The 214,421-nt window shown below is 40.3% G+C and carries 201 protein-coding genes, 1 tRNA gene, 1 rRNA gene, 1 other RNA gene, 6 pseudogenes and 1 riboswitch; of the genes and pseudogenes, 166 read left to right on the plus strand and 44 right to left on the minus strand.

Annotation, left to right across the window (positions count from 1 at the left end):
* Together H7T93_RS02195 and H7T93_RS02200 are read left to right on the plus strand one after the other, a co-directional pair.
* Positions 1 to 73: transfer RNA gene (locus tag H7T93_RS02195), tRNA-Asn, on the plus strand.
* A gap of 155 nt (positions 74 to 228) precedes the next feature.
* Positions 229 to 726 (plus strand): sigma factor, encoded by a 498-nt coding sequence (locus tag H7T93_RS02200; protein WP_021143466.1) that lies wholly within the window; start codon positions 229 to 231, stop codon positions 724 to 726.
* Positions 727 to 833: 107 nt separating this feature from the next.
* On the opposite strand, the gene H7T93_RS02205 is transcribed toward H7T93_RS02200, so the two are convergent.
* Positions 834 to 1,676, minus strand: a complete 843-nt coding sequence (locus tag H7T93_RS02205; protein WP_037620105.1) for a mechanosensitive ion channel family protein — start codon at positions 1,674 to 1,676, stop codon at positions 834 to 836.
* A 142-nt stretch (positions 1,677 to 1,818) separates the two neighbouring features.
* On the opposite strand from H7T93_RS02205, the gene tig reads away from it, so the two are divergent.
* The 9 genes from tig to H7T93_RS02250 all read left to right on the plus strand — a co-directional run bounded on the left by tig (position 1,819) and on the right by H7T93_RS02250 (position 12,021).
* Positions 1,819 to 3,102 carry a trigger factor gene (gene tig / locus H7T93_RS02210; RefSeq protein WP_002889721.1) on the plus strand — a complete coding sequence of 428 codons (1,284 nt, stop codon included), beginning with the start codon at positions 1,819 to 1,821 and terminating at the stop codon, positions 3,100 to 3,102.
* A gap of 157 nt (positions 3,103 to 3,259) precedes the next feature.
* On the plus strand, positions 3,260 to 3,835 hold the full coding sequence (rpoE, locus tag H7T93_RS02215) for a DNA-directed RNA polymerase subunit delta (protein ID WP_002885605.1): 576 nt from the start codon (positions 3,260 to 3,262) through the stop codon (positions 3,833 to 3,835).
* A gap of 252 nt (positions 3,836 to 4,087) precedes the next feature.
* Positions 4,088 to 5,692 carry a CTP synthase gene (locus H7T93_RS02220; protein ID WP_117647281.1) on the plus strand — a complete coding sequence of 535 codons (1,605 nt, stop codon included), beginning with the start codon at positions 4,088 to 4,090 and terminating at the stop codon, positions 5,690 to 5,692.
* 94 nt (positions 5,693 to 5,786) lie between these two features.
* On the plus strand, positions 5,787 to 6,257 hold the full coding sequence (locus H7T93_RS02225) for a DUF3013 family protein (RefSeq protein WP_175057372.1): 471 nt from the start codon (positions 5,787 to 5,789) through the stop codon (positions 6,255 to 6,257).
* A gap of 15 nt (positions 6,258 to 6,272) precedes the next feature.
* A complete protein-coding gene (locus H7T93_RS02230) occupies positions 6,273 to 6,707 on the plus strand; it encodes an NUDIX hydrolase (RefSeq protein WP_175057373.1) in 435 nt (144 codons plus the stop codon).
* 3 nt (positions 6,708 to 6,710) lie between these two features.
* Positions 6,711 to 7,607: a GIY-YIG nuclease family protein gene (locus H7T93_RS02235; protein WP_175057374.1), complete on the plus strand. Its 897-nt coding sequence runs from the start codon at positions 6,711 to 6,713 to the stop codon at positions 7,605 to 7,607.
* A 10-nt stretch (positions 7,608 to 7,617) separates the two neighbouring features.
* Positions 7,618 to 8,571, plus strand: coding sequence for a 50S ribosomal protein L11 methyltransferase (gene prmA, locus H7T93_RS02240; protein WP_175057375.1), 954 nt, complete (start codon positions 7,618 to 7,620; stop codon positions 8,569 to 8,571).
* Positions 8,572 to 9,315, plus strand: coding sequence for a 16S rRNA (uracil(1498)-N(3))-methyltransferase (locus tag H7T93_RS02245; RefSeq protein WP_175057376.1), 744 nt, complete (start codon positions 8,572 to 8,574; stop codon positions 9,313 to 9,315).
* Positions 9,316 to 9,480: 165 nt separating this feature from the next.
* The gene (locus H7T93_RS02250) at positions 9,481 to 12,021 is read left to right on the plus strand and encodes a bifunctional 2',3'-cyclic-nucleotide 2'-phosphodiesterase/3'-nucleotidase (protein ID WP_175057377.1); all 2,541 of its coding nucleotides are present in this window, start codon (positions 9,481 to 9,483) and stop codon (positions 12,019 to 12,021) included.
* Between the two features lie 42 nt (positions 12,022 to 12,063).
* Here H7T93_RS02250 and nrdI read toward each other — a convergent pair whose 3' ends face one another.
* Positions 12,064 to 12,522, minus strand: a complete 459-nt coding sequence (gene nrdI, locus H7T93_RS02255; protein WP_022496522.1) for a class Ib ribonucleoside-diphosphate reductase assembly flavoprotein NrdI — start codon at positions 12,520 to 12,522, stop codon at positions 12,064 to 12,066.
* A 168-nt stretch (positions 12,523 to 12,690) separates the two neighbouring features.
* Between nrdI and H7T93_RS02260 the strand changes: the two genes are divergently transcribed.
* From H7T93_RS02260 to ilvA, 4 genes are all read left to right on the plus strand, one after another.
* Complete coding sequence (locus H7T93_RS02260) at positions 12,691 to 14,910, plus strand: RelA/SpoT family protein (RefSeq protein WP_037604083.1); 2,220 nt, start codon at positions 12,691 to 12,693, stop codon at positions 14,908 to 14,910.
* Positions 14,911 to 14,922: 12 nt separating this feature from the next.
* Positions 14,923 to 15,366: a D-aminoacyl-tRNA deacylase gene (gene dtd / locus H7T93_RS02265; protein ID WP_002889739.1), complete on the plus strand. Its 444-nt coding sequence runs from the start codon at positions 14,923 to 14,925 to the stop codon at positions 15,364 to 15,366.
* A gap of 385 nt (positions 15,367 to 15,751) precedes the next feature.
* On the plus strand, positions 15,752 to 19,513 hold the full coding sequence (locus H7T93_RS02270; protein WP_037604084.1) for a glycoside hydrolase family 66 protein: 3,762 nt from the start codon (positions 15,752 to 15,754) through the stop codon (positions 19,511 to 19,513).
* Positions 19,514 to 19,623: 110 nt separating this feature from the next.
* Positions 19,624 to 20,874 (plus strand): threonine ammonia-lyase IlvA, encoded by a 1,251-nt coding sequence (gene ilvA, locus H7T93_RS02275; protein ID WP_002883616.1) that lies wholly within the window; start codon positions 19,624 to 19,626, stop codon positions 20,872 to 20,874.
* A 125-nt stretch (positions 20,875 to 20,999) separates the two neighbouring features.
* Here the strand turns inward: ilvA and def are convergent, their stop codons facing one another.
* Complete coding sequence (def, locus tag H7T93_RS02280; protein WP_002883663.1) at positions 21,000 to 21,614, minus strand: peptide deformylase; 615 nt, start codon at positions 21,612 to 21,614, stop codon at positions 21,000 to 21,002.
* A gap of 93 nt (positions 21,615 to 21,707) precedes the next feature.
* A complete protein-coding gene (locus H7T93_RS02285) occupies positions 21,708 to 22,346 on the minus strand; it encodes a Crp/Fnr family transcriptional regulator (RefSeq protein ID WP_002883647.1) in 639 nt (212 codons plus the stop codon).
* A gap of 107 nt (positions 22,347 to 22,453) precedes the next feature.
* Between H7T93_RS02285 and H7T93_RS02290 the strand changes: the two genes are divergently transcribed.
* Together H7T93_RS02290 and rpsO are read left to right on the plus strand one after the other, a co-directional pair.
* A complete protein-coding gene (locus tag H7T93_RS02290) occupies positions 22,454 to 23,620 on the plus strand; it encodes an MFS transporter (protein ID WP_064525450.1) in 1,167 nt (388 codons plus the stop codon).
* Between the two features lie 149 nt (positions 23,621 to 23,769).
* Entirely contained in the window at positions 23,770 to 24,039 is a 270-nt protein-coding gene (gene rpsO / locus H7T93_RS02295; RefSeq protein WP_002883618.1) for a 30S ribosomal protein S15, read from the plus strand.
* A gap of 214 nt (positions 24,040 to 24,253) precedes the next feature.
* On the opposite strand, the gene H7T93_RS02300 is transcribed toward rpsO, so the two are convergent.
* Positions 24,254 to 24,844, minus strand: a complete 591-nt coding sequence (locus tag H7T93_RS02300; RefSeq protein WP_049529346.1) for a VanZ family protein — start codon at positions 24,842 to 24,844, stop codon at positions 24,254 to 24,256.
* A gap of 298 nt (positions 24,845 to 25,142) precedes the next feature.
* Between H7T93_RS02300 and H7T93_RS02305 the strand changes: the two genes are divergently transcribed.
* Positions 25,143 to 27,710: an SEC10/PgrA surface exclusion domain-containing protein gene (locus H7T93_RS02305; RefSeq protein WP_175057378.1), complete on the plus strand. Its 2,568-nt coding sequence runs from the start codon at positions 25,143 to 25,145 to the stop codon at positions 27,708 to 27,710.
* Between the two features lie 89 nt (positions 27,711 to 27,799).
* Here H7T93_RS02305 and H7T93_RS02310 read toward each other — a convergent pair whose 3' ends face one another.
* Together H7T93_RS02310 and H7T93_RS02315 are read right to left on the minus strand one after the other, a co-directional pair.
* The gene (locus H7T93_RS02310; protein ID WP_002886432.1) at positions 27,800 to 28,540 is read right to left on the minus strand and encodes an amino acid ABC transporter ATP-binding protein; all 741 of its coding nucleotides are present in this window, start codon (positions 28,538 to 28,540) and stop codon (positions 27,800 to 27,802) included.
* Entirely contained in the window at positions 28,540 to 30,087 is a 1,548-nt protein-coding gene (locus H7T93_RS02315) for an ABC transporter substrate-binding protein/permease (RefSeq protein ID WP_037597348.1), read from the minus strand. The genes H7T93_RS02310 and H7T93_RS02315 overlap by 1 nt, the downstream gene beginning before the upstream one ends.
* A 205-nt stretch (positions 30,088 to 30,292) precedes the next feature.
* Here H7T93_RS02315 and H7T93_RS02320 point away from each other — a divergent pair, with 205 nt between their 5' ends.
* A complete protein-coding gene (locus H7T93_RS02320) occupies positions 30,293 to 31,147 on the plus strand; it encodes an undecaprenyl-diphosphate phosphatase (RefSeq protein ID WP_002889764.1) in 855 nt (284 codons plus the stop codon).
* Positions 31,148 to 31,206: 59 nt separating this feature from the next.
* Here the strand turns inward: H7T93_RS02320 and H7T93_RS02325 are convergent, their stop codons facing one another.
* The gene (locus H7T93_RS02325) at positions 31,207 to 31,578 is read right to left on the minus strand and encodes a DUF3021 family protein (RefSeq protein ID WP_037620112.1); all 372 of its coding nucleotides are present in this window, start codon (positions 31,576 to 31,578) and stop codon (positions 31,207 to 31,209) included.
* A 206-nt stretch (positions 31,579 to 31,784) separates the two neighbouring features.
* Between H7T93_RS02325 and mecA the strand changes: the two genes are divergently transcribed.
* From mecA to H7T93_RS02440, 23 genes are all read left to right on the plus strand, one after another.
* Positions 31,785 to 32,534, plus strand: coding sequence for an adaptor protein MecA (gene mecA / locus H7T93_RS02330; RefSeq protein WP_021143484.1), 750 nt, complete (start codon positions 31,785 to 31,787; stop codon positions 32,532 to 32,534).
* Positions 32,535 to 32,537: 3 nt separating this feature from the next.
* On the plus strand, positions 32,538 to 33,695 hold the full coding sequence (locus H7T93_RS02335; RefSeq protein WP_201041612.1) for a glycosyltransferase family 4 protein: 1,158 nt from the start codon (positions 32,538 to 32,540) through the stop codon (positions 33,693 to 33,695).
* Positions 33,696 to 33,856: 161 nt separating this feature from the next.
* Positions 33,857 to 34,627, plus strand: a complete 771-nt coding sequence (gene sufC / locus H7T93_RS02340; protein ID WP_002883600.1) for a Fe-S cluster assembly ATPase SufC — start codon at positions 33,857 to 33,859, stop codon at positions 34,625 to 34,627.
* Positions 34,628 to 34,663: 36 nt separating this feature from the next.
* A complete protein-coding gene (sufD, locus tag H7T93_RS02345; RefSeq protein WP_201041613.1) occupies positions 34,664 to 35,926 on the plus strand; it encodes a Fe-S cluster assembly protein SufD in 1,263 nt (420 codons plus the stop codon).
* 53 nt (positions 35,927 to 35,979) lie between these two features.
* On the plus strand, positions 35,980 to 37,212 hold the full coding sequence (locus H7T93_RS02350) for a cysteine desulfurase (RefSeq protein ID WP_002886438.1): 1,233 nt from the start codon (positions 35,980 to 35,982) through the stop codon (positions 37,210 to 37,212).
* Positions 37,199 to 37,630: a Fe-S cluster assembly sulfur transfer protein SufU gene (gene sufU / locus H7T93_RS02355; protein WP_037597354.1), complete on the plus strand. Its 432-nt coding sequence runs from the start codon at positions 37,199 to 37,201 to the stop codon at positions 37,628 to 37,630. The genes H7T93_RS02350 and sufU overlap by 14 nt, the downstream gene beginning before the upstream one ends.
* A 75-nt stretch (positions 37,631 to 37,705) precedes the next feature.
* A complete protein-coding gene (gene sufB, locus H7T93_RS02360) occupies positions 37,706 to 39,124 on the plus strand; it encodes a Fe-S cluster assembly protein SufB (protein ID WP_002883666.1) in 1,419 nt (472 codons plus the stop codon).
* A gap of 174 nt (positions 39,125 to 39,298) precedes the next feature.
* A complete protein-coding gene (locus H7T93_RS02365; protein WP_201041614.1) occupies positions 39,299 to 39,658 on the plus strand; it encodes a hypothetical protein in 360 nt (119 codons plus the stop codon).
* Between the two features lie 79 nt (positions 39,659 to 39,737).
* Complete coding sequence (gene hslO / locus H7T93_RS02370; RefSeq protein WP_002883609.1) at positions 39,738 to 40,604, plus strand: Hsp33 family molecular chaperone HslO; 867 nt, start codon at positions 39,738 to 39,740, stop codon at positions 40,602 to 40,604.
* Positions 40,597 to 41,574: a tRNA dihydrouridine synthase DusB gene (dusB, locus tag H7T93_RS02375; RefSeq protein WP_198463515.1), complete on the plus strand. Its 978-nt coding sequence runs from the start codon at positions 40,597 to 40,599 to the stop codon at positions 41,572 to 41,574. The genes hslO and dusB overlap by 8 nt, the downstream gene beginning before the upstream one ends.
* 163 nt (positions 41,575 to 41,737) lie before the next feature.
* Positions 41,738 to 42,181, plus strand: coding sequence for a zinc-dependent MarR family transcriptional regulator (locus tag H7T93_RS02380; protein ID WP_037597364.1), 444 nt, complete (start codon positions 41,738 to 41,740; stop codon positions 42,179 to 42,181).
* Between the two features lies 1 nt (position 42,182).
* Positions 42,183 to 42,890, plus strand: coding sequence for a metal ABC transporter ATP-binding protein (locus H7T93_RS02385; RefSeq protein ID WP_037597367.1), 708 nt, complete (start codon positions 42,183 to 42,185; stop codon positions 42,888 to 42,890).
* Positions 42,883 to 43,695 carry a metal ABC transporter permease gene (locus H7T93_RS02390; RefSeq protein WP_037598920.1) on the plus strand — a complete coding sequence of 271 codons (813 nt, stop codon included), beginning with the start codon at positions 42,883 to 42,885 and terminating at the stop codon, positions 43,693 to 43,695. The genes H7T93_RS02385 and H7T93_RS02390 overlap by 8 nt, the downstream gene beginning before the upstream one ends.
* A gap of 161 nt (positions 43,696 to 43,856) precedes the next feature.
* Positions 43,857 to 44,795, plus strand: coding sequence for an AEC family transporter (locus tag H7T93_RS02395; RefSeq protein WP_002889783.1), 939 nt, complete (start codon positions 43,857 to 43,859; stop codon positions 44,793 to 44,795).
* A gap of 154 nt (positions 44,796 to 44,949) precedes the next feature.
* Positions 44,950 to 47,136 carry a PTS transporter subunit IIBC gene (locus H7T93_RS02400; RefSeq protein ID WP_049529337.1) on the plus strand — a complete coding sequence of 729 codons (2,187 nt, stop codon included), beginning with the start codon at positions 44,950 to 44,952 and terminating at the stop codon, positions 47,134 to 47,136.
* 97 nt (positions 47,137 to 47,233) lie between these two features.
* The gene (locus H7T93_RS02405; protein ID WP_037600399.1) at positions 47,234 to 48,049 is read left to right on the plus strand and encodes an endonuclease/exonuclease/phosphatase family protein; all 816 of its coding nucleotides are present in this window, start codon (positions 47,234 to 47,236) and stop codon (positions 48,047 to 48,049) included.
* 103 nt (positions 48,050 to 48,152) lie between these two features.
* The gene (locus tag H7T93_RS02410; RefSeq protein WP_022496539.1) at positions 48,153 to 49,502 is read left to right on the plus strand and encodes a glucose-6-phosphate isomerase; all 1,350 of its coding nucleotides are present in this window, start codon (positions 48,153 to 48,155) and stop codon (positions 49,500 to 49,502) included.
* Positions 49,503 to 49,686: 184 nt separating this feature from the next.
* Entirely contained in the window at positions 49,687 to 50,487 is an 801-nt protein-coding gene (locus H7T93_RS02415; protein WP_022496540.1) for an SDR family oxidoreductase, read from the plus strand.
* A gap of 62 nt (positions 50,488 to 50,549) precedes the next feature.
* Entirely contained in the window at positions 50,550 to 52,376 is a 1,827-nt protein-coding gene (locus H7T93_RS02420) for a BglG family transcription antiterminator (RefSeq protein ID WP_079119902.1), read from the plus strand.
* On the plus strand, positions 52,376 to 52,873 hold the full coding sequence (locus tag H7T93_RS02425) for a transcriptional regulator GutM (RefSeq protein ID WP_022496542.1): 498 nt from the start codon (positions 52,376 to 52,378) through the stop codon (positions 52,871 to 52,873). The genes H7T93_RS02420 and H7T93_RS02425 overlap by 1 nt, the downstream gene beginning before the upstream one ends.
* On the plus strand, positions 52,870 to 53,412 hold the full coding sequence (locus H7T93_RS02430) for a PTS glucitol/sorbitol transporter subunit IIC (RefSeq protein WP_022496543.1): 543 nt from the start codon (positions 52,870 to 52,872) through the stop codon (positions 53,410 to 53,412). Before H7T93_RS02425 ends, H7T93_RS02430 begins: the two co-directional genes overlap by 4 nt.
* Positions 53,413 to 53,428: 16 nt before the next feature.
* A complete protein-coding gene (locus H7T93_RS02435) occupies positions 53,429 to 54,409 on the plus strand; it encodes a PTS glucitol/sorbitol transporter subunit IIB (protein WP_022496544.1) in 981 nt (326 codons plus the stop codon).
* A gap of 94 nt (positions 54,410 to 54,503) precedes the next feature.
* Entirely contained in the window at positions 54,504 to 54,866 is a 363-nt protein-coding gene (locus H7T93_RS02440; RefSeq protein WP_022496545.1) for a PTS glucitol/sorbitol transporter subunit IIA, read from the plus strand.
* 353 nt (positions 54,867 to 55,219) lie between these two features.
* On the opposite strand, the pseudogene H7T93_RS02445 reads toward H7T93_RS02440, so the two are convergent.
* Positions 55,220 to 55,702, minus strand: a pseudogene (locus H7T93_RS02445) (transposase); the annotation flags it as partial.
* Here H7T93_RS02445 and H7T93_RS02455 point away from each other — a divergent pair.
* Together H7T93_RS02455 and glmS are read left to right on the plus strand one after the other, a co-directional pair.
* Positions 55,694 to 56,666, plus strand: a pseudogene (locus H7T93_RS02455) (transposase); the annotation flags it as partial. The pseudogenes H7T93_RS02445 and H7T93_RS02455 overlap by 9 nt on opposite strands.
* Before the next feature lie 635 nt (positions 56,667 to 57,301).
* Positions 57,302 to 59,119 carry a glutamine--fructose-6-phosphate transaminase (isomerizing) gene (glmS, locus tag H7T93_RS02460; RefSeq protein WP_022496548.1) on the plus strand — a complete coding sequence of 606 codons (1,818 nt, stop codon included), beginning with the start codon at positions 57,302 to 57,304 and terminating at the stop codon, positions 59,117 to 59,119.
* A gap of 344 nt (positions 59,120 to 59,463) precedes the next feature.
* Here glmS and H7T93_RS02465 read toward each other — a convergent pair.
* Positions 59,464 to 60,713: pseudogene (locus H7T93_RS02465) on the minus strand (ISL3 family transposase).
* Between the two features lie 314 nt (positions 60,714 to 61,027).
* On the opposite strand from H7T93_RS02465, the gene H7T93_RS02470 reads away from it, so the two are divergent.
* From H7T93_RS02470 to groL, 12 genes are all read left to right on the plus strand, one after another.
* The gene (locus H7T93_RS02470; protein WP_073685734.1) at positions 61,028 to 61,900 is read left to right on the plus strand and encodes a helix-turn-helix domain-containing protein; all 873 of its coding nucleotides are present in this window, start codon (positions 61,028 to 61,030) and stop codon (positions 61,898 to 61,900) included.
* A gap of 153 nt (positions 61,901 to 62,053) precedes the next feature.
* Entirely contained in the window at positions 62,054 to 63,631 is a 1,578-nt protein-coding gene (locus tag H7T93_RS02475; protein ID WP_201041615.1) for an ATP-binding cassette domain-containing protein, read from the plus strand.
* 154 nt (positions 63,632 to 63,785) lie between these two features.
* Positions 63,786 to 64,502 (plus strand): YebC/PmpR family DNA-binding transcriptional regulator, encoded by a 717-nt coding sequence (locus H7T93_RS02480; protein WP_002883635.1) that lies wholly within the window; start codon positions 63,786 to 63,788, stop codon positions 64,500 to 64,502.
* Between the two features lie 125 nt (positions 64,503 to 64,627).
* Positions 64,628 to 64,966, plus strand: coding sequence for a preprotein translocase subunit YajC (locus tag H7T93_RS02485; protein WP_013989990.1), 339 nt, complete (start codon positions 64,628 to 64,630; stop codon positions 64,964 to 64,966).
* Between the two features lie 128 nt (positions 64,967 to 65,094).
* Positions 65,095 to 65,844 (plus strand): isoprenyl transferase, encoded by a 750-nt coding sequence (locus tag H7T93_RS02490; protein WP_002886457.1) that lies wholly within the window; start codon positions 65,095 to 65,097, stop codon positions 65,842 to 65,844.
* A gap of 12 nt (positions 65,845 to 65,856) precedes the next feature.
* The gene (locus H7T93_RS02495; RefSeq protein WP_037598929.1) at positions 65,857 to 66,651 is read left to right on the plus strand and encodes a phosphatidate cytidylyltransferase; all 795 of its coding nucleotides are present in this window, start codon (positions 65,857 to 65,859) and stop codon (positions 66,649 to 66,651) included.
* 16 nt (positions 66,652 to 66,667) lie between these two features.
* Positions 66,668 to 67,930 (plus strand): M50 family metallopeptidase, encoded by a 1,263-nt coding sequence (locus tag H7T93_RS02500; protein ID WP_201041616.1) that lies wholly within the window; start codon positions 66,668 to 66,670, stop codon positions 67,928 to 67,930.
* Between the two features lie 70 nt (positions 67,931 to 68,000).
* Positions 68,001 to 69,863, plus strand: coding sequence for a proline--tRNA ligase (locus H7T93_RS02505; protein WP_134954484.1), 1,863 nt, complete (start codon positions 68,001 to 68,003; stop codon positions 69,861 to 69,863).
* Positions 69,864 to 70,469: 606 nt separating this feature from the next.
* Complete coding sequence (locus tag H7T93_RS02510) at positions 70,470 to 72,410, plus strand: ABC transporter substrate binding protein (protein ID WP_002883690.1); 1,941 nt, start codon at positions 70,470 to 70,472, stop codon at positions 72,408 to 72,410.
* Positions 72,410 to 73,213: an ABC transporter ATP-binding protein gene (locus H7T93_RS02515; protein WP_002883592.1), complete on the plus strand. Its 804-nt coding sequence runs from the start codon at positions 72,410 to 72,412 to the stop codon at positions 73,211 to 73,213. Before H7T93_RS02510 ends, H7T93_RS02515 begins: the two co-directional genes overlap by 1 nt.
* 167 nt (positions 73,214 to 73,380) lie before the next feature.
* Positions 73,381 to 73,668, plus strand: a complete 288-nt coding sequence (gene groES, locus H7T93_RS02520; RefSeq protein ID WP_002883604.1) for a co-chaperone GroES — start codon at positions 73,381 to 73,383, stop codon at positions 73,666 to 73,668.
* A 44-nt stretch (positions 73,669 to 73,712) separates the two neighbouring features.
* On the plus strand, positions 73,713 to 75,332 hold the full coding sequence (gene groL / locus H7T93_RS02525) for a chaperonin GroEL (protein ID WP_002883626.1): 1,620 nt from the start codon (positions 73,713 to 73,715) through the stop codon (positions 75,330 to 75,332).
* A gap of 79 nt (positions 75,333 to 75,411) precedes the next feature.
* Here the strand turns inward: groL and H7T93_RS02530 are convergent, their stop codons facing one another.
* The 4 genes from H7T93_RS02530 to H7T93_RS02545 all read right to left on the minus strand — a co-directional run bounded on the left by H7T93_RS02530 (position 75,412) and on the right by H7T93_RS02545 (position 78,039).
* Entirely contained in the window at positions 75,412 to 76,257 is an 846-nt protein-coding gene (locus H7T93_RS02530) for a superinfection immunity protein (protein WP_195917916.1), read from the minus strand.
* A 90-nt stretch (positions 76,258 to 76,347) separates the two neighbouring features.
* The gene (locus H7T93_RS02535; RefSeq protein WP_072903624.1) at positions 76,348 to 76,653 is read right to left on the minus strand and encodes a DUF2752 domain-containing protein; all 306 of its coding nucleotides are present in this window, start codon (positions 76,651 to 76,653) and stop codon (positions 76,348 to 76,350) included.
* Positions 76,653 to 76,985 (minus strand): TM2 domain-containing protein, encoded by a 333-nt coding sequence (locus tag H7T93_RS02540; protein WP_002889819.1) that lies wholly within the window; start codon positions 76,983 to 76,985, stop codon positions 76,653 to 76,655. The genes H7T93_RS02535 and H7T93_RS02540 overlap by 1 nt, the downstream gene beginning before the upstream one ends.
* A 184-nt stretch (positions 76,986 to 77,169) precedes the next feature.
* Positions 77,170 to 78,039, minus strand: coding sequence for an RluA family pseudouridine synthase (locus tag H7T93_RS02545; protein WP_129852186.1), 870 nt, complete (start codon positions 78,037 to 78,039; stop codon positions 77,170 to 77,172).
* A gap of 65 nt (positions 78,040 to 78,104) precedes the next feature.
* On the opposite strand from H7T93_RS02545, the gene pbp2a reads away from it, so the two are divergent.
* The 5 genes from pbp2a (at position 78,105) to H7T93_RS02570 (ending at position 82,176) form a co-directional block, all read left to right on the plus strand.
* The gene (gene pbp2a / locus H7T93_RS02550) at positions 78,105 to 80,432 is read left to right on the plus strand and encodes a penicillin-binding protein PBP2A (RefSeq protein ID WP_037600184.1); all 2,328 of its coding nucleotides are present in this window, start codon (positions 78,105 to 78,107) and stop codon (positions 80,430 to 80,432) included.
* 48 nt (positions 80,433 to 80,480) lie between these two features.
* Complete coding sequence (rpmG, locus tag H7T93_RS02555; RefSeq protein WP_002886472.1) at positions 80,481 to 80,633, plus strand: 50S ribosomal protein L33; 153 nt, start codon at positions 80,481 to 80,483, stop codon at positions 80,631 to 80,633.
* Between the two features lie 8 nt (positions 80,634 to 80,641).
* Complete coding sequence (secE, locus tag H7T93_RS02560) at positions 80,642 to 80,818, plus strand: preprotein translocase subunit SecE (protein ID WP_002883656.1); 177 nt, start codon at positions 80,642 to 80,644, stop codon at positions 80,816 to 80,818.
* 200 nt (positions 80,819 to 81,018) lie between these two features.
* Positions 81,019 to 81,558: a transcription termination/antitermination protein NusG gene (gene nusG, locus H7T93_RS02565; RefSeq protein ID WP_002883644.1), complete on the plus strand. Its 540-nt coding sequence runs from the start codon at positions 81,019 to 81,021 to the stop codon at positions 81,556 to 81,558.
* 129 nt (positions 81,559 to 81,687) lie between these two features.
* Positions 81,688 to 82,176, plus strand: a complete 489-nt coding sequence (locus tag H7T93_RS02570; RefSeq protein WP_048673942.1) for a phosphatase PAP2 family protein — start codon at positions 81,688 to 81,690, stop codon at positions 82,174 to 82,176.
* Positions 82,177 to 82,307: 131 nt separating this feature from the next.
* Here H7T93_RS02570 and H7T93_RS02575 read toward each other — a convergent pair whose 3' ends face one another.
* Together H7T93_RS02575 and H7T93_RS02580 are read right to left on the minus strand one after the other, a co-directional pair.
* Entirely contained in the window at positions 82,308 to 83,117 is an 810-nt protein-coding gene (locus tag H7T93_RS02575; protein ID WP_201041437.1) for a Cof-type HAD-IIB family hydrolase, read from the minus strand.
* Positions 83,110 to 83,877 carry a DeoR/GlpR family DNA-binding transcription regulator gene (locus H7T93_RS02580; RefSeq protein WP_201041617.1) on the minus strand — a complete coding sequence of 256 codons (768 nt, stop codon included), beginning with the start codon at positions 83,875 to 83,877 and terminating at the stop codon, positions 83,110 to 83,112. The genes H7T93_RS02575 and H7T93_RS02580 overlap by 8 nt, the downstream gene beginning before the upstream one ends.
* Positions 83,878 to 84,070: 193 nt before the next feature.
* On the opposite strand from H7T93_RS02580, the gene leuS reads away from it, so the two are divergent.
* Complete coding sequence (leuS, locus tag H7T93_RS02585) at positions 84,071 to 86,572, plus strand: leucine--tRNA ligase (protein WP_195917918.1); 2,502 nt, start codon at positions 84,071 to 84,073, stop codon at positions 86,570 to 86,572.
* A 174-nt stretch (positions 86,573 to 86,746) separates the two neighbouring features.
* The gene (locus H7T93_RS02590; RefSeq protein ID WP_195917919.1) at positions 86,747 to 87,160 is read left to right on the plus strand and encodes a YjdF family protein; all 414 of its coding nucleotides are present in this window, start codon (positions 86,747 to 86,749) and stop codon (positions 87,158 to 87,160) included.
* 93 nt (positions 87,161 to 87,253) lie between these two features.
* Here H7T93_RS02590 and H7T93_RS10025 read toward each other — a convergent pair.
* Positions 87,254 to 87,406 (minus strand): annotated as a pseudogene (locus H7T93_RS10025) (GTP cyclohydrolase); the annotation flags it as partial.
* A 101-nt stretch (positions 87,407 to 87,507) separates the two neighbouring features.
* On the opposite strand from H7T93_RS10025, the gene H7T93_RS02595 reads away from it, so the two are divergent.
* The 11 genes from H7T93_RS02595 to pepC all read left to right on the plus strand — a co-directional run bounded on the left by H7T93_RS02595 (position 87,508) and on the right by pepC (position 97,457).
* Positions 87,508 to 88,374, plus strand: a complete 867-nt coding sequence (locus tag H7T93_RS02595; protein ID WP_195917920.1) for an ATP-binding cassette domain-containing protein — start codon at positions 87,508 to 87,510, stop codon at positions 88,372 to 88,374.
* The gene (locus H7T93_RS02600; RefSeq protein WP_195917921.1) at positions 88,374 to 89,216 is read left to right on the plus strand and encodes an ABC transporter permease; all 843 of its coding nucleotides are present in this window, start codon (positions 88,374 to 88,376) and stop codon (positions 89,214 to 89,216) included. Before H7T93_RS02595 ends, H7T93_RS02600 begins: the two co-directional genes overlap by 1 nt.
* 18 nt (positions 89,217 to 89,234) lie before the next feature.
* Entirely contained in the window at positions 89,235 to 89,690 is a 456-nt protein-coding gene (locus tag H7T93_RS02605) for a LytTR family DNA-binding domain-containing protein (protein WP_002886486.1), read from the plus strand.
* Positions 89,691 to 89,699: 9 nt separating this feature from the next.
* The gene (locus H7T93_RS02610) at positions 89,700 to 90,131 is read left to right on the plus strand and encodes a DUF3021 family protein (RefSeq protein ID WP_195917922.1); all 432 of its coding nucleotides are present in this window, start codon (positions 89,700 to 89,702) and stop codon (positions 90,129 to 90,131) included.
* A gap of 80 nt (positions 90,132 to 90,211) precedes the next feature.
* On the plus strand, positions 90,212 to 90,922 hold the full coding sequence (locus H7T93_RS02615; RefSeq protein ID WP_118189625.1) for a MerR family transcriptional regulator: 711 nt from the start codon (positions 90,212 to 90,214) through the stop codon (positions 90,920 to 90,922).
* A 211-nt stretch (positions 90,923 to 91,133) separates the two neighbouring features.
* Complete coding sequence (locus H7T93_RS02620; RefSeq protein WP_022496577.1) at positions 91,134 to 91,817, plus strand: ABC transporter ATP-binding protein; 684 nt, start codon at positions 91,134 to 91,136, stop codon at positions 91,815 to 91,817.
* Positions 91,786 to 93,087 carry an ABC transporter permease gene (locus tag H7T93_RS02625; RefSeq protein WP_195917923.1) on the plus strand — a complete coding sequence of 434 codons (1,302 nt, stop codon included), beginning with the start codon at positions 91,786 to 91,788 and terminating at the stop codon, positions 93,085 to 93,087. Before H7T93_RS02620 ends, H7T93_RS02625 begins: the two co-directional genes overlap by 32 nt.
* A 184-nt stretch (positions 93,088 to 93,271) precedes the next feature.
* Complete coding sequence (locus H7T93_RS02630; protein ID WP_155124058.1) at positions 93,272 to 94,726, plus strand: nicotinate phosphoribosyltransferase; 1,455 nt, start codon at positions 93,272 to 93,274, stop codon at positions 94,724 to 94,726.
* Positions 94,727 to 94,737: 11 nt separating this feature from the next.
* Positions 94,738 to 95,559, plus strand: coding sequence for an ammonia-dependent NAD(+) synthetase (gene nadE / locus H7T93_RS02635; protein ID WP_064521153.1), 822 nt, complete (start codon positions 94,738 to 94,740; stop codon positions 95,557 to 95,559).
* A gap of 15 nt (positions 95,560 to 95,574) precedes the next feature.
* Entirely contained in the window at positions 95,575 to 96,018 is a 444-nt protein-coding gene (locus H7T93_RS02640; protein ID WP_064521155.1) for a DUF805 domain-containing protein, read from the plus strand.
* A 101-nt stretch (positions 96,019 to 96,119) separates the two neighbouring features.
* Positions 96,120 to 97,457, plus strand: coding sequence for an aminopeptidase C (gene pepC / locus H7T93_RS02645; RefSeq protein ID WP_175057384.1), 1,338 nt, complete (start codon positions 96,120 to 96,122; stop codon positions 97,455 to 97,457).
* Between the two features lie 103 nt (positions 97,458 to 97,560).
* Here the strand turns inward: pepC and pbp1a are convergent, their stop codons facing one another.
* Both pbp1a and recU read right to left on the minus strand, forming a co-directional pair.
* Positions 97,561 to 99,855 carry a penicillin-binding protein PBP1A gene (pbp1a, locus tag H7T93_RS02650; protein ID WP_049545695.1) on the minus strand — a complete coding sequence of 765 codons (2,295 nt, stop codon included), beginning with the start codon at positions 99,853 to 99,855 and terminating at the stop codon, positions 97,561 to 97,563.
* Positions 99,855 to 100,451: a Holliday junction resolvase RecU gene (gene recU / locus H7T93_RS02655; protein WP_002886506.1), complete on the minus strand. Its 597-nt coding sequence runs from the start codon at positions 100,449 to 100,451 to the stop codon at positions 99,855 to 99,857. Before recU ends, pbp1a begins: the two co-directional genes overlap by 1 nt.
* A 76-nt stretch (positions 100,452 to 100,527) precedes the next feature.
* Here recU and H7T93_RS02660 point away from each other — a divergent pair, with 76 nt between their 5' ends.
* From H7T93_RS02660 to greA, 11 genes are all read left to right on the plus strand, one after another.
* The gene (locus H7T93_RS02660; protein WP_201041618.1) at positions 100,528 to 101,043 is read left to right on the plus strand and encodes a DUF1273 domain-containing protein; all 516 of its coding nucleotides are present in this window, start codon (positions 100,528 to 100,530) and stop codon (positions 101,041 to 101,043) included.
* A 108-nt stretch (positions 101,044 to 101,151) separates the two neighbouring features.
* A complete protein-coding gene (gene gpsB, locus H7T93_RS02665; RefSeq protein WP_002883687.1) occupies positions 101,152 to 101,484 on the plus strand; it encodes a cell division regulator GpsB in 333 nt (110 codons plus the stop codon).
* A 14-nt stretch (positions 101,485 to 101,498) separates the two neighbouring features.
* An RNA gene (gene rnpB, locus H7T93_RS02670) (RNase P RNA component class B) lies at positions 101,499 to 101,866 on the plus strand.
* 142 nt (positions 101,867 to 102,008) lie between these two features.
* Positions 102,009 to 103,175 carry a THUMP domain-containing class I SAM-dependent RNA methyltransferase gene (locus H7T93_RS02675; RefSeq protein WP_175057386.1) on the plus strand — a complete coding sequence of 389 codons (1,167 nt, stop codon included), beginning with the start codon at positions 102,009 to 102,011 and terminating at the stop codon, positions 103,173 to 103,175.
* 2 nt (positions 103,176 to 103,177) lie between these two features.
* Positions 103,178 to 105,178, plus strand: coding sequence for a cell division site-positioning protein MapZ family protein (locus tag H7T93_RS02680; protein WP_175057387.1), 2,001 nt, complete (start codon positions 103,178 to 103,180; stop codon positions 105,176 to 105,178).
* Positions 105,179 to 105,282: 104 nt separating this feature from the next.
* The gene (locus H7T93_RS02685; RefSeq protein ID WP_037600238.1) at positions 105,283 to 108,378 is read left to right on the plus strand and encodes a DEAD/DEAH box helicase; all 3,096 of its coding nucleotides are present in this window, start codon (positions 105,283 to 105,285) and stop codon (positions 108,376 to 108,378) included.
* A 155-nt stretch (positions 108,379 to 108,533) separates the two neighbouring features.
* Positions 108,534 to 109,250, plus strand: coding sequence for a hypothetical protein (locus H7T93_RS02690; RefSeq protein ID WP_002886515.1), 717 nt, complete (start codon positions 108,534 to 108,536; stop codon positions 109,248 to 109,250).
* Between the two features lie 26 nt (positions 109,251 to 109,276).
* Positions 109,277 to 110,605 (plus strand): UDP-N-acetylmuramate--L-alanine ligase, encoded by a 1,329-nt coding sequence (gene murC, locus H7T93_RS02695; protein ID WP_002889872.1) that lies wholly within the window; start codon positions 109,277 to 109,279, stop codon positions 110,603 to 110,605.
* A 59-nt stretch (positions 110,606 to 110,664) separates the two neighbouring features.
* The gene (locus H7T93_RS02700; protein WP_002886517.1) at positions 110,665 to 111,159 is read left to right on the plus strand and encodes a GNAT family N-acetyltransferase; all 495 of its coding nucleotides are present in this window, start codon (positions 110,665 to 110,667) and stop codon (positions 111,157 to 111,159) included.
* Between the two features lie 96 nt (positions 111,160 to 111,255).
* Complete coding sequence (gene mltG / locus H7T93_RS02705) at positions 111,256 to 113,232, plus strand: endolytic transglycosylase MltG (protein WP_037600244.1); 1,977 nt, start codon at positions 111,256 to 111,258, stop codon at positions 113,230 to 113,232.
* A gap of 84 nt (positions 113,233 to 113,316) precedes the next feature.
* The gene (greA, locus tag H7T93_RS02710; RefSeq protein WP_002883697.1) at positions 113,317 to 113,799 is read left to right on the plus strand and encodes a transcription elongation factor GreA; all 483 of its coding nucleotides are present in this window, start codon (positions 113,317 to 113,319) and stop codon (positions 113,797 to 113,799) included.
* Between the two features lie 167 nt (positions 113,800 to 113,966).
* On the opposite strand, the gene yidC is transcribed toward greA, so the two are convergent.
* Positions 113,967 to 114,884 (minus strand): membrane protein insertase YidC, encoded by a 918-nt coding sequence (gene yidC / locus H7T93_RS02715; RefSeq protein ID WP_002886520.1) that lies wholly within the window; start codon positions 114,882 to 114,884, stop codon positions 113,967 to 113,969.
* An 86-nt stretch (positions 114,885 to 114,970) separates the two neighbouring features.
* Positions 114,971 to 115,249, minus strand: a complete 279-nt coding sequence (locus tag H7T93_RS02720; protein ID WP_013990023.1) for an acylphosphatase — start codon at positions 115,247 to 115,249, stop codon at positions 114,971 to 114,973.
* Between the two features lie 102 nt (positions 115,250 to 115,351).
* Here H7T93_RS02720 and H7T93_RS02725 point away from each other — a divergent pair, with 102 nt between their 5' ends.
* The 3 genes from H7T93_RS02725 (at position 115,352) to H7T93_RS02735 (ending at position 117,407) form a co-directional block, all read left to right on the plus strand.
* Complete coding sequence (locus H7T93_RS02725; protein ID WP_022496365.1) at positions 115,352 to 116,089, plus strand: TrmH family RNA methyltransferase; 738 nt, start codon at positions 115,352 to 115,354, stop codon at positions 116,087 to 116,089.
* Positions 116,090 to 116,190: 101 nt separating this feature from the next.
* Positions 116,191 to 116,694, plus strand: a complete 504-nt coding sequence (locus tag H7T93_RS02730) for an HD domain-containing protein (protein ID WP_002883682.1) — start codon at positions 116,191 to 116,193, stop codon at positions 116,692 to 116,694.
* A gap of 23 nt (positions 116,695 to 116,717) precedes the next feature.
* The gene (locus H7T93_RS02735) at positions 116,718 to 117,407 is read left to right on the plus strand and encodes a Bax inhibitor-1/YccA family protein (RefSeq protein ID WP_022496364.1); all 690 of its coding nucleotides are present in this window, start codon (positions 116,718 to 116,720) and stop codon (positions 117,405 to 117,407) included.
* A gap of 36 nt (positions 117,408 to 117,443) precedes the next feature.
* Here H7T93_RS02735 and H7T93_RS02740 read toward each other — a convergent pair whose 3' ends face one another.
* Complete coding sequence (locus tag H7T93_RS02740; protein ID WP_022496363.1) at positions 117,444 to 118,580, minus strand: DUF5105 domain-containing protein; 1,137 nt, start codon at positions 118,578 to 118,580, stop codon at positions 117,444 to 117,446.
* A 137-nt stretch (positions 118,581 to 118,717) separates the two neighbouring features.
* Between H7T93_RS02740 and H7T93_RS02745 the strand changes: the two genes are divergently transcribed.
* Positions 118,718 to 119,971 carry a diaminopimelate decarboxylase gene (locus tag H7T93_RS02745; RefSeq protein ID WP_002886527.1) on the plus strand — a complete coding sequence of 418 codons (1,254 nt, stop codon included), beginning with the start codon at positions 118,718 to 118,720 and terminating at the stop codon, positions 119,969 to 119,971.
* Positions 119,972 to 120,005: 34 nt separating this feature from the next.
* Here H7T93_RS02745 and H7T93_RS02750 read toward each other — a convergent pair whose 3' ends face one another.
* Entirely contained in the window at positions 120,006 to 120,548 is a 543-nt protein-coding gene (locus tag H7T93_RS02750) for a TetR/AcrR family transcriptional regulator (protein ID WP_002883702.1), read from the minus strand.
* A gap of 245 nt (positions 120,549 to 120,793) precedes the next feature.
* Here H7T93_RS02750 and H7T93_RS02755 point away from each other — a divergent pair, with 245 nt between their 5' ends.
* The 10 genes from H7T93_RS02755 to yidD all read left to right on the plus strand — a co-directional run bounded on the left by H7T93_RS02755 (position 120,794) and on the right by yidD (position 126,940).
* Entirely contained in the window at positions 120,794 to 121,045 is a 252-nt protein-coding gene (locus H7T93_RS02755; protein WP_002883695.1) for a YneF family protein, read from the plus strand.
* A gap of 63 nt (positions 121,046 to 121,108) precedes the next feature.
* Positions 121,109 to 121,924, plus strand: coding sequence for a glutamate racemase (racE, locus tag H7T93_RS02760; protein WP_002883619.1), 816 nt, complete (start codon positions 121,109 to 121,111; stop codon positions 121,922 to 121,924).
* Entirely contained in the window at positions 121,917 to 122,891 is a 975-nt protein-coding gene (locus tag H7T93_RS02765; protein WP_014633870.1) for a nucleoside-triphosphate diphosphatase, read from the plus strand. Before racE ends, H7T93_RS02765 begins: the two co-directional genes overlap by 8 nt.
* Positions 122,873 to 123,394, plus strand: coding sequence for a metallophosphoesterase (locus H7T93_RS02770; protein ID WP_014633871.1), 522 nt, complete (start codon positions 122,873 to 122,875; stop codon positions 123,392 to 123,394). The genes H7T93_RS02765 and H7T93_RS02770 overlap by 19 nt, the downstream gene beginning before the upstream one ends.
* Positions 123,391 to 123,873 carry a cyclic-di-AMP-binding protein CbpB gene (gene cbpB / locus H7T93_RS02775; RefSeq protein ID WP_002883680.1) on the plus strand — a complete coding sequence of 161 codons (483 nt, stop codon included), beginning with the start codon at positions 123,391 to 123,393 and terminating at the stop codon, positions 123,871 to 123,873. The genes H7T93_RS02770 and cbpB overlap by 4 nt, the downstream gene beginning before the upstream one ends.
* The gene (gene xerD, locus H7T93_RS02780; RefSeq protein ID WP_073685702.1) at positions 123,827 to 124,588 is read left to right on the plus strand and encodes a site-specific tyrosine recombinase XerD; all 762 of its coding nucleotides are present in this window, start codon (positions 123,827 to 123,829) and stop codon (positions 124,586 to 124,588) included. Before cbpB ends, xerD begins: the two co-directional genes overlap by 47 nt.
* Positions 124,588 to 125,301: a segregation/condensation protein A gene (locus H7T93_RS02785; protein ID WP_022496361.1), complete on the plus strand. Its 714-nt coding sequence runs from the start codon at positions 124,588 to 124,590 to the stop codon at positions 125,299 to 125,301. Before xerD ends, H7T93_RS02785 begins: the two co-directional genes overlap by 1 nt.
* Positions 125,294 to 125,875, plus strand: a complete 582-nt coding sequence (gene scpB / locus H7T93_RS02790; RefSeq protein ID WP_022496360.1) for an SMC-Scp complex subunit ScpB — start codon at positions 125,294 to 125,296, stop codon at positions 125,873 to 125,875. The genes H7T93_RS02785 and scpB overlap by 8 nt, the downstream gene beginning before the upstream one ends.
* 91 nt (positions 125,876 to 125,966) lie before the next feature.
* Complete coding sequence (locus tag H7T93_RS02795) at positions 125,967 to 126,692, plus strand: pseudouridine synthase (RefSeq protein WP_002883686.1); 726 nt, start codon at positions 125,967 to 125,969, stop codon at positions 126,690 to 126,692.
* Positions 126,692 to 126,940 carry a membrane protein insertion efficiency factor YidD gene (gene yidD / locus H7T93_RS02800; protein ID WP_013990033.1) on the plus strand — a complete coding sequence of 83 codons (249 nt, stop codon included), beginning with the start codon at positions 126,692 to 126,694 and terminating at the stop codon, positions 126,938 to 126,940. The genes H7T93_RS02795 and yidD overlap by 1 nt, the downstream gene beginning before the upstream one ends.
* Before the next feature lie 22 nt (positions 126,941 to 126,962).
* Here the strand turns inward: yidD and H7T93_RS02805 are convergent, their stop codons facing one another.
* Both H7T93_RS02805 and trkA read right to left on the minus strand, forming a co-directional pair.
* Positions 126,963 to 128,402, minus strand: coding sequence for a TrkH family potassium uptake protein (locus H7T93_RS02805; RefSeq protein ID WP_022496358.1), 1,440 nt, complete (start codon positions 128,400 to 128,402; stop codon positions 126,963 to 126,965).
* A gap of 6 nt (positions 128,403 to 128,408) precedes the next feature.
* Positions 128,409 to 129,758, minus strand: a complete 1,350-nt coding sequence (gene trkA, locus H7T93_RS02810; RefSeq protein WP_022496357.1) for a Trk system potassium transporter TrkA — start codon at positions 129,756 to 129,758, stop codon at positions 128,409 to 128,411.
* A gap of 291 nt (positions 129,759 to 130,049) precedes the next feature.
* Here trkA and H7T93_RS02815 point away from each other — a divergent pair, with 291 nt between their 5' ends.
* From H7T93_RS02815 to H7T93_RS02840, 6 genes are all read left to right on the plus strand, one after another.
* Complete coding sequence (locus tag H7T93_RS02815) at positions 130,050 to 130,559, plus strand: tRNA (cytidine(34)-2'-O)-methyltransferase (protein ID WP_002883735.1); 510 nt, start codon at positions 130,050 to 130,052, stop codon at positions 130,557 to 130,559.
* A gap of 86 nt (positions 130,560 to 130,645) precedes the next feature.
* A riboswitch (FMN riboswitch) is annotated at positions 130,646 to 130,768 on the plus strand.
* Between the two features lie 80 nt (positions 130,769 to 130,848).
* The gene (locus tag H7T93_RS02820; protein WP_022496034.1) at positions 130,849 to 131,406 is read left to right on the plus strand and encodes an ECF transporter S component; all 558 of its coding nucleotides are present in this window, start codon (positions 130,849 to 130,851) and stop codon (positions 131,404 to 131,406) included.
* A 2-nt stretch (positions 131,407 to 131,408) separates the two neighbouring features.
* Positions 131,409 to 132,059: a phosphatase PAP2 family protein gene (locus H7T93_RS02825; protein WP_022496033.1), complete on the plus strand. Its 651-nt coding sequence runs from the start codon at positions 131,409 to 131,411 to the stop codon at positions 132,057 to 132,059.
* Between the two features lie 178 nt (positions 132,060 to 132,237).
* Entirely contained in the window at positions 132,238 to 133,137 is a 900-nt protein-coding gene (locus tag H7T93_RS02830) for a helix-turn-helix transcriptional regulator (protein ID WP_073685698.1), read from the plus strand.
* A 174-nt stretch (positions 133,138 to 133,311) separates the two neighbouring features.
* Positions 133,312 to 135,408 carry a peptide cleavage/export ABC transporter gene (locus tag H7T93_RS02835; protein ID WP_175057392.1) on the plus strand — a complete coding sequence of 699 codons (2,097 nt, stop codon included), beginning with the start codon at positions 133,312 to 133,314 and terminating at the stop codon, positions 135,406 to 135,408.
* A 110-nt stretch (positions 135,409 to 135,518) separates the two neighbouring features.
* A complete protein-coding gene (locus H7T93_RS02840) occupies positions 135,519 to 135,851 on the plus strand; it encodes a DUF805 domain-containing protein (RefSeq protein ID WP_002886546.1) in 333 nt (110 codons plus the stop codon).
* Between the two features lie 50 nt (positions 135,852 to 135,901).
* Here the strand turns inward: H7T93_RS02840 and H7T93_RS09945 are convergent, their stop codons facing one another.
* Together H7T93_RS09945 and H7T93_RS09950 are read right to left on the minus strand one after the other, a co-directional pair.
* Positions 135,902 to 136,543, minus strand: a complete 642-nt coding sequence (locus H7T93_RS09945) for a DUF4153 domain-containing protein (protein ID WP_230310562.1) — start codon at positions 136,541 to 136,543, stop codon at positions 135,902 to 135,904.
* A 66-nt stretch (positions 136,544 to 136,609) separates the two neighbouring features.
* Positions 136,610 to 137,296: an urease cluster protein gene (locus tag H7T93_RS09950; protein WP_230310563.1), complete on the minus strand. Its 687-nt coding sequence runs from the start codon at positions 137,294 to 137,296 to the stop codon at positions 136,610 to 136,612.
* Positions 137,297 to 137,699: 403 nt separating this feature from the next.
* Here H7T93_RS09950 and H7T93_RS02850 point away from each other — a divergent pair, with 403 nt between their 5' ends.
* The 21 genes from H7T93_RS02850 to H7T93_RS02950 all read left to right on the plus strand — a co-directional run bounded on the left by H7T93_RS02850 (position 137,700) and on the right by H7T93_RS02950 (position 156,565).
* On the plus strand, positions 137,700 to 138,215 hold the full coding sequence (locus H7T93_RS02850) for an AmiS/UreI family transporter (RefSeq protein ID WP_002886548.1): 516 nt from the start codon (positions 137,700 to 137,702) through the stop codon (positions 138,213 to 138,215).
* A gap of 24 nt (positions 138,216 to 138,239) precedes the next feature.
* The gene (locus H7T93_RS02855; RefSeq protein ID WP_002886558.1) at positions 138,240 to 138,542 is read left to right on the plus strand and encodes an urease subunit gamma; all 303 of its coding nucleotides are present in this window, start codon (positions 138,240 to 138,242) and stop codon (positions 138,540 to 138,542) included.
* Positions 138,543 to 138,553: 11 nt separating this feature from the next.
* A complete protein-coding gene (locus H7T93_RS02860) occupies positions 138,554 to 138,865 on the plus strand; it encodes an urease subunit beta (RefSeq protein ID WP_002886559.1) in 312 nt (103 codons plus the stop codon).
* Positions 138,866 to 138,880: 15 nt separating this feature from the next.
* Positions 138,881 to 140,599: an urease subunit alpha gene (gene ureC, locus H7T93_RS02865; RefSeq protein ID WP_002886560.1), complete on the plus strand. Its 1,719-nt coding sequence runs from the start codon at positions 138,881 to 138,883 to the stop codon at positions 140,597 to 140,599.
* 140 nt (positions 140,600 to 140,739) lie between these two features.
* Positions 140,740 to 141,192 (plus strand): urease accessory protein UreE, encoded by a 453-nt coding sequence (ureE, locus tag H7T93_RS02870; protein ID WP_002949549.1) that lies wholly within the window; start codon positions 140,740 to 140,742, stop codon positions 141,190 to 141,192.
* On the plus strand, positions 141,182 to 141,895 hold the full coding sequence (locus H7T93_RS02875; RefSeq protein WP_002889927.1) for an urease accessory protein UreF: 714 nt from the start codon (positions 141,182 to 141,184) through the stop codon (positions 141,893 to 141,895). Before ureE ends, H7T93_RS02875 begins: the two co-directional genes overlap by 11 nt.
* Before the next feature lie 29 nt (positions 141,896 to 141,924).
* Positions 141,925 to 142,539: an urease accessory protein UreG gene (gene ureG, locus H7T93_RS02880; protein WP_002889928.1), complete on the plus strand. Its 615-nt coding sequence runs from the start codon at positions 141,925 to 141,927 to the stop codon at positions 142,537 to 142,539.
* Position 142,540: 1 nt separating this feature from the next.
* On the plus strand, positions 142,541 to 143,380 hold the full coding sequence (locus tag H7T93_RS02885) for an urease accessory protein UreD (RefSeq protein ID WP_195917926.1): 840 nt from the start codon (positions 142,541 to 142,543) through the stop codon (positions 143,378 to 143,380).
* A 2-nt stretch (positions 143,381 to 143,382) separates the two neighbouring features.
* Positions 143,383 to 144,360, plus strand: coding sequence for a cobalt transporter CbiM (gene cbiM / locus H7T93_RS02890; protein WP_195917927.1), 978 nt, complete (start codon positions 143,383 to 143,385; stop codon positions 144,358 to 144,360).
* Entirely contained in the window at positions 144,357 to 145,136 is a 780-nt protein-coding gene (locus H7T93_RS02895; RefSeq protein WP_096832788.1) for an energy-coupling factor transporter transmembrane component T family protein, read from the plus strand. Before cbiM ends, H7T93_RS02895 begins: the two co-directional genes overlap by 4 nt.
* A gap of 1 nt (position 145,137) precedes the next feature.
* Positions 145,138 to 145,854: an ABC transporter ATP-binding protein gene (locus H7T93_RS02900; protein WP_096832789.1), complete on the plus strand. Its 717-nt coding sequence runs from the start codon at positions 145,138 to 145,140 to the stop codon at positions 145,852 to 145,854.
* Between the two features lie 164 nt (positions 145,855 to 146,018).
* A complete protein-coding gene (locus H7T93_RS02905) occupies positions 146,019 to 146,867 on the plus strand; it encodes an amino acid ABC transporter substrate-binding protein (protein ID WP_014633606.1) in 849 nt (282 codons plus the stop codon).
* 159 nt (positions 146,868 to 147,026) lie between these two features.
* Positions 147,027 to 147,929 carry a MetQ/NlpA family ABC transporter substrate-binding protein gene (locus H7T93_RS02910; protein WP_195917928.1) on the plus strand — a complete coding sequence of 301 codons (903 nt, stop codon included), beginning with the start codon at positions 147,027 to 147,029 and terminating at the stop codon, positions 147,927 to 147,929.
* Positions 147,930 to 147,989: 60 nt separating this feature from the next.
* On the plus strand, positions 147,990 to 149,363 hold the full coding sequence (locus H7T93_RS02915; protein WP_175057397.1) for a M20/M25/M40 family metallo-hydrolase: 1,374 nt from the start codon (positions 147,990 to 147,992) through the stop codon (positions 149,361 to 149,363).
* Positions 149,356 to 150,423 carry a methionine ABC transporter ATP-binding protein gene (locus tag H7T93_RS02920; protein ID WP_175057398.1) on the plus strand — a complete coding sequence of 356 codons (1,068 nt, stop codon included), beginning with the start codon at positions 149,356 to 149,358 and terminating at the stop codon, positions 150,421 to 150,423. The genes H7T93_RS02915 and H7T93_RS02920 overlap by 8 nt, the downstream gene beginning before the upstream one ends.
* Complete coding sequence (locus tag H7T93_RS02925) at positions 150,423 to 151,115, plus strand: methionine ABC transporter permease (RefSeq protein ID WP_002883771.1); 693 nt, start codon at positions 150,423 to 150,425, stop codon at positions 151,113 to 151,115. The genes H7T93_RS02920 and H7T93_RS02925 overlap by 1 nt, the downstream gene beginning before the upstream one ends.
* 122 nt (positions 151,116 to 151,237) lie before the next feature.
* Positions 151,238 to 152,446 carry a serine/threonine transporter SstT gene (gene sstT / locus H7T93_RS02930; RefSeq protein ID WP_175057399.1) on the plus strand — a complete coding sequence of 403 codons (1,209 nt, stop codon included), beginning with the start codon at positions 151,238 to 151,240 and terminating at the stop codon, positions 152,444 to 152,446.
* A 150-nt stretch (positions 152,447 to 152,596) separates the two neighbouring features.
* Positions 152,597 to 153,445 carry an S-adenosyl-l-methionine hydroxide adenosyltransferase family protein gene (locus H7T93_RS02935; protein ID WP_175057400.1) on the plus strand — a complete coding sequence of 283 codons (849 nt, stop codon included), beginning with the start codon at positions 152,597 to 152,599 and terminating at the stop codon, positions 153,443 to 153,445.
* Between the two features lie 9 nt (positions 153,446 to 153,454).
* Entirely contained in the window at positions 153,455 to 154,000 is a 546-nt protein-coding gene (locus tag H7T93_RS02940; protein ID WP_013990055.1) for an ECF-type riboflavin transporter substrate-binding protein, read from the plus strand.
* A gap of 65 nt (positions 154,001 to 154,065) precedes the next feature.
* Positions 154,066 to 155,742, plus strand: a complete 1,677-nt coding sequence (locus tag H7T93_RS02945; RefSeq protein ID WP_021143558.1) for an ABC transporter ATP-binding protein — start codon at positions 154,066 to 154,068, stop codon at positions 155,740 to 155,742.
* The gene (locus H7T93_RS02950) at positions 155,735 to 156,565 is read left to right on the plus strand and encodes an energy-coupling factor transporter transmembrane component T family protein (RefSeq protein WP_021143559.1); all 831 of its coding nucleotides are present in this window, start codon (positions 155,735 to 155,737) and stop codon (positions 156,563 to 156,565) included. Before H7T93_RS02945 ends, H7T93_RS02950 begins: the two co-directional genes overlap by 8 nt.
* 89 nt (positions 156,566 to 156,654) lie before the next feature.
* Here H7T93_RS02950 and H7T93_RS02955 read toward each other — a convergent pair whose 3' ends face one another.
* From H7T93_RS02955 to rsmG, 3 genes are all read right to left on the minus strand, one after another.
* Complete coding sequence (locus H7T93_RS02955) at positions 156,655 to 157,326, minus strand: potassium channel family protein (protein WP_022496217.1); 672 nt, start codon at positions 157,324 to 157,326, stop codon at positions 156,655 to 156,657.
* A gap of 39 nt (positions 157,327 to 157,365) precedes the next feature.
* Positions 157,366 to 158,730 carry a TrkH family potassium uptake protein gene (locus H7T93_RS02960; RefSeq protein ID WP_272127688.1) on the minus strand — a complete coding sequence of 455 codons (1,365 nt, stop codon included), beginning with the start codon at positions 158,728 to 158,730 and terminating at the stop codon, positions 157,366 to 157,368.
* Positions 158,731 to 158,798: 68 nt separating this feature from the next.
* Positions 158,799 to 159,512, minus strand: a complete 714-nt coding sequence (rsmG, locus tag H7T93_RS02965; RefSeq protein ID WP_037610619.1) for a 16S rRNA (guanine(527)-N(7))-methyltransferase RsmG — start codon at positions 159,510 to 159,512, stop codon at positions 158,799 to 158,801.
* Between the two features lie 298 nt (positions 159,513 to 159,810).
* Here rsmG and H7T93_RS02970 point away from each other — a divergent pair, with 298 nt between their 5' ends.
* The 8 genes from H7T93_RS02970 to H7T93_RS03005 all read left to right on the plus strand — a co-directional run bounded on the left by H7T93_RS02970 (position 159,811) and on the right by H7T93_RS03005 (position 167,506).
* Positions 159,811 to 160,347: a DUF177 domain-containing protein gene (locus H7T93_RS02970; protein WP_175057402.1), complete on the plus strand. Its 537-nt coding sequence runs from the start codon at positions 159,811 to 159,813 to the stop codon at positions 160,345 to 160,347.
* Between the two features lie 155 nt (positions 160,348 to 160,502).
* Complete coding sequence (locus H7T93_RS02975; protein ID WP_002883757.1) at positions 160,503 to 161,192, plus strand: response regulator transcription factor; 690 nt, start codon at positions 160,503 to 160,505, stop codon at positions 161,190 to 161,192.
* A complete protein-coding gene (locus H7T93_RS02980) occupies positions 161,189 to 162,706 on the plus strand; it encodes a HAMP domain-containing histidine kinase (protein WP_175057403.1) in 1,518 nt (505 codons plus the stop codon). Before H7T93_RS02975 ends, H7T93_RS02980 begins: the two co-directional genes overlap by 4 nt.
* Before the next feature lie 133 nt (positions 162,707 to 162,839).
* A complete protein-coding gene (gene nrdR / locus H7T93_RS02985) occupies positions 162,840 to 163,319 on the plus strand; it encodes a transcriptional regulator NrdR (protein WP_002883820.1) in 480 nt (159 codons plus the stop codon).
* Positions 163,316 to 164,491, plus strand: coding sequence for a DnaD domain protein (locus H7T93_RS02990; protein WP_045771723.1), 1,176 nt, complete (start codon positions 163,316 to 163,318; stop codon positions 164,489 to 164,491). The genes nrdR and H7T93_RS02990 overlap by 4 nt, the downstream gene beginning before the upstream one ends.
* Positions 164,492 to 164,494: 3 nt before the next feature.
* Entirely contained in the window at positions 164,495 to 165,397 is a 903-nt protein-coding gene (dnaI, locus tag H7T93_RS02995) for a primosomal protein DnaI (RefSeq protein WP_002883792.1), read from the plus strand.
* A 104-nt stretch (positions 165,398 to 165,501) separates the two neighbouring features.
* Positions 165,502 to 166,812, plus strand: a complete 1,311-nt coding sequence (gene der / locus H7T93_RS03000) for a ribosome biogenesis GTPase Der (RefSeq protein WP_002886596.1) — start codon at positions 165,502 to 165,504, stop codon at positions 166,810 to 166,812.
* 64 nt (positions 166,813 to 166,876) lie between these two features.
* On the plus strand, positions 166,877 to 167,506 hold the full coding sequence (locus H7T93_RS03005) for a hypothetical protein (protein WP_021143564.1): 630 nt from the start codon (positions 166,877 to 166,879) through the stop codon (positions 167,504 to 167,506).
* 34 nt (positions 167,507 to 167,540) lie between these two features.
* Here the strand turns inward: H7T93_RS03005 and serS are convergent, their stop codons facing one another.
* From serS to H7T93_RS03050, 9 genes are all read right to left on the minus strand, one after another.
* A complete protein-coding gene (serS, locus tag H7T93_RS03010; protein ID WP_155124078.1) occupies positions 167,541 to 168,818 on the minus strand; it encodes a serine--tRNA ligase in 1,278 nt (425 codons plus the stop codon).
* 209 nt (positions 168,819 to 169,027) lie between these two features.
* Positions 169,028 to 169,402 (minus strand): DUF956 family protein, encoded by a 375-nt coding sequence (locus H7T93_RS03015; protein WP_021145043.1) that lies wholly within the window; start codon positions 169,400 to 169,402, stop codon positions 169,028 to 169,030.
* A 78-nt stretch (positions 169,403 to 169,480) separates the two neighbouring features.
* Entirely contained in the window at positions 169,481 to 170,392 is a 912-nt protein-coding gene (locus H7T93_RS03020) for a PTS system mannose/fructose/sorbose family transporter subunit IID (RefSeq protein ID WP_002883717.1), read from the minus strand.
* Between the two features lie 14 nt (positions 170,393 to 170,406).
* Positions 170,407 to 171,222, minus strand: coding sequence for a PTS mannose/fructose/sorbose transporter subunit IIC (locus tag H7T93_RS03025; protein ID WP_021145045.1), 816 nt, complete (start codon positions 171,220 to 171,222; stop codon positions 170,407 to 170,409).
* Between the two features lie 67 nt (positions 171,223 to 171,289).
* Positions 171,290 to 172,282 carry a PTS sugar transporter subunit IIB gene (locus H7T93_RS03030; protein ID WP_002883770.1) on the minus strand — a complete coding sequence of 331 codons (993 nt, stop codon included), beginning with the start codon at positions 172,280 to 172,282 and terminating at the stop codon, positions 171,290 to 171,292.
* A gap of 265 nt (positions 172,283 to 172,547) precedes the next feature.
* Positions 172,548 to 172,934 carry a DUF956 family protein gene (locus H7T93_RS03035; RefSeq protein WP_073949284.1) on the minus strand — a complete coding sequence of 129 codons (387 nt, stop codon included), beginning with the start codon at positions 172,932 to 172,934 and terminating at the stop codon, positions 172,548 to 172,550.
* 12 nt (positions 172,935 to 172,946) lie between these two features.
* Complete coding sequence (locus H7T93_RS03040; RefSeq protein WP_060973177.1) at positions 172,947 to 173,861, minus strand: PTS system mannose/fructose/sorbose family transporter subunit IID; 915 nt, start codon at positions 173,859 to 173,861, stop codon at positions 172,947 to 172,949.
* 15 nt (positions 173,862 to 173,876) lie between these two features.
* Positions 173,877 to 174,677 carry a PTS mannose/fructose/sorbose transporter subunit IIC gene (locus tag H7T93_RS03045; RefSeq protein ID WP_021145048.1) on the minus strand — a complete coding sequence of 267 codons (801 nt, stop codon included), beginning with the start codon at positions 174,675 to 174,677 and terminating at the stop codon, positions 173,877 to 173,879.
* A gap of 17 nt (positions 174,678 to 174,694) precedes the next feature.
* Positions 174,695 to 175,702, minus strand: a complete 1,008-nt coding sequence (locus H7T93_RS03050) for a PTS sugar transporter subunit IIB (protein ID WP_049553975.1) — start codon at positions 175,700 to 175,702, stop codon at positions 174,695 to 174,697.
* Positions 175,703 to 176,080: 378 nt separating this feature from the next.
* Between H7T93_RS03050 and H7T93_RS03055 the strand changes: the two genes are divergently transcribed.
* Positions 176,081 to 176,812: a cyclase family protein gene (locus tag H7T93_RS03055; RefSeq protein WP_045768765.1), complete on the plus strand. Its 732-nt coding sequence runs from the start codon at positions 176,081 to 176,083 to the stop codon at positions 176,810 to 176,812.
* Positions 176,813 to 176,856: 44 nt separating this feature from the next.
* Here H7T93_RS03055 and H7T93_RS03060 read toward each other — a convergent pair whose 3' ends face one another.
* Positions 176,857 to 177,669: a Cof-type HAD-IIB family hydrolase gene (locus H7T93_RS03060; protein WP_014633589.1), complete on the minus strand. Its 813-nt coding sequence runs from the start codon at positions 177,667 to 177,669 to the stop codon at positions 176,857 to 176,859.
* Between the two features lie 208 nt (positions 177,670 to 177,877).
* Between H7T93_RS03060 and H7T93_RS03065 the strand changes: the two genes are divergently transcribed.
* From H7T93_RS03065 to H7T93_RS03115, 12 genes and pseudogenes are all read left to right on the plus strand, one after another.
* A complete protein-coding gene (locus H7T93_RS03065; protein ID WP_201041619.1) occupies positions 177,878 to 179,299 on the plus strand; it encodes an NCS2 family permease in 1,422 nt (473 codons plus the stop codon).
* 276 nt (positions 179,300 to 179,575) lie between these two features.
* Positions 179,576 to 180,019: a tRNA (adenosine(37)-N6)-threonylcarbamoyltransferase complex ATPase subunit type 1 TsaE gene (gene tsaE, locus H7T93_RS03070; protein ID WP_201041620.1), complete on the plus strand. Its 444-nt coding sequence runs from the start codon at positions 179,576 to 179,578 to the stop codon at positions 180,017 to 180,019.
* Positions 180,012 to 180,533: a GNAT family N-acetyltransferase gene (locus H7T93_RS03075; protein ID WP_104020642.1), complete on the plus strand. Its 522-nt coding sequence runs from the start codon at positions 180,012 to 180,014 to the stop codon at positions 180,531 to 180,533. Before tsaE ends, H7T93_RS03075 begins: the two co-directional genes overlap by 8 nt.
* An 8-nt stretch (positions 180,534 to 180,541) precedes the next feature.
* Positions 180,542 to 181,795, plus strand: coding sequence for a biofilm formation/cell division transcriptional regulator BrpA (gene brpA, locus H7T93_RS03080; RefSeq protein WP_155211770.1), 1,254 nt, complete (start codon positions 180,542 to 180,544; stop codon positions 181,793 to 181,795).
* A 152-nt stretch (positions 181,796 to 181,947) separates the two neighbouring features.
* Positions 181,948 to 182,421: a ribosome maturation factor RimP gene (rimP, locus tag H7T93_RS03085; RefSeq protein WP_002883745.1), complete on the plus strand. Its 474-nt coding sequence runs from the start codon at positions 181,948 to 181,950 to the stop codon at positions 182,419 to 182,421.
* Between the two features lie 65 nt (positions 182,422 to 182,486).
* Complete coding sequence (nusA, locus tag H7T93_RS03090; protein WP_195413386.1) at positions 182,487 to 183,686, plus strand: transcription termination factor NusA; 1,200 nt, start codon at positions 182,487 to 182,489, stop codon at positions 183,684 to 183,686.
* A gap of 20 nt (positions 183,687 to 183,706) precedes the next feature.
* Positions 183,707 to 184,003 carry an RNase P modulator RnpM gene (gene rnpM / locus H7T93_RS03095; protein ID WP_002883779.1) on the plus strand — a complete coding sequence of 99 codons (297 nt, stop codon included), beginning with the start codon at positions 183,707 to 183,709 and terminating at the stop codon, positions 184,001 to 184,003.
* Positions 183,996 to 184,298 (plus strand): YlxQ-related RNA-binding protein, encoded by a 303-nt coding sequence (locus H7T93_RS03100; protein WP_002883776.1) that lies wholly within the window; start codon positions 183,996 to 183,998, stop codon positions 184,296 to 184,298. The genes rnpM and H7T93_RS03100 overlap by 8 nt, the downstream gene beginning before the upstream one ends.
* 18 nt (positions 184,299 to 184,316) lie before the next feature.
* A pseudogene (locus H7T93_RS10060) lies at positions 184,317 to 185,073 on the plus strand (translation initiation factor IF-2 N-terminal domain-containing protein); the annotation flags it as partial.
* A 107-nt stretch (positions 185,074 to 185,180) separates the two neighbouring features.
* A pseudogene (infB, locus tag H7T93_RS03105) lies at positions 185,181 to 187,151 on the plus strand (translation initiation factor IF-2); the annotation flags it as partial.
* 93 nt (positions 187,152 to 187,244) lie between these two features.
* Positions 187,245 to 187,598: a 30S ribosome-binding factor RbfA gene (gene rbfA, locus H7T93_RS03110; RefSeq protein ID WP_060973187.1), complete on the plus strand. Its 354-nt coding sequence runs from the start codon at positions 187,245 to 187,247 to the stop codon at positions 187,596 to 187,598.
* 64 nt (positions 187,599 to 187,662) lie between these two features.
* A complete protein-coding gene (locus H7T93_RS03115) occupies positions 187,663 to 188,226 on the plus strand; it encodes a TIGR00730 family Rossman fold protein (RefSeq protein WP_060973188.1) in 564 nt (187 codons plus the stop codon).
* 19 nt (positions 188,227 to 188,245) lie between these two features.
* Here the strand turns inward: H7T93_RS03115 and H7T93_RS03120 are convergent, their stop codons facing one another.
* Entirely contained in the window at positions 188,246 to 189,691 is a 1,446-nt protein-coding gene (locus tag H7T93_RS03120; RefSeq protein ID WP_175057405.1) for a UDP-N-acetylmuramoyl-L-alanyl-D-glutamate--L-lysine ligase, read from the minus strand.
* A 94-nt stretch (positions 189,692 to 189,785) separates the two neighbouring features.
* Here H7T93_RS03120 and H7T93_RS03125 point away from each other — a divergent pair, with 94 nt between their 5' ends.
* The 4 genes from H7T93_RS03125 (at position 189,786) to H7T93_RS03140 (ending at position 196,876) form a co-directional block, all read left to right on the plus strand.
* Positions 189,786 to 191,417, plus strand: a complete 1,632-nt coding sequence (locus H7T93_RS03125) for a polysaccharide biosynthesis protein (RefSeq protein ID WP_070575944.1) — start codon at positions 189,786 to 189,788, stop codon at positions 191,415 to 191,417.
* Positions 191,418 to 191,533: 116 nt separating this feature from the next.
* Positions 191,534 to 194,314 carry a cation-translocating P-type ATPase gene (locus H7T93_RS03130; protein ID WP_070575947.1) on the plus strand — a complete coding sequence of 927 codons (2,781 nt, stop codon included), beginning with the start codon at positions 191,534 to 191,536 and terminating at the stop codon, positions 194,312 to 194,314.
* A gap of 293 nt (positions 194,315 to 194,607) precedes the next feature.
* Positions 194,608 to 195,702, plus strand: a complete 1,095-nt coding sequence (locus H7T93_RS03135) for a cystathionine gamma-synthase (RefSeq protein ID WP_038675324.1) — start codon at positions 194,608 to 194,610, stop codon at positions 195,700 to 195,702.
* 10 nt (positions 195,703 to 195,712) lie between these two features.
* A complete protein-coding gene (locus H7T93_RS03140) occupies positions 195,713 to 196,876 on the plus strand; it encodes a MalY/PatB family protein (protein ID WP_038675327.1) in 1,164 nt (387 codons plus the stop codon).
* A 35-nt stretch (positions 196,877 to 196,911) separates the two neighbouring features.
* Here H7T93_RS03140 and H7T93_RS03145 read toward each other — a convergent pair whose 3' ends face one another.
* A complete protein-coding gene (locus H7T93_RS03145) occupies positions 196,912 to 198,516 on the minus strand; it encodes a GH32 C-terminal domain-containing protein (RefSeq protein ID WP_272127666.1) in 1,605 nt (534 codons plus the stop codon).
* Between the two features lie 276 nt (positions 198,517 to 198,792).
* Between H7T93_RS03145 and H7T93_RS03150 the strand changes: the two genes are divergently transcribed.
* The 11 genes from H7T93_RS03150 to H7T93_RS03200 all read left to right on the plus strand — a co-directional run bounded on the left by H7T93_RS03150 (position 198,793) and on the right by H7T93_RS03200 (position 209,482).
* Positions 198,793 to 201,708 carry a glycoside hydrolase family 68 protein gene (locus H7T93_RS03150; RefSeq protein WP_175057406.1) on the plus strand — a complete coding sequence of 972 codons (2,916 nt, stop codon included), beginning with the start codon at positions 198,793 to 198,795 and terminating at the stop codon, positions 201,706 to 201,708.
* An 89-nt stretch (positions 201,709 to 201,797) separates the two neighbouring features.
* Positions 201,798 to 202,427, plus strand: a complete 630-nt coding sequence (gene upp, locus H7T93_RS03155) for a uracil phosphoribosyltransferase (RefSeq protein ID WP_002883819.1) — start codon at positions 201,798 to 201,800, stop codon at positions 202,425 to 202,427.
* 173 nt (positions 202,428 to 202,600) lie between these two features.
* A complete protein-coding gene (locus H7T93_RS03160; protein WP_002883818.1) occupies positions 202,601 to 203,191 on the plus strand; it encodes an ATP-dependent Clp protease proteolytic subunit in 591 nt (196 codons plus the stop codon).
* An 85-nt stretch (positions 203,192 to 203,276) separates the two neighbouring features.
* Positions 203,277 to 203,726, plus strand: a complete 450-nt coding sequence (locus tag H7T93_RS03165; protein WP_021143581.1) for a YlbF family regulator — start codon at positions 203,277 to 203,279, stop codon at positions 203,724 to 203,726.
* The gene (locus H7T93_RS03170; RefSeq protein WP_002890011.1) at positions 203,719 to 204,000 is read left to right on the plus strand and encodes a YlbG family protein; all 282 of its coding nucleotides are present in this window, start codon (positions 203,719 to 203,721) and stop codon (positions 203,998 to 204,000) included. Before H7T93_RS03165 ends, H7T93_RS03170 begins: the two co-directional genes overlap by 8 nt.
* Before the next feature lie 154 nt (positions 204,001 to 204,154).
* Positions 204,155 to 205,330 carry an ABC transporter substrate-binding protein gene (locus H7T93_RS03175; protein ID WP_002883756.1) on the plus strand — a complete coding sequence of 392 codons (1,176 nt, stop codon included), beginning with the start codon at positions 204,155 to 204,157 and terminating at the stop codon, positions 205,328 to 205,330.
* A gap of 43 nt (positions 205,331 to 205,373) precedes the next feature.
* Entirely contained in the window at positions 205,374 to 206,258 is an 885-nt protein-coding gene (locus H7T93_RS03180) for a branched-chain amino acid ABC transporter permease (RefSeq protein ID WP_002883743.1), read from the plus strand.
* 3 nt (positions 206,259 to 206,261) lie between these two features.
* Complete coding sequence (locus H7T93_RS03185) at positions 206,262 to 207,212, plus strand: branched-chain amino acid ABC transporter permease (RefSeq protein WP_002883720.1); 951 nt, start codon at positions 206,262 to 206,264, stop codon at positions 207,210 to 207,212.
* Position 207,213: 1 nt separating this feature from the next.
* Positions 207,214 to 207,978 carry an ABC transporter ATP-binding protein gene (locus tag H7T93_RS03190; RefSeq protein WP_021143582.1) on the plus strand — a complete coding sequence of 255 codons (765 nt, stop codon included), beginning with the start codon at positions 207,214 to 207,216 and terminating at the stop codon, positions 207,976 to 207,978.
* Entirely contained in the window at positions 207,978 to 208,688 is a 711-nt protein-coding gene (locus tag H7T93_RS03195; protein ID WP_002883761.1) for an ABC transporter ATP-binding protein, read from the plus strand. Before H7T93_RS03190 ends, H7T93_RS03195 begins: the two co-directional genes overlap by 1 nt.
* A 134-nt stretch (positions 208,689 to 208,822) precedes the next feature.
* On the plus strand, positions 208,823 to 209,482 hold the full coding sequence (locus H7T93_RS03200; RefSeq protein WP_002890017.1) for a CBS and ACT domain-containing protein: 660 nt from the start codon (positions 208,823 to 208,825) through the stop codon (positions 209,480 to 209,482).
* Positions 209,483 to 209,630: 148 nt separating this feature from the next.
* Here the strand turns inward: H7T93_RS03200 and cysK are convergent, their stop codons facing one another.
* Entirely contained in the window at positions 209,631 to 210,557 is a 927-nt protein-coding gene (gene cysK / locus H7T93_RS03205) for a cysteine synthase A (RefSeq protein WP_002883742.1), read from the minus strand.
* A gap of 101 nt (positions 210,558 to 210,658) precedes the next feature.
* Complete coding sequence (locus H7T93_RS03210) at positions 210,659 to 211,285, minus strand: YigZ family protein (protein ID WP_021143583.1); 627 nt, start codon at positions 211,283 to 211,285, stop codon at positions 210,659 to 210,661.
* A 54-nt stretch (positions 211,286 to 211,339) separates the two neighbouring features.
* On the opposite strand from H7T93_RS03210, the gene H7T93_RS03215 reads away from it, so the two are divergent.
* From H7T93_RS03215 to H7T93_RS03230, 4 genes are all read left to right on the plus strand, one after another.
* Positions 211,340 to 212,659: a DEAD/DEAH box helicase gene (locus H7T93_RS03215; RefSeq protein WP_048790260.1), complete on the plus strand. Its 1,320-nt coding sequence runs from the start codon at positions 211,340 to 211,342 to the stop codon at positions 212,657 to 212,659.
* On the plus strand, positions 212,640 to 213,302 hold the full coding sequence (locus H7T93_RS03220) for a ComF family protein (protein ID WP_048790261.1): 663 nt from the start codon (positions 212,640 to 212,642) through the stop codon (positions 213,300 to 213,302). The genes H7T93_RS03215 and H7T93_RS03220 overlap by 20 nt, the downstream gene beginning before the upstream one ends.
* A 77-nt stretch (positions 213,303 to 213,379) precedes the next feature.
* Positions 213,380 to 213,928: a ribosome hibernation-promoting factor, HPF/YfiA family gene (hpf, locus tag H7T93_RS03225; RefSeq protein WP_002883786.1), complete on the plus strand. Its 549-nt coding sequence runs from the start codon at positions 213,380 to 213,382 to the stop codon at positions 213,926 to 213,928.
* Between the two features lie 417 nt (positions 213,929 to 214,345).
* Positions 214,346 to 214,421 (plus strand): 16S ribosomal RNA (locus H7T93_RS03230); the annotation flags it as partial.

Raw genomic sequence — 214,421 nt, forward strand, 5'->3', positions numbered from 1 at the left:
CCGCCATAGCTCAGTTGGTAGTAGCGCATGACTGTTAATCATGATGTCGTAGGTTCGAGTCCTACTGGCGGAGTATAGATTTCATTGCTGGACGTTGGTCTAGCTTTTTTTGTTTTTATCACCTTTTATAGTGACATATATGTCGCTATTTTATTTCTTATTTATCTCTTATAATAGGTCTCGTAATTAATTTAATTACAAAAATTATATCTATTAATAGGAGGTTGAATGGAACAAGAAGTTTTTGTTCACGCATATGAGGTTGTTAGGCCGATTGTACTTAAGGCTAGTCGACAATATTTCATCCAACTTTGGGACCAAGCTGATATGGAGCAAGAAGCTATGATGACGCTTTATCAGCTTTTAGAAAAGTTTCCTGAATTAAAGTCTGATGATGATAAGTTACGGCGTTATTTTAAAACGAAATTTAGGAATAGACTTAATGATGAGGTTAGAAGGCAGGAGTCTGTAAAACGACAAGCCAATAGACAATGTTATATTGAAATTTCAGATATTGCTTTTTGTCTTCCGAATAAAGAGTTAGATGCTGTTGATAGGCTTGTTTATGATGAGCAGCTTAATGCTTTCCGTAATCAGTTGTCTTCGGAAGATGCTACTAAGTTAGACCGTTTGCTAGCTGGGGAGTGTTTTAGAGGTCGAAAAAAGATGATTCGAGAGTTAAAATTTTGGATGGTTGATTTTGATCCTTACAATGAAGATGATTAATCCTTAATATAGAACCTTGACTGGCAATATTGTTTAATATGAATAAAAAACACTTCGAAAGTAGATTCATCTTATCTATCTTTTGAAGTGTTTTTTATGTAATGAATTTATTTTACTGCTATAGGGTTTCCAATAAATCTTGGAAGTTCAATATTTTCTTTGATTAGAGCTTCTTGGTAAAGTTTTAAGAAGTCTGCATAGATATGAGTTTGTTGTCCATTTTTTGTAAAGATATCAATACGAAATACCAGTTGTCCAGAAGGAGTTGTGCTTAATCCAATGATATTTGGTGCTCCACAGATTTGAGGATAGTTTTCAATGTTTTCTTGATTTACTTCTTGGATGATGCTTGTCACCTTATTGATATCGGTTGACGGATAGACTGGGATATCAATTTGAGCTCTCATGTCTCCTCGAGATTTGTTGGATACAATTGTGATATTTCTGTTAGGTATAAAATGAAGAGTACCATCAAATCCTCGAATTTGAGTAGTGCGAATACCTACGGTTGAAACAAGGCCTGTAACGGGTCCTACTTCAACTGAGTCGCCGACTTCAAACTGGTTTTCTAACAAGATGAAAAAACCATTAACGACATCTGATAGGAAGCCTTGAGCTCCTAGACCAAGAGCAACTCCAGCAAGTCCTGCACCAGCAAGGAGGCTAGATACTGGAACCCCAAGGATACTAAGAAGCCAGTAAACAAGGAAAAAGTATAGCACGTAGTTCATGCAATTGTGTAGTAAACGTTCAATGGTTTTTTGTCGAGCAGGTGTTTGAATTGTCCAAGCTAGAGAGCGTCCGACTGTATGTTTAAAAAGGAAGTTGATAATCTTCTTACTAAGAAGAAAGATGATGAGAAGAATGAGGAGCTTAATCCCTTTTGTAATGAGTACCATTAGGGTCTCTTCAAAATTAAATTGTTGGATGTATCTTTGTAAAATATTCATAGCTTTAGTTTATCAAAAATTTGAAAAAGTAGCAGTTCCTAACGATTTTCTTGTGATTAAATTGGAGAAAAAAACTTTTAAAAGGCTTTGAAATATGGTAAACTAAACTGTATCTATAAAAAATTTTAAGGAGAATGACTACATGTCTGTATCATTTGAAAACACAGCCACTAACCGTGGTGTGGTGACATTCACTATCGGTCAAGATAAAATTCAACCAGCTTTAGATCAAGCGTTTAACAAGGTTAAAAAGAATTTGAACGCTCCAGGCTTCCGTAAAGGACACATGCCTCGTGCCGTATTTAACCAAAAATTTGGTGAAGAAGCTCTTTACGACGATGCTTTGAATGCAATTCTTCCAGCAGCTTATGAAGCAGCGATTGCTGAACTTGGTCTTGATGTTGTTGCACAACCAAAAATTGATGTAAAATCAATTGAAAAAGGTCAAGATTGGACACTTACTGCAGAAGTTGTTACAAAACCTGAAGTAAAACTTGGTGCATATAAAGATCTTGAAGTTTCAGTTGAAGCTTCTAAAGAAGTTACTGATGAAGAAGTTGATGCTAAGCTTGAAAACGAACGCAAAAACTTGGCTGAATTGGTTGTTAAAGAAGGTGCAGCTGAAAATGGCGACACTGTTGTTATCGACTTTGTTGGTTCAGTAGACGGTGTTGAATTTGATGGTGGTAAAGGTGAAAACCACTCTCTTGAACTTGGTTCAGGTCAATTTATCCCAGGTTTCGAAGACCAATTGGTTGGAGCAAAAGCTGGTGATGAAGTAGAAGTTAAAGTAACTTTCCCAGAAGACTATCAAGCTGCTGACCTTGCAGGTAAAGCTGCTGTATTTGTTACTAAAGTTAACGAAGTTAAAGCTAAAGAAGTTCCAGCTCTTGATGATGAGTTGGCTAAAGATCTTGACGATGAAGTTGAAACTCTTGACGAGTTGAAAGCTAAATACCGTAAGGAACTTGAAGCAGCTAAAGAAATCGCATTTGATGACGCTGTTGAAGGTGCTGCACTTGATTTGGCTGTTGAAAACGCTGAAATCGTTGAATTGCCAGCAGAAATGGTTGAAGACGAAGTTCACCGTGCTATGAACGAATTCATGGGTAACATGCAACGTCAAGGTATCTCTCCTGAAATGTACTTCCAAATCACTGGTACAACTCAAGAAGATCTTCACAAACAATATGAAGCTGACGCTGACAAACGTGTGAAAACTAACCTTGTTATCGAAGCTGTTGCTGCTGCTGAAGGATTCGACGCTACAGAAGAAGAAATCCAAAAAGAAATCAATGATCTTGCAGCTGAGTACAACATGGAAGTATCACAAGTTTCTGCACTTCTTTCACCTGAAATGCTTAAACACGATATCACTATGAAGAAAGCTGTTGAAGTTATCACAAGCACAGCAAAAGTTAAATAATATGACTAAAATCAAGTTTCTGTTGAGACTTGATTTTTTCTTCTATAAATGCTTTGACTATTGACTCTTTTTAGCGTAAAATAAAAGGTAGCGAAAAATTGATTGCTGAGCTATTTCTGATGGAAACTAGCTTGAGTAAGAATGAAGGAGAACCACTTTGGAACTAGACGTATTTGCTGGACAAGAAAAAAGTGAATTATCAATGATTGAAGTGGCCCGTGCTATCTTAGAAACACGTGGTCGTGATAATGAAATGTATTTCAATGATTTGGTCAATGAAATTCAAAATTACTTAGAAAAATCGGATGCTGATATCCGCAATGCTTTGCCATTCTTTTATTCAGATTTGAATACGGATGGAAGTTTCATTCCACTAGGTGATAACAAATGGGGCTTGCGTTCATGGTATGCAATTGATGAAATCGATGAAGAGGTCATCACATTGGAAGATACTGATGAAAATGCACCAAAACGTAAGAACAAGAAAGTTAATGCCTTCATGGATGGTGATGAAGATGCCATCGATTATAATGACGATGATCCAGAAGACGAAAACTTCACACCTGATTCTGATAGTCTTGAATATGACGACGATAGCGAAGATGATGAGAAAGCCGAAGTGGAATCTTATGACTCTGAGTTGAATGAAATTATTCCAGATGATGATTTGGATGATGTTGAGTTGTCAGAAGAAGATGATGACGATGACTATGAGGATGAGTCAAACGACTAAGTTTTCATTGACAAATGGTCTTGGATAGTTTAGACTATTTATCGGGCACCTCTTTTGAAGAGGTCATGATTAAGGCTCCCAGAGTGAAACTCTTGGGGGTCATTTTTGTTTTTAGTCATTTACTGGACTTGTCTAAGGTGAGGTACTTTGTACTGCTCCAATCAGGTACTAGGAAAGGGCTGTCGTGATTATTTGAGTGGGTAATCAATCTACTATCTGTAGTTGTTTTGAATAATATTATAAGGAGTTAACATGACAAAATATATTTTCGTCACTGGTGGTGTGGTATCTTCAATTGGTAAAGGGATTGTAGCTGCAAGTCTTGGACGTTTGCTTAAGAACCGTGGTCTTAAGGTTACGATTCAAAAATTCGATCCTTACATCAATATTGACCCAGGGACAATGAGTCCTTACCAACACGGTGAAGTTTATGTCACTGATGATGGTGCTGAAACTGACCTTGACCTTGGTCACTACGAACGTTTTATTGATATCAATCTTAATAAATACTCTAACGTGACTACTGGTAAGATTTACAGCGAAGTTTTGCGTAAGGAACGTAAAGGGGAGTATCTTGGTGCGACTGTTCAGGTGATTCCGCATATCACCGATGCTTTGAAAGACAAGATTAAGCGTGCAGCGACAACGACTGATTCAGATGTCATTATCACTGAAGTTGGTGGTACGGTTGGGGATATTGAAAGTCTTCCATTCCTTGAAGCTCTTCGTCAAATGAAGGCTGATGTGGGTTCTGATAATGTTATGTATATCCACACAACGCTTCTTCCTTATTTGAAGGCTGCTGGTGAAATGAAGACAAAACCAACGCAACACTCTGTTAAGGAATTGCGTGGTTTGGGTATCCAACCAAATATGTTGGTTATTCGTACAGAACAACCTGCTGGTCAAGGAATTAAGAATAAATTGGCTCAGTTCTGTGATGTTGCACCTGAGGCTGTTATCGAATCACTCGACGTGGAACATATCTATCAAGTGCCACTTAATATGCAGGCTCAAGGTATGGATCAAATCGTTTGTGATCATTTGAAACTAGATGCTCCAGCTGCAGATATGACAGAATGGTCTGCTATGGTTGATAAGGTACTTAATCTTAAGAAGACAACTAAGATTGCCCTTGTCGGTAAGTATGTGGAGCTTCACGATGCTTACTTGTCAGTGGTTGAAGCACTTAAACACTCTGGTTTGGCAAATGATACTGCTATTGATATTGACTGGGTCAATGCTAATGATTTGACTGCTGAAAATGTTGCCTCTCGTTTGGCTGATGCTGATGGTATTATTGTTCCTGGTGGTTTCGGTCAACGTGGTACTGAAGGTAAGATTCAAGCTATTCGTTATGCACGTGAAAATGATGTGCCAATGTTAGGTGTCTGTCTCGGTATGCAATTGACATGTATTGAGTTTGCTCGCCACGTTCTTCACTTGGATGGCGCTAATTCAGCTGAGCTTGATCCAAACACAAAATATCCAATTATCGATATTATGCGTGATCAAATTGACATTGAAGACATGGGTGGTACTCTTCGTCTTGGTCTTTACCCATGTAAGTTGAAACCAGGTTCTAAGGCAGCTGCCGCTTATGGCAACCAGGAAGTTGTTCAACGTCGTCACCGTCACCGTTATGAGTTTAATACCAAGTTCCGTGAACAGTTTGAGGCTGAAGGCTTTGTCTTCTCAGGTGTGTCACCAGATAATCGTTTGATGGAAGTGGTGGAGCTCCCAGACAAGAAATTCTTTGTGGCAGCACAATACCACCCAGAATACCATAGCCGTCCAAATCATGCGGAAGAACTTTACAGTGCCTTTGTGACAGCAGCGGTTGAAAATGCTAAATAATTATCTAAGACAGAGTGGGATAGCCTACTCTGTTTTTTATTGGCTCCTTTTATGCTAAAATAAAGGGAATAATAAGAAAGAACGAGGAAAACAAATGGCTAAATTCGGCTTTTTGTCAGTATTAGAAGAAGAACTGGATAAGCACCTGGACTATGATTTTGCGATGGACTGGGATAAAAAGAATCATGCTGTGGAAGTAACGTTCATCCTAGAAGCGCAAAACAGTAGTAATGTGGAGACTATTGATGCTAAGGGTGAAGTGTCTGATGAAGATGTCATTTTTGAGGATTACGTGCTCTTTTATAATCCAGCAAAATCACGTTTTGATGAAGAGGACTACCTAGTGACAATTCCATATGAACCTAAGAAAGGTCTATCTCGTGAGTTTTTGTCCTATTTTGCGGAGACCTTGAATGAGGTGGCAACAGAAGGATTGAGTGACTTGATGGATTTTCTATCTGATGATGGACCTGAGGAATTCGGTTTGGTTTGGGACAAAGAAGCTTTCGAAAAAGGGAAAGCTCAACTTGAAGAGAAGGAATTTTTTGCTTATCCAAGGTATTAAAGGGAGCGAAAAGGGATGGATACTTATTTAAAAGATCAGTTCGATTTTACAGGTGTTAAAGCTGCCTTACTCGTAGAGCAAAGTATTTTAGTCATTCTCAGAGATAATAAACCAGATATTCCTTGGCCAAATACATGGGAGTTGCCAGGTGGTGGAAGAGAAGGTCAAGAAACGCCTCTTGAATGTCTTCAACGTGAGGTCTGGGAGGAGCTGGGCTTGACTTTGAAAGAGGAATCTATTATTTGGTCGAAAATCTATCCTAGTATGTTGGATAAAGATAGGTCAGCTGTTTTTGTGGTTGGTCAAATTAGCCAAGAGCAGTATCGTGAGATTCGTTTTGGTGACGAGGGACAGGAATTTAAACTAATGCCTATAGAGGATTTTATAAAAGCAGAAGGAGTCATTCCCCAGTTGCAGGAACGAGTACGTGATTATGTGGAGAGGTATTAAATTATGAAGCGTGGTAAAAACATTAACATGTTTCTTATGGATGGTGAAGTAACGGGGAAAATCAAATGTACCTTATCCAATTGGACTGGTGTGATTTATAAAATTTCTCGAATTCAATTGGCTGATCTAAAATCACGTGATGAATTGAAACAAACTGGTATTTATTTCTTATTTGGACGTGATGAAGATAAACAAAAGAATGTTACTTACATTGGCCAGGCAACGAATAGGAAGAATGGTGAAGGGGTGCTTTTGCGTGTGCAGGAGCATACTCGTGATAGTCATGCAGATTATTTTAATGATGTCATAATTTTAACGACACAGAATAATTCCTTTGGCCCCACAGAGATTAGCTACTTGGAGAATAAATTTACTCAGTTAGCAAAAGAGTCAGGGCGTTACATTGTAAAAAATGGTAATGAGCCAAATCCTGGGAATGTGACGGAAGAAAAACAATCTGAACTGGATGAAGTAGTTGAAAATGTTTTAATGATTGTTGGGACATTGGGGTATCGAGTTTTTATTCCTATGACAACGAATGTAGATCAGCAAACTCGCAATGATGCAGAGCAGTATTTGTACTTGAAGAGAAAAATGAAGAAATCAAATCAAATTATTGAGGCGAAATGTGAGAGAACAACAGAAGGTTTTGTTGTTTTAGAAGGTAGTCAAGTTGAGATGATAGATTCACCAGCAATACCTACCAGCCTGAAGGAATTGCGTAAGGAATTAATCAAAGAAAATGTAATTAAAGATGGTATCTTACAAGAAAAACAGCTTTTCTCTAGTCCCTCTTATGCAGCAGCATTTGTCTTAGGAATGAATACGAACGGTCGAATGGATTGGAAAGATAAAGATGGCAAGACCTTAAAAGAATTAGAAGAAATGATATATTATTAAGGAGAAATAAATGGACAAATGGCAAGAATTAACGATTGAAGTTAATCGCGAGGTCGAAGAAGCGGCTTCTAATATTTTAATTGAGTCTGGGAGCCAAGGTGTGGCTATTGATGATAGTGCAGATTATTTGGAAAATGCGGACCGTTTTGGGGAACTTTATCCTGAGGTTGAGCAGGTAGAGACGGTTAAAATTACGGCTTATTATCCGGAATCAGCAGATATCGAGGCCATTACCAAGCAGGTTAATGAGCGTTTGGCTGAGTTAACGGATTTTGGTCTTGAAACAGGAGATATTCACTTGGCTACTCAAGAATTGGTTGAAGAGGATTGGGCTGAGAATTGGAAGAAGTACTATGAACCAGCTCGCATTACCCATGATTTGACTATCGTACCGTCATGGACGGATTATGAGGCATCAGTAGGTGAGAAGATTATCAAGCTAGATCCTGGTATGGCCTTTGGGACAGGAACACATCCAACGACTAAGATGAGCCTCTTTGCCTTGGAGCAGGTGCTTCGTGGTGGTGAGACGGTGATTGATGTGGGGACTGGTTCAGGAGTCCTCTCGATTGCTAGCTCTCTGCTTGGTGCCAAGGAAATCTACGCTTATGACCTTGATGATGTGGCGGTTCGAGTGGCACAGGAAAATATTGATATGAATCCTGATATGGAAAATATCCACGTTGCTGCGGGAGATCTTTTGAAGGGTGTGACGCAAGAAGCTGATGTTATCGTGGCTAATATTTTGGCGGACATTCTCATTCATCTGACAGAAGATGCCTACCGTTTGGTTAAGGATGAAGGTTACTTGATTATGTCAGGCATTATCTCTGAAAAATGGGATATGGTGCGTGAATCGGCTGAGAAAGCAGGTTTCTTCCTAGAAACTCACATGGTTCAGGGAGAGTGGAATGCTTGTGTCTTCAAGAAGACAGATGATATTTCAGGTGTGATTGGAGGCTAAATGCAACAGTATTTTATAAAGGGGAAGGTTGAAAATCCAGTAATCATCAAGGATAAGGATACTGTGAAGCATATGTTTAACGTTATGCGTTTGACAGAGGATGATCAGGTTGTCTTGGTTTTTGAAGATGGTATCAAGCGTCTTGCGCGTGTGACTGACCGTGAGAATCACGTCTTTGAAGTGATTGAAGATTTAACTGATAATGTCGAGATGCCTGTTTCTGTAACCATTGCCTCAGGTTTTCCCAAGGGAGATAAACTGGAGTTGGTGACACAAAAGGCAACAGAGCTTGGAGCTCAGGCTATTTGGGCCTTCCCTGCCGACTGGTCTGTGGTTAAGTGGTATGGTAAGAAGCTAGCCAAGAAGGAAGATAAACTTGCCAAGATTGGTCTAGGAGCTGCAGAACAATCTAAGCGTAATCGTGTTCCAGAAGTCAGATTGTTCGAGAAAAAAGGGGAATTTCTATCAGAATTAGATAATTTTGATAAGATTTTTATCGCCTATGAGGAAACAGCCAAAGCAGGTGAGTTGGCTACTCTAGCTCGTGAGTTGGCTCAGGTAGAGAGTGGTCAGAAAATTCTCTTTATCTTTGGACCAGAAGGTGGTATCTCTCCGTCTGAGATTGATGCCTTTGAAGAAGCTGGCGGTGTTAAAATTGGCCTTGGACCGCGCATTATGCGGACGGAAACCGCTCCTCTCTACGCTTTGAGTAGTGTCAGTTATGCCTTGGAATTGAATAAGTAAGAGAAAGTTGGCCTTGTTCCAACTTTTTTTGTATTTGACACTTTTAAGCTAAGATTGCATCGTGCCATTAGTTTTGTATGACAAATTGAGCATTTCTAAAAAAGTTGATAATCTTATTTAGATTTAATATAATTGTACTATCTTTATAAAAGGGGAAGATTTTTAATGAAAACGAATCGTTATGTGACTCAATCTGCTGTGGTTTTGGGCCTTTTTGCTCTCTTGACTGTGCCACAAGTCCTAGGTCATGCTGATGAGGCAACCGCACCAGTACCAACTACTTCAACTGAAACTGTGACAGATAGTGGGACTGTTGCCGTATCTGGACAAGGAACTTCGGGAACAGCTGTTCAAGGAGGAACAGAAACTGTTTCTACTACAGCAACAGCAGTAGCGACAAATGCGTCTGCAGAGCCATCAGCTAATACCTCAACGGCCCAAGCAAGTCAAGAAGCCAGTGCTGTTTTGACGAATGCCAATCAGGTGACACCGGCAGTGCCAGTACAGGCTGAAACTGTTACAGAGCCTGCTCATGAGGGGCAGACCGTTGATATGCAGATTTTGTCAACAACAGATCTTCATACCAACTTGGTTAACTATGATTATTATCAAGATAAGCCGTCTCAAACAGTTGGTTTGTCTAAAACTGCTGTTCTTATCAAAAAAGCCCGTGAAACTAATCCCAATACGGTCTTAGTGGACAGTGGGGATACGATTCAGGGAACTCCTTTTGGGACTTATAAGGCTTTGATTGACCCTGTTGCCCAAGGTGAGACTCACCCTATGTACAAGGCCTTTGAGATGCTGGGCTACGATGCCGAAACACTTGGAAACCACGAGTTTAACTATGGTCTAGAATTTTTGGATCGTATGGTTAAGGCTGCTAAGATTAACATTATCAATGCCAATGTGCGTAATGCTCAGACAGGTGACTACTATTACAACCCTTATAAGATTGTTAACAAGACCTTTACTGATACAGATGGCAAACAGGTAACGCTAAAAATCGGTATTACAGGTGTCCTTCCAACACAGATTTTGGTTTGGGATAAGGCCAACCTTGAAGGTAAGGTAACTGTGGATGATCCAATGGAGGCTGTTAAGGCTATCGTTCCTAAGATGAAGGCTGCAGGAGCTGACTTTATCCTTGTTGCTGCTCACTCTGGTATTGGTGACAATGAATACACTAAGAATGAGGAAAATGAAGGTTACCAAATTGCTGGTATCGAAGGTGTTGATGCTGTTGCGACAGGGCATTCTCATGCGGATTTCCCAAATGGAGATGGTACAAGTTTTTATGCGAAATACCCTGGTGTAGATGATGTCAATGGTCTCATCAATGGGAAACCTGTGGTTATGGCTGGTAAATTCGGAGATCATCTAGGCATCATGGATGTCAAATTGACTTACACGGATGGTAAATGGAAAGTTGTTAACAGTAAGGCCAAGCTTGAAAAGATTGATACTAAGTCAGATGTTGCGGACAAGGACTTAATTAATATGGCTGCTCATGACCATAATGGAACAATCAACTATGTTCGTAAGGAAGTTGGTGAGACTACTGCACCAATTACTAGCTATTTTGCTCAGGTTCAGGACGATCCATCTATTCAAATCGTTAATAATGCACAACTATGGTATGCTAAAAAACAAGTAGCGGGAACAGCAGATGCGAATCTTCCACTCCTCTCAGCTGCAGCACCTTTCAAGGCGGGGACTCGTGGGGATGCGACCTACTATACCGATATTCCAGCAGGACCATTAGCCATTAAGAATGTCGCGGACCTCTACCTCTACGACAATGTTACTGCCCTACTCAAGGTGACTGGTGCACAAATAAAAGAATGGTTGGAAATGTCTGCAGGACAGTTCAATCAAATTGATCCTAATAGCAAAGAGCCACAACAACTCATTAATAGTAGCTATCGCTCATACAATTACGATGTGATTGATGGGTTGACTTATAAGTTTGATTTGACACAACCTAACAAATACGATCGTGAAGGTAAGTTGGTTAACCCAGATGCTAGTCGTGTTCGTGACTTGACTTATCAAGGTAAACCCATTGATTTGAATCAGACTTTCCTTGTCGTGACTAACAACTATCGTGCGACTGGTAACTTCCCTGGTGTTAAGGATGCTGCAGAAAAACGTCTCCTCAATCTTGAGAATCGTCAGGCAATCATTGATTATATCGTTAGTGAGAAAACGATTAACCCAACGGCTGATGGAAATTGGAGTTTCGTTCCTAATATTACGAATGCAGATATCCGTTTTGCCTCATCTGACAATGCACGTGCCCACCTTGCTGGTCAGGATGCCATTAGTTATGTAGGACCATCAACACAAGCAGGATTTGCAGAGTACCGCTTTGTTGTTAAGGAAAAGGCAAATCAAGTTGAGGATACGACTAAGAAAGAATCTGAGAAGTCACCAAAAGGTGTTGAGATGGCAGACCAAACTAAGCATGTGAAACCAAATGCTACTGCAGTTGCTAGCATGGCTAAACCTGCTTCAGCTATCCAATTGTCAAACGCTCAAGTCGTTATCTTACCTCAAGATCAAGTGCAAGAAACTCAAGGTTCAAGTTCAGTTAAGGCCTTGCCAAACACTGGTTCAGACGAATCTATGTCAGCAACTTTAGCTGGTATGGTTCTTATGACCTTGGCTGGATTCTTTGGAATCAAAAAACACGAAAAAAATTAAGCAAAGGAAAAAGCCCCTGTCAGGGGCTTTTTTGCTGTAGTTTTAGCGTTGGTTAAAGTTCTTTTGTGCTTCTAGAATAATAGGTGCCAGACGTTCGATATCAGACTGTGTGCCACGAAGCTCAAAGTCTCCCAACATAGGGAAGCCAAAACGTTGACTGTATTGTTTGGCGGTTAGGCAGTACTGGTTATTGAAGTTACGGTTACCAGAACCGATGATACCAAAGCAACGTTTGTGGTTATCATGGGCTGCGATAAAATCTCCCAGTGGATTGGTTAGGATTTCGACATCTCCATTGTCCACGCCATTTCCACCTTCAAGGTAGGTTGGCAAGAGTGCGACAAAGGGTTCATCTACTTGGAAGGTTTCATGATTAAGCTCTTTAATATTGATTTGGCGACATTCAATCCCGTGGTTGAGGGATAGGTAGTCAGACATACGTTTGACAAAGCTTTGGGTATTGCCACTTAGACTAATATAAACGAGGGTAAGTTGAGACATAAGCGTCCTCTTTCTATCTATATCTTGTGTTTGCTCAATCATTCTAACACAAGATGTTGTGCTTTTCAAGTTAGCTCCTTGTGATTAAGAATTGCCTATCTAGCTCTTTTTCTTTACTTGTAAAAGTGATAAAATAAAGGTTATTATAAAGAAGCGAAGGAAGAAATCATGGCTAAAGATAAAAATGTAACAGGAGAAGAAATTTTAGACATTTGCTCGGCCTACATGTCAGCAGATGATTTGAAATTAGTTGAAAAAGCCTGGCATTATGCGACAGATGCTCATAGTGGGCAATCTCGTCAGTCAGGAGAACCTTATATTATTCACCCTATTCAAGTGGCAGGTATCCTGGCAGACCTTCATCTTGATGCAGTGACAGTAGCCTGTGGTTTCTTACACGATGTCGTTGAAGACACCGAAAAAACGCTCGATGATTTGGAAACGGATTTTGGTACGGATGTACGAAATATCGTAGACGGTGTTACTAAGCTTGGTAAGGTTGAGTACAAGTCCCACGAGGAGCAGTTGGCTGAAAACCACCGTAAGATGCTTATGGCCATGTCTAAGGATATCCGTGTCATCTTGGTTAAATTGGCCGACCGTTTACACAATATGCGTACCCTAAAGCATCTTCGCAAGGATAAGCAAGAGCGCATTTCTCGTGAAACCATGGAAATCTATGCTCCTTTGGCTCACCGTCTGGGTATCAGTCGTATCAAATGGGAATTGGAAGATATGTCCTTCCGTTACCTTAATGAGGTGGAATTCTACAAGATTTCTCACATGATGAAGGAAAAACGTCGTGAGCGTGAGGAACTTGTGGACGAGATTGTCGATAAAATTAAGACCTACACAGCTGAACAAGGACTTGTTGGTGATGTTTATGGTCGTCCAAAGCATATCTACTCTATTTATCGTAAGATGCGCGACAAGAAAAAGCGCTTCGATCAAATTTATGATTTGATTGCCATCCGTTGTGTTATGGAGACGCACAGTGATGTTTATGCCATGTTGGGATATATTCATGAGCTCTGGCGTCCGATGCCTGGCCGTTTCAAAGACTATATTGCCAATCCTAAATCCAATGGTTACCAGTCTATCCATACAACGGTTTATGGACCAAAAGGACCTATTGAAATCCAAATCCGTACCAAGGAAATGCACCAAGTTGCCGAATACGGGGTTGCAGCTCACTGGGCTTACAAGAAAGGGATTAAGGGCAAGGTAGATTCAAAAGAGTCCGCTTTGGGAATGAACTGGATTAAAGATCTTGTTGAACTTCAAGATGCCTCAAATGGTGATGCTATGGGATTTGTAGACTCTGTTAAAGAGGATATCTTCTCAGAGCGTATTTATGTCTTTACGCCAAATGGTGCTGTTCAGGAATTGCCTAAAGATTCAGGACCTATTGACTTTGCCTATGCTATCCATACCCAAGTTGGAGAGAAGGCTACAGGTGCTAAGGTTAATGGCCGTATGGTTCCCTTGACTGCCAAACTTAAGACAGGTGATGTGGTTGAGATTGTCACTAATGCCAATTCTTTTGGTCCTAGTCGTGACTGGATTAAGATGGTCAAGACAACCAAGGCCAGAAATAAAATTCGACAATTCTTTAAGAATCAGGATAAGGAAGCTTCTATCACCAAGGGTCGTGAGCTTTTGATTGCCTACTTCCAAGAGCATGGCTATATTGCCAATAAGTACCTAGACAAGAAACATATTGAGGAAATTCTCCCTCGTATGAGTGTGCGTAGTGAAGAGGCTCTCTATGCCGCTGTTGGCTTTGGCGAAATTAGTGCTGCTGCTGTTTTCAATCGTCTGACAGAAAAAGAACGCCGTGAGGAAGAGCGTGCTAAGGCAAAAGCTGAAGCTGAAGAGCTAATGAACGGTGGCGAGGTTAAGACTGAGAAGAAAGAAGTTCTTAAGGTTAAGAGTGAAAATGGCGTTATCATTCAAGGTGCTTCAGGTCTCCTCATGCGTATCGCTAAGTGCTGTAACCCAGTTCCTGGAGATGAGATTGAAGGTTACATTACCAAGGGTCGTGGTATCGCTATTCACCGTTCAGATTGTAATAATATCAAGAGTCAAGAAGGTTATGAACAACGTTTAATCGAAGTGGAGTGGGATGAACGTAATGCCAATAAATCTTATTTGGCAGAGATTGACATCTATGGCCTTAACCGTTCTGGTCTGTTGAATGATGTTCTTCAAATCTTGTCAAATACGACCAAGAGCATCGCTACGGTCAATGCGCAACCGACTAAGGACATGAAGTTTGCCAATATTCACGTTAGCTTTGAAATTGCAAACCTTATTGAATTGACCGGTCTAGTGGATAAGATTAAAATTATCCCAGACGTTTATAGCGTTAAACGTACAAATGGTTAAGGAGTTACTGCGATGAAGATTGTGATTCAGCGCGTGCAAAGTGCCTCTGTGGTTATTGAGGATTCTACGGTTGGTGCCATTAAACAGGGGCTCTTACTCTTGGTCGGAGTTGGTCCAGAGGATACCAAAGAGGACCTAGAGTATGCAGTTCGTAAGATTGTCAATATGCGTATTTTTTCAGATGAAGATGGCAAGATGAATCTTTCTGTTAAGGATATTGATGGCCAGATTTTGTCGATTTCTCAGTTTACGCTTTTTGCAGATACGAAAAAAGGGAATAGACCAGCATTTACGGGAGCTGCAAAGCCTGACATGGCTAGCCAGTTCTATGACGATTTCAACCAATCCTTGTCAGCTCATGTTCCTGTAGAAAGAGGACGCTTTGGTGCAGATATGCAGGTTAGTCTGGTCAATGACGGACCTGTGACCATTATTTTAGATACTAAAAATCGATAAACAAACCATTTCTCGCCTTGTGTGAGAGGTGGTTTTTTTTACTCTCATCGTATGGGCAATTTAGGTGCTCGATTTTCATTATTTGGGATTTATTTTTGTTATTTTAAGTAGGCTTAACCAAGTGAATATTTAATGAAATTAGAAAATGTTTTTCTCAAATTTCTGAAAAAATCTGACCATTCATGATGAAAAAATTACCGTTTACGAGGATTGCCGGAAATTCCCTTGTCTTACAAAAAAGATTAAGTTAACATTAGTTTCATAAGAAACACCAAGCGATTTTTATGAAACTAAAAAATAACTCGAGTTCACAGCATGCAAATACCAATAGTGATAATTTGAAACGCCGAGGTGATTTAAACTTTTTTTAGAGGGATAGAGAGATATGTCAAAGAAAGTAGCGTCAACTAAATTATTATCAGGGTTGTTTGTAGCCGGCGGTGTCCTAGGGATGAATCAGGTCGCCAAGGCAGATAGCATGGTCAGTTCAGAAGCAACAAAACCAGTCATTACAACTGAAGCAGATAACTTGGTGGTGGTACCAACGGAGGCAGTTGCTCCAGTTGCGACAACAGAAGTAGGTCCATCATCTGCCGCTGTTGCGACAGATACTGCAACAACAGCAACAGCTTCTACAATATTTTCACAAGCTGTGTCAGCAGAGAGTGCTAGCTCAGAAATGCTTGTAGCCAGTGAAGCACTAGATCCTGAGTCAGCTGCTGTGGAAACCATCACATCATCATCTGATAATGCTACTGAAGCAGGACGCCATTCAACTGCTCAAGTGACACCAGTTACAGAAGTGACAGAGCAAAACTTAAATGGTGATGCTTACTTGACAGATCCAGAAACAACAAAAGCTGCTTATAGCAAGACAGATGGTGATATTAACTATTCTGTTGTTGTGTCTAATCCAACAGCAGAAACTAAGACGATGACTGTCAACTTGACACTTCAACATGCTTCAGAGATCATCGGTCAAGATAACGTTGACCTTACGCTAGCGGCAGGAACCTCAGCTAAGGTTTCAAACTTGATAGTAGCGTCAGAGTGGTTGACAAACAATACAGGTTACTTGGTGACAATCAGTGTCAACGATAAATCAGGTAGTACTTTGTCAAGCAAGCGTGCTGGCTTGTCTGTTGAAGATGATTGGACAGTTTTCCCACGTTACGGTATCGTAGCAGGTTCGCCAACTAATCAAAACAGTATTCTTGTTAAAAATCTTGAAGCCTACCGTAAAGAGCTTGAGCTCATGAAGTCTATGAATATCAATTCATATTTCTTCTATGATGCTTATAATGAAGCTACAGATCCTTTCCCAGAGGGTGTCGATAGCTTTGTTCAAAAATGGAATACCTGGAGTCACACTCAAGTTGACACTAAGGCTGTTAAAGAATTGGTTGATCAAGTTCATAATTCAGGTGCTGTTGCCATGCTTTATAACATGATTTCAGCAGATTCAAATCCAAAGAATCCGGCCCTTCCACTTGCTGCTTTGGCTTATAACTTCTACGATAGCTTTGGTAAGAAGGGTGAACCGATGACTTACACTATCGGTGATAACCCAACTCAAGTTTACTATGATCCGGCGAATCCAGATTGGCAAAAATACATCGCAGGTGTCATGAAATCAGCTATGGATCGTATGGGATTCGATGGTTGGCAAGGTGATACAATTGGTGACAACCGTGTGACTGATTATGAGCACCGTAACAGTACAGACGAGGCTGACTCACACATGATGTCTGATTCATATGCGTCATTTATTAATGCCATGAAGGACCTCATCGGTGAAAAGTACTACATCACAATCAATGATGTTAATGGTGGTAATGATGATAAACTAGCCAAGGCACGTCAAGATGTTGTTTATAATGAGCTTTGGACAAATGGTGGTTCAGTTATTCCAGGACGTATGCAGGTTGCCTATGGTGATTTGAAAGCACGTATCGATATGGTACGCAATAAAACTGGTAAATCACTTATCGTTGGTGCCTACATGGAAGAACCAGGTATTGACTATACTGTTCCTGGCGGAAAAGCAACTAACGGTGCGGGTAAAGATGCCCTTGCTGGTAAACCATTGCAAGCTGACGCGACACTTCTCGTAGATGCGACAGTAGCTGCAGCCGGTGGCTATCACATGTCCATTGCAGCCCTTGCCAATGCTAATGCAGCCCTTAACGTTCTTCAAAGTGCCTATTACCCAACGCAATACCTCAGTGTAGCTAAGGACACTATTCGTAAGCTTTACAATTACCAACAGTTTATCACTGCTTATGAAAATCTTCTCCGTGGTGAGGGTGTGACAAACAGCACTCAGTCCGTATCTACCAAGAATGCTTCTGGTGAAATCCTTTCTAAAGATGCTCTTGGTGTGACAGGAGATCAAGTTTGGACATTTGCTAAATCAGGAAAAGGTTTCTCAACTGTTCAAATGATTAATATGATGGGCATCAATGCGGGCTGGCATAATGAAGAGGGTTATGCGGACAATAAAACACCGGACGCACAAGAAAATCTCACAGTTCGTCTTAGCCTAGCAGGTAAAACAGCTCAAGAAGCTGCTAAAATTGCCAATCAAGTCTATGTGACGTCACCAGATGATTGGGCAACTTCAAGCATGAAGAAGGCACAAGCAAGTCTTGAAACAGATGAAAATGGTCAACCAGTGCTTGTCATTTCAGTTCCTAAACTAACTCTTTGGAACATGCTCTATATCAAGGAAGACACAACAGCAACACCGGTAGAACCAGTTATCTTGAAACCAGTTACTAACCAAGCTGGTAAGAAAGCAGATAATACCGTAACATCTGAAGCAAGCTCAGAAACAGCTAAATCAGAAAATTCAACAGTAAACAAAGGTTCAGAGGCTCCAACTGATAAGAAACCATCTGTTGAAGCTCCTAAACTCGATGAAACAACTAAACCAGCACCATCAGTTGACGAGTTAGTAAACTCAGCAGCTGTTCCAGTGGCGATAGCTGTGTCAGAGACCGCACATGATAAGAAAGATGACAACTCAGTATCTAATACGGATCAAGGTACAGTAGCGTCAGATTCAATCACTACACCAGCTTCAGAGGCTACAAGCACAGCTGCCTCAACAGCCTCATCAGAAGTATCAGAAAGTGCAATAGTATCATCGGAAGCATCAGAAACTGAAAATAGTTCAGAAGCATCAACTTCAGAGTCAGAAATTCCAACGACGACAGCAATTTCAGAATCACATGCAGTAGTTGAACCAGTGGCTTCTTTGACAGAATCAGAGAGTCAAGCAAGCACTAGCCTTGTTTCAGAAACTACAAGCACAATTGTCTCAGTTGCTCCGTCAGAAGTATCAGAAAGCACAACAGTATCATCGAAGGTCTCAGAAACTGATATTATCTCAGAAGCATCAACTTCAGAGACTTCAGCATCTGAATCAGAGAATTCAATCAGCACAGTCGTTTCAGAATCAGAAGTAGTTGAAGAACCAGCTGTTTCATTGACAGAATCAGAAAGTCAAGTGAGCACTTCAGAAGTGACTTCGGCGATTTCAGAAACAGTAAGCACATCAGAGGAAGTCGTCCTTGATGGACTATCAGAAAACATCAATAGTTGGAATAGACTCTCTGTAGCTCCTCGCGTCTCAGAAACCTTACCAAGTACTTCTGAAACGATTACAGAAGCAGCATCACTCTTTAGCAACTATGCAAGATATTCAGAAACAGCAAGCTCAGAATCTCACTCTATGGTAGCAGCTTCTTCAGAAGTTTCTATTGAAAAATTAGCAGTATCTATCTTGAAAGATACTGAGGGTGGCTTGTACGATGCAACAACAATCAGAAATATTGTTGAGATGATTGATAGTATTACAACAAATGTCAGCTATACTCGCAGTAGCCGTCAAGACCTTGTCAATACAGCTTCGTCAGATAACACTTACAGTGGTAGTCAAGATCTTAACCTTGCAAGTAAGACAACGACGCAAGCAGGTGAAAAAGGAACAACTGAAGACCTTAAGGCTACAATTGCTAAAACAGCAAAATCTCACAAGTGGGGAGAACATGCTGTAGCCATCCTTACAGCTATTGTCCTTGCAGGTGCGGCAACCCTTGCAGCTCTCCGTAACTTCTTGATGTCAAAAAAAGTTGATAAATAATAAGAAGAACTCTTTGTGTAAACAAGGAGTTTTCTTTATACTGGCTGCTATTTTTTCTGAAAATTGTGATACAATAGAAATGGTTTGAATATTGTGTCAAAGGAGAGCCAATGATTACTGCAAATGATATCGTAAAGGCTAATGAAGTCTTAAAAAACGTGGTGGAACGCACACCACTAGATTTTGATCGCTACCTATCTGAAAAATACGGGGCGACCATTTATATTAAAAAAGAAAATATGCAAAAGGTACGCTCTTTCAAATTGCGTGGAGCCTACTATGCTATCCATCAATTGAGTGATGAGGACAAGGCGCGTGGTGTGGTTTGTGCATCAGCCGGAAACCATGCTCAGGGGGTTGCCTACACTTGTAACGAGATGAAGATTCCGGCAACCATCTTTATGCCAGTAACAACACCTCTCCAAAAAATTGGTCAAGTCCGTTTCTTTGGTGGCAAGTTTGTAACAATCAAATTGGTGGGAGATACCTTTGATGCTTCTGCTCAAGCAGCACAGGAATATACCAAGTCTGAAGGGATGACTTTCATTGATCCATTCGACGATTATAATGTCCAAGCAGGTCAAGGAACTGTTGCTTATGAAATTTATGAGCAGGCCCAAGAGGAAGGTGTTTCCTTTGATAGTATCTTGGTTCCAGTAGGTGGTGGTGGCCTTATCTCTGGTGTAGCTACCTATATCAAGGATGTAGCACCGTCTATGGAGGTTATTGGTGTTGAGGCTAGTGGTGCTCGTAGTATGCGTGCTGCCTTTGACCGTGGTTATCCTGTAAAACTTGAAGAAATTGATAAGTTTGCGGACGGGATTGCTGTTCAAAAGGTAGGTGTCAAGACCTATGAAGTCGCACGTAAATACGTTGACCGCCTCTTAGGAGTTGATGAAGGATTGATTTCAGAAACCCTAATTGATATGTACTCTAAGGTTGGTACCATTGCAGAACCCGCAGGTGCGGCATCAGTGGCAGCTTTGGAAGTGATCAAAGATGAGATTAAAGGAAAAACCATCGTCTGCATCATTTCAGGTGGTAACAATGACATCAACCGTATGCCAGAGATGGAAGAACGTGCGCTTATCTACGATGGTATCAAGCATTACTTTGTGGTTAACTTCCCACAACGTCCTGGTGCCCTTCGTGAATTTGTAAATGATATCTTGGGACCAAATGATGATATCACTCGTTTTGAGTACATCAAACGTGCTAATAAAGGAAAAGGTCCGGTTCTCATTGGTATAGCTCTTAGTGATAAGAACGACTATGATGGACTTCTCGAGCGTCTTTCGGCCTTTGACCCAAGTTATATCAACCTTCACGGTAACGAAACACTATACAATATGCTTGTCTGAGGACAGGTTCAGACAATGAAAAAAGAATCGACGAAGTCGGTTCTTTTCTACTTTGACTTAGCTATAAAGTGGTACTAATGCCTTATCTTCAAACTAAAACCCCAGTATTTCTACTGAGGTTTTCTTTATTCGATAATTAAGAGTCCATCTTTGATGGCGAATGGATTGTCTTTATTGATGCGGTCGTAGAACATGATACCGTTAGTATGGTCGATTTCATGTTGAACAACGATTGAGTTGTAACCACGGAGTTTAACACGTTGCTTTTCGCCCTCTTTGTTGAAGTATTCAACAGTTACTCGAGCATGACGAACCACGTAACCAGGAACATCGCGGTCAACTGAGAGGCATCCTTCGCCATCGCCCAAAGCAGCATCCTGAACAGAATGGGCAACTACTTTAGGGTTGTACATGATTTCTTGAAGACTATATGCTTCTTTTGGTGGATTACCCTCAGCGTCTTCAGGGTTTGGAACGAGAACAGCGATAATGCGTTTTGAAATATCTAATTGAGGGGCTGCAAGACCGACTCCCCCACGAAGCCCCATTTTTTCGGCAATAACAGGATCTTGTGAGTTACGAAGAAACTGCATCATTTTTTCGCCTAGGATAATGTCTTCGTCTGATAGTGGGAAGGTTACATCTTCAGCGACAGCACGCAAGGTTGGATTTCCTTCGCGAATGATATCATTCATATCAATCATATGGCTGGCGCGGATAATTTTGGTTTGAGCGTCCATTTGTTTACCTCTATTTTCTTTGATTTACTTGTTTATAACTATAGCACAAAAGGGTTGAAAATTAAACCATCAAGGATTAAAGTGAGGCTTTTTCTAATCGATAAAAGCCAGTTTTTCCAAGGTTTGTCTCTCTAAAATACGATAGGTTTTAAAGGCCTCTTTTTCGATAATTCCCTGGTCGATAAATTGTTTGATGACTCGCTGTACATGACGATAGCTAGTTCCAAAACGGGAAGCTAAAATAGATGGCGATAATTGAAAGATATTCTCTTCTTCACTATTCAAAATATGGGTGGCCAGACGCTCTTTGACAGAGTAGCTCGCATTCGTTGAAGCAGTGATACCTTGCTTATGCAGTGCCATAGCCAGGTTACGTCCAATTTGGTAGAGAAAAACAGGGTCTTTGAGGAGTTCTTCTTTATTATTTAATGGGAGCTGAACTGCTTGAACCTCTTCTAAAGCAATGACTGATGATCCTGCTGGTTGGTTGGTCATGAGTTCTACATCTCCCAATATCTGAGGCTGATTGAGCGTTTCTAGGATATGTTCTTTACCATTGAAGAGAGAACGAACAATTTTTACCTTTCCTGATAAAATGTAGGTCAGCTCAGTGATAGCTTGCCCTTGGGTACAAATATAATCGTTCTTTTGAAAGGTGACTTTCTGTAATTGGTTGAGGTAGGGGGGTGGAAAGACCTGGTCAAGTTGAGGTCTTATGGTATGATTACGCATACATCTCCTTTTTTAGGACCTAGGTCCTATTTTTTAAAGTCTCCTTAGATTATAATGAAAAAATAACTATTAGACAAGTAAGGAAAGGATGTTCTTATCCCTATATTATGACACGAATTTTAGAAAAAATGAGCCTGCTTGGGCTATCCTTGCTCTTGATTTCGGCCTTTTCGATTTCAACAGCGTTACCACCTATGTTGGACTACTATAGCCCAACCTTTTCTGCCGCGCAAGTGGAGCTTTTAGTATCTGTCCCTTCATTTTCCGTAGTCGCGATGCTCTTACTTAATTCATTTATTGACAAATGGCTAAGTGATAGACAGCTAATTGTGACTGGGCTGCTCTTACTTAGTAGTGCTGGGATTTTTCCTTTTTTTGTACAAGCCTATCCTCTTGTCTTACTGTCACGTATTGCTTTTGGAATGGGGATTGGTCTTATCAATGCTAAGGCGATTGCCATCATCAGTCAACGTTATCAAGGTAAAGAGCGAGTTCAGATGTTAGGTATTCGTGGCTCCATGGAGTTGATTGGTGGAGCTTCTTGTTCTCTTTTAGTTGGACAATTACTGAAAATTCATTGGACCTTTGCCTTTCTTATCTATGGTTTTGGTTTTGTGATTTTGATTATGTACCTCCTTTTTGTGCCATCGATGGAGCAGGTGGAGAAGAAGCAGATTACAAAAAGAAAACAAGTTCTGAACAAAAAAGACCTTGGTATGATTCTTGGCATGGCTCTTTTAGCAGGTTTTGTCATCTGTATCAATTCTTCGATTAGTTTGCGCGTGCCTCTGTTTCAAGTTGCTGGTAAGACTATTGAGAGTGGTCAATCAGCCTTAGTACTGAGTTTAGAGCAGGGAATTGGAATTGTAGCTGGACTGAGTTTCGCCTCGCTTATAGGACATTTTAAAAATCGTCTTTTGCTTATAGTGATGTTCTTGTTAGCGGTTTGTCTCTTTGGGATGTCAGTGGCTAGTAACTTACCGATTTTGATTTTATCTTCAGTTGGTGTTGGTTTCTTTTATAGTATTATTTTGACAATTATCTTTAACCGACTTTCTGAGTCTATTGCTAGAAGTCTGTTGAACAAGGCGACAGCCTATGTCCTCTTAGGCTGTAACCTAGGGTCAGCCATTTCCCCTTATGTTTTGAAATTGTTAGCACTCATATCTCCAAGTTTTAGTTGGATTTTTCTAGCTTATGCTATCGTAAGTTTCCTACTTTTCCTACTTTTCCTTGGATTCTTTCTGAATGCAAAAATGGCCAAAAAAGTCTAAGCTTCAAAAACTTAATCAGTGAAATCTTGCGATTGACAAAGATTAGTAGATGAGCTAAAATAGAGAGGTCGTAAAGACAAACCAACTCTTTCTTGGTTTTAGGAGAGCCAATCCTAAGACTCGGATGGAGCAAAAAAAGGAGAAAAAACATGGCAATCTCAAAAGAGAAAAAAAATGAAATCATTGCTCAATACGCACGTCACGAAGGTGACACTGGTTCAGTAGAGGTTCAAGTTGCTGTCCTTACTTGGGAAATCAACCACCTTAACGAACACATTAAACAACACAAAAAAGACCACGCTACTTACCGTGGTTTGATGAAAAAAATCGGTCACCGTCGTAACTTGTTGGCATACCTTCGCCGCACAGACGTTAACCGTTACCGTGAGTTGATCAGCTCACTCGGACTTCGTCGTTAATTCAAGATACAAGTGTCTAGGCCTTGTTCAATTGAATACACGAAAATGGAACTGCTCTATGATGGGGCAGTTTTTTTATTCGCTAGGATTTTAGCCTGAGTTCAAAACAGCTCTCTAGATGTAGAGGGCTGTTTTTCTGCATTCCTCTAAAAATTTCTTACGATGATTAATCTATAGAACAAAAAAAAACTCCAAAATTAATTCTGGAAGTTTTTTAACTTAAAATCTTTTTGATAACTGTTTGAAATTGAGGGAGTTGATGGATAGCAGTTCCGACAAGGATACCTAACATATTTAAGGTGATATCTCCCAAATCAAAGACTCCCAAATGTCCGAAGTACTGAATGGATTCGACGGAGAAAAGGGTAAGGAGACAAAGTAGGAGATTACTCAATCGTGAAGAAAAGAGGAGTCCCAGAGGAATGAACATTAAGAGGTTCATGATGGGAACGAAGTGGCTACCCCAGTATAATTCCCGAGCAAAGGAAAGGGGGTTAAGTGAGAGACCTTGGGTACCAATGTTTTTCAAGAAAAGTAGGTAGAAGAGAGCAAGAAAGTAAATGAAGTAGAGTAGGAGTAGTGTCTGTTTTTTCAGCTTTCTAGTAAGAAGTAGTTTCAAAAAAGCGTAGACAAAGTAACTCAGTAGGACAATAATGACTAGGTTGAGTAAGACTTGAAAGTAGGAGCCATAATGGGCGATGTAATGAACGTACTGTTCGAGATGCCCCCTATAAAACCAATAAGACAAGGCCAGTGAGAGGATTCCTAGTAAGATGTTACTCAATGTTTTTAATGTTTTTGCCACTTTGCTCCTCCATTTGCATATGATGAGTACACATTATATCAAAAAAACGTTTAAAGAAAGTTAAGAAACTGTAACGAAGTTTTGATAGAATAAAAGGATAAGGCAGAATCAAAGACTAAAAAAGGACTTTGAAACAGCAACTCTACTTTTGACTAACAATTTAATGATTTTTGTAAACAGGCTATGAAAGCTTATAAAATAATTAAATTTTAAAAATTAGGAGTCAGCACCTTGTTTCGAGATTATTAAAATGTTATTATATAGTAGTGAATTTTTAACATAAAAAGGAGTTCGTCTTATGAATAAAAAGGTTTTGGCGACAGCTGGAATTGCAGCACTTGCAGTTTCTGCTACAGTTGCTAAAGCTGATGAGGTAACGACAAACGATCAAGCCTCAACAACAGCATCAGTATCATCGACAGCTACACAAGCTGTCCCAACTCAAGCCCAAGTCGAAGCGGCTAGAGAACAAGCCAGCGCTGCAAATCAAGCAGTATCGCAACAAGAGTCAGTTGTTGCTAATCATGAAGTAGCTGCAAACCAGGCTCAAGCAAACCTAGCGACAGCAGATGCTAACTTGCAAAAGGCACAAACAGCAGCCGATGAAGCAAGTCCAGAAACTATTGCTGCCGCTCAAGGTCAAGTAACTACTGCTGAAAATGCAGCTAAGGAAGCTAAGTCAGCAGTCGAAACAGCTCAATCAGCAGAAAAAACTGCTAAAGATGCAGCAGACAAACAGCAAGCTGTCGTTAATACAGATCAAGCTAATGTCAATGCTAAAGCTACTGAAGTGGCTAATGCTCAAAAATCAGTAGATGCCGCTAAAGCAGCTCTTAATGGTTCTAGTGCTTCTGAGGCAGCTTCTAACCAAGCTAAAGCGCAATCAGCTTTTGATGCTGCAACAGCAGCTGAGAAAAAAGCTCAAGAAGAATTGGCAGCCGCTCAGGCAGCTGATAAAGAAAAAGCTACTGCTATTTCAGCTAAAGAAGGGCAATTGACTGCAGACCAAAATGCAGCAAACCAAGCTAAAGCAGCTTATGAGACTGCTCAAACAGTAGCTAATGAAAAGGCAGCCGCACTTGCAGCCGCTGAAGCAGCTAAGAAAAAAGCAGAATCTTCAACAACTTCAACAGCTAATGTTCGTCAAAAATTCTCAGTGTCACAAGAGTATGTCAATGCTCTTAAGATTCATGAGTCTAAAACAGCGACCGCAGCAGAAAAAGCTCAAGCTGAACAAGTCTTGAAGAACGTTAATAAACGTGATCGTGGTAACAATAGTTATCAAGATAATGAAGCGGATAAAAATGTTAAAATTAGTGATTTGAATAATCTTAGTGAAGCTCAAATTACAGATTTGTCATTGTATGCTTCAAGTTTGATTAACCAAATTCGTACAGCCTTTGGTACAACTCAAACATCTGTTTCAAAAGGTAGTGTTCTTGCGGCTGACCGTGTTTCAGATGGTTATGTAGCAGATAACTGGGGTTGGGAAGCTATTACCCATCAACGACATGATAGTGCCGCCCTTGACCGTGCTGGTAAGTCATTTAATAGTGTAAGTATTGGTGAAAACCTTAATACATGGCAAGGTTTGACAGGACCATTTACCCTTAACGACATTAAGAAATATGTCTATGAAGCTATGCTTGACTTCATGTTTAACGGTAATGAGTGGAACCATGCTCGTTCTATCTCTGGACTTACAGCAGATGGTGGTGAGTCTTACATTGGAACAGACATCAGTGTTGTTGCCGGTGCCTTTAACGTTCACGTAAACAATGTCAATAAAAATTCTATCGCTTCTGATAGTAGCTTTGACACAACTAAGATTGCTAACCCATATGAAGGTAACCAATCTCAATCATCTTCAAATGCAAATCTTGCTGCTGCAAAAGCAGCTTATGAAGCTGCTAAGCAAGCTAACGATCAAGCTCAAAGTGACTTGGCTAGCAAGAAAGCGGCTTCTGAGTCAGCAACTCTTAAGCTTAAGAATACTCAGTCAGAACTTGCAGCTCTTAAAGCGACTGCAAGCAAGTTGGCAGCTGCTCAGAATAACCTTTCTGAAAAACAAGCAGCCCTTGCAACTGCTAAATCAGAATTGGAAAAAGCTAACGCTGCAGTTGAAAACCTTAATGCTAACGCACAAGAAAAAGCAGCAGCCCTTAGCAAAGCTCAAGCAACTCTTGATGAAAAACAAGCAGAGCTTCAAACAGCTAAAGATAAACTTGCGACAAGTTCTGCAACCTTGCAACGTTTGACAAATGCATACAACGCTGCTAAGCAAGATACTGCTAAGAAACAAGTAGCATTGACACAAGCTAACCAAGCTTTGACTGATGCTAAGAACCGTGTAGCAGCTCTTACAAATGCTTCAGGTAACCTAGCTAAGGCTAAAGCAGAACGTGCGACAGCCTTTGCCAAATTTACTGCGGCGAAAGCAGCTCTTTCAACTGAACGTGCGAAACTTGTTGAATTGTCAGCTAAACGTGATAAATTAACGAGCGAGTACACGACTGTTCAAACAGCCTTCGATAACTACATGAAAGCTAAGGCAGACAAAGAGCTTCAAACACAATTGGCTAAAGAGTTTGCTAACATTACATCTAAAGGTCTTACACCAGTACCTGTTTACGATGTAGATGGTAAAGTTGTTGCTTTCACAACACAAGAAAAAGCAGCTCAACCTGCAACTCAAATTTCTGTAAATTATGGTCAAACCAAAGCTGAGAAACAAGCTCCTTTACAAGAAACAGACAGCTTGCCAGAAACAGGTGAGTCAACTGCAGCAGGATTCAGCCTTGTAGGTCTCTTTATGACCCTATTGGCCTTCCTTGGATTTGTTGACAGACGTACACGTCGTAACTAATCATTATAGACAAAAAAACGGCAACTGCCGTTTTTTTATATATCAGAGAATCTAAAAAAGTTAAGGTCGAAACCTTAACTTTTTCGTTTTTAACCCAAGAAACGTTTGAGGAATTCCTTGGTACGTTCTTCTTTAGGATTTTCAAAGATTTGTTCTGGACTACCTTGTTCAGCGATTACCCCTTTATCCATGAAGATGACACGGTCTGAAACGTCACGTGCAAACTCCATTTCATGGGTAACGATAATCATGGTCAAACCAGTTTCAGATAGCTCCTGCATAGTCTTGAGTACTTCCCCTACCATTTCTGGGTCAAGGGCTGAAGTTGGCTCGTCAAAGAGGATGGCTTCTGGATCAACAGAGAGGGCACGAGCAATCGCCACACGTTGTTTTTGTCCCCCTGAAAGTTGTTTTGGCTTAGCTTTCCAGTATTGTTCTCCCATACCAACTTTCTCCAAGTTAGCTTTGGCAATGCTTTCAGCTTCTTTACGATCACGTTTGAGAACGGTTGTTTGAGCTACGATAGCATTTTCCAAGACATTAAGGTTTTCAAAGAGGTTGAAAGATTGGAAAACCATACCGAGTCTTTCACGATAGGTCGTGAGGTCGTAACCTTTTTCAAGGACGTTGTCCCCGTGATAAAGGATTTCACCGCCGGAAGGTGATTCAAGAAGGTTAATAGAGCGAAGGAAAGTTGATTTCCCTGAACCTGAAGAACCAATAATTGAGATAACCTCACCCTTTTTGACGCTGAGGGAGATATCTTTGAGGACTTCATTTTTTCCGTATGATTTTTTGAGGTTTTTAATTTCTAAAATCGTCTCAGTCATTAGTGAACCCCTCCTTGTGTGTAAGTATCTTGATCCAAACGGCGTTCTACATAACGCAAGATGCGTGTCACTGTGAAGGTGAGGACAAAGTAGATTGCTGCGATAACAAAGAATGTTTGGAAGTATTGATAAGTTTGGCTTGCAACAGTGTTACCTGCGAAGTAAAGTTCCACAACAGAGATAACGTTCAAAACAGAGGTATCCTTGATATTGATAACGAACTCATTACCAGTAGCTGGCAAGATGTTACGGATAACCTGTGGAAGAACAATCTTACGCATGGTTTGACCATGGGTAAATCCAAGAGCAGTTGCAGCTTCAAATTGTCCTTTATCTACAGCGAAGATCCCACCACGAACGATTTCACTCATGTAGGCTCCGGTGTTGATAGAAACGATGAAGACAGCTGCTAGGGTACGGTCAATGTTGATACCAAAGGCCTGGGCAGTACCGTAGTAGATAACCATAGATTGTACAATCATTGGCGTACCACGGAAAACTTCGATATAGACATTAAGAACCCAACCGAAGAGTTTTTGGAGCAAAGCTACAAATTTATTAGCAGCTTTAGGAGCTGTGCGGTAAACACCAATCATAAGACCGATGAAAGTACCCACAACTGTACCAATAATTGAGATAAGAAGGGTAATTCCTGTACCACGTAAGAATTGTGGCCAGTTCTTAGCGATGATAGCGCTCATCTGACTAAAGAAGTTTCCTTTTTTAGCCTCATCAGTCTTATCTGCAGGTTGGATGGCAATGATGTGATCCATCAGTTTGACACGTTCCTCTTGGCTGATTCCAGCAAGGACCTTATTGACTTGTTCCATTTGCTGGCTGTCTCCTTTACGAAGACCGACGGCCAAGGACACGTCATCGTCTGAAACCTGGAAACCACCATCTTTAAGCGTAATCATCTTATATTTTGAGCTAGCTTCTTCGGCAGTTTTTGCTTCAGGACGCTCTGAAACATAACCATCGATGATACCAGATGCAAGGGCTTGGCGCATAGCACCGAAGTCTCCCATAGCTGTTTGTTTGCTGACGTCTGGGATTTGGTCAATCAAATTATAGAGATAAACCCCTTGTTGAGCTGTGATTTTAGCATCCTTGAAGTCTTTGAGACTCTTAGCGTTGGCATAATCACCATCAGAGCTAACAACCATAACAGGCTCACTTCGGTAGTAGCTATCTGAAAAGTCAATTTCTTGACGACGTTCAGCTGTTGGACTCATACCAGCGATAATCATATCGATCTTGCCGGAAGTGAGGGCAGGAATCAAACCTGTCCAAGCTGTTTTGACCACCAAGGGTTTCTTACCTTGGGCTTGAGCAATTTTTTTAGCGATTTGCACGTCATAACCGTTGGCATACTGTTTAGTACCTTCGATTGGAACGGCTCCGTTTGAGTCATCGTCCTGCGTCCAGTTGAAAGGTGCATAGGCAGCCTCCATACCGACACGGAGATACTCGTCTGCTTGAGCGCTTGATACCCCACCAAAAACGAGGAGGAGCGCTGCAAAGCAGGCTACAATAATTTTTTTCATTGAAACAATGTCTCCTATAAAAATGTCATACCTTACTATTTTACAGGAAATTAGGACTAATGACAATAAGCTGGGATTAGAAAAACAATCTCTATATCAAGATTGTCTTCAAATACAAGTTGTAATTTGATATAATGGGAAGGACAATTTGGAGCCCTGATCATTTTTGGTGTGATGGGGCTAGCATTTTAAAACGGAGATAATTATGCAAACGGCACAATTTATTATTGAATTATTAAAAGCAGTCTTTCTTGGGATTGTCGAAGGAATTACAGAGTGGCTACCTATTTCATCTACAGGTCACTTGATTTTGGTTAATGAATTCTTGAATTTGAGACAGAGTAAAGATTTCATTGATATGTTTAATATCGTAATCCAACTTGGTGCTATTCTTGCGGTTATGGTCATCTACTTTAAACGCTTGAATCCCTTCCAACCTGGTAAGACAGCACGTGAAGTGCAATTGACTTGGCAACTTTGGCTCAAGGTGGTCATTGCCTGTATTCCTTCAGCATTCTTCGGTCTACTTTTAGATGACTGGATGGAGGCCCATCTCAGTAATTTCTTTGTAGTAGCTATCATGTTGGTGGTCTACGGGATTGCCTTTATTTGGATTGAGGACCGCAATCGACGTGTAGAACCTAAGGTAACGGATTTGGCACGTATGTCTTACAAGACAGCTTTCTATATTGGTCTTTTCCAAGTCTTGAGTATCATTCCAGGGACAAGCCGTTCAGGTGCTACTATTCTTGGGGGTATCATCGTTGGTACTAGTCGTAGCGTAGCTGCTGACTTCACTTTCTTCCTTGGTATTCCAACCATGTTTGGTTACAGTGGCCTTAAGGCAGTTAAGTACTTCATTGATGGGAATTCTTTGACAGGTGGACAAGTAGCTATTCTCTTGGTAGCTAGTGTGACAGCCTTTGTTGTCAGCTTGTTCGTGATTCGCTTCTTGATGAATTACATTAAGAAACATGATTTTACAGTTTTCGGAAAATACCGTATCGTGCTTGGTATTATTGTGCTTCTCTATGGAGCTGTTAAACTTATTTTTGGATAATTACTTTTAAGTAAACTGAAAAGGACTTCAATTGGAGTCCTTTTTATCTGGTTTTGAAATCATTTGTGGATAAGTTTTCCAAAGATGAGATAAGCCAGCAACCATAGGACCAGTCCGCAAGTTAAGAAGCTAGCTAGGATTTTCAAGAAGTCCACGACATTGTGCAAGGGATACCATCCGGACAAACAGAGGATTGGAAGGATGGTAACACACATGATAGAGAAGTGGAGCAGTGATTGCTGTTTGAGCGATAAACGGTTATCGTCGTAAATGGGAGCAGTTGCTAGTATGATGGCGACAATTAGCCCCGTAAGAAAGGTAGATTTGTTTACTTGATGAGGTTGCCCCGACAAGTAGAGAAGGAGCGTCAATAAACTCGTTATTCCCCCAGCAATGCTAGCTCGTAGCCACCCTTTTTTGTAGGCAGTCATGGTTATCACCTCCACGTATAGGTTCACTTTTATTATACAACTTTCTGGGGGAGATGACAGGTATTAATGGGGAAATACAAGGTTTTGTTAGCATTGAGAAGTTTTTAGAAACCCTATCCTAAATAAGACGCAAACTTGCTCAGAAATTGCTATCTCTTGGCTTTTCTAGTATAATGAAATAACTACTCGTGCGAGGTTTTTTACATATGGAAATGAAACAAATAAGCGAGACAACTCTAAAAATCATGATTACCATGGAAGATCTTGAAGAACATGGTATGGAATTGAAAGATTTCTTGATTCCCCAGGAAAAAACAGAGGAATTTTTCTACACTGTCATGGATGAGTTGGACTTGCCTGATAACTTTAAAAATAGCGGGATGCTGAGCTTCCGTGTCACGCCACGCAAGGACCGTGTGGATGTCTTTGTGACTAAATCAGATCTTAAGGAAGACCTTGATTTCAACGATTTGTCAGATATGGACGACTACTCAGGGCTTTCTCCAGAAGAGTTCCTCAAGGCTCTTGAAGGTAACTTTATGGACAAGGGGGATATCGAAGCACACCATAAGCTCGAAGAACTTGAGAAGACCTTGGAAGAAGTTGATAAGGCTATGACAGAGCCTACCAAGGAAGTGGCTGAAGAAAATATTCGTGAAGACTATACCCACTATGTCTTGGCTTTCTCTGACTTTGATCAAGTAGTGACCTTTACACAAGGCTTGAAGGATGTACCTGTTGAAGGTTCTGAGCTTTATAAACTTGGGGATGTCTACTATATGACAATCCTTCTTTACTTGGCTGATGAGCCTGATTATTACGCGAACAATATGTATGCGCGTTTTCTTGAATATGCGAATGTGGCAGACCGAACACGTGCCTACCTGCAAGAGCATGCAACAATTTTGATGGAAGAGGACGCCTTACCGGTACTACAAGCAACGAAATGGAGCTAAGACATGCCTTGGACCATTAACTATATATTCGTTTTGATTGGGACCTTTTTGATCGCCATTGTGGCGACTCCTTTGGTACGCTCTTTGGCCTTACGTGTCGGAGCTGTTGACAATCCCAATGCAAGACGTATCAATAAAAAGCCAATGCCTAGTGCTGGTGGTCTAGCTATTTTGTTGGCCTTTGTACTAGCGACCTTGGTCTTTATGCCTATGATTATTCATAAGGATATCTGGCATGTTTCTTACATCAGGTACATTTTGCCGGTTGTTGTAGGAGGATCTGTCGTAGCTCTGACTGGTTTCATTGATGATATCTTGGAATTAAAGCCTCTACCTAAGATGCTTGGTATTGTCATTGGAGCTGTCATCGTTTGGGCATTTACAGACTTCCGATTTGATAGCTTTAAGATTCCATTTGGTGGTCCCATGATTCATTTTGGGCCGGTCTTGACCTTGATTTTAACGGTGTTATGGATTGCGGCCATCACCAATGCCATTAATCTGATTGATGGTTTGGATGGCTTAGTTGGAGGAGTTTCTATCATTTCCCTTATGACTATGGGGGTGATTTCTTATTTCTTCCTCTATGACACTGATATTTTCTTGACCATGACCATCTTTGTCTTGGTGGCTGCCATTATGGGATTTTTCCCTTACAATTATCATCCAGCGATTATCTATCTAGGTGATACAGGGGCGCTCTTTATTGGCTTTATGATTGGTGTCTTGTCATTGCAAGGGTTGAAAAATGCGACAGCGGTGGCTATTTTGTCACCTGTTATTATCCTTGGAGTGCCTATTGTTGACACAGTGGTGGCTATTGTCCGCCGTAAGTTGTCAGGGCGCCCAGCTATGGAAGCTGACAAGATGCATTTGCATCATCGTCTTCTAGCTATGGGCTTTACTCATCGTGGAGCGGTTCTAGTGGTCTATGCCATCGCTATCCTCTTTTCATTGATTGCCCTCTTGTTAAATGTTTCTAGCCGTCTTGGTGGTATTCTCTTGCTCTTGAGTTTACTTTTGGGAATGGAAATTCTGATTGAAGGGCTTGAGATTTGGGGCGTTGGTCGAACACCTCTCTTCAATTTCCTAAAATTTATCGGGAATAGTGATTATCGCCAAGCAACCATGTTAAAATGGAAGCAAGGGCGAAAAAATTAAACATTTGAAAAGCCAAGTAATGGCTTTTTTGTTATAATGATTCTAATTAAGGAAAATGGAAGTTCTCTTTTTATTTTCTAGAAAATAGCAAGACTATTTTCAAAAAAATAATGCAAATTAGCGAGCAAGTGCTCGCTGTATATATGAAAAAGGAGTATACAATGTCTGTACTTGAAATCAAAAATCTTCATGTTTCTGTTGAAGATAAAGAAATCTTGAAGGGTCTTAATTTGACTCTTAAAACTGGTGAGATTGCTGCTATCATGGGTCCTAACGGAACTGGTAAATCTACCCTCTCAGCTGCTATCATGGGTAACCCAAACTATGAAATCACAGAAGGGGACATCCTTTTTGATGGTGAAAGCATCCTTGACTTGGAAGTTGACGAACGTGCACGCCTAGGTCTTTTCCTTGCTATGCAATATCCAGCTGAAATCCCAGGGATCACAAACGCTGAGTTCATCCGTGCGGCTATGAACGCTGGTAAAGAAGATGACGAAAAGATTTCTGTTCTTGATTTCATCACTAAATTGGATGAAAAGATGGAATTGCTTGGTATGCGTGAAGAAATGGCTGAGCGTTACCTTAATGAAGGTTTCTCAGGTGGTGAGAAAAAACGTAACGAAATTCTTCAATTGCTTATGTTGGAACCTAAGTTTGCTCTTCTCGATGAGATTGACTCAGGTCTTGATATCGATGCCCTTAAAGTGGTTTCAAAAGGGGTTAACGCTATGCGTGGCGAAGGCTTCGGTGCTATGATTATCACTCACTACCAACGTCTCTTGAACTACATCACTCCAGATGTCGTACATGTAATGATGGAAGGTAAAGTGGTTCTTTCAGGCGGTCCTGAATTGGCTGCTCGTCTTGAGCAAGAAGGTTATGCGAAAATCGCTGAAGAGCTCGGTTACGAGTACCACGAAGAAGCGTAAGTCTGTTACTCGAAATAACTAGAAAAGGAGTAACCTATGTCAAAAGAATCTATTATCGCTTTTTCACAAGCAAAGGCAGAGCCACTTTGGTTGCAAGACCTTCGTCAAGCAGCCTTTGATAAGATTGAAAGTTTGGCTCTTCCAAAAATTGAGCGTGTTAAATTCCACCGTTGGAATCTCGGTGATGGAACGATTACTGAAAATGAACCATCAGCAAATGTGCCTGATTTTACAGCGCTTGGAAACAACCCTAAATTGGTCCAAGTAGGAACAAATACTGTACTTGAACAATTGCCAGCTGACTTGATTAGTCAAGGTGTGGTCTTCACAGACCTTACGACTGCTCTTGAGGAAATCCCAGAAGTCGTTGAAGCCTTCTTTGGTAAGGCTGTAGCCTATGACGAGGACAAATTGGCAGCTTATAACTATGCTTATTTCAATAGTGCAGCAGTACTCTATGTACCAGACAATGTTGAAATTGACTTGCCAGTTGAAAGTTATTTTTACCAAGATGGAACTTCAAATGTTCCATTTAACAAACACGTTTTGATTGTGGCTGGTAAAAACAGTAAATTGACTTACCTTGAGCGTTTTGAAACGCTAGGTGAAGCGACTGAAAAAGCTAGTGCCAACATTTCTGTGGAAGTTATTGCTCAAGACGGTGCACAAGTCAAGTTTGCGGCTATTGACCGTTTGGGTGAAAACGTCACAACTTATATTAGTCGTCGTGGTCGTATCGGTCGTGATGCCAGCATTGACTGGGCTCTCGGGATCATGAACGAGGGCAATGTTATTGCTGACTTTGATAGTGACTTGATTGGCAATGGAAGTCATGCCAACCTTAAGGTTATTGGTCTTTCATCAAGTCGTCAGGTTCAAGGGATTGATACTCGTGTGACGAACTATGGTAACAACTCTGTGGGACATATCCTACAACATGGTGTTATTTTGGAACGTGGTACTTTGACTTTCAATGGTATTGGTCACATTGTCAAAGGTGCTAAGGGTGCTGATGCACAACAAGAAAGCCGTGTGCTTATGCTTTCTGACAAGGCACGTTCAGACGCTAACCCAATTCTCTTGATTGACGAAAATGAAGTTACAGCAGGGCATGCTGCTTCAATCGGTCAGGTAGATCCAGAGGATATGTATTACCTCATGAGTCGTGGACTTGATCAAGACACTGCAGAACGTTTGGTTATTCGCGGTTTCTTGGGAGCAGTTATTACTGAAATCCCGGTTAAAGAAGTGCGCGATGAAATGATTTCTGTAACTGATACAAAACTAAACAAACGTTAGGAACTATCGACGCAGATAGTCTAACCTATGATATATCTAGATAGGGAGATAAGATGTCAGCTTTAGATGCCTATAAGATTCGACAAGATTTTGCCATTTTAGATCAGGTAGTTAATGATGAACCTTTGGTATACTTGGATAATGCAGCAACGACTCAGAAACCTCAAGTAGTCTTGGACACTCTCATGGCCTACTATCATGAGGACAATGCCAATGTTCACCGTGGTGTGCACACTTTGGCTGAGCGTGCAACAGCTGCTTACGAAGCTAGTCGTGAAAAGCTTCGTCAGTTTATCAATGCTAAATCAACCAAAGAGGTCCTCTTTACACGTGGAACGACAACTGGTCTTAACTGGGTTGGTCGTTTTGCAGAGCAGGTTCTTGAGCCAGGAGATGAGGTGGTTATTTCAATTATGGAACACCACTCAAATATCATTCCTTGGCAGGAAGCTTGTAAGAAGACGGGGGCAAAACTTGTTTATGCCTACTTGAAAGATGGCCAATTGGATATGGAAGATTTGGCTAACAAGATTACTGAAAAGACAAAATTTGTCAGTCTAGCTCAGGTCTCTAACGTTTTAGGCTGCATCAATCCTGTCAAAGAAATTGCCAAGCTTGCCCACCAAGTTGGTGCCTATATGGTGGTGGATGGTGCCCAATCGGCGCCCCACATGGCCATTGATGTTCAGGATTTGGATTGTGATTTCTTCACCCTTTCTGGACATAAGATGTTAGGCCCAACAGGGATTGGGGTTCTTTATGGCAAGGAAGAGATTCTTAACCAGATGAATCCTATTGAATTCGGTGGTGAGATGATTGATTTTGTTTACGAACAGGAAGCCACTTGGAAGGAATTGCCTTGGAAATTTGAGGCTGGTACACCTAACATTGCGGGGGCTATTGCTCTTGGTGCTGCTGTGGACTACCTCTCTGCTTTAGGTATGGAAAATATTCATGCTTACGAGCAAGAATTGGTAGACTATGTTTTGCCTAAGCTTCAAGCTATTGATGGTTTGACAGTCTACGGTCCAGAAGATCCTAGCCAGCATGCAGGTGTAATTGCCTTTAATATTGATGGGCTTCATCCTCATGATGTGGCGACAGCTCTTGATTATGAAGGAGTGGCAGTGCGTGCGGGTCACCACTGTGCTCAGCCTTTAATTAATCATTTAGGAATCTCATCAGCTGCCCGAGCAAGCTTCTATATTTATAATACTAAAGAGGATTGCGACAAGCTTGTAGAGGCAATTCTTGCGACGAAGGAGTTTTTCAATGGCACTCTCTAGACTAGATAGTTTATATATGGCTGTTGTGGCCGATCACTCTAAGAGCCCTCACCATCATGGTGTTCTACCTGATGTGGAGCAACTTCAACTGAATAATCCGACTTGTGGAGATGTTATCAATCTGTCAGTTAAATTTGATGGTGACGTGATTGAAGACATTGCCTTTGCTGGTGATGGTTGTACCATTTCTACAGCTTCATCAAGTATGATGACGGATGCAGTTATTGGAAAAACCAAGGCCGAGGCTTTGGAACTAGCGGAGATTTTCTCTCTTATGATCCAAGGGGATCATGAAGATGAAGATAAGCTAGGCGAAGCCAAGCTCTTGGCGGGGGTTTCTAAATTTCCACAACGTATCAAATGTGCAACACTCTCTTGGAATGCCCTTAAAAAAGCTATAGAGAGAAGCGAGCTTTAGGAAGTCAGGGAGCAGTTAGCCTCCTTGCCCAAGCAAAAAGGAAAACGAATCAAACCTTTAATAAAGGAAAATACTATGACTGAAACAAATGAAAAAGTAGAACCAAAACCCATTGATTTGGGGGAATATAAATACGGTTTCCATGACGATGTGACACCAGTCTTTTCAACAGGAAAAGGAATCAGTGAGGATGTGGTCCGTGCCATGTCTGCTGAAAAAGGGGAGCCTGAGTGGATGCTTGAATTCCGCTTGAAATCATTGGAAACCTTTAACAAAATGGCCATGCAAGAGTGGGGACCAGACCTTTCTGGCATTAACTTTGATGACTTGACATATTTCCAAAAAGCATCAGACAAACCTGCTCGTGACTGGGAGGATGTTCCTGAGAAAATCAAGGAAACTTTTGAACGTATTGGTATCCCAGAAGCAGAGCGTGCCTATCTTGCTGGAGCCTCAGCTCAGTATGAATCAGAAGTGGTTTACCACAACATGAAAGAAGAGTATGACAAGTTGGGTATTATCTTTACAGATACGGACTCAGCTCTTAAAGAGCATCCAGAGCTCTTCAAGAAGTACTTCTCAAAACTGGTTCCGCCAACAGACAATAAATTTGCGGCCCTTAACTCTGCCTTTTGGTCAGGTGGTACCTTTATTTATGTACCTAAAGGCGTCAAGGTGGATATTCCGCTTCAAACCTACTTCCGTATCAATAACGAAGCGACTGCTCAGTTTGAACGTACCCTTATCATCGTAGATGAAGGTGCCAGCGTTCACTATGTTGAAGGATGTACAGCGCCAACATACACAACGGCTAGCCTTCATGCGGCTATCGTTGAAATCTTTGCGCTTGATGGTGCCTACATGCGCTACTCAACTATCCAAAACTGGTCAGATAGCGTTTACAACTTGGTAACTAAACGTGCTACCGCTAAGAAAAATGCGACTGTTGAGTGGATTGATGGTAACCTTGGGGCCGAAGTCACTATGAAGTACCCATCTGTTTACCTTGATGGAGAAGGTGCGCGTGGTACCATGCTTTCAATTGCCTTCGCCAATGCGGGTCAACACCAAGATACAGGAGCTAAGATGATTCACAATGCACCGCATACATCATCATCTATTGTCTCTAAATCAATTGCTCGTAATGGTGGTAAGGTTGACTACCGTGGACAAGTCACATTCAACAAGGATTCTAAGAAATCGGTATCTCACATCGAATGTGATACCATCTTGATGGATGACTTGTCTAAATCAGACACTATCCCATTCAACGAAATCCACAACTCACAAGTTGCCCTTGAACACGAAGCTAAAGTTTCTAAGATTTCTGAAGAGCAACTCTACTACCTCATGAGCCGTGGACTCTCAGAACAAGAAGCAACAGAGATGATTGTTATGGGATTTGTGGAACCATTTACCAAAGAACTTCCAATGGAATATGCTGTTGAGCTTAACCGCTTGATTAGTTATGAAATGGAAGGATCAGTTGGGTAAAAACTCTGATAATCTAAAGGGACCAGATGGTCCTTTTTGTTTTGCTTGAAAAATCAGGAGATGGGCTATAGATAACTGTTAGGAACAGAGTACTTGCAAAGTGTAGAAAGCGTTTACAACTTTTATTTAAAAAGATATAATAGATTTGAATAGCAAGTAATGGAGGGGACTAATATGGGAGTGTATAACAGTGACTGGCTACTCAATCAAATTCGAGGAACAGCTAATGTGGTCAGTAAGGCTTTTAAATTTGAGACTTTAGACATTGATTTAGGTCAGGTGGAGGACGAGCAAGGTCACACGATTGATGGCAATGACTACATTGACGACTTGTTAATCCATGAACAGTATGATCAGGCAACTACCTTCATTCATAGTCAACTCAAGCGTTTGACGACTAATGACTATAATCTCCTTGTCAGCGTCTATATGGAGTATTTGGAGAATTTGCCGCCATTAATAAAAGAAAAACATCAGCTTGATAATCGCCAAATAATGGACTGGAAAGCTAAACTTTCCGAATTTTCATGGTAGTTTGATAGAGAGTGTGGAAGAGAAACGCCAAGCGTTTACGACTTTTCCACCCTCTTTTTTGTGTTATAATAGAGTCACTATGGATAAATTAATAAAAACAATTTCAGAATCAGGTTCTTTCCGCGCTTACGTTCTTGATAGCACTGAAACAGTTAGAACCGCACAAGAAAAACACAATACATTGTCATCATCAACAGTCGCTTTGGGGCGTACCCTTATTGCCAATCAAATCCTGGCTGCTAACCAAAAAGGTGAGAGCAAAATCACGGTTAAAGTTATCGGGAACAGCTCTTTTGGGCATATCATCTCTGTAGCCGATACCAAAGGACATGTTAAGGGCTACATCCAAAATCCAGGTGTGGACATCAAGAAAACAGCGACCGGTGAAGTCTTAGTCGGTCCTTTCATGGGACAAGGGCAGTTTGTTTCAATCATCGATTATGGAACTGGTAATCCTTACACGTCATCAACACCACTTATTTCTGGTGAAATCGGTGAAGACTTTGCCTACTATTTGACAGAATCTGAGCAAACGCCATCTGCTGTAGGTCTTAATGTACTTCTTGACGAAGAGGACAAGGTCAAGGTTGCTGGTGGCTTCATGCTTCAGGTCTTGCCAGGAGCTAGCGAGGAAGAAATCGCTCGTTACGAAAAACGCATCCAAGAGATGCCAGCCATTTCAACGCTTTTGGAGTCTGATGACCATATCGAAGCTCTCTTGAATGCCATTTATGGGGATGAACCTTTCAAACGTTTGTCTGAAGAGGAGCTTAGCTTTGAGTGTGATTGCTCACGTGAACGCTTTGAAAATGCCCTCTTGACACTTGGTAAGGATGAACTTCAAGCTATGAAAGACGAGGACCATGGTGCTGAAATCGTCTGCCAATTCTGCCAAACCAAGTATGAATTTTCAGAAGCTGACTTGGAGGAACTCATCAATGACTAAACTTAATTCGTCCTTCATGATTGGAAACGTAGAGATTCCTCATCGTACAGTATTAGCTCCGATGGCAGGTGTGACCAACTCGGCCTTCCGTACCATTGCCAAGGAATTTGGTGCTGGTCTTGTGGTTATGGAGATGATCTCTGAAAAAGGGCTCCTCTACAATAATGAGAAGACCCTCCACATGCTTCATATTGATGAGAATGAGCATCCAATGTCTATTCAGCTTTTCGGTGGTGATGCTGAGGGCTTGAAGCGTGCGGCTGACTTTATCCAGACCAATACCAAGGCTGATATCGTTGATATCAACATGGGTTGTCCGGTCAATAAGGTAGTCAAAAATGAAGCTGGTGCCAAGTGGCTCAAGGATCCAGACAAGATTTACCACATTGTCAAGGAAGTAACGTCAGTACTTGATATTCCTTTGACTGTTAAGATGCGTACGGGTTGGTCAAATAGTGATTTGGCTGTGGAAAACGCTCTTGCAGCTGAGTCTGCAGGTGTTTCTGCCCTTGCCATGCACGGCCGTACTCGTGAGCAAATGTACACAGGTCACTGTGATCACGAGACTTTGGCCCGTGTTGCTAAGGCTGTCACTAAGATTCCGTTTATCGGAAATGGCGATGTTCGTAGCGTTCAAGACGCTAAACTTATGATTGAAGAACTTGGTGTAGATGCCGTTATGGTTGGTCGTGCAGCCATGAATAATCCTTACATTTTCACGCAAATCAACCACTTCTTCGAAACAGGAGAGGAGTTGCCAGAACTTCCATTTGATAAGAAATTGGACATCGCCGAAGACCACCTCAAACGTTTGGTAGACCTTAAAGGTGAAAAGATTGCTGTCCGTGAATTCCGTGGTCTTGCACCACACTATCTTCGTGGAACAGCAGGAGCAGCTAAGGTTCGTGGCGAAGTCTCACGTGCCGAGTCTGTTGCTCAGGTTGAAGAAATCTTTGCAACTTTGCGATAACTCTATATCTGATAAAAACTTAACCAGCTTGGTTAGGTTTTTATTTTACTCTTATTCTTCCTTGATATTGATGACCGTGCACTGCCAATCTTTTTCTTGCTCTTCCCTTGCAAAATCTCTGTGTTTTCGATATAATTAACTGGTTAAGTAAATGGAGAAAGCAATGCTAGAACTAGAAGAACAAGTCAATCAATTGATTAATCAAATCGTGCTCAAGTCTGAAAATCAGCATGAGCTCCTTATTGGGCAGTGCCGTAGTCAAGTCAAATTGACTAATACTCAGGAACATATTCTCATGCTTTTGGCTGAGGGTCGCAAGACCAATTCGGAGTTGGCAAAGACCTTAAATGTCAGTCAGGCTGCTGTTACCAAGGCTGTTAAAACCTTGGTCAAAGAGGGTATGTTGGAGGCTAAGAAAGACAAGGATGATGGGCGCGTGACCTACTTTGTCTTGACACAAGAGGCTCAGCCTATTGCCCAGGAGCATGAGGAACACCACCAAGAGACCTTGGGGGTTTATCGGTCTGTATTGGATCAGTTTGATAATCAAGAGCGTCAGGTTATTGGACGTTTCTTGACAGAATTAGCAGAAAAAATTGAGGAATAAGATGCGCTATATTACAGTTGAAGGACTGAGCTTCCAGTATGATGCGGAGCCCGTTCTGGACAATATTCACTATCATTTGGATTCTGGGGAGTTTGTAACCCTGACTGGGGAAAATGGAGCTGCCAAGTCAACGCTTATCAAGGCTACCCTCGGAATTCTCAAGCCTAAGAAGGGAACTGTAACCATCTCTGAAACCAATAAAGATGGTAAAAAGCTTCGTATGGCCTATCTTCCCCAGCAAATTGCCAGCTTTAATGCAGGTTTTCCGAGCACGGTCTACGAGTTTGTGAAGTCTGGCCGTTATCCTCGTCAGGGGTGGTTTCGTCGTTTGACGAAGCACGACTTGGAACACGTTCAACGTGCCCTTGAGTCTGTAGGTATGTGGGAAAATCGTCACAAGCAAATTGGGCGTCTCTCAGGTGGCCAGAAGCAACGTGCTGTTATTGCTCGTATTTTTGCCTCAGATCCAGATATCTTTGTCTTGGATGAGCCAACAACGGGTATGGATGCAGGGACAGCTAATACTTTCTATGAACTCATGCACCACTCGGCTCACAAGCATGGCAAGTCGGTCTTGATGATTACCCACGACCCAGAGGAAGTCAAAGAGTACACAGACCGTAATATTCATCTGGTTCGTAATCAGAAATTGCCTTGGCGTTGTTTCAATGTTCATGAAAAGGATGGAGAGGAGCACAGACATGATTAGTGAATTATTAGCCTATGATTTTATGCAACGTGCTATTCTCGCCGTGATTGCTATCAGTATATTTTCTCCGATTTTGGGGCTCTTCTTAATTCTTCGTCGTCAGAGTCTGATGAGCGATACCTTGAGTCACGTGTCCCTAGCTGGGGTGGCTGTTGGGATTTTCTTGGGACAATCAACCACTTGGATGACCCTTGTGGTTGTGGTTATTGCCGCTTTGGTTTTGGAATATCTCAGGGTCAGTTACAAGCATTATATGGAGATTTCAACGGCTATCCTCATGTCAATGGGGTTGGCAGTGGCTCTTATTCTTAGTAACAAGGCGGGTAGCAGTAGCATGAGTCTGGATAGCTATCTTTTTGGTTCTATCATCACCATTAGCTCTGAACAGGTCTATGCCCTCTTTGTTATTGCGGCTATTGTACTGGTCTTGACCTTACTCTTTATTCGTCCTATGTATCTTTTAACCTTTGACGAGGACACCGCTCATGTGGATGGCTTGCCAGTTCGTCTCATGTCTCTCCTCTTCAATATTGTGACAGGGATAGCGATTGCCCTGATGATTCCAGCAGCAGGGTCACTTTTGGTTTCCACCATCATGATTCTTCCAGCAGCTATTGGTATGAAAATAGGTCAAACCTTTAAATCTGTCATTTTCTGGGCTATTGGTATTGGTTTGGTTGGCATGCTCTCTGGTATTTTTATTTCCTATTATTGGGAAACACCAGCTAGTGCCACTATTACCCTTATCTTTATCGCTTTCTTTGGTCTGGTATCAATCTTTGAACCTCTCTTAAAAGCAGAATAGATAATAGAAGAAAAGGGCTTGAGAAATCAAGCTCTTTTTGTGATATACTAAAGTGGTTTTTGAGAGAAGTTAAAATAAGAATGGTAGCTTTCTAGGCAGAAATGATGATTATATTTCTCTGGTGTCCACTATCATTGCAACAGTAACAAAAAGGAGAAAACATGGAAATCTTTCTAACGAGTATATCGGGAATCCTAGTCATTTTGGGTATGATTTTAGTGGGATTCGTAATGGGTGAAAAAGGCTGGTTTGACGACAAGTCACGTGGTCTTATAGCTAAGCTAGTCACTCAAATTGCCCTTCCTTGTTATATGCTCTATACGATTACACAGCGTTTCACAGCGGCAGATCTACTTAAAATGTTGCCGGAATTGCGTTTTCCTACACTTTCTATGGTGATCTTACTTGGGATTGCGACAGCGGTGGCTAGAATTTTTGCAGTGAAAAAGGAGCGTCGTGGTCTCTTTATTTCCATGTTTTTTAATTCGAATACCATTTTTGTGGGGCTCCCTATCAATCAAGCCCTCTTTGGCGATGCTAGTATCCCCTATGTTCTTATCTATTATATGTGCAATACGACCTTTTTCTGGACCTTGGGGACCTACCTCATCCAACGTGATGGGGAAGGAGACGCTGAATTTGATTTAAGAACAAGTCTGAAAAAAATCTTCTCCCCCCCTCTAATGGGCTTCATGTTAGGCCTTATTATTGTTATCCTCCATATTAAATTACCAAGCTTTTTAGCCAGTGACTTGCAGTATTTAGGTAGTTTGACGACTCCTCTATCTATGATTTTCATCGGTTTGTCAGTATCCAATGCAGGTGTCAAGCAGTTGGTTCTTAAAAAGGACCAGTTACTGATTTTGCTGGGACGCTTTGTGGTTGCTCCTCTCTTGATGGCTACCATCGTATATTGGGCGCCCCTCCCAACCTTGATGAAGCAAGTTTTTATCATACAGTCGGCTATGCCTGTCATGACCAATGCTCCAGTCGTTGCTAAACTATATGGGGCTGATAGTGATTACGCTGCTGTCATGGTTACTGAGACTACCCTTGCTACCATGATTGTAATTCCAATTTTGATGGTCCTTATGGCTTAAAAATAATCAAGTAACCCCGGTTTTTCTGGGGTTTTTTAAATTTGTAAAAAAATTCAAAAAAAGTTTACGAAAACGCTTTACAAATCGTAAAAAGATGCTATAATAATTACATAAGTTATGCAAACGTTTGCATCAAAACGTAGGAGGAAATGAAATGAATAAGCTAAAAGAAAAATTTGGCTTTGAGTTCTGGCAAAAATTCGGTAAAGCCCTCATGGTTGTTATCGCGGTTATGCCAGCAGCAGGTCTCATGATCTCACTCGGTAAAACAGTTGCCATGATTAATCCAAACATGGCACCGCTCGTTATTACTGGTGGATTTCTTGAGCAGATTGGTTGGGGGGTTATCGGTAACCTTCACATCTTGTTCGCCCTTGCCATTGGTGGTAGCTGGGCTAAGGAACGTGCAGGCGGTGCCTTTGCGGCAGGTCTTGCCTTTATCTTGATTAACCGTTTGACTGGTTCAATCTTTGGTGTTACTTCAGATATTCTTGCTGATAAGGCTGCTACAGTCCACACCATTTTTGGTCAATCAATCAAGGTATCTGATTACTTCATCAGTGTTTTGGAAGCTCCAGCCCTCAACATGGGTGTGTTCGTAGGTATCATCTCTGGTTTCATCGGAGCTACTGCCTTCAACAAATACTATAACTTCCGTAAATTGCCAGAAGCTTTGTCATTCTTCAATGGTAAACGCTTCGTACCATTCGTAGTTATTCTTCGTTCAGCTATCGCAGCTATCGTCCTTGCTATCGTATGGCCAGTTATCCAATCAGGAATCAACGGCTTCGGTATGTGGATTGCCAACTCAAAAGAAACTGCTCCAATCTTGGCACCGTTCTTGTTCGGTACTTTGGAACGTCTTCTCTTGCCATTTGGTCTCCACCACATGTTGACTATCCCAATTAACTACACTCAATTGGGTGGTACTTACCACGTATTGACTGGTGCCGCTAAAGGTACTGAAGTATTGGGTCAAGACCCACTCTGGCTTGCTTGGGTTACTGACCTTGCAAACCTTAAAGGTGCACACCCAGAACAATACAAACACCTTCTTGAATCTGTTACACCAGCCCGCTTTAAAGTTGGTCAAATGATCGGTTCATTCGGTATCTTGATGGGTATCGTCGTAGCCATCTACCGTAACGTCGATGATGATAAAAAACATCAATACAAAGGGATGTTGACTGCAACTGCACTTGCAACATTCTTGACAGGGGTAACAGAGCCAATCGAGTACATGTTCATGTTCGTGGCTACTCCACTTTACATCGTTTATGCTTTGGTACAAGGATGTGCCTTTGCCATGGCTGATATCGTTAACCTTCGTGTTCACTCATTCGGTTCTATCGAGTTCTTGACACGTACACCACTTGCTATTAACGCTGGTTTGGCGATGGATATCGTTAACTTCATTTGGGTAACTGTACTCTTTGGTGTTATCATGTTCTTCATCGCGAACTTCATGATTAAGAAATTTGACTACGCTACACCAGGACGTAACGGTAACTATGAGCAAGGTGATGATGCTCCATCAGAATCTGCTGGATCAGCAAGTGCTGGAACAAGCTCAGCAAGCTCACAAGTTATCAACATCATCAACCTTCTTGGTGGACGTGCTAACATCGTCGACGTTGACGCATGTATGACTCGTCTCCGTGTTACTGTTAAAGATGCTGATAAAGTCGGAACTGAAGAACAATGGAAAGCTGAAGGAGCTATGGGTCTTGTCATGAAAGGACAAGGGGTTCAAGCTATCTATGGTCCTAAAGCAGACGTATTGAAATCTGATATTCAAGACGTTCTTGATTCAGGTGAAGTTATTCCTGAAACACTTCCAAGTCAAATGACTGCTGTTCAAAAAGCAGAAGCTACCTTCAAAGGTGTGACTGACGAAGTACATTCAGTTGCTGATGGTCAAGTTATCAACATCGAAGATGTTAAAGACCCAGTATTCTCACAAAAAATGATGGGTGACGGTTTCGCTGTAGAACCAGAAAACGGTAAAATCGTTTCACCAGTAGCTGGTAAAGTGACAAGCATCTTCCCAACTAAACACGCTCTTGGTTTGGTAACAGACAATGGTCTTGAAGTTTTGGTTCACATCGGACTTGACACTGTTAGTCTTGAAGGTAAACCATTCGACGTTAAAGTTACTGAAGGTCAAACAGTTGCTGCAGGTGATCTCTTGGTTGAAGCGAACCTTGATGCTATCCGTGAAGCAGGTCGTGAAACATCTACAGTTGTTGTCTTTACAAATGTAGATGCAATCAAATCAGTTAAAGTAGAACATACAGGTAAATTGGCTGCTAACGCTCCAGTTGCAAAAGTAGAACTTTAATTTGCTAAACGATAAACAAGCAGACAGCCCTTGGGCTGTTTTGTTTGTAAATGACCCTATGTCATTTCTAGATGCAAGTCAGAAGAGGGATAAACTTATGAAATTTCTAACTTTAAATACCCACAGTTGGATGGAAGAAGATGCAGAAGGGAAATTCCAAACCTTAAAGGAACAGATTCTTAAAGCTCAGTATGATATTATTTGCTTCCAAGAAGTTAACCAAGAAATAGAGACTTCTGTTGTAGACACGGATGATTACTATCATGCACTTCCATCAGCAACACCAATCCACCAAGATCACTTTGTCCGTCTTCTTGTGGAAAAGTTGGCTGAAGAAGGTCTTCAATACCATTGGACTTGGGCTTATAATCACATTGGTTATGATCACCTTAATGAAGGGGTTGCCGTCTTGTCACGTCAACCATTGACAGCTAGCGAAATCTTGGTTTCAGATGTTGATGATCCAACTGACTACCATACACGCCGTGTAGCAGTTGCTGAAACCACTGTAGATGGCCGAGAAGTGGCTGTTGCTAGTGTTCACCTTTCATGGTGGGACAAAGGTTTCCAAGAAGAGTGGGTACGTATTGAGGAACGTTTCAAAGCTATTGGAAAACCACTCATCCTAGCAGGTGACTTTAACAACCCAGCAGGTCGCGAAGGTTATCAAGCCATTTTGGCTAGCCCACTCAATCTTCAAGATAGTTTTGAAGTAGCTAAAGAAACAACTGGTAGCTATACAGTTGGACCTGGTATCGATGGCTGGAAGGGCAATGAAGAGCCTTTACGTATCGATTATGTCTTTGCAAGCCAAGAGTGGACAGTAAATCGCCTTAGTGTCATTTTTGATGGAAACAATCAACCTCTAGTAAGTGATCACTATGGCCTTGAAGCAGACCTTGCATTTAGATAGTAACTGTAGCCTATCTTGACCTAATAAGGGTAAAAAGTATTGTCAAAAGATAAATAAAAGAGTAGAATAAAGGGTAGAATTGATTTTTTTAAAGGAGAAACTAATGGCTCATATTACATTTGATTATTCAAAAGTATTAGACAAATTTGTTGCACCACATGAAGTGGAATACATGCAAGCACAAGTTACAGCAGCAGATAATGCTCTACGAAACGGAACAGGTCCCGGAGCAGAAATGACAGGCTGGTTGAATCTGCCTGAAGAATATGATAAAGATGAATTTGCTCGTATTCAAAAGGCGGCTGCTAAAATCCAATCTGATAGTGAAGTGTTAATCGTCATCGGTATTGGAGGATCTTATTTAGGGGCACGTGCAGCGATTGATTTCTTGAATAATTCTTTTGTAAATCTACAAAGCAAGGAAGAACGTAAGGCACCTCAAATCCTCTATGCTGGAAACTCTATCTCATCAAGCTATTTGGCTGATTTGGTAGACTATGTATCAGACAAAGATTTCTCTGTCAACGTTATTTCTAAGTCAGGAACAACTACAGAGCCTGCTATTGCTTTCCGTGTCTTCAAAGAACTCTTGGTTAAGAAGTATGGTCAGGAAGAAGCAAATAAACGGATTTATGCAACTACAGACCGCGCTAAAGGTGCAGTTAAGGTTGAAGCAGATGCTAATGGCTGGGATACTTTTGTAGTGCCTGATAGTGTTGGTGGTCGTTTTACAGTATTGACAGCAGTGGGACTCTTGCCAATCGCAGCTGCAGGGGCTGATATCAGCAAGTTGATGGAAGGAGCAAATGCTGCTCGCAAGGCTTATGCTTCTGATAAGTTGGCTGAAAATGAAGCATATCAATATGCAGTTGTACGCAATATCTTGTACCGTAAAGGTTATCTGACAGAAGTTCTAGCTAACTACGAACCATCATTGCAATACTTCTCAGAATGGTGGAAGCAATTGGCTGGTGAGTCAGAAGGTAAAGACCAAAAAGGTATTTACCCAACTTCAGCGAACTTCTCAACAGACCTGCACTCTTTGGGGCAATTTATTCAAGAAGGAACTCGTATCCTCTTTGAAACAGTTATTCGTGTAGATAAGCCTCGCAAAAATGTGTTGATTCCTGAATTAGCAGAAGACTTGGATGGCCTTGGCTATCTGCAAGGAAAAGATGTTGACTTTGTCAATAAGAAAGCAACAGATGGAGTGCTGTTAGCTCATACAGACGGCGGAGTGCCAAATATGTTTGTGACCCTGCCTGAGCAAGATGAGTTCACTTTGGGCTATACTATTTACTTCTTTGAGTTAGCTATTGCTCTTTCTGGCTACCTGAATGGTATCAATCCATTTGACCAACCAGGTGTGGAAGCATACAAGAAGAATATGTTTGCCTTGCTTGGTAAACCAGGCTTTGAAGAGCTTGGTGCTGAGTTGAATGCACGTCTTTGATTCTCATATGCTTTGAGTTCATTTAGAATATAAAAAGATCCACAAGTTCATTTCTAGTGGATTTTTTAGTACAAGCCTCTTAATTAGTTTATTAATTTTTTGAACAGTGTAAAAAAGAGTGTCTTAATTCTTTTATGAAAGCGCTGTATAATTGCCTTGTAAATAAAATTTGAGAGGTATCAAAATGAATGATTGGTTAGACATTAAAGGCAAAACAGTTCTTGTGACGGGTGCGTCATCTGGGATTGGTAAGGCAATAGTCGAAGAATTGTTGGAATTAGGAGTCAATGTAGCGAATTTTGATCTTAGCGACAACGATTTGCGTCACCCGAATCTATTATTTGTAAAAGTTGATGTAACTTCTCGCTCTGAAGTAGAAGCAGGAGTCGCTAAAATAGTTGAAAGATTTGGCAATATTGATGCGGTAGTCAATAATGCGGGGATTAATGTACCTAGATTATTAATCGATGCAGAAAATCCTAAAGGTCCTTACGAGTTGGACGATGAGACGTTCGAAAAAATAACAATGATTAATCAAAAAGGTTTGTATTTGGTTAGTCAGGCAGTAGGACGTATTTTAGTGAAAAATGGAAAAGGTGTAATTGTGAACATGGCTTCAGAAGCAGGCTTGGAAGGTTCTGAAGGACAAAGTGCCTATGCTGCAACAAAAGCAGCAGTCTATAGTTACACTCGTTCATGGGCGAAAGAGCTTGGTAAGCATGGTGTACGTGTGGTTGGAATTGCTCCAGGAATTATGGAAGCTACGGGACTTCGAACTCTTTCTTATGAGGAAGCTCTTGCTTATACCCGTGGAAAGACGGTAGAAGATATTCGAGCTGGTTATGCTTCAACCTCAACGACTCCATTGGGACGGAGTGGGAAACTACGTGAAGTAGCTGATCTTGTAGCGTTCTATATTTCAGACCGTTCTAGCTATATAACAGGTGTCACTACAAATATTGCCGGAGGTAAAACTCGCGGATAAAACAATGAAGGTGGGGAAGAGAGTTGACCTTAGTAAATCGATGGTATAATATTTTAGACAAAATGGTTTCGCAGCCAACTTATTCCTTGGTAGATATGCGCTCAGAACTGGATATTAGTTTGCAAACCTTGCAAAAGAGTATCCAACAATTAAATGATGTTTTGGCTCCTAATATCCAGATTATCTCACAAGATGATCTGTTAATGTTGGAAGTGTATGACTATACAGAGTTGGAAAGGATTTTATCTGGTAGTTTAAAACAGGAGAGTGACTTCAATTCTTCCAGTAAAAGAATTGCCTATTTGCTAAAACGTTTAATTGAGTCAACCTCCCCTCTTCTTATTGACGACTTGGCTGAGGAAGTAGGTGTTAGTAGAAGTACCCTTAATAAGGATTTAAAACAAGTAAAATCTTTGGCAGAGAGTTACTCTATTACTATTTCAGGAAAGCCCAACCGTGGGCTGGAGGTCTTGGGGAGCGAGCTGAATTTGCGCTTGCTCTATATTCACCAAGTGGCTCCTTACTTTGAAGAAAGGACACTCACTGAGGCAACCTCTTCTTTTCTGGAGACGCTAGTCCAGGACTATAAAATCCCTAAAGAAACACAGGAACTCCTTCGAAAGACCATTTCAATTATGGTGGAACGTATTCATACATCTAAGGTGTTGAATTGTCCTATTCCTTATTATAAGAATGATTTAACAGAGACACCTTTGGCTGAGAAATTAATCTATCATATTGAGATGACTTATAAGATTTCCCTCAGTCAGTTTGAAATAGACTTTTTGTGTTTTCCGTTTAATGTCCGTTTTATTGACACTTTAAGCAAGCCGTCTTATCAATCTGAACAGGTTGCAAACATTTTTCAAGGGATTGTCAAGAAAGTCAAAGAAACAATGTTGGTTCACTTTGATGATGAAGAATTATTTGAAGAAATAAAGTCTCATCTAGGCGCTTTAATCAATCGACTGATTTTCCATGTGCAAGCTAATGATATATTTCATGGCGAGGTTCAAACTCAATATCCTTTTGCTTTTGAAATGGCGAAAATTGCTGGAGAAGAACTATCTGCAATTTTGGGTTCAGAATTGGAATTATCTGAAATCGGATATCTGGCTTTGTATTTTGAAATGATTTTAAGAAAGCAAAATTCTGCTGTTAAGGGTTCTCGCAAGCAGATAGCTGTAGTTTGCACAACAGGAAGAGGAACCGCTGCGATGATTATTCAGCAACTCAGACGAGTCCTTGGAAATGATGTAGACATTACTCAGTATTCTGAAGAGGATTTTAATGTGGAATTGAATCAGGACTATTTCGCGATTTTTACGACAGTTCCTCTAAAATATAAAGATTCTAAATCTCCAGTCATTCAAGTTAATCATCTTTTTGATGATCAATGGCTGCAGGAAGAATGGCAGAAAGCCAATGCTTTTCATCAAAAAAATCTAGAAACAGTTAGCTTACGCTTTCTTCGATTAAGCCCCCAAAAAACCTATCAGCAATACTTGCTAAATATGGTTGCAGAGTTAGGGAAACTTCAGATGATTGATAAAGGTTTTATAGAACGGATAATTGATAGGGAGAAAAAGCAATCAACCATTTTTGGTGGAGGAATTGCCTTCCCCCATACAATTAACCAGGGTTATGCAAAGACTATTTTAATGTTTGGAAAACTAGAAGAGCCTTATCAAAAAGGAGATGAATGGATTGAATTTATCTTTCTAGTCGCCATTCCCTCAGAAATTGAAACAAAAATGGAAAGTGAATTACTGGAATTGTATGATGATATTTTTAGAATTGCAGGAGAGCCTTCTCTGAAAGAGGCATTGAGATCGGTAGAAACAGAGACAGAGTTTCTATCATTTTCTAAGAGCAAAGGAGTATTTTAATGAATTCGCTAATAATTTTCGCCGTATTTGTAATGGCAGCTTATATATTTCAAATGTTCCTCGGCTGGCAGCAACTCAAAGACTTCAATAAGACCTATACGATGCTCCGAAAACTGGGTCGCGTAGCGATTGGCAGGAAGTCCGGAAGAATCAAATCCGGTACGATTGTCATGTTCGCGGTTGATGAAAACGGTCGGGTTCTTAAAGCTAGCAAAATGCAAGGAGTCACAATCTTAGCGCGTTTTCAAAATATGGACGATTATGTTGGAGAAGACATCCATTATTTTGACAAGTATAATCCTCTTGTGAGAAAAGAAAATAAGTTGATGCAATCAGCCATAGAAGATGCTAGAAAAGTCTATCTTTTGCATGAGGCAGGTATTGAGAAAGAGACAAGTTCATCTGATTCTTTTTTGGGATTTGGCTTTTATGCGAATTACTTACAATTATCTATTAAACAGTTATTAAAAAAAAATAAGAAAAGGGGTTCCTTATGAATCACATTACAAAATTTGCAGAGAATTTTATGAAACTCTTCCAATTAGGTGGAGAAACCTTTATTAGCTGGATGACAAATATTGTACCGCTTGTCCTAATGCTATTGATTGCAATGAATACCCTTATCGCTTTCTTGGGAGAAGAGAAGGTCAATTCCCTGGCTAAGATTTCTGCCAAAAATCCTGTTAGCCGGTATATGATTTTACCTTTCATTTCAGCCTTTATGCTGGGGAACCCGATGTCAATCAGTATGGGACGTTTTTTACCAGAATATTATAAACCTAGTTTTGTAGCAGCTCAGATGCAGTTCTGCCACACTTCAAATGGTGTATTTCCGCATATCAATCCTGGGGAATTGTTTGTATGGATGGGAATCGCGACAGGGATTCAAACTTTAGGCTTGAGTCAAATGGACTTAGCCATTCGTTACATGCTTGTTGGGATTGTCATGAACTTTGTAGGTGGCTGGGTAACAGATTTTACAACTGCTTATGTTGCGAAACAGCAAGGGGTTACCTTGAGTAAAACATTTGATTGATAGAAAGAGTGAATTTATGTCATATAAGAGTATAAAAGTTGTTAAAGGAAATGGCGGTTTCGGAGGACCTTTGGTCATTACTCCTAGTGAGGCAAAGCATAAATTTATCTATATCACTGGCGGCGGAGAAAAGCCAGATATTGTGGATAAAATTGCTGATTTGACAGGTATGGAAGCTGTTAATGGATTTAAAACATCTATTCCTGATGAGGAAATTGCTTTGGCAATTGTAGATTGTGGCGGAACTCTTCGCTGTGGAATCTATCCTAAGAAGGGGATTCCGACGATCAATATTGTCGCTACAGGTAAAAGCGGACCTCTAGCTCAGTATATTACAGAGGAAATCTATGTATCAGCAGTTGGTCTTGATCAAATTTCCGCTGCTAATGAAGATGAAAAAGCGACAACGGTGGTTACTGAAAAACCAACTTACGATACTAGTAAAAAAATCACAGAACAAAAAGCAGAAACAAGTATTGTAGCAAGAATTGGGATGGGGGCTGGTAAGGTTGTTGCGACTTTCAACCAGGCTGCTCGTGAAGCCATCCAAACAATGCTCAATACTATTATTCCTTTCATGGCCTTTGTTTCTTTACTAATTGGGGTTATTCAGGGTTCTGGTGTTGGAAATTGGCTGGCAAAACTAATGGTTCCTCTAGCTGGGAACATTTGGGGACTCATTTTGATTGGCTTTATCTGTTCCTTGCCATTCTTATCTCCTTTGTTGGGCCCTGGAGCTGTTATCAGTCAGATTATCGGAACCTTAATTGGAGTCGAAATCGGAAAAGGAAATATTCCGCCTCAAATGGCTCTGCCAGCTATATTTGCTATCAACACTCAAAATGGCTGTGATTTCATTCCTGTAGCACTTGGGCTATCTGAGGCGAAAGCTGAAACTGTTGAGGTTGGTGTCCCTTCTGTTCTCTATTCACGTTTTCTCAATGGTGTTCCTCGGGTCTTAGTAGCTTGGGTCGCTAGTATTGGTCTTTATCAGTAGAGCATGGTTAGGTTGTGCACACATATAAAAAATAGTATCTTAAACTTATCTATTAGGAACATGAAAGATTAGAGAAAGGATGGATCGGAATTAGATGAAGAAAATTTTTGAAGCTAAAGTAATTCAAGTGGGACCTGAAGCTCAGAATATGATTCAAGACGCTAATATGCTCATTTTATTTGGAGAAGAAGCTCCGGGAGACTTAGCAGAGTATTGTTTTAAGATTGATAACAAAAATCTGCTAGGTTCAATACTAGAAGGCGGCAAGCTGGTGGTAGATAATCAGGAATATTCGATTACTGCCGTGGGAAATGTAGTAGAAAAAAATTTAACTGGACTGGGCCATATCACTATTTCTTTTGATGGTTCAAAAGAGGGCAGTCTGCCGGGCACTCTCCATGTTGCAGCAGACCAAGCAGTAGTAATTGAGAAAGGTTCTACCATTCAGATTTTCTAAGTAGCTCAAGTAGGATAGAAAATCAAATCCTGTAAACTATCAAAGCAGCAGCCTAAAACTAAACGCAGCCTCCCTTAGGGGAGGTTCGGATTGAAGACAAAGTCCTTAGAAGACACTTTTCTAAGGGCTTTTCTTTTTGTAAAGTTGTATAATAGAGGTAAGAAAAGTTGTGAGGTGCTAGCTATGTTTCACAAAGAAAAACCTGATTATCATCGCTGCCAATATGGCTTCTATACGATAGACGAATTGGTCCCAGAAGATCACTTTCTTCGCCAATTGGAATCAGAGGTTGATTTCGACTTTATGATACTGTCAATAATTTTGTGTAAACACTCAAGTAGAGTTATAGAGTGCTAATCAAATAAGCTTTCAAGTGTGTCAGAACATTGTCCAAACCCTTTATGGATTCGTTGACTTTGCTTGAAATTATAATCTTCAAACAAAGTAACTAAGTAACGTTCCAGAGCCTCCTCGTTAGGAAAAAGAACCTTCTTTTTCGTTTGACGTTTGATTTCTTTGTTAAGAGACTCAATGAGGTTTGTCGAATAAATGCTGTGCCAAATTTGATAGGGAAACTGAAAAAAAGTTAAAAGATTATCCGTTTTCTCCAGGCTTTCCGTGACTTTCCTATACTTTGGTTTCCATTCGGCGATAAAGTCCTCTAAAGCTTGTACTGCCATTTCTAAATTTTCAGCACGATAAATCATTTTAAATTACCCCAGAATAACCGCTCGATCAGATCGTTTCACCCTACTAGCCAGATTTCGACTAATATGAATCAAGCAACGTTGTTGTTTAGCTAATGGGTAAGCCTGACTGATAATCTGCTCAAGCCCTTAGAATCACAAAAACAACTAGATAGCTTACGAGTACGTAAAACAGATAAGATTGACGCTGAAAAACTAGCTACGTCTCAGTTCATCCTCAATCGTAAACCAAGCTATGTCCAAGAAGTGCTTTATCAAGAATTACGCGACCTCAGCCATTTCTATCAGAATCTTACTGGGGATATTTTCTGCGCTAAAAATCGTCTGCACAAGGTTCTACAGGTCTCTTTTCCTGAATTGTAAAACATCTTATCTTCACCAACTGTGGGAACAATATTGGAACTTGGTCATGACTTTTCCATGTAATAGTTTTGTACTGGAGTTAGATGACGCCGAATTAACAGCTATCATCCGTCAGTCTACGGCAAAACGCATCTCTGAAAAACGTGTGACTTACTTAGTAGATAAGCTTACAAAACTAGCTAATCAGTCTTATTGTGAGGTCAAGAAAACCTCTCCAATGATGGAAGAGATCAAATACTATGCAGGGGAGTTACTTAGGCTTTCTGAATATAGACAAGGCGTTTTAGAGGAGATGGTAACTTTGGCTCAACCTTTGCCAGAATACGAGATTCTTCTCTCTATTCCTGGAATCACTGAAACCACAGCGACAAGTATTATTGGCGAACTTGGTGACATTCGTCAATTTCATTCTGCCAATCAAATCAATGCTTTGATCAGCATTGACCTCAGCCACTATGAATCTGGGGACTTTCTAGCAAAGGAACATATCACCAAACGTGGGAATCCCTATGCCATAAAGGTTCTCTTTAAGTGCATTCATAACATAGCTTCAGCTGGCTACACCAATCCTTGTCATATAGCAGACTTCTATGAGAAACGGAAAAGACAATCGCAAGTGACTTCAACCAAACCACACACGATTGCCTCTACACATCGTCTCATTAGAACAATGTATTACCTCATAACACATAACAAGCTTTACGATTATACTTCTACCCAAAATCGGTAAAATTGTTTATGCCATATGATTGTAACACCTTATCAAAAAACCACTAGGTAAGGTGTTGTTTTTGCGTGCACTTTTTACACTAAACTTTAGTTCAAAAATAGACAAACTCCTTAGTTTGACTATGTAATTCAATCTATTTTTTTATCAAATGCCTTGATATGCTTGACAAATGGTAGAAAAGGACTCAGTCCTGTGCAATACAGAACTAAATCCTTTGGATAAATTAATTGTCTAACTTTTTGGGGTCAGTACAATTTTTATGGGACTTTTTGTGTATACTCAAAAAGCTCTATAATCTCTACAGTGGTTTTACAAATCACAGAAATAAAAAAATCTGAATTATTAGCGAAATTTTGTTCTTTAAAGGAAAATAGAGTTTAATTGGAAGTGGTATAACAAATTTCGTTTTTATTCATTTAAATAGTTGTTAAGAAAAATTGATTTAGATTATCTGATAATAAGTTTTTACTTGACAAATTGAAGATAGTCATCTTTTATGACTATACCAATTTAATTGTTGACAACTAATAAAACTAGGTATATAATGACTTTGTTCGGTTCAATAATAGGATATTGAACTATACCAATTTGTAGGAAAGGGATAGTAATTTAAAAGTTGCTACAGGTAATAATTAATGTGTGGAATTGTTGGAGTTGTTGGAAATAGTAATGCAGTGGATATCTTAATACAGGGTCTCGAAAAGTTAGAGTATCGCGGTTATGACTCAGCAGGTATTTATGTGACTGATGCCCCAGATAAAGGTTGTCTAGTTAAATCAGTTGGTCGTATTGCAGATCTTCGTGCTAAAATTAGCTCCGATGTTAAGGGATCAACTGGTATTGGTCACACGCGTTGGGCAACACATGGTCAAGCAACTGAGGATAATGCTCACCCACATACTTCGGAAACAGGGCGCTTCGTTTTAGTTCATAACGGAGTTATTGAAAACTATCTCCAAATTAAAGAAGAATACTTGCAAGGACACAAATTTAAAGGTCAGACAGATACTGAGATTGCAGTTCACTTGATTGGTAAATTCGTTGACGAAGATGGATTATCAGTTCTTGAAGCCTTAAAAAAATCTCTTCATATTATCCAAGGGTCATATGCGTTTGCTCTTGTTGACTCTCAAGCACCAGATACGATTTATGTTGCCAAAAACAAATCTCCACTTTTGATTGGTGTTGGTGAAGGTTACAACATGGTTTGTTCAGATGCCATGGCTATGATTCGTGAAACTAGTCAATTTATGGAAATTCACGATAAAGAGTTGGTTGTTCTGACCAAAGATGCTATCACAGTTACCGATTATGAAGGAAATGCTATTGAACGCGGTACTTATACAGCTGAACTTGATCTTTCTGATATTGGTAAAGGAACTTATCCTTACTATATGTTGAAAGAAATTGATGAGCAACCTACTGTAATGCGTAAATTGATTTCTACCTATGCAGATGATGAAGGAAATATCACTGTTGATCCAGCTATTGTCAAGTCAGTACAAGAAGCAGATCGTATTTACATCTTAGCAGCTGGGACTTCATATAATGCTGGTTTTGCGTCAAAAGCTATGTTTGAAAAATTGACAGATACACCAGTTGAAATAGGTGTTGCATCTGAGTGGGGTTACAACATTCCACTTTTGAGCAAAAAACCAATGTTTGTTTTGCTTAGTCAATCAGGTGAAACAGCAGATAGCCGTCAAGTTTTGGTGAAAGCTAACGAAATGGGAATCCCTAGTTTGACTGTTACCAATGTACCTGGTTCTACGCTTTCTCGTGAAGCAACATATACGATGCTTTTACATGCAGGGCCTGAAATTGCTGTAGCTTCTACAAAAGCTTATACTGCTCAGATTGCGGCTCTAGCTTTCCTTGCGAAAGCTGTTGGTGAAGCAAATGGCAAGAAAGAAGCACTTGAGTTTGATTTAGTGCATGAGTTATCAATTGTTGCTCAGTCAATTGAAGCGACTCTCTCTGAAAAAGATATGATTTCTGAGAAAGTTGAGAACTTGTTGGCTACAACTCGTAATGCTTTCTACATTGGTCGAGGAAATGATTATTATGTAGCTATGGAAGCATCATTGAAGTTGAAAGAAATCTCTTATATTCAATGTGAAGGCTTTGCTGCGGGTGAGTTGAAACACGGTACAATTTCATTGATTGAAGATGGTACTCCAGTTTTAGGATTAATTTCTGCAAGTGAAGTTGTGGCTGCTCATACTCGTGGTAATATTCAGGAAGTTGCTGCTCGTGGAGCTAATGTTTTAACAGTCGTTGAGGAAAAATTAGCTAAAGCTGATGATGATATTATTGTCAATCAAGTACATCCATTCTTATCACCGATCTCAATGGTTATTCCAACTCAGTTGATTGCTTACTATGCTTCTCTACAACGGGGTCTTGACGTGGATAAACCACGAAACCTTGCAAAAGCAGTAACAGTTGAGTAAGTTAGTTTCCGCATTCTAAATTTTATTAGCTCTTTTTTATCATTTATCAAGTCTATCAAAGCTTTAAGTTAAAAATGAGATAAGACAGTACTATTCTGAGTTTATTGTCTTAGTTTTAACAATTTTTGAGCCATAAAAAGGCATGCTAAAAAATACCTTTCCTGGTATTTTTGATCAAGGTTTCTTGCCAGCTTGTCAAGTGACGTATAGCGCTATACTACAATTTTACAAGACCCCACTACTTTAACCTAACGAAAAAGTAGTGAGTACTCTCTGGTTGGAGATTTTCTCACTACTCATCTTAGTATGTTTGTCAACTGTAGTGGGTGGCGAAAAGCTAACATCTAGAGAGGACCAGATAGGTCTTCTCTTTTTTTATGTTTAGAGTGATGAAGATACGTTTCTTAAAGTTGATGAAGTTTCTAAAACCGAAGCCCAACCGTTTGATGTCTTTAATCAACTTGTTAGTAGCTTCCAGTTTTGCGTTTGAATAGTCTGTTTCTAGTGCATTTTGGATGTATTGCTTGTGTCTAAGAAAAGTCCTAAAGACCGTTTGAAAATAGTGATTGACCTTGCTTCTATTTTCCTCTATCAGCTCAAAGAACTCATCTACTCTCTTCTCCTGAAAGTGAAAAAGCAAAAGCTGATAAAGAGTATAGTAGTCGGTGAGCTCTTCTGAAAAGACCAATGTCTTCTCAATGACTTCATGTGGGCTTAAGGTTTGACAAAATGTCTTCGAGTGAAATGAGTTACAAGATAGCTTACGACTGTCCTTTTGAAAAAGTCGCCAGTGATTTTTCAAGGCTCGATAAGGTAGTGACTTCTTATCGAACTGGTTCATAATCGCAATTCTTGTCTTTAAAAAGGCACGTCCAAGGTACTGGATAATGTGAAATCGATCAAGAACAATTTTGGCGTTAGGGAAAAGTCTTCGAGCTAGTGGCATATAAGTTCCTGACATATCTATCGTGATAAACTGTACCTTTTGGCGAGCTTTCAACGGATACTTCAAAAAGTAGTTTCGAATAGTGGTTTGACGGCGATTATCGAGGATAGTTATGAGTTTGTTGGTCTCATAGTCTTGCGCCACAAAAGCGAGTTCACCTTTCTTGAACCCAAGCTCATCCCAGGACATAACAGCTGGGAGTTTGTCATAATGCTCCTTGAAAGTAAACTGGTCAAGTTTACGATAGACAGTGGATGTCGATACACGAAGTCTTCTGGCAATATCCGTTAATGATAGCTTTTCAGTTAGAAGTTGAGCAACCTTTTGTCGGACAAGGTTTGAGATTTGGTGATTTTTCTCAACGATTGATGTCTCAGCGACCGTGACTCGCCTACAACTTTTACACTGGAAGCGACGTTTCTTCAGACGTAGTAGTGTCGGAGTTCCAGCTTGCTCTAGAAGAGGGATTTTAGAAGGTCTTTGAAAGTCATATTTAATCATCTTTCCTTGGCAATGTGGGCATGGTGGTGCAGGGTAATCCAGTTTTGCATGAATTTCGATATGAGTATCAGTTTCAAAAACAAGAGAAATAATGATGTTAGGGTCTTTAATTCCGATTAATTCTGTGGTATTCTTAATAGGTCTCATAAGTTCTTCCTAATGGTAGTTTCGTCGCTTTTCATTATAGTTCTTATGGGACTTTTTGTGTATACTCAAAAAGCTCTATAATCTCTATAGTGGTTTTACCCACTACAGAAATTATAGAGCCGTAATCAGATAAGATCAGCTTTGGCTGGTCTTTTTTTAACCATTTGTAGGCTAAAACTCTCCATTAATGATTTCTTGTAGCTTAATTTACGAACTTTTATTCTAAACGTTTCGGACGGGCTAGTTGGGTTTTGTGGCTCTTTAATTTAGGGATGATTGTTGCTATAATTAGTTCAAGCATAGGAGGATGAATCATGATTGGACCTGTGGAAATGGGTGCTTTGTTGAAAAAAATTCGTTTATCAAAGAATTTGACATTGAAAGAACTTGCTAGTGATTATTTATCAGTATCTTTCTTATCAAAATTTGAACGTGGAGAATCTGATATCTCATTATCTAGATTTTTTCTTTTGTTAGATAAATTGGATGTCAGTATTGAAGAGTTCTATGGTATTTTATCTCAAGATAATCCGACTCATACTGAAAAGTTATTAGAAAGTGCTAGTAAGGCTTATTATCAAAACGATAGTTTATTGTTACAGAAGTACGCTGAAGAAGAGCGTCATAAATTTGAGCTCACACAAGACAAATCATTTCTCTATAACAGTATTATGCTAGAATCTTTTTTGGTAAGTGTTTCAAATAAAGAAGTTGATGAAAATAAGGTAAGGGAATTAACAGACTATCTTTTTAGCATTGAACAATGGGGAAAAAGAGAGTTAATCATATTAGGAAATAGTATGTCGTTTATTTCCACCCAGACACTTAATGTTTTGACCAAGGAGATTGTGTATAGAACTAGCCTTTTTGGAAAGAGCGACTCAAATCAAAGAATTCGACTTAGTCTTCTTATTAATGCAGCTTATGAGTTTTTACGACGTGATGAATTAGATTCTGCGAAATACTACTTAGATTTAGTCAATGATAGTGGAATTCCTGAGGTCCTCTTATATGAAAGACATGAGTTGATATTTGTAATGGGAATCTACTTGATAAAGTCAGGTGAAGTCACTGAAGGGAGAAATCTAATTGAGGGGTGTTTAGAAACTCTTAGGACTTTAGGTGCGGAAAATTTATTGCTTACTAAGGAATCAGAGTATCAAGAGTTGCTAAATTCCACTATATGACAATTTTATAGAGTGAGTTGAAAAATAGAATAAACTAAGACCATAGTACAATATCACTATGGTTTTTAATTTTTAATGGATATATGGAGTTCCAATGTCTTCAATTTATCCAACTGACTAAATACCAAGGTGATTTAGATTGTGAGGAAATCTATGAGAACCTATATTCTTAAATACAAATATGAAAATTTAGTTCATATCTTACTGTTAGCGTTGAATGCTGCTATTTTCGTGAGTGCTTCGGTAACCTTGGCTTTAATGACTAATCAGCTGGTATCGAAGCGAATCCAATCCTTTTTAGCTTTATTAGGTTTAGAGATAGGGCTTTACATTATTTATTTAGTTTTAAATTATATTATTGCTGTAAATCAAACAAAACTAATTCAGAAAATGACTTTGTCTATTCGTCAGTCTTATCTTAGTAAAATTATTCACCATTCTTTTAGTGAATTCAGAAAGAGTGATATTGGAGAGCATCTCTCTGTATTAAATAATGATATCCAATTGATTGAATCAAATGGCTTTACAAGTATTTATACCCTTTGTTCAACAGTATTCACTACTTTGTTTTCAATTATTGCCTTATTAAGTTATGATGTAAGAATTGTTCTGTTAGCCATTTTTTTAACTTTGTGTCTGACCTATCTTCCCAAACCATTTACCAATAAAATGCAGAAATCAATGGAGAAATTTTCCCAAGCGAATGAAGAGCTTGTTTCTGGAGTAAGCGATCAGTTGTATGGATATGCGGATGTTTATTACGCCAGTCGTAAACAGATATTTCTTAGACAAGTGAGGTCCATTGTTGAGAAATATATTGTACAAAAAATTATTTTTACAAAAAGAAAGACTAGCACTGAGACGCTGATGGCTTTATTTTCAGTTATCGCCCAGATGTTGATACTTCTTCTAACTGGTTTGTTAATTATTTTTGGAAATATTACTGTTGGAACCATTGCCTCGGTAGGACAGATATCAGGTAATATTTTTAACTCTCTATCCACTATTAATCAGCTGCAAGTGACCATTAAGTCTGTCGATCCTATCTTAAGAAAATTTCACGATTTTCCAGAGGAACCAAAGACTTGCATAGCGACTATTCAGGATGTTCGTTTTGAGAATGTAAGTTATCATTTTGGAGAAAATGCTATTATTAAGGGATTCACTCAAACCTTTAAAGAGGGAGGAAAGTACGCTATTACTGGATGCTCAGGTAGTGGGAAGTCAACCCTGCTTAATATATTCCTAGGCAATCTTAAAGATTACGAGGGAAAAATCTTGTTTGGAAAATTGGAGTCAAAAGAGATTGATGAGAACTCAATCGTGTCTGAATGTGCCTATGTTGGGAGTCAAACTCATATCTATAATGATACCTTGAGGAACAATCTAACCCTTTGGAATGAAGCTATTACTGATACGCACATCAAGGAAGTTCTTGAAAGAGTTAATCTTTTATCTTTCTTAAGTCGTATTGATGAGCAAGTAAGTGACGGTAGCTTTTCGGAAGGTCAAAAACAAAGAATAGGCCTGATACGAGCATTTTTAAAAGGATGTTCTGTTGTGATTTTTGATGAAGCTACCGCAAATCTTGACCATAATAACGCTACTCGTATTGAGCACCTTTTATTAAGTGATCCTAATATCACTTATATCACGGTTACCCACCATCTTATAAAGGAAAATGAACCATATTTTGATAAGATTATTCGTTTGGGAGAGGGGACTGAGTAAATGTTTCATATGATAAATGCTTAGGATTTATTTCAATTTTACTAACGGCAGTCAAAGTGCTATAATGTAAGAGATTGTGATTTAGCAAGCTTTGCTATTTTCAAAAAAGAAAAAACAAATCAGAGATACAAATCTCTTAGAAGAGGTGAATCCCATGGGACGTAAATGGGCTAATATCGTTGCTAAGAAAACTGCAAAAGATGGTGCAAACTCTAAGGTTTACGCTAAGTTTGGTGTCGAAATTTATGTGGCTGCTAAACAAGGTGAACCAGATCCAGAATCAAACTCAGCTTTGAAATTTGTTTTGGAGCGTGCTAAACAAGCGCAAGTGCCAAAACACGTTATTGATAAGGCCATTGATAAGGCTAAAGGTAACACTGATGAAACTTTCGTTGAAGGACGTTATGAAGGTTTTGGACCAAATGGTTCTATGATTATCGTAGATACTTTGACTTCAAACGTTAACCGTACAGCTGCTAATGTACGTACTGCCTTTGGTAAAAACGGTGGTAACATGGGTGCATCAGGTTCTGTTTCATACATGTTTGATAAAAAAGGTGTTATCGTTTTTGCAGGTGAAGATGCAGACGCAATCTTTGAACAATTGCTTGAAGCTGATGTAGAAGTTGAAGATGTAGAAGCAGAAGATGGTACTATCACTGTTTATACTGAGCCAACAGATCTTCATAAAGCGTTGGAAGCTCTCCGTGCTAACGGACAAGAAGAGTTCCAAGTGACTGAACTTGAAATGATTCCACAAACTGAGGTTACTCTTGAAGGTGAAGACCTTGAAGTTTTCGAAGGACTTATTGATGCGCTTGAAGCAGACGATGATGTTCAAAAGGTTTACCACAACGTAGCAGATATGTAATCTCATTCAACACTTTCCTCACGATGGAAAGTGTTTTTGTGTGGTCTGTCTAAGGATTTGTCTTGCTTGTCCTGACTTAATCTGATATAGTAGTAGCCAAGTGAATTATTGGAGGAATACGAAATATGAATATGATGCTAGTTTTGGCCATTTATGTGGTCGCTATTGTTGCTTATGTGGCTTTCAGCCGTCGTCGCCAAGCAAAGGCACAGGAAGACCGTTTTGCAGGCCTTGCTAAGGGTGCTGAAGTTGAAACAATCGGTGGTTTGATTGCTATTGTTGATGAGATTGACAAAGAGAATAACCGTATCGTTTTGGATGCAGAAGGTGTTTTCTTGACTTTTGATTTGAGTCGTTCAATCATGAAAGTGATCACACCAGCACCAACTACAGAAACAGCAGAAACAACTAAAAAGACAATTATCGAAGAAGATTCAGCAATTGAGTCTTCTGATGAAAAGTAAGATGTGTATTTGAGACTAGGTTAAATCCTGGTCTTTTTGCGTTTTCTAATCTTATCGGTATTAAAAGCTGTTCAGAACCCCTGAAAATGTGGTAAAATAAAGGGTAAACTATATTTAGAGGATATTCCATGTTTAAATTTAGAAAAAAATCTCATCAAGAGGTTCTAGACAATATTCCCAACCATATTGGTATTATTATGGATGGAAATGGCCGTTGGGCTAAAAAGCGTCTACAACCACGTGTGATGGGGCATAAGGCTGGGATGGACGCCTTGCAAAAGGTAACTATCGAAGCATCACAACTTGGAGTTAAGGTATTGACAGTTTATGCCTTCTCAACTGAAAACTGGTCACGCCCACAAGATGAAGTGAAATTCATCATGAATTTGCCAGTTGAATTTTTTAACAAGTATGTACCAGAATTAGACAAAAACAATGTTCGTATTTTGACAATCGGAGATAACAGTCGTTTGCCTAAGGAGACTTTAGATGCTCTTGAAAAGGCAGTTGAGCAGACGAAACATAATTCCGGTTTGGTTCTTAATTTTGCACTGAACTATGGTGGTCGTGCGGAGATTGTATCTGCTGTTCAAGCGATTGCTAAAGAGGTTGAAGCAGGAAAACTCAGTCCTGAAGCTATTGATGAAGATCTCATTGCTAAGCATTTGATGACAGATAAATTGCCTTACCTCTATCGTGATCCAGATTTAATTATCCGTACGAGTGGCGAGCTTCGTCTTAGTAATTTCTTGCCTTGGCAATCTGCCTATAGTGAGTTTTACTTTACAGATGTTTTCTGGCCAGACTTTGACCAGCAGGGGCTACGTCAAGCCATCTCTGACTACAATAAACGTCACCGTCGCTTCGGTGGTGTCTAGAAAGGACCTCTCATGCAAGAACGTTTAATTGGTGGGGGTGTGGCAGCAGCCATTTTCCTCCCATTGCTCTTTATCGGCGGTCTTCCTTTCCAACTTTTAGTTGGGGCTATGGCCATGGTTGCGGTGTCTGAGATGCTTCGCATGAAGCACTTGGAGATTTTCTCTATCGAGGGTATTTTATCAATGGTGGCAGCCTTTATCTTGGCTGTGCCGATTGATCGGTATTTTATCAGTCTTCCAACAAATGCTAGTGTGACAGGTTTCGCTGTTATTTCATTTTTGATTCTAGCAGGGACTGTCCTTAATAGCGACCACTATTCTTTTGATGATGCAGCTTATCCAATCGCATCTGCCTTTTATGTTGGTTTTGGTTTACAAAATCTCATTGCAGCACGTTTGGATAGTTGGGAAAAGGTTCTCTTTGCCCTTTTTATTGTTTGGGCAACGGATATTGGGGCTTACCTCTTTGGTCGTCAATTTGGTCAGAATAAATTATTGCCAAAAGTATCACCAAATAAGACTATTGAAGGTAGTGTCGGTGGTATCTTATCAGCAATCATTGTGGCTCTTATCTTTGGGTTGATTAACCACGGAGTTTATGCCCCTCATAACTTCTTCTGGTTGCTTATCTGTACGATTCTCTTTAGTATTTTTGGTCAATTTGGTGATTTGGTTGAATCAGCTATTAAACGTCACTTTGGCGTTAAAGACTCAGGCAATCTCATTCCTGGGCATGGTGGTATTTTGGACCGTTGTGACAGCTGGATTTTCGTTTTCCCAATCATGCACTTCCTAGGACTTTTTTAAGAGTGGGGGTGTCTAGATGAAAGCTATTATTACCTTTTTACTGATTTTCTGTGTGATTGTCGTTTTCCATGAGTTTGGTCATTTCTTTTTCGCCAAACGTTCAGGAATTTTGGTTCGTGAATTTGCCATTGGTATGGGACCGAAAATTTTTGCACACACTGGTAAGGATGGTACCGTTTATACTATCCGTATCCTCCCTTTGGGTGGTTATGTCCGTATGGCTGGTTGGGGTGAAGATACAACTGAGATTAAAACAGGTAGTCCTGCTAGTCTAACGATTGGATTAGATGGTAAGGTAAGACGTATCAACCTTTCGGATCGTCAGGTTGACCAGACGGCTTTACCTATGAACGTCACTGCCTATGATTTGGAAGATAAGTTAACCATTACAGGTCTAGTCCTAGATGAGACCAAGACCTATGAGGTTGACCATGATGCCACTATCGTTGAGGAGGATGGTACAGAACTTCGTATCGCTCCTAAGGATGTCCAATATCAAAATGCTAGCATTTGGGGACGCTTAATTACCAACTTTGCTGGACCTATGAATAACTTCATTCTTGGGGTGCTTGTCTTTATTATCTTAGCCTTTGTTCAAGGTGGTGTTCAAGACACATCAACCAACCGTATTCAGGTGGCTGATGGTGGTGCTGCTCAGGTAGCAGGCTTGAAAAATGGTGATGCCATCGAGGCCATCAATAAGGACAAGGTTACTGATTGGGACAGCTTGAAGGAAGCATTGACAGAGAATACTCAAAAAATCTCCAAAGGTGACAGCCTTTCTGTGACGGTTAAGAGAAGTAACGGTCAGGAAGAAACTGTCTCTGTTAAACCTAAGGAGAGTCAAGGTAGCTACTTTTTGGGTGTTTCTCCTGCCTTAAAAACAGGTCTAAAAGATAAGATTTTTGGTGGTTTTCAAATGGCTTGGGAAGGGGCCTTCAAAATTCTCGTGGCACTCAAGGGGCTTATCACCAACTTTAGTTTGAATAAACTTGGTGGACCAGTTGCCATGTTCCAAATGTCTGCCCAGGCTTCAGAAAGTGGCTTGATTTCCATTCTTAACCTTATGGGGATGCTCTCAATTAACTTGGGAATTTTCAATCTTATCCCAATTCCAGCCCTTGACGGTGGAAAAATTGTTATGAATATTATTGAAGCCATTCGTCGTAAACCACTTAATCAAGAAATTGAAAGCTATATTACACTTGCAGGTGTTGCTATCATGGTTGTTCTTATGATTGCAGTCACTTGGAATGATATTATGCGTGCTTTCTTTTAATTAGAAACAAAGAAACGAAAGGAAGTCTAAGGGACTTGACCCAAGGGCCAGCCTCCTTAGTATGTAAATGATGAAACAAAGTAAAATGTTGATTCCAACACTTCGTGAAATGCCAAGTGATGCTCAAGTTATCAGTCATGCCCTTATGGTACGTGCGGGTTACGTGCGTCAGGTTTCTGCTGGTATTTATGCTTATATGCCATTGGCAAATCGTGCTATCGAGAAATTCAAAACCATCATGCGTGAGGAGTTTGAAAAAATCGGTGCGGTTGAAATGTTGGCGCCAGCGCTTTTGACAGCAGATTTGTGGCGTGAGTCAGGCCGTTATGAAACTTACGGTGAAGACCTCTATAAATTGAAAAACCGTGATAAATCTGACTTTATCCTTGGTCCAACTCACGAAGAAACGTTTACAGCCTTGGTTCGTGATGCGGTTAAATCATACAAACAATTGCCACTTAACCTCTACCAAATCCAATCAAAATACCGTGATGAAAAACGTCCTCGTAACGGTCTTCTTCGTACACGTGAATTTATCATGAAGGATGCTTATAGTTTCCACCAAAACTATGAAGATTTGGATGTAACCTATGAAGACTACCGTAAAGCTTACGAGGCTATCTTTACACGTGCTGGCCTTGAATTTAAGGGAATCATCGGTGATGGTGGTGCCATGGGTGGTAAGGATTCTCAAGAATTTATGGCGGTCACTCCTGAGCGTACAGATCTCAACCGTTGGGTAGTTCTTGATAAGTCAATTGCTTCATTGGATGAGATTCCAGAAGATGTCATGGAAGAAATCAAGAAAGAATTGACATCATGGTTGGTATCTGGTGAAGATACAATTGCCTACTCTACAGAGTCAAGCTATGCAGCTAACCTTGAGATGGCAACAAACGCCTACACACCAGCGACTAAGGTTGTGACTCAAGAAGAAGTGGCTCGTGTTGAAACACCAGATTGCAAGTCAATTGATGAAGTTGCTGCTTTCTTGAATGTTCCAGAAGAACAAACCATCAAGACTTTACTTTTCATCGCTGATGATGAACCAGTAGTGGCTCTTCTCGTCGGTAATGATCAGGTTAACGATGTGAAGTTGAAAAACTACCTTGCTGCTGATTTCCTCGAACCAGCTACGGAAGATGAAGCACGTCAAGTCTTTGGCGCTAACTTCGGTTCTCTTGGTCCAGTTAACCTTCCTGAAAATGTTCGCATCGTTGCGGACCGTAAGGTTCAAGATGTGGCTAATGCGGTTGTTGGAGCTAACGAAGATGGTTACCACTTGACAGGAGTTAACCCAGAGCGTGACTTCAAGGCAGAATACGTGGATATTCGTGAAGTTAAAGAGGGTGAGATTTCTCCAGACGGTCAAGGTGTCCTTCAGTTTGCGCGTGGTATCGAGATTGGTCATATCTTTAAACTTGGGACACGTTACTCTGAAAGTATGGGTGCTAACGTTCTTGATGAAAATGGCCGTGCTGTTCCAATTATCATGGGATGTTACGGTATCGGTGTTAGCCGTATCTTGTCAGCTGTGATTGAACAACATGCACGTCTCTTTGTTAACAAGACACCAAAAGGTCAATACCGCTATGCATGGGGAATTAACTTCCCTAAAGAATTGGCTCCATATGATGTTCACTTGATCACAGTTAACACTAAGGATGAAGAAGCCAATGCTTTGACAGAACGTTTGGAAGCAGCTCTTATGGCTGAAGGTTATGATGTCTTGACAGATGATCGTAATGAGCGTGTCGGTTCTAAATTCTCTGATAGTGACCTCATTGGACTTCCAATCCGTGTGACAGTTGGTAAAAAAGCTAGCGAAGGTGTTGTCGAAGTTAAAATCAAGGCAACTGGTGATACTATTGAAGTTAATGCCGATAACTTGATTGAAACACTTGCTATCTTAACAACAGACCAAGATGCTTAAGATTAAAAAATCTTTTCTTGCTGGAGCAGGAAGAGATTTTTCTTTTGCAGTGATAGTGATAAATTGAGAGAAAAGAGAGTAAATTCCAATTTGACAGAATTATCTAAATAGTGTAAACTTAAGACTATCATAACTACGGAGGCATCACATGCTTAATAAAGCGACCCATTTGGGAAATCTTAAAGCTTTTTATTACTTTAGTTTCTTTAGATAGGACGTTTGTGTTTCAGGATACAAGCGTCAGTCAGTTTGTATCTATGAAGCTAAAGCATTTTGTGATGGATTAGCCGATTAGATGAATAGGTCTAACCGGTGACATAAGCTAGCCTATGCTAGTCAAGATGCAGAAAACCAGTTGGGCCTGTCCTAACTGGTTTTTTCATACCGTGGTCTATTTTTAGTTTTCTTTTGACCTTTAGATGTCTAAAAAATGGTGAATTCTAGCCGACTTTTTATAAGGTCAAAAGGTGATGGTCTTTGGACGACGGACTTTAGGATCTGATGAAGCGATGTAAGGTCTAATTTGCTTGCTTTTGACTCTATCGTCTCGGAAAAAAGATGAAAGAAAATTGGAAATAGATAGAATAAAAAATAGAGGTATACAAGATGAAGAAATTCTTGGTCAGTATGATGGCTGTTATTACAGCTGTCCTCTTGGTAGCATGTTCCAATGCTTCTAATAAAGATTTGGTTCACGTCGGTGTGCTCCAATATGTGGAACATCCTTCCTTGTCAGCGACACGTAAAGGGTTCATTGAAGAACTCAAAGAGGAAGGTTACGTCGACGGTAAGAACATCAAAATCGATTATCAGAATGCACAAGGAGATCAGTCTAACTTGCAGACAATTTCTCAGTCGCTTATTGAAGATAATGATGTCATGTTAGCTATCGCAACCCCAGCAGCCCAGTCTTTGAGTAGTTTGACAAAGGACAAGCCAATTCTCTTTACAGCTGTTACAGATCCAGTTTCAGCTAAATTGGTTAAGTCTATGGACAATGTTGGAGGAAATGTGACAGGGACAAGCGACATGTCACCAATCAACAAACAAGTCGAGTTGTTGAAAAAGGTCCTTCCAAACACTAAAAAAGTTGGGATTATGTACACGACCAGCGAGCGTAACTCAGAAGTTCAGGTTGAAGAAGCCAAGAAATACTTCAAGGAAGCTGGTATTGAAACGGTTATCAAAGGAATTTCATCAACCAATGATATCCAAGACACAGCCAAGAGCTTGATGAGTCAAACCGAAGTGATTTTCATCCCAACTGATAATACTATTGTTAGTGCTATTAATACCTTGGTAGATCTTTCTAAAGAGACTAAGGTTCCAGTTGTTGGTAGTGACGCTGGTAGTGTAGAAAAAGGTGTCCTATTCACTTATGGAACCAACTATGAAGCGCTTGGACGTCAAACAGGTAAGTTGGCAGGCCGTGTTCTCCGAGGTGAGAAGGTCAAGGATGTCGATGCCGAGTATCCTAAAACCCTAAATGTTGTGGTTAACCATGACATGGCTAAAGAACTTGGTATTGATGTTTCTAGCATTAGTGACGAGGAATCTAAAGCATCAACACAAGATGACAAACCAATTGCTAAAAAAGATAAGGGTGTCATTAAGCTTAAGGTCAATAAGTCTTCTAAAAAAGGATTTTCAAATGTGGTGCTAACAGCCATTTCTCAGGGGCTTCTCTGGGCTATTATGGCAATTGGGGTCTTCATTACCTTCCGTATTTTGGACCTTGCTGATTTGACAGCTGAGGGGGCCTTCCCTCTTGGTGCTGCTACGACAACTATCATGATTATCCGTGGGATCAACCCAATCTTTGCGACTCTAGGTGGTTTTGTAGCTGGTATGCTTGCTGGAGCTGTGTCTGGCTTTATGCATACGAAAATGAAGATACCAGCACTCTTAACGGGGATTATTACCTTAACAGGGCTCTATTCAGTTAACCTTTTGGTTCTTGGCAGTGCCAATGTCTCTCTTTCAGGCCACAACACGCTGGTGACTATGGTGATGGATCTTGGTCTATCTAAGCTGAATGGTGTGATTCTATTAGGACTGATTTTTGTTAGTCTGGTAGTACTTATGTTGGTTGTTCTCCTTAATACACAGGTTGGACTTGCTCTTCGTGCAACAGGTGATAACCTTGCCATGGGTGAAGCTAATGGTATCAAGGTTGACCGTATGAAGATTCTTGGCTACATGATTTCCAATGGTTTGATTGCCCTATCAGGTGCCCTCCTAGCTCAAAACAATGGCTATGCGGATATGAATATGGGTACTGGTACAATCGTAAATGGCTTGGCTGCAATCATCTTGGCTGAGGTTATCGTCAAGTATCTACCACTTGGCAAACGCCTCTGGTCAATTGTCGTAGGAGCTGTTCTCTACCGTTTGGTCTTGGTTATTATCCTTGCCATGAACGTTGATGCTCAAATGTTGAAATTGGCTTCAGCCATCTTGCTTGCTATCATCCTTTATGTGCCAGAAGTACGACAAAAACTGAAAATCAGACCTAACAAATCCTTGACTCCAGGAGGTGACAAGTAATGGCTTTACTTAGTTTACAACAGATTCATAAAACCTTTGAAAAAGGCACGGTCAATGAAAATCACGTCCTTCGTGGTTTGGATCTCGACATTGAACAGGGAGATTTTATCTCTGTTATTGGGGGAAATGGTGCTGGTAAATCAACCTTGATGAATTCAATTGCTGGTGTTCTTAGCATTGATGAGGGGGATATCTTGTTGGAGGGGCAATCTATTAAGAAAGCATCTGTAGATGAGCGCTCTAAAGACATTAGCCGTGTTTTCCAAGATCCTCGAATGGGGACAGCGACAAACCTTTCTATCGAAGAAAATATGGCGATTGCCTATCGTCGTGGTAAGAAACGTAGCTTTTTTAAAAAGTCTATCACTGAAAGCGAACGTCAAGTCTTCAAGGAAGCCTTGGTAGATCTTGGTCTTGGTCTTGAGAATCGTATGAAGACTGATGCTAATTTCTTGTCAGGTGGACAACGTCAGGCCTTGACACTTGCTATGGCAACCTTGGTGCGTCCCAAAATCTTGCTTTTGGATGAACATACAGCAGCCCTAGATCCTAAGACAAGTGATATGGTCATGAATTTGACACGTAAGATCGTTGAAGAACAAGAATTGACAACCCTTATGATTACCCATAATATGGAACATGCTATCGAATATGGGAACCGTCTGGTCATGCTCTATCATGGAAAAATCGTCGTCGATGTGCGAGGTGAAGAAAAGAAAAATCTCACTGTTGCAGAACTTATGGACCTCTTCCACAAAAATAGTGGACAAGTCCTCAATGATGATGCCTTGGTGCTCGGTTAACAAACAAAAAAAGAAACTATCCAAAGTTCAGATTTTGGGTAGTTTTTTCTTGACTATTTTTGACCAAGTGCTAAAATAAATATATAGATTAGCACTCGTGGTTTATGAGTGCTAAAAATAACGTTTCACACGTTACTAATAACAAATAACATTTGGAGGTAATTGGTATGGCATTGAAACCATTGGGTGATCGTATCGTTGTCCGTTTTGAAGAAACAGAAGAAAAAACAGCTAGTGGCTTTGTATTGGCAGGAGCTAGTCATGAAGCTACAAAGACTGCTGAGGTTTTGGCAGTAGGTGAAGGAATCCGTACTCTTACTGGTGAATTGATTGCACCTAGTGTTGCAGCAGGCGATAAAGTTCTTGTTGAAAATGGTGCAGGTGTCAATGTTAAAGACGGAGATGATTCCGTTTCAATTATCCGTGAAGCAGATATTTTAGCAGTCCTAGCTTAGGTCTATGCTAATCAGATATAAAGTAAGATAAAGAAGGAGTAACTATGGCAAAAGATATTAAATTTTCATCAGATGCACGCGCAGCAATGGTCCGTGGTGTTGATACTTTGGCTGATACAGTTAAGGTAACGCTTGGTCCTAAAGGTCGTAACGTGGTTTTGGAAAAAGCTTTTGGCTCACCTCTTATCACTAATGATGGTGTGACAATTGCTAAAGAAATCGAACTCGAAGATCACTTTGAAAATATGGGTGCCAAGCTCGTCAGCGAAGTGGCTTCAAAAACTAATGATATTGCTGGTGACGGAACAACTACAGCCACTGTTTTGACACAAGCTATTGTTCGTGAGGGACTAAAAAATGTAACGGCTGGTGCTAATCCAATCGGTATCCGTCGTGGGATTGAAGCAGCTGTAGCTACAGCTGTGGAAGAGCTTAAAGCCATTGCACAACCAGTTGCTAACAAAGAAGCTATTGCCCAAGTCGCAGCGGTTTCATCACGTTCTGAAAAAGTTGGTGAATACATTTCAGAAGCTATGGAACGTGTGGGTAATGACGGTGTTATCACTATTGAAGAGTCACGTGGTATGGAGACTGAACTCGAAGTGGTTGAAGGTATGCAGTTTGACCGTGGTTATCTTTCTCAGTACATGGTTACTGATAATGAAAAGATGGTCGCTGACCTTGATAATCCATTTATCCTTGTGACTGACAAGAAAATTTCAAATATCCAAGATGTCCTTCCACTCTTGGAAGAAGTGCTTAAGACAAGTCGTCCACTCTTGATTATTGCTGATGATGTGGATGGTGAAGCTCTTCCTACACTTGTTCTTAACAAGATTCGTGGAACTTTCAATGTCGTTGCTGTTAAGGCACCTGGCTTTGGTGACCGTCGTAAAGCGATGTTGGAAGACATTGCCGTATTGACAGGAGCAACTGTCATTACTGAAGATCTTGGTCTTGAACTTAAGGATGCAACTATGGCAGCACTTGGTCAAGCTTCGAAAGTAACTGTGGATAAAGATAGCACAGTTATCGTTGAAGGTGCAGGAAGCACAGAAGCGATTGCTAACCGTGTTAACCTCATCAAGTCTCAATTGGAAACAACAACATCTGAATTTGACCGTGAAAAACTTCAAGAACGTTTGGCTAAATTGTCAGGTGGGGTTGCAGTTGTTAAGGTTGGTGCGGCCACTGAAACAGCCCTTAAAGAAATGAAACTCCGTATCGAAGATGCCCTTAACGCTACTCGTGCCGCTGTTGAAGAAGGTATCGTAGCAGGTGGGGGTACAGCCCTAGTTAACGTCATTGCTAAGGTTGCTGAACTTGATCTTGAAGGTGACGACGCTACAGGACGTAACATTGTCCTCCGTGCCTTGGAAGAACCAGTTCGTCAAATTGCTTATAACGCTGGTTATGAAGGTTCAGTTATCATCGATAAATTGAAGAACAGCCCAGTTGGTACAGGCTTTAACGCTGCTAACGGTGAATGGGTAGATATGGTCGAAGCAGGAATCATTGATCCAGTTAAGGTCACACGTTCTGCTCTCCAAAATGCCGCTTCTGTAGCTAGTCTTATCTTGACAACTGAAGCAGTCGTTGCCAATAAACCTGAACCAGAAACTCCAGCAGCACCAGCTATGGATCCAGGAATGATGGGTTACTAAGAGTTTAAAAAAGCAAAAGAAAAACCTAGGAAAAGTCGAGAAACTTTTTCTGGGTTTTCTTTTTATTATTTATTGTTAATCAGTGAAAAGGGTTAAACATGTCAGAACTTCCTTGTTTACCTGACATCTGCATCATCATTTGTTGCTGTCTAATGCGCTCTGCTTCCTTATTCGTATTGATAGAAACAGCAAGAAGGATGATCCAACCGATGAATGTCCAGCCTAGAAGAAAGGATAGGATAAAGATTGGCCATTTTTTATCTGTTTTATTTAGAAGAGCTGGTAATATAAGAAGTACAACCAAGGGGAAATTAATGATGACGGAGAGAAGAGCCGTGATCAATCCGGCACTAAGATTATCACTGGCAATTCCTAAGAGTATCATTCCAAGAGCCCAGAGGATAGCTGGGATGGAAGCGACGGCTAACATGATGAGGTTTGTTTGGGTTTTCTTGTCTTGTTTCTTCCAAGTTTCATTTAGATTTTTGCTTGCTTGTTGGAAAGTTTCACCAGTTTGATTCGCAAATTGGTTAACAGTCTGACTGGCAGTTTCTACAACAGGTTTAACTTGTTCCTGGAAGGTCTTTGATTGATTTTCTTGAGCTAGGTTAGTTGCTTGGAAAGTCTCTTCTTCATCTACCATAGAGTTAGTGAGTGGCTCTTCAGCAACATCATAGCTGTCAACATCTTTTTCGGCAGTTTCTACAACCTCTGTTGATGGTGCAGATTCTACTGGTTCAACAACCTTTGAATCTTGCTTAGTTTCTACAGTCTCTTTTTGTGAGACAGTTTCTGTTACTTCGACAGTTTGTTTGGGAGTTTCTCGGACAAACTCGCCTTTCTGAGCTGCTTCAGCCATTTCTTGAATACTTGGATTACGACCATTAACTGCTTGGAAAAAATCGATCCAATCTTGTTGCTTCATGTGTATAACCTCCAGAGATCTTGATTATAAAAATGTTGACAATTACAATTATATCAATAGTGTAAGGGGACCGCAATGGGAGTCTTTACTTTATTTCCTTATAATCTTCTTTACACTGAAGATGGGAAAGAGAAAGAAATAGGTTAGGATATAGACCACTAGAGGATATATCAGTGGATTATAGTCCCAGGCTCCTTGCCAATCTAGGTGTAAGAGTCTAACACTAGCGCGTGTTAGGCCTGCGCTCCAACCTTTAAGGCCAAATGGTCTTAGGATTAAACTGAGTGGTGTTGGAAGATGTAAAAGGTAGACTCCATAAACTGCCACTGAAACTAAGAGATATAATCTAAAAAAACGCTGGTGGTAGGCCCACAAGCGTGTAAAATAGTTTTTCATTAGCCAATAACTGCAAAGAGTTTTTGAGCGTTTGATTGGCGAGTAGCATCCATGATAAGGAACCAGTCAACGATTGACCAGATACCACATCCACCACATGTCAAAAGTTTACCAACACCAAGACCAACTTGTCCCAAAATAAAGCGGTCGATTCCAAGAGAACCACCAAAAAGTGAGATGACAAGCATCATCGTAGGATCTTGGAAGCTGATTGAGTAAAGCATTGAAAGTTGTTGTTCAGGAAGTGCCTCAAGACGTTGGCGGATGTACTGAACTTGTTCTGTTGGGAAATACTTGGCGTTAATTGCTAGCCATTGATCGACTGGATTCATAAATTAAATACCCCTCAAATTTTAAATGATATGTAAAGGATAACATATTGTAAAGGGAGATTCAAGGCGGTTAAGGCTTTTGAAGTCAATAAAAGCAACTTATTTGCAAGCTTCCACTGTGTCATAACTAGAGGATCATTAGGATAATCCTTTCGCACTATGCTTGAGAATGAGCCTACTTCTATTATTTGTGATTTCTTAACCCTTGTTCAAAACTGTCTGAGTTCGCCTTAACAGTGATTTTGTCGAGTGTTAAGGGATGGGTGAAACTAAGGGTGTGAGCGTGGAGCATAAGTCGAGATGCGGGGCGGTGGCTATAAAGAGGGTCCCCTAGAATGGCATGCCCATGGTGGGCCAGATGCACACGAATTTGGTGGGTCCGGCCGGTTTTTAGTTGACAGTTGACCAGACTAGCTCCTTTGAAGGCTTTGAGGCGCGTGATGGTTGTATAGGCAACCTGCCCTTTTCTAGGATCAACCACTCGTTTTCTACGGTCATGGCGGTCGCGTCCAATCTTGTCTTTGTACACAGTCTCCTTGGTCTGAAATTTACCTTCAGCCAAAGCCCAGTATTGACGCTGAATCTTCTTATCTTCCAAGAGTCTATTGAGAATTGGCAGGATAAACGGATTTTTTGCGAAGAGTACAGCCCCACTAGTTTCCATGTCTAGTCGATGAACGACGTAACAGGTTTGCCCACAATAGGCCGAAACATGGTTAAGTAGAGCAATTTCTGTGGGTTCATTACCATGCGTCTTCATTCCTTCAGGCTTATTGACCACGATGAGATGCTGATCCTCATAGAGAGGCTCTACCAGACTGGCATTTCCCATAGGGATAATTTTTTCAGGGTAGTCCTCTGTATCAAAGGTCAGGCTAATCTTATCACCTTTTTCAACAGGACTCTGCCAATTGATAGTCTCTCCATTGATGAGGACGTGCTTTTTCGTGCGTAGGAAATGACGAATCTTACGAGGAATGAGGAGCTTGGTTTCTAGCAAGTCTTTGACAGTTGTTGCAGGATAGGGGTTGATAATTTCTACGTGTAAAGTCATGGTTTCATTATATCATGAACGTTTAAAAGAGGACAGAATCTGTAAAAACTTGGTATAATAGGGTTATGACATTTTTTGATAATCTAAAAAACAAACTTTTTAAAGAAGAAAATAGCGGAAAGGGTAAGGATTCCCAGCCTGCTGAAAAATCGAAGAATTTACAAAATAAGATAAAGGGACTCTTCGCTAAGAAACCTGATGAGGTTGAACAAGCCGTTGAAGACCTAGATATGTCTCAGGAAAGTCAAGAGACGTCACGTTATCAACGTTCTAAGCAAAAGAAACCTATTGATACGACCAAACCTTTAGGTAAGGTTCAGGCGTTCTTGAGCAAGTTTACACTTTCGCCAAGAAATCCTATTCGCCGTTTCTGGCGTCGTTATCATATTGGTAAAATTCTCTTTATCATGGTAGCAGTGCTGGTTCTGACAGTAGGTTCCTACCTTTTCTATATTGCCAAGACGACCAATGTTTCAGATCTTCAAGATGCCTTGAAAGCAACTACGGTTATCTATGACAAAGAAGGCAATCAAGCTGGTTCTTTGTCAGGGCAAAAAGGGACTTATGTGGAGCTGGATGCCATTAGTGATAGCCTAGAGAACGCTGTTATAGCAACCGAGGACCGTACCTTCTATGAAAATAGCGGTGTTAACGTCAAGCGATTCCTCTTGGCCATTGTATCTATGGGACACTTTGGTGGTGGTTCGACCATTACCCAGCAGTTGGCTAAAAATGCCTTCTTGACCCAAGAACAGACTGTCACTCGTAAGGCCAAGGAATTCTTCCTCTCTTTGGAATTAACCAAGAAATATAGCAAGCAAGAAATCCTTACCATGTACCTCAATAATGCCTACTTCGGCAATGGGGTTTGGGGTGTTGAAGATGCTAGCCAAAAATACTTCGGGACAAGTGCTGCCAATCTAACCGTTGATGAAGCAGCGACCCTCGCGGGTATGCTTAAGGGACCTGAAATTTACAACCCAATCGATAATATCAAAAATGCGACCAACCGTCGAAACACTGTCCTCGCAAATATGGTTGATGACAAGAAGTTGAGTCAGGCAGATGCCGACAGTGCGGCTGGAGTTGATATGGCTAGTCGTCTGGATGATACCTATCAAGGGACTGGCGATGACTACAAGTATCCGTCTTACTTTGATGCCGTCATTGAAGAAGCTACGAAAACTTATGGCTTGAGTGAGGATGAAATCGTTAAAAATGGCTACAAGATCTACACAGAGATGGATGCCAACTCACAAGCTAACATGCAGCAAACCTACGAAAATACTTATCTCTTCCCTACATCAGAAAGTGATGGTAGTACAGCTCAGTCAGCTAGTGTGGCACTTGATCCAACAACTGGAGCTGTCCGCGGTCTGGTAGGTCGTGTAGGTGGTACCAGTGATACAACCTTCCGTAACTTTAACTATGCAACTCAAGGGAAGCGTAGTCCTGGTTCAACTATCAAACCTTTAGTGGTCTATGCCCCAGCTCTGGCTTCAGGATGGAGCATCAATAAGGACCTTCCGAATAAACCAATCGACTATAATGGCTATACTCCAACCAACTACGGTGGTGTTGAGACAGAGGATGTGCCCATGTATCAAGCTTTGGCCAACTCCTACAATATCCCAGCAGTTTACCTCTTTAATCAAATCGGTATTCAAAAAGGGATCAGTTACGGTCAAAAATTCGGTCTCAACTTTGACAATGTTCCAGAAGAACTGGGAATTTCACTTGGTGGTGGTGTGACAGCTAGTCCTCTTCAAATGGCTCAGGCATATGCGACCTTTGCTAATGGTGGTGAGATGAACACAGCTTATTTCATCACTAAAATTGAAAATGCCAGTGGTGACATTATTGCTACCCATAGTAAGAAGTCTAAACGTGTTATTAGCCAGTCAGTAGCTAACCAGATGACCAGCATGATGCTTGGTACCTTCTCAAATGGTTCTGCTGTGAATGCCAACTACACAGGTTACACGATGGCAGGTAAGACAGGTACTGTTCAGGCTGAATTTAACAAGGATTTGACTAGTGACCAGTGGGTGATTGGTTATACTCCTGATGTGGTTATGACGACTTGGATTGGTTTTGATAAGACTGATGAGAGTCACTACCTAACAGGAGCTAGCTCGGGAACAGCTTCGACAATCTTCAGCTACATCGCTGCGGATGTTTTGCCAAATACACCAGGAACTGAGTTTACCGTTGAAAATGCCTATGCAGCTGATGGTCAAACACTAGACTATACGGCAGATCCAAATGACTCGCGCAATAGCAGTAACAAGTCATGGACAGACAAGGCATCAGACGTTGTGAATGACGTTAAAGATCAAGCAAGCAGTCTTTGGGATAAGATTACAGACTCCTTCTCAGGTCTATTCAGATAGCTTGTCAATTGCATTTAAAAGTGGTAAGATAAAAAGAACGGAGGCGTTATGGCACAGAAAAAAGCAAGCCTAGCGTGTGCTGAATGTGGGAGCCGAAACTACTCAATTAATGTGAGTAGCACTCCCAAACCAACACGACTAGAAGTTAACAAATTTTGTAAACATTGTAAAAAATACACCTTGCATAAGGAAACAAGATAGGAGACACCGTGAGACAAACTGGAAGTATTTTCAAAGTCTTGAAAGACACGACTTGGCCAGACCGTAAACAACGCTGGCACGATTTTATTTCAGTTCTTGAGTATACTGCGTTCTTCACTGTCATCATCTATGCGTTTGATGAATTGTTGAGTCGCGCTATGTCAGCACTGATTAACTTTTTCTAAAGAAAACACAAAAAGAGTGGGAATGCCTGCTCTTTTTTGTTATAATAAATGCAGATAAAAGCGAGAACGAGGGCCACCAGGCTTTTTTATTACGCTTTGAATTAAACCATAGACATTCATTGACATTTAACACTCGAAGCTAGAGGATAGCTAGCCGAAGGTGTTTAAGTGTCATTTAGAAAAAAGAAAGGAATCCTAAAATGCTAGATTCATTCGACAAGGGCTGGTTCGTCCTTCAAACCTATTCAGGATACGAAAACAAAGTTAAAGAAAACCTTTTGCAACGTGCCCAAACTTATAACATGCTTGAAAATATCTTGCGTGTTGAAATCCCAACTCAAACGGTCAATGTTGAGAAAAACGGTAAAGTTAAAGAAGTAGAAGAAAACCGCTTCCCTGGTTACGTTCTTGTTGAGATGGTAATGACAGACGAAGCCTGGTTCGTTGTCCGTAATACTCCGAACGTTACTGGTTTCGTTGGTTCTCACGGTAACCGTTCTAAACCAACACCACTTTTGGAAGAAGAAATCCGTCAAATCTTGATTTCAATGGGTCAAACCGTTGATGTCTTTGATACTAATATCAAGGTTGGTGACGTGGTTCAAATCATCGATGGTGCCTTTATGGGTCAAGAAGGCCGTGTTGTAGAAATTGAAAACAACAAGGTTAAAATCATGATTAATATGTTTGGTTCAGAAACAGCTGCTGAACTTGAACTTTACCAAATCGCTGAACTTTAAGATAGACAAAAAGAGGTTGGCTAAGAGACTTCAACCTTGGAAGACTATCTCATTAAACTTGAGGGGAGAGGCTAGAAGCTAGATTTTTGAAATTTAGTTCTGTGTCACTCCCTTTTTTTCTAACGGATGATGATGAATTACAAACGATTTTACGATAGGATTAGCGGTCCTTTGCGTTCTTACGCTAAGGTTTTAGAAGGGTTGAACAGGCTTATAACTAGGACTTTTTACCTGCTTTTTCCTATATTTCTTATTTGGGTTTGGCTAAGGAATGGTTGGTTTGTTCTCTCTACGACGGTGCTTATTATGGGGGGAGGCTTTTTCCTTCTTTCTCTTGGTCGTAGCCTCTACAATCGACCGCGTCCATACCAGACCTGGGCTATTCAACCCCTTATTAAGAAGGACAGTCTGGGTAAGTCCTTTCCCAGTCGGCATGTTTTCTCAGCGACTGTCATTGCTATGTTGGCACTGATGCTTAACCCATGGCTAGGTGGGGCTATGCTTTTTCTGGCGGGGGCTCTAGCTTTTTTGCGCGTGCTAGGTGGTGTTCACTATCCTAGTGATGTTATGGCAGGCTATGCCATTGGGATTCTTGTAGGTCTCCTTCTTTATCTTTAGAAAATTTGGGTCTTCTTCGAGAGAGGAAGGCTTTTTTCGTTAAAAAAGGAAAGGCACCTCTAGGGCACCTTTCCTTTTGTTCTAAAATTCGAGTTGGCAATTAGAGGCTGTTCCCACCATTAGATATTAGCTTAGTTTAGGACATGTTCTCTAATAGCTTGAGCGACTCCATGCTCATCATTTGAAGCCGTTACTAAGTTTGCTGTTTCCTTAACCCCTTCAGGTGCATTGCCCATAGCAATTCCTAGGCCAGCTAGAGCTAGCATAGGACTATCGTTGAAGTTATCTCCGATGGTCATGACTTCTTCAAGAGGAAGGTCATAATATTTGGCAACTTCAAGGAGAGCGTGTTCTTTAGAAACATGTTTGGCTGTGACTTCAAGGTAGTTATCTTTAGATAAGTAGAAGGCTGTCTGTGGAAAATCCATGCTTAGGAGTTTTTGGTGGAGGTCTTGGATAACTTCAGCCTCATCAATCAACAATAGCTTGTGGATAGGTGGTTCTGAGTCTGAGACCGTGTCTTGCAGTTCCTTAATGATAGGAGATTCACCCGTGATACTTCCTTCTAACTGAGACCATTTGTCTAGTTCGTTGGTGATCCAGTCCTTGCCAGAGTAGATATTCACAGAGACACTTGGATAATCTGTGGATAAGTAGTTAAGAAGGTCTTGAATCTCAGCTTTATCCACAGGGTGCTGTATGATAGTACGATCACCCTCAAGTACTAAGGCACCGTTGTAGCAGGCGATAGGATTGTCATGAAGTCCTAGTTTATGAGCAATTGGTTGCATCCCCAGTGGCGAACGGGCAGAAGCTAAAACAAAGGGAATATTTGCCTTTTCAAGCTCTGGCATTACCTCAATCAGTTGCTCATCCACCTGGTGGTTACTAGTGAGAATAGTACCATCAATGTCACTGATAATCAAACGAATATTACTCATAATCGCTATCCTTTCCATCGTATAAAATCGTTACTTTATCTTTAAGAGACTCGACCAAATCAGGATCTGGTTCCTTATCTGTAATCCAGTAGTCAAAGTCTTCAATCTTGCCCAAGATATATTTGGAATGTTTTTCATATTTATCAGATTCAGCAATAAGTATCTTGGTTCGAGCAGCTTGCATGGCTAGTTGTTTGACAGCAACGTCCTCTTCATCTTCATAGCTGACCACTCCTTGACTGAGACTAGCCGCTCCGAAGAAGGCTAAGTCAAACTGTAGATGTTGCAAGAGCTGGGCTTCGTGAAGCGAATAGTAGAAGCGGTTTTTGCTGTAAAATCTTCCTCCCAAGAGATGAAAGTCGACGCCTTCTTTACCGCTTAGGACCAAGGCATTGTCCAAAGAGTGAGAGTAGACAATGACCTTCTTAGTCAATTTTTGTGAGACTTCAAGCATCAAGGTTGAAACATCGAAGAAGAGTAGAGATTGGTCCTTGACCAAGCTAAGCGCTAGGTCTGCCATTTTTTTCTTGTCTTCAGTGAGTCCTTTCTGACGTTCCTGGAAGCCAAGAACAGTGGTATTTTTTACTGGGAGAATGCCACCATGGGTACGCTGAGCCATATTCCTCTGGCTGAGGCAGTCGAAATCTCTTCTGACAGTGTCTTTGGAAACACCTAATGCGTCAACCATTTCCTTAACAGATAGGTTTCCGCGCTCCTCCAAAAGTGTTAATATTTTCTCTAATCGTTGTTCCTGATACATGAGTCACCTTCTTTCTGATACTAGTATAGCATCTTTTTGCTTTTTTGTTACATAAAAGCGCAAAAAAACTTAAAAAGAATGAAAAAAGTGCAAAATAGATTCAGGCGAATTTGCCTCTTAAAGTTCCCTTATCATCTTTAAAAATCCTTCAAAAATGCTATAATAGAAGCATTACGAATATTGGAGAGAAACCATGAGTTTTTACAATCATAAAGAAATCGAGCCTAAGTGGCAAAAATACTGGGCTGACCATCACACTTTTAAGACAGGAACAGATGCCTCAAAACCTAAGTTTTATGCGCTTGACATGTTCCCTTATCCATCTGGAGCGGGTCTTCACGTAGGACACCCAGAAGGCTACACAGCGACAGATATCCTCAGCCGTTTCAAACGTGCGCAAGGTTACAATGTCCTTCACCCAATGGGATGGGATGCCTTTGGTTTGCCTGCAGAGCAATACGCTATGGATACAGGGAATGACCCAGCAGAATTCACAGCAGAAAACATTGCCAACTTCAAACGCCAAATCAATGCGCTTGGATTCTCTTACGACTGGGACCGTGAAGTCAATACTACAGATCCAAACTACTACAAGTGGACGCAATGGATTTTCACTAAGCTTTACGAAAAAGGTTTGGCTTATGAAGCTGAAGTGCCAGTAAACTGGGTTGAAGAATTGGGAACAGCTATCGCCAACGAAGAAGTTCTTCCTGACGGAACATCTGAGCGTGGTGGCTATCCAGTTGTCCGCAAACCAATGCGCCAATGGATGCTCAAAATCACTGCCTATGCTGAGCGCTTGCTCAATGACTTGGATGACCTTGACTGGCCAGAGTCTATCAAGGACATGCAACGCAACTGGATTGGTAAATCAACTGGTGCCAATGTCACTTTCAAGGTGAAAGGAACAGACAAGGAATTCACCGTCTTTACGACTCGTCCAGATACTCTTTTTGGTGCGACCTTCACTGTTTTGGCGCCTGAACATGACTTGGTAGATGCCATCACAACACCTGAACAAGCTGAGGCTGTAGCTGATTACAAACATCAAGCCAGCCTTAAATCAGACTTGGCTCGTACAGACCTTGCCAAAGAAAAAACAGGGGTTTGGACGGGTGCTTATGCTGTCAATCCTGTCAATGGTAAAGAAATCCCAATCTGGATTGCTGACTATGTTCTTGCTAGCTACGGAACAGGTGCAGTCATGGCCGTACCTGCCCACGATGAACGTGACTGGGAATTTGCTAAACAGTTTGATCTTCCAATCGTAGAAGTGCTTGAAGGTGGAAACGTTGAAGAGGCTGCTTACACAGAAGATGGCCTTCACGTCAACTCTGACTTCTTGAACGGTCTTAACAAAGAAGAAGCGATTGCCAAAATCGTGGCTTGGTTGGAAGAAAAAGGCTTTGGTCAAGAAAAAATCACTTACCGTCTTCGTGACTGGCTCTTTAGTCGTCAACGTTACTGGGGTGAACCAATCCCAATCGTTCATTGGGAAGATGGCACTTCAACAGCTGTTCCAGAAAGTGACTTGCCACTTGTCTTGCCAGTAACCAAGGATATCCGCCCTTCAGGTACTGGTGAAAGCCCATTGGCTAACTTGACAGACTGGCTTGAAGTGACTCGTGAAGATGGTGTCAAAGGTCGTCGTGAGACGAATACGATGCCACAATGGGCAGGTTCAAGCTGGTACTACCTCCGCTATATCGATCCACATAACACAGAAAAATTGGCTGATGAGGACCTCCTCAAACAATGGTTGCCAGTCGATATCTACGTGGGTGGTGCAGAACACGCTGTGCTCCACTTGCTTTACGCTCGTTTCTGGCATAAATTCCTCTATGACCTTGGTGTCGTTCCAACTAAGGAACCATTCCAAAAACTCTTTAACCAAGGAATGATCTTGGGAACTAGCTACCGTGACCACCGTGGTGCTCTTGTGGCGACTGACAAGGTTGAAAAACGTGATGGTTCATTCTTCCACATGGAAACAGGGGAAGAATTGGAGCAAGCACCGGCTAAGATGTCTAAATCCCTCAAGAACGTTGTCAACCCAGACGATGTGGTGGAACAATACGGTGCTGATACCCTTCGTGTCTATGAAATGTTCATGGGACCACTCGATGCTTCAATCGCTTGGTCTGAAGAAGGTCTGGAAGGAAGCCGTAAATTCCTTGACCGTGTTTACCGTTTGATTACAAGTAAAGAAATCGTTGAGGAAAACAATGGCGCTCTTGACAAGGTTTATAACGAAACCGTTAAATCTGTTACTGAGCAAATCGAGTCTATGAAATTCAACACAGCCATTGCCCAACTCATGGTCTTTGTCAATGCTGCCAACAAGGAAGATAAACTCTATGTGGATTACGCCAAAGGCTTTATCCAATTGATCGCCCCATTTGCGCCTCACTTGGCGGAAGAACTCTGGCAAACAGTCGCAGAAACAGGTGAGTCTATCTCTTATGTAGCTTGGCCAACATGGGATGAAAGCAAATTGGTTGAAGACGAAATCGAAATCGTCGTTCAAATCAAAGGTAAAGTCCGTGCCAAACTCATGGTTGCGAAAGACCTTTCACGCGAAGAGTTGCAAGAAGTCGCTCTTGCTAATGAAAAAGTCAAAGCAGAGATTGATGGCAAGGAAATTGTGAAAGTGATTGCGGTACCTAATAAACTCGTTAATATTGTTGTAAAATAAAAATAAATCCTTTGGAGCTTAGCTCTGGAGGATTTTTTGTATTGCTGTATGCTATAATAATTCCAACTAAGATAAAAACACAGTTCTGGTTGGTAGTCCAGACGTAGGCGAGCCTATCAGTAACCTTCCTCCTTGGTTGTCCATTCTTAGGGATAGATATAAGGAGGTGCTGTCGTGGAAACAATTTCAATTGGATTGACAGTTTATTTTGAAGATGGATTTTGGCATGGTTTGTTCGAACAAGTGTATCGAGAAACTTATCAAGTTTGTCGTGTGACATTTGGTCAGGAGCCAAAAGATGATGAAATTCTAGAGATTTTACAGACTCAGTTTACTCAGTTATCTTTTAGTCCAGAAGCTATAGTTAAGCAACATGTAAAAATCAAGAATCCTAAACGATTACAGCGAGCTGTGAAGAAACAAGTAAAGCAGAAAGTTTCTTCTAAGTCGAAAGAACTATTGCAGTTGCAGTATGAGGCAAGGAAAAAGATTTCAAAACATCAATCTAGTGTCCAAAAACAATTGTTCAAACAAGAGAAATTTGAACGCAAACAGCAAAAACGAAGAGACAAGCATAAAGGACATTAATGTGTTTCTCTTTATAGAAACAGCTCTTTTCTAAATAGAAAGGAGCTGTTTTACTAGTATTGAAGAATAGATTTCAACTATTTCATAATCTAGTTACTTATCGTCAAAAGTTTTACTGATGATAGTTTCAAATTCAGGACAATACTTACTTGCCTCAAATTCAATGACATCATATTGGGCAATCTTATTTTGATAGAATGGATCGTGTGTAATGATTTCTTGAACAGCTTCTTTATTTTTAGCTCTTCCATCTCGCTACTTAGACTCTCAATTTAACCACTTATCCCCAAAAGCCGTTTTTTAAACGGCTTTTTTGCTAGACTGGTTCTATCAAAAGGAGAGAGAACATGATATTACAAGCTAAAAACATAAGCAAACGGTATGGGAACCACCTTGCTGTTGATAATATTCAATTACAATTTAAAAGAGGGACCTTCAATGCAATTCTAGGACCAAATGGGGCGGGGAAATCAACGACGATTTCCATGTTGATTGGTTTGAAACAACCAACGCAAGGTGAAATCATCTATGAACCAGGTACTAAAATTGGTGTGGTCTTCCAAACCAGTGTTTTAGATGAGATGCTGACGGTTAGGGAAAATCTGACCATTCGTGCGAAACAGTATAAAGGACTGAAACCCAATCGTGTGTCTGATCTCATTGGTCGGCTAGGCCTATCAGCTTTTCAAAAGCAGAAATATGGGACGCTTTCAGGTGGCCAAAAGCGTCGGGTTGACATTGCACGTGCTTTGCTCTCACAACCAGATATTCTGTTCTTAGATGAGCCAACGACAGGTTTAGATATCCAAACTCGGAAGTCTATTTGGGATTTGCTCTATCAATTGCAGAGAGAAGAGGGAATGACTGTTGTACTGACCACGCATTATCTTGACGAAGCGGATGAAGCTGATCAGATTTATATTGTGGACCATGGGAAAGTGATTGCTCAGGGATCGGCATTAGATATTAAGAGTCAGTATGCAAAAAACATCTTGAAGATTCGTTTCAAGGAGATAGAGCAGATAGAGAGTCTTAAAACTTCGGGAATGTCAGTAGAGCAACAAAGTCAAATGGAGTATGTTTTTCAACCCGAGAGTGAAAGGGAAGCTATTGATTACCTGGCACAAGTTAGAGATAGAATAGCCCATTTTGAGTTTCGTCCAGGGACCATGGATGACGCCTTTATTGCACTTACAGGAAGGGAGGTTCGCTAATGCTAGCCTTACTAAAGCGAAATTTTTTATTGTACTTCAGGAATCGTTCAGGAGTTTTCTTCTCCTTGTTGGGAGCCTTGATTTCCTTTATTCTCTATATTATTTTTCTTCAAAAAAATCTAACAGATGCTTGGAATCAGCTACCCAATAGTGGTCCTTTGTTAAATAATTGGTTAATGAGTGGGACGCTGGCTGTGACAGGGACAACGACGAGTCTGGCTGCCCTGACTCAGTTGGTAAAGGACCGTGAACATCAAGTAGATCAGGATCTTTATTTATCGAATCATGGGAAATGGCGGTTACCATTTTCGTATCTAGCGAGTGCAATCATCATTTCTTTTGCCATGCAGGTCCTTATGTATGTGCTGATGTGTGGCTATTTTAGAGAAGTGCCAAAATTATCCATACTACCTGAAGTACTCCTCATTATGTTGCTTAGTAGCCTGCTTTCTAGCTTAGTGAATGCCATTTTTGTTTACTTTTTCCAATCCGTAGACAGTCTTGGAAAGTTTGCGACCATAGTGGGGACAGCTTCTGGTTTTTTGGTAGGAACTTATGTACCTTTGGGCGTTTTACCTGATTTTGCACAACTACTAATGAAATGTACTCCAGCAACTTATATTGCATCACTTTATCGGCAAGTACTCATGAAAGAAACATTAACCTTGACCTTTAAAGGTCAAGGTAACCTTCTTCAAGAGTTTCAAGAAAAAATGGGCATTCAAATAAAGTGGCAAGCTTTGTTGACAAAGGAAAATACTTACCTTATAGTGTTAGGAGGTATTCTTCTGACAAGTATTCTTTGGATTGTTTTAGTGAAAAGAACTAGTCAGAAAAAATAAGTGAGAGTTGGAATAGGAATGAAACTTCGTTTTGAAGAAAAATCAGATATTTCGGCAAAGGATCCCTGTGTGGTCATCCAAGCAGAGCGATTGTCTGATCAAGCACGAGAGGTAATGGATTATCTCGAACAATTTTCAGTTGTAAATCAAGTGGTGATTCCTATTAAAACGGATGATCATTTGGTTATGGTAAAAATTGATGACATTATCCTAGCTGAGATTGATAAGAATGTGTTGACGATTTATACCGTAAACAATACCTATACGATGAGAGAGACACTGACAAACTTTCAGCATCGCATCAATCGTCGAAGTTTTTTACAGATATCACGTCATGCTGTTATGAATATAGACCATTTGGAATCCCTATCGGATAGTTTTTCTGGCAATATGATGGCTAAAATGACAGGTGGAGTTAAGTCCAGTGTCAGCCGAAAATATGTCAAATCCTTGATGGATTATTTAGGGGTGTAGGAGGAACCAATGAAACGTTTAATTGCTTATTTTGTATCCGGTGTGAGAACGGGATCGTTCTTTTACCTTGCACTCCTTTTACTTGGTCAATTATTTCCGCAGCTTATCTATCCCAAAGTTAATGTAGGAAATATTTTAGCCCTCTTTATGATGAGCGGTTTAATGGGAATGCTCTCGTGGATTTTGGAAGAGCTTGACCGCATATCGTATAGGCTTCGAATAATCTTGCATTTCTTGTTGACGGCGATTGTACTGATAGGGACTTGTTTAATATCAGGCTGGTATGAGGCTTTAACGAACCCTGCTATCTGGATTATTTTCATTTCCGTTTATAGTATTATCTGGCTATATCTCATTTGGCAAATGCATATGAGAACACAGCGTATTAATCAAGCTTTACTACATCGTCGAAGCCAGAAAAAGAAAAGTAAGAAATTATAGTAAACTTCAAAAAAAACTCTTTTTCCCCTTGACCCTCACGCCACGTCATACCCTATACTCTTAATCAGAGAGGAGTTCTAATGAAATCTGTAAAAGAAGTGAGCCAACTATCAGGTGTCAGTGTGCGCACCCTTCATTATTATGACGAAATTGATTTGCTGAAACCGTCGGTTGTGGCTGAAAATGGTTACCGTTACTATAATCGCGATGCGGTTGTCCGTTTGCAAGAAATATTGCTTTACCGTGAGTTAGACTTTCCTCTCAAAAAAATTAAGGAAATCGTAGGTCAACCAGGTTATGATAAAGTTCAGGCGCTTAGGGATCAGATTAAGCTCTTAGAGCTGAAAAAGTCCCGTTTGGAAGCTGTCATAGCGCATGCTAAGGCCTTACAAATGGAGGAAGAAGAAATGTCATTTGAAGCATTTGATCAAAAAGCTGTAGAAGCCTTTCAGGAAGAAGCTCAGGCTAGATGGGGTCAGACAGAAGCTTATCAAGCTTTTGCGGCTAAGGAAGAGGAGTCCTTCCCTGAAGTTACAAAAGAGATGACTACAATCATGTCTACCTTTGGACAGCTCAAGGAGTATAATCCTGGTGATGATAGTGTTCAGAAGCAAGTAAAGGCGTTACAAGACTATATTAGTCAGCATTTTTATCCATGTGACCAAACGGTATTAGCTGGTCTAGGTCAGATGTATCAAACAGATAATCGCTTCTCTAATTTTATTGATAAAGTCGGAGGAGCAGGGACTGCCGCCTTTCTCGCAGAAGCTATTCGTATTTATTGTCAATAAACTAAGGCCAAAGTCTATAAGACTTTGGCTTTTTTCATGCCATAGTGACATTTATGTCACTATTTTTATAATCATTTAATGTTTATAATTAATGTATCGTTTTAGAAGGTGATTAGTTAACTGTTTCTGTTATTTTGCTTGAAATTTTCTTGCAGATAATCAGATAGAAACTAATCAAATTCTAACCTAAACCAAATTTACGGAGGGAATCATGTCCATTTTAACCATCGACCACATCTCAAAGTACTATAATCTCGACGGTACGAATCAAGAGCGCGCTTTGAACGATGTTACGCTTGAGATTGCACCAGGAAAGATCACTGCTATCTACGGTCCATCTGGCTGTGGTAAGACCAGTCTGCTTAGTATTATTAGTGGCTTGGATAGTCAGTATCAGGGAAATCTTTATTTCAAAAATCAAAACATGCGAGATTTTTCAGAGCGTGACTTGACCTATTTTAGAAAGGCTCACATTGGCTTTGTCTTTCAAAATTTCAATCTTATCTCTCATCAATCAGTCCTTGAAAATGTCAAGATGCCTCTTTACGTTAAAAATATGACTGATAAAGAGATGGCCGAGATTGCGGAAAGGGAGCTTAGCCGTCTTGGAATCGGAGACTTTATCAAGAAAAATGTTAAGCAGCTTTCTGGTGGGCAAAAACAACGTGTGGCCATTGCCCGTGCCCTAGTCAATAATCCAGAAATGATTGTGGCTGATGAACCAACAGGTTCTCTTGATTCTCAGTCTCAGGAAAATGTTCTCGAAATTTTTAAAGAGCTAGCCGAGGCAGGTAAAACTGTGATTATCGTAACCCATAACCCTGAAGTGGCGGATTATGCGGATGTTGTCATTAAAATGAAGGATGGTGAAGTCGTTGAAACAATCGAAAAATAAGGGGTTGACCCTCAAGAACAAGCTCAAATTGTCATTGAACAACTTTATGGAACGTAAGTGGCGTAATCTTTTGATTGCGACGGCAACTTCCATTGGTTTTATCGGTGTCCTAATTTCCTTTGGTTTGGGAAATGCTATTGTTGGTATGATTAATGACAGTACCGATGGTGGCAACATTCCATCCCAAATTCAGATTAGTCTTAGTGCTAAATCAGCAGCCAGAGGGGTTCTAAATGCGGATGACGAGAAGTTTATTCGTAGCCAGATTAAGAGTGATGACATTAAGTATTTGGAGAGTCCCTTCGGAATGAACATGGCAAGTCTTACCCTTGATGGCAAGACCATGGACTTCAGTAAGGACCTTCCTAACTATTCTCAGGTTATCAGTCTTTACAAGAACACAAAAATCTCTACATCTCGCAATGATAAGGATAAGATTTCAGCTGGGAAGCCTTTTAAATCTGCAGATGAAAAGGGCTTAACTCTTCCGATGAGTTTTGTCAAACGCTACAACCAAGAAACAGGGAAGAAGCTCAAGGCTAAAGACTTTATCGGTAAAGAAATTTCAGCTCAGATTGTTGAAAATACTGCTGAGGGAACTAAAGTAGCGGATATCAAGACTAAGATTGTCCGTATTGTTGATGACAGCGAGGATGCTGAAGAGAGCAATAGCTATATGCCAGCTAAACAATTGGAAGAATTGCTCAAAGAAAATGGCTTTACCAAAACAGTCTCTTACATGCTTTTGGAGCTCAAAGATCCAGCCAAGACTAAGGAAGTCACTAAAAAATTGCAGAAAAACAAGAAGTATCTGGTTCTTTCACAGCAGGCCATCCTAGATGTCATTATTAAATTCATCCGTGTGATCCAGGCCCTCTTGATTATCCTTTCGTCACAAGCTATCCTAGTTTCAGCTGTTATGATTGGAATTATCATCTATATTAATATTATGCAACGCTCAAAAGAGATTGGTGTTATGAAGGCTGTCGGTTATCTTAATCGTGACGTGAAAGCTATCTTTGTTTATGAGGCCCTATGGATTACGGGTACCTCACTAGCTCTTGCCCTCCTTGTATCGCAGGGTATTGGAAGCTTAGCCAACATGATTGTTTCACATCTCTACCCAAGTGTCAGCAAGGTGTTTGACCTAAATCTGACCTCAATTCTCATCATGTTTGGCTTCTCACTCTTGATGGGCTATGTGTCAGCCTACCTTCCAGCCCGTAAAATCAGTAAAATGGACCCTGTCGAGTCCCTAAGATATGAATAGAAATAAAGAGTAGTCTTCTTAGGCTACTCTTTTTTGTCAAAACAAGCATTAGAAAATTCGGAAAATCCAAACAATAATTAACTTTCTGAAAAGTGGAGACAATTGCTCAAAAATGCTATAATAGTCAGCATATACAGGCTATTAATAACAAAAAAAGAAGTACCTATTCGATAGGAGGAATTCCATGTATAAAGATGACAGTTTAACCTTGCACACTGACTTGTATCAAATCAATATGATGCAAGTTTACTTCAACCAAGGTATTCACAATAAAAAGGCCGTTTTCGAAGTTTATTTCCGTCAACTTCCGTTTAAAAATGGCTTTGCTGTGTTCGCAGGTCTGGAGCGTATTGTCAACTATCTTGAAAATCTGACCTTCTCAGAAACTGATATTGCTTATCTAAAAGATTTAGGTTATCCTGAGGATTTTCTGGACTATCTAGCCAACCTAAAACTCGAGTTGACTATCAATTCAGCACTTGAGGGTGATTTGGTATTTGCTAATGAACCGATTTTCCAAGTGGAAGGTCCCTTGGCCCAGTGTCAGCTTGTAGAGACTGCCTTGCTAAATATCCTCAATTACCAGATTCTTATTGCCACTAAGGCAGCTCGTATTCGTTCTGTCATTGAGGATGCTCCTCTGTTGGAATTTGGGACACGTCGTGCACAAGAGATGGATGCAGCAATCTGGGGAACACGTGCAGCCGTGATTGGTGGTGCTGACGCAACGTCAAATGTACGTGCCGGCAAGATTTTTGGAATCCCAGTTTCTGGGACTCATGCCCATGCTCTTGTTCAAGCCTATGGCAATGATTATGACGCTTTTAAAGCCTATGCATCTACTCATAAGGACTGTGTATTCCTTGTAGATACCTATGACACCCTTAAGATTGGTGTACCTAATGCTATCCGTGTCGCTAAAGAGCTAGGTGATAAGATTAATTTCTTGGGTGTTCGTCTTGATTCAGGTGACTTGGCTTATCTATCGAAGCAGGTCCGTAAGCAACTGGATGCAGCTGGTTTCCCTGATGCCAAGATTTACGCTTCAAACGACCTTGATGAAAACACCATCCTCAACTTGAAGATGCAAAAGGCCAAGATTGATGTCTGGGGTGTGGGTACCAAGCTTATCACTGCCTATGACCAACCAGCCTTGGGTGCTGTCTACAAGATTGTTTCAATCGAGGATGATCAGGGAGTCATGCATGATACTATCAAGTTGTCCAATAATGCTGAGAAGGTTTCGACACCAGGTAAGAAGCAAGTTTGGCGTATTACGAGTCGTGCTAAGGGAAAATCAGAAGGTGACTATATCACTTTCGCAGATACGGATGTTAATGCTTTAGATGAAATTAATATGTTCCACCCAACATATACCTACATCAATAAGACTGTTCGTGATTTTGATGCAGTGCCACTCTTGGTCCCAATCTACGACAAGGGGCAACTGATCTATGAGTTGCCAAGTCTTGATGAAATCAAGGCTTATGCGACTAAGGAATTGGACGAACTTTGGAATGAGTACAAGCGCGTGCTTAACCCTCAAGATTATCCAGTTGACTTGGCTAAAGATGTCTGGGATAACAAGATGACCTTGATTGATAATGTCCGTAAGAAAGCCCATGACTTGTCAGAGTAAAAGGAGAAATTATGACTTTGCAAGAAACTATTATTGCTCAACTAGGCGTTAAACCTAGCATTAATCCAAAGGAAGAAATTCGAAAATCCGTTGATTTTTTGAAGGCCTACATGCTCAAACATCCATTTCTTAAAACATATGTTTTGGGAATCTCAGGAGGTCAAGATTCTACATTGGCTGGTCGTCTGGCACAACTTGCGATTGAGGAGCTCCGTGCAGAGACAGGAAAAGACTATCAGTTTATCGCCATTCGTTTACCATATGGTGTCCAAGCAGATGAAGATGATGCCCAACGTGCTCTTGCTTTTATCAAGCCAGATGTGAGTCTTGCAGTTAACATCAAAGAAGCTGTAGATGGTCAGGTTTCTGAACTTGCCAAGGCAGGTGTCACTGTTTCTGACTTCAACAAGGGAAATATCAAGGCCCGTCAACGTATGATTACCCAATACGCGGTTGCTGGTGAAAATAGTGGGGCAGTTATTGGGACAGACCATGCCGCTGAAAACCTTACAGGCTTCTTCACAAAATTTGGTGATGGTGGTGCGGATATCTTGCCACTCTTTCGTCTAAACAAATGTCAAGGTGCAGCCCTTCTTGCAGAACTTGGTGCGGACAAGGCCCTTTATGAAAAAGTGCCAACAGCTGACTTGGAAGAGGACAAACCAGGAATCGCTGATGAAGTGGCACTTGGAGTGACCTATCGTGAAATTGATGACTACCTTGAAGGCAAGGAAGTCTCAGCCAAAGCTCAGGAAACGATTGAGTCTTGGTGGCGTAAAGGTCAACACAAACGTCACTTGCCGATCACCATTTTTGATGATTTTTGGAAATAAGAGGAGAAATGAGTTATGATTAAAGCTTATATTGATTTTTGGAAGCGTGCCTTTGACTTTAGAGGCCGTTCAACTCGTCCAGACTACTGGTGGGCTTACTTGGTTAATGTCATTATTATTACTATTCTTACTGTTTTTTGTGTTCTTATTCCTTTCTTCAGTAATGTTGATCTTAGTGACCCAGCTTTGTTGAATAATCCGACTGAACTGCAAAAAATAATTATCACCTACGCTTGGCCACTAATGATTTTTAGCTTAATTGAACTTATCCCTCAATTGTCTCTACAAATACGTCGTTTGAGAGATGCAGGATTTCATCCGGCTTGGGTACTTCTAAGTTATATAGGGCTTGTACCAATCTTGGCTATCTTCTCATTGATTGGAAGCATTGTCCTCCTTATCATGTCGTGTCAGCCAACGAAACCAGCACCTGAAGCGCAGTTTGATAAAGTGGAATAAGATTGTCATAACCCTAGGTTTTACCTAGGGTTATTTTTAAATTGAATTTTCAGAAATTAGTGATAAAATAGAGAAGAATAAGGCTTAAAAGGAGGAATCTTATGACTTCACTATCAACAGATTTCACAGATAAACTATTTGCAGACTATGAGGCCAATGCCAAATACAGTGCTATCGAAAATGCTGTAACTCACAATGGCTTGCTCAAATCCATCGAAACACGTCAATCAGAAGTTGAGAATGACCATGTTTTCTCAATCGATTTGACTAAAGATGAGGTGTCTAACCAAAAGGCTTCAGGACGTTGCTGGATGTTTGCGGCACTAAATACTTTCCGTCATAAATTAATCTCAGACTTTAAATTGGAAAGTTTCGAGCTTTCTCAAGCCCACACCTTCTTCTGGGACAAATATGAAAAATCGAACTGGTTCTTGGAACAAATCATTGCTACAGCAGATCAAGAGATTGGCAGTCGTAAGGTTAAATTCCTTTTGGATACCCCACAACAAGATGGTGGACAATGGGATATGGTCGTATCACTTTTTGAAAAATATGGTGTTGTGCCAAAATCAGTTTATCCAGAATCTGTAGCTTCAAGCAATAGTCGTGAGCTTAACCAATATCTCAATAAGCTCCTTCGTCAAGATGCTCAAATCTTACGTGACCTAATTGCCAGTGGTGCTGATCAAGCTACTGTTCAAGCTAAGAAGGAAGAGCTTCTTCAAGAAATTTTCAATTATCTTGCTATGACTCTTGGTTTACCACCACGTCAGTTTGATTTTGCCTACCGAGATAAGGATGACAACTATCAATCTGAGAAAAATATCACACCACAAGCATTCTTTGAAAAATATGTGGGTCTCAAACTCAGCGACTATGTGTCAGTTATCAACGCTCCAACAACTGATAAACCTTACGGAAAATCTTATACTGTTGAGATGTTGGGTAATGTTGTAGGTGCACCAAGTGTTCGTTATATCAACCTCCCAATGGACCGTTTCAAAGAGCTTGCTATTGCACAGATGAAGTCTGGAGAAACTGTTTGGTTTGGTTCAGATGTTGGTCAAGTTTCAGACCGTCAAAAAGGTATTCTTGCAACTAATGTTTATGACTTTACAGCTAGCATGGATATTAACTTGACTCAAGATAAGGCAGGACGTTTGGACTACAGTGAATCTCTCATGACTCATGCCATGGTATTGACTGGGGTTGATTTGGATGCCGATGGCAAACCTGTTAAATGGAAGGTTGAAAACTCTTGGGGAGACAAGGTTGGACAAAAAGGTTACTTTGTCGCTTCTGATGCCTGGATGGATGAATACACTTATCAAATCGTTGTCCGCAAAGACTTCCTTACAGCTGAAGAATTGGCAGCCTATGAAGCAGAGCCACAAGTACTTGCTCCTTGGGATCCAATGGGAGCCCTTGCTTCAAAATAAGATAATACATGAAAACACTGGAAATTTTCCAGTGTTTTTTATAGTTTCTTTAAAATCTATCGGTAAAAAAAGAGTTATCCAATCAGATAACCCTTTTTATTTCTTATTCTTCTGCTGTAGCAGTGTTTGAATTTGAATGTTCAGAGCCATTAGAAGAGGCCGATGTCGATGGATTTGTTGAAGCATCAGGACCGTACTGTTGACTATCTTGTGAACTTGATGAGTCACTGCTTTGGCTTGAGTCTAAACTTGATGATGAGCTAGATGTTCCAAGTGATCCTGTGTAAACATTTGATGTTGAAGAACCAGTAAGGAAGACATAGCTACCATTATTATAAACACCGCTAGGCATATCGAAATCTTCAGAACCCGCACCATACATCTGGTTAAGGTAGCTACTTGTTACACCATAGATTTGTTTAGCGATATCAAGGTCTGAATCATGAAGTGGTGTTTTACGATTTTTATAACCTGTCCAAATCGCCATAGAATACTTGGTATTGTAACCAACGAAAGTTTCATCTGGAACCATAAGGTAAGCGTAGACGCCACTTTCTTTTTGTACCTTGTAGTATTCATCGTCACCATAGTTAGATGTACCGGTCTTAGCAGCGTTGAACGTACCAGGGACATAAGCTTCAGTCGCTGTACCACCTGTCATTACTTGTTTCAACATGCTTGACATCATGTAAGCTGTTTGTGGTGACATGGCTTCAACACCTTTAGAATCAAATGATTTTGTTGAACCGTCTTCAAATTTGATTGATTTAATGTAAGAAGGTTTATAGTAAGTACCACCATTTGCAAAGGCTGCATAGGCTGCGGCCATTTTCTCACTTGACGCACCATACTTAGGATCTGCTGATGATGTTGAAGATGAGATGGCATTGGAGTAGAACATTTCTGGATACTCAATACCTAAATCTTTCAAGAAGGACTGGGCATAGTCCAACCCAACAGCTTGAAGAGCTTTAACGGCTGTTACGTTACGTGATTGTTGAAGTGCATAAGTCAATGAAATGCTTCCGTAATACTTACGGTCCCAGTTGTAAACTGGTGTTGAAGAACCTGGGAAATTGTAAGGATTATCGTAAACAGTCGTACCAGTGTTTGTATAAACACCTTTTTCAATAGCAGGAGCATAGTCAGTGATTGGTTTCATTGTAGAACCCCAGTCACGGTCTGTTTGAACAGCTTGGTTAGTAGCGAGGGCAATATTTTCATCTTGGTGACGTGATCCCAATTGAGCAACAACACGACCGTTAGTAACATCAATAATAGTAGAAGCAACTTGGAAACTATCATTTGGATAGTAGATATAGTCATCAGTATTATAGACGTTCCAGATATATTTTTGAATATCTGGATTAAGGTTAGTGTAGACGTCGAGACCTGCTGAGTAGATATCAGCATTGGCATCAGTAGCTACCTGCTCAATAACTTGTTTGATGTAGTTATCTAAGTATGGCTCATAGCTAGCTTTCTTCGTAAGTGGAAGAAGGCCATCTGATACATCAGTTGCTTTAGCTTGCTCGTACTCTTCTTTAGAAATATTCTTGTCTTCATACATTTCGTCAAGAACAGTGTTACGACGTTCTTTGGCAGCATCTGGATTAGCATAAGGGTCATATTGTGTTGGTGCCTGTGGAATACCAGCAAGAAGAGCTGCTTGGGCAACAGAGAGGTCGCTCAAGTCCTTACCGAAGTAAGATTTAGCCGCAGTCTTCATACCGTAGTAACCATTACCCATATAAACCTTATTAATATAGAAGGTCAAGATTTCTTGTTTAGTGAATTGACGCTCCATTTGGAGTGACAACCAGATTTCTTGTGACTTACGTTTAAGGGTTTGGTCAGAAGTGTTAGTTGAGAAGTAAGCCAACTTAATCAACTGTTGATCGAGTGTAGAGCCCCCTTGAGTGCTGCTACGACGAAGGTTGTTAACAGCTGCCCCCATGATACGGTAGACGTCAATCCCACGGTGTGTGAAGAAACGTTTATCCTCGATAGAGGTGATGGCATTAACTAGAGTTGTTGGAATTTCATCTGTTGATGCACTCTCACGTTTCTCAGCTCCCAAGTCGGCAATAAGACTACCATTAGCGTCGTAAATCTTACTTGAGTTTGTTGATTGCAGTTTGTTCTCGGTAAGTTTAGGAACACTGCTAACATAGTAGGCAAAGAGGCTACCACCAGCGATGACACAGACTACAAAGAAAGTAAGAAGTCCAATAAATCCATATTTTGCAATACGCCAGCCCAAACTTTGGTCTGAAGCGGCAGAGCGTTTTCCTTTGCTATAGCGAGAAGAATCTGAACGCTTGACCTTGATGTTTTTAGCACGTTTAGTCAAACCGTTAAGTGATTCTTTAAAGTTGCTGAAATTAAATTTAGCCATTATGTGTTACCACCTAATAATTTTTCAATGATTTCTAAGTAAGGAACTTGAGGATAAGCTGCTTCTGCAATTGCATAGCCTCTTTTTTTGATATAATCAAGAGGCATTGATTTCGTCCCTTTATCAATCTGATAAAAAGCGATTAAGTCTTTGGCAGGCAGAAGGTAGGTTTCCTTAAGCGTCGAGAAGTGAAGTAGCACGAAGCAGATCCCATCTTGACTGATGACCTGAGACATGTGCTCAATTTGATGCGCATGAAAGTTTTTCATAGGCATGGATGTCTTTTGTCGTGTCTCTTTGGCTTCAAAATCAATGTAGTATCCTTTGTAAACGCCGGAGTAGTCGGTAGTAGAAGCTTGTCTAAAGTAAGCTTCTACAATCTTTGCCCGTGAGCGTTTGGGATAATCGACTTTGACAATTTGAACAGGGGTAGGTTTTTTATGAATAACGGCTAAACCACGCGACAAATAGTAATCATTAGTCGCGTTAATAGCAGATTCAAAGCTCATCCCCCGATTGGCAAAGTCAACTCTATTTGATTTTTTAGGACGTACTTGTGCTATCTTACGAGATATCTGATGGGGATAGTTTACCATTTCTTTCCCTTCTTCTTTATAAGATATGCATAAAGACTATTTCATTATACCATAAAATGAATGAGGAAAACAACAAATGACATCACTACTGGTAACTGGCTATAAGAGCTTTGAACTCGGTATTTTTAAAGACAAGGATCCTAAAGTAACCTTTATCAAGAAAGTAATCAAGCGTGATTTGATGCGTTTCTTGGATGATGGTGTGGATTGGATGATTTTTACTGGGAACCTCGGTTTTGAATTTTGGGCACTAGAAGTAGCCAAAGAACTTCAAAAAGACTATCCTTTGAAGTTAGCGACCCTCTTCCCTTTTGAAACGCATGGCCAGAATTGGAATGAAACGAATCAAACAAAACTAGCAGCCTTTAAGCAGGTTGATTTTGTCAAGTACAGCTTCCCTGCTTACCAATCTCCAACACAGTTTAAACAATTTAATCAGTTTCTCATTGACAATACAGATCAAGCTTATTTATTTTATGAACCTGAAAATGAAACAAATCTGAAATATTTTTACGGTATGATGTTAGAAGCAAGGGATTATCCCGTATCTAGACTGACTTTTGATGACCTCAATGAAGTCATGTCGGAATAGGATATAATTGAATTTTAAACTTGCATTTTTATCTTTTTTTCTGTATCATAAGAACATTAGACAGTAAAGTATTAGTAAGTTAGATAAGACAAGTATTGGAGAATAAAAATGGCTAAGATTAATTTAACGCCCAAGAAAATCTACGAACAAGAATTTAAAACAAGCATGCGTGGATACGATAAAAAAGAAGTTGATGAGTTTCTAGACGATGTAATCAAAGATTACGGTGTCTATATTGCTCTAGTTAAGGAATTGCAAGAAGAAAATGCAAAACTGAAAGCTAAGACTTCATCAGCTCCTGCTAGTCGCCCAGCATACGCGAGTGCGACAAGTGAGCCATCACGTGCGAATGCCAATGTTGCTTCGGCTTCAAACTATGATATCTTAAAACGTATCAGTCGTTTGGAGAAAGAGGTCTTTGGAAAACAAATCGTCGAATAAAACTGGTTTGTGCAATTTTCGGATAATCGCATGGTTGCTAGTCTTCCATGAGGAAAGTCCATGCTAGCACTGGCTGTGATGCCAGTAGTGTTTGTGCTAGGTGAATTAATAAGCCTAGGGACTTGATTTTCAAGTTACGGCGAGTGAACTGGCTAAGTCTTTGGATAGGTTTTAGTAGCTCTGAAAGTGCCACAGTGACGGAGTTTTTAGGGAAACCTAAAAAGTGGAACGCGGTAAACCCCTCAAGCTAGCAACCCAAACTTTGGTAGGGGCATGGGATGGCTGGAAACGAACGGACCATCCTGACTGCTTTGCAGTAGACAGATGATTATCGAAGGAAGTGGTACCTAGTCACTTCTGGAACAAAACATGGCTTATAGAAAATTGCATATAGGTGAGGCTGGGACACATGTCTCAGCCTTCTTTTAGCAAGAATTCTCTCTTTTATATTTAAAGAAAAGAGTGGGAAATAAGCTATCGGTTAAGAAAGTTTGTACGCGTAACAATGAGATAAAAGGATGACAATGAAAGAAACATTTACATTAGTAGCAACTGCAGCAGCAGGTCTTGAGGCTGTGGTTGGACGTGAATTGCGTGAGTTAGGTTATGACACGCAGGTTGAAAATGGTAAGGTGCGTTTCCAAGGTGGTGTTCGTGCAATTTCTGAAACTAACCTTTGGTTGAGGGCAGCAGATCGTATCAAGATTGTAGTGGGTGAATTTCCAGCACGTACCTTTGAGGAACTCTTTCAGGGAGTTTTTGCTTTAGACTGGGAAAATTATCTTCCGCTAGGTGCAAAGTTCCCAATTTCTAAGGCTAAATGTGTTAAATCAAAGCTTCATAATGAGCCATCTGTTCAGGCGATTTCAAAAAAAGCTGTCGTGAAGAAATTGCAGAAGTATTTCCACCGTCCAGAAGGAGTGCCTCTCCAAGAAACAGGAGCGGAATTTAAGATTGAAGTCTCTATTTTGAAGGATAAGGCTACGGTTTTGATTGATACCACAGGTGCTAGTCTCTTTAAGCGTGGCTACCGTACTGATAAAGGTGGAGCACCGATTAAAGAAAATATGGCGGCTGCTATCCTTGAACTTAGTAATTGGTATCCGGATAAACCATTGATTGACCCGACTTGTGGTTCAGGGACCTTCTGTATTGAGGCTGCAATGATTGGCATGAACATTGCACCAGGATTTAATCGTGATTTTGCCTTTGAAGCATGGAATTGGGTGGATAAGGATTTAGTACAGTCGGTACGTGATGAGGCAGATAGCAAGGCAAACTACGATATTGAATTAGATATTATGGGTTGTGATATTGATGGCCGTATGGTTGAAATTGCAAAAGCCAATGCTCGTGAGGCAGGTCTTGAAGATGTTATTAAATTGAAACAAATGCGTTTACAGGACCTGAAAACAGATAAAATCAATGGTGTCATTATTTCAAACCCTCCTTATGGTGAGCGTTTGTTGGATGACAAGGCTGTGGATATCTTGTATAATGAAATGGGTCAAACTTTTGCGCCACTTAAAACTTGGAGCAAGTTTATCTTGACCAGCGATGAACAATTTGAAAGCAAATACGGTATGAAAGCCGATAAAAAACGTAAGCTTTATAACGGAACCCTCCGTGTTGATTTATATCAATATTTTGGAGAGCGTGTTCGCCGTTCTGAGGCTAGAAAGGTAAATTAAACGTGTCAGAAGATAAAACACAAAATGGCTATGAAGGTAGCCAAGAGCTAGATTTCCAAGATGCCAAGGAAATGACGGTCGGTGAGGCTGTCCGAAAAGAAGCCGAGATTAATGCTGGTGTAACAGAAACAGATAGCATTTTGGATAAGTATATCAAGCAACACCGCGAAGAAGTTGCCTCACAAAAATTTTCAAAGAAAATTGAAGCTGACGGCGACACATCACCTTTGGATGCTTTTATTCAAAAGCAACGTCAGGAGTTTGCGGATTCAGGTTTGATTGGTCAATCAATGGCTAATGAGTCAATCAACTCTACAACAGCTACTGAAGAAGTAACACCGGTCACATTTGGTTTTGGTGCTACAGATAACAAGGCTGATGAGACTCAATCTCATATTGACAAGCAGTTGCCAAATGCCCCTGTTGAACCTGAGGTTATTGCAGAACCAGAAAGTCAAAGTTCTGAAGTTATCATTACGTCAACAAATGCTGATCGTTTCATCACGTCAGAAACAGAAAAATTTGACCTTGGTGATGCACTCGCTGATTCATCTACTTCAACTAATCAGCCAGCCTATAACGATGCATTGGTCGATAATGTTGATGATAACAATCCTTTGATTGCTAACATTGATGATCCAGAACCACAAAATCCTGCTGTTGCCAATATTGACGATACTGAGCCACAAGCTTCAAAACCTTTGTTGGATGATGCTGCTGTTTCAGACACTATTGATTTGGCAGCTATTGCATCAACAGTGGCAGGGGTAACTGGAGCAAAAGCTGATGAAGAAAAGACAACACCAAAAGTGTCTATGGCAGTTAATCGCCCATCTGCAGAAGACAGAATCTCTTCAGAGTCTATTTCACCATCGCATAAGAGTGACTTTGATGGTGACATTCCAGTTTACCGTCGTAAAGGTGTTGTTATCGGTGCTCTAGCAGTTCTTGCTTTAGCTATTATCGGTGGTAGCTATGCTCTTTATAAAGGAACACATAGCCAATCGGCGAAAACAACAAGCACAGCTTCTTCAGCAGTGACATCATCATCAAGTAAGGATACGTCAGCTGCTGATAATAAGGCCTTTGAAGAAATGTATAAGAATTTCTTCACAGATGACGAGCAAACAAAACTCGCTAATGATCAATTTGGTAAGTTATCAGATTTGGAAAAACTGCTCAAGAAATTGGAGAAAACCAAGTATTATGATGCAGCTAAGAAAAAATATGATAACTTGAAGAAACAAATTGAAGCTGTACAAAAGATTAACAGTCAGTTTGAGTCAGATGCTCTTGTAGATGGTAGCTATAATGCCTCTATTGCTGTTAAATCAGATGCTAACTTTAATAATCTTCCAGAAAGTGTAACAACAACTGGAAATGCGAGTCTCGACAGCACTATCCAAGAAGCTATTAAGGGTGGTAAGACTCAGCTTGAAGAAAAAGCTAAGGCTGCGAGCGCAACATCTGCAGCGACAGCTTCTGAAAGTGTTAATACTGCTAGTCCTGCTGCACCTTCAGGTGATAACGCATCTGGAGCAGCTTCTAATGGCGGTGGTGCGGCCGCATCAAATACTTCTGGAGCGCAAAATGGAGCAGCTAACTCAGCAGGCTCAGCAGGTTCAACTGGTGCGACTGGAGGAACTACTGGTGGCACAGCTGCAGCTTCAACAGTTGTAACACGCGGAATCACAAATTATAACCCATCAATCCTTCAACGTAATCGCTCACGTGTGCCTTATAATGCAAACGTAGTAGCAGATACAAGTAACCCAGCTTGGACATGGGCTGATGGTGTTCTTGATAAGATTATCGAAACATCACACTCACGTGGTTACTTCTCAGGAGATAACTTCATCCTTGAGCCAGTCAACATCATCAATGGTAATGGTTACTACAACTTGTACCTTCCAGATGGAACTTACCTCTTCAGTATTAACTGTAAGACAGGTTACTATGTTGGTAATGGTTCAGGTCACTCAGATAAACTTGATTACGAATAATAATCTGCGACACTCCTTCGGGAGTGTTTTTTGTTTTATCTTGGTGAGGCCTAGTTTATAAGGATTTTGTGCTATAATAGAGGGATAAGATAGGGGTGAATACTATGGCAAAATTGATGCCGGGTAGAGTCCGTAATGAGGGTATTGAACTTTTTGCAAAGGATCTCATTACCATTCATCAGGTCTCAGAAACTCAGTTGGATACAACAGTTGACCAACATCATTTAATTTATGCACTCAATGATTCTGAAATCACGTGTGACTGTGATTATTTCGCTCAAAAAGGCTATTGTCCCCATTTGGCAGCGATTGAGTATTATCTAAAAAACGATAAAGAAGGCCAGCGTCTCTTGGCAGAATTGGAAGAGGAACAAGAGTCCTCTCCGGGCCAAGAGCGAGGACACTCTTTTGGCGGTTTATTTTTAGAAGGCCTTTCCCTAAATGAGGATGATACTGTTAGATATAGCTTGATGGTAGAGGGAGAGGAATCTACCTTTGGTTCAGAGATTTGGTGGAGTATACGTTTACGTCGCTTACCAGATGAACGTTCTTATGTTATTCGAGATATTCCTGCCTTTCTCAAACTTGTAGAGACTGAGGGTTATTATCAGATAGGAAAGAACTATTATGAACCCCTATCACTTATTCAATTTGACCAGACTTCACAGGCATTTTTAGACTTCTTAGGACGGATGATTCCAGATGAAGCCAAGACTAATTTAGACTTTATTTTACCGAATAATGCACGTCATCTTTGTCTCCCCTACGGTTTTTTTGAGGAAGGTTTGAGACGGATGCAAGATTTGGATGGCTTTAGGTTTGAATGGGAAGGAACCGAATATCACCGACTTTTGGTTGAGGATTTGACTGCTGATGCCCATCTCTTCTCGTTTGATATTTCTGTTGAGCCTAAGATGATTGAATTGACTGTTGCTGAGAAGAATAGTCAGGCCTTTTTTAATAATCGTATTCTCTTTTATCAAGGTGTTTTTTATCGTTTGAATCGAAAACAACAAAAACTTTTGGTTGGTTTACGCTCTCTTCCAATCGGAAGCGATTTGAATAAGCATGTCAGCTTTAATCTTGATGAACAAGCCATCTTGGCTGCTAGTCTTTTTGATTTTAGGACTATGGGACCAGTTAAAGCTCCTAAAGCCTTTAATATCAAGGATTTTACACCGAGATTTCACTTTGACCTGAAAGGTGACAGTGAGGTTATACTTACATTAGCCTTTGATTTTGATGGTTTCCTAGTCCATAATCGACAAGAGTTGAGTCATTTAGGATTTACGAGTAACTATCGTCATGAGCAGGCTGTTTTCCGTTTGATGGCTAAGCATGAATTCACCCCTGATTTTCAGTCATCTAAACGATTAAGTAGCAGTCAAGAGCTCTATGATTTCTTTACGAATACTCTAGCAGAATTTGAAAATACAGGGACGGTTCTGATTGGGCAGGAGTTGCGTGACTTACGGGTTGAACAGAGTCCGCAGGTTCAGGTAGAGCGTCAGGGGAATTTATTAGATATTTCCTTTGATTTTTCAAGTCTTGACGATGAAGATGTGGATCATGCTTTAGCAGCTTTGATGGAAAGTTCGCCCTATTTTATCAATCGTAGTGGTCAGTTGATTGTTTTTGACGAAGCGACGCATCGTATTAGTGAGAGTCTCAAAACTCTAAGAGCTCGATATTCAGGGCAAGGTCACCTAGAACTAAATCAATTGACTGCCTATCAATTAATGGAGGCTCTTTCAGAAAGTGATTCTGTTCGTTTTTCAAAAGATTTCCAACTCTTAACGCAACATTTGAGTAAACCAGAGACCTTTGATTTGCCAACTTATAAGGTAGAAGCTGACCTTCGTCCCTACCAGGAAAAGGGTGTTCAGTGGCTATCTATGTTGCATCACTATGGTTTTGGCGGTATCTTGGCCGATGATATGGGGTTGGGGAAAACCTTGCAGACCATTGCCTATCTCTCTGCACATTTAGAAGAAGAGCAGCGAGTCTTGGTTTTGTCACCATCAAGCCTGATTTACAATTGGCAGGATGAGTTTAAAAAGTTCGCTCCTCAGTTAGATGTAGCGGTTTCTTATGGACTCAAGCCAAGACGTGATGACATCATTGCTGAAGACCACCAGATTATTATTACAAGCTATGCTTCCTTCCGTCAGGATTTTGATGCCTACAAGGCTGGTAAATATGACTATCTCATTCTCGATGAGGCTCAGGTCATGAAGAATACACAGACAAAGATTGCCCAATATCTACGTGATTTTTCTGTTCCACATTGCTTAGCACTATCTGGAACGCCTATTGAAAATCATTTGTTGGAGATTTGGTCTATTTTCCAAATTATTCTACCAGGACTTTTACCGGCTAAGAAAACTTTCCTTAAGTTAACACCAAAGGAAGTGGCTAGGTATATTTCTCCTTTTATTCTAAGACGTAGGAAAGAAGAGGTCCTTCCTGATTTACCAGATTTGATTGAAATCACTCACCAAAGTGAATTGTCAGATGCTCAAAAAGCTATCTATTTAGCGCAATTGCAACAGATGCAGCAAGGTTTAATTTCTGCAAGTGATCAGGAAATCAACCGTCGTAAGGTGGAAATTTTGTCAGGAATTACCCGCTTACGACAAATCTGTGATACCCCAGCTCTTTTTATGGACTATGCTGGAGATAGCGGAAAATTAGATAGCCTAAGAGAGTTGCTTAGTCAAATTAAGGAATCAGACCACCGTGTTCTTATCTTTTCACAATTTCGTGGGATGTTAGATATTACAGAGGGGCTCTTACAAGAATTAGGTATTTCCTCTTATAAGCTAACAGGGTCAACGCCATCTGATAGTCGTCAAGAGATGACCAGAGCCTTCAATCAAGGAAGTCGAGATGCCTTTTTGATTTCTCTAAAAGCAGGAGGAGTGGGACTGAATCTAACTGGTGCTGATACGGTTATTCTGATTGACCTTTGGTGGAATCCAGCGGTAGAAATGCAGGCTATTAGTCGTGCGCATCGTATAGGTCAGGAACAAAATGTCGAAGTTTACCGTTTGATTACAAGAGGAACTATTGAAGAGAAAATTCTTGAGCTTCAAGAAGGCAAGAAGAACCTGGTGACAACTGTCTTGGATGGCAATGAAAGCCGTGCCAGCATGACCGTTGAGGATATTAAAGAAATTCTTGGTATTGCAATATCTTAATTTGTTATATTTGATATTGGAATACTAATACGTAAAAATGCTACTAGGCAAATCTTTTGAATTAGGCTATAATAGAATACTGCAAGACGTATCTTCCCATTCCCGATTGTTTATATTAAGATACGCATCATCTCGAAAACGAAAGGAAGTCTTTTATGCATCGCCAAAGACGACAATTTCCGCTGATTCCAGACGGGGAATCTTGCTTGCAAGAACCGGTCTCTATGCGCCTATATGAAAATGAAGATTTAATCACAAATATCCGTGGCCCTTACCAAGATAAGGACTACAATGATTTGTTGCCGAACTATGATTTCTTGTCAGCTAAGCCTAGCAATCGTAAGCAGGCTTCAAAACGAGTGGAGACACAAGAAGCTGGCATGACTTATGCAGAGGAAGCCCGTGAAAAGGCTAAGCGCGATGTCCGTGAGAAACGCCAAAAATTCCTCCGCCAAGAAGTTCAACAAACCAAACATACTAATAGCCGTCAACTAACTGCTAAGCCTAAGGTAGAAGCTAAGCCAAGCTTTGAGGCTACTGTTGAGCCAGCTGCCGTAACAACGGATAAAGGGCCAGTGACAGCATCTATCTTGGGAGCTCCTGTAAGTGCTATCAAGCGAACTTTAGCACCTAACGGGAAACACTCAAAAATCCATCACTTGGCAAATCGTCTGCAACAGGATTCTTACATCTTGGCAGAAGTGGCTCCAACCTATCAACAGCCTAGTAACCCATCTCGTAAGAACGTCAAGAAAAATAGCTATGACTTCTTGAAACGTAGCCAGGTTTATAATTACCCAGAACGTCAAACTTACCGTGAACACCGAGTTGCTCAAGAATTAAATTTGACGCATTTAGAAGACGCAAACTAATCGCAGTGCGATTGTAAGGAGAAACTATGTCAAAAACTTATCATTTTATTGGAATTAAAGGATCTGGTATGTCAGCTTTGGCTTTGATGCTCCACCAAATGGGACACAAGGTTCAAGGTTCAGATGTGGAAAAATATTACTTCACTCAACGTGGTCTTGAGCAAGCAGGTATTCCTATCCTTCCTTTCGATGAAAAAAACATCACAGAAGATGTTGAATTGATTGCTGGAAATGCCTTTCGTGAAGACAACAACGTTGAAGTTGCTTATGCGATTAAAAATGGCTACAGCTTTAAGCGCTATCACGAGTTCTTGGGTCACTTCATGGATCAATTCACTAGCTTTGGTGTGGCAGGTGCACATGGTAAGACTTCTACAACAGGTCTCTTGTCACATGTTATGAAAAATATCACAGACACGTCATACCTTATCGGTGACGGAACTGGTCGAGGTTCTGCTAATGCACAATACTTTGTCTTTGAGTCTGATGAATATGAACGTCATTTCATGCCATACCACCCAGCATACTCAATCATCACTAACATTGACTTTGACCATCCTGATTACTTTACAAGTATCGATGATGTGTTCTCTGCCTTTGATGATTATGCTAAGCAAGTGCAAAAAGGACTCTTCGTTTACGGTGAGGATCCACACCTTCGTAAGATTACAGCCAATGCGCCAATCTATTACTACGGTTTCGAAGAAAATGATGATTTTATGGCAACAGACATTGTTCGTACAACGACAGGGTCTAATTTCAAGGTAAAACACGATGGACAAATTCTTGGAGAATTCCATGTGCCAGCCTATGGTCGTCACAATATCTTGAATGCAACTGCGGTTATTGGGACCCTCTATGTAGCTGGTTTCGACATGGATTTGGTTGCAGAACACCTTAAAACTTTCTCAGGTGTTAAACGTCGTTTCACAGAAAAAATTATCAGTGGTACTGTCGTCATCGATGACTTTGCTCACCATCCAACTGAAATTATTGCAACGCTTGATGCAGCACGCCAAAAGTACCCATCTAAAGAGATTGTTGCTATTTTCCAACCACATACCTTCACACGTACTATTGCTCTTCTTGATGAATTTGCTGAAGCTTTGAACGAAGCAGATGCTGTTTATTTGGCGCAAATTTATGGTTCAGCGCGTGAAGTTGACCATGGTGATGTTAAGGTTGAAGATCTTGCTGCTAAGATCAATAAACCGGCCAAAGTGGTTACAGTTGAAAACGTCTCACCTCTCCTTGACCATGACAATGCTGTTTATGTCTTTATGGGAGCTGGGGACATCCAACTTTACGAACGCTCGTTTGAAGAGCTCCTAGCAAGCTTGCAAACACACATGTAATATATTAAGGGCTGTAGCGATTTCGCTCAGCTCTTTCTCTTAATAGAAAGGAATTTAGTATGCTTATTCGACATGCCCGAGAGGATGATTGGGCTGATGTTGTCCGTATCGAACAAGATAATTTTTCACCTGAAGAGGCTGCAACTCCAGAGGCTATTGCGGAGCGTTTAAAGACGATTTGTGATACCTTTCTAATTGCTGAAATTGATGGCGTTGTAGCTGGCTACATTGAAGGGCCTGTGATTGCGGAACGTTATCTTACAGATGACTTGTTCCATAAGGTGGTTCCTAATGCTAGTCAAGGAGGCTTTATTGCAGTTACTAGTTTGTCTATCTCCAAAGATTTTAAAGGGCAAGGGATTGGTACAGCCTTGATTGCAGCGCTTAAGGATCTAGCTATCGCCCAAAAACGCCAAGGTATTAGTTTGACTTGCCATGATTACCTGATTGCCTATTATGAGATGAATGGCTTCACTGATGAAGGAGAATCAGAATCAAATCATGGCGGTAGCACTTGGTATAATATGGTTTGGGAGAATCCAGAAACCCATTGAATTCAGTGTTACGTTACTGTGACAAAGGACCAATTGATTTGCATTAACTGACTTTTTAAGATATAATGGCGTTTGTTACTATAGAGGAGGTATGCCTTGACGGACAAGTTTAATGAACACTCGGAATCTGCTGAAGATAGCCTAAGCTTTAAAGATCAGATTCTTCGAGATTTACAAGAAGCAACACGGCTCCGTTCTCTTCGCGAGGAGGAGCATAATAAAAGTGCAACTATGCCCGAGACACCACGTTCAACGTCAGCTGAGAGCGCTACAACACATAGTACCTCAGCGTCCAATAAAGTAAGTAACCAAGATTTTAGTTCACATTCTGTTTCTCATAGTGCTTTCGCTAAATCTATGACTTCTGAGACAGCTCAAGATTCTCAACAAGATAGTGTTGGCTTGTTTTCTGTTTCTCAAGCTGAGTCTTTAGTGTCTGATGCTCATTCAAATGTAGCGTCTATTTCTAAAGAACCTATCGAGGAGGAGAAAAAGGTAAATATACCTCAGGAGACTGAAACGTCGAAACGCCGTTTTAAACGTCCAGTTTGGGAAACTAGCCTTAACGAAGCATCTGAAGAGGAGTATATTCCTGCAGATGTTGCCAAGGAGCTCATTGAAGCTAAGTCTAACGAAGCTATTTATACAGACCCTAAAGAATTGGAGGCCAAATTGACCTCAGAACGTCAAAAAGAAGCATTCTTGCAGGAACATCATGCAACAAGTGACCAAGCGTCGCAAGAAAAGGTTCAATCAGAGATAGTGGCTGATGGTAATGAGGATGATGAGAGTATTTCTCTAGAACCCTCTGGAAAACCTAAGAAAAAGAAAGGTAAGAAAGTGAAGAAGAAAAAGTCTTCGCCAAAAGATGTTAAACAGGCTGACATTGTCGACGAAGAGCCGATTTCACGTTCTAACCGAAATCACAAACGCAATAAAAATAACCGCCGTGCTGGGAAAATTGCAAGAAATATTATTATCTTCTTGCTTCTTATCTTGTCAGTAGCGACATTCTTTGGTTATCGTTATGTTAGTGATGCTGTTGGCGCAAAAGATGTTAATTCAACTAAGTTTGTTAGTGTTGAAATTCCCGAAAATTCAGGTAGCAGTTATATTGGCCAACTCTTGGAATCAGCTGGTGTTATTAAGTCTGGTAAGGTCTTTAATTACTATACCAAGTTTAAGAACATCTCAAATCTGAAAAGTGGTTATTACAACCTTCAGGCTAGCATGACCATGGATGAAATTATTGAGGCACTTCAGAAAAAAGGAAGTGATAAACCTCAGGAGCCATCTCTTGGTACGGTCTTAGTCAAAGAAGGATATACCATTGATCAAATTTCCAAGGCAGTTGAAGTTAATTCTTCAGCTAAAAAAGGCAAAAAATCATCAACTGGACTTAAGGCGAAAGATTTCTTGAAATTGATGAAGGATGATGCTTTCATTACTAAGATGAAAGCGAAGTATCCAACCTTGTTGGCAAACCTTCCGAATTCTACGGATGCTAAGTATGTCCTAGAGGGTTATCTGTTCCCAGCGACTTATAACATTCATGATGATACGACGGTGGAGTCTTTGGCAGAGGAAATGTTGTCAACGATGGACACCTACCTATCACCTTACTATGCGACGATTTCATCTAGTGGACACAATGTTAATGAGATTTTGACCCTAGCTTCTCTTGTTGAAAAAGAAGGAGCTACAGATGACGACCGTAAAAATATTGCTAGCGTCTTCTATAATCGTCTAAACTCAGACATGGCTCTACAAAGTAATATCGCAGTTCTTTATGCTCTTGGAAAACTTGGTCAGGAAACGACCTTGAAAGAAGATGCAACTATTGACACAAACATTGACTCCCCTTATAATGATTATGTTCATAAGGGGTTGATGCCAGGTCCTGTGGATAGTCCTAGTCTGTCTGCGATTGAAGCGGTTATCAATCCATCATCTACCAAGTACATGTACTTTGTGGCAGATGTAACCACTGGTAATGTCTATTTTGCTGAAAGCTATGAAGAGCATCAGCATAACGTTGAAACTTACATTAACAGCAAACTAAAAGATAAATAGTCTGATTGGCTCATTAAAACCAAGCAAACGAATAGTGATTTTGATGATGCAGCCAACGGCTCAAAAAATAGAAAAGAGAAAAAAATGGCAGAAAAAACATATGTAATGACACAAGCAGAGAAAGAACAACTTGAAGCGGAATTGGAGGAGTACAAACTCGTCCGTCGTCCAGAAGTTGTAGAACGTATTAAGATTGCACGTTCTTATGGTGACCTTTCAGAAAACTCTGAGTATGAAGCAGCCAAAGACGAGCAAGCCTTTGTTGAAGGACAAATTCAGATTCTTGAAACAAAAATTCGTTATGCAGAAATCGTTGATAGTGATGCTGTTGCTAATGACGAGGTTGCAATTGGTAAAACTGTTGTTGTTCAAGAAGTTGGTACAAACGACAAAGATACTTATCATATCGTTGGGGCAGCCGGTGCTGACATCTTCTCAGGTAAGATTTCAAATGAAAGCCCAATTGCTCAAGCTTTGATTGGTAAGAAAGTTGGCGACAAAGTCGCTATCGAATCACCAGCAGGTAGCTACTCTGTAGAAATCCTTAGTGTAGAAAAAACAGCCTAAGTGACTGTTGGCGTTAAAGTGTCTAATATTTGAAACTAGTGGGAGTGAGACAAAGCAGTTGTTCTGTCTCACTCCCTTTTTGGTTGCCGGCGCTAGTAGGAGTTAGGCTAGTCTGAATTAATCTATAAGAAAAGCACTCTTGGCATTTGCCAAGAGTGCTTTGTAGCTTATTTACGATTTTGCTTACCGGCGTTACGATTTTTCTTTGGTTTACTTGCAATTGCTTGAGTATTTTTTGGTGTCACATCTTTACGCTTGATTGGTGTTGTACGAGGTGCTTTTGGAGGGTTCTTTTTGAACTCTTCAGCAACTTTTTCTTTCAAGCGAGGTTTGATGATGTAGTTGGTAATCAACTGTTGGATAATAGAGAAGATACCACCAACGAACCAGTAGAGGATTACGGCTGCAGGTGAGCTAATACCAAAGAAAATCATCATGATTGGCATACTGTACATCGTCGCTGCCATTTGTTTACGTTGCTCCTCAGGAACTTGTTGAATAGACAACCAAGATTGGAAGTAGTAAAGAGCTGCGATGATGATAATCAATGGGAAGTCACGGTGACCAAGGTTAAACCAGAGGAAGTTATCTTGGAGTACACCAGGAGTGTAACGTGCTGCGTAGTAGAGTGCTGAGAAGAACGGGAACTGAATCAATAGAGGAAGACAGCCGACACCACCCATCAAGCTTAGACCGTTTTCACGCTGAGCTTGCATGAGTTCAGACTGGGCAGCCATTTTTTCTTCTTGAGTTTCGGCGTTACGCAAACGTTCGTTGATTGGTTCCAAGATAGGCGCAAGGTACTCACGTTTTGCTGATTGGTAGGCTGCGCTACGAGATTGGTGAAGACCAAGTGGCAAGATAATCAAACGAACAATGATGGTAACAAAGATAATACCAAGACCAAAGCCGAGACCAAGATTATCTGCGAAGTAGGTGATGACGTGGCTCATAGGGCGACCAAGGAGGTTCCAGACCCAACCAGTAGGATTACCAGACTTATCAAGGCTCACACATCCTGATAGGAAGAGTAGCATGCTGGCAGCAAGCCCCATCAGGGCTAGACGTTTTTGATTTTTATTCACAATATCATTCCTTTTGTTTTTTAGTTATACTTGTCTATTTTACCTTTTTTTAAGAAAGAGAACAAGCTAAAAACGGTGGCTTCCTCTTAATTAGCCATCCGAAAATCGCTGTAATTTGAGAAGTTTGCCATGGTCACATCGACATAGGTTACTTTAGACCATTTTGAAGGTCCCTTTCGAACTTCTTGAATAAATTTAGCTAACTTAGCAGGATTGTCTGACTGAGCTAGGATTTCAACAGTTCCGTCGTCATTATTCCAAACCCGACCGTATATATCTCCAATATCTAGTGCCAGAGCATAGGTTGAATAACGAAAACCAACACCTTGGACTCTTCCTGAGACTAATAATCTTACTTTTTGCATGTTCCACGACCTCCTTTTGAAAGCTCTTTCTTTTAGTATAATCCTTGTTATAAAGTCGGTCAAGTCCAAGATTTATCAAGGAATTTCTGCTATAATGAGTGTATGGAAATCATTCAATCAAAGCAAAATGCTAGCATTAAGTCTGCTAGAAAATTATTGCAGCGCAAGCACCGTAAAACTAGTTATCTTTTAGAAGGATGGCATCTTTTTGAGGAAGCAAAGGCAAGTGGTGCCGATATTCTTCAAGTTTTCGTGCTTGAGGAAATGGCTGATCGTGTGGCTAATATGGCTAAGGTTAAGTTGGTTAGTCCGGAGGTGCTCAAGGAGCTCTGTGAAACTCAGACCCCCCAAGGGATTGTGGCAGAAGTTGCTAAACAGTCTCAAGCCTTGCCAGAGTCTCTCTCAGGGAAGTACCTTCTCTTGGAGGATGTTCAGGATCCTGGCAATGTTGGAACAATGATTCGCACAGCAGATGCCGCAGGTTATGACGGAGTCTTTTTGTCAGATAAATCAGCTGATATTTATAATCAGAAGACCTTGCGTTCCATGCAGGGAAGTCATTTCCATCTTCCAATCTATCGTGGACCTATTCTTGACATGGTTGAGGCTTGCAAAAAGCAAGGGGTACCCGTTTTGGCAACGACTCTCTCAGATGTTTCCGTTGACTATAAAGCAGTTAAGACAGATGGTAATTTTGCCTTAGTGATGGGAAATGAAGGTCAAGGAATTAGTCAAGATATGGCTGAGTCTGCTGATCAACTCGTACATATTAGCATGCCAGGTCAGGCGGAGAGTCTAAATGTTGCTGTTGCAGCAGGAATTCTCATGTTTAGTCTCTAGGTCTCAAGGATGATTTTAGGAGAAAACAACTGACTTTTAAAGTAATTTTAAGCACTAGTGGTATAATGAAGAAGCATTAGAAACATTAATGAGGTATTATTATGAAACGACCAGAAGATGATAAAGAATTCATGGAAGTTGTGGGACATTTGATTTCACACCCACGTTTTCAAAAATTGGATGGGATTGTACAGCACCATCATTCGACACGTTTAGAACACTCGGTTAATGTTAGTTACACCAGCTATAAGATTGCTAAAAAATTTGGCTGGGATGCCAAGAGTACTGCTCGAGGCGGTCTCTTACATGATTTTTTCTATTATGATTGGCGAGTGACTAAATTTAATAAGAGTCATGCTTGGGTACACCCACGTATTGCTGTTCGTAATGCCAGAAAGCTTGTTAATCTAAACAAAAAAGAAGAGGATATTATCCTCAAGCATATGTGGGGAGCAACGATTGCACCGCCGAAGTATAAGGAATCTTATATTGTTACTATGGTGGATAAGTATTGGGCGGTTAAAGAAGCGGCGACACCCTTACGAAATCGAATTAAAAATCGTAAGTTTTTCCGTCGTAAGACCCTACAAAGCCACCACCAATAATTCATTATTTTTAGGAGATAACTATGGAATCAAATGCAATTTATACGACTAGTGATGCGGGCTTAAGCCGCTTTTTCGGAAAGATTTATGGACTTGTCGGTATGGGAGTGGGACTTTCAGCAGTCATTTCTTATCTGATGCTCTTTCCTCTCTCTCATGTTTTTGTCAATATTCTCATGAATCATTCTTGGGTTTACATGGCAGCCCTCTTTTTAGAGTTTGGTTTGGTCTTTTTGGCTAGCGGTGCTGCACGAAGAAATACACCTGCGGCCCTACCTTTATTTTTGGTTTATTCTGCTCTGAATGGATTTACACTTAGTTTTATCATCGTTCAATACACGCAAGCCATTGTTTTCCAAGCTTTCCTTAGCACTGCCATCGTTTTCTTTATTATGGCCCTTATCGGAGTTAGTATTAAGCGAGATCTATCAGGCCTGGCTAAGTTCCTTATGGCAGCCTTGATTGGGATTATTGTGGCTAGCTTGATTAATATTTTCTTTGCAAGTAGCATGATGAGTTTTGTGATTAGTATTGTATCAATTCTTATTTTCTCTGGTTTAATTGCCTACGATAACCAGTTGATTAAAAAGGTTTACTACGGTGCCAATGGTCAGGTTACAGATGGATGGGCAGTATCTATGGCGCTTAGTCTTTACTTGGATTTCATTAACTTATTCTTGAATATCTTGCGACTCTTTGCTAGACGTAATTAGTAAAAAAAATCAGCCACCTGGCTGATTTTTTTATGTCTAATAGTTTCTTGTAAGTGTGCCTTGCTGACCTGTGTAAGCGTAGAAGAGAGGATAGTACTCCCATTTTCCGACATAGCTATCTTTATCTGGGAAGGCCCACTTGTCGTCTTTTTTAGTAAGCTCGACTGAGTAATTATCAAAGATATTGGTTCCTTCTGTCTTTGGTGCTGATGGGCTTACTTCTTTGATTGAATTTGGTAGGTAAGTTTCCATGTAGTATTGTCTTGTTAGTTGGTCGACATTTCCAGCGTTAGCACCATTGCTTTGTAGGTAGTTTTTAAGGTCATCTGTGAGATTTGGGTGATTAGCACCATAGGCATCGTCTGCAGCTTTCATACTGATAGTTGACATGCTGACGTTAAACTCTGCTTTATCTTTAGCGACGATAATGTTATCAACAGTGTAGCTACCGCGTTCACGGTTAGCAGTTTGGACCCAACCAAAAACTTTTGGAATTTCATCACCGGTTGGTTTGATATGATCAGTATCATCATAGCTGTATTGAAGGCTATCTGAGAAATATTGATTAAGTTCACCCTTGGCTTTATCCAAGTCGTTAGAAACAAATTTACTGTAGTCTTTGCTTTCACCACCTAGAAGAACTGCGTTGAAATAAGCGTCAATAGCCTTTTTAACATTGGTAGTTGTTTTACCATCGAAATCTTTTAGGTTAGTAGAAACTGTTTGTCCCTCTGTTTTCTCATCTTTTGATTCAAAATAGAGTTTATAGCTTTCATTGTTGTTAACTTCGAAAAAGAGTGAGACAGTCTTGTAGTCGTCAGCTTCAAGCTTCCCAAAGTCATCTGTAGCGTCCTCTACGTTCTTATTTTTATTGAAGAGAGTAGGTAGGTCGCCCTTGTCGAGCATGCTTGCTGTGACTTTTTTACCATCTTTATCTTTGAGGTAGAATTGTTTAGCAGATGTTTTGAGCTCATTTTCCATATCTTCCGAAGTATTCTCGAGTTTGAATGAAACTTCGACTAGGGTTTGGTCGTCCTTGAGCTTGAGGTCGCTTCCTGACATATAGACAATATCGTTAACAGAAAGCTTGGCATCAAGTTTTGGCTTGGCACATGCTGAGAGCGTTAAGATGGCTGCTAGAGCAAGAGCCCCAGAGTAAAGATATTTTTTCATAAATAATCCCCCATTATTTTATTTAGGTTATAGGTCTATTGTATCATGAAATATGCCTTGAGATTATTAGAAAATTGGGTTTCAAGCCTTTTCTTATGCTATAATAGGATTACTATTGTAAAAAAATGGAGAATCAAATGACAAAAACACCTTTTATTACGGCTGATAAACTTGAACAAATCACTGCAGAATTTCCAACACCTTTCCATCTTTACGATGAAAAAGGTATTCGTGAAACAGCGCGTGCAGTTAATGCAGCCTTTTCGTGGAATCCAGGTTTTAAAGAATTCTTTGCTGTAAAAGCTACACCTAATCCAGCAATCCTCAAAATCTTGAAGGAAGAAGGGTGTGGTGTCGATTGTGCGACCGATACAGAGCTTGTCATGAGTAAGAAAATTGGTTTCGATAGTAGCGCCATTAGCTTTACGTCTAATGATACACGTGCAGAAGAGTTTGTTTACGCTCGTGATATTAATGCGACAATTAACCTTGATGCTTACGAAGATATCTTTTTCTTGGAAGAGGCTGCAGGACTTCCTGAAACCCTTTCTTTGCGCTTTAACCCAGGGGGCGTCTTCTCTCTCGGTACTGATATCATGGATCATCCTGAAGAATCAAAATTTGGGATGACTAAGGAACAGCTCTTCAAAGGCTATGCTTACCTTAAAGAAAAAGGAGTGAAATCATTCGGCTTGCATGCTTTCTTAGCATCAAATACAGTAACGAATGAGTATTACCCAACCTTGGCTGCTCAACTGTTTGAATTGGCGGTAGAAATTAAGAATGAACTTGGTGTTAGTCTTGACTTTATCAACTTATCAGGTGGTGTCGGAGTAGACTACACACCGGCCAATAAACAAAATGATATTGCCGTTATCGGTGAAGGCGTTCATGCTAAATTTGATGAAATCCTTGTTCCGAATGGTCTTGGACATATCAGTATTTACACTGAGCTTGGACGTTTCATGACAGCACCTCATGGCCTTGTCGTTACTAAGGTTCTTCATATTAAGGACACTTATCGCCGTTATGTTGGTGTAGATGCTTCTGCGGTTAACTTGCTCCGTCCAGCTATGTACGATGCTTACCATCACATCACGAATATGACTAATCCAGATGGTGACATTCAAGTAGTTGATGTGACAGGCTCGCTTTGTGAAAATAATGATAAGTTTGCTAAGAACCGTGAATTGCCAGAAGCTCGTATTGGAGATACCTTGGTTATCCACGATACAGGTGCTCATGGTTTCTCAATGGGTTACAACTATAACGGACGTCTTCGTTCTGCAGAAATTCTCTACCAAGAAGATGGCACAGCTCGTATGATTCGTCGTGCAGAGACGATGAATGATTATTTTGCCACTCTTGATGGTTTTGATTTTGATATTTAACAAAAAAAATAAGCTAGGCCTTAAAGGCCCTAGCTTATTTTACTTTAATGATGACAGCTTCAAGAATGATATCGGCTAACTCCTCAGGGGATTCGATACAGCCTTCTTTGAGCCATAGTGTTAAAATGGTAACAATGGTGCTAACATAAACTTCCAATGAATATTTGGCAGGGATATGATAGCTTTGTTCCATGAGCTCTGTAACATTTTCAATATCAGAGTTAAGGATAGTCTCGATAATGAATTCACGAATCATCTCATTGATGTTTGGAATGTGTGTCATCAAGGTGAGACAGAGTTTTTGATTTTCCTTAAGATATCGTAGCATTTCAGTGACAACACCCTCTTGGTAGGTCATGTCTTCCTGAAGAATACTTGAGATTTTATCTAAAATCTTTGAGAAGGTTGTTTCAACCAAATCTTCCTTATTTGAATAGTAGTAGTAGAAGGTCGGTCTGCTGAGATTTGCCTTCTTGATGATATCTGTGATGCTGATTTGTTCGAGTGAACTCTCCTCTAAGAGTTCAATAAATGCGTTGACAATTTTTCGTTCGGAAATAGTTGCTTCCTTGAGCATAAATAAACCCCTTTATATAAACATAATAATAATTCCACAACCTATATAATAACCTATTTTTGTTCTAGAAATCTTACAAGTCCTTTACAGTTGTAAGTGAAAAATACTGAAAGTCTCATTTTATCGGTATTTTAAACGAAAAAACTATTTTTCTATACGTTTTTAAGAATCAACGTCTTATTTGTCAGTAGGGGCCATTTTTGCTATAATATAAGGTAAATCAACGTTATAGGAGAAATGAATTTATGAACACCGTCCTTTGGATTATTCTTGTTTTTGTAGCCCTTTTGGGTGGTTTTTATGGAGGCGCTTACTTTGCCCGCAAACAAATGGAGAAAGAATTGGCTGAAAATCCTCGTTTGAATGTGGACGCTGTTCGTACCATGATGTCAGCTGCGGGTCAAAAACCAAATGAAGCAAAAGTGCGTCAAACATATAACCAAATTATCAAACAACAGAAACAAGCACTTGCAGATAGCAAGAAAAAGAAAAAATAATGGTGGGGAGCTGGGACGTGAATCTCAGCTTTTTACATGTAACCTAGGGGATAAGGAGGCAAGATGGATAATCGACCTATAGGATTTTTAGATTCTGGTGTCGGAGGACTGACGGTGGTACGTGAACTTAAACGTCAGTTGCCTCACGAGTCTATTGTTTATATTGGTGACTCTGCTAGGGCACCGTATGGTCCTAGACCGGCAGAACAAATTAGACAGTATACCTGGCAGTTGGTTAAATTCCTTCTGACCAAAGATGTAAAGATGATTGTTATTGCCTGTAATACGGCAACAGCAGTAGTTTGGGAGGAAATCAAAGGAGCCCTGGATATCCCAGTGCTAGGTGTAGTTTTGCCTGGTTCTAGTGCGGCTATTAAGTCTAGCCAATCGGGTCATATTGGTGTCATTGGGACTCCAATGACGATTGCCTCTAACATCTATGAACAAAAAATTAAGCATTTGGCACCACAAATGAATGTCTTGAGTTTATCTTGTCCTCGCTTTGCCCCTATTGTTGAATCCAATGAAATTAACTCAAGTGTGGCTAAAAAAATTGTTTATGAAAGCATGGCACCTTTAGTCGGTAAGGTAGATACCTTGGTTTTGGGTTGCACCCATTACCCACTTTTACGTCCCATCATCCAAAATGTTATGGGGCCAAGTGTCAAGCTAATTGATAGCGGAGCTGAAACAGTTCGTGATGTTTCTGTTTTGCTCAATTATTTTGAGATTAATCGCAGCCGTGAAGTCGAAGACAAGACGGAAGAATATTACACCACGGCTAGTGTGCTTGGTTTTAAAGAAATCGCAGAACAATGGCTAGGTGAAGAAGTTGCTGTCCAACATGTCGATTTGGACAAGGAGTTAGAAAATGACTAAATCAATTTTTGAATATAAAGACGAACAAGACTGGTATTTGGCTAGTTTTGGAAGCTACAATCACTTGACTTGTTTTGGTGGTGATGAGGCCTATGAACAATTTGTTGACTTTTTCCAAGCCTTGACTAACGTTTTGGCTGTTAGTGGCCTTCAGTTACATATTGCTAAACATTCTTCAGACCTTCGCTTAGTATCCTTTATTTTGGATTGCTTGAAAGAGGAAACTGGTCGTGACTTAGCTGTTACGCAACATCAAGGGGCTTTGGTAGTTAGTGAAGGAGATAAGCTTGTCTATGTGCATGTGCCTAGAGAGGGTGTCGCCTTGAGTGATTTCTTTGGTTCTGATAACAAATCAGACTTTGGTGATGTCCTATTGATTGCGACACGCAATGAGGGAAAAACCAAGGAATTTCGTAAACTATTTGGAAAACTAGGCATTAAGGTAGAGAATCTTAATGATTATCCAGACCTTCCTGAAGTTGCTGAAACGGGTATGACCTTTGAAGAAAATGCACGCTTGAAGGCGGAGACCATTTCTGAATTAACTGGTAAAATGGTCCTCTCAGATGACTCTGGTTTGCAGGTAGATGTTCTTGGAGGTTTACCAGGAGTTTGGTCTGCACGCTTTGCAGGTCCTGATGCTACGGATGCTGAAAATAATGCTAAATTATTGCACGAGCTAGCTATGGTGCTTGATGATAGCAAACGTACTGCGAACTTCCATACAACCCTAGTTGTTGCGGCCCCTGGACGTGATAGTTTGGTTGTTGATGCCGACTGGAAGGGTTATATTGGCCGAGAACCGAAAGGTGACAATGGTTTTGGTTATGATCCACTCTTTTTAGTTGGTAATACAGGTAAAACGGCAGCAGAGCTTTCTGCAGAAGAGAAAAATGAACAATCTCACCGTGGACAAGCTGTTAAGAAACTTATGGAGGTCTTCCCAGCATGGCAGAACAAACAATAATCGTAATGAGCGACTCCCACGGAGAACGTGACATTGTAGTAGATATAAAAAATCGTTATCAGGGGAAGGTAGATGCTATTTTCCACAACGGAGATTCTGAGTTAGAATCAAGTGATCCTGTCTGGGACGGTATCCATGTGGTTCGTGGTAACTGTGATTATGATTCAGGTTATCCAGAACGTTTGGTCGTTAAACTTGGTGATGTGATTATTGCACAAACACATGGTCATCTTTATGGCATTAATTTTACCTGGGACAAGTTAGATCTTTGGGCGCAACAAGAGGATGCAGATATTTGTCTCTATGGACACTTGCATGCGGCAGCAGCTTGGCGAAATGGTAAGACAGTGTTTATCAACCCAGGTTCTGTTTCGCAGCCACGTGGGCCTATCCATGAGAAACTTTATGCTAAGGTGATTATAAACAGTGCAAAAATTCGTGTGGAATATTACACACGTGACCATGAACTTTATTCAGAACTTACACAGGAATTTGAACGATGATTGCTAAAGAATTTGAAGATTTTTTGTTGGCTCATTTAGATAATTATTTAATTCCATCAGATCAGGTTGCTATTTTTATTGATAGTCACAACGCTGATCATGTGGTCTTGCTTTTGACAAGCAATGGTTATTCGCGCGTTCCCGTTTTGACTAAGGATAAGCACTATCTTGGGACCATATCTTTAACGGATATTAAGCGTTATCAAGATGAACATAACTTGCAAGAGTGGGAGATGGTTAACCGTGATATCGGGCCGATGACATCAGATGTTGTGGAAACAGTGGAAGATAATGCCAATCTAAATGAGGTAATGCATAAGCTAGTTAATAATCCTTTCCTTCCTGTGGTTGACAGCCAAGGTATTTTCAAAGGAATTATCACACGAAAATCGATTCTAAAGGCGGTTAATAGCCTCTTACATGACTTTACACATGACTATATCATCATTCCAAAAACAACTGACAACTCAGATCACTGATTTTCTGGCTACTAAGGTCATTTCAGAGAGCTCAAAGCAAGCTTATGCTTATGATCTTAAGCAGTTTACAACTTTGATTTCAGGACAAATTGATCAAACCACTTTAAAGCTCTATGAAAACCAACTCAAGGAATGGAAGCCATCCGTACAAAAACGTAAGCGCTCTGCGGTCAATCAATTTTTACTATATCTCTATCAAAAGGGTGAATTAGCGAATTTTTTCAAACTATCAGAGATGGTAACGCCACCTTCTCAGGAGGATAAGATGCAGATACTGGATCTTTCGTCGCTTTATGAGGGACGTGAAGGGGCTGGGAAACTGGCCTGTCTGCTGATTCTAGAGTTGGGGCTCTTGCCTTCAGAGATTTTGGAGTTGGACTGGTCCGATATCGACTTGGATTTTGGTGTTGTAACTGTGGCCAAGGGAACGACTAAGCGTGTTCTTAGACTTGAAGCAGATTTGAAACAGTATTTGTTGGCTATTAAAGATGTGAACAGTCAGGGATTGCTTTTGGGTAAGGTCTATACTCGACAATGGCTGTATAAGCAAATCCAGACTTATGTTAGTGACTGTGGCTTATCGAATGTGACTGCTCAAGTCTTGCGTCAGCAATTTATTCTTAGACAAATTGAAAAGGGAACGGGCGCCTTTGAACTTGCTCGTTTACTGGGACTAAAAAGTCCAGTGACCTTGGAGAAATACTATAAAATCTAATGGATATTAAGTTAAAAGATTTTGAGGGGCCACTGGATTTGTTGCTCCATCTGGTTTCTAAGTATGAGGTAGATATTTACGATGTCCCCATTGTTGAGGTTATTGAGCAATACTTGGCTTATTTGGCAACCTTGCAAGCCATGAAGCTTGAAGTTGCTGGGGAATATATGCTTATGGCTAGTCAGCTCATGCTGATTAAGAGTCGTAAGCTTCTGCCGACAGTGGTGGAAGCTGAGCCAGAAGCAGATGATCCAGAACTAGAGCTCTTGAGTCAGTTGGAAGAATATGCACGCTTCAAAGCAATTAGTCAAGAGTTGGCTAAGCAGCATGAAGTGCGAGCTCAGTATTTTTCAAAACCAAAAGTTGAATTAGTTTATGAAGATGTGACGCTGAATCAGGATAAGACCATTCAAGACATTTTCTTGGCTTTTTCAAAAATCATGACTGAAAAGCAAGAAGAAATTCGCCGAAACCACACGACTATTGCGCGTGACGATTATAAAATTGAAGACATGATGCTGATTATTGAGGAAGCATTTGACTCAAAAAATGAGCTATATCTGGATGAACTTTTCACAGATGCTAAAGATATGAATCAAGTAATCACCCTCTTTTTGGCAACTCTTGAATTGATTAAAGTCCATCGCATATCAGTACAACAGGAAACAATTTTTGGCACAATCACACTAAGAAAGGAATGGACGAATGAGTAGTCACTTAGCACGATTAGAAGCTTTACTTTTTGTGGCTGGTGAAGATGGTCTTAGTCTACGTACTATAGCACAGCTTTTGGAAATGCCAGTGACGGGTCTGACTCAGTCTTTGGAGAAATTGCAAGCTAAGTACGAGGCAGATGAGGATTCAGCTCTGTGTTTATTGGAATCATCAAATACCTATAAGTTAGTGACTAAACCAGATTTTGCAAGTCTCCTTCGTGACTATTCTAAAACGCCTATTAACCAGAGTTTATCACGAGCGAGTCTTGAGGTCCTCTCTATAGTTGCGTATAAACAGCCCATTACTCGTGCTGAAGTCGATGACATTAGAGGTGTTAATTCTAGTGGTGCTATTGCTAAACTTCAGGCCTTCGATCTTATTCAAGAGGCTGGTAAAAAGGATGCTGTCGGTCGTCCTAACCTATATGCGACTACTGATTATTTCCTAGACTATATGGGCATTAACAGTTTAGACGAGCTTGTGGCGATTGATCAACTAGAACTTGAAGAGCAGGAAACGAGTCTCTTTAGGGAAGATGCTTCAGAGGAGCTTGAGGACTTGGACAATTAAGAGTAAACCTTGTTGAAACTAATCATTAAAAATAAAGAAACATAGCAGAGATGCTAGGTAGAAAGGATACAGCTTAAGCTGTAGAAAAAGAATGCGAATTAATAAATATATTGCCCACGCTGGTGTGGCCAGCCGTCGTAAGGCTGAGGAACTGATTAAAGAGGGTCGTGTGACCCTAAATGGTAAGACCGTTACGGAATTGGCAACAATTGTCAAAAATGGTGATATTGTAGAGGTAAATGGTAGCCCAATTTATAATGAAGAGAAGGTCTATTATCTTCTTAATAAGCCACGGGGGGTTATTTCTTCGGTATCTGATGAGAAAAATCGTAAGACGGTGATTGACCTCATGCCCCACGTTAAGGAACGTATCTATCCTGTTGGTCGTCTTGACTGGGATACGACGGGGCTTCTTATTTTGACTAATGATGGTGACTTTACCGATAAGATGATTCACCCACGTAATGAGATTGACAAGGTTTATTTGGCGCGTGTCAAAGGTATTGCGACCAAGGAGAACCTCCGTCCATTAACTCGTGGTGTGGTCATTGATGGCAAGAAAACCAAGCCAGCACGTTACAATATTATCAAAGTTGACCATGAAAAGAATCGTTCAGTTGTCGAATTGACAATTCATGAAGGGCGTAACCACCAGGTTAAGAAAATGTTTGAATCAGTGGGCTTGCTCGTTGATAAGTTGTCTCGTACCCGTTTTGGAACCCTTGATTTGACAGGGCTTCGTCCAGGTGAATCACGCCGTCTAAATAAGAAAGAAATCAGCCAGCTTCATAACGCTGCTGTCAATAAGGTCAAATAATGAAAAGATTTCTGATTGCCTTGGTCAGGGCTTATCAGAGATGGATTTCTCCCCTATTTCCACCGTCTTGTCGTTTTCGTCCAACTTGTTCGGTTTATATGATCCAAGCAATAGAAAAGCATGGCTTAAAGGGAGTTCTTATGGGAATTGCCCGTATCTTAAGATGTCACCCTTTATCAGAGACTGGAGATGATCCGGTGCCAGATTATTTTAGTCTAAAACGTAATAAAACTCCTTTGGATAAATGAATCCAAAGGAGTTTTTCTATGCTTAAGTTTTTGACCAAGTTTTTGGTAGGAAGAGGAGTAATAAAGGATAGATTTCCAAACGTCCTGCAATCATAGCAAATCCCATGATAAGCTTAGATAAAGGACTGAAAATAGCAAAGCTATCACTCGTTCCAAGTAAAGGTCCAATGTTGTTAAAGGTTGAAGCAGCAGCACTTGTCACAATCAAGAGGTCTTGATTATCCAGTGACAAAACAGTGACTAAACTTAGTATAATGAGTACATATACAGCTAGGTATTTGAGAACACTGTGCTGCGTTTCTTTATCGAGAACACTTCCATTAATATGAAGTGACAGGATACGATTAGGATAGAGGCTAGCCAGGGTCTGATTTCGTGCAATCTTAGCAATAATCATAGCACGGATAACCTTGAAACCACCAGCTGTAGAACCTGCTGACCCTCCGATAAACATCAGGAGGAGTAGGATATACTGAGAAAAGAGTGGCCATTTGGTAATATCTGTCAGACCAAAACCGGTTGTTGTGATGATAGTTGACACTTCGAAAAATGAGTATTTGAAAGAGTCAGCCAAATTGTGGTAGATTCCAAAAATATTGAGGATAATTAAACCAGTTGAAATAGCCACAATCGCAAAGTAGGTACGTAGTTCTTCATCTTGGAAGAAAAACTTGATTTTGCGAAGGAGGATATAGAAATAAAGGTTGAAGTTAACCCCAAAGAGTAGGGTACCAACAGTAACCACATAGGTAATCAGATCGCTGTGGTAGTGGGCGATAGAGTCATTATAGACAGCAAATCCCCCAGTACCTGCGCCCCCCATAGCAGTGATGATACTATCAAAGATTGGCATACCGCAAAGCCAGAGAATAACAGCAAAAATAACGAACATGGTTAAATAGATGATGTAAAGAATTTGAGCTGTATTTTTGAGCTTGGCCACGACCTTACCAAAAACTGGACCAGGCACCTCTGCACGCATAACCTCATGGTGACCATTTTTACTGTTGTTCATGATGGCTAGGGCAAAGACCAATACCCCCATCCCTCCAATCAAGTGGGCGAAACTTCGCCAGAAGAGGAGGGAGTGGGTAAGTACTCCAGTATCTGTGAGAATAGTAGCCCCCGTGGTTGTGAAACCAGAGCTCATCTCGAAGAAGGCATCAATGACACTTGGAATCTGACCAGCAAAGACGAAGGGCAATCCTCCAAAGAAGGACCAGAGCACCCAACAGAGGGCTACAATAAGCATCCCTTCTTTGGTGTAAATATGGTAGTTCTTCGGTTTAAAGAGAGTACCAAGTACTCCGAGAAAGAGGAGAATCCCCATCGTACCCAAGATGCTGGCAAATACTTTGGCATCTTCTTGATAAATGAGGGCAACGATAAGTGGTACAACCAAGAGAGCAGCCTCAATAAGCAGAAGCTTGGCAATAAGAAAACGGACAATAGATCGATTCATGGCAGCTTACCTCTTCAACAAGTCGTAAATATGAGTTACATTTTGTAAGAGTGTAACGATCACGATTTTATCCCCAATAGCGAGTCTGTCTTCTCCCGTTGGGAAAATAGATTTTCCATTGCGAATAATAGCAGCGATAAGGACACCATTAGCAAATTCAAGCTCAGAAAGTTTCTTCCCAGCGATTTTGTTGTTTTCCTTAATTTGGAATTGCAAGGTTTCGATACGACCATTAGCCACATGGTGAAGGGCATCGAGGCTAGAATCTTTAGCATTATAACGCCCACGGACAAAGTGCATTACAGTGTCAACGGCAATACTCTTAGGTGTGACAATTGTTGTTGTCTCACGTGTATCGATAATCTCTAAAAGACTGGTACGGTTGACTTTAGTAATATTCTTGTGAATACCAAGGCTTTCGAGGAACATAGAGGTGATGATATTTTCTTCATCTACTCCAGTTAGGGTAGCTACGGCATCATAACTGGATGCACTTTCCTCGAGAAGAAGGTCTTTAGCAGTACCGTCACCTAAGATAACAGAAACTTCAGGGAAGACCTGACTAAAGGTTTGTGCACGGTCCATTTTTTGCTCAATCAATTTGACCTTAATACGATTGTTTTTCAAGATATTGAGCAAGTAGTAGGAGATACGTCCAGCACCAATCAACAAAAGTTTTTTGATGCTTTTTGGCTTGATGTAACTGTGGAAAAGCGCCATATCAACACGTTTACCAGTGACATAAATCTTATCCCCAATTTGCATGGTAGCATTCCCATCTGGAATGATGAGTTCACCTTGACGGTCAATCGTACAAACTAGAATATTGCCGAATTTCTTACGGAATTGTTCCATTGTCATACCAGACAATTGGCTATTTTCAGTGACTTTAAATGCCATCAGGATAACACGTCCGTTAGCAAAGGTTTCTACTGATAGAGCATTTGGAAATTCAACTGTATTGGCAATATAGCGAGCTGTTAAAAGTTCAGGATTAACTACTAATGAGAATCCAAGAAAGTTCTTGTCTTTGAAATAAGCATTTGAGTATTCTGGGTTACGCACACGAACAATGGTTTCTTTGGCACCCATTTGTTTAGCCAGAACGGCTGAAATCATGTTTACTTCATCTTTATCAGTCATAGCGATAAAAACATCGCAGTTGTTAACCTCGGCTTGTTCCAAGATTTTGAAATTAGCCCCATTACCAGCAAAGCCCATCACATCGTAACGTTTGCTGAGTCGTTTGAGGACCTCTTCTTTTTCTTCAATTAAAATAACATCGTGCTTCTCTTCAACAAGAGAGCGACAGAGTGCGGTACCGACTTTACCGGCACCTACGACAATAATACGCATGAGTTACCTCCAAATAATCATTACTATGATACTCTATTTTAGCTGAAAAATCACCCTTTTCGGCTAGCTTTATCAACTGTTCTTATTTAAAGTGAATAATGAAGTTATAAAAGTTACTTTTTTTTCTTAAAATAGTGTTGACTTTTACACTAGAAGTGCTAAAATATATTCAAAGATTCGTTATTTTAAATCTAACCTGTCATGATTTAAGCTAATGAACGTCCACAACCATGTCGTCTGCTGAGCTTGACTCCGGGCGACATGGTATTTTTTATGTCTAGGAGAATTGAGATGTCACGTAATCATATTGTCTTGTTTGAACCTCGCATTCCGCAAAATACTGGGAATATCGCTCGTACCTGTGCAGCGACTAACAGCCCTCTTCATATCATTCGTCCTATGGGATTTCCAATTGATGACAAGAAGATGAAGCGTGCAGGCCTTGACTACTGGGATAAACTTGACATCACCTACTATGACAATTTGGCTGATTTTATGTCTAAAAATCAAGATGGCCGTTTGCATTTAGTCACGAAGTTTGCAGATAAGACTTATTCAGACGAGAATTATGCTGATGGCGGAGACCACTATTTTATGTTTGGTCGTGAAGATACGGGTCTGCCTGAAGATTTTATGCGTGAGCATCCTGAAAAAGCTATTCGTATTCCGATGAATGATGAACATGTGCGTAGTCTAAATGTGTCCAATACTGTTTGTATGATTGTTTATGAAGCACTTCGTCAGCAACAGTTTGCGGGGTTAGAGTTGAGCCATCGTTACCAGAATGATAAATTAAAATAGAGACTATTAATAGTCGTTGACTATCATTTGATTAGAAATCTATAAATCGAAAGCCTTGTCATCAAGGCTTTTTTGTGTTAATCTTAAAGGGTCTTCAGGGCAGGGTGAAATTCCCGACCGGCGGTGATTCTATGGATAAGTCCGCGAGCGCAAGCTGATGAGGTGCGATTCCTCAACCGACAGTACAGTCTGGATGGAAGAAGACCAGTCTTTTTGCGTAGTCTTTTTTGACATAGGCAAATACATTGGGAACTTCTTTCAAATTGTTAAAATTTGGAGGAATTTTTTTATGACAAACACACGTAAATTGGCTTATATTGCCATTTTATCCGCAGTTTCATTCTTATTGCTTTATTTTTCATTTCCATTGATTCCAGCAGCAGATTTTTTGAAGGTTGATTTTTCAATCCTTCCAGTTCTTATCGCCTTGGTTATCTTTGATTTTAAGAGTGCTATTGGCGTTCTCTTACTTCGTTCATTGTTGAAGCTCTTGCTAAACAATGGTGGTCCAGGATCAATGATTGGACTTCCTATGAATTTCGTTGCTCTAGGAGTCTTTGTTTGGGGCCTAAGCTATTTTTGGAAAAAGAATCAAACGAGTAAGAATTATATTCTTGGATCTGTTTTGGGTACTGTCTTGCTTACAGTTGCTATGGTAGCACTTAACTATATTTATGCAGTACCACTCTATGCCAAATTTGCCAACTTTGATATTGCGCAATTTATAGGTCTCTATAAATACCTTTTCGCTATGGTAGTACCTTTCAATTTACTTGAAGGATTAATTTTTGCAGTAGCCTTTGCTCTGATTTATGCTCCACTTAAGTCTATTCTAGTAAAATTATAAATATGAAACACAAACACACACATTATATTTATGCTTCTTTTGCCTTATTGTTATTTGTTGCTCTCGGTTACATGGTTAAGTTCTACCCTGAAGCCTTGACAGGATTTGATAGCAACATTCAAACTTGGGTTCGAGGAGACTTACCAGCAGGATTGACACGCTTTTTTAAAACGATTACCATACTTGGGAATACGCCCGTACAGGCTATTATTGCAATCGTAGCAGTAATCTGGCTTTATCTACGTCAGTATAAAGCAGAAGCTATCTTTGTAGGTGCCAGTGGGCTTCTCGCTAGTATCTTGATTGTAAGTTTGAAGTATATTTACCAGCGTCAACGCCCATCAATTACGCATTTAGTGCACGCTAGTGGTTATTCTTTCCCTAGTGGTCACTCTTTGGGAACTTTTATGATTCTTGGAGCAATTGCCATTGTTCTTGCTCAGCGTTTGGCGAAAAAAGAATCTAAAATAGCAGTTTATGGTATTACTGGGCTTCTGATTTTCCTTGTTGGACTTTCGCGTATTTATGTAGGTGTTCATTATCCAACAGATGTTTTAGCTGGCTTTACCTTAGCCTTTGGGTTGCTTAATGCTATTTATCCAACTTATGATCGCATTCGCTTTGAATGGCGATTCCAAAGTAAACAGAAATAAAAAAACATGTAGTTTTAAACTGCATGTTTTTTTGATACAAAGGAAGGTCTTTCCTATATAAAATGTATAAAAATAGCTTATTTTGACTATTGTTCTGTTAAAAATGCATTAACTGTATATTAATTATATTATAATTATGATATAATGTTTTTAAAATTTCGAAATAAAGGAGTGTCTCTTGAACATAAAAGACAGCATTGGACTAAGAATCAAAACTGAGCGTGATCGCCAGCAGATGTCACGTGAAGTGTTATGTTTAGATGGTGCGGAATTGACTGTTCGTCAGTTAATTCGCATTGAAAAAGGGGAGTCGCTCCCGTCTTTGGATAAATTATCTTATATTGCAAAACGTCTAGGAAAAAATATGACCGATTTATTGGATCATGATAATATTACTATCCCTGACGAATACTACGAGATGAAGAATCGTCTGATTAAGTTTCCAACGTATAGAAATCCAGAAAGAATAAAGGCTAAACTTGCCTTAATTGAGGAGGTCTATGAGAAATTCTTTGAACTTCTCCCAGAAGAAGAATTGTTAACTCTAGATATTTTGGAAAATATTTTGAGTTTTACTAGTTGGGAAGAGAGTCCTAAAGTTGAGGAAATATATGAAGACTTGTTTGAACAAGTCAAAAGGAAGAAGAAATTCTCAACTAACGATTTATTAGTTATTGACTATTATTTCTTCCATCTTTATGGAAGAAAGCAGTATGATAAAAAACTTTTTGAAAGAATCGTAAAGAGAGTATTAAATCAGGAAATTTGGACAGATGATGTCTATAATATTGTTTTATTTAACGATTTGATGGCTATCGCTGCTTTGAAGATTTTTCACAATTCCTTCTCAGACTTCTTAACAGTTGTGGATAAAGCCTTAGCTGTTATAGAAAAATCACAATTCTATAGCTATAAACCTAATGTTTTTGTTCTCAAAGCCAAATATGAACTTCTGCATAAAGGAAACAAGAAAGAGGCTGCAGAAAATTACGATAAGGCCATAATGTTTGCTTCCGTTTTAGAAGACTCGGTGCTAGAAGAAAGTATAAAGGCAGGTAAAGCGGCAGATGGTTTATAGAAATGGTGGTGACATAAATGTCACTACTTTTTTAATGGTTAAATGTTTACTATAGAAACATAAATAACAGTTAAAAGGAGTTTTATTTTGAAAAAACTAAAATTATTTACACTATTCTCACTACTTATTACTATCTTGCCTTATTTTGCAGGTTGTCTTTAATAAGGAGTCACCATGTCAAAATATCCATATATTTCACAGGTTGATCAGCGTGATTGTGGTGTCGCTGCCTTGGCTATGATTCTTAAACACTATGGTTCATCTTATAGTTTAGCTTATTTGCGAGAGTTGGCTCAGACTTCTCGTGAAGGTACTTCTGCGCTTGGTTTGGTGGAAGCGGCCAAGCAGTTGGGTCTTGAAACTCAGGCTATTCGTGCGGATTTAGACTTGTTTAAACAAGAAAACCTATCTTATCCTTTTATTGTACATGTGGTTAAAGAAGGTGGGCTGCAACATTATTATACGGTGTTTGGTCAAATCAAGGGGCAGCTTGTTATTGGTGATCCAGATCCTAGCAAGAAGGTCATTAAAATGCCCTTAGAGGAATTTGCCAAAGAGTGGACGGGAGTTACTCTCTTTTTTGTTCCAGGAGAAACCTACACTAAATACAAAGAAGATGTACCTGGACTTCTTTCATTTTTACCAATTTTGTTTCGTCGTAAGGGTTTGATTGCAGTTATTGTCTTATTAAGTTTTCTAGTGACCCTTGTTAATATTATTGGTTCTTATTATTTGCAAGCTATTATCGACCGTTTGATTCCTCAGGGGGCCTATAATCTTCTGACCATGATTTCGCTAGGCTTATGCATCTCTTATCTTGCTCAACAAGTTTTTACTTTTTTCAAAGATTATCTTCTACATCGATTGGGTAATTACCTGTCCATTGCTGTCATTCTTCCTTATATCAAGCATGTCCTTTCCTTGCCTATTAGTTTCTTTAGTTCACGTCGTACTGGTGAAATCACGTCACGTTTTGGAGATGCTAACACTATTATCGATGCTCTAGCTTCAACGATTTTATCGATTTTCCTAGATGTGACCATTGTGATGACTCTAGCTGTGGCTCTTATTGTACAAAATCAGTCACTTTTTGTGATGACTCTCACGGTAGTTCCTCTTTATGTTTTAATCATTGTGGTATTCTATAAGCTTTTTGAAAAGGAAAATTATCAATTGATGGAGGCAAATAGTCAGGTCAATACCGCTGTTATTGATGATTTGCGAGGTATTGAAACCTTAAAATCCTTGAGAGTTGAGGATAGACGTTATCGGGAAATTGAGGTGAAATTCCATGACTATTTGAAGAAGTCCTTGTCTAAGGCCAAGTGGCAATTAACGCAGGATGGGTTAAAGACAGGGGTTCAGTTAGTTTCTAATGTCTTTATCCTCTGGTATGGGGCACAATTGGTTATGGAAAGGCAACTATCTGCAGGTCAGTTGATTACCTATAATATGTTGTTGAATTATTTTACAACTCCTTTAATTAATATCATCAATCTCCAATCTAAAATTCAGCAAGCCAAAGTCGCCAATAATCGTCTTCAAGAAGTATATGTTGTGGACAAGGAAGAAAAAGGAAAACTTAAAGAGTTATCTTTTAAACAACTTGCTTTTAAAGGAGTTAGTCACCGTTTTAGTTATCAGCAAGAGACTCTTAGTAAGATTGATTTAACGATTCATAAGGGTGAGAAAATCGCCCTCATGGGTCAGAGTGGTTCTGGAAAAACGACCTTAGCTAAAATGTTGTCAGGTTATTATACGAAATCTAGTGGTCATGTAACCCTAGATAAAGATACCATTAGCCATGCGGAGTTGCGTCAAATGGTGACTTACGTTCCCCAGCAGACCTATGTGTTTACGGGGACGATTTTAGAGAATCTTCTATTAGGATTTGAAGGAGAAGTTGACGAGAAAAAGCTTATTAAAGTTTGCCAACAAGCTGATATCTTAGAGGATATTCAAAGAATGCCACTAGGCTTTCAGACCCAAGTATCTGAAGACGGTGGTTTGTCTGGCGGTCAAAAACAAAGATTAGCTATAGCAAGGGCTCTATTGTCCAAACAACCTATCTTGATTTTTGACGAAGCTACCAGTGGTCTCGATAGTGATACTGAAAGCAGGGTCATGGCTAATCTTGCTAAGATTAAACGAACAATGATTTTTATTGCTCACCGCAATAGTGTACGTCAACATGTCAGTCGTGTAGTGACCATGGTGAGTGGCCAGATTGAGTCAGACAGTGCTAATTTCAATCCATTCCAGTTTATTTAAAATAATCTTCCTATTATGTATGTAGATAACTTAAGAAGTCTAAATTTTCACATCTTGCACCTATCTTATTAATATAGTATACTGGTAACAGACTATTAAGAGGTGTAAACATGTTAGAGGCATATAAAAATTTTTGGTTAGGCTATCTCGATTTTTATGGTCGTACAAAACGATCAGACTATTGGTGGGTTGTCTTGATTAATGGAATTATCGGTAGTTTGATTTTCCTACTGATGGACTTACTTGGGGAAACAAGAGCTGCTGGCTTTACATTGACAGCTTTCATTCTATTTATAGCAGCAACGGCGCTTCCTACCATTTCTATGCAGATTCGACGTCTACGTGATGCCAATTTCAATGTTGCTTGGATTGTATTAAAAGCGACACCACTACTAGTAGTACTTTGGGTGATGTATGCCTTTCCTACAAGAGATTCAAAATAACTCCAATATAAAAAGGGTGAAACTAGTTAATCTAGTTCCACTCTTTTTTCTTATAAAATAAAGCTACCTAAGAGGCTAACCAAGGTGAAGCTGATAGTTGCATAAAATACAGCGAGACGGGTTGCCTGGATAGGCTTATAAAGTCTAATAAGTGTTAGGACACACCAAATAAAGAGTACTGTGACAAGCCAACCTGACAGTAAGCGACGTGGCGTTACACCATAGAGTGCTATATAAACGCCAAAGAGTTTCCAGCCGGCGATAAGGGCAAAGAGGCTAGCAAAAGTAAAGAGTAGGGTACTCAACAAACGAAGCCCCTTGTGGGTGAAGAAGTTTTCTTTAGAAAAAATGTAAAGTCCAGCTAGGATTCCCAAGTTAAGGGTAGAGACTCGAACTAATTGCCAGAAGCCCTGAACAGCAATATGTGAGGCTTGATGAGCTGGAATGTTGACTTGGTTGAGAGAAAGGAGTTCTCCCATTTGACTAGTGGCAGTTAATATGAATAGGGCATAAGTAAGGCAGAGGCTTCCGAGTACGATATAAGCTGCTACTTTTGGAAACTGACGGGTTGTTTTAAGACGGCCTTCAAATCGTTTTTGACTAAGTGGCTTTTCTTTTGCCAAATAGGTTGCAACGAGTTGAGCAAAAAGTCCTAGAGCCAGAGGGATACTGGTTATTAAACGAGAGAACAATAATCCGTTATCCTTGAAGGTGATAGTGAAATCAAGTAGAGTAGCAAGTGTCTGGAAGAACTGTTGTCAAAGTTGTCCGAAAGCAGGCAAGACCTGACTAAGCTGACTAGCAGCGAATACAGTCAGTACCAAGGCAATCATGATACTAATGAGAATCATCCATTTGTGGTTCTGAACTGCGTGCTTTTCTTCTTCAGAAAGCTCTTGTTTAGGTGCTGTTTTATAGAGTAGTGTCCAGGCTCCGATAAAGAAATATTTCAGTGGGAAGATGCAGCTAGTGTATATGAGGTCTAGCCAAACCATAATTCCCAAACGGTCTTGACTACTTTGTCCAGTACGTGCCATTAAGTAAAGGAGGATACTCGCATGAAGGCAAAGAATCTGAGCGCTCCCCCAGTTGTCGTGCAGACCCCAAAGACTAATTTGTAAACCTTGTAGTAGACTAGTGACCATAAATATTGCCGATTCAAGTCGCATTCTCTTTGCTTTTCCACCTAATAGACGACAGCCCAGTTCAATCGTACTTATCAAGACAAGGGTTGTTGGAAAGGCAAAGGAAAAATGGGTCAAGTAAGTGACATACAGGAAGCAGGCCACGAGACAGGCGACAATCAGTCCCTTAATTTTCCAAATGTCTTTTGGTGAAAAATATTCCAAGAGTTTCTTGGTTTTGGTTTGAAGACTAGTCTTTTCGTCGGAATATTCCTGGGAGACTAGCTGTAAATTAGTAGTATAGTTATTTGTTTCCATCATAATTCTCCTTTTGGATGTTAGTCCAAAAAAGACTTTATCATAAAAAATGTTCATTTTTGTCACCCAACTGTAAAATTACTAAAAATAGGTCTATGGACTTAGGTCTGGAGAATGAGTTGGAAAAATAGGTGAGTAAAAAATATTATGTTCACATTGAATGATAGATTGTACGGGCTATATTGTCAGAAACTGTCAAATGCTAAAGATAGTTTTTTAGAGATTAACTGTTTGTTTATCTAGGATTGAGCAAAGGACTTCTATCGAGGATCACCAAAGGTGATGTCATTTTTTGACACTATATGTTAGATTGACTGCCATCTAAATGTTGCAAAATTTCTGAAAATTCGTTGACATGTGTTGTCAAAGTAGTATGATATTAACATAAAAAACTTAGGAGGTTCTTATGTTAGGTGTCATCCTACTCTATGTTGGTATGGTTTTGATGAGTAATGGACTCCATCGTTTAGAGGGTATTCCTGATAAATCAAATGTTGTCATGAATATCTTTACGGGTGGTCTGGGTTTGATTCTCAACATTATTGTCATTGCTTACGGAGCTTGTACAGGGCAAGGCGCTGAATGGTTTTATGGTAGCGCTACTGGTCTTTTATTTGCTTTCACCTATCTTTACTCAGCAATCAATACGATTTTCGATTTTGATCAACGTTTGTATGGGTGGTTTAGTTTATTTGTGGCAATTAATACGCTACCAGCAGGGATTCTTTGCTTAACATCTGGATACGGTGGTAATGCTTGGTATGGTATTATTTGGTTCTTGTGGGGTATCCTATGGCTAACTGCCTTTATTGAAATTAATCTTAAGAAGAATCTAGGAAAATTTGTCCCTTACCTAGCTATTTTTGAAGGAATTGTAACAGCTTGGATTCCAGGGCTTTTGATGCTTTGGGGCAAGTGGTAAGCATTGATTTAAGGAGGAAAAACGATGCAATTGACAATGCGCGAGCAGGAAAAAATGATGATTAGCCTTGCGGCTATGATTGCTCAACGACGTAAAGACAAAGGAATCAAATTGAATCATCCAGAAGCAGTTGCTTTAATCACTGACTATGTGCTTGAAGGTGCAAGAGAAGGTAAAACTGTTGCCCAACTGATGGATGAAGCTCGCAATCTCTTAACACGTGAAGATGTTATGGAAGGTATTGCAGAAATGATTCCAATGATTCAAGTTGAAGCTACTTTTACGGACAGTACAAAACTGGTTACTGTTCATGATCCTATTCAGTAAGGAGAAGTGTAATGATTCCAGGTGAATACCATGTGGCGAGTGAGCCAATTGATTATAACGGTGGTTACGAAGCCATTAGTCTTGAAGTGAAAAATGTGGGTGACCGTGCTGCTCAAGTGGGTTCTCACTACCATTTTTATGAAGCAAACGAAGCTGGTCTTCAATTTGATCGTGAAAAGGCGCGAGGCAAACGTCTAGATATTCCAGCAGGTACAGCCATTCGTTTTGAGCCAGGTGAAACGAAAACAGTACAACTTATTGACTTTGGAGGGAAACGTCGTATTTTTGGTTTCAATAACAAGGTCAATGGTTTCTTAGACTAGAAAGAGGACAAATCGATGAGTTTTAAAATGGATCGTGAAGAGTATGCTCAACACTATGGACCAACTGTAGGTGATAGCGTACGTCTTGGAGATACCAATCTTTTTGCAGCCATTGAAAAAGACTTTACTGTTTATGGACAGGAATCTAAGTTCGGTGGCGGTAAAGTTTTGCGTGATGGTATGGGTGTTAGTGCTACGGAAACACGTGACAATCCATCAGTTGTTGATACCATTATTACAGGTGCAACCATCATTGACTATACAGGTATTATTAAAGCAGATATCGGTATTCGTGATGGTAAGATTGTTGCTATTGGTCGCGGTGGTAACCCAGATACAATGGACAATGTGGACTTTGTTGTGGGTGCTAGTACAGAAGCCATTGCTGCAGAAGGTTTGATTGTGACTGCTGGTGGTATTGACCTCCACGTACATTATATTTCTGCTGACCTTCCTGAATTTGGTTTGGATAATGGAATTACGACCCTCTTTGGTGGTGGTACTGGTCCCGCTGACGGTAGTAATGCAACAACATGTACACCAGGTAAATTCCATATTACTCGTATGTTGCAAGCTGTTGATGATATGCCTGCTAACTTTGGTTTCCTTGCCAAAGGTGTTGGTTCTGAGACTGAAGTGGTTGAAGAGCAAATTAAAGCTGGTGCAGCAGGAATTAAGACACACGAGGACTGGGGTGCGACTTACGCAGGAATCGATAATTCCCTTAAAGTTGCGGATAAATACGATGTTTCCTTTGCGGTCCACACTGACTCTTTGAATGAGGGTGGATTTATGGAAAATACTTTGGAATCCTTCCAAGGTCGTACCGTTCATACCTTCCATACCGAAGGTTCAGGTGGTGGACATGCTCCAGATATCATGGTCTTTGCTGGTAAGGAAAATATTTTGCCATCATCAACTAACCCAACTAACCCATACACCACAAATGCTATTGGTGAGTTGTTAGATATGGTTATGGTTTGTCACCACTTGGATCCAAAAATCCCAGAAGACGTCTCTTTTGCTGAATCACGTGTACGTAAACAAACTGTGGCTGCAGAAGACGTTCTTCACGATATGGGTGCCCTTAGTATCATGACTTCAGATGCCATGGCAATGGGACGTGTCGGTGAAGTAGCAATGCGTTGTTGGCAACTAGCTGATAAGATGAAGGCTCAGCGTGGTCCACTTGAAGGGGATTCAGAGTTTAACGATAATAACCGTATCAAACGTTACGTGGCTAAATATACAATTAACCCTGCTATCACTAACGGTATTGCAGACTATATCGGTTCTGTAGAAGTTGGTAAATTTGCAGATTTGGTTATCTGGGAACCAGCACAATTTGGTGCAAAACCTAAGTTGGTGCTTAAGGGTGGTATGTTAACTTATGGTGTTATGGGTGACGCTGGTTCAAGTCTTCCAACACCTCAACCACGTATCATGCGTAAATTATATGGTGCTTACGGTCAAGCGGTTCATGAAACAAATCTAACGTTTGTCTCTCAATATGCTTATGATCACGGTATCAAAGAAGAAATTGGTTTGAATAAGATTGTTCTTCCTGTTAAGAATACGCGTAACTTGACTAAGCGTGATATGAAGCTTAATGACTACGCTCCAAAAACAATCCGTATCGATCCACAGACCTTTGATGTCTTTATTGATGATGAGTTGGTTACTTGTGAGCCAATCCATACGACATCATTGTCTCAACGTTATTTCTTGTTCTAAGGAAGACGCTATATAAATGAGGCTGGAATTTTTCCTCCAACCTCTTTTGTATTTTATAGCCATAACGTTTTTAGTGCTTTATTAAGTTGCTATATGAGTTTGATGCTAGATTTTTAAAATGTAATAGAAAAGGAAAAAGTATGATTTTTACAAAAGTAGACGCTCTTGTTAAAGATATCGATGTGGATAAATACCATATTGAAACAGTCATTCTTTCGAGTGACGATCTTAACAAAAAAATTATTCGTGTGAAGAGTGATCATGGGAATGAATTTGGTATTCGTCTTGATAAGGGACAAAAATTGCAAAATGGATCTGCCTTTTTTATCGATGATCACCATGTCCTTGCTATTGGTGTTGAGTCACAGGATTTGATTGTCATCTCACCTAAAGATATGGATGAAATGGGAATCACAGCTCACATTCTTGGGAATACTCATAAACCGATTGAGGTGAAAGATGCCAAGATTTATTTAGAGGTTGACCCAGTTGTAGAGCAAGTCTTGACTCAAAAAGAGATTGCCTACACGATTGAAGAAGTGGTCCTTGATAAACCCCTACGCCATGTGAATTTAACTGCCCATGAACATTAATCCCTTTGCTAATGTGTCTTTGCAAGATTATCTTGAAATTGTGCAAATTGTTGATTCAACCTTTCCAATTGGATCATTTAACCACTCATTTGGGATGGAAAATTATCTGCGTGAAGACACTGTAACAGATGATAAAGGTTACGAAGAGTGGCAAGAAGCCTATTTAGCTAGTCAGTTTAAATATGGTGAAGGTCTTGTAATCAAACTGGTTTATGATGCTATGGTTACAGATAACATAGAGCAGGTTTGGCATTATGATAAGGTCTTGACAGTTTCGACGCAAGCGCGTGAAACAAGACAGGGGACTAAGATGATTGCTAAGCAAATGCTTCGACTCATTCAAAGGCTTCATGCTATTCCGGTATTGGATGACTATCAGTCTAAAATACGTAAGGGTGTGGTCTTCGGCAATCCAGCTATTGTCTTTGCGCTCTATGTGTTTAACAAGGGCTTGGGATGTAATGAAGCCATAGCACTTTATGGCTATAGCGTGATTTCGACGATGGTTCAAAATGCTGTGCGTGCCATTCCCCTTGGACAGTTTGCTGGACAGGAGATTGTTTTACGTAGCTTTTCGCAATTAGAAAAAATGACACAAGAAATTCAAGAATTGGATGCGTCCTACCTTGGGGCCAATACGCCTGGTCTTGAATTAGCTCAGATGAAACATGAAACACAGGTATTCCGCCTATTCATGTCCTAAAATATCAACAAGGTTGAGAGGAAAAAACAATGACAAAACGTACTGTAATTATTGGAGTTGGTGGACCTGTTGGTTCAGGTAAAACCCTTTTGCTTGAGCGTCTTACACGACGTATGTCCGACTTAAATTTAGCAGTTATTACTAACGATATCTATACAAAAGAAGATGCCCTTTTCTTGGCTAAAAATTCAAGCTTAGACGAAGACCGTATCATTGGTGTAGAAACTGGTGGATGTCCTCATACTGCGATTCGTGAGGATGCCTCTATGAACTTTGAAGCGATTGAAACTCTTCAAGAGCGCTTTAACCATGATTTGGATGTTATTTTCCTTGAAAGTGGTGGAGACAACTTGGCTGCGACCTTCAGCCCTGATTTGGTTGATTTTACCATTTATATTATTGACGTTGCTCAGGGTGAAAAAATTCCACGTAAGGCTGGTCAAGGGATGATTAAGAGTGATTTGTTCTTGATTAATAAGACTGACCTTGCACCTTATGTTGGAGCCAACCTAGACCGTATGCGTGAAGATACCCTTCATTTCCGTAACGAAGATTCTTTCATTTTCACAAATTTGAATAATGATGACAATGTTAAGGAAGTAGAAGAGTGGATTCGTAAGAATTTCCTACTAGAGGACTTGTAAGATGACACAAGTTTATGATGGTTTTGTCCATCTTGGTTTTTCGAATCGAAATGGTCGCACAATCTCTCATAAGAAATACCAAGAGGGGAACTCTCGAGTGTCAGCGGATAATTCGGATGCCAATGGTGTGCCTTACTATTTTCTCATTAATATGGGTGGGGGATTTGTCGAGGGTGAGCAGTATCAAGTAACCATTGATGTTAGTAAAGATGCTCATGCCCTAGTCACAACCCAAACACCGACTTATGTCTACAAGTGTGAAAAGGGACAGTTAACGCAACAGAATACGTCCATCACACTTGAAGAAGATAGTTATTTGGAGTACATGGCTGATGAAGTGATTCCTTATTTAAAATCACGCTATTTTCAAACCAGTCGTATTGATATGGATAAGTCTGCTCACTTGATTTATTCAGATGGTGTGACGGCAGGTTGGTCACACGAGGATCTACCATTTCAATATCATTATTTTCGTAATTTGACACAGATTTACCAAGATAATGAGCTTGTTTATAGCGATCAGACCCTCTTAGAGCCTCAGAAACAAGATATGTTTAAACTTGGTTATTTTGAAGGCTGGCGTAATTATAATAGTTTGGTAATGGTGTCACCAAATATTGACGAGGCTTTTGTTAAGGCTTTGCAGAAGCACTTAGAAGATCTGGATTTAGAGTCTGATTTTGCTATTTCATCCTTAGATATCCCAGGTCTGGTGTTACGTATCTTAGGAAAAACTGCTGAGGATAATCGTCGCGTCATTTATGCCTGTGCAGACTATTTTAGACAAGAAATACATGGATTAACCCCTTTGAATTTGAGAAAAAATGATATGAGGAGATAAAAATGCATATTCCTGAAAATTACTTGAGTCCTACGACTTGTGCAGCAATGGGAGCAGTGATGTTGCCTATTTGGTATAAGGCCGTCAAGGAGGTAAAGGTTAAAGTTGATACGGATAAAAAAACGATTCCTATGTTGGGAATCGGGACTTCCTTGTCCTTTCTTATCATGATGTTTAATCTTCCAGCTCCGGGTGGAACTAGTGCCCATGCTGTTGGGGCAGTACTAATTGCTATATTGTTGGGACCTTGGGCTTCCTGTTTAGCAGTTAGTGTAGCCCTGGCTATGCAGGCCTTGCTCTTTGGTGATGGTGGAATCTTGGCCTTTGGTGCCAATGCCTTTTGTATGGCCGTTGTTATGCCATTTGTAGGTTATGCTGTTTATAAACTCTTGAATAAGTGGACAAAGAACAGGGTAATTGCCAGCTTTTTTGGAGGTTATATTGGGATTGTAGCTGCGGCCCTGACTGTTGCAGTTTTACTAGGAATTCAGCCTATTCTCTTTAAAGATAGCAGTGGTAATCCGCTTTACAACCCATACCCTTTGAGAGTGACACTTCCAGTAATGGGCTTGACTCACCTCCTCATCGGTCTGGTAGAAGGATTCTTCACAGCTGGTGTTCAAGAATTCATTGAACGTTTGAATATTGATAATACTCAGGAACTAACGACTAAAAAACTACGTCCTTTATTGTTCTTTATCCTAGCCTTGATTATCCTAACACCACTTGGTTTATTGGCGACGGGAACAGCTTTTGCGGAATGGGATGTCAAAGAGTTGGTAGAAAAATTGGCTCATTATCATGTGGAAGCCCAAGCGCCAAAAGGAATGTTGAATGGTTTCTCATTTAATGCCCTCTTCCCAGATTATAGTATTGCAGGCATTCCAGAAGCCTTGGGGTATATCCTAAGTGCGGCCTCTGCTGTTTTGATTTTCTTCATCCTCTATCGCTTGATTTTCGGTAGAAAGGTTGAAAAATGATTCTGCCAGATTGGATGTTAGAAGAACGCCCAGAAGTGACTAAAGTTGGTAAAAATAGCTTTCTTATCCGAAATCGTCACCATTTGGAAGCTCTTATCCAAAAGTTTGAGACACGCCCTGTGTCAGTTGCATCAATCTTTCATCCAACGGCTAAGGTTTTGCTTCTCCTCTTGTTTCTTTTTTCAGTTGGGATTAGTCGAAACATTACGGTCTTATGGATTCTAGCCCTAGTCTTAGGATTTGCTGTGGCTTTCCTACCCCATTCCATTTTAGTCAGAACCTTAAAAAAGACCATTTTATTATTAGTCTTCCCTATAATTATTTATTTGCCCCATCTCTTATTTAGCGGTGGACAACCTCTCTTTCTTTTAAGGCTTCCCTTGATTGCTTTGGCCATTGCTTATTATTCGGAGACGAGTACGATAAGTGAGATGTTAGCTGCTTTAAAGGGCCTGCATTTTCCTGATCTTGTTCTGCTCCAGATAGATATCACAATTAAATATATCGATGTCTTTGGAAAACAATTAATGGATTTGCTCAAAGGGATTGAAGCACGAAGCTTTGGTGGCAATCATCGTTTCCGGATTGGAAGTAATATCTGGGGAATTTTATACCTTAAAGCTATTCGCTATGGTGAGGAACTGACTCAAGCCATGGAAGCACGTTGCTTTGTTGGTGAGTATGTCAAGTCATCACAGTCATTCACATGGAAAGACTGGCTGGCCTTGATAAGTCTAGTAGCAGTGATTTTAGGACAGATTCTGTTAGGAGGATGAGATGTTTCAATTGAATCAAGTGGCCTGTGCCTATGAACAAAAAAAGGTCTTTACTGGTCTTGATTTGGAGATTAGACAAGGACAATATGTGATGTTGATGGGAGAAAACGGGACTGGAAAATCAAGTCTTATCAGTTTATTAACCGGCTTCAAGCAGGAAGAATCTGGACGCATTCTTTTCTTAGGTAAGGACCTCAAAGAATGGTTGAAGGACAAACGTCGAAAGCGAGATTTTTATAGCCGCCTCGGAATCCTCTTTCAGGATGTGGATAGTCAATTATTTAATAGTACTGTCTATGATGAGATTGCTTTTGGACCTCGTCAGCTAGGTCTGACTGAAGAAGAGGTCTCACAGCGGGTCCAAGATACGCTATCCCTGCTTAAAATTGAAGATTTAAGGGATCGCGTTCCCTATCAACTGTCTGGTGGAGAAAAGAAGAAAGTGGCTTTTGCCAGTATCATGGTAACGAATCCAGATGTGTATATTCTTGATGAACCCTTCAATAATCTTTCTAAAGAATATGAAGAATTTTTTAGGGAACTTCTACATGAGCTTCATTCAGTTGGGAAAACCATTATCATGTCTGCTCATCACTTTAAGCACCTTCATCATGAAAAGGCTGATGTTCTTCTTTTTGAAGATGGCAAAGCTGATTTCTTTCCTGCCCAGGAAGTGCTCAATAACCAGCAAGTGATTGAGCGTTTGTCACATTATTAATAAGGAGAAGTAGGAAATCGTTATTGGTTTCCTGCTTTTTTCTTGTCAAACAATTGATATTTTTAGGTGATAGTATTTTCTTATCACCTTGATTATGTTTAAGTATTAGTTAAGCTTAGTGAATTCTGTTACAATAAAAACAATCAATCTCAAAGGAGAATATTATGAAACTTAAAAAAATTCTTGGAATTACAGGTGTAGCCATTGCTTCAGTAGCATTGCTTGCTGCATGTTCATCTAAATCATCAAAAGAAGCATCTAAATCTTCAGGTGCTAAAGAAACAATTAACTTTGCCACTGTTGGGACAACAGCACCATTCTCATATGAAGAAAATGGTGAATTGACTGGTTACGATGTGGAAGTGGCCAAAGCAGTCTTCAAAGACTCTGACAAATATGAAGTGAAATTCCAAAAAACAGAATGGTCTTCAGTCTTCACAGGTCTTGACTCAGCTAAATACCAAATGGCTGGGAACAATATCTCTTATTCAGAAGAACGTGACCAAAAATATCTCTTCTCATATCCAATTGGTACCACACCAGCTGTTTTGACTGTTCCAAAAGATAGTAATATTAAGAAATATGATGATATTGCTGGACACTCAACGCAGGTTGTTCAAGGAACATCGACAGCTACTCAATTGACAGAGTTTAACGATAAACATTCAGACAAGCCAGTTGAACTTAACTACACAAATGAAAATATTACACAAATGTTGACAAGTTTGAATGAAGGCAAGTACGACTTCAAGATTTTTGATGCACCAACTGTTAATGCAATCATCAAAAATAATAAATTGAGCAACTTGAAGACTATTGAGCTTAAATCTGATCAACAACCATACATCTACTTCTTGTTCGCAGATAACCAAAAAGACCTTCAAAAATTTGTAAACAAACGTTTGGAAGAACTCCAAAAAGATGGTACTTTGGCTAAGTTGGCTGAAAAATTCCTTGGAAATAAAGATTATATTCCAACTAAAGACGCTTTGAAAGTTCCAAGCAAAAAATAAGAAAGGAGCTGGGAATGATTCTCAGCTTTTTCATATAATTAAAATCTAGGACACGTTATAGTTAAAAACTATAGAGATGTACAATTATAAACAATTTGCTACAATTCTCATCCTATGGGATAATAATTTTACACTTAAAACAATTAAAGGGAGTTCGTTATGAAACTTAAAAAAATTCTCGGAATTACAGGATTGGCAGTCGCTTCAACAGTAGCTTTGGCTGCTTGTGGTGCTGGTGGTAATAAATCAGCTAAAGATGATAAAACTTTGACAGTTGGTATCATGACTTTGGATGATACAACTGAGCCATTGTGGGATAAAGTTAAAGAATTGGCTAAAGACAAGGGTGTTACTATCGAGTTGAAAGAGTTCACAGACTACAACCAACCAAATGAAGCCCTTAAAAACGGTGAAATCGATGTTAATGCTTTCCAACACATTTATTTCTTGAACAACTGGAACAAAGAAAATAAAGGTGATGTTGTTGCGGCAGCTGACACACTTCTTAGCCCAATCCACCTTTTCTCAGGTACTGAAAACGGAAAAGCTAAGTATAAAGATGTTAAAGAGCTTCCAGATGGAGCTACTATCTCAGTACCTAACGATGGTACAAACGAAAGCCGTGCTTTGACACTCCTTCAAACAGCTGGTTTGATTAAGTTGGATGTTAAAGATGGTGAATTGGCAACTATCAAGAACATTTCTGAAAATCCAAAGAAATTGGATATTAAAGAAATCGCAGCTGAACAAGCTGCCCAAACTCTTTCATCAGTAGATGCAGCAGTTGTTAACAACTCATACGCACAACAACAAAACGTTGACTATGACACAACTCTCTTCCAAGAAGATCCAAGCCAAGATTTAAAAGATTGGGTCAATATCATTGCAGCTAATAAAGATTGGGAAAAATCAAATAAAGCTGATGCTATCAAGACTTTGATTAAAGCCTACCAAAATGATGAAGTAGCGCAAATCATCTATGATGCATCTAACAAGGTTGACCTTCCAGCATGGAAAGGTGCCCCAACACAAGATCAATTGAAAGCTAATTCAAAGAAATAAGCTAAGGACAGAGGGCGTGTGAGAGCACGCCGTTTTGTCGTGTATGAAGGAGACGATTTGATGGCATTTTCAAGTGAAGAAGAGCAGTTACGAAAATTTCGTAACGATGAAATTGCTCAGCACTATTTTGAAGTTTTGCGGACTTTGATTTCTAAAAAATCTATTTTTGCTCAAAATATTGGTCTCTATGATGTGGCTGCTTACCTTGGTGAGATTTTCTCTGGTGTTGGCGCAGAGGTGACAATTGACGAGACTCATACGGCACCTTTTGTCTTGGCGAAATTCAAGAGTCCAAATCCAGATGCGAAAACAATTATTTTCTATCAACACTATGACACTGTTCCTGCGGACAATGATCAGCCATGGACCGATGAACCTTTCCGTCTGACTGTTCGAAAGGGATATATGTATGGTCGTGGTGTCGACGATGATAAGGGCCATATCACAGCTCGGTTGACAGCTCTTCGTAAGTACATTCGTGAGGTCGGAGATCTTCCTGTAAATATTACGTTTATGATGGAAGGCGCTGAAGAATCTGCATCAACAGACCTTGAAAAATATTTAGACAAATACCGAGATGACCTTCTTCCAGCAGACCTATTGGTTTGGGAGCAAGGGAACCGAAATAGTAAAGGTCAATTGGAAATCACAGGTGGCAACAAGGGGATTATTACCTTTGACTTGTCTGTCGATAGTGCTGATGTTGATATCCACTCTAAATTTGGTGCAGTGATTGAATCGGCGTCATGGTACTTGCTCAATGCTATCTCAAGCATGAGAGATGATCAGGGACATATCCTTATTGACGGCATCTATGAAAAGATTGTCCAACCAAACGAACGAGAGATGAATCTTATCGAAACTTATGCCATTGAAAATGCAGACAGTCTTCGTAGGATTTACGGCTTAAAACTACCCATTTTAGAAAGTGACCGCCGAGCGTTCTTGAAAACTTACTATTTTGAGCCTGCTCTTTCTATTGAGGGAATTTCAACAGGTTATCAGGGGCAAGGGGTTAAGACCATCTTACCAGCTCAAGCCAGAGCTAAGATGGAGATGCGTTTGGTCCCTGGCTTGACACCTGAGTACGTTTTGGAGTGTATCAAGGCTCACCTTAAAAAAGAAGGATTTGACCGTATCAAGGTGACCTTCACTCTTGGTGAAGAAAGTTATCGTAGTGATATGTCTGATCCAGCTATTGTCAATGTTATTGAGTTAGCAAAAGGCTTTTATAAAGAAGGTGTTGCTGTACTTCCAACGGCAGCAGGTACAGGGCCTATGCATATGATTCATCAAGCTTTGGGTGTACCAATGGCAGCCTTTGGTATAGGGAATGCTAACAGTCGTGACCATGGTGGGGATGAAAATGTTAGCTTAGCAGATTACTACACCCACATTGAACTAATTAAGGAGTTAATTGCAAGTTATGAGTAATGTCATTATTGATTTGAAAAATATTGATATCACCTTTACACAGAAACGCCGCACTATTCAAGCGGTTAAGGATGTGTCTATCCAGATTGAAAAAGGTGATATTTACGGAATTGTTGGTTATTCAGGGGCTGGTAAATCTACCCTTGTGCGCGCAATCAATCTTTTGCAAGTGCCTACAGCTGGTAAAATCACTATCGGTAAAGATGTGACTTTTGCAGATGGTAAGGTCCAATTGTCGACAAAAGAATTGCGTCAGAAACGTCAAACGATTGGGATGATTTTCCAACACTTTAACCTTATGGCTCAAAAGACGGCTTATGAAAATGTAGCCTTTGCCCTTCGTCATTCTAAACTAAGCAATGAAGAGAAAGACAAAAAAATTCGTGGTCTTTTGGAATTGGTTGATTTGGCTGATCGTGCTGAAAACTATCCTGCACAATTATCAGGTGGTCAAAAACAACGTGTAGCGATTGCCCGAGCCTTGGCTAATGATCCTGAAATCTTGATTTCAGATGAGTCTACATCAGCCCTTGACCCTAAAACAACTAAGCAAATTCTTTCACTTTTGCAGGATTTGAATAAAAAGCTTGGTTTGACAGTGGTTATGATCACCCACGAAATGCAAATTGTTAAAGATATTTGTAATCGTGTTGCCGTTATGCAAAATGGTCAACTTTTGGAAGAGGGTAGTGTCCTTGAGATCTTCTCAAATCCTCAAGAAGATTTGACACAAGAATTTATTGAAACTGCAGCAGGGATTGAAGATGCCTTGGCTAAGATTAATGCACAACCTTTGGTGAAAAACTTACCAAGCTCAGCCCTTCTCGTTCAACTTAAATATGCTGGTTCTTCAACAGATGAGCCACTCTTGACGGAAATTTTCAAAGATTACGGAGTTTCAAGTAACATTCTTTATGGTAATGTTGAGATTCTAGGTGATACTCCTGTTGGTGAATTGGTCGTTGTCTTGGATGGTGAGGCAGATAAGGTTCTTGCTGCTCAAAAAGCGATTGAAAATGCAGGTGTCAGCTTGCAAGTACTTAAGAAAGGAGCCCAATAATGGCAGATTGGATTCAACAAAACTTTCCAGATATTTATCGTATCGGTATGCAGGGGGTTAACTCTTGGCCAGACGCCATCTATGCGACTCTCTACATGACGGTTATTTCCTTCATCATTGGGGGACTTCTTGGTCTTGTTATGGGGCTCTTCTTGGTATTGACAGGTCCTCGTGGAGTTATTGAAAATAAATTTGTTTTCCAAATCTTGGATAAAATCACTTCAATCTTTCGTGCCATTCCTTTCATCATCCTCTTGGCGATTTTGAAAGGCTTCACTTACTTTATCGTGGGGACTAACCTTGGTATGACAGCTGCCTTGGTTCCATTGTCAGCTGCAACCTTCCCATTCTTTGCACGTCAAGTACAGGTGGTACTTGCAGATCTTGACCGTGGCGTTATTGAAGCAGCACAAGCAAGTGGTGCTACACTTTGGGATACGATTAAGGTTTACCTTGGTGAAGGTCTACCTGAGTTGGTTCGTGTATCAACCGTAACTCTGATTTCCCTAGTCGGTGAAACTGCAATGGCCGGTGCTATCGGTGCAGGTGGTCTTGGTTACATCGCCATCTACTATGGATATAACCGTTCTAGTACATCAGTTACCATTTTGGCAACTTTCTTAATTTTGATTTTGATTTTCCTTATCCAATTCTTGGGTGATTTCTTGACTCGTAAATTGAGTCATAAATAGGATTTGAGAGCCTGTTTGCCACAGGCTTTTCTAATGTCTTGACGATTTCAGATATTTATCATAGTATGGAAGCTATCGAATGCTTTATGGTTGACTAACCATAAAAAAGGAGTTAATGAGTTATGAAACGTTTTATTTCAACTTGGAATAGAACCAGTCTAATTAAGCGCATTGCCATTGGTGTGGTAGTGGGTGCTGTGCTTGGTTTGCTTGTTCCTAAGTTTACGGTTATTGGTCTCTTAGGAGACATGTTTGTTGGTGGTTTGAAGGCAATTGCCCCACTTTTGGTCTTTGCCTTGGTTGCCAATGCCCTTTCCCAAACGCGAGAAGGTCAACAAAGCAACATGAAGACAGTTATTGTTCTTTATCTCTTTGGGACCTTTGCGGCTGCTTTGACGGCAGTTATTTCTCACTATATTTTTCCAATTTCTCTGAAGTTGGGAGCAGCTACAGCGACTAAAGCGACAGCACCTCAAGGTGTGGGAGAAGTCTTTAAAGATTTATTGCTTAAGATGGTGGATAACCCTGTCAATGCCTTGGCTCAAGCTAACTATATTGGTGTTTTGGTATGGGCAGTTGTCTTTGGTTTTGCCATGCGAGCAGCTAGCAATCACACGAAGGATTTGCTTAATACCTTGGCAGAAGTGACTTCACAAATCGTTCGTTGGATTATCAACTTGGCCCCATTTGGTATCCTTGGTCTTGTCTTTAATACTATTTCTGAGAATGGTGTTGGTGTTTTGGCAGATTATGGGGTCCTAATCCTTGTTTTAGTGGGAACAATGGCCTTTGTTGCCTTGGTTGTTAATCCAATCATTGCTTTTGTGATGATGGGCAAAAATCCTTTCCCACTAGTTTTCCGTTGTTTGAAAGACTCTGGGATTACAGCCTTCTTTACTCGCTCGTCAGCAGCCAATATTCCAGTTAACCTTCAACTTTGTAAGGATCTTGGTTTGAATCCTGATACCTATTCAGTTTCTATCCCTTTGGGGTCAACTATTAATATGGCTGGGGCAGCCGTGACAATCAATGTCTTAACTCTTGCTGCAGTAACGACTTTGGGAATTCAGGTCGATTTTGCGACAGCACTCATTCTTAGTGTGGTTTCAGCTATTTCTGCCTGTGGTGCCTCAGGTATTGCTGGAGGATCCCTTCTATTAGTGCCAGTAGCATGTAGCCTCTTTGGTATCTCAAATGATTTGGCCATGCAAGTTGTTGGTGTTGGCTTTATCGTAGGTGTCATCCAAGACTCTTGTGAAACAGCCCTTAACTCTTCAACAGACGTACTTTTTACAGCAGTAGCAGAAAAGAGCCGTTGGAAGAAAGTATAGATAATTGTATAAGGTCGGCCTATTTGGCTGGCTTTTTGATTTTGGAGAAAACATAGTCAAAGACTATAGCTAGCTCAAGAATCTATCATCTTTAAAAAGCCCATAAAATATGGTAAAATAAACCGTTCAAAGAGAAAAGGTGAAACATTTATGACTAATAATTTATTGGTGCTTCAATCAGACTTTGGTTTGGTTGACGGTGCTGTTTCGGCCATGATTGGTGTGGCTCTTCAAGAAGAACCAAGTTTGGGAGTTCATCACCTTACACATGATATTACACCCTACAACACTTTTGAAGCTTCCTATCGTCTGTTTCAGACTGTCGAGTACTGGCCAAAGGGAACAACCTTTATTTCGGTAGTTGATCCGGGTGTAGGCTCATCACGTAAAAGTGTGGTTGCCTTAACAAAGACGGGGCAATATATCGTCACACCAGATAACGGAACACTTTCTTATATCAAGAAGGATGTCGGTATCGTTGCTGTCCGTGAAATTTCAGAAGTTGAGAATCGTCGTAGTAATACGGAGCTGTCTTATACCTTCCATGGTCGTGATGTTTATGCCTATACAGGTGCCAAATTAGCTTCTGGTCATATCAGTTTTGAAGAAGTAGGTCCTGAGTTACCTGTGGACAAAATTCTAGAGCTTCCAGTGGTTGAAACCATCATAGAGGATAATTTGGTTCGTGGGGCGATTGACATTTTGGACGTCCGTTTCGGCTCTCTGTGGACCTCTATCACACGTGATGACTTTTACGCGTTGGAACCAAACTTTGGTGATCGATTCGAAGTAACCATCTTTAACAATGATATGTTGGTCTACCAAAACCAAGTTACCTATGGGAAATCTTTTGCGGATGTTCGTATCGGTCAGCCAATTATTTATATCAATTCCCTCTATCGTGTTGGCTTAGCCATTAACCAAGGGTCTTTTGCCAAGGCCTATAATGTTGGTGTAGGGTCTAACTGGCACATTGAAATCAAACGTTTAGGAGATTAAAGTAAGATTATGAAAAATAATTCAATTCGTACAGTAGTTGCGACAGGTATTGGTGCAGCACTCTTTATTATCATTGGTATGTTTGTTAATATCCCTATTTTTGGGAATACTAGCATCCAACTTCAGTATGCTGTTCAAGCCCTATTCTCAGTGATTTTTGGGCCTATTACAGGTTTCTTTATGGGCTTCATTGGCCATGCGCTTAAAGATGGCATCCAATACGGAAATATCTCATGGGCTTGGGTACTTGCAAGTGCTATTACAGGACTTGTAATTGGTCTATTCAACAAAAAATATGATGTGACAACTGGCAAGTTTTCTTTGATGAGTATGATTTGGTTTAACCTAGTACAAGCATTGGCCCTCCTTATTGCCTATGGTATCGTTACCCCTATTGGTGATAGACTCCAATTTGCACAAGCCTGGTCATACCTTTATGCACAAAGTTTTGTAGCTGGCGTAGCTAACTTTATTACAATTGCAATTGGAGGAACCCTCCTTCTTGCAATCTATGCTAGCTCACGTACACAATCTGGTAGTCTTACAAAAGACTAGCATGAATCATAGGAGAGTGGGACTGTCAGTTTGTTTTGATACCTCCTCTCTTTTTTAGTAGAAACATGGATAAATACATTAGTTTTAATCAGTTTACATTTCAATATGATGCGCAAGCAGAAGCGACGCTTAAAGATATCAGCTTTGATATTGCCAAGGGCGAGAAAGTCCTCATCTTAGGTCCTTCTGGCAGTGGAAAGTCGACCCTAGCTCAGTGTCTCAATGGTATCATACCTAATATTCATAAAGGTCAGGCACAAGGCCAGGTAAGGATAGATGGTCAGGATATTTTCAAGCAATCTATCTATGATAAGTCACAGTTGGTATCTACGGTATTGCAGGATCCAGATGGTCAGTTTATTGGCCTAACAGTAGCCGAGGATTTGGCTTTTGCTTTGGAGAATGATTGTGCTGATCAAAGTGAGATGAAAGATAAGGTAGCCCTCTGGGCTGAGCGTCTAGACTTGACCTCTCTTTTGAATCACCGCCCTCAAGATTTATCAGGTGGCCAAAAGCAACGAGTCAGTTTGGCTGGTGTCTTGATTGATGAGAGTCCTATTCTTTTATTTGATGAGCCTCTGGCAAATTTAGATCCTAAATCAGGACAGGAAACCATTGATCTCATTGATAAGATCCACAAGGAGGTGGGAGCTACGACGATTATTATTGAACATCGCCTAGAAGATGTTCTTTATCGTCCCGTTGACCGCATTTTATTGGTCAATGAAGGAGAGCTCCTCTTTAATGGTAGCCCAGATGAGCTCTTATCGAGTACGCTCTTGCTAGAAAATGGGATTCGCGAACCTCTATATGTGACGGTTTTACGTCAGTTGGGATTTGACACAAGGAGTGCACAAAATCTTAGTCAATTAGATGCTTTAGACCTATCTGGCCTTGCTCTGCCAGACAGAGTTTTGAAGGATAAAAAAGACAGTTCGAGTGACTCTATTTTGAAGGTTGAGGGGCTTAGCGTTTCCTATGGAGATAATCCAGCAATCATAGAGGATCTGTCCTTTAGCTTGAAAAAAGGTGAGCGACTAGCGATTGTCGGTAAAAATGGGGCTGGAAAGTCGACTCTTGCCAAGGCTCTATGTGGTTTTGTCCCAAGTCAAGGAAAATTAACTTACAAGGGGCAGGATATTAGCCAGGATAGCATCGCCGAGCGTTCAGAACGTATAGGCTTTGTTTTGCAAAACCCAAATCAGATGATTAGCCAAACTATGATTTTTGATGAGGTCGCTCTTGGTTTGCGTTTGCGAGGTATTGAAGAGGCTGAGGTTGAAGCGCGTGTTCATGAGGTCTTGAAGACTTGTGGTCTCTATAGTTTTCGTAAATGGCCCATTTCTGCGCTTTCCTTTGGTCAGAAAAAGCGCGTGACCATTGCGTCTATCTTAGTTTTGAAACCTGAAATCATTATCTTGGATGAGCCAACGGCTGGTCAAGATTACAAGACTTACACAGATATCATGAATTTCTTGGACAGTCTTCAGAAGCAAGGTCATACGATTGTGATGATTACCCATGACATGCAGCTCATGTTGGAATATAGCGATCGTTGTCTCGTTGTGGTTGAGGGTAAAATCATTGCAGACGACAACCCTGTTACAATTCTTAATCAGAAGGATTTACTAGAGTCAGCCAATCTCAAGCAGACCTCTCTTTATACTTTGGGTCAGAAATTGTCAAGTGATCCAGTAGAAGTAACCCAGTATTATATTGAAAAAGGAGGCCCTAATGTCTAATCGTTTAATTGGTTATCAGTCCGGTCAAGGTTTCCTCTATGATTTGTCTGGGGCAAGTAAGATGCTTTTCTTTATCTTGGTTTCAGTTGCTTGTATGGCAACCTATGATCCACGCTTTATCCTAGCAGTAGGCTTACTTTCCATTTATCTCTTTTATTTGGCTAAGATTCGTTGGCGAGATATTTCTTTTGTTGTTAAGATTATTGGATCCATTGCCCTCTTTAATTTACTTATGGTCTACCTTTTCGCACCTGGTTATGGTGAAGAAATTTACGGAGCAAAGACAGTTCTTATTGAAGGCTGGGGGCGTTTCTATCTAACCAGTCAGGAGCTTTTTTACCTTGCAAATCTATTGCTTAAGTATTTTTCAACGGTCCCTCTTGCCATTCTTTTTCTTATGACCACTCATCCGAGTCAGTTTGCGGCTAGTCTTAATCAGATTGGAATTCCTTATAAATTTGCCTATTCCGTTAGTTTAACCTTGCGTTATATTCCAGATGTCCAAGAAGAATTCTTTACGATTCGTAAGGCTCAAGAGGCTCGTGGTTTGGATTTGTCGCAAAAGTCGGGATTGGTCAAACGTATTCGCGGGAATCTCCAAATTGTTCTTCCACTAATTTTTTCATCTCTCGAACGAATTGATACCATATCGACAGCTATGGAGCTACGTCGATTTGGTCGCTATAAAAAACGTACCTGGTATGTGCATAAATCTTTGATGAAACAAGATTACCTTGTCATCGTGTCAGCTATTCTTTTATTGGGGATTAGTATAGGCTTAATCTTCCTCAATCATGGTCGTTTTTACAATCCATGGGGATGATATTCTTGGCTTTTAGTAAAAGTATGCTATTAAGCACAACTAAAAACGTTCCAGTCTTGTCTAGATGAACGAGATTGGAACGTTTTTTGTTATTTTAAATATCCTAAATAATCAAATTTTTCTAGTGTTCGATTGTCAGCGACAACTAGTATGATCCCTTCATCAGGTAGTTTCTTACTTGGGTCAAAGTGGGTGTTTAACTTGCCACTTTTCTCATCTCTAAAACCAATAACATTGACGTTATAATTTTGTCTTAGATTTAAAGTATGCAAGGACTTTCCAGCCCATTCACTAGGAATTTTAAGTTCAATTAAAGCTACGTCATCCTCTAAATGAAAAACATTTGATATGTTATAGCGGAGGATATTTGAAGCCAATTCTTTTGCTGTGCTACGTTCAGGAGTGATGACCCAGTTAGCACCCATTCCGTAAAGGACTTCCTCATAATTGTTATTCATAGCTTTGGCAATAATATTCTTAATACCAAGTTTTTTGCACTGCAAGAGCGCTAGCGCAGACGATTCTAGGTGTTCTCCAGTTGCAATAATGACCGTATCGCAAGTATCAATACCAGCAGAACGTAGAAAGTCAATGTCAGTAATGTCACCAACAGCGGCCTTAGTCACCTGATCAGCAAGGGAATCAATTGTTGTAGAGTTATTATCTAAGGCGATAACGTCTTGTCCAAAAGAGGAGAGTTCGGTTGCAATGGTTTGTCCAAAGATTCCCAAACCGAGGACCCCAATAATTTGTGTTTTCATATAAAATCCTTTCAGAATATTGTCAATGAATAAAATTGTTTAGCCAACTGAAATATCAGTTGGGGCATAAGAGACATGCTTTTCTTTTTTGGTCATCAAGCTCAAGAGAACAGTGATAGGTCCAACACGGCCAATGAACATCAGAGACATGATAACGAGTCGTCCTAGAGTATTTAGATTAGGGGTCAAATCCATTGAAACACCAACGGTAGCAATGGCTGACACACTCTCAAAAAGTAGGCCAAGGGGCGATAGTGTAGGATTAGTCTCCAGCAAAATAACATAGCCGACAAAGAGCATTGTTAGGAAAAAGAGTATAACTGTGAATGCTTGCAAAACAGTCTTATTAGATATAATACGATTTCGAAAAACAACGCTCGAGTTAACAGATAGTTCTGACTTAAAAAGCAGGAACATGATAGAGGCAGTTGTCACCTTGATACCACCCGCAGTTCCTCCAGGACCACCCCCAATAATCATTTGAATCATAAAAAGAAGATTTGTGGAGAAATCGGCATTGGTATAGGAAATAGTCGCAAAACCAGCGGTACGCATGGTTACAGTCTGAAAGAAACTTACCAGAAGTTGTTGCCAGACATTGAGAGTACCGATTGTCTTAGAGTTATCCATTTCCAGTAACCAAGCAAGTAGTGTTCCTCCTAAGAGGAGACAGCCTGTACTTATAAGAACAAGACGACTTTGATTGCTGAGAGGTCTACAAGCTAATTTCCAATTCCTTGGACGATCTTTAATATAACGTCGCAATAGTTGAATCAAATCAATCCAAACTGCAAATCCCAAACTTCCAGACATAATGAGAAAAGCTACAGCAAGGTTAATGGTTGGATTGGTTGCATAATCCTGTAAACTGTTAGAACTTAAGTTGTCAAATCCAGCATTACAAAAGGCAGAGACAGCTAGAAAGAGACTATTAAAAATGCCGTGACCAAGTCCAAAACGAGGAACGAAATCAGTCATGATCACAAGTGCTGCCAAAGCTTCAATAGAAAAAGTAATTTTATAGACCTTAAAAAGATAAGCTTTCAAATCTTTTTGGTTATCCCTGATAAGTGCGGATTGAAGGAGATCTTGATCACTCAGTCCTAATTTATTTTTCAGGGTATAGGTGCTAAAGGCTATAAGAGAGACGAGCCCAAGTCCTCCCGTCTGCATGAGAAGCATAGAGAAAATTTGACCGAGACCATTGTAAGCCTTACTGACCGGGACAACAGAAAGTCCAGTTACACAGACCATTGACACAGTATTGAAGAGATGATCTAGGTAGCTTGTTTCTGGACTATTAGCATAGTGGCTTATGGGAAGGCTAAGTAAAATACTTCCCACTATAATGACAAAGACAAAGCTGAGCACCAGCTTTTGCGTGACAGAAAGACGATTGATCAATGAAAACCTCCGAGTTATCATAAGAGTAAATAATAATCCAAGGAGTAAGACACCTCCTTGGATAAACGTTATAGCGGCTTCTTGTTAGGAATTCCAGCACGACGTGGGTATTTATATGGGGTTTCTTTTTTCTTATCGACAATAGTGACATTACGTCCATCCCCATTTGGCAGTCTGTAGTTCTCGTTGAGAATAGGCTTGGCAAAAAGCGAGTTCAAGGCATTTTTAGCATCGGCTAACTCTTCATCAGCTGCTGCAGCTTTAAGTGCAATAAGTTGTCCACCAACCTTCAAGAAAGGAATAGTCAATTCTGAGAGAACCTGCATGCGTGCGACGGCACGGGCAGTAACAATATCAAACTGAGCACGGAAGGCCTTGTCTTGTCCAAAATCCTCTGCACGTCCATGATAGAAGTGAACACCGCTGAGCTCAAGTTCATCAGCCAAGAGATTGAGGAAATTGATGCGTTTATTAAGAGAGTCGATGATAGTCACATCAAGCTCAGGGCAAAGGATTTTCATAGGGAGACTTGGAAATCCAGCTCCAGCTCCGATATCCAGAAGTCGAATACTTTGATTTTTAATATGCCCTTGAAGAACAGGAGCCAAAGAATCATAGAAATGTTTGAGGTAGACCTCGTCTCTTTCTGTGATTGCAGTAAGGTTGATCTTTTCGTTCCATTCTACCAAAAGCTCAAAGTAGCGTTGGAATTGGTCTTTTTGTTTTTGGCTGAGATTGAACCCCAGTTCTTTCAAAGCCTTGTAAAAATCTTCAGGTGTCATTATATATTCCTTTTATCTAGTTTCAATGCTCTTATTTTACCATAATTAAGAGCTTTCATCTAACTCTATAGGACAGATGAAAACTGGGTCCGAGTAAGTTTCTCATTAGCTTTGAAAAAAGTTCTAAGTTTAAGAAATATGTAATATTAAAGGTGTTATTTTTTCTTAAAAATTTGATATAATACTAATTAAGTCTAAAATCATAATCATGCTCTCTAATGAAACGTGAATGTAGGGGATTATGGTCTTGTGGATTGAAAATAGATCCCTATGGGGAAATTTAATTTGAGGATTAAGAATGATTTATCTTTCAGAAGTTAGAAAGTCTCCAGAGGGGCTCGCCTTTAGCGAAGCACCTTCTTTGTTGGAGTCTATTAAAGAACGCTATGATCAAGTTTTAAATCTTGAAAAGATTCAAGCAAGTGGTCAGGTAGCCTATGATAATGGCTTGTACCTTTTGGACTATCAACTTAGCTATGATATTACCTTGCCATCTAGCCGTTCACTTGAACCTGTGACACTTAGCTTTAACTATCCGGTTTCAGAAACCTTTATACAAGAGGCAGATGCTGCTCTTCAAAAGGAATTAGTCGAAGAAAATCTAGTTCTTATCTTGGATGGGGATACCATTAATCTTGATGAGAGTATTCTAGATAATATTCTTCTTAATATTCCTTTGAGAGTACTAACACCTGAGGAAGAATCAGGACAAATTTCGCTCTCTGGGAATGACTGGGAAGTCTTGTCAGAAGAGGACTTTGCCGCACTTCAACAGGAGAAAAAAGAGGCAAGTAATCCCTTTGCCCAATTGAACGGTCTTTTTGATGAAAATTAATTCAAAAAAACAAACTAAAAATGTTTGACAATTTTAAAAATCTATATTATTATATCATTAGAAGTTAATTTTCGGATTTATTCATTGGGTAGATCTACAGACTTTTTAAGGGAAATGGAAGTCAAAAAATTTTAAGAAAGTGGTAAATACTTATTATGAGCAAACGCATTTTGATTGTTGAAGATGAGAAAAACCTTGCTCGTTTTGTCTCTCTTGAACTTCAACACGAAGGATACGACGTTGTGACAGCAGACAACGGACGCGAAGGACTTGAAATGGCACTCGAGAAAGATTTCGATCTTATTCTCTTGGACCTTATGTTGCCTGAGATGGACGGTTTTGAAGTAACACGTCGTCTCCAACAAGAAAAAGATACTTATATTATGATGATGACAGCTCGCGATTCAATCATGGACATTGTTGCTGGTTTGGACCGCGGTGCTGATGACTATATTGTAAAACCATTTGCGATTGAAGAACTATTGGCACGTATCCGTGCAACCTTCCGTCGCCAAGATATCGAAGCTGCTAAGAATGCACCAGCAAAAGCATCAACTTATCGTGATTTGAAATTGGATGTTCAAAACCGTACAGTTGTTCGTGGTGATGAAGCAATTCCATTGACAAAACGTGAGTTTGATTTGTTGAACACACTTTTGAGCAATATGAACCAAGTGATGACCCGTGAGGAACTCTTGCTTCAAGTTTGGAAATATGATGACGCCATCGAAACAAACGTGGTAGATGTTTATATTCGTTACTTGCGTGGAAAAATCGACGTTCCAGGTAAGGAATCATATATTCAAACAGTACGAGGAATGGGTTACGTTATCCGTGAAAAATGAGTAAATTACAAGATAAATTATTTGGTAAAGTAACCATTAGAAAAAAGTTGACCATGACAACTGCTGTGGTCTTCTTTCTTGTATTGTCGATGTTCACTCTGGTTGTTGTTTTCTCAGCAAATACGCTACTTTTGCAACGTGAACGTCAAAATGTAAACACTACAATCTCAAAAGTTGTTACTTATATCGAAAAGGACTGGGACTCCGACGAAGAGTTGAGTCCAGAACCGCTTTTAGCGGCCCTTTATTCACCTAAAAATATCTATGCATCGATCATTAATGGCGTGCTTTCCGAAAAGCACTCTTTGGATGGTCAGGTTGCGATTTCTAATAAATTATATTCTAACCAATCTGTTTTTGTTTATGACAAAAAGGGAACGTTTATCTTTACTTCTGAGGAGAACACAGATTCGCCTCCAGGTATGTCCGAGGTAAACAAACTGAAGTCAGTTTCCTATAAAGGGAAGCGTGGTTTCTTGCTACAAGTTCCAATCTACGGTAAAGATAAAAAGACCATCGTTGGTTATGCCCAAATCTTCCATGATTTGGAATTCTATTATGCTCTTAAAGAGCGTTTGATTTTCTTATTGATTTTCCTAGAAGTGGGGATGACGGTCCTAGTTATCGCAGCGACTGTAGTTGTCTTGACATCTATTCTGCGTCCGATGAGACAGTTGCACGAAACGATGGGAGTAATCACCGATTCGCCAAGTGATTTGGAACTTCGTTCTAAGATTGAAAGTCACGATGAAATTGGTGATTTGGCGGTTAACTTTAACCGTATGATGGATAAAATCCAAGAAAATAATCAGATGCAGATGCGCTTCTTGAGTGACGTCAGTCATGAATTGCGTACACCGATTGCGGTTATCAAGGGGCATATGGACCTCTTGCAACGTTGGGGTAAAAATGACCCTGAGATTCTTGAGGAAAGTCTTGAGGCTGCCAGTCACGAGGCCAACCGTATGACGATTATGATTAATGATATGTTGGATTCTATCCGTGTCAAAGGATCATTTGAAAATCACAGAAACGATACTTGTGATTTGAATTCTTCAATCCGTACGGTTATTGGTAACTTCCGTGTCTTGCACGAAGACTACCAATTCTATCTCAATGATTTCGAGAGCTCAGAGCGCCCTGCACAGATTTACAGCCAACACTTTGAACAGGCGATTACGATTTTGATTGATAATGCGGTCAAGTATTCTCCTGTTAACAAGGAAATCCAGGTTACAATTAAGGCTCTGGAAGATGAAATGTTGGTACAAGTACAAGATAATGGTGAAGGGATCTCTAAAGAAGATATTGAGCATATCTTTGAGCGCTTCTATCGTTCAGATAAGGCACGTAACCGTACGACAACGCAATCTGGTGTTGGTATTGGTTTGTCAATTCTTTACCAAATTGTGGAAGCTTATCGCTGCCGTGTCGATGTTAGTTCTGAACTTGGTGTTGGAACACGTTTCGACCTTTACATTCCATTTGCAGATGGAGAAACGACGACACCTTAACTTGAGCTTTAATTCAATTTATAAGAGACTTAGAGTGATTCTTGGTCATGAGCACGCCTCGTTTAGGGCGTGCTTTTTATGTGTTTTTATGGTAAAATAGAGTACCGAATTTCAAAGATTGGTGGTGAAGTGCATGCGTTGTCCAAAATGTCAACATAATAAATCTAGTGTTATCGATAGTCGTCAGGCAGAGGATGGGAATACCATTCGTCGGCGTCGTGAGTGTGATTCTTGTCATGCTCGTTTTACAACATTTGAGCGTGTGGAAGAAGTTCCACTTTTGGTTGTCAAAAAAGACGGTACTCGTGAACAATTCTCTCGCGATAAGATTTTCAATGGTATCTTGATGAGTGCTCAGAAGCGTCCGGTTTCTAGTGAGGATATCGAAAATGCCATCACCCGAATTGAGCAAAACATTCGCCGTAACCATGATGGAGAGGTTGATAGTGATGTCATTGGGAATTTAGTGATGAAAGAACTTGCTGACCTTGATGAAATTACTTATGTACGTTTTGCCAGTGTCTACCGTTCTTTCAAAGATGTTGATGAGATTGAAGAGTTGCTTCAAGAGATCACCAAAACTGTACGTGCGAAAAAAGAGTCTAAAAAATGAGACCTATTGAAGAATTTGTCTATGTTGGCAATCAGGTTATCGTTCCCGATCAGGCAAGTTTGATGCGTTGCTATTATCCCATTATTGGGAGTGAAGGATACGCTCTCTACCAGTATTTCGTGGCTTTTTATGACAATGGTAATCACCGCCATAAGTTTGCGGCTATTCTGAACCATCTTAACTTTGGAATGCAGCCCCTTCAGGAAGCACTGGCGGTTCTGACAGCAGTAGATCTCTTGGCCTTTTACCAGTCACCTCAAGGGTTTTATGTTATAGAGCTTAAGTCTCCCTTATCAATTGAGCAGTTTCTAAAACATGCCGTTTATAGTTCACTTCTCGAGCAAAAGATTAGTGAACCAGCAGTAGATGCTTTGAAACCGGCAGGTCTACAAGGCTTGCAAGATTTATCTAAACGTTTTTCGGATGTCTTTACCGATGAGCGTTTGGCTCAAAAGTCTGTGTCTGAAATCAAGCCTAAAAATTCGTTTGATTTAAGCAGTTTCAGGAATCGTATGCAGGCTGACGGACTTGTATTTACAGATGAAAAGACAGATGTGCCAGAAATCTATAAATTGTCTGAAACTCATGGCATGAATTGGTATGATACCTATCTCTTAGCGAAAAAGACAGCCGTGAACCACCAGATTATTGTCAAGCGTATGCAGGTGCAATTAGAACAGGCTCAAGCTCAAACATTGGGTGGTGATTCTGCTTTGACGGAGACGGAGAAAAAGATTCTTAAAGCGGTTAGGTCCGAAAAGCCTATAGATTACTTGCAAAGTGCTAAAGGCCCAAGCGGGACTGTGACTAATTCTGAGAAGCAGATTCTCACGGATTTGGCACAAAGAGGCTTTATGGATGAGGTAATTAACCTCATGGTTGCCTACAGTTTGGGACGGACACGTTCAACGAATGTAAATCGAGAGTATATCTCTAAACTTGCCAACGATTTTGCCTTTAAGAATATCGTCACTGCTGAACAGGGGCTTTTAGCTTTGCGTAGTGGTTACGATAAGAAATCACAGCAAGCAAAAGCTGATTCTAAGAAGAAAACAAATGTGCCGAGCTGGAGTAATCCAGATTATGATAATCAAACCAGTCAGGCTGATCAGGCCAAGTTGGATGAAATTAGACGTCGAGCTTTGGCAAAACTAGAAAAAGGAAAGGAGTAGCCTATGGAAAGAGTTGGACAAACCCTAAACCGAACAGGGCATCATGGGTCTGGCAATGCAACAGATTTAACGAAGCAAATTTTAGCGGATCCAAGAGTGGCTAGCTTTATTCAAGAGCATAGCCTAAGCCAGGATGAAATCAAGCGTAGTCTTCCTAAGTTTAATCAATTCCTGGTGGAATGCCGTAAGGTAAAGGAAGGTGATGCCTCGTATATTGCCAAAGGGTATGAACCGATTCTGACCATGAATGAAGGCTACGCTGATGTCACCTATAAGGAGACGCGTCAGCTCAAAGAGCAACAAGAACAGCAGGCTATTGCTAAACGGATTAATTTGGTGAGTCTGCCTCAGTCTTATCGTAAGATTACCTTTGCGGACATTGCTCTAGATGATGTGGCTCGTGTTGATACCTTTGAGAGTCTCGTGGATTTTGTGGCGAATTACCCTAGTCCAGACCAGAAAGGCCTTTATATCTACGGAGACATGGGGGTTGGAAAATCCTTCATGTTGGCTGCTATGGCTCATGAACTTTCAGAGACCAAGAAGGTTGCGACGACCATTATTCATTACCCATCATTTACTATTGATGTTAAAAATGGAATCAAGGATGGTTCTGTCAAGGAGCAAATTGATGCTGTCAAACAGGCGGAAGTTTTGGTTCTAGATGATATTGGTGCAGAACAATTCTCTTCTTGGATTAGGGATGATGTTTTGCAAGTTATCCTCCAGCATCGCATGATTGAGGAGCTGCCTACCTTCTTTACGTCTAACTATAGTTTTGCGGATTTAGAAGCTAAGCTATCCAATGGACGTCAAGGAGACGAGACTTGGCAGGCCAAACGTGTGATGGAGCGTATCCGTTTTCTTGCCAAAGAGGTTCACTTGAAGGGTGTTAATCGCCGTTAGGGTGATCCTAATAATGATAAAGAATAAGAGAGTTTGCTTTCCTTGGTGGAAGTGAGACTGCTAAATGAAGAAAGGAATCCCTATTTAATCAGGGACTTAAACATATGACATTACCTACAGTTGCTATCGTGGGTCGCCCAAACGTTGGGAAATCGACCCTATTTAACCGAATTGCGGGTGAACGTATCTCTATCGTCGAAGACGTTGAAGGGGTAACACGTGACCGTATTTATACCTCTGCTGAATGGCTTAATCGCCAGTTTAGCTTAATTGATACAGGTGGTATTGATGATGTTGATGCACCATTTATGGAACAAATTAAGCACCAAGCTGACATTGCCATGACTGAAGCTGACGTTATTGTCTTTGTCGTTTCAGGTAAGGAAGGCGTGACAGATGCGGACGAGTACGTTGCTCGTATTCTCTATAAGACCAACAAGCCTGTTATCTTGGCGGTAAATAAAGTGGATAACCCTGAGATGCGTGCAGATATCTATGATTTTTATTCTCTTGGACTTGGTGATCCTTATCCAGTTTCATCTGTTCACGGTATCGGTACAGGGGATGTTCTCGATGCTATCGTTGAAAACCTCCCAACAGAAGTTGAAGAAGAAAATCCAGATATCATTCGTTTTAGTTTGATTGGACGTCCAAACGTCGGAAAATCAAGCTTGATTAACGCCATTTTGGGTGAGGACCGAGTGATTGCCAGCCCGATTGCTGGTACTACTCGAGATGCCATTGATACAAACTTTGTGGACAGTGAAGGTCAAGAGTATACCATGATTGACACCGCTGGTATGCGTAAATCTGGTAAGGTTTATGAAAACACAGAAAAATACTCTGTCATGCGTTCAATGCGTGCCATTGACCGTTCTGATATCGTCCTTATGGTTATCAATGCCGAAGAAGGTATCCGTGAGTATGATAAGCGTATTGCTGGTTTTGCCCATGAAGCTGGTAAAGGGATTATCATCGTAGTTAACAAATGGGATACGATTAAGAAAGACAATCATACCGTTGCTAACTGGGAAGCAGATATCCGTGATCAGTTCCAATTTTTGAGCTATGCACCAATTATCTTTGTATCGGCTGAGACGAAACAACGTCTTAACAAGTTGCCAGAGATGATTAAACGCATCAGTGAGAGTCAGAACCGTCGTATTTCATCAGCTGTTTTGAATGATGTTATCATGGATGCCATTGCCATCAACCCAACACCAACTGACAAAGGAAAACGCCTTAAGATTTTCTATGGCACACAAGTTTCGGTTAAACCACCAACATTTGTTATCTTTGTCAATGAAGAAGAGCTTATGCACTTCTCATACATGCGTTTCTTGGAAAATCAAATTCGTCAAGCCTTTGGTTTTGAGGGAACACCAATCCATTTGATTGCTCGTAAACGTAAATAAAAAAAGAGACCAACCGGAATAGAATCGTTATGGGTTGGTCTTTTATCATTGTAAGGAGAAAACGATGTTAGAAAATATTCAATCTTATTTATCTAAACAAGGGGTTAAGTATATCAAACCTGAAAAAGCGGGCCCACATAAGGAAGAGATGGAAGACCTCAAGGCACTTGGTCAAGCAGCTCGTAAGGAGATGCAGGCTTTAGCAAAACTTCTAGAGGAGCGTTTGGCACCCTTTAAGATGGATCGTGTCAGTAATTGGGCTAATCAAGCACAAATATGCCGGCCACACTTTTGGTGCTATTACAGGGCCCCTGAGGATAGTTTAGACGATGTTGCCATGGCGATTCGACTTTATGGTCAGCCTGAAAAATGGGGGATTTCAGTAGAAGTTAGCTTTGTCGAACGTAAAAAATCAGATACCACTCTAGCTAAGCAACATAAGGTCCTAGACTTACCGATTGCACCCTCTCTATACTATTTTGCCCAGGAAAATGGTGTTAGTCATCGTGTGGAAGGAACTGAAGAGAATCGCCAGATGCTTAAAGAAGCAGTTAGAGATGGTCGTGTTCGTAAGGTCTTGGTCAAGTATGATGTCCCTGTGACTGCTAGTGAAACAATGGAAGAGTTGGTAGAAGAACTCGCTGATGGATTCTATAAGTTGAAACCATACTACGAGGAAGCTAATCAAAACTAAAAAAATCTCCAGTTTTTCTGGAGATTTCTCTTATTTATTTTGGTGAAATCACTTCAGCACCACCCATGTAAGGACGAAGAACTTCAGGGATAGTTACTGAACCATCTTCGTTTTGGTAGTTTTCAAGGATAGCGGCTACTGTACGTCCAACAGCAAGTCCTGAACCGTTAAGAGTGTGAAGAAGTTTTACCTTACCATCAGCTTCGTCACGGTAACGGATTTGTGCACGACGGGCTTGGAAATCTTCTGTGTTTGAACATGAAGAAATTTCGCGGTAAGTGTTTTGTGCTGGAATCCAAACTTCCAAGTCGTAAGTTTTCGCAGCTGAGAATCCCATATCGCCAGTACACAAAGTGATGACACGGTATGGCAAGTTAAGTTTTTGAAGGATGTTTTCAGCGTTAACTACCATTTTTTCCAACTCATCATATGAGTCCTCAGGTTTTGAGAATTTGACCATTTCAACCTTGTGGAATTGGTGAAGACGAATCAAACCACGTGTATCACGACCAGCTGAACCAGCTTCTGAACGGAATGAAGGGCTCATAGCTGTGAAGTAGATTGGCAATTCTTTACCGTCAAGGATTTCACCGCGGTAGTAGTTTGTCAAAGGAACTTCAGCTGTTGGGATAAGGACGTAGTCAGTACCGTCAAGCTCGAAAGTATCTTCCTTGAATTTTGGATATTGACCAGTACCGAACATTGAGTCGTGGTTAACCATGTAAGGTGTGATCATCTCAGTGTAACCTTCTTTAGCGTGCTCATCCAACATGAAGTTGTAGATTGCACGTTCCAATTTTGCTCCAAGGCCTTTGTAGAAAAGGAAACGAGAACCAGTGACTTTAGCACCACGTTCCCAATCTAGGATACCAAGGTCTTCCCCAAGATCCCAGTGTGCTTTAACTTCAAAATCAAATTCACGAGGTGTTCCCCAACGACGAACTTCTACGTTTTCATCTTCGTCAGCGCCTACAGGAACAGAGTCATTTGGTGTGTTTGGAAGTGTCACAACGATGGCATTAAGCTTTTCATCGATAGTAGCAAGTTCTGCATCAATTTCCTTAATTGCTGCAGAGACTTTTTGCATTGCTGCGATTTGTTCAGAAGCATCTTCTTTGTTACGCTTAGCTTGAGCGATACCATCTGAAGCAATGTTACGTTGAGCTTTGAGTTCTTCAGATTTGATAAGAAGTTCGCGACGTTTAACATCAAGCTCTTTAAGTTCATTTAAAGTTTCAGCAGCGACACCACGTGTAGCCAATTTTTCGGCAAGGGCATCGAAGTCGTTACGAATACGTTTTACATCTAACATAAGTTCCTCCAAAAAGTAAAACACTCCAGTGAAAGTGTTGGAGTGACATAGGCCACGGTTCCATCCAACTTCACAGGAGTGCACTTGTTTATGTTTTTAATTATTAGAAACGGTAGAATTTCGTAGGTCAACCCTACCTGCTCGCAGCAACCGCAGGCTTTCTGTAAGGGTCTAGCTAGTACTTATCCGTCTGTTATATTATACAAAAATTATGATTTTTTGGCAAATAAACCTTTGAGTCGAGCCCCAATAGTTTGAATGAGAGTTGGTAGCTTGACGACTTTTTCATTGCCAAGGTGTTCCCTAGCAATTTTTAGAATCTTCCCAGAATCTTTAGAAGCAAAGAGGAATTTGCTCTTGTCTGTCAACACTTCAAAGTGACGGCTAATTTTCTTTCCTGATACATTCGCACCGATTTGAGTAATGCTAGTCCATGGGATTTGAATGTATTGCTCGACATTGACATCTGGGTAGAATTCAAGAGCCACATCCCCGATTAGAAATTTGCCGACTTTCCCCCCGATAGCCATGTAGGAAACGCCTGTTGTATGCAATTCAACTGTTTTGTTTAGTGATTGTGCCATATCTATCTCGCTTTTTGATTGTAGTACTTTTATTATAGCATAAGAAAAGAGTTTAGCTTTGCTAAACTCTTACTCTTTTTACATGATTCCGAAGAAGCTTGCAACAATACCAACTACAAAGAGTCCGATGATGATTGTGATTGGTGAAACTTTCTTCTTAAGCAACCACATACATGCAAAAGTAAGGAGAAGTCCCATCAAACCTGGAATCAATGAATCCAATTGTTTTTGAAGGGTATCCACTTGAATCTTATCGAAGCTAAGTTTGTCATTAACTTGGCCGAGGATAGTCTTAAGTTGGTCACCGCTAACATTGCCTTTAGGCCATTCGATATAGGCACCTTTAGACAAAACTTTACCTGGAAGGTTTACAGTGAAGACGATAGATACCCAACGTTCAACAAGGACAGCCAAGATGAACATACCAAGGATTGATGCCCCTTTAGTAATATCTTTCAAGATACCACCAGACATGTCTTTAGTGATTTCTGAACCTGCTTTGTAACCAAGTTCTTGAGTGTACCACAAGAATGCCATACGGATAAGGTTCCAACCGATGAAGAAGATAAGTGGACCAGCGATGTTACCAGCTTGTGCCAATGATGCACCAAGGGCACCAAGGATAGGACGAACTGTGAACCAGAAAACAGGGTCACCGATACCGGCAAGAGGTCCCATCATACCGATTTTAACCCCTTGGATAGCAGCATCTTCGATGTCAGTACCGTTAGCTTTTTCTTCTTCAAGAGCCAAGGTAACACCCATGATAGGAGCAGCTACGTAAGGGTGGGTATTGAAGAATTCCAAGTGACGTTTAAGAGCTGCGGCTTGGTCTTCTTTGTTAGTGTAGAGTTTTTTGATAGCAGGAATGAGTGAGTAAGCCCAACCCAAGTTTTGCATACGTTCATAGTTCCATGAACCTTGCAAGAATTGTGAGCGCCACCAAACCTTTTTACGATCCGCTTGAGATAATTGAATTTTTTCAGCCATGAGAGCACCCCTTCCTAGTAGTCTTCCAAGATATCGCCGATTGGGTCGCCTGAACCAGTTGAAGTTCCGCCACCATTTCCGCCACCTTGTTTAGAAAGGTTGAGGTAGATGAAGGCAATAGCGACACCGATAGCACCAAGAGCGATAAGTGTCAATTGGCTAATAGCAGCAAAAGCAAAACCGATGGCGAAGAATGGCCAAACTTCACGAGTTGCCATCATGTTGATAACCATGGCGTAACCAACGGCTACGACCATACCACCACCGACAACCATACCGTGGTTGAGCCAGTCAGGCATCAATCCAAGAGCATGTTGAACAGATTCTGCTGGGATAGCAAGAAGAAGGGCAGCTGGCACAGCAATACGCAAACCTTGAAGAAGGAGGGCGAGGTAGTGTGCGCGTTCAACACCAGCGATGTTTCCGTTTTCTGCAGCTTTATCTGCGGCATGAACAAGGGCAACAGATGCTGTACGAACAAGCATAGTTAGGAAGAGACCGGCAACCGCAAGTGGGATAGCTGTTGCAGTCGCAACACCGATACCTTCAGTTGTGAAGTTACCACCTTTAACCAAAATAATGGCAGCAGCAACAGAGGCAAGGGCAGCGTCAGGAGCGACAGCGGCACCGATATTAGCCCAAGCAAGGGCGATCATTTGAAGAGAACCACCAAGCATGATACCTGCAGTGAGGTTACCTGTAGCAGCACCGATGAGGGTACATGCAACAAGTGGTTGGTGGAATTGGAATTGGTCAAGGATACCTTCAAGACCAGCAAGGAAGGCAACAACTACGACCAAAATTGCAGAAATAATTGACATATCTGACATGGTAATAATTCCTTTTCTATTGAGTTGTGATTAGCTGAGATTATCAACTAATTTATCTGAATGAAGGTTATTGAACGTTAGCTTTTTTGATAAGGTCGAACAAATCTTTCTTAGAATCATTTGGTACCTTACGGACGTCGAATTCAACGCCAAGGTCACGCAATTTTTCGAAGCAAGCAACATCGTCTTTGTCCATAGACAAAACGTTGTTAACCATTGTTTTACCAGTTGAGTGAGCCATAGAACCAACGTTAAGTTCTTTGATTGGCACGCCACCTTCGATAGCACGAAGTGCGTCTTGAACAGTTTCGAACAAGATAAGCGCGTGTGTGTTACCAAAGCGAGGGTCCTTAGAAGCATCAATCAATTTTTGAATTGGAACAACGTTTGCTTTAACCCCATTTGGTGCTGCTTGTTTGATCAATTCTTTACGAAGCTCATCTTTAGCAACGTCATCTGAAGCAACAATGATACGGTCTGCTTTAGAAGCAGGTGTCCAGTTAGTTGCTACCTGACCATGCAAGAGACGTGTGTCCAAACGTGCCAAGTTAATCTTGAGTTTACCATCTCCGATAACTGTCCCTTCTGGGATAGCTCCTTGAGGTGCAGCAGCTTCTACAGGAGCTGCTGTTGTTTCCTCAGCTGGATTAAGCTCCTCTGGAAGTGCCTTGATACCACCCTTAGCTTCCTTGATGATATTAGCAGCAACTTGCTCTGCAGTAGCGTTAGCATCCATCATACGTTCAGTGTATGCTTGGATTAGCATTGGCAAGTTAAGTCCTGTGATGATAGCAATCTTGCGATCTGGATTTTCTCCAGCAATTCGGCTAGCTTGGTTAAATGGTGAACCAGACCAAAGGTCAGCCAAAACAAGAATTTCATCATCAGCATCGAATTGTGCAATGGCGTCGTTGAAGTGAGCGTACAAGTCATCAGGACCTTCACTTGGCATGAAAGTTACGACTTGAACTTTCTCTTGGTCTCCAAAAATCATAGAGCCTGATTGGTGGATCCCTTCAGCGAACTTACCATGGCTGGCAATAATAATACCGATACCCATTCGTGTTCTCCTCCTTATAAATTATTTTTTCCTAGGCTTAAAAAGACTATCTCCGATTTTTATCAAGACGCTAAAAAAAGCGTCTCTCAATCTTTTTAAACATAAGAAATCAAGAACAATCATATTGTAAAACGCTTTCACGCAGATGTCAATAGCTAGTGAGAAAAAATTTCAAAAGAAGTCAATTTCTTTCAAAAATGAGCAAAACATTATAAAAAGATTGCCCAACCATTAGATTGGACAATCTTTTTATAATACTCGGAGATTATTTCTTCTTGACAATGAGTCGGAAAAGATTTTTAAAGCCTTGTTTGAGAACAACGATGAAGCTAGGTGCTTTTCTTAAACTTTCTCGAGGAATTCTTTTTTGAATTTCTTTCAAAGTTATTCGGCTTTTTCGACTGGCAAAACGGAAACGTCCATTTTGCTTAGTACGGATTTCAAAGCGTGGGATGAACTTACCACCGAAGTAGACATCGGCAATCACATAAGTGACTTCATCCCAAGGAATTTGAATGTAGTCTTGCAACTTCGTATCATTGTAAAATTCGAAGGCCTTATCTCCGACCATGATATTTCCGTAAATAGGCCCTTCACGAAACCAAGTTCCCTTAGATGTGTGAGCCATTTCGGTATTGAGCGATTTAACCATACCTTGCTCCGATTAGAGTAGACCAATAATGTGGAGTACAATAGCTAGAACAAAGATACCCAAAATGATAACGATTGGAGAAACTTTTCTCTTAAGAAGGTACATGCAGAGGAAAGTCAAACCAAGGGCAGCAAGACCAGGAATCAATTGGTTCAAGTTGTCTTGCAAGGTTGTTACCTTGTTAGCGTCAAGAGAGCGACCAGCAGCTTGTTGATGGAAGGCTTCTTTAACACCGGCAATACCTTTTGGAAGTTTATCCCAATCGATATAAGCCCCTTCTTGTTGTTTAACAGTTGAGACAACTGGTGTGAAGGTGATACTTACCCAACGTTGGATAAGAGAACCGATAACGAACATCCCCATCATTGATGCGCCACGAGTTACTTGTTGAAGAAGGTTACCCGATACGTCGTCTGTAATCGCAGCACCAGCTCTATAACCGAACTCTTGAGTGTACCATTTAACGGCAGCGACCATAGCATTCCAAAGTACGAAGAAGACGATAGGTCCCAAGATGTTACCTGAAACAGCCAAACCTGCTCCTAATGAAAGGAAGATTGGACGAAGGGTAAACCAGAAGAGAGGGTCACCGGCACCTGCAAGAGGTCCCATCATACCAACCTTAACCCCTGAGATAGCGGCATCATCGATGTCCGCCCCGTTGGCACGTTCTTCTTCCAAGGCAAGTGTAACCCCAAAGATTGGGTTAGCCATGAAAGGTTGTGTATTGAAGAATTCCAAGTGACGTTTAAGAGCAGCTACACGTTCTTCTTTTGTTTGATAAAGTTTTTTGATTGCAGGAATAAGGGTGTAAGCCACACCACCATTTTGCATACGTTCATAGTTGAATGAAGCTAAAAGGAAGTATGAGCGCAAGAAAGCTTTGAAACGATCTGCTTTTGTTAATTTAATTTTTGAATCAGCCATTTTCTTTCCTCCTAATTAAAAGTCTTCCAGAATTTCACCGAGGGGATCACCTGATCCTCCATCATTTGAAGAACCATTTGAACCACTAGCTTCAAGTGCAAGGTACATAACGGCAAGACAGAGGCCGATGATACCCAAGCTAATCAAGGTCAATTCTTTGAGGGCAGCCAAAGCAAAACCAAGGAAGAAGAATGGCCAAACTTCGCGACTAGACATCATGTTGATAACCATGGCATAACCAACGGCTACAACCATACCACCACCGATTGTCATACCTGATGTTAACCATTCAGGCATAGATTCAAGACCAGATTGTACAAGGTGTGCAGGAATCAATAGCAAGAGGAGGGCAGGGATAGCAACACGGAGACCTTGGAGGGACATACCGATAAAGTGCCATCTTTCAATACCAGCGATATCAGCATCTTCAGCACGACTATCCATAATGTGAGCGATGAAGACAGTTGCAGTACGGACAAACATTGTCAAGGCAAGACCGGCAACAGCCAAAGGAACCGCAAGGGCGATGGCTGGACCAATTCCTTTAGCTCCTTGACCACCCAAGATAAGGATGATTGTAGAAGCTACAGCGGCAAGTGAGGCATCTGGTGCCATGGCAGCACCAACGTTTGCCCATCCCATAGTGATCAATTGTAAGCTACCACCCAACATTACGCCGAGTTCGAGATGACCAGTAACAAGACCGATAAGGGAACAAGCCACAACTGGCTGGTATGTTTCGATTTGGTCGTTAACTGAGCTACAACCGATGATGAAAGCAACAATTACGACTAAAATAATTTGTACTAAACTCATTTATGCATCCTCCAAAATTATTTCTTCTCTGCTAATTTAGTTTCAGCTGACTTAATCAAGGCATCAACGTTTGCTGGGCTATCACTTGGTACCCCACGAACGTCAAATTTGACACCCAATGATTGCAACTCTTTGATAGCATCCACATCTGTTTGGTCAAATGAAAGAGCTTTAGTAACGTTGACTTTTCCTTCTTTATAAGCTGAAGAACCAAGGTTGATTTCTTTAACATCAACACCTGCTTTAACAGCAGCAAGAGCATCTTCAACAGATTCAAAGAGAAGCATAGCACGTGTATCTCCAAAACGTGGGTCATTGTTTGCTTTAACCATGTTTTTAATTGGGATAACGTGAACTTGAACACCAGATGGAGCGGCTTGTTTAATCATGCTTGTACGAAGTTTATCATGACAAACAGTGTCTGAAACAACGATGATACGGTCTGGGTGAGTTGAGTGAGTCCAACCAGTCGCAACCTGACCGTGGAGGAGACGTGTGTCAACACGAGCCAAAACGTATTTGATTTTTCCATCACCAAGAACGGTTCCTTCAGGAATGGTACCTTTAGGAATAGAAGGTTTTGCGTCGGCTGGTTTAGTGTCTTCTTCAGGAATAAGGCCTTCTGGAAGGACTTTAACGCCTTCTTTTGTTTCCTTATAAATGTTAGCGACAATCTCTTCAACCCCAGCATCAGGAGCTACCATACGTTCCGTATATGCTTGGATAAGCATTGGCAAGTTGAGTCCTGTCACGATAACCATCTTGCGATCAGGATTTTCTTCCTTGATACGGCTTGCCTGGTTAAATGGTGACCCAGACCAAAGGTCTGCAAGGACAAGAATTTCGTCGTCAGCGTCAAATTGAGCGATGGCATCTTTGAAGTGAGCGTACAAGTCGTCAGGACCTTCATTTGGCATGAAAGTAACCACTTGAACTTTCTCTTGTTCACCAAAAATCATAGAACCTGATTGGTGAATACCTTCAGCGAATTTACCATGGCTAGCAATAATAATACCGATACCCATTAGTGTTCTTCCTCCTTTTATATATTGTTTCTTAGGAATAGAAAAATGATTATTGGTATTAGCATCGATCAGTATGAAATGACAACAATATTTTTTTAGTCCCTCGAAAATTAGAACAATCTAATTGTAAAACGTTATCATAGATTTGTCAATGCTTTTCGTAACAAAAGTGTCATAAAATTGAAAAAAATATCAAATTATCGCAAATATACTTTCTTTTCAGACAAAAAGAGTTAAATATAGTTTGAAGCTATATCTAACTAGAAGAAATGGGATTAAGAAAAAATGAGATAAATGCTTGTAATAGCTAGTAATGGCTGCTATAATTTCTTCAATTAACTATTTAAGGTTAAATCTATAAGAAAAGAGGACCTCCTTATGTCAGATTTACTAAGTATTTATAATGAATTGCAATCTAAGAAATGGGTTGACTTGACCCACAAAATTAATGCGGAAAGTCCACACTTTCCAGCACTCCCTGCTTTGAAACAAGAAGACCTTTTCACATTAAAAGATGGTTTCCATGTTCAAAAATTTACAGTAGTTGGTCAATACGGAACGCATATTGATGCACCGATTCACTTTGTAGAAGGTGGTCGTTGGTTGGATGAGATTGCTCTCAAAGATCTTCTTTTACCACTCTATGTTATCGACAAGTCTAAAGAAGTTGCTGCGAATCCAAACTTTATCTTGAGCAAACAAGATATCTTAGACTTTGAAGCAGAGCATGGAAAAATTACTGAAGGGGCCTTTGTCGCTTTTCGTAGTGATTGGTCAAAACGTTGGCCAGATCAAGATGCTATGCGCAACCTTGATGAAAATGGGGTTCAACAAAGTCCAGGGTGGAGCCGTGAAGCTCTAGAATTCTTGATTCATGAACGCCATGTTAAGGCTGTCGGTCATGAGACTTTTGATACAGATGCTGGTATTCCAGCAGCAGAACATGGCTTGGTTAACGAATACTACCTCTTGGAACAAAACATTTATCAGGTAGAAGTCTTGAATCAATTGGATCAAGTTCCAGCTGTTGGTGCTTTGATTTCAATTGCATTTCCTCACTGGGACAAGGCGACAGGTTCCCCAGTGCGTGCAGTGGCTATTTTACCTTAATCATAAGAAAAAACACCGAAGAAATTTTCGGTGTCTTTTGTTATTTATAAAAAGAGTTCCTGGAGTTTGCGAGCAACGCCATCCTCTTCATTAGTCCACTCAATTTGTTCGTTAGCGTGGGGGAGAAGGACAGAGCTAGCATTCTTCATGGCATAACCAGTTTTAGCAAGTTCCAACATCTCTGTGTCATTGTGTTCGTCACCAAAAGCAATCAAATCATCCGTTGATTTACGCATGGCCTTAAGTAAGTAGTTCAGGGCGTAGGCCTTGTTAATACCTTTAGGCGAAAATTCCAAAATATTAAGTGGGCCACCCCAAGAATCAACTTCAATTTCTTCCTTGAAGTCTTTCTTGATGTCATCGGCTAGTTGGTACTTATCTTCATGGCGAGTTTGCATAAGGAGAGCGTTAGGGTTGCGCGTGATTTTAGTTGGTTCTAAACGCATAGCCTCAATAATTTTATCAACACCAAAGAGTTGTGGTTGAATACGCTCTGGGTGATTCATAGTGATATAGAAGTGTTTTCGATATTCACTAGCCAGAAAATCCATCTCTAATTCATCATGGCGTTGTAAGAGGCTAATCAGATATTTCTTATCTAATTTAACCGAATGCTCATAAGCCCAGTCTTGGTCTGGAAGATTGGTCAAAGAGCCGTTGAAGGTGATGAGTGGTGTTTCTAACCCTAGTGTTTTGTAATGGTCAATAGCCATACGATAAGGACGACCTGTAGCAATAACGACTTGGTGTCCTTTGTTTTGTACATCTTTAATCGTTTTTTGTGTGAATTCTGAAATAGTTCCATCTGGGCGCAAGAGCGTTCCATCAAGATCTAGTGCAATCAATTTTTTTGTCATGTTCCTATTATAGCAAAAATCTGTCCTTTGTTGGTGATTGAGAAAGAGCTTTCTAAGAACGTTCGGTTTTTCATAAGAAAAGTCTCAGGAAATAAACCTTGCACCGTCAAATAATTTCATGTAGAATAGTAATGTTGCATTCTACATGAGAATGTTCCGAAATTATTCGGATTTTGACAATATTTTTTATTAAGGAGTCTAAACTTTCATGGAAAAGTTTTTCAAATTGAAAGAACATGGTACTGACGTCCGTACAGAAGTGACTGCCGGATTGACAACTTTCTTTGCCATGTCTTACATCCTCTTTGTTAACCCAGCGATGTTGGCTCAGACAGGAATGCCTGCACAAGGTGTTTTCTTAGCAACAATTATTGGTGCGGTTGCAGGGACGTTGATGATGGCATTTTATGCTAACCTACCATACGCCCAAGCGCCTGGTATGGGGCTTAATGCCTTCTTCACCTACACAGTGGTTTTTTCTTTGGGTTACACTTGGCAAGAGGCCTTAGCAATGGTCTTTCTATGTGGTGTTATTTCATTGATCATCACAGTAACTAAAGTACGTAAGATGATTATTGAGTCTATTCCAACAGCCCTCAAATCTGCGATTTCAGCAGGTATCGGTGTTTTCCTTGCATATGTGGGAATTAAAAATGCTGGTTTCTTGAAATTCTCAATTAATCCTCATACCTACACTGTAGCAGGTAAAGGTGCTGACATGGCCAAGGCGTCAATTACAGCTTCATCGTCAGCTACACCAGGTTTGGTTGCTTTCAATAACCCAACTGTAATTGTAGGTTTGATTGGTCTTGCGATTGCGATTTTCTTTATTGTTAAAGGTATTCGTGGTGGTGTTCTTCTTTCAATCCTTGTAACGACTATCATTGCTATTTTTGCTGGTGTTGTTAATCTTGGAAGCATTGACTGGCACGCAGCTAGCTTGACATCATCTATTAAAGACCTTGGTCAGGTCTTTGGTGCAGCGCTTGGATCAAAGGGATTGGGATCACTCTTTTCAGACGTTTCTCGTTTGCCTGGTGTCTTTATGGCTATTCTTGCCTTTTCATTGACTGATATCTTCGATACTATCGGTACCTTGATCGGTACTGGTGAGAAGGTTGGTATCATTGCTTCAACAGGTGATAACAACGAATCAAAAGCTCTTGACCGTGCCCTTTACTCTGACCTTGTTGGTACAAGTATTGGTGCCATTGCAGGGACTTCAAATGTTACAACTTACGTTGAATCTGCAGCAGGTATTGGTGCTGGTGGACGTACTGGTTTGACAGCTCTTGTGGTTGCTGTACTCTTTGCCATCTCTAGTTTCTTTAGTCCAGTGGTATCAATCGTTCCAAATGCTGCCACAGCGCCTATCCTTATTATTGTAGGTGTTATGATGCTCTCTAACCTTAAGAGTGTCGATTGGGAAGACTTGTCTGAAGCTATTCCTGCCTTCTTCACTTCTATTTTCATGGGATTCTCATATAGTATTACTTATGGTATCGCAGCTGGTTTCCTTACTTATACTTTGGTCAAAATCGTCAAAGGTCAAGCTAAGGATGTCCACTTTATTATGTGGATTTTGGATATCTTGTTTATCCTTAACTTCATCAGTATGGCTGTGTTCTAAAGCTTGAAAGTAAAAAGTCTGTACATTTGTCAGGCTTTTTCTTTTGCGATTTTTATCTGGAGGAACGTGAGAGAGTTACTATTGGTTAACTTTTGAAACTATAGTAAGTTTTACAAAAACATTTCTAATCTATGAGTGATTAATGTGGTCAAAATAAATACAAAATTAAAACACTCATCTTAATTTCTTGCTTAGATGATTCAATATTTATAAGTTTCTACTGTATTTTTACAGTGGATTCTAGTCCATATTTTTATTTTTTGATATAATGAAAACATGATTTACAGTCAAAATGAAGAAGAATTGATTAGTATCGGCCAAAAGCTAGGTCGACTGCTCGATTCTGGAGATATAATTGTTCTCTCAGGTGATCTGGGAGCTGGCAAAACAACCTTAACCAAGGGGATTGCCAAAGGTTTGGATATTTTACAGATGATAAAGAGTCCAACCTATACTATTGTAAGGGAGTATGAGGGGCGACTGCCACTCTATCATTTAGATGTCTACCGCATTGGTGATGATCCAGATTCTATTGATTTAGATGATTTTCTGTATGGTGAAGGTGTGACAATCATCGAGTGGGGTGAGTTCCTAGACGAGAGTCTGTTAGGTGATTATCTCCTAATTTCGATATCTCATCATGAAAATGGACGTCAGTTACTTTTTGAATCTTTCGGTCCTAGAAGTAAGGAGATTCAGGAGGAAATGGTAAATGGCTGAGCAAGAATTAGTCATTGAGGAAGCCCAAAGAGAGGATGCTGCCTCTCTAGCTCGTTTACTAGAGGCTGTAGCCTTGGAATCGGATTTTCTAGCACAAGATGATAGAAGTTCTATACTGAGTGCTGAACAGTTAGCCACTTATATTGAAAGTCATCAGCATAGGCTTAATGAAATTTGTTTGGTGGCAAAATTGGGTCATGAGGTCATTGGTGTTTGTAATGTTACCTCTGATCAAGATACTAAGACCAGTCATATTGGCGACGTATTTATTGCGGTTTCTAAACCCTACTGGGGGAATGGTGTTGGCCAGTTTCTTATGGAAACAATGATTGACTGGGCAGATCATACACCAACTATCCGCCGCTTAGAGTTGACGGTTCAAGCACGTAATGAACGGGCGGTTCATCTCTATCAAAAATTTGGATTTGACATTGAAGGCACTAAGAAACGTGGTGCAAGAACTAAAAATGGAGAATTTCTAGATGTTTACCTTATGGCTAAACTCATAGATTAGGAAAAAACATGAAACTTGGACGAAAAATTTTATTGATGTTGTTGGCGATTTTTGCAACGACAGTAGTAGCTGCTGGTATTTACCTAACGACAACTTATAATTACGCCACAGGCGAATTGTCAAAAACGTTTAGGGCTTCTAAAGCAACTTCTGGGAATAGTAAGGCCATTCAACAGACTAAGCCTATAACTATTCTGTTGATGGGGGTAGATACAGGATCCAAAGAACGTAAGGAAACCTGGGAAGGTAACTCTGATACCATGATCTTGGTAACAGTGAACCCTAAGACTAAGAAAACAACCATGACCAGTTTGGAACGTGACCTTTTGACAGATATTGAGGGGTCGGGGGAAGCAAAACTAAATTCAGCCTATGCTGAGGGTGGTGCTGACTTGGCTATTTCAACTATTCAAAAGGTTTTAGATATTGATATTGACTATTATGCACTGATTAATATGCAGGGTATGATTGATCTGGTAGATGCCGTGGGTGGAATTGAGGTAACGAATCATTTTGATTTCCCTATTTCAATTGCAGAAAATGAACCAGAATTTCAGGCAAAAGTTGAGCCTGGAACCCATAGAATCAACGGTGAGCAAGCCTTAGTGTATTCACGTATGCGTTACGATGACCCTGATGGTGACTATGGTCGTCAAAAACGTCAACGTGAGGTTATTCAAAAAGTTGTAGCTAAGCTCTTGAAGATGGACTCGATTGGTTCTTACAAGAAAATCTTGTCAGCTGTAAGTTCAAATGTTCAAACTAGCATTGATCTTGGTGATACCAATACTCTGCGTAGCTTGATGGGCTATAGCGATGCACTTAAAAATATTAAGTCATACCAATTGGCTGGTTCGGATGCCATGATCAACGGAGGAAGCTATCAAGTGGCCTCTACTGAGGATATTCTTAAGGTGCAAAACCGTATTAAGAAGGAAGTTGGTAAGAAAAAAGTCTCTGAATCCAATCTTAAGACTAGTTTGGTTCTCTATGGATCTGGTAGCTCTAACTATGGTTCAGATGATTTCGTTAATTCTAAAGGAAGTGCGGCTTCAAGTGAAGCATCTTCAAATTATGAGGCTGGGCCATCTGAGGCAGCAGGTGGTGGATCGGTAAGTACCTATAATGGAGGTTCTAACTATAGTAATAATTATAGTGAAAATACAGGTAATTATGTTCAGGAACAAGGTACGACAACCCCTACATACAATAATAATGGATCGGGTGTGACTACCTATAGCACTGTTCCAGCGGCACAATAAATGAGGTTGGGTGATTCCCAACCTTTTTGCTTTGAAATGACAGCGATATGGTTATTCCTTGCAATGGCTTTTGAGCTATGCTATAATATAAGAAAATAACGAAAGAGAGGCGGAGTAGAAACTTCGTCTCTTGTGTGTGTAAGGAGGTCATAATGTCGCAAAAAATTATTGATCTCGTGACGGCAGTCGTAGCTCCAGCTATTCCTGAGCCATACGAACTGGTCGATATCGAGTACGAAAAGCTTGGCGGTGACTATGTCTTGTCAGTTTTGATTGATAAGCCAGGTGGTATTACTGTAGAAGATACTGCAGACTTGACTGAAATTATCAGTCCCCTCTTGGATACTATTCAGCCTGATCCTTTCCCGGATCAATACATGCTGGAAGTTTCTAGTCCAGGGTTAGAGCGTCCCTTAAAAACCAAAGAAGCTTTGACAAATGCTGTTGGTCAGTATATCAATGTTAGTCTTTACAAGGCTATTGATAAGATCAAGATTTTCCAAGGTGACTTGGTGGCCTTTGATGGGGAAACCCTAACAATCGATTACCTTGATAAGACTCGCCATAAAACTGTTGAGATTCCCTATCAAACAGTTGCTAAAGCTCGTTTGGCAGTCAAACTCTAAAACTCTTAGTGTAAATAAAGAAAGGATGCCAGTTTTGGCCAATAGAGGCTAAAACAACAAAGAATATGAGCAAAGAAATGCTAGAAGCCTTCCGTGTCTTGGAAGAAGAAAAACACATTAACAAGGAAGACATCATCGATGCTGTGGTTGAATCACTTAAGTCAGCCTACAAGCGTCGTTATGGTCAGTCAGAATCAGCTGTAGTTGAATTCAATGAAAAAACAGGTGATTTTCAAGTTTATACCGTTCGTGAAGTTGTAGATGAAGTCTTTGATAGTCGTTTGGAAATTAGCTTGAAAGATGCACTTGCTATCAGCTCTGCTTACGAGCTCGGTGACAAGATTCGTTTTGAAGAGTCAGTCGATGAATTTGGTCGTGTTGCAGCGCAATCTGCCAAACAAACCATTATGGAAAAAATGCGCAAGCAGATGCGTGAAATCACTTATAATGACTATAAACAACATGAAGGTGAAATCATGCAAGGGACAGTTGAGCGCTTTGACCAACGCTTCATTTATGTGAATCTTGGAACACTTGAAGCCCAATTGTCACGCCAAGACCAAATTCCTGGCGAAAGCTTTAAGTCACACGATGTCATTGATGTTTATGTTTATAAAGTTGAAAACAACCCTAAAGGTGTTAACGTCTTTGTAAGTCGTAGCCATCCAGAGTTCATCAAACGTATCATGGAACAAGAAATTCCAGAAGTATTTGATGGAACTGTAGAAATCATGAGCGTGTCTCGTGAAGCAGGTGATCGTACTAAGGTTGCTGTTCGCAGTCATAATCCTAACGTTGATGCTATTGGTACTATCGTTGGTCGTGGTGGAAGCAATATTAAGAAAGTTGTCAGCCGTTTCCACCCAACACGTTTGGATGCTAAGACAGGAATTGAAGTTCCTGTTGAGGAAAATATTGATGTTATTCAATGGGTTGAAGATCCAGCTGAATTCATCTACAATGCTATTGCACCGGCTGAAGTGGATTATGTTCTCTTCGACGAAGATGATAGCAAACGTGCAACAGTAGTTGTGCCAGATAACAAATTATCTCTTGCAATTGGTCGTCGTGGGCAAAACGTTCGTTTGGCAGCTCATTTGACTGGTTACCGTATTGACATCAAGTCAGCTTCTGAATACGAAGCACTCGAAGCTGAAAAAGCTGAGGCTGCTACTGAGGAAGTTGTAGATGAGATTGTTGCAGAAGAAGCTACACCTGTTGATGTTACAACAGAAGAAGTAACTGAAACAACAGAAGCAGAATAAGAAGAACATAGAGGTGTTTGATGGCTAAAACACGAAAAATACCTTTACGCAAATCAGTTGTCTCAGGAGAAATCATTGATAAACGTGATTTGCTCCGCATTGTAAAAACTAAAGATGGTGAGATTTTCATTGATCCAACAGGAAAGAAAAATGGCCGAGGTGCTTACATTAAATTAGATAATGAAGAAGCTCTCCAAGCCAAAAAGAAACGTGCTTTTAACCATAGTTTCTCCATGGATGTTCCTGAAAGTTTTTATGATGAACTCATTGCTTATGTGGATCACAAGGTCAAAAGAAGAGAGTTAGGTCTTGAATAACACAGAAAAATTGTCAAATATGTTGGGGCTAGCACAAAGAGCTGGAAAGCTTATTTCTGGCGAGGAACTTGTCATTAAGGCAGTTCAATCAGGACAGGCGAGACTAGTTTTTCTTGCCAATGATGCTGGTAGTAACGTGACTAAAAAGACGACTGATAAATGTAACTACTATAATATAGAAGTCTCCACAGTGTTTAACGCACTGGAATTAAGCATGGCTATTGGTAAACCAAGAAAAACGGTTGCTGTAGTTGATGCTGGATTTTCAAAGAAAATGAGGACTCTTATGGACTAAAGAATAGGAGGACATCACGTGTCAAAGAAACGATTATATGAAATCGCAAAAGAGGTTGGTGTAGAAAGCAAGGTTGTTGTTGCAAAAGCTCAAGAACTTGGTCTTTCTGTGAAGAGCCACTCCTCATCAGTTGAAGAAGCTGATGCTAATCGTATCACTTCAAGTTTAAAAGGGGGAACAGCTAAGGCTGAAAGCAAGCCAGCTCCTAAAGCGACACCAACTCCTAAAGAGGAAAAGGTAGCGCCTAAGGTTGATAAGGCACCTGTTGCCAAATCAGCTCCAGCTAAAGAAGTATCAAAGGCTGAAGTCAAAGAAGCCCCTGCGACTCCGAAAAAACCACAAAGCCGTAATTTTAAGGCAGAACGTGAAGCACGTGCCAAGGCAGAAGCAGAGCGTCGTCAAAATGTCGGAGGACGTGACAACCGTAATCGAAACCGAAATCAACAAGGAAACGATCAAGGTAAACGTCAGAATAATGATCGTCGCAACCAAAATGGAAATGGTCAAGGAAACCGTAACAATGGGAACCGCGATAACAATAGTAATCGTGACCGTAATTTCCAAGGCAAACAGCGCAATGATCAAGGTCGAAATAAACGTAACGATGCTGCCCGCAACAATCAGGCAGGACCACGTATTGACTTTAAAGCGCGTGCAGCAGCCTTAAAAGCAGAGCAAAATGCAGAGTACTCACGTCAAAGTGAAACACGCTTCCGTGAGGAAAAAGCTGCAGAGCAACGCCGTGCGAAAGAACAGGAAAAGGCAAGAAAAGAAAAACAACAGGCTGAAGTCGCTGCTCAAAAAGCAGTTGCTGAAGCTAAGCCAACTCCAGAACCAGCACCGGCTGCTCAACCAGCTCCAGCTGCGCAAGCACAAGATACACGTCGTAAAAAGGCACGTCCAGATAAATCACGTGATAATCGTCGCGAGAATGAAGATGGACCTAAGCAAACAAGAAATAATAAGTGGAATAATCAAAACCAAGTGAGAAATCAACGAAATAGTAACTGGAACAAAAACAAAAATAAAAAAGGTAAAAATAACCGTGGTAATTCAGCTCCAAAACCAGTAACAGAGCGTAAATTCCATGAATTACCAAAAGAATTTGAATACACTGAAGGCATGACGGTTGCAGAAATCGCAAAACGTATTAAACGCGAACCAGCTGAAATCGTTAAGAAACTCTTCATGATGGGCGTTATGGCAACTCAAAACCAATCTCTTGACGGGGATACCATTGAGTTGTTGATGGTTGACTATGGTATTGAGGCAACCAAGAAAGAAGAAGTCGATAATGCTGATATCGAACGTTTCTTTGTTGACGAAGATTACCTTAACAAAGATGCTATGGTAGAACGTGCACCAGTTGTTACTATCATGGGACACGTTGACCATGGTAAAACAACCCTTCTTGATACCCTTCGTAACTCACGTGTTGCGACTGGAGAAGCTGGTGGTATCACACAGCATATTGGTGCCTACCAAATTGAAGAGGGTGGTAAGAAAATTACCTTCCTTGATACTCCTGGACACGCGGCCTTTACATCTATGCGTGCCCGTGGTGCTTCTGTTACAGATATTACTATCTTGATTGTAGCTGCGGATGATGGTGTTATGCCACAAACGATTGAAGCCATCAACCACTCTAAGGCTGCTGGTGTTCCAATCATTGTTGCGATTAACAAGATTGATAAACCAGGTGCTAACCCAGAACGTGTTATCGGTGAATTGGCTGAGCATGGAGTCATTTCAACAGCATGGGGTGGCGATAGTGAATTCGTTGAAATCTCAGCTAAATTTGGACAAAACATTGAAGAATTGCTTGAAACCGTTCTTCTTGTGGCTGAAGTGGAAGAGCTTAAAGCGGATCCAAGTGTTCGTGCCATCGGTACCGTTATTGAAGCTCGTTTGGATAAAGGTAAAGGTGCGGTTGCAACCCTCCTTGTTCAACAAGGTACCTTGCATGTTCAAGACCCAATCGTTGTTGGTAATACCTTCGGACGTGTCCGTGCTATGACCAATGACCTTGGTCGTCGTATTAAGACTGCAGCACCATCAACGCCAGTTTCAATTACTGGTTTGAACGAAGCGCCTATGGCGGGTGACCATTTTGCCGTTTATGAAGATGAAAAAGCAGCTCGCGCAGCCGGTGAAGAACGTGCCAAACGTGCCCTTATGAAACAACGTCAACAAACACATCGTGTTAGCCTTGATAACCTCTTTGACACCCTTAAAGCCGGTGAATTGAAGACTGTTAATGTTATCATCAAGGCCGATGTACAAGGTTCTGTTGAAGCCTTGGCAGCGTCACTTCTTAAGATTGATGTTGAGGGTGTTCGCGTTAATGTTGTTCACTCAGCAGTAGGTGCTATCAACGAATCTGATATTACTCTTGCGGAAGCTTCAGATGCCGTTGTCATCGGATTTAACGTTCGTCCTACACCACAAGCACGTCAACAAGCGGAAACTGATGAAGTTGAAATTCGTCTTCACAGCATCATCTACAAGGTTATCGAAGAAATCGAAGATGCCATGAAAGGGATGCTTGATCCTGAGTTTGAAGAAAAAGTCATGGGTGAAGCTATTATCCGTGAAACCTTCAAAGTTTCTAAAGTCGGAACAATCGGTGGGTTCATGGTTACTAGTGGTAAAATCACTCGTGATTCAAGTGCCCGTGTGATTCGTGATGGTGTCGTTATTTTTGATGGTAAATTGGCAAGCTTGAAACACTTTAAAGATGACGTTAAAGAAGTCGGAAACGCTCAAGAGGGTGGTTTGATGATTGAAAACTACAACGATATTAAAGTTGATGACGTTATCGAAGCTTACATTATGGAAGAAATTAAACGTTAATTTTGTTAGCTTTAAAAAGCTTACTTAGGAGATAAAGCTAGGTCATCTGGCCTGGCTTTTGTTCCATCATAATAAGAGAGAAAGGATAAGACTATGGGAAATTCATTTCGTGTAGACCGTGTTGGTATGGAAATCAAACGTGAGGTCAATGAAATTCTTCAAAAGAAAGTTCGTGATCCACGCGTACAAGATGTCACTATCACAGATGTGCAAATGCTTGGCGATTTGTCAGCTGCTAAGATTTTTTACACTATTCATTCAACCTTGGCCTCAGATAACCAAAAAGCACAAACTGGTCTTGAAAAGGCTACTGGGACAATCAAGCGTGAACTTGGTAAAAAATTGACCATGTATAAGATTCCAGATTTAACCTTCATTAAGGATGAATCTATCGAATACGGTAATAGAATTGATGAAATGCTTCGTAATTTGGAGCGTAAAGACTAAGAAAAAATTCCTGTCAGTTATGGCAGGAATTTTGCGTTATAATAGAATAAAAAGGAGGACTTCAATGAAAGTAACAGTCTATTTGGGAGCTAATATGGGTGACAATCCTAGCTTTAAGAAAGCAACAATTGCCTTGGGCCAGTGGATTGCTAAAAATGGGCATACTCTAGTCTATGGTGGTAGTAAGATGGGGCTGATGGGAGTTCTTGGTGACACTATTTTGGAAAATGGGGGAGAGGCTCATGGAATTATGCCGCAATTCCTCAAAGATAGGGAGATAGCTTATGAGGGATTGACTTCAATGACCATAGTAGAAACCATGGCAGAACGAAAGACTGCCATGCTAGAGCAAGGAGACCTCTTTATCGCCCTTCCAGGAGGTCTAGGAACACTGGAAGAAATTTCTGAAGCTATTGCAGCTGCTCGCGTCGGTAAGCTGGACAAACCCTGTGTTTTCTTCAATCTCAATGGCTATTATGATGCTATGAAAACAATGTTGGATACCATGGTTACTCATGACTTTTTAGAGGCTGAAACAGCAGCAAAATTCCTCTTTACAGATGATTTTTCAGAAATTGAAGCTTTCGTCCAGTCCTACACGCCTCCTCAATTGAGACGTTATCGGTAGTATTGCTTTAACTAAATGCTTACAAATATTTCTTAGCGACTTCTATATCGCCAGCATAGTTATCACGTTTCCCATTTACGATTTGGAAAGCATCAGCACCTTTACCGGCAATAACCACAGCATCTTTGGAGTCTGTAGTCTCAGATATTGCTGTTTTGATTGCTTCTTCTCGATCAACAATGATACGTACCTCACGGTTGATGTGACTGGCAATTTCTTGACAGATAGCAAGAGGATCCTCCTTGTTAGGATCGTCGGCTGTTAGGAAGACATCAACATCAGGGTAGGTATTGAGGACATGTCCGAAGTCTTTACGACGACTTTCACCTTTATTTCCAGGAGCCCCTAGAATTAGGCTAATATGGCCATCTTGATGGCTGGTTACGACTTGTAAGAGCTTATCTAGGCTATCTCCATTGTGAGCATAGTCCACAAAAACCTTGGCTCCTTTAGTTTGTGTAAGAACTTCCATACGCCCTGGAACAGAGGTCTGAGTAATCCCTTCTTTGATGTCTTGAAGGCTAGCTCCAAGACGTAGGCAGGCTAGACCTGCAGCCATAGCATTGTCCTGGTTAAAGTCACCTATAAGTTGGATATCATAGTCGCCGGCTAATTTCCCACTTGCCTTAAAGCTAAAACCTGAGCCATGTTTAACAGCATTGTCGGAGTTTTTACCATAGAAGTCATGCTCTTTATCCGCAACTTCCTCAGCGACAAAAGCAAAGTGATCCATACCGCTATTGACGATAACAACTCGACTGTTTTCCAAGAGAAGACGCTTATGGTAGAAGTAGTCTTCAAAGGTTGGATGTTCAATAGGTCCAATATGGTCTGGGCTGATGTTAAGAAAGACACCCACATCAAAAGTCAGTCCATAGACACGCTTAGTCAGATAGGCTTGACTTGAGACTTCCATAATCAGATGGGTCATGCCATTATCAACAGCTTCAGCCATCATACGGAAAAGATCCAAACTCTCAGGTGTTGTTAAGGTAGACTTGAAGAAGTTTTTTCCGTCTAATGTCGTGTTCATGGTTGAAAGCATAGCAGGTTTATGACTTTGCTTGAGAATATTGAAGGCAAAGTAGGCTGCTGTTGTTTTCCCTTTTGTCCCAGTAAAAGCCAGTAATTTAAGCTTGTCTTGAGGGTATTGGTAGAAGGCCTGAGCAACGAGGCTCATAGCCTGTTTAATATCTGATACGATAATGGCAGGTATTCCCACTTGATAATCTTTCTCAGCCACGTAGAAACTCAAGCCAGCTTTGACAGCATTCTCTAAAAATTCAGGCTTAAAGGCAGCCCCTTTGGCAAAAAAGAGGGAAGATGGTGTGACATCACGACTGTCGTAAGAAAGATGATCAAAAGTCACTCCAGTCCATGAATAGTAGTAGTTGTCTTGGTCAATAATATCTCGAAAATTACGGTCCTTTTTGAGAACCTCTAGAACTTGTTCAATAGTAATCATAGTTCCTATTTTAGCCTTAATGTTCTTGTTTTACAAGTCACAGCCAAAAGTTTATAATAAACTAGATTATATTTTATTCTTTAGAAAGAAAATTATGACTGAAACTAAAACTGACACACAGCAGCAGCAGATGCTAAGAGGGACGGCGTGGATGACAGCATCCAATATTATCAGTCGTCTATTAGGGGCACTTTACATTATTCCTTGGTATGCTTGGATGGGTAAACAGGGCGACCAAGCCAATGCCCTCTTTGGTCAAGGGTATAACATTTATGCCCTTTTCCTTTTGATTTCTACAGCAGGGATTCCAGTCGCAATTGCCAAACAGGTGTCTAAATACAACACTCTTGGAAAGATGGAGACGAGTTTCTTCTTACTCAAGCGTATCTTGTATTACATGATTGGTCTCGGATTGATCTTTGGCGTTTTCATGTACTTTGCTTCGCCGTGGATGTCTTACCTTTCTGGGGGAGATGAGGATCTGGTTCGCGTAATGCGTAGTCTTTCTTGGGCAGTTGTTATTTTCCCATCCATGTCTGTTTTACGAGGCTTTTTCCAAGGCTTTAACAATATGAAGCCATATGCCTTAAGTCAGATTGCGGAACAGATTATCCGTGTTATTTGGATGCTGTTGGCTACCTTCTTCATCATGAAAATTGGGACAGGCGATTATGTGACGGCAGTTGTCCAATCGACTTTTGCCGCTTTCATCGGTATGTTGGCTAGTTATGGGGTGCTTTTCTTCTACCTTTGGAAGGAGGGCAAGCTCAAGAGCCTTTTTGGCAAGCAGGCTGTTCATCCGGATATCAATCCAACTGCAATTGTTATTGAAACCTTTAAGGAAGCTGTCCCTTTTATTATCACTGGATCTGCTATTCAGCTTTTCCAACTGATTGATCAATGGACCTTTATCCGTACTATGGAGAAGTTTACAAGCTATAGTAACAGTCAACTTCAGGTTCTCTATGCTTACTTGTCTTCAAACCCAAGTAAGATTACCATGATTTTGATTGCCGTTGCTCTTTCTATTGCCGGGGTTGGGATTCCACTCTTGACGGAAAATATGGTTAAGAAAGATCTTAAGGGAGCGGCTAAACTGATTATCAATAACCTACAGTTGCTTTTGCTCTTTATTGTTCCTGCTATTGTGGGGTCAGTGATTTTAGCTAAACCACTTTATACAGTTTTTTATGGGGCCCCAGATAGTCAGGCCCACTTGCTATTTGTAGCCAGTCTGATTCAAGTTATTTTCTTGGCCTTGTATAGCGTTTTAGCACCAATGCTTCAGGCAATCTTTGAAACCCGTAAAGCTATTAACTATTTTGCGATTGGGGTTTTAGTTAAGGCTGTTCTACAGTTGCCATTGATTATTTTCCTAGGAGCCCTTGGCCCTGTTATTTCAACAGCCATCGGTTTAGGTGTTCCAATTGCTCTCATGTATAATCACCTCCACACTGTTACGCACTTTAGTCGTAAGACAGTGTTTAGAAAAGCCTTGCTCATCTGTATCCTTACAGTACTCATGGCTATTCCAGTTGCGGTCTTCTATTGGTTGTTCCAGTTTGTACTGTCACCAACAAGCCGTATGGGTAGTGTGATTTACTTGGTCATTGGAGGAGGCCTTGGAATCGGTGTCTATGGCGTTCTTGCTCTTGTAACTCGTATGGCTGATCACTTGCTTGGTGCCCGAGCTGCTAGTCTGCGTGCTAAATTACATATTAAATAAGATTTAAACCAAGTTGTGTGGCTTGGTTTTTTTCTTTTCAACAATTTCTGAAAAAGGAGTATAATGAGGGTGAAAAAATGAAATCGTTTTAATGATTTAGAATCGAGGAAAGGATTATGGTTGATTCTAGACAAGAAAATATAAAATTAGGGACCTATCCTCCCGAACAAGTTTACCAAGTCTTGCAGACAAGCACTCAAGGTTTGAGCTTACAAGAGGTTAAGGAGAGGCAGGCGACTTATGGCCCTAACCAATTGAAGGAAAGTAAGAAGGAGCCTATTTGGCTGGTCTTTTTCAGGCATTTTACCAGTCTTATGGCACTCTTATTGTGGGTCGGTGGTTTTATCGCTATGCTTTCTCATAGTTTAGAGTTGGGGATTGCAATCTGGTTGGTCAACATTATTAATGGTCTCTTTAGCTTTATTCAAGAATATAGAGCAAGTCAGGCTACGGCAGCTCTTAACAAGCTTCTTCCAGCCTATACGCGAGTTCTTCGTGATGGTAAGGAGGATAAGATTCTAGCTCAGGACTTGGTGCCAGGTGACTTGGTTTTCATTGAAGAAGGAGACCGTATTTCTGCAGATGGACGCTTGGTCGCCGTGACAGATTTGCAGGTTAACCAGTCTGCCCTCACTGGTGAGTCTAATCCTATTTATAAGTCAGATCAAGCAGATTTGACTCCCGACAAGACTGAGTTAGAATATGACAATATGGTATTTGCAGGGACGACAGTCTCTTCTGGTTCTGGACATTTTATAGTATCTGCTATCGGTATGAAAACTGAGTTCGGACAAATTGCAGACTTGACGCAAAACCTAGCTCAGGAAAAAAGTCCACTGCAAAAGGAACTAGACCATTTGACCAAACAGATTTCGGTCATCGCAGTATCTGTAGGTCTCTTCTTTATGGTGGCAGCGACTCTATTTGTCCATCAGCCTTTGTCTCAAGCCTTTATTTTTGCATTGGGGATGATTGTGGCCTTTATTCCAGAGGGACTTCTTCCCACAGTTACTCTCTCTCTAGCCATGGCAGTTCAGCGTATGGCTAAGGATCATGCTTTGGTTAAGAAGTTGTCTTCGGTAGAGACACTAGGAGCAACTTCTGTTATTTGTTCGGATAAAACAGGGACTTTGACGCAAAATGCTATGACGGTTAACCACCTGTGGACCTTGTCAGACAGTTATGGGGTAACTGGGCTAGGTTACGCACCGGAAGGGCAGATTGAGCAGGAAGGACAACCTGTTTCTCTTGAAGAAAATGAGCTCCTTAATCGTTTGGTCAGATTCTCACATTTGGCTAGCAATGCTCAAGTTGTAGCTCCTAGTGCTGATAATCCCAATTATACGATTTTAGGTGATCCGACGGAGGCTTGTCTTAATGTTCTCGCTGAAAAAGCAGGAATTAATTTAAATGACAATCATACTTGGGCCCCTCGCATCAAGGAAATTCCCTTTGATTCTGATCGTAAACGGATGACAACAGTGCATAAGCTTGAGTCAGGATTGGATGGTAGTTATCATATATCTATCACCAAAGGTGCTCCAAAAGAAGTGATGGAGCTTTGCTCAGATTACTTTGATAATCAAGGGATGATTAAATCATTGACAGCTACTGAGCGTCAGGCTATCCTTGCGGCTAACGATAAGTTTGCCCGTGATGGTCTACGTGTTTTAGCTGTGGCCTATAGACCTTTAGATAGCGAGCATATTGGAGAAGACCGGTGGGACATGCAGACCCTGGAGGACAGTATGGTCTTTCTAGGTTTAGTTGCCATGAGTGATCCGCCACGTCAGGGGGTGCGAGAGGCTATTGAGAAATGCCATAGAGCTAGTATTCGTATTATCATGGTAACAGGTGACTATGGTTTGACAGCTCTCAGTATTGCCAAGAAAATCGGAATTGTACAAGGTGATGATGCGCGTGTTGTTTCGGGACTTGAACTAGCTGCCATGGATGACGACCAGCTCAAAGAAGCGCTTAAAGGGGAAATTGTTTTTGCTCGTGTAGCACCTGAACAAAAATACCGTGTGGTCAATGCACTTCAGGAGCTTGGTGAGGTTGTCGCTGTTACTGGTGATGGTGTTAATGATGCCCCTGCCCTTAAAAAAGCTGATATCGGTGTAGCTATGGGGGTATCGGGAACCGATGTTGCCAAGGAATCTGCGGATATGATCTTAACAGATGATCATTTTGTTTCGATTGTACATGCTGTTGAAGAAGGTCGTGCAGTTTATAGAAACATTCAAAAATTCCTGACTTATATTTTTAATTCCAACACGCCAGAAGCCGTACCCTCTGCTTTCTTCTTGTTCTCTTTGGGACGCATACCTCTTCCCTTAACGGTTATGCAAATCCTAGCTATTGACTTGGGGACAGATATGGTACCTGCTTTGGGATTGGGGGTTGAACCACCTGAAGAGGGCGTTATGGATAGACCGCCAAGACGTCTTTCAGATCGCTTGCTCAATCGACAATTATTGATTAAAGCTTTTGTCTGGTATGGACTGATTGAAGCAGCCTTAGCTATGGGAGCTTTCTTCCTTAATTATTGGGTTAATCAAGGTAATTTAAACCATTTGGCCAGCTCAGGTCCTCTTTATCGAGAGGCAACCACTATGACCTTAGGTGCTATTATCTTTACCCAAATTGGTATGGCTATGAATAGTCGTAAAGGTAGAGGGTCTATATTCCAAGTTAAACCATTTGCTAATCGGATTATTAGCTTAGGGATTGTTTTAGAAATTGTTCTCTTTATCATCCTGTCTTACGTGCCTTTCTTCCACACGCTATTTAACACTGCACCTATTGGACTTGATGATTGGCTCTATTTACTTGCTTGTCCGTTTGTTATTATGGCTTTGGAAGAAATCAGATATCGCTTATTTGATAAAAAGTAAGTCAGTAGCTTACTTCGGATTGCAGCGAGACTTTTAAATCATTTCTTAGTGCTTGAAACTATGATGTTTCAGGCACTTTTTGATGCTTGAAAATCTACTTTAGACAATCTCAAAAATTGGCCTTATTTTAAATTAGAGTCAGTATCTATCTGTCTTTTTAGGTTATAGAAATAAACTATAACTAACTATCAAGAATCCGTATGATGAACTTACCATTATTTTCAGAAAATAGTGATAAAATAGAGGTCATAGATATGGATTATATCCACTTTACCATGTAGAAAGGGCACATTATGACACAAGAATATCAATTAGAAACCATTTTGGCACACGCAGGAATCAATTCGGATGAAGCAACAGGAGCCTTGGCTTCACCGATTCATTTTTCAACAACCTACCAACATCCAGAATTTGGCCATTCTACTGGTTTTGACTATACACGAACTAAAAATCCAACACGCGCAACAGTGGAAAAAACACTTGCAGCTATTGAAAAAGCAGATTATGCTATTGCGACAAGTTCAGGGATGAGCGCCATTGTTTTGGCCTTTGAAATTTTCCCAGTAGGTAGCAAGGTTGTAGCTGCGCGTGACCTTTACGGAGGCTCTTTCCGTTGGTTTAATGACAAGGAAAAAGAAGGTCGCTTCTTTTTTGAATACACTAATACCGAAGACGAGATGATTGCGGCCATCACTGATGATACTGATATTGTCTACATCGAAACACCAACAAATCCACTTATGATTGAGTTTGATATTGAAAAAGTGGCAAAAATTGCTCATGATAAGGGTGCAGTGGTTATTGTTGATAATACTTTCTATAGCCCAATCTATCAAACACCGATTACTCAAGGTGCTGATATCGTTGTACATTCAGCTACTAAATACCTATCAGGTCATAATGATGTTTTGGCTGGTGTTGTTGTGACTAGCAACCAAGAATTTTACGATAAACTTTATTATAACCTCAATACTACGGGTCCTACCTTATCACCATTTGATAGCTATATGCTCATGCGTGGTCTTAAGACCTTAAAACTTCGTATGGAGGCATCGACAGCTAATGCTCAAGAAGTTGTAGCTTTCTTAGAAAAGTCACCGGCTGTTAAGGAAGTTCTCTATCCAGGCAAGGGTGGGATGATTTCCTTCAAAGTGGCTGATCAAGACAAGATTCCAACCATTATCAATTCTCTAAAGGTCTTTACCTTTGCGGAGAGCCTAGGTGGTGTCGAAAGCTTGATTACCTACCCAACGACACAAACCCACGCAGATATTCCAAGTGATGTACGTGCTTCCTATGGTTTGACAGACGACTTGCTTCGTCTTTCAATTGGTATTGAAGCAGCACAAGATTTGATTGCTGACTTGGAAAATGCCCTTAGTCTTTAAGGAGTTATCTATGACACGTTATGATTTTACAACACAACCAAATCGCTTGAATCAAAACACCATGAAATGGCACGAAGCTGAAAGTAATCCAGAACTCCTTGAGCTTTGGGTTGCTGATATGGACTTCCTACCTGTTCCTGAGATTAGGGATGCAGTCATCAACTATGCTGAGACACATATTTTTGGTTATCCTTATCCAAGTGATGAGCTTTATCAGTCCATTATTAATTGGGAAAAAAATCAACATGGTTATGTCGTTGATAAAGAGAGTATTGTGCTTATTGAAGGTGTTGTCCCAGCCATTTCAACAGCTATTCAAGCCTTTACGAAAGAAGGCGATGCTGTTCTCATCAATACACCAGTTTATCCGCCTTTTGCTCGTTCTGTCCGTTTGAATAATCGTCAGTTGATTGAGAATAGTCTTGTTAAGGTTAATGGGCATTTTGAAATTGATTTTGAACAATTGGAACGTGATATCGTCGATAATGAGGTTAAACTTTATGTTTTCTGTAGCCCACATAACCCAGGTGGGCGTGTCTGGACTAAGGAAGAATTGACCAAGGTGGCAGACCTCTGCCAAAAACATGGTGTCCTTTTAGTATCTGATGAAATCCACCAAGATTTAGCCTTATATGGGAATAAGCATATCTCTATGAATACCATTTCAGATGCTTACAAGGACTTTACCTTGGTGCTTAGTTCGGCCACTAAAACCTTTAATATTGCTGGTACTAAAAATAGTTTTACTATCATTGAAAATGAAGCCTTACGTAAAGCCTTTAAACAAAAGCAATTGGCAAATAATCAACATGAAATTCCAACCATTGGTTTGATTACAACGCAAGCAGCTTTGACCTATGGGCAACCTTGGTTAGAGGAATTGAAGACTGTCTTTGAAACTAATATTGACCTTTTAACCAAGGAACTTAGTGAAAAGACTAATATCAAAGTCATGAAACCTGAGGGAACCTACTTGGTATGGCTTGATTTTTCAGCCTATGATCAAGATCATAATGAACTTGGACGCTTGCTTAAAGAAGAAGCCAAGGTAGTGCTAAATGACGGTATTACCTTTGGTTCCGAAGGAGAAAAACATTTCCGTTTTAACGTAGCTACACCGACTACTGTTGTTGCAGAAGGGGTGAAACGCCTCGTTTCTGTCTTTGGAAAATAAGAAAAGTGATGCAAATAGCATCACTTTTCTTATTCTTATGAGTGCACATCGTAGATTTTCAAGTTTAGTAGAAGGTCTTTCTGAGTGGAGAAGACCTTGACATCCTGTTTGCCAGAAGTATTAAACCTAGCTAGAGTGTAGGTTTGGCCATTTGGAAAGAAGATTTCCAAGCTACGATTGTCTGTAATAAGCGTTATAGTAATATTATCAGTTTCCTTATAGCGACTGTCAGCTTGATAACCTTGACCATTTCCCAAGAGTCCATCGTAATAGTAAGAAGAGGCAGTTTGGCTACCATCCATGCTGTTGTTCAGTTCAGCAGCATAAGCAGAGACCTGATAGGTACTACCTGTTATTTGGTAGCCGATTTTAACGTAATCAGAGCCTTGCCAGATATCAATGTAGATATAGCCTCCTTCTTTCTTAATATTTGAAAAATGCAGTTGGTAATATCCTGCACTATTTTTTCCAGCAAGATCAAGAAGGCCATTAGCATTCTGATTGTGACTTTTATCAATCCAAGGTTTTCTATTGTCACTGGTGAGTGGCCTTTGACTCGAAATGTTGCCGTTTTGATTTTTGAGGGTTAATTGTTCATTTTTATAGAGGGGGGCGGACTGAATAATACCGTCTTTATCCAGTTGTAGCTTTCTGGGTGTAGTGTAAAAACCAATAGTTTTTAGAAAATCACTCTTGGCCTCTTGGTCACTGTGAATGCCTGACGTGAAGTAGTTCCAATTACCAACCCAGCCAAGACTGATAAGGTTATGATTGCTTTCTTCGATTTGATTGCTTCCAGTGAAGTTAGCGCCATAATAGTCTGAGCCTTGATCTAAGCGTTTCGTTTCTGTGTCTGCAATAAATAAGCCGTTATCATCTAAATGCCCTACAGTATAGTAGGTTCCAGTTGTTTCACCTGAGGCTGTATCCTTAGCTCCAAAAAAGAGAACTTGCTTGTCCCGACCATCAGTTGTTGTCATTGTTTTTAGAACGGGACACTCGATAGGAGCGTTGTCCTGCCAGTTACGACCCTTAAAAAATGTTTCGGGTAGGATTTTGGAGTCTCCCTTGCTATCTGCTTTGGTCCAGTTGATACCATCTTGAGATTGATAAACACCTAAGGCGTCACCTTCAGCGATATACATGAGTAATTTGTCTTTGAAGTGGAAGACATAAGGATCGCGGAAATCTTTACCGTTATAGGATTGTTCCTTTGTCAATAAAGGTTTACCATCTTTTAAGGCTTTAGTAAAGCTAGCTCCCTTGTCGTTTGACTCACTAGCATAGATTGCCTGGCTTCCATCATCCATGAGCCCTGTAAAATAGGCGACAGGTTCTTCGTTTTGGATACCAGAAATCCCCTGACTATCTGTGACTACACTCCCTGTCCAAGCAGAATGCCATCCTTCTTTAGAGTCACCACCCTTTGCTGGTATAGCAGTCTCTTGTTTACTATAGGTGATAAAATCTTTAGTCGTTGTATGTGTCCAATCTTGACCGTTAGGTCCAAAAGGATCAGTAGCCCCATCTACAGAATGTAGAAAATAGATATCATAGTAGTTTCCTTCTTGATTCCACACAATAGTCTGTAGGTCGTTAGACCATCCTTTATGAGATGCTAGATGAAAGTTTTGACTCACAGAAGCTTTATTTGTTTTCGGGGAAGAATTGTTAACGCTCTCATTTTTTATTATAAAAACAAAAAATAAGATTAAAAAAATAAGAATAAAGATTAGAGGAGGATATTTTGATTCCATATAGTGATAATTCCTGATTAAATTGCTTTTTATATAGTTATTATTTTAACAAAAAAATAGTTTTTTACAAAAAATATCAATTTGTCATTAAAAAAAGATTGGAATTTAGATTAAAAAATGATAGAATAAAACATGTGAAAACCTAAAAGGAGAGTTTATATGGACAGTACAGTTAATTCACAGTCAAATACAGTAGCACCTAAGCAAGCAGAGTGCAAAAAGATGCGTTATAGCATCCGTAAGGTAGCCACAGTAGGGGCAACATCAGCACTCGTTGGTACCTTGGCATTTTTGGGTGCCACTCAGGTAAAAGCTGATCAAGTTACAGAAACAGTACCAGCTGTAGCTACTGCGACAGCAACACCAGAAACAAGCACAGCATCTCTAACGGTAGCCAGTGAAACAGCAACAAGTGTGGCAACTTCAGAAGCAGTTGAATCTTCAGTTGCACATTCAGAGGTTGCAACTACACCAGTTACAGAGACACAACCAAGCAACACAACTCCATCAGTAGTCGAAGAAAAGGCGTCTAGCACAGTAGTGACATCTTCATCAGATGCAACAACACCTTCAGCAACTGTTGCTGCGGTTTCTGCTCCAGCTCATACATCAGAGGCTGCAGTAGAGGCACCAACTTCAACAGCAAGCTCAGAAACAGCTGATACACACACTGAAGTAGCCCTTAAACCTACTGAAAACAGTGCTGCTAATGCAAACCTTAGCAAACTTAACGGTCGTATCAAGTCTATTGTTGAAGATAATATGACCTCAGATCAAATCGTTGCCTTGACTGAGGAAGAAATTAAAGCACTTAATAAAGTTGACTTTAGCGATGATGCTATCAAGGGTACAGGTACTAGCTTGACTTACCGTAACTTGAAAGATATCGTTGCTAGCTTCTTGAAGCAAGACAGCAAATTGGCAGTTCCTTACTTTAAAGCAGATACAATCATCAATATGCCTGCTTTCAACACTGTTGATGCCCAAACGATGAAAAAAGAAGAAATCGACGTTTGGGATTCTTGGCCAGTCCAAGATGCTGAGTCAGGTGTAGTAAGCAACTGGAACGGTTATCAGTTGGTTATCTCAATGGCCGGTGCACCAAATAAAAACTCAAACCACATTTACTTGCTCTATAGTAAATACGGAGATAATGACTTTACACATTGGAAAAATGCGGGTCCAATCTTTGGTTATAATGCCCTTGAAGATGACCAACAATGGTCAGGTTCAGCGACGGTAAACTCTGACGGTAGTATCCAACTTTACTACACTAAGAATGATACTAGTGGCGGTAAATTGAACTGGCAACAATTGGCTAGTGCTACACTTAACCTAGCTGTTGAAAACGACGAAGTTGTTATTAAGTCAGTTGAAAATGACCACATTCTCTTTGGTGGGGATAACTATCATTATCAAAGTTATCCAAAATTCATGAGTACTTTCAACGACGACCACAACCACGATGGAAATCCAGACCGTACAGATAACTACTGTCTTCGTGACCCACACATCATTGAAGATAACGGTAGTCGCTACCTTATTTTCGAATCAAATACAGGTGACGAAAACTACCAAGGCGAAAAACAAATCTACAACTGGTCAAACTATGGAGGAGATGACGCATTTAACCTTAAGTCATTCCTCAATATTGTCAATAATAAACACCTTTATAACCTTGCTTCATGGGCAAATGGTTCTATTGGTATCTTGAAACTTGACGACAACGAGAAAAATCCATCTGTAGCTGAACTTTATACACCACTTGTTACTAGCCATATGGTTACTGATGAAGTAGAACGTCCAAGTGTTGTTAAGATGGGTGGCAAGTATTACCTCTTCACTGCTTCACGTATCAACAAATCTACGGATGCTGAAGGTACTGTAGCAGCGCGTGAAGCTGTCGGTGATGACGTTGTCATGCTTGGATTCGTATCAGACAGCCTCCGTGGGAAATACCGTCCACTTAACGGCTCAGGTGTGGTCTTGACAGCCTCTGTTCCAGCTGACTGGCGTACATCTACCTATTCTTACTATGCGGTTCCTGTTGAAGGATCATCAGATACTCTCTTGGTTACTTCTTACATGACTAACCGCGGTGGTATTGCTGGTGCTGAGAATAAATCAACATGGGCTCCAAGCTTCCTCATCAAGATGAATGCAGATGATACTACAGAAGTTCTTCCTAAGATGACCAACCAAGGGGACTGGATTTGGGATAAATCTAGTGAAAGCTTGGTACACGTGGCCGATCAAAACAGTGCTAAATTGCCAAATGAGGACTATAACGTAGATTATTATGCAGTGTCAGATTATGGTCTTAAACCACATACTTATCCTACAGTTGATGGTTCACCGGGCGTTTCTGAAGCTCGCGGTGTCTTAACTGTAACTGTTAAAGATGGTGAAGACAAGAAATCAGATAAATCAGAAACACCAGTAAATCCAACAGAAGGTAATCATTCTGTTGATGATAAGTCTAACAAACCAGATACACCTTCTAAACCAGCAGACAATAATCAACCATCAACTAATAAAGAAGATAAACCAGCAACGCCGACGAATCCAGATTCTCCAGTTCGTAATCCGTTCCCTTATTTCACAGACCGCCCATCTAATGATAATAATTCATCAGATGATCATCATGTAGAGGTTCCTGCGAAACCTTCAACAGAGAGTTCTGTGGGTGACCGTCGTCCAGTAGCTCAAGCTACAGAGATTGCGTCACCAGTACCAGAGGCTATTGTAGCAACTGGACCAACTGTTTCAACGACTCCTGTTAAAGAAGAGTCTGTCACTGAAACAGAAGCTCCAAAACCAGCTAAGTCTGAAGAGGAAGTTCAGTCTCACGGAGTCGCTAAAGCTGATGAAGTAACTAAGTCTGATGAGTCAAGTAAAGACAACAATACTAAAGTTGCTGCCAAACTTGCTACGACTCCTAAGACACCAAGTGATTCAGAAGGTTCAAAGAGCAACATTCTTTCAATCTTGGCGACTATCTTTGCAGCAATTGCAAGTCTAGCTCTTCTTGGCTATGGTTTGGTCACAGGAAAGATTCATTTGCCTAAAAAATAATCCTTTTCAAAAACGTTTGCAGTAAAGCAAGCGTTTTTTTTGCCTTTTTGATATAATGGAGTGAATATAAAGCAAAGGAAGAAACTATTATGGGTAAATTTCAAGTTATTTCACATCCACTGATTCAACATAAACTTTCAATCCTCCGTCGTGAGGATACTTCTACTAAGGACTTCCGTGAGCTAGTTAATGAAATTGCTATGCTCATGGGTTACGAAGTGTCTCGTGACCTTCCTCTCGAAGAGGTTGAAATTCAAACACCAATTACTAAAACTGTACAAAAACAACTTTCTGGTAAGAAATTGGCGATTGTTCCAATTCTTCGTGCGGGTATTGGTATGGTCGATGGTTTCCTTAGCCTTGTACCAGCAGCTAAAGTTGGTCATATTGGTATGTATCGTGACGAGGAAACTCTTGAGCCAGTTGAGTACTTAGTTAAATTACCAGAAGACATTGATCAACGTCAGATCTTTGTAGTAGATCCAATGCTTGCGACTGGTGGTTCAGCAATCTTGGCAGTAGACTCACTTAAAAAACGTGGTGCAGCTAATATCAAGTTTGTTTGCTTGGTTGCAGCACCAGAAGGTGTCAAAAAATTGCAAGATGCTCACCCAGATATTGATATCTACACAGCATCATTGGATGAGAAACTTAATGAAAACGGTTATATTGTTCCAGGTCTTGGAGATGCAGGTGACCGTCTCTTTGGTACAAAATAAGTTGAAAAGGGAAAATTTCCCTTTTTTTACTAGATTAATAAGTTTTAAGTGAAATTGTTATAGAAGAGTTTAGCACTCTTTTAGAAAGAGTGCTAAGAATGATGTTTTTTATTTGACCTAATTTGACTAAAATCATATAATAGCATCAAGACAATATTAAAAGGAGGATTCATATGATTCCTGTAGTAATTGAACAAACATCACGCGGTGAGCGTTCTTATGATATTTACTCGCGTTTGCTCAAGGATCGTATCATCATGTTAACAGGTCCTGTTGAAGATAATATGGCAAACTCAATTATCGCCCAACTCTTGTTCTTGGATGCTCAAGACAATACAAAAGATATCTATCTTTATGTTAATACACCAGGTGGATCCGTTTCGGCAGGTCTTGCCATTGTTGATACAATGAACTTCATCAAGTCTGATGTTCAGACTATCGTTATGGGGATGGCAGCATCTATGGGAACAATTATCGCTTCAAGCGGTACCAAAGGTAAACGTTTCATGTTGCCAAATGCAGAGTACATGATTCACCAACCAATGGGTGGTACTGGTGGCGGTACGCAACAAACAGACATGGCTATCGCAGCTGAACACTTGCTCAAGACACGTAATAACTTGGAGCAAATCTTAGCAGATAATTCTGGACAACCAATTGAAAAGGTTCATGTAGACGCTGAACGTGACAATTGGATGAGTGCTCAAGAAACGCTTGAATATGGTTTCATCGATGAAATCATGGCTAATAACCAATTAAAATAAACTGAGCTTGTCTTAAACAAAAGTCAGATGCAAATCGGTTGTATAAGGACCGTTTCATCTGGCTTTTTGTGTTATAATAGAAAACATGTTAATAATCAATGAGGAGTTGCTTGCGATTGATCAAGCTATAGAGTGTCTTGTTTCGTGTTTTATAAAGCTACCTGAGATAGAGAATTACCGTTTAAAACGCCAGAAATTCGAAAATGACAGAGAACTTCAAGAGCAACTCTTTGCATTTCAAGAATTAAAAGATAGCTATGATGCTGCTAAGGCGTATGAGGCTTTTAGACCAGATGTGAGAGAGTTGAAACGTCAGGTTTTGCGAATGAAGCGCCAAATTGATTTAAACGAGGTGGTTATTGGCTATCGTCGGGCAGAGTTCGATTTACAGACCATTTTAGCCAATCTTGGTGAGGAGATTGCCCAAGCTGTTTCAGACCAGATTTTTATTGATACTGGGCTACCTCTTGCCCCTCATAAACCACATCATAAAAAGGGAGACACTAACATAAAGGAGAAGATGAGTCATGATTAAGCGTCAAGGCATTATTGTTTATTTATACTACAATAGAGACTTACGTAAAATTGCCAAGTTTGGGGATGTTGTCTACCATTCTTATAAGATGCGTTATGTGCACCTTTATGTAGATGAGGACAAGGTCGAGGATATTTTGAAAGAGCTCGATGGAATGAAAGCAGTGAAAAAAGTTCTGCCTTCTTACTATTCTGATATTGATATGGACTTTGTAGGTAGTCTGGAACGTTACGACACCTCAGTCCCTGAACCGTTTAAGAACTTTTCTCTTTAATAAGAGAAAAGTTTTTTTCTTTTTAAAGAGTTATTCTTAAAGTAATGGAAACGATTACTGCCGCTAAAGCTTAGTTATGTGTAGTTGACAATTGTCTGATAATTCTGTAAGCTATAAGGTGGACTTTTTTAAGAAAATATTAAGGAGAAATCTTATGTCTAAAAAGATCACACTTATTGTGTTAGCCTTTTTTGCTTCCATTTTCTTGGTTGCCTGTGGCAAGTCACCAGATGTGACTGCTAATGCCAATGGTACTAAGATTGGCGATACCATCAAAATTGGTGTTAACATGGAGTTGACAGGTGCCGTTGCAGCCTATGGTAAGGCGGAGCAGAATGGTATTAAGTTGGCTGTTGACGAAATTAACAAAGCTGGTGGCGTCGATGGCAAAAAGCTTGAGCTTGTCACAAAAGATAATAAATCTGAAAATGCTGAAGCTTCAACATCTTCAACGAACTTGGCTATTCAGAGTAATGTAAATGCTATCGTTGGTCCAGCGACATCAGGTGCTGTTGCTGCGGCTAGCCTCGTATCACAAAAAACAGGGGTTCCTTTGCTGACACCTTCAGGTACGCAGGATGACCTTACGGTAGATGCTAATGGTACGAAGAAATTCGTTTTCCGTACAACCTTCAAGGATAGTTACCAAGGTAAAGTTTTGGCAGCTTATTCTTACAATAATTTGAATGCTAAGAAAGTAGTTCTCTACTATGATAATGCTTCAGATTATGCCAAAGGTATTGCGGATGAATTCAAGCGTGAATATAAAGGTCAAATCGTTACTGAAGCTACCTTTGCTTCAGGGGACAAGGACTATCAGTCAGCCTTGACAAAATTTAAAGACCTTGATTATGATGCTATTGTAATGCCAGGTTACTATACTGAGACTGGTATTATCACTAAACAAGCACGTGACCTTGGAATTGATAAACCAATCCTTGGACCTGACGGATTTAGTGATGCGAAATTTACTGAGCTTGCAGGTAAAAAGAATGCGTCAAACGTCTACTATGTATCAGGATATTCAACAAATGTTGCTCTTTCTGACAAGGCATCAGGTTTCATTAAAGCATATAAGAAAGCTTATAACACTGACCCAAATATGTTTGCTGCTCTAGCTTACGATTCTGTTTATATGATTGCAGAAGCATCAAAAGGTGCGAAAACATCAGTTGATATTGCCGATAACTTAGCACATTTGAAAAACTTTGTCGGGGTTACAGGTAAAATGACGATTGATAAGGATCATAACCCTATTAAAGCAGCTCTTATGGTTAAAAGAGATAATGGTGAAGAAGTTTCAGCGGAAGCCGTTGAAATTGAAAAATAATCTGTTATCTATACTAAAAATGAACTAGAAAGTTTGGTTATATATGTTTTTTGAACAACTTCCCCAACAACTAGTCAATGGTATCATCTTGGGTAGTATCTATGCCCTACTTGCCCTTGGATATACCATGGTTTATGGGATTATCAAATTGATTAACTTTGCTCATGGAGACATCTATATGATGGGTGCCTTCGTTGGTTACTATGCGATTAATAGCCTCGGAATGAATTTCTGGGTTGCCCTTGTCTTTGCTATGCTTGTCTGTGCGATTTTAGGGGTTGTCATTGAGTTCTTGGCTTATCGCCCACTCCGTAATTCGACACGTATTTCTGCCTTGATTACGGCTATTGGTGTCTCATTCTTCCTTGAGTACATCATGGTTCTCTTTGTAGGTGCAGATACACGTTCATTCCCTCAAAAGATTGCAATTAAGACTTATCATCTTGGATCAATCTCTGTAACAAATGTGCAATTGCTTATCTTGGTAGTTGCCCTTGTCCTTATGGTTGCTCTTCAATTGATTGTTAAAAAGACTAAGATGGGTAAAGCTATGCGTGCCGTATCTGTAGACAGTGATGCCGCTGAATTGATGGGTATTAATGTTAATAATACTATCAGCTTCACTTTTGCTCTTGGATCATCACTAGCAGGGGCAGCGGGTGTCCTTATTGGTCTTTACTATAACTCTATCGAACCTCTTATGGGTATGACACCAGGTATTAAAGCCTTTGTTGCTGCCGTTCTTGGTGGTATCGGTATTATCCCTGGTGCAGCACTTGGTGGATTTGTTATCGGTATTTTGGAGACATTATCAACTGCAATTGGTTTGTCAAGTTACCGTGATGCCATCGTTTATGGTGTCTTGATCGTTATCCTTTTGGTTCGCCCAGCGGGTATCCTCGGTAAAAATGTGAAAGAGAAGGTGTAAGACATGAAGAAAAATCTAAAAGTAAACCTTATTTGGTTTGGTCTTATCATTGGGCTCTTCCTTATCTTGAAAGGTCTTGAACTTTCAGGTATCATGAACCTTTACTACATCCAAATCTTAATGGGGATTGGAATCTCAATCCTTATGGGACTTGGTACTAACTTGGTTCTTGGTTTCTCAGGGCAATTTACACTTGGTCAAGCTGGTTTCATGGCAATTGGTGCCTATTCATCAGCTATCATCACTGGTATGATGCCAACATATGACGGTTTCTACCTCTCAATGGTTGTCGGTGTCATCATCGCAGCTATTGTTGCCCTTATCTTTGGTCTACCTACCCTTCGTTTGAAAGGTGACTACCTTGCCATTGCAACTCTTGGTATGGCTGAAATCATCCGTATCATTATCGTTAATGGTGGTGAATTGACCAATGGTGCCGCTGGTTTGACAGGTATCCTTCCCTATACTAGTTGGCCTGTAATTTATTTCTTTGTGGTAATCATTACCATTTTGGTGCTTAATTTCTTACGTTCAGCAACTGGACGTCAAGCAATCACTCTTCGTGAAGATGAAATTGCTGCTGAGTCAATGGGTGTTAATGTCACAAAAATGAAGGTTCTTATCTTTGTTATTGGTGCCATGATTTCAGCGATTGCTGGTTCACTTTATGTCAGCTACATCGGTACAGTCGTGCCGAAAGACTTCACCATCATGAAATCAATTGATTACCTTATCATTGCCGTTCTTGGTGGTCTTGGATCAATCACAGGTACTATCATTGCCGCTGTTGTTCTTGGTATTATCAACATGTTCCTACAAAATGTTTCAAACCTTCGTATGATTATTTACGCCTTGGCTTTGATTCTTGTAATGCTCTTCCGTCCAGGTGGACTTCTTGGAACAAAAGAACTCTATCTCTCAAAATTCTTCAATAAATCTAAGGAGGGCAAATAAAATGGCACTTCTTGAAGTTAAAAATCTGACTAAAAACTTCGGTGGTTTGACTGCCGTTGGTGATGTTTCAATGGAACTCAATGAAGGTGAGTTGGTTGGGCTTATCGGACCAAATGGCGCTGGTAAAACAACCTTGTTTAACCTTTTGACAGGTGTCTATGAGCCAAGTGAAGGGACTGTTATACTTGATGGTACAGTCCTAAACGGTAAAGCACCTTATAAAATCGCTTCACTCGGTTTGTCACGTACTTTCCAAAATATCCGTCTTTTCAAAGACATGACTGTACTTGAAAACGTTCTTGTTGGTTTATCAAATAAGCAACCTTCAAATTTCTTTGCATCTCTTTTGCGTTTGCCTAAGTACTATTCAAGTGAAGAAGAGTTAAAAGCAAAAGCTATGAAACTGTTGGCTATCTTCAACTTGGATGGTGAGGCAGATACACTTGCGAAAAACTTGGCTTACGGACAACAACGTCATTTGGAGATTGTTCGTGCACTTGCAACAGAACCAAAAATTCTTTTCCTTGATGAACCAGCTGCGGGTATGAACCCACAAGAAACAGCTGAATTGACTGCTCATATTCGTCAAATTCAAAAAGACTTCGGAATTACCATCATCTTGATTGAGCACGATATGAGTTTGGTCATGGATGTTACTGAGCGTATCTATGTTTTGGAATATGGACGCTTGATTGCCGAAGGAACACCTGATGAAATTAAGAATAACAAACGCGTTATTGAAGCTTACTTGGGAGGTGAAGCATAATGGCAATGTTGAAAGTTGAAAATCTCTCAATTAAATATGGATCGATCGAAGCTGTAAAAAACGTCAGCTTTGAAGTTAATGAAGGTGAAGTCGTAACTCTTATCGGAGCTAACGGTGCAGGTAAGACATCAATTCTTCGTACCATCTCAGGTCTTGTTCGTCCAACTGAGGGAACCATTTCTTATCTTGGAAACGACATCCACAAAACACCAGCACGTAAGATTGTTGCCGAAGGTTTGGCTCAAGTACCTGAGGGACGTCATGTATTTGCAGGATTAACCGTAATGGAAAATCTTGAAATGGGAGCTTTCCTTCATACAAATAAAGAAGAGAACGCAGCTCTCTTGAAAAAAGTCTTCCAACGTTTCCCACGTCTAGAAGAACGTAAGAATCAAGATGCAGCGACACTTTCTGGTGGTGAGCAACAAATGCTTGCAATGGGTCGTGCCCTTATGAGTCGTCCAAAACTTTTGCTTTTGGATGAACCTTCAATGGGACTTGCTCCAATCTTTATTCAAGAAATTTTTGATATTATCGAAGATATTAAGGCGCAAGGAACTACAGTTCTTTTGATTGAACAAAATGCCAATAAGGCTTTGTCAATTGCTGATCGCGGTTATGTTCTTGAAACTGGTAAAGTAGTTCTTTCAGGTACTGGTGAAGAACTTCTTGCATCAGATGAAGTTCGTAAAGCCTATCTTGGAGGATAAGAAAAAGCGCCCGAGGGCGTTTTTCTATCGTCTTATGCTGATTGTAAAATACTAATTTTTCAGTAAAATATTGCAATCGGTTTCAATTAGTGTGGTATAATACAAGTAAGAAATCATTCGGAGGAAAATGAAACATGGCAGTAAAAGATTTTATGACGAAACGTGTAGTTTATGTCTCACCAGAAACAACAGTTGCAGCAGCTGCAGATATTATGCGTGATAAAGGTTTGCGCCGTTTGCCAGTAATTGAACACGATAAACTTGTTGGGCTTGTTACAGAAGGTACAATGGCGGAGGCCTCACCATCAAAAGCAACAAGCTTGTCAATTTATGAAATGAATTATCTCCTTAATAAGACAAAAGTAGGAGATATCATGATCAAGAATGTCCTTACTGTTTCCAAATATGCTAGCCTTGAGGATGCAATCTATATCATGCTTCAAAATAAGGTTGGAGTCCTTCCAGTTGTGGACAATGACCAAATTTCAGGAATTATCACAGATAAAGATGTCTTTCGTGCTTTCTTGGAAATTTCTGGTTATGGTCAAGCTGGAATTCGTATTGGGTTGGAAGTTACAGATACTCCACGTGTTTTGGAAAAAATTGCGAACCTTATTGCTAGTGAGAATCTCAACATCGAACGTACAATTGTTGCCCCTAAAAATGACACTGTACTTCGTGTTGAACTTCAAGTTGAAGGAGAGATTGGGATTGAACAACTCAAGAAGGTTTTTGTAGAAGCAGGATTTACAGTTACTGAAATTGCAGAAACAGAAGCAAAAGAGTTAGACTAATAACAAGGATAAAAAAACAGAAAGTTTGTAGGAACAGTTCAGTGGAAATGAGATTAAAATCCTTACTTTTTCTAGTAATTGATGAACTACAGGCTTAACTTTATACAATAAAAAGAGGCTAGAGCATTATGCTCCAGCTTCTTTTTTATTAGTCTTGAAAATCGTAAAGTGTTGTAGAGAGGTAGCGCTCACCATTGTCAGGCAAGAGTGTCAAGACTTTTTTGCCTTCGCCAAGCTCAGCGGCAACCTTTAGGGCAGCAGCAATAGCAGCACCTGATGAGATACCAGCTAGGAAACCTTCTTGGCTACCCAATGTACGTGATGTTGCGATAGCTTCATCAGAAGGAATACGCACAACACTGTCATATGATTTTGTATCCAATGTGTCAGGAATGAAACCAGTTGAGATACCTTGGATTTTGTGTGGTCCTGGTTTATCACCATTCAAGACAGCAGATTCGTCAGCTTCGATACCATAAACCTTGATATTTGGATTGGCAGCCTTAAGGGTTTTTGAAACACCTGAAATAGTACCACCAGTACCGATACCAGCAACAAAAGCATCCAAACCTTCTGCACCAAAATCTTCAAGAATTTCTTGGCCAGTTGTAGCCGCATGAACAGCTGGGTTTGATGGGTTAGCAAATTGAAGAGGTACCCAACCATTGCGTTCAGCAGCAACTTCTTTAGCCTTAGCAATTGCACCCTTCATTCCTTCGCTACCAGGAGTCAAAACAAGCTCAGCTCCATAAGCTTGGATGATTTTACGACGTTCAACACTCATTGTATCAGGCATTACGATAACAACTTTATAGCCTTTAGCAGCACCGACCCAAGCAAGACCGATACCAGTGTTACCTGAAGTTGGTTCAACAATGGTATCACCAGGTTTAATCGTACCAGCCTTTTCAGCATCTTCAATCATACGAAGAGCAATACGGTCTTTTACTGAAGAACCAGGGTTGAATGCTTCGAGTTTAACGTAAACATCTGCTGATCCTTCTGGAACAATAGAGTTAAGTTTAATAACAGGTGTTTTTCCAACAAGTTCGGTAATTGAGTTGTAAATTGTCATATTTAAAATCCTCTTAATCTTTGATTGATGGTTCTAAGTATACGACGGTAGGGCCAACTTGTAAAATACATCTTCTTTATCACTGTGATAACGTTTGACTATCAGATAGGAATTTCAACGATTTTCTTTCCAGATTTTTCATAAGTAACTTTCCCTTGATAGAATTCGGTTAGTTCCTGACCGAGTCTTTCAATCTCAGACTCTTCGACAAATAAAGTAGTAGAAACATCTGATAAGAAAGTTGTATCAAATTCTTGGAGTCCTTCTTTTTCAAGGAAGTTGGAAAAGACTTGGTATTGAGAGTAGGTTAACTCTACGGTTAGTCCTGTTAATTCCTTGACTTCAACTCGGCCAATCTCTTCAATAGCATGAGCAACGCTACCAGAGTAAGCTCGGATAAGACCACCTGCCCCAAGCTTGATTCCTCCAAAATAACGAGTCACAACTGCTACGACATTAGTAAGACCTTGTTTTTCTAGAACAGTAAGCATAGGAACCCCAGCTGTTCCAGAAGGTTCACCATCATCACTGGAACGCTTAATTTGGCCATCATCACCAACGATTATTGCAGAGCAAGAATGATTGGCCTTGTGATGCTGTTTCTTAATCTGAGCGATATATTCTCTTCCTTCTTCCTCACGGCTGATACGTTTCAAGTGACAAATAAAACGAGATTTTTTTATTTCTTCTTCAACGATTCCATCGTTGGCAATAGTTTTGTAATCCATAAAAAAATTTTATCATAAAAAGATGAATTCAAACATATTTTCGAATAGAAAGATATGGTACCTAAAGAATATTATGGACGACTATTTACGAAAGAGCAGTTGCCAGTGAACTATCACCCAGAGGCTTTAACATTAGAAGGTATGATAAAGGTCGATAAACAACTTAGATGTAAAAGATGTTACAGTTGGATAGAGGAAGATTGGCAATTACCGGGAGGTCAGTATTATTGTAGAGCATGTATTGTCTTTGGTAGAAACCAAGAAGGAAAAGAACTTTATTATTTTCCTTCCAAAACATCAGAAATTGAATTTCCTGTTTTGAAGTGGTTTGGAGAACTGACTCCCTATCAAGCTAAGGTCTCAGAGAAACTTTTGAGAACTTATCAAAAACAGAAAGATAGTCTCGTACATGCTGTGACCGGTGCTGGTAAGACAGAAATGATTTATAACATCGTTGCCTATGTTCTGGAAAATAAAGGTCATGTAGCTATCGCAAGTCCTCGGGTTGATGTTTGTCGAGAACTATTTCTACGTATGAAAAGGGATTTTACTTGTAGTATTTCCCTGCTTCATGCTGAGAGTGAACCATATGATGGTAGTCCGCTTGTAATAGCTACCACACATCAACTACTAAAGTTTTACCAGAGTTTTGACTTAGTTATTGTAGATGAAGTAGACGCATATCCCTTTGTAGGAAATGTCATGTTAAATCATGCTGTAGAACAGGCGAAGACCGAAACCGGTCGATTTATTTACTTAACAGCGACTTCAACATTATCTTTAGAAGAGCAAGTTCGACTTGGGACTTTAGAAAAGCATCACCTTGCTAGACGTTTCCATGGAAATCCTTTAGTACTTCCTAAACTCTTCTGGCAGGGCAGATTACAAAAATCTCTGACAAGAGGCAAGCTTCCAAGACCTCTTCTTTATCAGATTAAAAAGCAACGTAAATCAAAATTTCCTCTATTAATCTTCTTTCCAAATATAGCGATAGGTGAAAAGTTTACAAGTATTCTACAAAAATATCTTCCAGATGAAAAAATGGCCTTTGTTTCCTCAAAAAGCGAGAAGCGTTCAACTATCGTAGAGAAGTTCCGAAAAAAAGAACTGTCTATCTTAGTGACAACAACTATCCTCGAACGTGGTGTAACCTTTCCACAAGTAGATGTTTTTGTTTGTATGGCAAATCATCACTTATATACTAGTTCGAGTCTTATTCAGATTGGAGGTCGAGTTGGAAGATCACCAGATAGACCGACAGGAAAGCTTTATTTCTTTCATGAAGGACTATCCAAATCAATGCTTCGGTGTCGAGAAGAGATAAAGGTTATGAATAAAAAAGGAGGGTTTAACAATGAAGTGTCTGCTATGTAATGATTGGATTGAATCAGTACCAAAATTAAGAGACCTCATTATGTTTAACCAAAGAAAAGAGTACTCTTGCCGATCTTGTAAACATCAGTTTAAAAACCTCTCAAAAGAAAGATGTCAAAATTGTAATAAAGAGTTATATGGAGATACTTGTATTGATTGTAAACTTTGGATGAAAAAAGGCTATATTCCTAAGCACCTTGCTATTTATCGATATGAAGAAAATATGAAAGAGTATTTTAGTCGCTATAAATTTATGGGAGACTATTGTCTTAGAAAAATATTTCAACAAGATATTAAAAACAACTTAAAACCATTTTTGAAGAAAGGTTATACCATAGTGCCAGTCCCATTATCGGAAGAACGCTTGGCAGAAAGAGGATTCAACCAAGTTGAGGGATTGATAGAGGGAATTCCCTATCGGGATATCTTTGAGAAAAGAGATATTGAGAAGCAATCCTTAAAAACACGCGAGGAGCGTCTAAGTCAAGATAATGCTTTCTGTCTCAAGGAAGGTATAAATCTACCAGATAAGATTATTATAGTGGATGATATCTATACAACGGGTTCCACTTTATATCAGATGGTTCAACTGTTAGAAGGTATAGGTATTAAAGAAGTTTTGACCTTTTCACTAGCTAGATAATAAAATCCTTGCAAATTTTCATGAAAAGGATATAATAAAGATAAAGAAAACGCTAACAAGCGAGAAAGAGGTCTTTTATGATTAAATATAGTATCCGTGGCGAAAACATCGAAGTAACTGAAGCACTTCGTGACTATGTTGAAAGTAAACTTAGCAAAGTTGAAAAATACTTCAACGAAGACCAAGAATTGAATGCACGTGTAAATCTTAAGGTTTATCGCGAAAAGACAGCTAAAGTAGAGGTTACTATTCCAACAGGTTCTGTAACACTAAGAGCAGAAGATGTTTCGCAAGATATGTATGGTTCTATTGACCTAGTGGTTGATAAGATTGAAAGACAAATCCGTAAAAACAAAACAAAAATTGCACGTAAGCATCGTGAAAAAGTTCCAACAGGAGAAGTATTCTCAGCTGATTTTAATAACGAACAAGTTGAAGAAGCACCAGCTGTTGAAGTTGTAAGAACTAAAAACATTGAGTTGAAACCAATGGATGTTGAAGAAGCCATCCTTCAAATGGAATTGTTGGGTCATGACTTCTTTATCTATACTGATAGCGAAGATCATACAACTAATGTTCTCTATAAACGAGAAGACGGTAACTACGGTCTGATTGAAGCTAAATAATAAAAAAGGGAAGTAGGTTGAGAAACGTGCTTCCTTTATTTTTTTGAAAAAACCTATTGACAATAACTAAATTGGGTGTTAAGATATAAAAGTTGTCTTAACAGACTTGCCACAAACTTGAAAAGGTTCCAAAACTTTAAAAAAGTTATTGACAAGATAAGTCAGAGATGATATTATAAATAAGCTGCTTCGAGAGAGGCGGCGAACACGAGAAGTAAAAAAACTTCAAAAAAGTGTTGACAAGTTATTCTAGATTTGCTAGAATATAGGAGTTGTCTTAAGAGAGACAAAGACCTTTGAGAACTGAATAAGAAACCAAGTGCAGGGTTATGATAGAAGAAATTATAACCTGTCAATTTACAAGAATAAATCGTCAGAAGACGAAAATGAGTTAACGCTCGAACAATTATTAAAGATTTTAATGAGAGTTTGATCCTGGCTCAGGACGAACGCTGGCGGCGTGCCTAATACATGCAAGTAGAACGCTGAAGAG

This window comes from Streptococcus sp. 9.1 (assembly GCF_016648815.1).
GTDB classification, from domain to species: domain Bacteria; phylum Bacillota; class Bacilli; order Lactobacillales; family Streptococcaceae; genus Streptococcus; species Streptococcus salivarius_E.

Coding starts and splice junctions, on each gene's coding strand:
- H7T93_RS02200 (WP_021143466.1), top strand. CDS start 229: ATGGAACAAGAAGTTTTTGTTCACGCATATGAGGTTGTTAGGCCGATT.
- H7T93_RS02205 (WP_037620105.1), bottom strand. CDS start 1,676: ATGAATATTTTACAAAGATACATCCAACAATTTAATTTTGAAGAGACC.
- tig (WP_002889721.1), top strand. CDS start 1,819: ATGTCTGTATCATTTGAAAACACAGCCACTAACCGTGGTGTGGTGACA.
- H7T93_RS02220 (WP_117647281.1), top strand. CDS start 4,088: ATGACAAAATATATTTTCGTCACTGGTGGTGTGGTATCTTCAATTGGT.
- H7T93_RS02225 (WP_175057372.1), top strand. CDS start 5,787: ATGGCTAAATTCGGCTTTTTGTCAGTATTAGAAGAAGAACTGGATAAG.
- H7T93_RS02230 (WP_175057373.1), top strand. CDS start 6,273: ATGGATACTTATTTAAAAGATCAGTTCGATTTTACAGGTGTTAAAGCT.
- H7T93_RS02235 (WP_175057374.1), top strand. CDS start 6,711: ATGAAGCGTGGTAAAAACATTAACATGTTTCTTATGGATGGTGAAGTA.
- prmA (WP_175057375.1), top strand. CDS start 7,618: ATGGACAAATGGCAAGAATTAACGATTGAAGTTAATCGCGAGGTCGAA.
- H7T93_RS02245 (WP_175057376.1), top strand. CDS start 8,572: ATGCAACAGTATTTTATAAAGGGGAAGGTTGAAAATCCAGTAATCATC.
- H7T93_RS02250 (WP_175057377.1), top strand. CDS start 9,481: ATGAAAACGAATCGTTATGTGACTCAATCTGCTGTGGTTTTGGGCCTT.
- nrdI (WP_022496522.1), bottom strand. CDS start 12,522: ATGTCTCAACTTACCCTCGTTTATATTAGTCTAAGTGGCAATACCCAA.
- H7T93_RS02260 (WP_037604083.1), top strand. CDS start 12,691: ATGGCTAAAGATAAAAATGTAACAGGAGAAGAAATTTTAGACATTTGC.
- dtd (WP_002889739.1), top strand. CDS start 14,923: ATGAAGATTGTGATTCAGCGCGTGCAAAGTGCCTCTGTGGTTATTGAG.
- H7T93_RS02270 (WP_037604084.1), top strand. CDS start 15,752: ATGTCAAAGAAAGTAGCGTCAACTAAATTATTATCAGGGTTGTTTGTA.
- ilvA (WP_002883616.1), top strand. CDS start 19,624: ATGATTACTGCAAATGATATCGTAAAGGCTAATGAAGTCTTAAAAAAC.
- def (WP_002883663.1), bottom strand. CDS start 21,614: ATGGACGCTCAAACCAAAATTATCCGCGCCAGCCATATGATTGATATG.
- H7T93_RS02285 (WP_002883647.1), bottom strand. CDS start 22,346: ATGCGTAATCATACCATAAGACCTCAACTTGACCAGGTCTTTCCACCC.
- H7T93_RS02290 (WP_064525450.1), top strand. CDS start 22,454: ATGACACGAATTTTAGAAAAAATGAGCCTGCTTGGGCTATCCTTGCTC.
- rpsO (WP_002883618.1), top strand. CDS start 23,770: ATGGCAATCTCAAAAGAGAAAAAAAATGAAATCATTGCTCAATACGCA.
- H7T93_RS02305 (WP_175057378.1), top strand. CDS start 25,143: ATGAATAAAAAGGTTTTGGCGACAGCTGGAATTGCAGCACTTGCAGTT.
- H7T93_RS02310 (WP_002886432.1), bottom strand. CDS start 28,540: ATGACTGAGACGATTTTAGAAATTAAAAACCTCAAAAAATCATACGGA.
- H7T93_RS02315 (WP_037597348.1), bottom strand. CDS start 30,087: ATGAAAAAAATTATTGTAGCCTGCTTTGCAGCGCTCCTCCTCGTTTTT.
- H7T93_RS02320 (WP_002889764.1), top strand. CDS start 30,293: ATGCAAACGGCACAATTTATTATTGAATTATTAAAAGCAGTCTTTCTT.
- H7T93_RS02325 (WP_037620112.1), bottom strand. CDS start 31,578: ATGACTGCCTACAAAAAAGGGTGGCTACGAGCTAGCATTGCTGGGGGA.
- mecA (WP_021143484.1), top strand. CDS start 31,785: ATGGAAATGAAACAAATAAGCGAGACAACTCTAAAAATCATGATTACC.
- H7T93_RS02335 (WP_201041612.1), top strand. CDS start 32,538: ATGCCTTGGACCATTAACTATATATTCGTTTTGATTGGGACCTTTTTG.
- sufC (WP_002883600.1), top strand. CDS start 33,857: ATGTCTGTACTTGAAATCAAAAATCTTCATGTTTCTGTTGAAGATAAA.
- sufD (WP_201041613.1), top strand. CDS start 34,664: ATGTCAAAAGAATCTATTATCGCTTTTTCACAAGCAAAGGCAGAGCCA.
- H7T93_RS02350 (WP_002886438.1), top strand. CDS start 35,980: ATGTCAGCTTTAGATGCCTATAAGATTCGACAAGATTTTGCCATTTTA.
- sufU (WP_037597354.1), top strand. CDS start 37,199: ATGGCACTCTCTAGACTAGATAGTTTATATATGGCTGTTGTGGCCGAT.
- sufB (WP_002883666.1), top strand. CDS start 37,706: ATGACTGAAACAAATGAAAAAGTAGAACCAAAACCCATTGATTTGGGG.
- H7T93_RS02365 (WP_201041614.1), top strand. CDS start 39,299: ATGGGAGTGTATAACAGTGACTGGCTACTCAATCAAATTCGAGGAACA.
- hslO (WP_002883609.1), top strand. CDS start 39,738: ATGGATAAATTAATAAAAACAATTTCAGAATCAGGTTCTTTCCGCGCT.
- dusB (WP_198463515.1), top strand. CDS start 40,597: ATGACTAAACTTAATTCGTCCTTCATGATTGGAAACGTAGAGATTCCT.
- H7T93_RS02380 (WP_037597364.1), top strand. CDS start 41,738: ATGCTAGAACTAGAAGAACAAGTCAATCAATTGATTAATCAAATCGTG.
- H7T93_RS02385 (WP_037597367.1), top strand. CDS start 42,183: ATGCGCTATATTACAGTTGAAGGACTGAGCTTCCAGTATGATGCGGAG.
- H7T93_RS02390 (WP_037598920.1), top strand. CDS start 42,883: ATGATTAGTGAATTATTAGCCTATGATTTTATGCAACGTGCTATTCTC.
- H7T93_RS02395 (WP_002889783.1), top strand. CDS start 43,857: ATGGAAATCTTTCTAACGAGTATATCGGGAATCCTAGTCATTTTGGGT.
- H7T93_RS02400 (WP_049529337.1), top strand. CDS start 44,950: ATGAATAAGCTAAAAGAAAAATTTGGCTTTGAGTTCTGGCAAAAATTC.
- H7T93_RS02405 (WP_037600399.1), top strand. CDS start 47,234: ATGAAATTTCTAACTTTAAATACCCACAGTTGGATGGAAGAAGATGCA.
- H7T93_RS02410 (WP_022496539.1), top strand. CDS start 48,153: ATGGCTCATATTACATTTGATTATTCAAAAGTATTAGACAAATTTGTT.
- H7T93_RS02415 (WP_022496540.1), top strand. CDS start 49,687: ATGAATGATTGGTTAGACATTAAAGGCAAAACAGTTCTTGTGACGGGT.
- H7T93_RS02420 (WP_079119902.1), top strand. CDS start 50,550: ATGGTTTCGCAGCCAACTTATTCCTTGGTAGATATGCGCTCAGAACTG.
- H7T93_RS02425 (WP_022496542.1), top strand. CDS start 52,376: ATGAATTCGCTAATAATTTTCGCCGTATTTGTAATGGCAGCTTATATA.
- H7T93_RS02430 (WP_022496543.1), top strand. CDS start 52,870: ATGAATCACATTACAAAATTTGCAGAGAATTTTATGAAACTCTTCCAA.
- H7T93_RS02435 (WP_022496544.1), top strand. CDS start 53,429: ATGTCATATAAGAGTATAAAAGTTGTTAAAGGAAATGGCGGTTTCGGA.
- H7T93_RS02440 (WP_022496545.1), top strand. CDS start 54,504: ATGAAGAAAATTTTTGAAGCTAAAGTAATTCAAGTGGGACCTGAAGCT.
- glmS (WP_022496548.1), top strand. CDS start 57,302: ATGTGTGGAATTGTTGGAGTTGTTGGAAATAGTAATGCAGTGGATATC.
- H7T93_RS02470 (WP_073685734.1), top strand. CDS start 61,028: ATGATTGGACCTGTGGAAATGGGTGCTTTGTTGAAAAAAATTCGTTTA.
- H7T93_RS02475 (WP_201041615.1), top strand. CDS start 62,054: ATGAGAACCTATATTCTTAAATACAAATATGAAAATTTAGTTCATATC.
- H7T93_RS02480 (WP_002883635.1), top strand. CDS start 63,786: ATGGGACGTAAATGGGCTAATATCGTTGCTAAGAAAACTGCAAAAGAT.
- H7T93_RS02485 (WP_013989990.1), top strand. CDS start 64,628: ATGAATATGATGCTAGTTTTGGCCATTTATGTGGTCGCTATTGTTGCT.
- H7T93_RS02490 (WP_002886457.1), top strand. CDS start 65,095: ATGTTTAAATTTAGAAAAAAATCTCATCAAGAGGTTCTAGACAATATT.
- H7T93_RS02495 (WP_037598929.1), top strand. CDS start 65,857: ATGCAAGAACGTTTAATTGGTGGGGGTGTGGCAGCAGCCATTTTCCTC.
- H7T93_RS02500 (WP_201041616.1), top strand. CDS start 66,668: ATGAAAGCTATTATTACCTTTTTACTGATTTTCTGTGTGATTGTCGTT.
- H7T93_RS02505 (WP_134954484.1), top strand. CDS start 68,001: ATGAAACAAAGTAAAATGTTGATTCCAACACTTCGTGAAATGCCAAGT.
- H7T93_RS02510 (WP_002883690.1), top strand. CDS start 70,470: ATGAAGAAATTCTTGGTCAGTATGATGGCTGTTATTACAGCTGTCCTC.
- H7T93_RS02515 (WP_002883592.1), top strand. CDS start 72,410: ATGGCTTTACTTAGTTTACAACAGATTCATAAAACCTTTGAAAAAGGC.
- groES (WP_002883604.1), top strand. CDS start 73,381: ATGGCATTGAAACCATTGGGTGATCGTATCGTTGTCCGTTTTGAAGAA.
- groL (WP_002883626.1), top strand. CDS start 73,713: ATGGCAAAAGATATTAAATTTTCATCAGATGCACGCGCAGCAATGGTC.
- H7T93_RS02530 (WP_195917916.1), bottom strand. CDS start 76,257: ATGAAGCAACAAGATTGGATCGATTTTTTCCAAGCAGTTAATGGTCGT.
- H7T93_RS02535 (WP_072903624.1), bottom strand. CDS start 76,653: ATGAAAAACTATTTTACACGCTTGTGGGCCTACCACCAGCGTTTTTTT.
- H7T93_RS02540 (WP_002889819.1), bottom strand. CDS start 76,985: ATGAATCCAGTCGATCAATGGCTAGCAATTAACGCCAAGTATTTCCCA.
- H7T93_RS02545 (WP_129852186.1), bottom strand. CDS start 78,039: ATGACTTTACACGTAGAAATTATCAACCCCTATCCTGCAACAACTGTC.
- pbp2a (WP_037600184.1), top strand. CDS start 78,105: ATGACATTTTTTGATAATCTAAAAAACAAACTTTTTAAAGAAGAAAAT.
- rpmG (WP_002886472.1), top strand. CDS start 80,481: ATGGCACAGAAAAAAGCAAGCCTAGCGTGTGCTGAATGTGGGAGCCGA.
- nusG (WP_002883644.1), top strand. CDS start 81,019: ATGCTAGATTCATTCGACAAGGGCTGGTTCGTCCTTCAAACCTATTCA.
- H7T93_RS02570 (WP_048673942.1), top strand. CDS start 81,688: ATGATGAATTACAAACGATTTTACGATAGGATTAGCGGTCCTTTGCGT.
- H7T93_RS02575 (WP_201041437.1), bottom strand. CDS start 83,117: ATGAGTAATATTCGTTTGATTATCAGTGACATTGATGGTACTATTCTC.
- H7T93_RS02580 (WP_201041617.1), bottom strand. CDS start 83,877: ATGTATCAGGAACAACGATTAGAGAAAATATTAACACTTTTGGAGGAG.
- leuS (WP_195917918.1), top strand. CDS start 84,071: ATGAGTTTTTACAATCATAAAGAAATCGAGCCTAAGTGGCAAAAATAC.
- H7T93_RS02595 (WP_195917920.1), top strand. CDS start 87,508: ATGATATTACAAGCTAAAAACATAAGCAAACGGTATGGGAACCACCTT.
- H7T93_RS02600 (WP_195917921.1), top strand. CDS start 88,374: ATGCTAGCCTTACTAAAGCGAAATTTTTTATTGTACTTCAGGAATCGT.
- H7T93_RS02605 (WP_002886486.1), top strand. CDS start 89,235: ATGAAACTTCGTTTTGAAGAAAAATCAGATATTTCGGCAAAGGATCCC.
- H7T93_RS02610 (WP_195917922.1), top strand. CDS start 89,700: ATGAAACGTTTAATTGCTTATTTTGTATCCGGTGTGAGAACGGGATCG.
- H7T93_RS02615 (WP_118189625.1), top strand. CDS start 90,212: ATGAAATCTGTAAAAGAAGTGAGCCAACTATCAGGTGTCAGTGTGCGC.
- H7T93_RS02620 (WP_022496577.1), top strand. CDS start 91,134: ATGTCCATTTTAACCATCGACCACATCTCAAAGTACTATAATCTCGAC.
- H7T93_RS02625 (WP_195917923.1), top strand. CDS start 91,786: ATGGTGAAGTCGTTGAAACAATCGAAAAATAAGGGGTTGACCCTCAAG.
- H7T93_RS02630 (WP_155124058.1), top strand. CDS start 93,272: ATGTATAAAGATGACAGTTTAACCTTGCACACTGACTTGTATCAAATC.
- nadE (WP_064521153.1), top strand. CDS start 94,738: ATGACTTTGCAAGAAACTATTATTGCTCAACTAGGCGTTAAACCTAGC.
- H7T93_RS02640 (WP_064521155.1), top strand. CDS start 95,575: ATGATTAAAGCTTATATTGATTTTTGGAAGCGTGCCTTTGACTTTAGA.
- pepC (WP_175057384.1), top strand. CDS start 96,120: ATGACTTCACTATCAACAGATTTCACAGATAAACTATTTGCAGACTAT.
- pbp1a (WP_049545695.1), bottom strand. CDS start 99,855: ATGGCTAAATTTAATTTCAGCAACTTTAAAGAATCACTTAACGGTTTG.
- recU (WP_002886506.1), bottom strand. CDS start 100,451: ATGGTAAACTATCCCCATCAGATATCTCGTAAGATAGCACAAGTACGT.
- H7T93_RS02660 (WP_201041618.1), top strand. CDS start 100,528: ATGACATCACTACTGGTAACTGGCTATAAGAGCTTTGAACTCGGTATT.
- gpsB (WP_002883687.1), top strand. CDS start 101,152: ATGGCTAAGATTAATTTAACGCCCAAGAAAATCTACGAACAAGAATTT.
- H7T93_RS02675 (WP_175057386.1), top strand. CDS start 102,009: ATGAAAGAAACATTTACATTAGTAGCAACTGCAGCAGCAGGTCTTGAG.
- H7T93_RS02685 (WP_037600238.1), top strand. CDS start 105,283: ATGGCAAAATTGATGCCGGGTAGAGTCCGTAATGAGGGTATTGAACTT.
- H7T93_RS02690 (WP_002886515.1), top strand. CDS start 108,534: ATGCATCGCCAAAGACGACAATTTCCGCTGATTCCAGACGGGGAATCT.
- murC (WP_002889872.1), top strand. CDS start 109,277: ATGTCAAAAACTTATCATTTTATTGGAATTAAAGGATCTGGTATGTCA.
- H7T93_RS02700 (WP_002886517.1), top strand. CDS start 110,665: ATGCTTATTCGACATGCCCGAGAGGATGATTGGGCTGATGTTGTCCGT.
- greA (WP_002883697.1), top strand. CDS start 113,317: ATGGCAGAAAAAACATATGTAATGACACAAGCAGAGAAAGAACAACTT.
- H7T93_RS02720 (WP_013990023.1), bottom strand. CDS start 115,249: ATGCAAAAAGTAAGATTATTAGTCTCAGGAAGAGTCCAAGGTGTTGGT.
- H7T93_RS02725 (WP_022496365.1), top strand. CDS start 115,352: ATGGAAATCATTCAATCAAAGCAAAATGCTAGCATTAAGTCTGCTAGA.
- H7T93_RS02730 (WP_002883682.1), top strand. CDS start 116,191: ATGAAACGACCAGAAGATGATAAAGAATTCATGGAAGTTGTGGGACAT.
- H7T93_RS02735 (WP_022496364.1), top strand. CDS start 116,718: ATGGAATCAAATGCAATTTATACGACTAGTGATGCGGGCTTAAGCCGC.
- H7T93_RS02740 (WP_022496363.1), bottom strand. CDS start 118,580: ATGAAAAAATATCTTTACTCTGGGGCTCTTGCTCTAGCAGCCATCTTA.
- H7T93_RS02745 (WP_002886527.1), top strand. CDS start 118,718: ATGACAAAAACACCTTTTATTACGGCTGATAAACTTGAACAAATCACT.
- H7T93_RS02750 (WP_002883702.1), bottom strand. CDS start 120,548: ATGCTCAAGGAAGCAACTATTTCCGAACGAAAAATTGTCAACGCATTT.
- H7T93_RS02755 (WP_002883695.1), top strand. CDS start 120,794: ATGAACACCGTCCTTTGGATTATTCTTGTTTTTGTAGCCCTTTTGGGT.
- racE (WP_002883619.1), top strand. CDS start 121,109: ATGGATAATCGACCTATAGGATTTTTAGATTCTGGTGTCGGAGGACTG.
- H7T93_RS02765 (WP_014633870.1), top strand. CDS start 121,917: ATGACTAAATCAATTTTTGAATATAAAGACGAACAAGACTGGTATTTG.
- H7T93_RS02770 (WP_014633871.1), top strand. CDS start 122,873: ATGGCAGAACAAACAATAATCGTAATGAGCGACTCCCACGGAGAACGT.
- cbpB (WP_002883680.1), top strand. CDS start 123,391: ATGATTGCTAAAGAATTTGAAGATTTTTTGTTGGCTCATTTAGATAAT.
- xerD (WP_073685702.1), top strand. CDS start 123,827: ATGACTATATCATCATTCCAAAAACAACTGACAACTCAGATCACTGAT.
- H7T93_RS02785 (WP_022496361.1), top strand. CDS start 124,588: ATGGATATTAAGTTAAAAGATTTTGAGGGGCCACTGGATTTGTTGCTC.
- scpB (WP_022496360.1), top strand. CDS start 125,294: ATGAGTAGTCACTTAGCACGATTAGAAGCTTTACTTTTTGTGGCTGGT.
- H7T93_RS02795 (WP_002883686.1), top strand. CDS start 125,967: ATGCGAATTAATAAATATATTGCCCACGCTGGTGTGGCCAGCCGTCGT.
- yidD (WP_013990033.1), top strand. CDS start 126,692: ATGAAAAGATTTCTGATTGCCTTGGTCAGGGCTTATCAGAGATGGATT.
- H7T93_RS02805 (WP_022496358.1), bottom strand. CDS start 128,402: ATGAATCGATCTATTGTCCGTTTTCTTATTGCCAAGCTTCTGCTTATT.
- trkA (WP_022496357.1), bottom strand. CDS start 129,758: ATGCGTATTATTGTCGTAGGTGCCGGTAAAGTCGGTACCGCACTCTGT.
- H7T93_RS02815 (WP_002883735.1), top strand. CDS start 130,050: ATGTCACGTAATCATATTGTCTTGTTTGAACCTCGCATTCCGCAAAAT.
- H7T93_RS02820 (WP_022496034.1), top strand. CDS start 130,849: ATGACAAACACACGTAAATTGGCTTATATTGCCATTTTATCCGCAGTT.
- H7T93_RS02825 (WP_022496033.1), top strand. CDS start 131,409: ATGAAACACAAACACACACATTATATTTATGCTTCTTTTGCCTTATTG.
- H7T93_RS02835 (WP_175057392.1), top strand. CDS start 133,312: ATGTCAAAATATCCATATATTTCACAGGTTGATCAGCGTGATTGTGGT.
- H7T93_RS02840 (WP_002886546.1), top strand. CDS start 135,519: ATGTTAGAGGCATATAAAAATTTTTGGTTAGGCTATCTCGATTTTTAT.
- H7T93_RS09950 (WP_230310563.1), bottom strand. CDS start 137,296: ATGATGGAAACAAATAACTATACTACTAATTTACAGCTAGTCTCCCAG.
- H7T93_RS02850 (WP_002886548.1), top strand. CDS start 137,700: ATGTTAGGTGTCATCCTACTCTATGTTGGTATGGTTTTGATGAGTAAT.
- H7T93_RS02855 (WP_002886558.1), top strand. CDS start 138,240: ATGCAATTGACAATGCGCGAGCAGGAAAAAATGATGATTAGCCTTGCG.
- H7T93_RS02860 (WP_002886559.1), top strand. CDS start 138,554: ATGATTCCAGGTGAATACCATGTGGCGAGTGAGCCAATTGATTATAAC.
- ureC (WP_002886560.1), top strand. CDS start 138,881: ATGAGTTTTAAAATGGATCGTGAAGAGTATGCTCAACACTATGGACCA.
- ureE (WP_002949549.1), top strand. CDS start 140,740: ATGATTTTTACAAAAGTAGACGCTCTTGTTAAAGATATCGATGTGGAT.
- H7T93_RS02875 (WP_002889927.1), top strand. CDS start 141,182: ATGAACATTAATCCCTTTGCTAATGTGTCTTTGCAAGATTATCTTGAA.
- ureG (WP_002889928.1), top strand. CDS start 141,925: ATGACAAAACGTACTGTAATTATTGGAGTTGGTGGACCTGTTGGTTCA.
- H7T93_RS02885 (WP_195917926.1), top strand. CDS start 142,541: ATGACACAAGTTTATGATGGTTTTGTCCATCTTGGTTTTTCGAATCGA.
- cbiM (WP_195917927.1), top strand. CDS start 143,383: ATGCATATTCCTGAAAATTACTTGAGTCCTACGACTTGTGCAGCAATG.
- H7T93_RS02895 (WP_096832788.1), top strand. CDS start 144,357: ATGATTCTGCCAGATTGGATGTTAGAAGAACGCCCAGAAGTGACTAAA.
- H7T93_RS02900 (WP_096832789.1), top strand. CDS start 145,138: ATGTTTCAATTGAATCAAGTGGCCTGTGCCTATGAACAAAAAAAGGTC.
- H7T93_RS02905 (WP_014633606.1), top strand. CDS start 146,019: ATGAAACTTAAAAAAATTCTTGGAATTACAGGTGTAGCCATTGCTTCA.
- H7T93_RS02910 (WP_195917928.1), top strand. CDS start 147,027: ATGAAACTTAAAAAAATTCTCGGAATTACAGGATTGGCAGTCGCTTCA.
- H7T93_RS02915 (WP_175057397.1), top strand. CDS start 147,990: ATGGCATTTTCAAGTGAAGAAGAGCAGTTACGAAAATTTCGTAACGAT.
- H7T93_RS02920 (WP_175057398.1), top strand. CDS start 149,356: ATGAGTAATGTCATTATTGATTTGAAAAATATTGATATCACCTTTACA.
- H7T93_RS02925 (WP_002883771.1), top strand. CDS start 150,423: ATGGCAGATTGGATTCAACAAAACTTTCCAGATATTTATCGTATCGGT.
- sstT (WP_175057399.1), top strand. CDS start 151,238: ATGAAACGTTTTATTTCAACTTGGAATAGAACCAGTCTAATTAAGCGC.
- H7T93_RS02935 (WP_175057400.1), top strand. CDS start 152,597: ATGACTAATAATTTATTGGTGCTTCAATCAGACTTTGGTTTGGTTGAC.
- H7T93_RS02940 (WP_013990055.1), top strand. CDS start 153,455: ATGAAAAATAATTCAATTCGTACAGTAGTTGCGACAGGTATTGGTGCA.
- H7T93_RS02945 (WP_021143558.1), top strand. CDS start 154,066: ATGGATAAATACATTAGTTTTAATCAGTTTACATTTCAATATGATGCG.
- H7T93_RS02950 (WP_021143559.1), top strand. CDS start 155,735: ATGTCTAATCGTTTAATTGGTTATCAGTCCGGTCAAGGTTTCCTCTAT.
- H7T93_RS02955 (WP_022496217.1), bottom strand. CDS start 157,326: ATGAAAACACAAATTATTGGGGTCCTCGGTTTGGGAATCTTTGGACAA.
- rsmG (WP_037610619.1), bottom strand. CDS start 159,512: ATGACACCTGAAGATTTTTACAAGGCTTTGAAAGAACTGGGGTTCAAT.
- H7T93_RS02970 (WP_175057402.1), top strand. CDS start 159,811: ATGATTTATCTTTCAGAAGTTAGAAAGTCTCCAGAGGGGCTCGCCTTT.
- H7T93_RS02975 (WP_002883757.1), top strand. CDS start 160,503: ATGAGCAAACGCATTTTGATTGTTGAAGATGAGAAAAACCTTGCTCGT.
- H7T93_RS02980 (WP_175057403.1), top strand. CDS start 161,189: ATGAGTAAATTACAAGATAAATTATTTGGTAAAGTAACCATTAGAAAA.
- nrdR (WP_002883820.1), top strand. CDS start 162,840: ATGCGTTGTCCAAAATGTCAACATAATAAATCTAGTGTTATCGATAGT.
- H7T93_RS02990 (WP_045771723.1), top strand. CDS start 163,316: ATGAGACCTATTGAAGAATTTGTCTATGTTGGCAATCAGGTTATCGTT.
- dnaI (WP_002883792.1), top strand. CDS start 164,495: ATGGAAAGAGTTGGACAAACCCTAAACCGAACAGGGCATCATGGGTCT.
- der (WP_002886596.1), top strand. CDS start 165,502: ATGACATTACCTACAGTTGCTATCGTGGGTCGCCCAAACGTTGGGAAA.
- H7T93_RS03005 (WP_021143564.1), top strand. CDS start 166,877: ATGTTAGAAAATATTCAATCTTATTTATCTAAACAAGGGGTTAAGTAT.
- serS (WP_155124078.1), bottom strand. CDS start 168,818: ATGTTAGATGTAAAACGTATTCGTAACGACTTCGATGCCCTTGCCGAA.
- H7T93_RS03015 (WP_021145043.1), bottom strand. CDS start 169,402: ATGGCACAATCACTAAACAAAACAGTTGAATTGCATACAACAGGCGTT.
- H7T93_RS03020 (WP_002883717.1), bottom strand. CDS start 170,392: ATGGCTGAAAAAATTCAATTATCTCAAGCGGATCGTAAAAAGGTTTGG.
- H7T93_RS03025 (WP_021145045.1), bottom strand. CDS start 171,222: ATGTCAGATATGTCAATTATTTCTGCAATTTTGGTCGTAGTTGTTGCC.
- H7T93_RS03030 (WP_002883770.1), bottom strand. CDS start 172,282: ATGGGTATCGGTATTATTATTGCCAGCCATGGTAAGTTCGCTGAAGGG.
- H7T93_RS03035 (WP_073949284.1), bottom strand. CDS start 172,934: ATGGTTAAATCGCTCAATACCGAAATGGCTCACACATCTAAGGGAACT.
- H7T93_RS03040 (WP_060973177.1), bottom strand. CDS start 173,861: ATGGCTGATTCAAAAATTAAATTAACAAAAGCAGATCGTTTCAAAGCT.
- H7T93_RS03045 (WP_021145048.1), bottom strand. CDS start 174,677: ATGAGTTTAGTACAAATTATTTTAGTCGTAATTGTTGCTTTCATCATC.
- H7T93_RS03050 (WP_049553975.1), bottom strand. CDS start 175,702: ATGGGTATCGGTATTATTATTGCTAGCCATGGTAAATTCGCTGAAGGT.
- H7T93_RS03055 (WP_045768765.1), top strand. CDS start 176,081: ATGTCAGATTTACTAAGTATTTATAATGAATTGCAATCTAAGAAATGG.
- H7T93_RS03060 (WP_014633589.1), bottom strand. CDS start 177,669: ATGACAAAAAAATTGATTGCACTAGATCTTGATGGAACGCTCTTGCGC.
- H7T93_RS03065 (WP_201041619.1), top strand. CDS start 177,878: ATGGAAAAGTTTTTCAAATTGAAAGAACATGGTACTGACGTCCGTACA.
- tsaE (WP_201041620.1), top strand. CDS start 179,576: ATGATTTACAGTCAAAATGAAGAAGAATTGATTAGTATCGGCCAAAAG.
- H7T93_RS03075 (WP_104020642.1), top strand. CDS start 180,012: ATGGCTGAGCAAGAATTAGTCATTGAGGAAGCCCAAAGAGAGGATGCT.
- brpA (WP_155211770.1), top strand. CDS start 180,542: ATGAAACTTGGACGAAAAATTTTATTGATGTTGTTGGCGATTTTTGCA.
- rimP (WP_002883745.1), top strand. CDS start 181,948: ATGTCGCAAAAAATTATTGATCTCGTGACGGCAGTCGTAGCTCCAGCT.
- nusA (WP_195413386.1), top strand. CDS start 182,487: ATGAGCAAAGAAATGCTAGAAGCCTTCCGTGTCTTGGAAGAAGAAAAA.
- rnpM (WP_002883779.1), top strand. CDS start 183,707: ATGGCTAAAACACGAAAAATACCTTTACGCAAATCAGTTGTCTCAGGA.
- rbfA (WP_060973187.1), top strand. CDS start 187,245: ATGGGAAATTCATTTCGTGTAGACCGTGTTGGTATGGAAATCAAACGT.
- H7T93_RS03115 (WP_060973188.1), top strand. CDS start 187,663: ATGAAAGTAACAGTCTATTTGGGAGCTAATATGGGTGACAATCCTAGC.
- H7T93_RS03120 (WP_175057405.1), bottom strand. CDS start 189,691: ATGATTACTATTGAACAAGTTCTAGAGGTTCTCAAAAAGGACCGTAAT.
- H7T93_RS03125 (WP_070575944.1), top strand. CDS start 189,786: ATGACTGAAACTAAAACTGACACACAGCAGCAGCAGATGCTAAGAGGG.
- H7T93_RS03130 (WP_070575947.1), top strand. CDS start 191,534: ATGGTTGATTCTAGACAAGAAAATATAAAATTAGGGACCTATCCTCCC.
- H7T93_RS03135 (WP_038675324.1), top strand. CDS start 194,608: ATGACACAAGAATATCAATTAGAAACCATTTTGGCACACGCAGGAATC.
- H7T93_RS03140 (WP_038675327.1), top strand. CDS start 195,713: ATGACACGTTATGATTTTACAACACAACCAAATCGCTTGAATCAAAAC.
- H7T93_RS03150 (WP_175057406.1), top strand. CDS start 198,793: ATGGACAGTACAGTTAATTCACAGTCAAATACAGTAGCACCTAAGCAA.
- upp (WP_002883819.1), top strand. CDS start 201,798: ATGGGTAAATTTCAAGTTATTTCACATCCACTGATTCAACATAAACTT.
- H7T93_RS03160 (WP_002883818.1), top strand. CDS start 202,601: ATGATTCCTGTAGTAATTGAACAAACATCACGCGGTGAGCGTTCTTAT.
- H7T93_RS03165 (WP_021143581.1), top strand. CDS start 203,277: ATGTTAATAATCAATGAGGAGTTGCTTGCGATTGATCAAGCTATAGAG.
- H7T93_RS03170 (WP_002890011.1), top strand. CDS start 203,719: ATGATTAAGCGTCAAGGCATTATTGTTTATTTATACTACAATAGAGAC.
- H7T93_RS03175 (WP_002883756.1), top strand. CDS start 204,155: ATGTCTAAAAAGATCACACTTATTGTGTTAGCCTTTTTTGCTTCCATT.
- H7T93_RS03180 (WP_002883743.1), top strand. CDS start 205,374: ATGTTTTTTGAACAACTTCCCCAACAACTAGTCAATGGTATCATCTTG.
- H7T93_RS03185 (WP_002883720.1), top strand. CDS start 206,262: ATGAAGAAAAATCTAAAAGTAAACCTTATTTGGTTTGGTCTTATCATT.
- H7T93_RS03190 (WP_021143582.1), top strand. CDS start 207,214: ATGGCACTTCTTGAAGTTAAAAATCTGACTAAAAACTTCGGTGGTTTG.
- H7T93_RS03195 (WP_002883761.1), top strand. CDS start 207,978: ATGGCAATGTTGAAAGTTGAAAATCTCTCAATTAAATATGGATCGATC.
- H7T93_RS03200 (WP_002890017.1), top strand. CDS start 208,823: ATGGCAGTAAAAGATTTTATGACGAAACGTGTAGTTTATGTCTCACCA.
- cysK (WP_002883742.1), bottom strand. CDS start 210,557: ATGACAATTTACAACTCAATTACCGAACTTGTTGGAAAAACACCTGTT.
- H7T93_RS03210 (WP_021143583.1), bottom strand. CDS start 211,285: ATGGATTACAAAACTATTGCCAACGATGGAATCGTTGAAGAAGAAATA.
- H7T93_RS03215 (WP_048790260.1), top strand. CDS start 211,340: ATGGTACCTAAAGAATATTATGGACGACTATTTACGAAAGAGCAGTTG.
- H7T93_RS03220 (WP_048790261.1), top strand. CDS start 212,640: ATGAAGTGTCTGCTATGTAATGATTGGATTGAATCAGTACCAAAATTA.
- hpf (WP_002883786.1), top strand. CDS start 213,380: ATGATTAAATATAGTATCCGTGGCGAAAACATCGAAGTAACTGAAGCA.